Origin of the sequence: Alistipes sp. D31t1_170403_E11, from assembly GCF_015553985.1 — a bacterium.
GTDB classification, from domain to species: Bacteria; Bacteroidota; Bacteroidia; order Bacteroidales; family Rikenellaceae; genus Alistipes; species Alistipes montrealensis.
Map to the genome: position 1 here is coordinate 206,410 of NZ_JADNHQ010000004.1, position 230,686 is coordinate 437,095.

172 protein-coding genes, 2 tRNA genes and 2 pseudogenes (2 of these 176 running past the window's edge) are annotated in these 230,686 nt (G+C 57.7%); 68 read left to right on the forward strand and 108 right to left on the reverse strand.

Features of this window, described 5'->3' with window-relative positions; translation table 11 throughout:
* From I2E69_RS10185 to I2E69_RS10235, 12 genes and pseudogenes are all read right to left on the reverse strand, one after another.
* A protein-coding gene (locus I2E69_RS10185) for a DNA methyltransferase (RefSeq protein WP_195461105.1) crosses the window boundary here: on the reverse strand, window positions 1-149 show its 5' end (the start). The gene continues 1,090 nt to the left of window position 1, outside the view; only the first 149 of its 1,239 coding nucleotides appear in the window; its start codon is at window positions 147-149; its stop codon lies off the left edge, out of view.
* 79 nt (window positions 150-228) lie between these two features.
* A complete protein-coding gene (locus tag I2E69_RS10190) occupies window positions 229-1,380 on the reverse strand; it encodes an AAA family ATPase (protein WP_195461106.1) in 1,152 nt (383 codons plus the stop codon).
* A 90-nt stretch (window positions 1,381-1,470) separates the two neighbouring features.
* On the reverse strand, window positions 1,471-2,733 hold the full coding sequence (locus I2E69_RS10195; protein WP_195461107.1) for a tyrosine-type recombinase/integrase: 1,263 nt from the start codon (window positions 2,731-2,733) through the stop codon (window positions 1,471-1,473).
* A 222-nt stretch (window positions 2,734-2,955) separates the two neighbouring features.
* On the reverse strand, window positions 2,956-3,318 hold the full coding sequence (locus I2E69_RS10200; RefSeq protein WP_195461108.1) for a helix-turn-helix domain-containing protein: 363 nt from the start codon (window positions 3,316-3,318) through the stop codon (window positions 2,956-2,958).
* A gap of 121 nt (window positions 3,319-3,439) precedes the next feature.
* Window positions 3,440-4,537: a tyrosine-type recombinase/integrase gene (locus I2E69_RS10205; RefSeq protein WP_195461109.1), complete on the reverse strand. Its 1,098-nt coding sequence runs from the start codon at window positions 4,535-4,537 to the stop codon at window positions 3,440-3,442.
* A gap of 12 nt (window positions 4,538-4,549) precedes the next feature.
* Window positions 4,550-5,164: a helix-turn-helix domain-containing protein gene (locus I2E69_RS15250; RefSeq protein ID WP_229095455.1), complete on the reverse strand. Its 615-nt coding sequence runs from the start codon at window positions 5,162-5,164 to the stop codon at window positions 4,550-4,552.
* A gap of 123 nt (window positions 5,165-5,287) precedes the next feature.
* Window positions 5,288-5,623, reverse strand: a pseudogene (locus I2E69_RS15455) (helix-turn-helix domain-containing protein); the annotation flags it as partial.
* 267 nt (window positions 5,624-5,890) lie between these two features.
* A complete protein-coding gene (gene mnmE / locus I2E69_RS10215) occupies window positions 5,891-7,246 on the reverse strand; it encodes a tRNA uridine-5-carboxymethylaminomethyl(34) synthesis GTPase MnmE (protein ID WP_195461111.1) in 1,356 nt (451 codons plus the stop codon).
* Window positions 7,246-8,607, reverse strand: coding sequence for a lytic transglycosylase domain-containing protein (locus tag I2E69_RS10220; RefSeq protein WP_195461112.1), 1,362 nt, complete (start codon window positions 8,605-8,607; stop codon window positions 7,246-7,248). The genes mnmE and I2E69_RS10220 overlap by 1 nt, the downstream gene beginning before the upstream one ends.
* 3 nt (window positions 8,608-8,610) lie before the next feature.
* Complete coding sequence (locus I2E69_RS10225; protein ID WP_195461113.1) at window positions 8,611-9,780, reverse strand: DUF5683 domain-containing protein; 1,170 nt, start codon at window positions 9,778-9,780, stop codon at window positions 8,611-8,613.
* 7 nt (window positions 9,781-9,787) lie between these two features.
* Window positions 9,788-10,657: a ParB/RepB/Spo0J family partition protein gene (locus I2E69_RS10230; protein ID WP_195461114.1), complete on the reverse strand. Its 870-nt coding sequence runs from the start codon at window positions 10,655-10,657 to the stop codon at window positions 9,788-9,790.
* Window positions 10,658-10,669: 12 nt separating this feature from the next.
* Entirely contained in the window at window positions 10,670-11,440 is a 771-nt protein-coding gene (locus tag I2E69_RS10235) for a ParA family protein (protein ID WP_195461115.1), read from the reverse strand.
* 113 nt (window positions 11,441-11,553) lie between these two features.
* On the opposite strand from I2E69_RS10235, the gene I2E69_RS10240 reads away from it, so the two are divergent.
* The 7 genes from I2E69_RS10240 (at window position 11,554) to I2E69_RS10270 (ending at window position 20,451) form a co-directional block, all read left to right on the forward strand.
* Entirely contained in the window at window positions 11,554-12,459 is a 906-nt protein-coding gene (locus tag I2E69_RS10240) for a CPBP family intramembrane glutamic endopeptidase (RefSeq protein ID WP_195461116.1), read from the forward strand.
* A gap of 59 nt (window positions 12,460-12,518) precedes the next feature.
* A complete protein-coding gene (locus I2E69_RS10245; protein WP_195461117.1) occupies window positions 12,519-13,409 on the forward strand; it encodes a hypothetical protein in 891 nt (296 codons plus the stop codon).
* A 19-nt stretch (window positions 13,410-13,428) separates the two neighbouring features.
* Window positions 13,429-14,835, forward strand: coding sequence for a peptidylprolyl isomerase (locus tag I2E69_RS10250; protein WP_195461118.1), 1,407 nt, complete (start codon window positions 13,429-13,431; stop codon window positions 14,833-14,835).
* 3 nt (window positions 14,836-14,838) lie between these two features.
* Entirely contained in the window at window positions 14,839-17,274 is a 2,436-nt protein-coding gene (locus I2E69_RS10255; protein ID WP_195461119.1) for an OstA-like protein, read from the forward strand.
* A 107-nt stretch (window positions 17,275-17,381) separates the two neighbouring features.
* Window positions 17,382-18,539 (forward strand): MFS transporter AraJ, encoded by a 1,158-nt coding sequence (gene araJ, locus I2E69_RS10260; protein ID WP_195461120.1) that lies wholly within the window; start codon window positions 17,382-17,384, stop codon window positions 18,537-18,539.
* Window positions 18,526-19,026, forward strand: a complete 501-nt coding sequence (locus I2E69_RS10265) for an NUDIX hydrolase (protein WP_195461121.1) — start codon at window positions 18,526-18,528, stop codon at window positions 19,024-19,026. The genes araJ and I2E69_RS10265 overlap by 14 nt, the downstream gene beginning before the upstream one ends.
* A gap of 81 nt (window positions 19,027-19,107) precedes the next feature.
* Complete coding sequence (locus I2E69_RS10270) at window positions 19,108-20,451, forward strand: mechanosensitive ion channel family protein (protein WP_195461122.1); 1,344 nt, start codon at window positions 19,108-19,110, stop codon at window positions 20,449-20,451.
* Here the strand turns inward: I2E69_RS10270 and I2E69_RS10275 are convergent.
* From I2E69_RS10275 to I2E69_RS10325, 11 genes are all read right to left on the reverse strand, one after another.
* Window positions 20,420-22,081 (reverse strand): putative transporter, encoded by a 1,662-nt coding sequence (locus I2E69_RS10275; protein WP_195461123.1) that lies wholly within the window; start codon window positions 22,079-22,081, stop codon window positions 20,420-20,422. The genes I2E69_RS10270 and I2E69_RS10275 overlap by 32 nt on opposite strands.
* A 364-nt stretch (window positions 22,082-22,445) precedes the next feature.
* A complete protein-coding gene (locus I2E69_RS10280; protein ID WP_195461124.1) occupies window positions 22,446-23,801 on the reverse strand; it encodes a TolC family protein in 1,356 nt (451 codons plus the stop codon).
* 18 nt (window positions 23,802-23,819) lie between these two features.
* A complete protein-coding gene (locus I2E69_RS10285) occupies window positions 23,820-24,932 on the reverse strand; it encodes an efflux RND transporter periplasmic adaptor subunit (protein WP_195461125.1) in 1,113 nt (370 codons plus the stop codon).
* Between the two features lie 29 nt (window positions 24,933-24,961).
* Entirely contained in the window at window positions 24,962-26,221 is a 1,260-nt protein-coding gene (locus tag I2E69_RS10290; protein ID WP_195461126.1) for an ABC transporter permease, read from the reverse strand.
* A gap of 4 nt (window positions 26,222-26,225) precedes the next feature.
* Entirely contained in the window at window positions 26,226-27,485 is a 1,260-nt protein-coding gene (locus tag I2E69_RS10295; protein WP_195461127.1) for an ABC transporter permease, read from the reverse strand.
* Window positions 27,482-28,171, reverse strand: coding sequence for an ABC transporter ATP-binding protein (locus I2E69_RS10300; protein WP_195461128.1), 690 nt, complete (start codon window positions 28,169-28,171; stop codon window positions 27,482-27,484). The genes I2E69_RS10295 and I2E69_RS10300 overlap by 4 nt, the downstream gene beginning before the upstream one ends.
* Before the next feature lie 232 nt (window positions 28,172-28,403).
* A complete protein-coding gene (locus I2E69_RS10305; RefSeq protein WP_195461129.1) occupies window positions 28,404-29,057 on the reverse strand; it encodes an HAD family hydrolase in 654 nt (217 codons plus the stop codon).
* A gap of 173 nt (window positions 29,058-29,230) precedes the next feature.
* Window positions 29,231-30,526, reverse strand: a complete 1,296-nt coding sequence (locus I2E69_RS10310) for an acetyl-CoA hydrolase/transferase family protein (RefSeq protein ID WP_195461130.1) — start codon at window positions 30,524-30,526, stop codon at window positions 29,231-29,233.
* A 7-nt stretch (window positions 30,527-30,533) separates the two neighbouring features.
* Window positions 30,534-31,844: an aminotransferase class I/II-fold pyridoxal phosphate-dependent enzyme gene (locus I2E69_RS10315; protein ID WP_195461131.1), complete on the reverse strand. Its 1,311-nt coding sequence runs from the start codon at window positions 31,842-31,844 to the stop codon at window positions 30,534-30,536.
* Entirely contained in the window at window positions 31,841-32,428 is a 588-nt protein-coding gene (locus tag I2E69_RS10320) for an indolepyruvate oxidoreductase subunit beta (protein ID WP_195461132.1), read from the reverse strand. The genes I2E69_RS10315 and I2E69_RS10320 overlap by 4 nt, the downstream gene beginning before the upstream one ends.
* A 6-nt stretch (window positions 32,429-32,434) precedes the next feature.
* Window positions 32,435-34,030, reverse strand: coding sequence for a thiamine pyrophosphate-dependent enzyme (locus tag I2E69_RS10325; protein WP_195461133.1), 1,596 nt, complete (start codon window positions 34,028-34,030; stop codon window positions 32,435-32,437).
* Window positions 34,031-34,328: 298 nt separating this feature from the next.
* On the opposite strand from I2E69_RS10325, the gene I2E69_RS10330 reads away from it, so the two are divergent.
* Window positions 34,329-34,946: an RNA polymerase sigma factor gene (locus tag I2E69_RS10330; RefSeq protein ID WP_195461134.1), complete on the forward strand. Its 618-nt coding sequence runs from the start codon at window positions 34,329-34,331 to the stop codon at window positions 34,944-34,946.
* 56 nt (window positions 34,947-35,002) lie between these two features.
* Here I2E69_RS10330 and I2E69_RS10335 read toward each other — a convergent pair whose 3' ends face one another.
* The 7 genes from I2E69_RS10335 to I2E69_RS10365 all read right to left on the reverse strand — a co-directional run bounded on the left by I2E69_RS10335 (window position 35,003) and on the right by I2E69_RS10365 (window position 48,822).
* Window positions 35,003-36,628 carry a PKD-like family lipoprotein gene (locus I2E69_RS10335; protein ID WP_195461135.1) on the reverse strand — a complete coding sequence of 542 codons (1,626 nt, stop codon included), beginning with the start codon at window positions 36,626-36,628 and terminating at the stop codon, window positions 35,003-35,005.
* A 19-nt stretch (window positions 36,629-36,647) separates the two neighbouring features.
* Window positions 36,648-37,343, reverse strand: coding sequence for a DUF4843 domain-containing protein (locus I2E69_RS10340; protein ID WP_195461136.1), 696 nt, complete (start codon window positions 37,341-37,343; stop codon window positions 36,648-36,650).
* Between the two features lie 13 nt (window positions 37,344-37,356).
* Window positions 37,357-38,796 carry a RagB/SusD family nutrient uptake outer membrane protein gene (locus I2E69_RS10345; protein ID WP_229095456.1) on the reverse strand — a complete coding sequence of 480 codons (1,440 nt, stop codon included), beginning with the start codon at window positions 38,794-38,796 and terminating at the stop codon, window positions 37,357-37,359.
* 13 nt (window positions 38,797-38,809) lie between these two features.
* The gene (locus tag I2E69_RS10350; protein ID WP_195461137.1) at window positions 38,810-42,190 is read right to left on the reverse strand and encodes a SusC/RagA family TonB-linked outer membrane protein; all 3,381 of its coding nucleotides are present in this window, start codon (window positions 42,188-42,190) and stop codon (window positions 38,810-38,812) included.
* A 77-nt stretch (window positions 42,191-42,267) separates the two neighbouring features.
* Window positions 42,268-44,904, reverse strand: coding sequence for a zinc-dependent metalloprotease (locus I2E69_RS10355; protein WP_195461138.1), 2,637 nt, complete (start codon window positions 44,902-44,904; stop codon window positions 42,268-42,270).
* Window positions 44,905-44,931: 27 nt separating this feature from the next.
* Window positions 44,932-47,619: a zinc-dependent metalloprotease gene (locus I2E69_RS10360; protein ID WP_195461139.1), complete on the reverse strand. Its 2,688-nt coding sequence runs from the start codon at window positions 47,617-47,619 to the stop codon at window positions 44,932-44,934.
* 21 nt (window positions 47,620-47,640) lie between these two features.
* Window positions 47,641-48,822: a FecR family protein gene (locus I2E69_RS10365; protein ID WP_195461140.1), complete on the reverse strand. Its 1,182-nt coding sequence runs from the start codon at window positions 48,820-48,822 to the stop codon at window positions 47,641-47,643.
* A 198-nt stretch (window positions 48,823-49,020) separates the two neighbouring features.
* Here I2E69_RS10365 and I2E69_RS10370 point away from each other — a divergent pair, with 198 nt between their 5' ends.
* On the forward strand, window positions 49,021-49,725 hold the full coding sequence (locus tag I2E69_RS10370) for a FadR/GntR family transcriptional regulator (protein WP_195461141.1): 705 nt from the start codon (window positions 49,021-49,023) through the stop codon (window positions 49,723-49,725).
* Window positions 49,726-49,800: 75 nt separating this feature from the next.
* Here I2E69_RS10370 and I2E69_RS10375 read toward each other — a convergent pair whose 3' ends face one another.
* From I2E69_RS10375 to I2E69_RS10405, 7 genes are all read right to left on the reverse strand, one after another.
* The gene (locus tag I2E69_RS10375) at window positions 49,801-50,154 is read right to left on the reverse strand and encodes a MarR family winged helix-turn-helix transcriptional regulator (protein WP_195461142.1); all 354 of its coding nucleotides are present in this window, start codon (window positions 50,152-50,154) and stop codon (window positions 49,801-49,803) included.
* Entirely contained in the window at window positions 50,147-50,341 is a 195-nt protein-coding gene (locus tag I2E69_RS10380; RefSeq protein ID WP_195461143.1) for a 4Fe-4S binding protein, read from the reverse strand. Before I2E69_RS10380 ends, I2E69_RS10375 begins: the two co-directional genes overlap by 8 nt.
* Entirely contained in the window at window positions 50,341-50,790 is a 450-nt protein-coding gene (gene trxA / locus I2E69_RS10385) for a thioredoxin (RefSeq protein ID WP_195461144.1), read from the reverse strand. The genes I2E69_RS10380 and trxA overlap by 1 nt, the downstream gene beginning before the upstream one ends.
* Window positions 50,791-50,934: 144 nt before the next feature.
* The gene (locus tag I2E69_RS10390; RefSeq protein ID WP_195461145.1) at window positions 50,935-52,278 is read right to left on the reverse strand and encodes a TolC family protein; all 1,344 of its coding nucleotides are present in this window, start codon (window positions 52,276-52,278) and stop codon (window positions 50,935-50,937) included.
* Window positions 52,275-55,316 carry an efflux RND transporter permease subunit gene (locus tag I2E69_RS10395; RefSeq protein ID WP_195461146.1) on the reverse strand — a complete coding sequence of 1,014 codons (3,042 nt, stop codon included), beginning with the start codon at window positions 55,314-55,316 and terminating at the stop codon, window positions 52,275-52,277. Before I2E69_RS10395 ends, I2E69_RS10390 begins: the two co-directional genes overlap by 4 nt.
* 12 nt (window positions 55,317-55,328) lie before the next feature.
* Window positions 55,329-56,411 carry an efflux RND transporter periplasmic adaptor subunit gene (locus I2E69_RS10400; RefSeq protein WP_195461147.1) on the reverse strand — a complete coding sequence of 361 codons (1,083 nt, stop codon included), beginning with the start codon at window positions 56,409-56,411 and terminating at the stop codon, window positions 55,329-55,331.
* Window positions 56,412-56,869: 458 nt separating this feature from the next.
* Window positions 56,870-56,944 (reverse strand) — tRNA-Val (locus tag I2E69_RS10405).
* 238 nt (window positions 56,945-57,182) lie between these two features.
* Between I2E69_RS10405 and I2E69_RS10410 the strand changes: the two genes are divergently transcribed.
* From I2E69_RS10410 to I2E69_RS10445, 8 genes are all read left to right on the forward strand, one after another.
* Window positions 57,183-58,430 (forward strand): site-specific integrase, encoded by a 1,248-nt coding sequence (locus I2E69_RS10410; RefSeq protein WP_195461148.1) that lies wholly within the window; start codon window positions 57,183-57,185, stop codon window positions 58,428-58,430.
* Window positions 58,408-58,656 carry a helix-turn-helix domain-containing protein gene (locus I2E69_RS15460; protein WP_195461149.1) on the forward strand — a complete coding sequence of 83 codons (249 nt, stop codon included), beginning with the start codon at window positions 58,408-58,410 and terminating at the stop codon, window positions 58,654-58,656. The genes I2E69_RS10410 and I2E69_RS15460 overlap by 23 nt, the downstream gene beginning before the upstream one ends.
* A gap of 759 nt (window positions 58,657-59,415) precedes the next feature.
* Window positions 59,416-60,306: a PD-(D/E)XK nuclease family protein gene (locus I2E69_RS10420; protein ID WP_195461150.1), complete on the forward strand. Its 891-nt coding sequence runs from the start codon at window positions 59,416-59,418 to the stop codon at window positions 60,304-60,306.
* A complete protein-coding gene (locus I2E69_RS10425; protein ID WP_195461151.1) occupies window positions 60,278-60,880 on the forward strand; it encodes a hypothetical protein in 603 nt (200 codons plus the stop codon). The genes I2E69_RS10420 and I2E69_RS10425 overlap by 29 nt, the downstream gene beginning before the upstream one ends.
* 7 nt (window positions 60,881-60,887) lie before the next feature.
* Window positions 60,888-61,337, forward strand: a complete 450-nt coding sequence (locus I2E69_RS10430; protein WP_195461152.1) for a hypothetical protein — start codon at window positions 60,888-60,890, stop codon at window positions 61,335-61,337.
* A 242-nt stretch (window positions 61,338-61,579) separates the two neighbouring features.
* Window positions 61,580-62,581: a toll/interleukin-1 receptor domain-containing protein gene (locus I2E69_RS10435; RefSeq protein WP_195461153.1), complete on the forward strand. Its 1,002-nt coding sequence runs from the start codon at window positions 61,580-61,582 to the stop codon at window positions 62,579-62,581.
* Window positions 62,582-62,645: 64 nt separating this feature from the next.
* Window positions 62,646-63,554 (forward strand): hypothetical protein, encoded by a 909-nt coding sequence (locus tag I2E69_RS10440; protein WP_195461154.1) that lies wholly within the window; start codon window positions 62,646-62,648, stop codon window positions 63,552-63,554.
* Between the two features lie 33 nt (window positions 63,555-63,587).
* Complete coding sequence (locus I2E69_RS10445; RefSeq protein WP_195461155.1) at window positions 63,588-64,292, forward strand: hypothetical protein; 705 nt, start codon at window positions 63,588-63,590, stop codon at window positions 64,290-64,292.
* 41 nt (window positions 64,293-64,333) lie between these two features.
* On the opposite strand, the gene I2E69_RS10450 is transcribed toward I2E69_RS10445, so the two are convergent.
* The 21 genes from I2E69_RS10450 to murB all read right to left on the reverse strand — a co-directional run bounded on the left by I2E69_RS10450 (window position 64,334) and on the right by murB (window position 86,114).
* Complete coding sequence (locus I2E69_RS10450) at window positions 64,334-64,807, reverse strand: DUF6642 family protein (protein WP_317191095.1); 474 nt, start codon at window positions 64,805-64,807, stop codon at window positions 64,334-64,336.
* Complete coding sequence (locus I2E69_RS10455) at window positions 64,804-65,706, reverse strand: tyrosine-type recombinase/integrase (RefSeq protein ID WP_195461157.1); 903 nt, start codon at window positions 65,704-65,706, stop codon at window positions 64,804-64,806. Before I2E69_RS10455 ends, I2E69_RS10450 begins: the two co-directional genes overlap by 4 nt.
* A 175-nt stretch (window positions 65,707-65,881) precedes the next feature.
* Window positions 65,882-65,955: transfer RNA gene (locus tag I2E69_RS10460), tRNA-Arg, on the reverse strand.
* Window positions 65,956-66,080: 125 nt separating this feature from the next.
* Window positions 66,081-67,142, reverse strand: a complete 1,062-nt coding sequence (locus I2E69_RS10465; protein ID WP_195461158.1) for a TlpA disulfide reductase family protein — start codon at window positions 67,140-67,142, stop codon at window positions 66,081-66,083.
* 10 nt (window positions 67,143-67,152) lie between these two features.
* Window positions 67,153-68,217: a TlpA disulfide reductase family protein gene (locus I2E69_RS10470; protein WP_195461159.1), complete on the reverse strand. Its 1,065-nt coding sequence runs from the start codon at window positions 68,215-68,217 to the stop codon at window positions 67,153-67,155.
* A 25-nt stretch (window positions 68,218-68,242) separates the two neighbouring features.
* The gene (gene ruvC / locus I2E69_RS10475; RefSeq protein ID WP_195461327.1) at window positions 68,243-68,833 is read right to left on the reverse strand and encodes a crossover junction endodeoxyribonuclease RuvC; all 591 of its coding nucleotides are present in this window, start codon (window positions 68,831-68,833) and stop codon (window positions 68,243-68,245) included.
* A gap of 91 nt (window positions 68,834-68,924) precedes the next feature.
* On the reverse strand, window positions 68,925-69,983 hold the full coding sequence (locus I2E69_RS10480) for a TlpA disulfide reductase family protein (protein ID WP_195461160.1): 1,059 nt from the start codon (window positions 69,981-69,983) through the stop codon (window positions 68,925-68,927).
* A 2-nt stretch (window positions 69,984-69,985) separates the two neighbouring features.
* Window positions 69,986-71,026 (reverse strand): UDP-3-O-(3-hydroxymyristoyl)glucosamine N-acyltransferase, encoded by a 1,041-nt coding sequence (lpxD, locus tag I2E69_RS10485; RefSeq protein ID WP_195461161.1) that lies wholly within the window; start codon window positions 71,024-71,026, stop codon window positions 69,986-69,988.
* Between the two features lie 2 nt (window positions 71,027-71,028).
* Window positions 71,029-71,499, reverse strand: a complete 471-nt coding sequence (gene coaD / locus I2E69_RS10490) for a pantetheine-phosphate adenylyltransferase (protein ID WP_195461162.1) — start codon at window positions 71,497-71,499, stop codon at window positions 71,029-71,031.
* Between the two features lie 73 nt (window positions 71,500-71,572).
* Window positions 71,573-72,097, reverse strand: coding sequence for an RNA polymerase sigma-70 factor (locus tag I2E69_RS10495; protein WP_317191096.1), 525 nt, complete (start codon window positions 72,095-72,097; stop codon window positions 71,573-71,575).
* A gap of 263 nt (window positions 72,098-72,360) precedes the next feature.
* A complete protein-coding gene (locus tag I2E69_RS10500; RefSeq protein WP_195461163.1) occupies window positions 72,361-73,422 on the reverse strand; it encodes a DUF1735 domain-containing protein in 1,062 nt (353 codons plus the stop codon).
* A 30-nt stretch (window positions 73,423-73,452) separates the two neighbouring features.
* Complete coding sequence (locus I2E69_RS10505; protein WP_195461164.1) at window positions 73,453-74,346, reverse strand: endonuclease/exonuclease/phosphatase family protein; 894 nt, start codon at window positions 74,344-74,346, stop codon at window positions 73,453-73,455.
* Between the two features lie 30 nt (window positions 74,347-74,376).
* Window positions 74,377-76,152, reverse strand: coding sequence for a RagB/SusD family nutrient uptake outer membrane protein (locus I2E69_RS10510; RefSeq protein WP_195461165.1), 1,776 nt, complete (start codon window positions 76,150-76,152; stop codon window positions 74,377-74,379).
* Window positions 76,153-76,171: 19 nt separating this feature from the next.
* On the reverse strand, window positions 76,172-79,687 hold the full coding sequence (locus I2E69_RS10515) for a TonB-dependent receptor (RefSeq protein WP_195461166.1): 3,516 nt from the start codon (window positions 79,685-79,687) through the stop codon (window positions 76,172-76,174).
* Between the two features lie 121 nt (window positions 79,688-79,808).
* Window positions 79,809-80,810, reverse strand: a complete 1,002-nt coding sequence (locus I2E69_RS10520; RefSeq protein WP_195461167.1) for a FecR family protein — start codon at window positions 80,808-80,810, stop codon at window positions 79,809-79,811.
* Between the two features lie 78 nt (window positions 80,811-80,888).
* Window positions 80,889-81,482, reverse strand: coding sequence for a DUF6549 family protein (locus I2E69_RS10525; RefSeq protein ID WP_195461168.1), 594 nt, complete (start codon window positions 81,480-81,482; stop codon window positions 80,889-80,891).
* A gap of 149 nt (window positions 81,483-81,631) precedes the next feature.
* Entirely contained in the window at window positions 81,632-82,339 is a 708-nt protein-coding gene (locus I2E69_RS10530; RefSeq protein ID WP_195461169.1) for a branched-chain amino acid aminotransferase, read from the reverse strand.
* A complete protein-coding gene (gene holA, locus I2E69_RS10535; protein ID WP_195461170.1) occupies window positions 82,336-83,406 on the reverse strand; it encodes a DNA polymerase III subunit delta in 1,071 nt (356 codons plus the stop codon). The genes I2E69_RS10530 and holA overlap by 4 nt, the downstream gene beginning before the upstream one ends.
* A gap of 1 nt (window position 83,407) precedes the next feature.
* Window positions 83,408-84,751: a tRNA lysidine(34) synthetase TilS gene (gene tilS / locus I2E69_RS10540; protein ID WP_195461171.1), complete on the reverse strand. Its 1,344-nt coding sequence runs from the start codon at window positions 84,749-84,751 to the stop codon at window positions 83,408-83,410.
* 30 nt (window positions 84,752-84,781) lie between these two features.
* Window positions 84,782-85,093, reverse strand: coding sequence for a hypothetical protein (locus tag I2E69_RS10545; protein ID WP_195461172.1), 312 nt, complete (start codon window positions 85,091-85,093; stop codon window positions 84,782-84,784).
* A 13-nt stretch (window positions 85,094-85,106) separates the two neighbouring features.
* Window positions 85,107-86,114, reverse strand: coding sequence for a UDP-N-acetylmuramate dehydrogenase (gene murB / locus I2E69_RS10550; RefSeq protein ID WP_195461173.1), 1,008 nt, complete (start codon window positions 86,112-86,114; stop codon window positions 85,107-85,109).
* 195 nt (window positions 86,115-86,309) lie between these two features.
* Here murB and I2E69_RS10555 point away from each other — a divergent pair, with 195 nt between their 5' ends.
* Together I2E69_RS10555 and I2E69_RS10560 are read left to right on the forward strand one after the other, a co-directional pair.
* A complete protein-coding gene (locus I2E69_RS10555) occupies window positions 86,310-87,743 on the forward strand; it encodes a DUF4301 family protein (protein ID WP_195461174.1) in 1,434 nt (477 codons plus the stop codon).
* Window positions 87,744-87,956: 213 nt separating this feature from the next.
* Complete coding sequence (locus I2E69_RS10560) at window positions 87,957-89,945, forward strand: calcineurin-like phosphoesterase C-terminal domain-containing protein (protein WP_195461175.1); 1,989 nt, start codon at window positions 87,957-87,959, stop codon at window positions 89,943-89,945.
* Window positions 89,946-90,048: 103 nt separating this feature from the next.
* Here I2E69_RS10560 and I2E69_RS10565 read toward each other — a convergent pair whose 3' ends face one another.
* Window positions 90,049-92,145, reverse strand: coding sequence for a glycoside hydrolase family 172 protein (locus I2E69_RS10565; RefSeq protein WP_195461176.1), 2,097 nt, complete (start codon window positions 92,143-92,145; stop codon window positions 90,049-90,051).
* A 296-nt stretch (window positions 92,146-92,441) separates the two neighbouring features.
* Between I2E69_RS10565 and I2E69_RS10570 the strand changes: the two genes are divergently transcribed.
* The 13 genes from I2E69_RS10570 (at window position 92,442) to I2E69_RS10625 (ending at window position 115,515) form a co-directional block, all read left to right on the forward strand.
* On the forward strand, window positions 92,442-93,422 hold the full coding sequence (locus tag I2E69_RS10570; RefSeq protein WP_195461177.1) for a GntR family transcriptional regulator: 981 nt from the start codon (window positions 92,442-92,444) through the stop codon (window positions 93,420-93,422).
* A gap of 74 nt (window positions 93,423-93,496) precedes the next feature.
* A complete protein-coding gene (locus tag I2E69_RS10575; protein WP_195461178.1) occupies window positions 93,497-95,275 on the forward strand; it encodes an L-fucose isomerase in 1,779 nt (592 codons plus the stop codon).
* A 15-nt stretch (window positions 95,276-95,290) separates the two neighbouring features.
* Window positions 95,291-96,508 carry a DUF6786 family protein gene (locus tag I2E69_RS10580; RefSeq protein ID WP_229095458.1) on the forward strand — a complete coding sequence of 406 codons (1,218 nt, stop codon included), beginning with the start codon at window positions 95,291-95,293 and terminating at the stop codon, window positions 96,506-96,508.
* A gap of 39 nt (window positions 96,509-96,547) precedes the next feature.
* Window positions 96,548-97,969, forward strand: a complete 1,422-nt coding sequence (fucP, locus tag I2E69_RS10585; protein WP_195461179.1) for an L-fucose:H+ symporter permease — start codon at window positions 96,548-96,550, stop codon at window positions 97,967-97,969.
* A complete protein-coding gene (locus I2E69_RS10590) occupies window positions 97,966-99,597 on the forward strand; it encodes a ribulokinase (protein WP_195461180.1) in 1,632 nt (543 codons plus the stop codon). Before fucP ends, I2E69_RS10590 begins: the two co-directional genes overlap by 4 nt.
* Window positions 99,598-99,601: 4 nt before the next feature.
* The gene (locus tag I2E69_RS15255) at window positions 99,602-101,356 is read left to right on the forward strand and encodes an FG-GAP repeat domain-containing protein (RefSeq protein ID WP_229095459.1); all 1,755 of its coding nucleotides are present in this window, start codon (window positions 99,602-99,604) and stop codon (window positions 101,354-101,356) included.
* Window positions 101,357-101,361: 5 nt separating this feature from the next.
* Window positions 101,362-103,323 carry a heparinase II/III family protein gene (locus tag I2E69_RS15260; RefSeq protein WP_229095460.1) on the forward strand — a complete coding sequence of 654 codons (1,962 nt, stop codon included), beginning with the start codon at window positions 101,362-101,364 and terminating at the stop codon, window positions 103,321-103,323.
* A gap of 25 nt (window positions 103,324-103,348) precedes the next feature.
* Window positions 103,349-105,319, forward strand: coding sequence for a glycoside hydrolase family 172 protein (locus I2E69_RS10600; protein ID WP_195461181.1), 1,971 nt, complete (start codon window positions 103,349-103,351; stop codon window positions 105,317-105,319).
* A 2-nt stretch (window positions 105,320-105,321) separates the two neighbouring features.
* Window positions 105,322-108,468 carry an alpha-mannosidase gene (locus tag I2E69_RS10605; protein WP_195461182.1) on the forward strand — a complete coding sequence of 1,049 codons (3,147 nt, stop codon included), beginning with the start codon at window positions 105,322-105,324 and terminating at the stop codon, window positions 108,466-108,468.
* A gap of 301 nt (window positions 108,469-108,769) precedes the next feature.
* Window positions 108,770-111,931 carry a SusC/RagA family TonB-linked outer membrane protein gene (locus tag I2E69_RS10610; protein WP_195461183.1) on the forward strand — a complete coding sequence of 1,054 codons (3,162 nt, stop codon included), beginning with the start codon at window positions 108,770-108,772 and terminating at the stop codon, window positions 111,929-111,931.
* 18 nt (window positions 111,932-111,949) lie between these two features.
* Complete coding sequence (locus I2E69_RS10615; protein ID WP_195461184.1) at window positions 111,950-113,842, forward strand: RagB/SusD family nutrient uptake outer membrane protein; 1,893 nt, start codon at window positions 111,950-111,952, stop codon at window positions 113,840-113,842.
* Window positions 113,843-113,861: 19 nt separating this feature from the next.
* The gene (locus tag I2E69_RS10620) at window positions 113,862-114,572 is read left to right on the forward strand and encodes a DUF3823 domain-containing protein (protein WP_195461185.1); all 711 of its coding nucleotides are present in this window, start codon (window positions 113,862-113,864) and stop codon (window positions 114,570-114,572) included.
* A gap of 64 nt (window positions 114,573-114,636) precedes the next feature.
* Window positions 114,637-115,515, forward strand: coding sequence for a glycerophosphodiester phosphodiesterase (locus I2E69_RS10625; protein WP_195461186.1), 879 nt, complete (start codon window positions 114,637-114,639; stop codon window positions 115,513-115,515).
* Here the strand turns inward: I2E69_RS10625 and I2E69_RS10630 are convergent.
* Window positions 115,496-116,338, reverse strand: a complete 843-nt coding sequence (locus tag I2E69_RS10630) for an AraC family transcriptional regulator (RefSeq protein ID WP_195461187.1) — start codon at window positions 116,336-116,338, stop codon at window positions 115,496-115,498. The two genes, I2E69_RS10625 and I2E69_RS10630, sit on opposite strands and share 20 nt — an antisense overlap.
* Before the next feature lie 119 nt (window positions 116,339-116,457).
* Between I2E69_RS10630 and I2E69_RS10635 the strand changes: the two genes are divergently transcribed.
* From I2E69_RS10635 to I2E69_RS10655, 5 genes are all read left to right on the forward strand, one after another.
* Window positions 116,458-117,363 carry a glycyl-radical enzyme activating protein gene (locus tag I2E69_RS10635; RefSeq protein WP_195461188.1) on the forward strand — a complete coding sequence of 302 codons (906 nt, stop codon included), beginning with the start codon at window positions 116,458-116,460 and terminating at the stop codon, window positions 117,361-117,363.
* A 10-nt stretch (window positions 117,364-117,373) separates the two neighbouring features.
* Window positions 117,374-119,506, forward strand: a complete 2,133-nt coding sequence (locus I2E69_RS10640; protein ID WP_195461189.1) for a pyruvate formate lyase family protein — start codon at window positions 117,374-117,376, stop codon at window positions 119,504-119,506.
* 26 nt (window positions 119,507-119,532) lie between these two features.
* A complete protein-coding gene (locus tag I2E69_RS10645) occupies window positions 119,533-119,952 on the forward strand; it encodes a hypothetical protein (RefSeq protein WP_195461190.1) in 420 nt (139 codons plus the stop codon).
* A 4-nt stretch (window positions 119,953-119,956) separates the two neighbouring features.
* Window positions 119,957-120,964, forward strand: a complete 1,008-nt coding sequence (locus tag I2E69_RS10650; RefSeq protein ID WP_195461191.1) for an L-rhamnose/proton symporter RhaT — start codon at window positions 119,957-119,959, stop codon at window positions 120,962-120,964.
* Between the two features lie 100 nt (window positions 120,965-121,064).
* Window positions 121,065-121,328 carry a hypothetical protein gene (locus I2E69_RS10655; protein WP_195461192.1) on the forward strand — a complete coding sequence of 88 codons (264 nt, stop codon included), beginning with the start codon at window positions 121,065-121,067 and terminating at the stop codon, window positions 121,326-121,328.
* Between the two features lie 181 nt (window positions 121,329-121,509).
* Here I2E69_RS10655 and I2E69_RS10660 read toward each other — a convergent pair whose 3' ends face one another.
* From I2E69_RS10660 to I2E69_RS10720, 13 genes are all read right to left on the reverse strand, one after another.
* On the reverse strand, window positions 121,510-122,595 hold the full coding sequence (locus I2E69_RS10660) for an SGNH/GDSL hydrolase family protein (RefSeq protein ID WP_195461193.1): 1,086 nt from the start codon (window positions 122,593-122,595) through the stop codon (window positions 121,510-121,512).
* Window positions 122,592-124,019, reverse strand: coding sequence for a calcineurin-like phosphoesterase C-terminal domain-containing protein (locus I2E69_RS10665; protein ID WP_195461194.1), 1,428 nt, complete (start codon window positions 124,017-124,019; stop codon window positions 122,592-122,594). Before I2E69_RS10665 ends, I2E69_RS10660 begins: the two co-directional genes overlap by 4 nt.
* 4 nt (window positions 124,020-124,023) lie before the next feature.
* Complete coding sequence (locus tag I2E69_RS10670) at window positions 124,024-126,030, reverse strand: glycoside hydrolase family 97 protein (protein WP_195461195.1); 2,007 nt, start codon at window positions 126,028-126,030, stop codon at window positions 124,024-124,026.
* A 2-nt stretch (window positions 126,031-126,032) separates the two neighbouring features.
* Complete coding sequence (locus I2E69_RS10675; RefSeq protein ID WP_195461196.1) at window positions 126,033-127,505, reverse strand: calcineurin-like phosphoesterase C-terminal domain-containing protein; 1,473 nt, start codon at window positions 127,503-127,505, stop codon at window positions 126,033-126,035.
* Window positions 127,502-129,469, reverse strand: a complete 1,968-nt coding sequence (locus tag I2E69_RS10680; protein ID WP_195461197.1) for a glycoside hydrolase family 97 protein — start codon at window positions 129,467-129,469, stop codon at window positions 127,502-127,504. The genes I2E69_RS10675 and I2E69_RS10680 overlap by 4 nt, the downstream gene beginning before the upstream one ends.
* Before the next feature lie 24 nt (window positions 129,470-129,493).
* A complete protein-coding gene (locus I2E69_RS10685; RefSeq protein WP_195461198.1) occupies window positions 129,494-130,816 on the reverse strand; it encodes a family 10 glycosylhydrolase in 1,323 nt (440 codons plus the stop codon).
* Between the two features lie 13 nt (window positions 130,817-130,829).
* The gene (locus I2E69_RS10690; protein WP_229095461.1) at window positions 130,830-132,107 is read right to left on the reverse strand and encodes an alpha amylase family protein; all 1,278 of its coding nucleotides are present in this window, start codon (window positions 132,105-132,107) and stop codon (window positions 130,830-130,832) included.
* Between the two features lie 117 nt (window positions 132,108-132,224).
* Window positions 132,225-133,577, reverse strand: a complete 1,353-nt coding sequence (locus I2E69_RS10695) for a DUF5018 domain-containing protein (protein ID WP_195461199.1) — start codon at window positions 133,575-133,577, stop codon at window positions 132,225-132,227.
* A gap of 45 nt (window positions 133,578-133,622) precedes the next feature.
* A complete protein-coding gene (locus I2E69_RS10700) occupies window positions 133,623-134,009 on the reverse strand; it encodes a hypothetical protein (RefSeq protein WP_195461200.1) in 387 nt (128 codons plus the stop codon).
* Window positions 134,010-134,034: 25 nt separating this feature from the next.
* Window positions 134,035-135,678 carry a RagB/SusD family nutrient uptake outer membrane protein gene (locus I2E69_RS10705; RefSeq protein WP_195461201.1) on the reverse strand — a complete coding sequence of 548 codons (1,644 nt, stop codon included), beginning with the start codon at window positions 135,676-135,678 and terminating at the stop codon, window positions 134,035-134,037.
* Window positions 135,679-135,690: 12 nt separating this feature from the next.
* Complete coding sequence (locus I2E69_RS10710; RefSeq protein WP_195461331.1) at window positions 135,691-138,687, reverse strand: SusC/RagA family TonB-linked outer membrane protein; 2,997 nt, start codon at window positions 138,685-138,687, stop codon at window positions 135,691-135,693.
* 267 nt (window positions 138,688-138,954) lie between these two features.
* On the reverse strand, window positions 138,955-140,118 hold the full coding sequence (locus I2E69_RS10715) for an AGE family epimerase/isomerase (RefSeq protein ID WP_410489110.1): 1,164 nt from the start codon (window positions 140,116-140,118) through the stop codon (window positions 138,955-138,957).
* Between the two features lie 12 nt (window positions 140,119-140,130).
* Entirely contained in the window at window positions 140,131-141,201 is a 1,071-nt protein-coding gene (locus I2E69_RS10720; RefSeq protein ID WP_229095462.1) for a DUF4434 domain-containing protein, read from the reverse strand.
* Between the two features lie 466 nt (window positions 141,202-141,667).
* Between I2E69_RS10720 and I2E69_RS10725 the strand changes: the two genes are divergently transcribed.
* Complete coding sequence (locus I2E69_RS10725; protein WP_195461203.1) at window positions 141,668-142,873, forward strand: ROK family transcriptional regulator; 1,206 nt, start codon at window positions 141,668-141,670, stop codon at window positions 142,871-142,873.
* A gap of 55 nt (window positions 142,874-142,928) precedes the next feature.
* On the opposite strand, the pseudogene I2E69_RS15265 reads toward I2E69_RS10725, so the two are convergent.
* Both I2E69_RS15265 and I2E69_RS15270 read right to left on the reverse strand, forming a co-directional pair.
* A pseudogene (locus I2E69_RS15265) lies at window positions 142,929-143,444 on the reverse strand (alpha-N-acetylglucosaminidase C-terminal domain-containing protein); the annotation flags it as partial.
* 21 nt (window positions 143,445-143,465) lie between these two features.
* Window positions 143,466-144,446 carry an alpha-N-acetylglucosaminidase TIM-barrel domain-containing protein gene (locus I2E69_RS15270; protein WP_229095463.1) on the reverse strand — a complete coding sequence of 327 codons (981 nt, stop codon included), beginning with the start codon at window positions 144,444-144,446 and terminating at the stop codon, window positions 143,466-143,468.
* A 177-nt stretch (window positions 144,447-144,623) separates the two neighbouring features.
* Between I2E69_RS15270 and I2E69_RS10735 the strand changes: the two genes are divergently transcribed.
* The 9 genes from I2E69_RS10735 to I2E69_RS10775 all read left to right on the forward strand — a co-directional run bounded on the left by I2E69_RS10735 (window position 144,624) and on the right by I2E69_RS10775 (window position 155,386).
* Entirely contained in the window at window positions 144,624-145,712 is a 1,089-nt protein-coding gene (locus I2E69_RS10735) for a phosphodiester glycosidase family protein (protein ID WP_195461204.1), read from the forward strand.
* Window positions 145,713-145,909: 197 nt separating this feature from the next.
* A complete protein-coding gene (locus I2E69_RS10740; RefSeq protein WP_195461205.1) occupies window positions 145,910-146,524 on the forward strand; it encodes a hypothetical protein in 615 nt (204 codons plus the stop codon).
* Between the two features lie 3 nt (window positions 146,525-146,527).
* A complete protein-coding gene (locus tag I2E69_RS10745) occupies window positions 146,528-147,364 on the forward strand; it encodes a DUF2764 family protein (protein ID WP_195461206.1) in 837 nt (278 codons plus the stop codon).
* Window positions 147,365-147,527: 163 nt separating this feature from the next.
* Complete coding sequence (locus tag I2E69_RS10750) at window positions 147,528-149,282, forward strand: V-type ATP synthase subunit A (RefSeq protein ID WP_195461207.1); 1,755 nt, start codon at window positions 147,528-147,530, stop codon at window positions 149,280-149,282.
* 12 nt (window positions 149,283-149,294) lie between these two features.
* A complete protein-coding gene (locus I2E69_RS10755; protein ID WP_195461208.1) occupies window positions 149,295-150,617 on the forward strand; it encodes a V-type ATP synthase subunit B in 1,323 nt (440 codons plus the stop codon).
* 6 nt (window positions 150,618-150,623) lie between these two features.
* Window positions 150,624-151,232 (forward strand): V-type ATP synthase subunit D, encoded by a 609-nt coding sequence (locus tag I2E69_RS10760; protein ID WP_195461209.1) that lies wholly within the window; start codon window positions 150,624-150,626, stop codon window positions 151,230-151,232.
* An 8-nt stretch (window positions 151,233-151,240) separates the two neighbouring features.
* The gene (locus I2E69_RS10765; protein WP_195461333.1) at window positions 151,241-153,064 is read left to right on the forward strand and encodes a V-type ATP synthase subunit I; all 1,824 of its coding nucleotides are present in this window, start codon (window positions 151,241-151,243) and stop codon (window positions 153,062-153,064) included.
* Between the two features lie 25 nt (window positions 153,065-153,089).
* Window positions 153,090-153,554, forward strand: a complete 465-nt coding sequence (locus I2E69_RS10770) for an ATPase (protein ID WP_064974487.1) — start codon at window positions 153,090-153,092, stop codon at window positions 153,552-153,554.
* 236 nt (window positions 153,555-153,790) lie between these two features.
* Window positions 153,791-155,386 carry an ATP-binding cassette domain-containing protein gene (locus I2E69_RS10775; RefSeq protein WP_195461210.1) on the forward strand — a complete coding sequence of 532 codons (1,596 nt, stop codon included), beginning with the start codon at window positions 153,791-153,793 and terminating at the stop codon, window positions 155,384-155,386.
* A gap of 1 nt (window position 155,387) precedes the next feature.
* Here the strand turns inward: I2E69_RS10775 and rnr are convergent, their stop codons facing one another.
* From rnr to I2E69_RS10800, 5 genes are read right to left on the reverse strand one after another with little or no spacing between them, the layout of a single operon-like run.
* Window positions 155,388-157,619, reverse strand: a complete 2,232-nt coding sequence (gene rnr / locus I2E69_RS10780) for a ribonuclease R (RefSeq protein ID WP_195461211.1) — start codon at window positions 157,617-157,619, stop codon at window positions 155,388-155,390.
* Complete coding sequence (locus I2E69_RS10785; RefSeq protein ID WP_195461212.1) at window positions 157,619-158,731, reverse strand: M20 family metallopeptidase; 1,113 nt, start codon at window positions 158,729-158,731, stop codon at window positions 157,619-157,621. The genes rnr and I2E69_RS10785 overlap by 1 nt, the downstream gene beginning before the upstream one ends.
* Window positions 158,732-158,744: 13 nt before the next feature.
* Window positions 158,745-159,701, reverse strand: a complete 957-nt coding sequence (gene metF / locus I2E69_RS10790) for a methylenetetrahydrofolate reductase [NAD(P)H] (protein ID WP_195461213.1) — start codon at window positions 159,699-159,701, stop codon at window positions 158,745-158,747.
* Window positions 159,698-163,312 carry a methionine synthase gene (metH, locus tag I2E69_RS10795; RefSeq protein WP_195461214.1) on the reverse strand — a complete coding sequence of 1,205 codons (3,615 nt, stop codon included), beginning with the start codon at window positions 163,310-163,312 and terminating at the stop codon, window positions 159,698-159,700. Before metH ends, metF begins: the two co-directional genes overlap by 4 nt.
* The gene (locus I2E69_RS10800) at window positions 163,313-164,128 is read right to left on the reverse strand and encodes a glutaminyl-peptide cyclotransferase (protein ID WP_195461215.1); all 816 of its coding nucleotides are present in this window, start codon (window positions 164,126-164,128) and stop codon (window positions 163,313-163,315) included. It abuts the gene before it with no gap.
* 163 nt (window positions 164,129-164,291) lie between these two features.
* Here I2E69_RS10800 and I2E69_RS10805 point away from each other — a divergent pair, with 163 nt between their 5' ends.
* The 4 genes from I2E69_RS10805 to I2E69_RS10820 all read left to right on the forward strand — a co-directional run bounded on the left by I2E69_RS10805 (window position 164,292) and on the right by I2E69_RS10820 (window position 169,736).
* Window positions 164,292-165,617, forward strand: a complete 1,326-nt coding sequence (locus I2E69_RS10805; RefSeq protein WP_195461216.1) for a trigger factor — start codon at window positions 164,292-164,294, stop codon at window positions 165,615-165,617.
* 82 nt (window positions 165,618-165,699) lie between these two features.
* Window positions 165,700-166,368 (forward strand): ATP-dependent Clp endopeptidase proteolytic subunit ClpP, encoded by a 669-nt coding sequence (gene clpP / locus I2E69_RS10810; RefSeq protein WP_195461217.1) that lies wholly within the window; start codon window positions 165,700-165,702, stop codon window positions 166,366-166,368.
* Between the two features lie 5 nt (window positions 166,369-166,373).
* Entirely contained in the window at window positions 166,374-167,642 is a 1,269-nt protein-coding gene (clpX, locus tag I2E69_RS10815; protein ID WP_195461218.1) for an ATP-dependent Clp protease ATP-binding subunit ClpX, read from the forward strand.
* Window positions 167,643-167,702: 60 nt separating this feature from the next.
* The gene (locus I2E69_RS10820; RefSeq protein WP_195461219.1) at window positions 167,703-169,736 is read left to right on the forward strand and encodes a transketolase family protein; all 2,034 of its coding nucleotides are present in this window, start codon (window positions 167,703-167,705) and stop codon (window positions 169,734-169,736) included.
* A gap of 133 nt (window positions 169,737-169,869) precedes the next feature.
* Here the strand turns inward: I2E69_RS10820 and I2E69_RS10825 are convergent, their stop codons facing one another.
* Window positions 169,870-170,271, reverse strand: coding sequence for a hypothetical protein (locus tag I2E69_RS10825; RefSeq protein ID WP_195461220.1), 402 nt, complete (start codon window positions 170,269-170,271; stop codon window positions 169,870-169,872).
* 304 nt (window positions 170,272-170,575) lie between these two features.
* Here I2E69_RS10825 and metK point away from each other — a divergent pair, with 304 nt between their 5' ends.
* The 3 genes from metK to I2E69_RS10840 all read left to right on the forward strand — a co-directional run bounded on the left by metK (window position 170,576) and on the right by I2E69_RS10840 (window position 174,457).
* Window positions 170,576-171,880, forward strand: coding sequence for a methionine adenosyltransferase (metK, locus tag I2E69_RS10830; RefSeq protein ID WP_195461221.1), 1,305 nt, complete (start codon window positions 170,576-170,578; stop codon window positions 171,878-171,880).
* A 176-nt stretch (window positions 171,881-172,056) separates the two neighbouring features.
* Window positions 172,057-173,541, forward strand: coding sequence for a Do family serine endopeptidase (locus tag I2E69_RS10835; protein WP_195461222.1), 1,485 nt, complete (start codon window positions 172,057-172,059; stop codon window positions 173,539-173,541).
* Between the two features lie 55 nt (window positions 173,542-173,596).
* The gene (locus I2E69_RS10840) at window positions 173,597-174,457 is read left to right on the forward strand and encodes an RNA polymerase sigma factor RpoD/SigA (RefSeq protein ID WP_010266169.1); all 861 of its coding nucleotides are present in this window, start codon (window positions 173,597-173,599) and stop codon (window positions 174,455-174,457) included.
* A 216-nt stretch (window positions 174,458-174,673) separates the two neighbouring features.
* Here the strand turns inward: I2E69_RS10840 and I2E69_RS10845 are convergent, their stop codons facing one another.
* The 12 genes from I2E69_RS10845 to I2E69_RS10900 form a co-directional block, all read right to left on the reverse strand.
* Window positions 174,674-175,477, reverse strand: a complete 804-nt coding sequence (locus I2E69_RS10845) for a hypothetical protein (RefSeq protein WP_195461223.1) — start codon at window positions 175,475-175,477, stop codon at window positions 174,674-174,676.
* Between the two features lie 24 nt (window positions 175,478-175,501).
* Entirely contained in the window at window positions 175,502-176,164 is a 663-nt protein-coding gene (gene ung / locus I2E69_RS10850; protein ID WP_195461224.1) for a uracil-DNA glycosylase, read from the reverse strand.
* Window positions 176,165-176,355: 191 nt separating this feature from the next.
* Window positions 176,356-178,866 carry a M56 family metallopeptidase gene (locus I2E69_RS10855; protein ID WP_195461225.1) on the reverse strand — a complete coding sequence of 837 codons (2,511 nt, stop codon included), beginning with the start codon at window positions 178,864-178,866 and terminating at the stop codon, window positions 176,356-176,358.
* Window positions 178,867-178,872: 6 nt separating this feature from the next.
* Entirely contained in the window at window positions 178,873-179,247 is a 375-nt protein-coding gene (locus tag I2E69_RS10860; protein WP_195461226.1) for a BlaI/MecI/CopY family transcriptional regulator, read from the reverse strand.
* Window positions 179,248-179,376: 129 nt separating this feature from the next.
* Entirely contained in the window at window positions 179,377-180,129 is a 753-nt protein-coding gene (trmB, locus tag I2E69_RS10865; RefSeq protein WP_195461227.1) for a tRNA (guanosine(46)-N7)-methyltransferase TrmB, read from the reverse strand.
* Window positions 180,130-180,297: 168 nt separating this feature from the next.
* Window positions 180,298-180,738, reverse strand: coding sequence for a hypothetical protein (locus tag I2E69_RS10870; protein ID WP_195461228.1), 441 nt, complete (start codon window positions 180,736-180,738; stop codon window positions 180,298-180,300).
* 4 nt (window positions 180,739-180,742) lie between these two features.
* The gene (gene ricT / locus I2E69_RS10875) at window positions 180,743-182,311 is read right to left on the reverse strand and encodes a stage 0 sporulation family protein (protein ID WP_195461229.1); all 1,569 of its coding nucleotides are present in this window, start codon (window positions 182,309-182,311) and stop codon (window positions 180,743-180,745) included.
* Window positions 182,312-182,348: 37 nt separating this feature from the next.
* Window positions 182,349-183,707 carry an MATE family efflux transporter gene (locus I2E69_RS10880; protein ID WP_195461230.1) on the reverse strand — a complete coding sequence of 453 codons (1,359 nt, stop codon included), beginning with the start codon at window positions 183,705-183,707 and terminating at the stop codon, window positions 182,349-182,351.
* Between the two features lie 119 nt (window positions 183,708-183,826).
* Window positions 183,827-185,875 carry a sensor histidine kinase gene (locus tag I2E69_RS10885; RefSeq protein WP_195461231.1) on the reverse strand — a complete coding sequence of 683 codons (2,049 nt, stop codon included), beginning with the start codon at window positions 185,873-185,875 and terminating at the stop codon, window positions 183,827-183,829.
* Window positions 185,876-185,982: 107 nt separating this feature from the next.
* Window positions 185,983-188,436, reverse strand: coding sequence for an ATP-dependent Clp protease ATP-binding subunit (locus I2E69_RS10890; RefSeq protein ID WP_195461232.1), 2,454 nt, complete (start codon window positions 188,434-188,436; stop codon window positions 185,983-185,985).
* 384 nt (window positions 188,437-188,820) lie between these two features.
* Window positions 188,821-189,315: a metallophosphoesterase family protein gene (locus I2E69_RS10895; protein WP_195461233.1), complete on the reverse strand. Its 495-nt coding sequence runs from the start codon at window positions 189,313-189,315 to the stop codon at window positions 188,821-188,823.
* Window position 189,316: 1 nt separating this feature from the next.
* Window positions 189,317-190,591 (reverse strand): replication-associated recombination protein A, encoded by a 1,275-nt coding sequence (locus I2E69_RS10900; RefSeq protein WP_195461234.1) that lies wholly within the window; start codon window positions 190,589-190,591, stop codon window positions 189,317-189,319.
* Window positions 190,592-190,903: 312 nt separating this feature from the next.
* Here I2E69_RS10900 and I2E69_RS10905 point away from each other — a divergent pair, with 312 nt between their 5' ends.
* Entirely contained in the window at window positions 190,904-191,239 is a 336-nt protein-coding gene (locus I2E69_RS10905) for a hypothetical protein (RefSeq protein ID WP_195461235.1), read from the forward strand.
* Window positions 191,240-191,318: 79 nt separating this feature from the next.
* Here I2E69_RS10905 and aspS read toward each other — a convergent pair whose 3' ends face one another.
* Window positions 191,319-193,073 (reverse strand): aspartate--tRNA ligase, encoded by a 1,755-nt coding sequence (aspS, locus tag I2E69_RS10910; protein WP_195461236.1) that lies wholly within the window; start codon window positions 193,071-193,073, stop codon window positions 191,319-191,321.
* A gap of 214 nt (window positions 193,074-193,287) precedes the next feature.
* On the opposite strand from aspS, the gene I2E69_RS10915 reads away from it, so the two are divergent.
* The gene (locus I2E69_RS10915; RefSeq protein ID WP_195461237.1) at window positions 193,288-193,821 is read left to right on the forward strand and encodes a porin family protein; all 534 of its coding nucleotides are present in this window, start codon (window positions 193,288-193,290) and stop codon (window positions 193,819-193,821) included.
* Window positions 193,822-193,932: 111 nt separating this feature from the next.
* On the opposite strand, the gene I2E69_RS10920 is transcribed toward I2E69_RS10915, so the two are convergent.
* From I2E69_RS10920 to I2E69_RS10940, 5 genes are all read right to left on the reverse strand, one after another.
* Complete coding sequence (locus tag I2E69_RS10920) at window positions 193,933-196,110, reverse strand: alpha-galactosidase (RefSeq protein ID WP_195461238.1); 2,178 nt, start codon at window positions 196,108-196,110, stop codon at window positions 193,933-193,935.
* 125 nt (window positions 196,111-196,235) lie between these two features.
* Window positions 196,236-198,416: a glycerophosphodiester phosphodiesterase family protein gene (locus tag I2E69_RS10925; protein WP_195461239.1), complete on the reverse strand. Its 2,181-nt coding sequence runs from the start codon at window positions 198,414-198,416 to the stop codon at window positions 196,236-196,238.
* Window positions 198,417-198,462: 46 nt separating this feature from the next.
* Window positions 198,463-198,966 carry a DUF1735 domain-containing protein gene (locus tag I2E69_RS10930; RefSeq protein ID WP_195461240.1) on the reverse strand — a complete coding sequence of 168 codons (504 nt, stop codon included), beginning with the start codon at window positions 198,964-198,966 and terminating at the stop codon, window positions 198,463-198,465.
* An 18-nt stretch (window positions 198,967-198,984) separates the two neighbouring features.
* Complete coding sequence (locus tag I2E69_RS10935) at window positions 198,985-200,928, reverse strand: RagB/SusD family nutrient uptake outer membrane protein (RefSeq protein WP_195461241.1); 1,944 nt, start codon at window positions 200,926-200,928, stop codon at window positions 198,985-198,987.
* Between the two features lie 20 nt (window positions 200,929-200,948).
* Window positions 200,949-204,287, reverse strand: coding sequence for a TonB-dependent receptor (locus I2E69_RS10940; RefSeq protein WP_229095464.1), 3,339 nt, complete (start codon window positions 204,285-204,287; stop codon window positions 200,949-200,951).
* A 395-nt stretch (window positions 204,288-204,682) separates the two neighbouring features.
* Here I2E69_RS10940 and I2E69_RS10945 point away from each other — a divergent pair, with 395 nt between their 5' ends.
* The 4 genes from I2E69_RS10945 (at window position 204,683) to I2E69_RS10955 (ending at window position 208,632) form a co-directional block, all read left to right on the forward strand.
* A complete protein-coding gene (locus tag I2E69_RS10945; protein ID WP_195461242.1) occupies window positions 204,683-205,129 on the forward strand; it encodes a nucleoside deaminase in 447 nt (148 codons plus the stop codon).
* Between the two features lie 99 nt (window positions 205,130-205,228).
* On the forward strand, window positions 205,229-206,167 hold the full coding sequence (locus I2E69_RS10950; protein ID WP_195461243.1) for a tetratricopeptide repeat protein: 939 nt from the start codon (window positions 205,229-205,231) through the stop codon (window positions 206,165-206,167).
* Between the two features lie 193 nt (window positions 206,168-206,360).
* Window positions 206,361-206,486: a hypothetical protein gene (locus tag I2E69_RS15365; protein ID WP_262894109.1), complete on the forward strand. Its 126-nt coding sequence runs from the start codon at window positions 206,361-206,363 to the stop codon at window positions 206,484-206,486.
* Window positions 206,479-208,632 (forward strand): fimbrillin family protein, encoded by a 2,154-nt coding sequence (locus I2E69_RS10955; protein ID WP_195461244.1) that lies wholly within the window; start codon window positions 206,479-206,481, stop codon window positions 208,630-208,632. The genes I2E69_RS15365 and I2E69_RS10955 overlap by 8 nt, the downstream gene beginning before the upstream one ends.
* Here I2E69_RS10955 and queG read toward each other — a convergent pair.
* Window positions 208,622-209,527, reverse strand: coding sequence for a tRNA epoxyqueuosine(34) reductase QueG (gene queG / locus I2E69_RS10960; protein WP_195461245.1), 906 nt, complete (start codon window positions 209,525-209,527; stop codon window positions 208,622-208,624). The two genes, I2E69_RS10955 and queG, sit on opposite strands and share 11 nt — an antisense overlap.
* Before the next feature lie 99 nt (window positions 209,528-209,626).
* Between queG and I2E69_RS10965 the strand changes: the two genes are divergently transcribed.
* Window positions 209,627-211,297: an AMP-binding protein gene (locus tag I2E69_RS10965; RefSeq protein WP_195461246.1), complete on the forward strand. Its 1,671-nt coding sequence runs from the start codon at window positions 209,627-209,629 to the stop codon at window positions 211,295-211,297.
* Window positions 211,298-211,509: 212 nt separating this feature from the next.
* On the opposite strand, the gene asnA is transcribed toward I2E69_RS10965, so the two are convergent.
* The 3 genes from asnA to I2E69_RS10980 all read right to left on the reverse strand — a co-directional run bounded on the left by asnA (window position 211,510) and on the right by I2E69_RS10980 (window position 218,502).
* Window positions 211,510-212,544 carry an aspartate--ammonia ligase gene (gene asnA, locus I2E69_RS10970; RefSeq protein WP_195461247.1) on the reverse strand — a complete coding sequence of 345 codons (1,035 nt, stop codon included), beginning with the start codon at window positions 212,542-212,544 and terminating at the stop codon, window positions 211,510-211,512.
* An 851-nt stretch (window positions 212,545-213,395) separates the two neighbouring features.
* Window positions 213,396-216,623 carry a DUF2723 domain-containing protein gene (locus I2E69_RS10975; RefSeq protein ID WP_195461248.1) on the reverse strand — a complete coding sequence of 1,076 codons (3,228 nt, stop codon included), beginning with the start codon at window positions 216,621-216,623 and terminating at the stop codon, window positions 213,396-213,398.
* 205 nt (window positions 216,624-216,828) lie between these two features.
* Window positions 216,829-218,502, reverse strand: a complete 1,674-nt coding sequence (locus I2E69_RS10980; protein ID WP_195461249.1) for a DEAD/DEAH box helicase — start codon at window positions 218,500-218,502, stop codon at window positions 216,829-216,831.
* Window positions 218,503-218,591: 89 nt separating this feature from the next.
* Here I2E69_RS10980 and I2E69_RS10985 point away from each other — a divergent pair, with 89 nt between their 5' ends.
* The 5 genes from I2E69_RS10985 to prfB all read left to right on the forward strand — a co-directional run bounded on the left by I2E69_RS10985 (window position 218,592) and on the right by prfB (window position 224,246).
* Window positions 218,592-219,263, forward strand: coding sequence for a M15 family metallopeptidase (locus I2E69_RS10985; protein ID WP_195461250.1), 672 nt, complete (start codon window positions 218,592-218,594; stop codon window positions 219,261-219,263).
* A 72-nt stretch (window positions 219,264-219,335) separates the two neighbouring features.
* A complete protein-coding gene (gene cysS, locus I2E69_RS10990; protein ID WP_195461251.1) occupies window positions 219,336-220,811 on the forward strand; it encodes a cysteine--tRNA ligase in 1,476 nt (491 codons plus the stop codon).
* A gap of 279 nt (window positions 220,812-221,090) precedes the next feature.
* On the forward strand, window positions 221,091-222,488 hold the full coding sequence (locus I2E69_RS10995; protein ID WP_195461252.1) for an MATE family efflux transporter: 1,398 nt from the start codon (window positions 221,091-221,093) through the stop codon (window positions 222,486-222,488).
* A 7-nt stretch (window positions 222,489-222,495) separates the two neighbouring features.
* Window positions 222,496-223,128, forward strand: a complete 633-nt coding sequence (locus I2E69_RS11000; RefSeq protein ID WP_195461253.1) for an AAA family ATPase — start codon at window positions 222,496-222,498, stop codon at window positions 223,126-223,128.
* Window positions 223,129-223,133: 5 nt separating this feature from the next.
* The gene (prfB, locus tag I2E69_RS11005) at window positions 223,134-224,246 is read left to right on the forward strand and encodes a peptide chain release factor 2 (RefSeq protein WP_195461254.1); all 1,113 of its coding nucleotides are present in this window, start codon (window positions 223,134-223,136) and stop codon (window positions 224,244-224,246) included.
* 1 nt (window position 224,247) lies between these two features.
* Here the strand turns inward: prfB and I2E69_RS11010 are convergent, their stop codons facing one another.
* Window positions 224,248-225,129 carry a hypothetical protein gene (locus tag I2E69_RS11010; protein ID WP_195461255.1) on the reverse strand — a complete coding sequence of 294 codons (882 nt, stop codon included), beginning with the start codon at window positions 225,127-225,129 and terminating at the stop codon, window positions 224,248-224,250.
* A 59-nt stretch (window positions 225,130-225,188) separates the two neighbouring features.
* Between I2E69_RS11010 and I2E69_RS11015 the strand changes: the two genes are divergently transcribed.
* Both I2E69_RS11015 and I2E69_RS11020 read left to right on the forward strand, forming a co-directional pair.
* Window positions 225,189-226,370 carry an exo-beta-N-acetylmuramidase NamZ domain-containing protein gene (locus I2E69_RS11015; protein WP_195461256.1) on the forward strand — a complete coding sequence of 394 codons (1,182 nt, stop codon included), beginning with the start codon at window positions 225,189-225,191 and terminating at the stop codon, window positions 226,368-226,370.
* Window positions 226,371-226,882: 512 nt separating this feature from the next.
* Window positions 226,883-227,098, forward strand: a complete 216-nt coding sequence (locus I2E69_RS11020) for a helix-turn-helix domain-containing protein (protein WP_288237928.1) — start codon at window positions 226,883-226,885, stop codon at window positions 227,096-227,098.
* 31 nt (window positions 227,099-227,129) lie between these two features.
* Here the strand turns inward: I2E69_RS11020 and I2E69_RS11025 are convergent, their stop codons facing one another.
* The 4 genes from I2E69_RS11025 to I2E69_RS11040 form a co-directional block, all read right to left on the reverse strand.
* Complete coding sequence (locus I2E69_RS11025; RefSeq protein ID WP_195461258.1) at window positions 227,130-227,708, reverse strand: sugar O-acetyltransferase; 579 nt, start codon at window positions 227,706-227,708, stop codon at window positions 227,130-227,132.
* 80 nt (window positions 227,709-227,788) lie between these two features.
* The gene (locus tag I2E69_RS11030; RefSeq protein ID WP_195461259.1) at window positions 227,789-227,956 is read right to left on the reverse strand and encodes a DUF362 domain-containing protein; all 168 of its coding nucleotides are present in this window, start codon (window positions 227,954-227,956) and stop codon (window positions 227,789-227,791) included.
* A 48-nt stretch (window positions 227,957-228,004) separates the two neighbouring features.
* Window positions 228,005-229,276: a serine--tRNA ligase gene (serS, locus tag I2E69_RS11035; RefSeq protein ID WP_195461260.1), complete on the reverse strand. Its 1,272-nt coding sequence runs from the start codon at window positions 229,274-229,276 to the stop codon at window positions 228,005-228,007.
* 160 nt (window positions 229,277-229,436) lie between these two features.
* A protein-coding gene (locus I2E69_RS11040; protein ID WP_195461261.1) for a hypothetical protein crosses the window boundary here: on the reverse strand, window positions 229,437-230,686 show its 3' portion. It continues 1,045 nt past the right edge of the window; the window shows 1,250 of its 2,295 coding nt (coding positions 1,046-2,295); its start codon lies beyond the right edge, outside the window; its stop codon occupies window positions 229,437-229,439.

Genomic DNA, 230,686 nt, shown 5'->3' on the forward strand with positions numbered 1-230,686 from the left:
GGGTCAAATAGCGTTTTTGCAGATATACCATACTCTGCAATTAATTTGTTGGCGATCTGTGGAATCATAGTTGCAGGATAATTATGAAAGCCATGCGTCGCATATTTTGTATTTACATCCTTAAATTCCCATGTAGAATCAAAAATCATATGATAGTATAGTTATATTGCAAATATAGTAATTAAATTCTAGTAATCAGATGTTTCTGAATAAGTAATGTAACAATGCTTAGAATGTATATTTGTTACTATACATATTGCAAATCCACATTGCAAAAAGTTTTTCTGACACCGAGTAAACTTTATTGATCTCTGTGATGATATCTTTCTCCAATAATTTATTGGTTGCGGATTGAACAGAACTGGCTGATGTCAGGCTGTGGCGTTTTATAAACTCTGCAGAGGTGATGCGCTCTGCCTCTCCATCCTTGGCGATTGCGTACAGCAATTCTTTCTGCTTCTCAGGGATGTTGGATAAAATCTCCCGGAAGATCGTGTCGTTGTAGGCAATAAGGTTGTTGATTGCGGTGCGAAGCGTCTCAATGCTGCATTCATCTCCTTCCGGTGTATCAGCAAAGGCTTCATTGAAAGTTTTTTGGATGTAATAGGTGTGTCCCTTAAAGAGATTATACACTTTTTCGACATTCTTGTTGCTGATCTTTCTGTTGCGCGACTCGAAGTGTCCGACGATGAACGGAATATATATTTCCGGAGCAATCGCATTCAGCTCCATGATGTCGGCACTGTGGTAAAACGGTCGAGCTGAAGACATAAACATTTCCTGCATCATGTGGCGTTCGCTGCCGGCGAAGACGAAGTTGCAGTTGCGAATTTTTTGAATATGAGTTCGGAGCAGTGCTTCGATATTTTTCTCCGAATATTTTGCTATCTGTTGAAATTCATCGATGGCCACGATGCAAGGTTTATCTGCAGCGACCAACAGCTGGAAAATTTCTTCCAAAGTATATTCCGGTCGGTCGATGTCTCCCAGCTCGACGTTGAATGTCGGCAGTCCGGTGATCGGGTCAAATCCGAATTTCCCACTGATTGATTTGAGCGTTTGAACGAATAGCTTTGCCATCTTCTTGCTGCGGGGCAGGAGGGTTTCGTAAATCGCGCGACCGAGCAAGTAGGTAAATTCCCGCAGACTCGACGTATGCAGAATGTCGATGAAAAATGTGTAGTATTCTTTCTTAATCTCGGGTTTCTCGTAACAAAACTGAATCAGTCCTGTCTTACCCATACGGCGGGGCGAGATGATGACCATGTTGTTGCCATTGGTAAGCGACTTGATGAGCCTGGCCGACTCCTGCACCCGGTCACAGAAATAAGCTGGTTCAATCTTGCCGGTAACTATAAATGGGTTAATCTCTTTTGCCATATTTAATTTTCTTTAGGGATAAAGATAGTTATTCTATGCGGATTATGCAAATAAAATAAAAAGAAATAAGGCGTGTATATAAGGAAAACATTATTTGTGTTGTGTTCCCAGTCCTGAAATTAATGCCCCAACCTCACGTTTTTTATCTTGGTCGAAATCTGCCAGATACTTTTCTGTCGTAAGCAGGGACGTATGTCCAAGGCCTTTTGAGATATAGGCGACCGAAATATTATTCTGCATGAGAATGGTAGCCCATGTGTGCCGAGCTACGAAGGTTGTGATCCTGTTTTTGATGCCTAGTTTTTCTGCTATTTTTTTCATGGTGTTATTGATGTGTTTGATTGCTATCTTATGAACGGTCATTCTTTCGGAAGGAGACATGAATTCGTCGAAGACTCCGAAAATATAGTTGTCTCGTTTTTTTCGACCTCCGATTTTCCATTTCTCAATGATCGCTTGTGCTTGGGGTGTTAGGAAGATCTCTATTTGCACCACAGTTCTTGCCGTGTATTTTGTTTTTTCCCTTGTGAAATACAGGAACTCGTCTCGGATATTTTTCCATTTCAGGTAAAATATATCGATCATATTCATTCCGTTGCAATAAAAACTGAACAACCACATATCTCTGGCCCATGCTTCGTCCGCTGTCGGCTCGTATGAGATTAATGTTGCTAACTCCTCCCGGCTTATCGCACGTTTCGAATTTCTCGATGCCGGGATTTCATATTTATTTTGCGATCTTCTGCCGAACGGATAATTCATTGTAATCCCGTTGGACCTTGCCATATTGACTATGGCCCTCAAATGCTTCAGATGAATTCCGATCGTGGAATTACTACAATTGTGCTTTTTCATATGATGTTCGTATCTGTATAAAAACTCTACGGTTACATCGTCGAATTTGAGCCTTTTTCGGATGCCTTGTATGGATTCCATTGAGTTGCGGTATATTTCTGCCGATCCAATCCGTCCTTCTTTGTTTAATTGTGTTATTTTAGCATGATAAGTCGCATAGACATCTTTCTTATCATAGTCCGGAATTGTATATCCGAACATTCGCCGTTCAAACTCTTTGAATGAAAAATCATCGCCGAGACTTTGGATGATTTTATATGCCGATGCAAGCGTGTCGATTATGACCTCTTTTTTGGGAAGCACGGCCGAAAAAAAAGAATGGGAACTTATTTTCGCCCATTCCGCTCTTGTAGCCCGAATGTTTAACGGATAACTTTTTCGATTTTGCGAAGGGCAGTTGATAAATAACCGAAGAACATACGCTCCGGATTTGCATTGCCTCCTGAAGTCCGGCCGTATGACTGCGGATACTTTCAGGTCGAATTGATTTTTTATCATATATTAAAAATTTGTGTTTGTCCGACTCGGCACCTGACTCATCGGATAATTGCTAACCCGATTTCGGTGCGACCTTCGGATTATGAGTCAGGTGCCGCTGTTGAAAACGAGGTTCTGTGGGCTTTAAATAATGCCATTGGCCTGATATTTGACTGAATATTACCGTTTTGAGGCACATTTTTGAGGCAATTCATATCTTTTAGTCGTAGATTGTTTTTATTTTCATAAATTTCTCATGGCCGGTTTATGTCGGACCGACTGTTGCATTTGTGCTTCGATCTCGGCTTTGGTCTCGGCGATACTTTTCTTCTTGCCATTGGCGATCCATGCGAGCAGCTCATCTTCATAAAAATAGAGTCGATTACCATTTTTACAGCACGGGATTAGCCCTTTTCGAACCAGGGTGTAGATCGTCGACCGGGCTTTCATAACCACGCGGCAGGCATCTTCGATTCCGATCGGGAGGCGTTTGGATGGCAATGGCTGTCGCTGCTGCTCTAACAGCCTGCGAATGTCGTTAACTTCGGTAACCAGATAAGCCACCGCTTCGGGCAATTTTTCGAATGTGAGTACTGTCTGTTCCATAGAAAACCCTTTATAATCAAATAGAGGGCGGCTACAGAAATGTTTACAAAAATCATTTATTCAATTTTTGCATCGTTATAACACAATTGTATAACGATGCAAAAATTCGTATAATGACAAATTATTTCAGTGAAATCCGATTCGCCGACTCGCGCTTCTTTTCGTTGACCAGCTCGGCATAAATCTGCGTCGTCGAGACATTTTTGTGGGTGAGCATTTTGCTGACGGTAAAGATGTCCGTGCCCAATGCAATCTGGAGGGTGGCGAAGGTGTGGCGGAAACAATGGAAGGTAATGTTGCGTTCGATCCCCGCCGTGCGAATCCACTTTTGCAGCGGATGCTGTGTCATCGAGCGTTCCAGTCCTTTGAACACCTTTCCCGTACCCGGTTCCCCGCAGTATTCCAACGCTTCGTCGCTGACGGGCAGCGTCGCCTCGGTTTCTGTCTTCTCGGTGCGGATGCGCATCCACCAACCTCCGTCAGAAGCTTGGGATATGTGTTTCCATTCGAGTTGGAGTATATCGCTGATCCGAAGCCCTGTGAAGCAGGAGAAGATCGCCGCGTGTCGGAGAATCGGAATGTTGCAGGGCGTATCGGCTAGCCGCTTCAGTTCGTCGAGGGTCAGGAACTCGCGCCGAGTGTCCTCGTACTCGATTTTTTCGAGAAAATCGTTGACGTTCTCGCGGATCAGCTTGTCGCGGTAGGCGATCTTCAGCAGGGCACGAAAGGTCGAGAAGTATCCTGCGGCGGAATTGCATTTCATCTTCTTGCTGCGGAACTTGAGTTGGTGTGTGGTCAGCAGGTAACCGCGGAAACGGCGGCACAGGTCGATCGTCACCTCCCCGAACGAACACTTGCCGCCACAGAATTTTTCGAAATGTTTGTAGACCATCCGCCATTTGGGGTCTTTCTTTAGGGCGATGCTTCGGAAGAAATCGAGAAAGTCGGCTTTGAGTTTGTGCTTGTCCAAAAAGCCGAACTCCTCGTTGATGCACGACTGCACCCTCACCGATCGGATCGCTTCGGCTTTGTAGAGCATTTCCCGGTTGTAGTCGCGCTGAATTTCGTTCTGTGGATTCTGGTAGATGTAAATCCCTAAATACTCCTTGTGAACGAGTTTCATGGTCGCTTTGCAGCGGATCGGCGGGTAGAAATCGAGGTAGAGCGATTCGCGTCCGTTGGTGATCGGCTTGTGACGTAAGGTTACTTTTGTTCCCATCGTTTTTATGTATTAAATTGTGATTGGTTGTTCGAAAATGGCGTCCAGTTCCGGCTTTGATATTTTGATGTAGCGCCCATCTTTGATCTTCGGTATGTCGTTATACCGGATGTGATGATAGAGTGTGTCCCGCGTCAGGTTGTATTTTGCCATGACTTCCTCGACGGTGTAGTACTCCGACACGAGCTGCTTCTCGCGGACAAGCCGGTCGAAATGTTCCTTGGAGTAATAGCCTTTGTTGCCGCGCCGGATTTTCGGGATCGGATTTTTATAGATTAGATTCGACACATAACCCGGTGCGAAGTTGTAGAGTGCCACGATGTCGTTCATGCTGTACCACTCTTTGATCTCAGGATCGGGACGGCGCATTTTGAGGTGCTGATCCGTATGTGATTTCGAGTAGTAGGTCTTGCCGCGGCTCTTCTTACGGGGAATGCCGTACTCCGAGGTGAAGGAGTAGACCGCTGAGACGCTCATGTTGTATTTCTCCCGAATCTCTTCCACGGTGTACCATTCGGCAACCTGCGGATCGGGGAGTTTGCGGGCAAAATGGCGGTCGATATGCTTTTTGCTGTAAATGGTTTTTCCCTGGCTGAGTACCTTGGGAATTTGTTTTGCAATTGCCATATTATATACAGTGGATTCGGATACTTCGAATTTTTCCGTAATTTCTTGCATTGTATAAAATTCGGTGATCGGGGCTCTGTTTACAGGCATTACTTCGTATGGTTCTGCATTGGCGAACAGAGCATCGATATCCTTTTTGCGGATAAAGATTTTCCGGTTGAGCCGCACACACCGGAACTTTCCGGTCGCGCAATAGCGATGAACCGTTGCTCGGCTTATTCCCATCATATTCGCGACCTCCTGACAGCCCATATACTCTTTTGACATTAGAATAGGTTGTATGGGAGCCGGAGAGGTGGCAAACTCCGGGAGATTTTGCCCAATATCTCGTCGGCGGTGATCTCTCTTGTAATGGCGCCGAGAACATGTGTGGGAGCAAAATCTTGTTACAGTGGTCTTTGCGATAAACCGTCGGCCGCAGAACTCGCAAATGCGCTCGATTCGTAGGTTACTACTCATAATGGCTCCGATAAAGGTTCCCGATTGTGTTGCTGCTCCGACCTCTACGTCGCACCTCGTATCGGCTCGTCTCAATTTTCCAGAACCTCGGAGACGGAACCGAGCACCCCTGCAGACATTGGGGCTCGGGGGAGAAACGGGGGTGAAAAAAGTACGCAAGATTGCATATGCAATCGTAGCGACGATAAAGTGCAAACGCTGTTAGGCGCTCTGAATGAGCGCCTAAGTAATCGTTACTGAGTGTTGTTGATCGTTGGTTATCGGCTTCTATTTGCCGATGCAAAATTTCGAAAAGATGTTTTGCAGGATTTCATCGGGGGCGATGGCGCCGCGGCCGGTGATGGCGCTGAGGTGGGTGATGACCTGGCGGATTTCTTCGCTCAGCAGATCGGTCGGTAGGCTGTTCGCGAGGCCGTCGAGGGCGTGGCCCAACGCTTCGCAGGCCGCCGTGAGCGCCTCGTAGTGGCGGCTGTTCGAAACGACCGGGTCGCCGTGGTAGAGCGCTTCGGTGTCGACGGCGCAGCGCAGGGCGTCGCACAGGGTGTCGATGCCTTTACCTTGTTTCGCCGAGATGCCGATGGCCCCTTCAGGCAGTTGCAACGCTGCGGGGGCTTTGTCGAGTTTATTGATTACGGTCAGGAGTTTCTGATCGGGCCGAAGCGGGAAACCGGGGGCGGGAACAGGCCCTGCGAGTGTCGATGCGTCGACCATGTGAATGACGATCTGCGCCCGTTCGATGCTCGACATCGTGCGTTCGATCCCCATGCGTTCGAGGCGGTCGTCGGTCGAGCGGATTCCGGCCGTGTCGAGGAACCTGAAGAGCACGCCGCCGATGTTGGCGTACTCTTCGATCACGTCGCGCGTGGTTCCGGCGATCTCCGAGACCATGGCGCGCTCCTCATTCAAAAGGCGGTTCAGCAGCGTCGATTTTCCGACGTTCGGGGCTCCGGCAATGGCTACGGCGACACCCTCCTTGATGGCGTTGCCCAGCGAAAACGAACTGCGCAGGCGGTCGATCTCCGCAGCGATGCGCAGCATCGTTTCGCGCAGAGCCGTCCGGTCGGCGAACTCCACGTCTTCTTCCGAAAAGTCGAGCTCGAGCTCGAGCAGCGAGGTCAGGTTCAACAATTTTCCGCGCAGGGCTTCGAGCTCTTCGGAGTATCCGCCGCGCATCTGTGTCGAGGCCAGCGCATGTGCGGCCCGCGACGACGAGGCGATCATGTCGGCGACGGCTTCGGCCTGCGAGAGGTCGAGTTTTCCGGCCAGGTAGGCGCGGATGGTGAATTCGCCCGGCTGGGCCATGCGTCCGCCTGCGGCGGTCAGCAGGCGAAGGATTTCAGAGACGATGTAAGAGGAACCGTGGCACGAGATTTCGACCGAATCTTCGCCCGTATAGGAGTGCGGAGCGCGGAAAACGGTCGCCAGTACGTCGTCGATCACGCGGTCGCCGTCGGCGATCGTACCGTAATGCACGGTATACCCGTCGGCTTCGGCCAACGGCCGACGGCCGCGGAATATCCGGTCGCAGACGGCAAAGGCCTCTCCGCCGCTGATGCGGATGACGGCAATGGCCCCTCCGGCGGCGGTTGCAGGGGCGACGATGGTATCGTGATCGGTATTCATTACCTGCCTTCGATGCGGAGTTTTTGTCCGATGCGGAGTTTGTGGGCGCTCTTGAGGTTGTTCCAGCGCATGATCTGCGTCGTGGTCACGCGGTAGCGGCGGGCGATGGCGCCCAGCGTGTCGCCCTTCTTGACCACATAGACCGATCCGCTGCGCTCCTGGCGTTTCTTGTCGAGGTTGGCCGGGTTGATGTATTCCTTGAGGTACATCGAGTCTTTGGCGTAGATTTCAGGCTCGTGGGCGATGTATTGCATGACATAACGCTGCGGCAGGACCAGTGCATAGGATTTGGTCGTCGCCGGGATGATGTCGAGTTTGTATTGCGGATTGAGCTGGCGCAGGGTTTCGATCGGCAGGTCGATCGTCGAGGAGATCTGTTCCAGGTGCATCAGTTTGTTGATCCGGACCGTGTCCACCGAGAGCGGAATCGGGGCTTCGGTCGGTTCGATGCCGTGCTGGCGGTGGTAGGCGTAGGCATATGATGCGCCGATGAAGGCGGGCACATAGCCACGTGTCTCGCGGGGCAGGTAGTCGTAAATCTCCCAGAAATTCTTGCCGCCCGAACGGGCGATGGCTTTGTTGACATTGCCCGGGCCGCAGTTGTAGGCGGCGATGGCCAGCGACCAGTCGTTATAGATGGCGAAGAGGTCTTTCAGGTAGCGGCAGGCGGCCTGCGTGGCGCGGTAGGGATCGCGGCGTTCGTCGACGAGCGAGTTGATTTCGAGTCCGTAGCTCTTGCCGGTCGTGGGCATGAACTGCCACAGTCCGACGGCTCCCATGGGCGATACGGCTGTCGTGGAGAGCGCCGACTCGATGATCGGCAGTGCGCGCAGTTCGACGGGCAGCCCTTCGCGGAGCAGTTCCTCCTCGATGATCGGAAAATAGTATTGCGACATGCCGAGGATGCGGCTGATCGTTCCGTAGCGGGAGTTGGTGTATCGGTTGATGTACCCCTTTACGATGCTGTTGTAGGGGAACTGGATCGGCGACGCGAGGTCGAGCAGCCTCCGGGCATAGACCGAGTCGGGCGTGTTGTCCATGACCTCGGTGGAATCTTCGAGGATGTATTGTTTGAAAAACTCGCTGTAAGCGTCCTGTCGCTGGCGCTCACGCCATGCAGCCAGCAGCGAATCGGTTTGTTCGGGGGTGAATCCCAGCGTCATGTCGTTGACGATGGGTTCTTCCGCAGGTTCTGGCTCAGGCTGGGGTGCGGGGACCTTTTCCACTTCGGGAACGGCTGCCGGGACGGCGGTTTCGGTCTGGGCTTTTTTGTCGCGTTTTTTCTTGCGGGGGCTGCGGTCGAGGGCCGACGCCGACGCGGCGACAGCGAGAAGCAGCACTATGGTCAGGAGTTTCTTCATCGTCTAAAATTTGAGGCTCAGGTTGAAGCCGAATACCGGGCGGTTGCTTCCGAGATTGGGGATGTAAGTGTAATCCACCAGCGGTTCGAGGTTCATCGAGAGGTCGTCCGAGATGTCGTAGTCTTTCAGGTGGGCATCGACATGGGCGTCGACGATCTGCAGGACGTACAGCGCGCCCGAGAGGATGATACACAGGTCGCGGTTGCGCCGGTAGTTGTTCCTCAGGTTGCGGATGTAGGAGGCCGAGTAGCGGCCCTGGAACTCGTCGGTAGGGCCGTTGGGGTATTTGTCGGGATTCTTCTCGTAGTCGCTCAGCAGGTTGTAGGCCTTCTTGAAACGCTGGTAACCGCGGTTGTTCCAGTCGATACAGTAGATCATCGAGGCGAATCCGCCGATGACGAACGGCACTTTCCAGTAGCTTTTGTTGTAAATCTGTCCCGCGCCGGGGAAGATGCAGGCCAGCGTGGTGGCTTTTTTGACATCCGACACGTCATTGGTCTTGTAACTCACCGCCGCATCGCCGATGAAATAGATGTACGAGGCGATCGTGACGCCCAGGTACATCTGCCGCCGCGTGTTGCTGCGGATCATTTTGGACTGGAGGGCGTCGAGTTCGGGCGTACGCGAAAGGTTCGCATCCGTATAGGATTCGAATTCGCGTTTGAGCGGTTTGTAGGTCTTGTTCTCGTGGATGTAAAGCCCCAGTCCGGTTCCCACCAGTCCGTAGAGGATCGGCAGTTTCCAATATTGCTTGTTGTAAATCTGTCCGTAGCCGGGGATTACGGTCGAAATCCAGCAGACTTTGGAAAGCGACATCGAGTCGCTTATGAACCAGCCTTTTTTGTAGACGAGGGGCTTGGCCGCCGTGTCGATGCCCTGTCGTACGGCGTCGAAGCGCGCCAGGGCCACCGAGTCGAGGAAGTGCAGGTCGTCGGTACGCAGGGCTGCGACGGCTGCCGAGTCGGCGGCGTAGTCGAGTGCCGCTATCGAGTCTATCTGCTGCACAAGATCTGCCAGACGGAGCGAGTCGCGCCGGCCTTTGAGTGAATCCGGTTTTTCGAACTGGCCGCCGCGGACGACGGTACGCGCGCCGCGATGGAGCTGCGCCCCGGCAGGCAGCCACAGCGTGAGGGCTGCGACGAGGAGCAGAAGTCTGAACCGGATTGTCACCATATGATTATCAAGAGCGTTTTGCGAAACGTTCGATGAACTCTTCGATGTCCTTGTCGTTGCTGAAGCCGATGACGATTTTGCCGCCGCCGTTCTTCGTCCGTTTGATCGCTATCTCCTGGGAGAAGAACTTTTCGAGTTGTTCGACCAGTTTCAGGTAGCTTTCGGGATACTCTTCGTCCTCCACATTCTGTGCCTCTTTGGCCGGGGAGTCGGAGAGCGTGCGGACCAGTTCTTCGATCTGCCGTACCGAAAGACCCTTTTTGATACACTTTTTCAGCATGCGCAACTGCTCTTCGGCAGGTGCTCCGGCAATGGCTTTGGCGTGCCCCATCGAGATCAGGCCCTCTTTGAGCGCCAATTGGACTTCGTCGGGGAGTTTTAGCAGGCGCAGGTAGTTCGATACCGACGAACGTTTCTTGCCTACCTTCTCCGACAGGGCGTCCTGTGTGAGGTTGCACTCGTCGATCAGGCGCTGCATGCCCAGCGCGATTTCGATGGCGTTGAGGTCCTGCCGCTGGATATTCTCCACGAGGGCCATGGCGTGCAGGTTTTCGTCGTCCACCTCGCGGATGTAGGCCGGGAGGGTCCGCAGGTCGGCGCGCTGCGCGGCCCGCCAGCGGCGTTCGCCGCTGATGATGATGTATTTGCCGTCGTCGGATTTCTTCACCGTCACGGGCTGGATGACCCCTAACTGGCGGATCGAATCGGCCAGTTCGTCGAGGGCCTCCTCGTCGAACTGCGTGCGCGGCTGCGTGGGGTTGGGTATGATGTCGGCGATTTCAATTTCGGCCATCTGGCTCATCGGTTTGAGCTTGGCATCCACGGGGTCGCTGCCGAAAATGGCGTCGAGCCCGCGTCCTAATCCCTTCTGTTTCATATCGGTATTTGTTTATTTACTGCTTTTGCGGTTGCGTTTCAAAAACTCCCGGGCCAGGGCCAGGTAGTTCTCCGAGCCGACGGCCCCTGCGTCGTAAAGCATCACGGGCTTGCCGTGCGAGGGGGCTTCTCCCAAACGGATATTACGCTGGATTATTGTGTCGTAGGCCAGGGAACCGAAGTGCTCCCGTACCTCGGTCACCACCTGGTTGTTCAGGCGGTTGCGCATGTACATCGTCAGCACGAAGCCTTCGATGTCGAGCCCGGGGTTCAGGCCGCTCTTGACTTTGCGGATGGTGTTCAGGAGTTTGGAGAGGCCTTCCAGGGCGAGGTATTCGCACTGCACGGGGATCAGCACCGTGTCGGCGGCGGTGAGGATGTTGACCGTGGTGTAACCCAGCGACGGCGAGCAGTCGATGAAGATGTAGTCGAACTTCTCGCGCACCGAGTCGACGATGCGTTTCATCACGTGATGGGCGTTCTCCATTTTCGGCAGTTCGGTATCCGCAGCCACCAGGTCGATCGACGAGGGGAGGACCCAGAGTTTCTTGACATCGGGGCTGGCGAGGATCACCTCCTCGGCCTGTTTCTGTCCGGCGATACACTCGTAGATGCCTTCGAGGTTGATATCGAAGCCCAGTCCCGAGGTGGCGTTCGCCTGCGGATCGGCGTCCAGCAGCAGCACTTTTTTGCCCAGCAGGGCCAGCGAAGCCGCTAAGTTGATGGCCGTTGTGGTTTTGCCCACGCCGCCTTTCTGATTGGCTAATGCGATTACCTTTGCCATGTTTGAATTGGTTTATAAGCAGGCAAATTTAATGAAATTAAATGGAAATCCATAACCGTTGCGGAAAATTGCTTATCTTTGGAGACGGAATGAATTGATAGTTACACGATACTATGGAAGAAAAAAAAACGCCGGCTTCCGCAGCGGAGTCCGCAGCCCCGGGACAGATCCCTGAAACGGCAATGGCGGAGGACGGTTCGAACCGCCGGAAATTCCCGACAGTGGGCGATATGCTGGCCATGCTGGGCATCGCCCTCGGGGCGCAGATCGTCGTAGGAACCGTGGCGGTGGTCTTCATGATCTTCGCCGGCTACGGGTTCGATTTCAAATCGCTCGAACCTGAGGCCATGGGCAAGTTGATGGCCGTGCTCTATTTCGGGTCGATGTCGCTGACGCTGCTGGGCCTCCTCTATTATCGTCGCGCGCGCGGCGGCCGCGGAACGTGGGCCCGTTTTTCGGCCCGGGGGCTCAATCCCGCGCTGCTGCTGTGGGCCTTCGTGCTGATCTTCGCCGTCGGTGTGGTGCTCGAACCCTTGCTGCGGCTGCTTCCCGAGCTGTCGCTCAATGTGGGGCGCGGGTTCTGGACCATCCTTTCGCTGGTCGTCTTCGCCCCGGTTTTCGAAGAGTTGATTTGCCGCGGCATCGTGTTGGGCTCGCTGCGTGACAAGTTCGGCGTGACTACTGCGTGGCTCGTTTCGTCGCTCTTTTTCGGGGTGCTGCACGGCCAGCCCGTGCAGGTGATCAGCGCCACGGTCATCGGCCTGGTGCTGGGTTACGTCTACCTGGCGACCGATTCGCTGTGGTCCGTGATGATTCTCCATGCCCTGAACAATGCGGTGGCCTACCTGGCGATGGCCACCGGGCACGGCAATGCGCTGCTGATCGATATGGTGGGCAGCGGGACGCTTTACGTGCTGATATACATTGCGGCGCTGGCGCTCTCCGCCGTTTCGGGCTATATGATGGTGCGCACGTTGCGGCGCATAAAGGAGACGGAGAAAAATCCGTCTGCGGCGTAATAATCCGCCCCTGCACTGCGTTACTTACAAGTAAAAAACGTATCTTTGCCCTTCGGAATATGAATTTGCGAGCGAAAATAGCGGTCGCGGCAGGTGTGCTGCTGCTGGCGGGTTGCCGGGAGCTGCCGCGTTATTTTGCCAGCGACACGACCATTGCGCGTGCCGGAGGCAAGGACCTGCGGCTGGGCGACGTGCGTTCGGTGGTCCCGCAGGGGCTTACCGGCGACGACAGTGCAGCCTTTATGAAGGTTTATATCGACCGCTGGGTGCTCAAGCAACTGAAATTGCAGGAGGCCGAGATGCTCTTTTCTTCCTCGGCGGAGGATATCGAGAAGATGGTGGAGGAGTATCGCCAGGCGCTGTTGATCCGCCAGTTGGACCAGCACTATGTCGACCGTTTGGTCGATACGGTGTTTACCGCCGACGAGATCGCGGAGTATTATAACGCCCACAAGGCCGATTTTAAGTTGGACCGCACGATCGTCAAAGGACGCATCGTCCGTTTCAACGAAGGTTACCGGCAGGCCGCGAAGCTCAAAACGCTGATGGGGGCCCGCTCGGAGGCGCAGCAGCAGGATTTCAGGGATATTTGCGAAAAGAATAATTTCACGGTCGACGATTTTCGCGATCAGTGGATCGACTTCCCGGAGTTCCTGAGTTTCCTGCCGACGTTGCGTTCGCAGAGCTACGACTCGGTGCTGGCGACGAATGCCGTCCAGGAGATGCGCGACAGCCATGCACACTACTATTTCCAGATCGATGCCGTGCTGCGCGAGGGTGAGCCGATTCCGCTCGAACGGCTGCGCGGGACGATCCGCCGCATCCTGTTCAACCAGCGCAAGGGCGAGATTATCCGCGGTCACGAGGAGGAGCTTTACAACCGGGCTGCGGAGGCCGGCGAAGTGAAGGTTTTCGCCGATGAAAAAGCAAAGAAAGAAAAAGACAAATAAAACGATAAACGAAATCAAGATGTTGAAAAAAGGTATAATGGCCGTGGCGCTCGCCCTGCTGTTCGCAGGCGCCCTTGCACAGAAACGGCAGGTGATGCTCGACAAGGTGGTAGCCGTAGTGGGCGGGTCGTCGATCCTCTACTCCGAGGTGGACGACTATGCGCGCCAACTGACCGAACAGCGCCGCCAGGAGGGTTACACCTCCGACCGCGACCCGATGAACGAGGCGCTCGAGGCGCTCATGACCCAGAAACTGCTCTACAACCAGGCCCAGATCGACTCGGTGAAGGTCAACGATGCCGACATTATGTCGCGTGTCGAGGAGCAGGTGCAGCAGATGGTCGAGACCGAAGGGTCGATCACCCTGCTGGAGTCCAAGCACCACATGCCGATCTTCAACATTCGCGAGATCATGCGCCAGCGCTACGAAGAGCAGGCCTACGCCAATGCGATGCAGACCGAAGTGGTGGACAAGGTGTCGGTAATCCCGGGCGAGGTGGAACGCTTTTACAAGTCGATTTCGAAGGACAGCCTTCCGCTGGTCGCCGACCAATACGTTTATGCGCAGATTACCAAGTTTCCCAAGTCGATGACCGCTGCCAAGCAGCGCACCCGCGAACGGCTGATCGACATGCGCGAGCGTGTCATCACGGGCAAGGCCAAATTCGAAAACCTCGCCCGCATGTATTCGCAGGACCCGGGTACGATGATGCGCGGCGGCGAGATGGACCCCTCGACGATCGAACAGCTCGATCCTGCATTCGGTGCGGCGCTGGAAAAGATGCGTCCCGGACAGATTTCCGAAGTGGTCGAGTCGCAGTTCGGTTTCCACATCATTCAGTTGCTCGACAAGCGCGGGCGGCTCTATCATTTCCGCCACATCCTGCTCCGCCCGGTTTACACGACCGAGGAACTGGGCGGTTCGCTCAATACGCTCGACAGTCTCGTCAAACTGATCCGCAAGGATTCGATCACCTTCGAGAAGGCCGCACTGCTCTATTCGGACGATGCCCAGTCGAAGATGAACGGCGGTATCGTCTCGAACCACGACATCCTGGAGCGTTTCAACGCCTTCGACGCCAAACTGACCGTCACGAAATTCCTCAAGGAGGACTTCGGCCGCTTCAAGAGCCTCGACGACTATAATGCCCTGAACCGGCTGAAGCCCGGCGAGATTTCGGAGGCCTATCTTACCGAAGACATGCTCGGCAACCAGATGGCCAAGATTGTCAAACTGGTCGAGATAATCCCGACGCATACGGCTTCGCTCAACGAAGACTACCTGCGGCTCGAAGAGATGGCTTTGCAGGACAAGCAGGAACGCGTCTTCAAGGAGTGGCTTTCGAAGAAGATCGACGGCATGTATGTCTACATCACGCCCGAATTCCGCGAAGGGGACTTCGAGAACAAACATTGGGTGAAGTAGGCTGTGCGCAGGCTCTTGTCCATAGCCGTTGTGGTGCTGGCCGTCGCTGCGGTTGCGGCGCGCGGCAGCATGCAGCAGGCTCCGGAGCAGGAGGGCGAGAAAAAACTCATCGACCTCAAATCGGACCTGATGGGTCCCATCGCGCCGGGCGATTCGGTGGTTTTCCTGGTTGGAAACTTCGCCGCACAGCATAACGGCGCAGTCATAACGTGCGATTCCGCCGTGCGTTATTCGGACATGCGCATCGAGTTTTTCGGTCATGTGCTGATCAACAAGAATACCACGTATATTTACGGTGACCGAGCCGAATACGACGGTAACCTGAACGAGGCCCGGGTCTACTCCGATATCGTTAAGGTCGTCGACGGCGACGCTACGCTCTACACCTATAAATTCCTGTTCAATACCAAGGAGAACGTCGGCGAATTCGACAACGGCGGGGTGATGATCAACCGCGAGAACCTGCTCGAATCCGTCCGCGGCTTTTACTATGCCGATACGAAGGAGCTGATTGCCGTCGACCGTGTCGAAATGCGCAACGACGAATATGAACTTAAAGGCGACTCGGTGGTCTACAATATGGCTACCGACAACGCCTTTTTCTTTGAACGGACCAATATCTGGAACAAGGACGGCGATTACCTCTATGCCGATCGTGGTTCCTACGACAAGGCCGATACGCTTTACATCGTTACGCGCAACGGCTATATCCTGACCGAGAAGCAGGAAATCTGGAGCGACAGCCTCGATTTTTACCGTGCCAAGGACCACGTGATCCTGCGCCACGATTTGCAGTTGGACGACACCGAGCACAAGGTGATCGCCTTCGGCGACTATGGCGAATACTGGAAGGAACCGGGCAATGCCGTCCTCACGCGCCGTCCTTCGGTGGTGAGTTACGACCTCTCGCAGGGCGATTCGCTCTTCATGCGTGCCGACTCGATGTTCCTCTTTACGATCAATGAAAATGCCCTGCGCCGGGCCGCTGTGGCCGCCAAAGCCGATTCGCTGGCGCGCCTGAAAACCGATTCCGCCGCCGTCGGAATCTTGCAGCACCGGGCCGATTCGCTCCCGGGCAGCCATCCTGCGGTGGATTCGCTTGGAAGGCCGGTTTTGCCGGAGCCGGGTTCCGGTTCGGTCGAGGGAGTCGATTCGCTGGGCCGTTCGGAGGTTCCCGACTTGTTGCAGAATGCCGCTGTCGCCGATTCGCTGGCCGCTCCGGCCATCAATCCGCTCGATACGCTGGTCGGCGACGCCCGGAAAGCCTACCTGAAGGAGCAGGCCGATAAACTGAAAGCGGCCCAGAAGGCTGCCGCTGCCAAGGCCAAGAAAGAAAAGCTGGAGCAAATTGCCCAGAAACGCCAGGAAAAAACCACGGCCAAACTGCTTGCGCAGAAAGAGCGCGAAGAGAAACGCCTCGCGGCGCGAAAGCTTAAGGCCGAGTCGAAGCTCCGTGCCCGCCAGGCCCGTGCAGCTCGCAAGGGGAAGCCGATTCCGGCAGATTCTACGGCATTGCGTGAGATTGATTCGCTGATCGGGCGCAACGCTATGGAGCAGGATTCGTTGCTGATGCAGATGTCCGATTCGTTGGCCGCAGACTCGTTGGCGATGCTGATTCCGGCCGACTCGGTCGATTCGCTCACCGAATCTGCCGACTCGATTTACCGCCTGATGAAGGGTTTCCGCGATGTGCGCATCTTCCGTTCGGATTTCCAGGCGGTCTGCGATTCGATGACGGCCATCAGCACCGACTCGACGATCCACCTCTACATTGATCCCGTGCTGTGGAACCAGGGCAACCAGATCACCTCCAACGTGATGGATATATTCACCGAGAACCAGCAGGTTACGCATGCCGAGTTTATCGGCAGCCCGATGATGGTTTCCCAACTCGATACGGTCCATTACAACCAGGTGGCCGGCAAGCAGATGACGGCATGGTTCCACGACAATGAAATCTACCGCAACGACGTGAACGGCAATGCCCAGACGATTTACTACATGCAGGACGGCGAACCGCCCGAGATTACGGGCATGGGCGTCATCGAGAGCGGCGACTGTTCGTTCTACATCGAGGACAAGCAGGTCGTGACGATCGTCTACCGCAAGGATCCCGACTGGAACATCTATCCGATGGACAAGATTCCCGCGGATCAGGAACTCTACCTCAAAGGTTTCAAGTGGGAGGGGGCGCGGCGTCCGACGACGCAGCGCGCCGTCTTCGACCGCAGGATACGGCCCTCGCTGCGCGAGGAAAAATCGCAGCTCGAACATCCCGCTTTCCCCCTGATGAAGGCCCTCGAAGAGCATAAGAAAAAGCTGATCGGGGAGCGCCGCTGGGCCGACCGTATCGATCAGGTCGATCCCGCTACCGTGGAGTGGATGCGGGCGTTGGGATTTGAGGTGGGGCAACCCCGCGAGTCCGGACCGAAACTCTGACCGGACGTTTTCGGATTCCGTCATAAAAAAGGCGAAATGTAAAAAGTATTTCGCCTTTTTTTGTGTTATTTTTGCAGCCGGTTCGAAAAATCAATGATTCCTGTCCGATGAAGAAAAGTCTGATAGCCCTGGCATTCGGGACGCTTGCGCTCGGAATGGCGGAGTTCGTGATGATGGGGATTCTGCCCGACATCGCCCGCAGCCTCGGGGTTACGATTCCCGAAGCCGGACACCTTATTTCCGCCTATGCGCTGGGGGTCTGCTTCGGTGCGCCGCTTACGGTCGTCGTGGCCCGCACGCGACCGCTGAAACACATCCTGCTGGCCCTCGTGGGCCTGATTATCATCGGTAATACCTGTGCGGCCCTCTCGCCGAACTACTGGACGCTGATGGTCATGCGTTTCGTCTCGGGACTTCCCCACGGTGCATTCTTCGGCGTGGGGTCGATCGTCGCCGAGCGCATCGCCGACAAGGGGAAACGCGCCGAGGCCGTGTCGATCATGGTTGTCGGGATGACCGTTGCCAACCTGTTCGGTGTGCCGCTGGGAACCTATATCAGCGCTGCCGTGACGTGGCGCGCTACGTTCGGCATCGTTGCCGTGTGGGGCGCTGTGGCCCTGCTGCTCGTGAAACTCTGGGTTCCGGCCCTCCCGGCCCTTCCCGATACGGGACTCAAGGGGCAGTTCCGTTTCCTGAAGAGTTTCGCCCCGTGGCTGGTGCTCCTCTCGGTGATGCTCGGCAACGGCGGTATTTTCTGCTGGTACAGCTATGTCAGTCCGCTGATGGTCCATACCTCGGGATTTCGTTCCGGGGACCTGACGCTGATCATCATGCTGGCCGGGTTCGGCATGTTCGCCGGGAATATTATCGGCGGTCACTTTTCCGACCGCTTCACACCTGAAAAGGTCGTGCGGTTCACGCTCTGCGTGGCGTTCCTTGCGCTGACGGGCATCTTTTTCGGGGCGCATGTCCCTTACCTTTCGGTGGCGCTGATGTGCCTCACGACGGCGTGCCTGTTCTGCGTGTCGTCACCCCAGCAACTGCTGATCCTCGAAAACTCGCGCGGCGGCGAGATGCTCGGCGCAGCGCTCGTGCAGGTTGCCTTCAACCTCGGCAATGCAGTCGGGGCCTTCTGCGGCGGCCTGCCGATCGACCACAAACTCGGATATGAATACACGGCCCTGCCGGGTGCGGTTTTCGTACTGCTGGGCTTGTTGGCCGTCGTCGTTTACATCCGCAAATATCCCAGACATGAATTGCGATAACAACGAAGAACTCTTTCCCGTGGTCGATACGGCGGGAAACGTCGTCGGCAAAGCCTCGCGCGGCGAATGCCACGGCGGATCGATGCTTCTGCATCCGGTGGTGCACCTCCACGTCTTCAATTCGCGCGGCGAACTCTACCTGCAGAAGCGACCTGCCTGGAAGGACATCCAGCCAGGACGCTGGGACACGGCCGTAGGCGGCCATGTGGATTACGGCGAAACCATTCGTGAGGCCCTGCGGCGCGAAGTGTGCGAGGAACTCGGCATCACGGAGTTCACGCCCGGGCAGGTTGCCGTCTACCCGTTTCGCTCGGAGCGCGAATACGAACTGGTCCATGTCTACCGCACGGTCTACGACGGGACGGTCCGCCCGAGCGAAGAGCTCGACGGCGGACGTTTCTGGTCTCGGGACGAGATTTTCGAAAACCTCGGCAAAGGCATTTTCACGCCCAATTTCGAAGGCGAAGTGAAATTACTTTTCGGGTAATTCCGTTTTCCGTACCGTCGTCATTTTCGGTTTTTTAGCCCCGGCTTCCGCTGAGGCCCGGAAGTTGATACGGGTACGGGCATGCAAACGCTTCTGAAACGTTGGACGCACGCCCTGCTCGAATGGCTGGGCGTCACCTCGGACCCCAGCGACAACCTCGACCGCTGGGTCGCTTTCGCACTCGTGGTATTGGCCGCGGTGCTCTTCGACGTGCTGTTGCAGATGGGAGTCGTGCACGGGGTGCGCAAACTCGTCGAGCGCACGCGCGTCAAGTGGGACGATACGCTTTTCAGTGTCCCGGTGCTCAAGCGTGTATGCCACGTGCTGAGTGCCATCCTGCTGGCTGTCGTGCTCCCGGTGGTTTTCGAGACCGATTCCTCCGAACGGGTCATCGTCATGCGGTTCATGCAGGTCTATATCATCATTACGGTTCTTCGTTTTGTCAATGCCCTGCTTTATGCCGCGTTCCGCATCGCCGCATCGCGGCCCGTGTGGCAGAACAAGCCGATCAAAGGCCTGCGGCAGACGGCGCAGGGCATCGTCCTGCTGATCTGCACCATCCTGATCGTTTCGGTCCTGCTCGACAAGTCGCCCACCATCCTGCTGACCGGGCTGGGCGCTTCGGCGGCTGTGCTGATGCTGATTTTCCGCGACAGCATCCTCGGCTTCGTGTCGGGCATCCAGCTCTCGGCCAACGACATGCTCAAGGTCGGGGATTGGATTTCGGTCCCGAAGTACGGGGCCGACGGCAATGTCGAGGAGGTGTCGCTTACGACGGTGAAGATACGCAACTGGGATAACACGATCGTCATGCTGCCGCCCTACCTGCTGACGACCGATTCGTTTACCAACTGGCACGCCATGCAGTTGTCGGGCGGACGCCGCGTGATGCGCTCCGTGGCGATCGACATGACCAGCGTGCGTTTTTGTACGCCCGAGATGCTGGCCCGTTACCGTACGATCGACCTGCTCCGCGACTATATCGACCAGACCGAGCGCCGGGTCGAGGAGTACAACGCCGCGCACGGCTTCCAGTCGGGCGAACGGCGGATCAACGGCCTGCACCAGACCAACCTCGGGGTTTTCCGGGCCTACCTGGTCCGCTACCTCCAGAACGAGGTTCCCGTAAACAAGGATATGACGCTGATGGTGCGGCAGTTGCAGCCCACGGAGACCGGACTGCCGATGCAACTCTATTTCTTTACCGATACGGTGGATTGGATTGTTTACGAAGGGATTCAGTCCGATGTCTTCGACCATGTGCTGGCTGTGATTCCCGAATTCGGGCTGCGGGTGTTTCAGAATCCTTCGGGGGCGGATATTTCGTCGCTGCGCAATCCGGTTCCGCAGGACGTGCAGGCCCCACAGCAGGTGCAGCCGGCTCCCGCGGAGGCTAAAGCACCAGCATCAGCATCACCTGAATGATAATCACACGCAGGAACATGCAGACGGGATAGACCGTGGCGTAGGATACCGACGGATTGTCGCCTTCGATGGTGTCGTTGGCGTAATTGAGCGCCATCGGGTTGGCCATGCTGCCGCACAGCAATCCCGAGACCGAACCGAAGTCGACCTTCAGTATCCGCAGGGCGAACAGCCCCACCAATACCACCGGGACGAAGGTCAGTGCGAAGCCCATTCCGAGCCACAGCGCTCCTTCGGGGCGCATGACCGTCGCGAAGAAGTGCGTTCCGGCGTCCAGTCCCAGGCATGCGAGGTACATCGACAGGCCCAGTCCGCGCAGCATGAGATTGGCGCTCTGCGTGGTGTAGGTGATCATGTGGAGCCGGGGACCGAACGTGCCGATCAGGATGCCGATGATGATCGGACCGCCTGCAAGACCCAGTTTCACGGGAATCGAGATGCCGGGAATTGCAATGGGGATGCTCCCCAGCGTAAGGCCGAGGATCAGTCCGATGAACACCGCTGCGAGATTGGGTTCGTTGAGGCTCTTGACGGCGTTGCCGAGGATTTTCTCGACGTTGCGGATGGCCTGGGCTTCGCCTACCACTGTCAGACGGTCGCCCAGTTGCAACCGCAGGTCGGGGGTGGCCAGCAGTTGGACGCCCGAACGGTATACGCGGCTGATATTGATGCCGTAGGTGTTTCGCAGGCGCAGCTGCGAGAGTTTTTTGCCGTTGATTTCGGGGCGCGTCACGAGGATGCGCTGCGAAATGAGCTGGCTGTCGACGGCATTCCAGTCGATATTTTCCGTATTCCAGTCTTTTGTCTCCTGCTCGCCGAAGATCAGGCGCAGGGCGTCGGATTCGCCGGGGGTGGTGATGACGAGGATCACGTCGTCCTGCCGGAGCGTCTTGTCCGAAGTGGGGATCGAAACCCGGCCGTCGCGCCACAGGCGCGAGATGACGAAATGGTGGTGGCTCTGGGTTGCGATTTCGTGGACGCTCTTACCGAAAATGGCGGGGTTGGTGACGCGGTAGCTGGCGATGAAGACGTTTTTACGGTGTTCGGCGTCGGGTCCGGGCATGTCGGCGGGGCGCATGAAGAGCTTGCGCAGGAAAACGATGGCCAGGATTACGCCCACGACGCCCAGCGGATAGGCCACGGCGCAACTCAGCGCGGCGCCGTTGGTGTCGAGCCCCATTTGCTGCAACGTCTGCTGTGCGGCGCCCAGCGCCGGGGTATTGGTCGTCGCTCCGCACAGGATGCCCGACATGTCGGACATCGAGACCCCGAAAGTGTAACTCATGGCTACGGCCAGGAGTGTTCCGAGCAATACGATGGCGATGGCGGGGGAGACGAGCCGCAGCCCGTCGGCGCGCATCGAACTGAAGAAGCCCGGTCCTACTTGCAGGCCCAGGGCGTAGACGAAAATCACCAGTCCGAAACTCTCGGCGTAGGTGAGCATCGCAGGGTCGAGCGACAGCCCGAAATGCCCGGCCAGGATGCCTACGAAGAAGATGAAGGCCGTGCCGAGCGAAATCCCGAAGAAGCGGATTTTTCCCAGTCCGATGCCGAGCGTCGAGATGAGCGAAATCACCACGACGGCTTGTAAAGCCGAGTGCTCGACGAGCAGTTCTTTAAGCCATTCCATCTTTAGCTGTTGAAATTGTTGCAAAAGTAGGTCAAATTTTCCGGATTGCCATTCTTTTACCGAACGAAAAGTGTTTCCGATGCGTCCGGGCATATTATTTTGCCTTTTCGGGATACGACAATTCGGTCGGGCGTTATGACAAAAACGCTCTGTGGCTTGTGAACTGGGATAATTTATCTACTTTTGTACTGCTGGGATAAATACAGATTTTCAGTGACGCACGAAGGACTTTCCTGCCGGAGGAGGTCCGGGATTCAGTCCGGCAGCCGCCCGGATTCTTTAGGGACTTGGTGTTCCGGGCAGCAGTGAGGGCGACCGTTTAGGCCGCCCTCTTTGTTTGGATTCGTATATGCAAATCTCCGTTTTAGAGTCGCAGCGGTTGTCCGCGGTAGAAATCGAGGATCTTCGAACGGAAGACGAATTCGTATTTGGCCTGCACGGCTTCGGCCTCGGCCTTCTCCATGCGCGTTTTGGCATCGTTGAAATCGAATATCGTCGAGCGGCCTGCCGCGGCTTTCTGCTCTTCGTAGGCGAATGCCACCTTTGCCGAAGCCGAAGCGGCCTGGGCCGAATTGTATTTGGCATAAGCGGCGTCGGCGTTGTACCACGCCTGCTCGATCAGTTTGCGCAATTCGCGCTCGGCATTGGTGACGGCGAGCTGCTGGCTGCGCAGGGCTATCTTGGCTTTGAGGATGTTGTTGTGCGTGGCCCGGCGGTTGAAGATCGGAACGCTGAGCGTTACGCCGACTGATTCACTGCCGTTTTTGCGGAACTGCGGCCAGAATCCCGAGATGCTGCTGTTGCTGTAAATCCCCGTGCCGTAGCCGCCGCGGAGTGAAAGCGACGGGTAAAGTTCCGAGCGGGCGATAGCGATCGAATGCTCCGAACTTTCGAGCCGCAGCTGCTCCGCCCTGATATGCGGACGGTTCTCGACGGCATAAGCGTATACGTCTTCTGCCGAACCGAGCCGGTGGAGCGAGGCGAGGGTTACGCTGTCGAGCGTCGGGTCCACGATGTCGAATCCCGCGGCGCTTTCGCGGTTGAGCGCCTGGCTCAGGTTCAGCAGCGCGAGCCGCAGGTCGTTGCGGGCCTGGGTGAGCGCCAGCCGGTCTTTGGCTTCGAGGGCGTCGCTCTCGTAAACGGCCGATTCGGGCTGTTTTCCCGAGGCCGCCAGCGCACGGCTGCGCACGGCCTGCTGCGAACTCAGCGCCAACTGGCGTTCGGCTACGCCGACCAGTTCCTTGTTATAGAGCACGTCGAGGTAGAGCGTCATGATGTTGATCGACACATCTTCGCGCGCTTTCTCCAGGTCCTGCACGGCTGCTGCGAGGTCCAGTTTCCCGGCCTTGATCTGGCGGTTGATGCGCATGCCCTGGAACAGCGGCATGGAGGCCGAAACGTCGAACGAGCCGTTCTGTACGGTTCCGCTCTTGTAGGTGTTGTCCTCTCCCGTGCCGCGCCCGAATGAAGCCTGGTAACCTACGGATGCCCCCAGGTTGGGCAGGCGGCTGAATTTTGCGGTCGAGAGGTCCGCATCGCTGCTTTCGACCTTCAGCGAACGCTGCTGTACTTCGATGTTGTTGTGCAGGGCATAGCCGATGCAGTCGTCGAGCGACCAGGCAGCGCCCGGCGCCGGGGCTGCCGTATCGGGCGCCGCATTCTGCGCTGAGACCGTCGTTGCGGCGGCACACAGGGCGGCGAGTAAGATGCCGGTTTTCATGCTGCGGTATTTTTGCGGTTACTTTTTCTTCTTCTCTTCCTGGATGCCGCGAATCTTGTCCCCGGCCGCTACTCCTTCGGTGATTTCGATGTTCATACCGTCCGAAAGACCGATTTTGACATCGTGTTTGTCGAAGGTCTGTTCTTCGGCTCCCTCGGCGCTGGTCAGCACATAGACATAGGTTTTGTCTCCCTCGAACTCCACGGTGCTTTCCGGGAGGGTGAGCACCCCTTCGCGGCTCTGGATCATCACGCTGGCGTTGGCGCTGTATCCGGCGCGTACGAAAACGTCGGCGGGAATCTTCACGGCGGCTTTGACCTCGAACAGGATCACGCCGTTGTCTTCGGTGGCTTTGGGCGACACGTATTCCAGCGTAGCGTCCAGTTCGACGTTTTGCAGGGCGCCGATGGTGAGTTTGACGGGCATGCCTTCGTGCAGTTTGCCTACGTCCGTCTCATCGACGTTGCCCCGGAAGAGCATGTTCGACATGTCGGCTACCGTGGCGATCGTCGTGCCGTCGTTGAACGTGTTGGCCTGGATGACCGAGTTGCCGACCTTGATCGGCACGTCGAGGATCATGCCGTCGATCGTCGAGCGGATCTGCGTGTTGCTCAGTTCCTTGAAGCGGCTCGAAATGCCGTTCTTCACGATCTCCAGGTTCTCCTTGGCGTTCTGCAACTCTTCTTCGGCCTTTTCGAGGGCGGTGCGGCCCTGTTCCGACTCCTCGTCCGAGACCACGCCCTTTTCGTGCAGGGCCTTCGTGCGGTCGTATTCGCGGCGGGTCTGCGCCAGCGAAATTTCAGCTACCGAGACGCGCGATTCGGCGCTCGACAACTGACCCATTTCGGGGACGACCTTTACCGTGGCGATCACTTCGCCCTTGCGGACCAGTTGCCCGGCCTCCTTGTAAACGTCGGAGATGATACCCGAAATCTGGGGTTTGATCATCACCTCGTCGCGGGGTTCTACCTTGCCCGTGGCCACCACGAACTGTTTGAGCGTGTCCAGTTTCGGCTCCACGATCGTGTAGACGACCTTCACCGGACGGGTTTTCTGCCACAGGAACCAGAAGGTCCCCAGTAAGAGTGCTGCAAAGAGTACTCCGGCAAAAATCTTCAGAAACTTTTTCATAGCCGCAAATATGGTTTTAATTTTTAGTTTTATTCTTCGCGTATGGCGTCTACCGCCTTGATTCTCAATGCGCGTGTTGCGGGTATGATACCCGCCAGCAGGCTGCCCGCCACGAGGATTCCGAGTGCCGTGATGCCCGTTCCGAACGAAATCATCCACGAGATTTCAAATCCGTCCTGTGCCACGGTGACCGCCTGGTAGTAGATCGAATCGACGACCGACAACAGTCCCACGGCGGCCGTGAGGCCCAATACGCCCGCGATGAATGTCAGCACGAAACTTTCGGACAGGATTTGCGAAATGATGGCCCGGGGCGGGGCGCCCAGCGCGCGGCGGATGCCGATCTCCTGCGTACGCTCCTTCACGAGCACCAGCATGATGTTGCTCACGCCGACGATGCCGGCCAGCAGCGTTCCGAGACCTACGATCCATGTCAGCAGCGCAATGCCGCGGAACAACCCCATCACCTTGTCGAATATCTCGGCCGTGGCCATGGCCCAGACGGCTTTTTCGTCGTCGGGCGAGATGATGTGGCGGGCGAAGATCGCCTCGCGGCAGGCTTTCTCGACCTCTTTGCTGGGGGTGTCGTCGCGGCCCGCTACGGCGAGCATGTGGATTTGGTTGCCGCGCCCGAACATCTGCTGGGCGAGCGATACGGGTACGACAGCCGTGCGTTCAACGTTGCTGAACGACATGGCTGAACTCTGTTTGCGCAGCACCCCGATCACGGTGAAATAGCTGTTGTTCATCTTGATCACCTTGCCCGTGGGGTCCTCGACGCCGGGGAAGAGGTCTTTGCATATCTGGGTCCCGATGACGCAGACCTTGCGTTTCTGCACCATGTCCACCTCGTTGATAAACCGTCCGAAGAGGATTTTTTGCGGGTTGATCTTCTGGTAGTCGGGCGTATAGCCCATCATCGTGTAGTCGCCTTTGCGTTCGTGGTAGCTGCAATGGAGTTCGCCGCCCCAGTAGACCGCCGAGGCGTACATCACCTCGGGGAGTTTCTTGACCGCATCGACATCTGCGTTGTCCATCCGCCACCAGCGGTTCTTGGGCATGCCCTTGTAGGGGATTCCCGTCTGCTGGGGCTGCATGAGCAGCGTGTTTGTCGACATGTCGCCCAACTGCGCCCGGAACAGCCGTCCGAGGCCCATGCCGGCGCCCAGCATCACTGTAAGCATAAAGATGCCCCAGAATACACCCAGCGCGGTCATGATACTGCGCTTGCGGTTGCGGGCGATGGTCTGCCAGATTTCGTTCCAACGGTCTGTATCGAAGAATCCCATGGCTCTATTTGTTGTAACGCAGGGCGTCGATTGTCTTTAATTGCGCGGCACGGTAGGCCGGGATGTAACCGGCGATGAGGCCTGCGACGATGAGCACGACCGTTGCGCTTACCGCTATGCCCAGGTCGATTGTCGGATTGAGGAACACTGTGTTCATCCCGTGCCCCGTCTGTTCGGCGGGGGATTGTTCGAGCAGGTAGTTGAGCCCTTCCATGGCAGCCACGCCGAGTACCATGCCCATGTAACCGAACGCCGCGGTGATCATCACCGATTCGGTGAGGATCAGACGGATGATCGACGACGGTTTTGCGCCCAGGGCCTTGCGGATGCCGAATTCGGCGGTGCGCTCGGTAACGGTGACCAGCATGATATTGCTCACACCGACGATGCCCGCCAGCAGCGTGCCCAGTCCGATGATCCAGACGAAGAGGTTGATTCCGCCGAAGACCACCATCATGTTTTTGTACTGTTCCATGGTGTTGTCGATCCAGATGGCGCTCTTGTCGTCCGGGGCGAAGTGGTGTTCGGCCGCGAGGCGTCGAAGTAGACGTTTCTCGAAGTCCTCCATCTGTTCATCGGTATCGATGCCCCGCAGGGTAATGATGGTATTGTTGATTTCGGGATTGTTGGCTGTGTAGATCAACTGCCCGGTCGTAAGCGGAATCGTGCACGAAGAGTTGTTGCGCTGGGCATCGCCCTTTTCGATGCCGATTATCGTGAAGACGAGCCCTCCGACTTTGATCTGCTTGCCTATGGGGTCTGCACCCTTGAAAAGTATCCGGCGCATCGGTTCGTCGATGACGATTACCTTGCGGTATTGCGCTACGTCCTCGTCGTTGATATATCGTCCGGCCGAGAGTTTGACGCCTTCCATCTGCTGCACTTTCGGGAGCGATCCCCGCAGCCATACCTGTGTGAATTCCCGTCCGTAAGTGGCCTTTTTGCCGTCGAGCCATTTGTTTGCGGCAATCTCGTCGATCTCGGGAAACTCCCGTTTGAGAATCTCCAGGTCGCTGTTCCACATGCGGATACGGCGGCCCTTGTCGTAGCCCATCCAGGGTTTCGAAGTGCGGCCGCCATAAAGGTCGATGGAGTTGGTCGCGTAGTCGTCGAAGTTGGCCAGCACGCCGTTCTGAAGCCCGTTGCCCGAGCCGAGCAGGATGACGAGCATGAGGATACCCCACGCGACCGAGAATCCCGTGAGGAACGTGCGCAGCTTGTTGCGCCGCACCGAGGTCCAGATTTCCAGCAGCAGCTCCCTCATCGCTTTCCGAGTCCCGTTTCGTCGATGCTGCTGATGACGCCGTCTTTCAGGCGGATGATCTTGTCGGTCTGGTCGGCGATCGATTGTTCGTGTGTGACGCAGATGATCGTCATGCCCATGTCGACGTTGACCTTGCGCAAAAGGTTCATCACCTCCTGCGAGGTGACGCTGTCCAGGGCGCCCGTAGGCTCGTCGGCGAGGATGATCTCGGGTTGGTTGATCAGCGCCCGGGCGATTGCCACACGCTGTTTCTGGCCGCCCGACATCTCGTTGGGCATGTGCATGGCCCACTCCCGCAGGCCCAGCAGGTCGAGGTATTCGAGCGCCAGCGCATTGCGTTTGCGACGCGCTACGCCCTGGTAGTAAAGCGGGAGGGCGACGTTCTCGACGGCGTTTTTATAGTTGATCAGGTTGAACGACTGGAAGATGTAGCCGATCATTTTGTTCCGCGCGGCGGCGGCCTGCGTTTCGTTGAGGTTTTTGATCAGGCGGCCCGCGAGGTAGTAGTTTCCGCTGTCGTAGTCATCGAGGATGCCGAGAATGTTCAGCAGGGTCGATTTGCCCGAACCCGAGGCTCCCATGATCGACACCAGTTCGCCTTTGCCGACTTCGAGGTCGATGCCTTTCAGTACATGGAGGGGCGAACCGTTGTTGTAGGTTTTGTTGATGTTTTCAAGCTTTATCATATCCGCTGCGGGCCGAGTGAGGTTTGCCGGGGTAACGGTTTGTTACGCACTTGGGGACAAAGGTAATAAAGAAATCGTGAAAAACAATTTATTTTTATCGAAAATCAATAAAATGTTACCCCTCCCCGATAAGAGTATGGTTACAGATCGTTAGTGTCCCTGTCGGGCCGTCTGAAAAGCGACGGCTGAAGCCCGGGCACTCCGGCCTGCTGTTACCCCTGAATCCCGCTTTTTAAGCGGGGCCGATGAGCAGCCGGCGGAGCGCTGCAACGTCGGTGACGAAATGGTCGGGCCGGGCGGCTTCGAGCTCTCCGGGCGAGGCGTACCCCCAGCCCACGGCTACCGAGGCGAGGCCCGTCTGGGCGGCTCCTTCGATGTCGTAACGGCGGTCGCCGATCATCACGGCTTCGTGCGGGTCGATCCGTAGGAAACCGAGCGCATGGCGGATTACGTCGGCCTTGGTCGTGCGTGTGCCGTCGAACGTGCTGCCGCTGATCAGCCGGAAATGCTGTTCGAAGCCGAAGTGCTCCGCGATCTGCCGGGCGAAGGGCGTCGGCTTCGAGGTGGCCATGACGTTCACGCATCCTGCGGCGGCCGTTGCGGCCAGCAGGCCGGGGATTCCCGGATAGACTTCGTTCTCGAAGATTCCTTTCGGGGCGTAGTATTCGCGGTATTTGGCGACGGCTTCGGCTGCTTCGGCGTCGGTCATGCCGTAACGTTCCCGGAAGGAGTCCGTGAGCGGCGGTCCGATGAAGGGGCACAATTCGTTGAGGTCTTCTACTTCGATGCCGAAGTGGTGCAGGGCGTATTGTACCGACCGGGTGATCCCCTGCATAGGGTCGGTCAGCGTACCGTCGAGGTCGAAAAAGAGGTATTTTCTAAACATATTTCCGGATCGGTAAATTCGCATTTTTTCATGCTTCCGGGCGGCTTGCGGCGGCGTTTGTAAATCGGCTCTGCCTTTTGGGAACGGTTTTGGGCCGCTGTGCGGCGGGGCAAGCCCCGGAAACTGGGCGTAAATATAGTAAAAACCCGGCTTTTCGGGGAGCCGGGCAGAAGTTATGCTTTGAGCCGCAGGAACGAATAGCCGAAGCGCTCGGCTGCGGCGCGTTCCAGCTCTTCGCGGACCGAGGGGTGCGCCACGGCGATCAGCGCCCGGGCGCGCTCGGCGAGGTTGCGGCCCCGAAGGTGTGCCACGCCGTACTCGGTGACGACGTGCTGGACCATATGGCGCGTCGTGACGACGCCCGCGCCGGGCGATAGCAGCGCTTTGATTTTCGATTCGCCTTTGGGGGTGGCCGAAGGAATGGCGATAAAGGTCTTGCCGCCCTCGGACAGCGCTCCGCCGTACATGAAGTCGTGTTGGCCGCCGACGCCCGAAATGATGCGCGTGCCGACCGAGTCGGCGCACACCTGCCCCGTGAGGTCGACCTCCACGGCCGAGTTGATGGCCATGACGCGCGGGTTCCGGCGGATGCGGAACGGGTCGTTGGTCCACGCCACGTCCTTCATCACGAGGTCCTTGCGGTAGTCCATATAATCGTACAACCGGCGTGAGCCGAGGGCCAGCGAAGCCACCGTCGTGCCGGGCATCACTGCCTTCTGCGAGTTGTCGATCACGCCGCTTTCCAGCAGCGGCAGCACGCCGTCGGTCATCGCTTCGGTGTGCAGTCCCAGGTGCTTGTGTCCGCTCAGGGCAGCCAATACGGCGTTCGGGATGCCTCCCACACCGATCTGGAGCGTGGCTCCGTCGGGGATCAGTTCGGCGATGTAGTTGCCTATTTTGAGCTCGGTCTCGGTCGGTACGGCTGTCGGAACTTCCACCAGCGGGGAGTCGACTTCCACGGCCGCCGCGAAGCGCGAGGAGTGGATCACCGCGTCGCCGTAGGAGTAGGGCATCGCTTTGTTGACCTGCGCAATCACCGTCTTGGCACATTCCACGGCCGAGACCGCGAGGTCGGCCGAGACGCCGAACGAGCAGTAGCCTTCGGCGTCGGGCGGCGAGACATTGATAAGGGCTATATCGACAGGTAGCGTGCCGTCGCGGAACAGGCCGGGGATTTCGCCCAGGAACGCAGGGATTGTCTGCCCGTAGCCGTCGGCCAGCCACCGGCGGATGTTGTTGGCGACGAACAGGCTGTTGACGAGGAACGACTCCTTGTATTCGGGCCGGCAGTAGGGGGCGTCGAAAGCCCCTACGGCAAATGCCGAGTAGACCTTTACCCCGTCGAGCTCCGTTCCGCGGCCGGCCATGGCCGCCACGAGCACTTCGGGGATCGAGGTGCTGCCCTGGATGTAGACGCTGTCGTTGGATCGGATGAGTTTTACCGCCTCCGCGGCAGTCGTGAAGCGCATGATGGTCCTATTTATGGTTTTGGGCAAATGCTTTCAGCCGCTCTTCGAGCATGTCGAACTGTTCCGGACGGTTCATCTGCGAGATGCAGACCCGGATGCCGTGCTGGCGGCTTCCGGTCGAGGTGAGCGAGATGGCGCAGACGCCGTACAACAACAGTTCGCTTAACAATTCTGCGCTGGTCATCGTGCCGTAGCCGATCGTATAGAAAAATCCGTCGCTGACCGTCTCGTCGCGGTCCTTGTCGTAGACGATGCGGAATCCGTGGCGGAGGAAGATTTCCTTGCTCAGTTTCGCGCGCCGGGCATATTCCGAGGCTTCGCCTACGAAGTCCAGTTCACCGTCGGCTGCGGCGCGGAACATCGCTGCAAGGGCGTGCTGCGCCGAATGGCTCGTTCCGGACGATGCCGCGTAGAGGAAGACCAGCACGTAGGCGTCGCCCAGCCGCCCGATGTTGTAGCGTTCGCGCAGGGCCGGGTACTCACGGTGGAAAAGCGCGTCGGAGATCGCCGCCACGGCGATCCGCTGTCCGGCGTAACTGAAAATCTTCGACCCGGAAACCAGCAGGATGTAGTTTTTCGTATAGCGTGCCACCGAGTGCTGGTAGGGAGCCTCGAAAGGCCGTCCCAGCGGTTTGCGGAAGTCCATGCAGAGGTAGGCGAGGTCCTCGATGACGATGGCGTCGTATTGTGTGGCCAGTGTGCCGATCGTACGCAGTTCGTCTTCGGTGAGGCATATCCACGCCGGGTTGTTGGGGTTGGAGTAGACGATGGCCGCCACGTCGCCTGCGGCGAGGTAGCTTTCGATCTTCGGACCCAGTTTCTCGCCCCGGAAGTCGTAGATGTCGAAGGACTCCGAGGGGATTCCCAGGATGCGCACCTGGCTCCGCTGCACGGGGAATCCGGGGTCGATGAAGAGGATTTTGCGTTTCTGCGGGTCGAGCTGCGAACAGAGCAGGAAGGTCGTGAAACTTCCCTGCATCGAACCGACGGTGGGGATGCAGCCCTGCGGGGCTATGTCGACATCGAGGAAGGCTTTCAGGAACCGCGACGCCTGCTCTTTGAGCTGCGGGATGCCGAACATGTTGGGATACTGCGACGCGATGCCCGATTGCAGGGCGCGGCATTCGGCATCGACGCCCACCCGTTCGGGCGGCAGTCCCGGCACGCCCATTTCGAGGTGGAGGAACTCTGTGCCCGTCTCGCGCTCCATGATGCGGGCGATGTCGCCCGACTGGCGGATCGTGGCCTGCGCGATGTCTGCGATGTCCATCCGTTCCAGTGCGCTGCGGAGGGTGGACCTGTCGAACGGTATTTTCATCGTTTTGCCTGTTTTTGAGCCGCTTCGTAACCGGCGCGGAATGCCGTGAGGTTCATTTCGACGATTTGTTCCCCTTTGCGGGCGAAGATGTCGCGGATGCCTGCTTCCAGTTTTGCGATGTCGATTTCCAGGAACGGTGCGGCGGCGCCCAGCAGCACCATATTGGCCGAACGGGGCGATGCTGCGGCCCGGGCGACGGCGTCCGCATCGAGGGCCACGACGTGCGGGAGTTTCTCCAGTTCACGCTGCAAGGCCTCTGCGGCGGGGTAGTTGGGGATATTGACCAGCGGCGTGGTGTTGGTGATCACCCAACCTTCGCCGGAGAGCCACGGCAGGTAGCGCAGCGCTTCCATCGGTTCGAGCGAGACGACGAGGTCGGCCGCGCCGCGCGGAATGAGGTCCGAACGGATTGCGGACGACGAGATGCGCAGGTTCGATTGCACGTCGCCGCCCCGCTGGCTCATGCCGTGAACCTCGGCCTGCTTGATCTGCAGTCCGTCCTGGAGGGCGGCCCGCCCGATGACGGCGGCGATCGAGAGGATTCCCTGTCCGCCTACGCCCGAAAGGATGATGTCGCGTTTCATGGTCTTTTATTTTTTTGTCGTGTTATGCCTCTTGGCCGTCTGGATGCACTCGCGGCGCGGAATGATGACCGATACGCCCGGATAGGCGATCTCCTCGCGGATTATCGCTTTCATCTCCTCGCTGTTTTTCGGCAGGGGTATGACCACGCGGATGTGTGCGGGATCGACGCCGATGCCGGCGCATATTTGTTCCAGGCGGCCTGTTCCGGCCGAATCCTGGCCGCCGGTCATGCCCGTGGTGAGGTTGTCCGAGATGACGACCGTGATGTTCGACCGTTCGTTCACGGCGTCCAGCAGGCCCGTCATGCCCGAGTGGGTGAAGGTCGAATCGCCGATCACGGCAATCGAGGGGTATTGTCCGGCGTCGGCCGCACCTTTGGCCATGGTGATCGAAGCACCCATGTCGACGCATGTGTCGATGGCGTGCAGCGGAGCCAGCCACCCCAGCGTATAACAGCCGATGTCGCTGAACACCTTTGCGGAGGGGTATTCGCGGACCACCTCCGTCAGGGCGTGGTACATATCGCGGTGTCCGCATCCCTGGCAGAGTGCCGGCGGACGGGCGACGACGACCTCGCTTGCTGCCTGCGTCGGGCGAGGCGGCATGCCGAGGGCTGTGCGTACGCTGTCGGGCGACAACTCCCCGGTGCGGGGCAGTTCGCCGGTCAGGCGGCCGCGGATCGTCACGGGATTGGGCAGTACGCCCCGGACGGCCTCTTCGACGACGGGTTGTCCCTCTTCGAGGATCAACAGCGTACCGCATTCGGCGGCGATGCGCCGCACGAGGTCGCGGGGCAGCGGGTATTGTGCGATTTTCAGCACCGGGTGCGGGCATCCGTCGGGGTAGTTTTCCATCAGGTAGTTGTAGGCGATGCCGCAGGCGATGATGCCCAGCCGTTTGTCGGCCCCTTCTGTGTAAGTGTTGAACGGGCTTGCGGCGGCCTGTTCCTCCAGACGGGCGTAATCCTCCAGCAGCGTTTTGTACCGTACGCGCGAGTTCCCCGGCATGAGTACCCACTGGCGGGGCTGTTCGGGATAACTCGACACGTTCTCGGCGCGTGCTTCGCCCACTTCGACTACGGCGCGCGAATGGGCCATGCGGGTCGTCAGGCGCATCAGCACCGGAATCCGGTAGCGCTCCGAAAGGTCGAAGGCCGCTTTTGTCATTGCATAAGCCTCCTGCTGATCTGCGGGTTCGAAAGTAGGTATGAGGGCGAATTTCCCGAAAAAACGCGAATCCTGTTCGTTCTGCGACGAGTGCATCGAGGGATCGTCCGCCGCTACGACCACCAGTCCGCCGTTGGCCCCCGTCATCGCCGAATTGACGAAGGCGTCGGCTGCCACGTTCAGCCCCACATGCTTCATGCAGACCAGTGCGCGCTTGCCGGCGAACGACATGCCGAGCGCCTCTTCCATGGCGGTCTTTTCATTCGAGGACCACGTGCGGTGCACGCCTCGTTCCGCAGCCAGGGGGTGTTGCTGGATATATTCGGTGATTTCGGTCGAAGGCGTACCCGGATAGGCATAAACACCCGACAGTCCTGCGTGGAGCGCCCCCAGTGCAAGGGCTTCGTCTCCGAGTAAAAGTTCTCGTTTTACCATGTGATTTATGGGCTGTTTTGCTTTTTACAAATTTAGGAAAATTTAATTAAAATGCAGTCTTTGGTGACGATTTATTATGCCATCGGGCGGAATCCGGAATAAATGTCGTTTTTACCCCGTTTTTTAGTTGAAATATGTAAAAATACGGCCTGTTCGATCGGAACAGAAAAATGTCCGAATTGCCTATATATTGGTGCAAAATACTTATATTTGCAACCGTACCCTTTGCTGCAAGGCCCGCTTTCGGGGCTGTAAAGCAGCGCTCGTCCCGGTTTCCGGGTGGCGGGGACATGTAGTTATGGAGGTGAAGAGGACCGAGACTGAAGATTTCGTAACCAGGATCAACGGGAAAGACCCCGCTGCCTGGGAGGAACTTTACGTCCGTTACTACAAGGCCCTCTGCTCCTACTCCGCATCGCTTATGGGCAGTCCCGCTACGGCCGAGGACCTCGTTCAGGAGCTGCTGCTCAAACTGTGGCAGTCGGACCGCATCTTCTCCGTACTGCCTGAACTCACGGCCTATCTTTACCGTTCGGTTTACCACAATTCACTGGCTTACCGCCGCGACTGTACCAACCGGGAGTCGCTGTTGCGCAACCTGCATGAGCGGAATCTGCAGGAGGGCTGTACCCCCCCCCACATCGATCCCGAAGCCGATATGGAACAACTCGCCGGCTTTGTCGGCGAAGAGGTGATACGCCGTCTTTACAGCGACATCCATGCCCTGCCTGCCGAGCAGCAGCGGATTATCCGCCTCTCGATCGCCGGTTTCAAGGGCGCGGAGATCGCCCGGCGCCTCGGCATCAGCATCAACACGGTTAAAACCCAGAAGTACCGCGGCTACCGTTCGCTTCGCCTGCGGCTCAGTAAATTCTTCTTCCTTTTTACGCTTTTTATCGCCCTGCTGCGGGTCTGAAATAGAAACAGCCGCTTCCTGAAAGAAGCGGCTGTCTTGTGTGTCGGGGTGCTCTGTTAATAGCTGGAGATACCTCCGTATTTGCATCCCATCCAACGGATTTTGCCTTCGACATCGAATGTGGAAACGACGCGTTCCTCTTCGAAGGTATCCAGGTTTGTCGTCGGGGTAAGTCCTGATCTTCGCGTCGTATAAATCATGACTGTTCCGTCGCCCAGCGCAAAAGCCATGTAACCGCTGGTTCGCGTGTAGGTTTCGTGGTCGATCGCGATGACTTCGCTGTCGAAAGTGTGGAATTCGACGGGAGCGTCCTTCGAAGTACGCGGCTTGCTCAATACCTTGCGGGGATTCGAGGCTGCCGTGTAATAAATATACCCTTGGGGTGCATACATGACATCACCGTAACCGTCGATCCGGATTACGCAGATTTTGCTGTCGGGACCGAAATCGGGCAGTTCGCGGTAAACTTCGGCATATACCTCGGAGATGTCGATACCTGCGGTCGATACCGTGAATTTGATGCTCACTTCGCGCGTGTAATACTTGCCGTCGGATTTCTTGCGGAACAGCATCATGATGCTCGATTGTCCGCCGTTGTATCCGAAATTGGCATTTTTGATGTGCCAGCCGTCGATCAACTCATAGTCGGTGATGCCGTCCATCTTGCTGCCTTCGGGAAATTCGGTCAACTGACCGGCTTTTTTGCCGGTTGAGCTCGAGGCTGTGTCGTAATCGAAATTGACCAGCAGGAATCGTCCGCCCTTGTCGGTTTCTTCGTAGATCAGGCCGTAGTTTCCGCCGTTATTTGTGGAATACCTCGCGCCGATGAATTTCTTGCCGTTGATCTGCTTGCCGTTGTACTGCATCGGCAGGTTCAGGAAACGCCCCGTGTAGTAGATGCGCGAACCCTTGCGCTGGAAGATGCGTCCGTCGTCGGCGAGCACGTAGCTGACAAAACCTCCGTGCATGAAATCCTTCAGCCGGAAATCGGCGGGAAGCTCCTCGTCCTTGAATTCCTGGGCCAAGGTCATCTCTTTCAGGAGCGACAGGCCGTTGAACGAGGCGCAGTTGTTGGGATCGTCGTCGAGGAACATGACGTTTCCGATGATGCTGGAGGTTTCACAGGACCAATACTCTTTCAGACGCGGATTGTCGCCCGTAAAGAGAAGCGGGATGCCTGCACCGTCTTTATGGTAAGTGAAGGTATAGGGATTCGTGAGCGGTTCGGTATAACTGATGACATCGTACCGCAATTCCCCTTCCGCTGTTTCGACCAACACGCTGTAACCTTTCTGATAGGGTTGTTCCAGCTCGATGGTAAAGGAGAAAATGGTCGAGTTTCCGGCCGAATTGCGCCGGATTTCGAAGTAGCAGGATACGCGTTCGGTCTCCATGTCGCACTCCCAGTCGAGGTCCTTGGTCGTCGTTATTACCTTGCCGTCGATGACCCATTTGTACGAAAGGTCGTTCATGTCCTTGTAAACCACGTTGGGCGTGATTCGCAGGTGCTCGGAGAGCTTGATTTTGTAGGCGCGGTTGGGAACGAACAACGCCAGGTCGTTCGTCGGGTTGTCGATTACGGGCAGGTCGAGCGTCTTGTAGTCGAGATTGCTGTCGTCGCTGTAACACCCGGTCGCCAGTGCCGCCACAACTGCCAGAAGCAGAATCTTGTATTTTTTCATAATCCGTTTCTTTTAATGATTAACCCTGGATCGCCACTGTCATCAGCGTACCGTCTTCTTCGGACACCTTTGGATTCTGCTCTTCGAGCCAGTATTTGAACAGGGTGGCGTAATAGCGCTTCTCGCTGTCGTCCAGTTCGCCATAGTCGCCTGTGAAGATGTTCTGGGAGAACAGTTCGAATTTTTTGTCGCTGTATTTGCCCAGGTAGAAATCTACTACGTCCTGGTTCCACCAAGACGGCTGTGCGATTTGCGCCGTGACGCGGAGTTCCGCCTCCAGCGCTCCGGTCTGCGTGGCGAGGAAGTTCGCATTGCTCTCGAGGCTGAATTTCAGGTTATAGATGCCCGTCTTCATCCGTTCCGTCCTGTGGATCGTGACGAAGATCGTATCGAGGAAGTCCTCTTTGTGGAAGGTCAGCTCCGGAAGTTCGTATTCTTCGCCTTTCCTGAGCGTTACTTCGTCTTCGCCGGGATAAACCTTCAGGGCGAAGGCGAGGTTCTCGGTCAGTTTGTGACCTGCGAATTTGATCGGCACGGCAATCTTTACGGTCTCCTTGGTTGTGGAGATGAACGAGAAGTAGAAAACCGGATTGTCTTTTTCCGGATACGACATGTAGATATGCCGCAGGTCGGTCGGAGAGAGAATCTCCGATTTGTTGCAGCCGATCGTGACGAGCGCGATGGCTGCTGCGAGTATTGCTATCGTTTTTTTCATCGTTTCGACTGTTTTAATTGTTGGGAATGGCGCTTTCGCTGTCGGGAACCGGCAGGGTGAGTTTGCCCGCATGGTTGAAGTTGCCTCCGGAGAAGGCGATCGGACGGTTGGTGCGTTTGAAAAAGAAGATAAGCTGTCCTTCGCCGATGAACTCCTTCCGGTATTCGTAGGTCAATGCCTCCCAGAATGCCTCTTCCGTCTCCGTTCCCGTCAGGGCGGGCGACGAGTAGCCGCGGGCCTTGCGTACGACCATCAGGTTGGCCGCTGCGCTTGGCATGTCGGTTTTGTACTGGCACTCGGCTGCGACGTAGTAAGCCTCGCTGATCCGGATGTTCGGAATAATCATGTCTTTCTTATCGCTCACCTTGACCGTGTATTTCTGCATGAAATTGGTCGAAGTGTTGATGAACGCCGATCGCCTGTCGCCGGAGGGGGTGGTGAAGAAGGATTTGCTGTCGATGGTGAGCCGTTTCGAGTTCGTGTTATTCACATAAGGCTCGTAAGTCTCCATCAGCTTTTCGTTGTAGAAGCCGAACAGCAGGTCGTCGAACATCTTGGGTGTATTCGTGATCGAAGACGAAGTTGCGAATTGCAGGGTCTTGGCCGTCACCAGGTCGATAATCTCCTGTGCATAGGTGAGCGCATCTTCGGTCTGCTGGGCCCAGAGGCAGGCGCGGGACAGCAGCACCGTTACGGCGTAGTAATTGAGGCGCGTACCGCGGTTGCTGTAAAACTTACCCTGCGAAGGCATGTTCGTGGCGAAAAAGCGGTAGGCCGTCGAGGTGGTCTGTGAAGGGCCGATTTCCACGTCGTAGGTCTTGAGCAGGTCGTGAGCCAGCTTGAGGTCGGCGATGACCTTGCCCATAAACTCCCGGTTGGAAATTGGCGGATTCACCGTCGAGGGATAGGTTTCGACATAGGCAATGTAGCGGCCGTCGGGATCGACCTCCATCGACGTGCCGAACAGGCGCATCAGGTCGAAGTGCATCATGGCGCGTATGGCATATGCTTCGCCGAGGATCGTGTTACGGTCGATTTCACCCAACGTGAAGAAATTCTCGTCGGCCTTTTTGACGTGGGCGATCAGGTCGTTGGCCTGCGCGATGATCTTGTAACCGGCGCTCCATGTGGCCGAGGCGATTGCAGCAGCCTCCTTGGCGTCGTATTCGAGGTTGTACATCTGCGGATAACCCTTGTAGTCGCTGGCCGGGTCGATCGCATAATAGCGGGCCCATACGTCGGTCATGCCCCACGAGAGTTCCTTGCCGTACATCGTGATGTCCGACATCTGGTAATAAAGGCCGTTGATGGCTTTGTAATAACCCGCGGTATTCTTGTAGAGATCTTCTTCGGTGATTTCGTACTGGGGCTCTATCTTCAGCCAGTCTTCGCATGCGGTGGTCATCGTTGCGGCGAGGAGCAGCACCAGAAGGTATGTCTTTTTCGTTTTCATGATTCGCGCGTTTTTAGAAGGATGCATTGACGGAGAGGGTGAACGAACGTGCGTAGGGCGACGAGAGGCCGCGCTCGACCTGGATCGAGCTGACGGTGAACAGGTCGCGGCAGTTGAACTGCAGTTTGAGGCGGTAGAGTCCCAGCTTGCTGATCAGGTCGCGCTTGAACTCGTAACCTACCGAGAGGCTCGACATGTTGAGGTAGCTGTAATTCTGGACCAGGCGTGAGGTGGGACGCGTTACGGAGTTGTAATCCTTGATGTTGCGGAAGCGGGCTACGTCGCCGGGTTTGATCCAGCGGTCACTCAGCACGCGGCGGTCGCAGTTGCTGTTGAGGATGTCGGCCATTTCGATCGTCTGGCGCAGCGTCTGGTTGTAACGCTGTCCGCCCCACTCGTAGAGGAAATAGGTGTCGAGCGTGAGCCCTTTCCAATAGGCGCTCAGACCGAACGAACCGCTCATCGTAGGCTCGGTGTCGCCTACGAGGACATTCTCTGCGGGGTCCCACTTGAAAGTGGTCGATCCGTCGCGGCGCAGGAACAGTTCCTGCCCCGTCGCGGGGTCGATACCCAGCGAGCGCATGGCGTAGATGCCTGTCTGCGAGCCGCCTTCGTAGTAGCGCAGCAAGGGGGTGGCCTGTACGTCGTTGCCGCCGTTATTGCTGTTGTAGTGTTCGTTTACACGGTCGTTGTAGGCTTTCAGCGAGTTGGAAATTTTCTTGAGCTTGCTCTTGTTCGACGCTCCGGTGAACATCAGGTTGATGATCGTGTTCTTGGTGTTGACGATGCGGCTGCGGAGCTGGATTTCGTGTCCGCGGTTCTCTACCTGGCCCACGTTCTCCTTGTAGGTGGTGAAACCCGACGAGGTGGGGATGGTCATGTCGGCCACGGAGTCGTGCGTATCCTTGACGTAATAGTTGTACTTGGCGTAGAACAGGCCGTTAAGGATTGTCATTTCAAAACCGAAGTCGGTCTGGAGCGTGCGCTCCCATTTCAGGTTGGGATTGCCCAGGTAGCGGATTTCCACGCCGTCGCCGGTGGGGTAGTGCCACTCGGTGATCATCACGTATTTGTTCTGTGCGGCGTAGGAGGGGAACGATACCTTACCCGTCATACCGTACGATCCGCGCAGCTTGAACTGCGTCAGCCACGGGGTCTTCTGTTTGAAGAACTTCAGGTTGTGGAGGTTGACGCCCGCACCCGTCGAGAAGAAGGGGGCGAAACGCTTGTTCGCACCGAACTGCGAACTACCGTCGATACGTCCCGAGAGGTCGGCGAAGACCACGTCGTTGTACGAGTAGTTGAGCACCGAGAGGGCGCTGAACAGGCGGTTCTTACTTTCGAGGTAGCTCTCCGTGTCGAGGTCCTTGGCATAGCCCGGGCCCGAGAATCCGCCTTCGGGGAAGCCGCTGTAAGTGAATCCCTTGTAATCGGTCTTCTCCTCGCGGATGTTCAAGCCGACGACGAAGTTGATGTTGTGCTTGCCGATCTGGTCGTTATAGTAGCCGTTTACGTTGATGTCGTAGTTCGACTGTTTCTGCGTCGAAGTTACGAGTTGTCCCTTTTTTTCCGTGTCTTTGAACCTGCTTGCCGCGGGATCGGTAAATTTGTCCGCATCGCTGACGATGTAGCCCAGTGCGATGTTGGCCTTGAAGTTGATCTTCTTGTTGAGGTAGTAGCGCACGTCGAACTGGTCGTAGAACTCGTGGCGTTTGCCTTTGTCGAAACTGCCCAGCATGGCGTCGTACATCGGGTTGCGATACGCCGATCCGCTGTGCCAGGTGGTCATGTTCATGCCGATCTTGCCGTTCTCGTCCAGGTAGGTGTCGTAAGGGTTCATGCGCACGTATTCCGAGAAGGAGCCGTAAGGCGACTCGTTCGAGTTGACCAGCGTGGTGGTCATCTGGTTGCGGAAGGTCAGGCCCTTATACTGGTATTGCAGGTTAAGCGCCGCCTCCATCTTTTTGCGGTTCAGCCCCTTCATGACGCCTTCCTGGTTGTCGTACATCAGGTCGATGCCGTAGCGGAATGCGTCGGCGCCGCCCGAAATGCCGATCGAGTGTTTGTGGCTGAACGACGTGCGCAGCGGCAGGGCGAGCCAGTCGGTCTCGATGCCGCGCTCGATGTTTTGCAGTTTGCCGTTGTACTCCTTGAGCTTGGTGGCGATCAGGGTCGGGTCGTCCGTGTCGTAATAGCCCGCCAGCAGCTCGGCTTCGAGCTTCTCGCGGGCGTTCATCAGGTTGTAGCTCGACAGATCGGGGGCGCTGATCGCGAAGTTGCCGCTGTAACTCACGTTCAGGCGGCCGTTGGTGAAACTCTTGGTCGTGATGACGATCACGCCGTTTGCGGCGCGCGAACCGTACATGGCCGTAGCCGCAGCGTCCTTGAGGATCGTGTAGGTCTCGATGCGCTCGATGTCCAGGTCATAAATCTTCTCCATCGAAACTTCGTATCCGTCGAGCATGAAGATCGGACGGTTGGGGTCGTTCTTCAGGGCGTGCTCCGACGTGAGGCTCTCGTCGAGCACCGGCGTGCCGATGCCCGAACGTCCGCGAACGTACATTTCGGGCAGGGCGTTGGGGTTCGAGCCCATGTCGAGGTTCTCGGTGACGCGGAACGAAGGCTCGAAAATCTGGATGGCGCTGAGCGGGTTGCCCGAGGGGGCCACTGTTTTGAGCTGTTCGCCCGTGATGGTCGTCGACGAACCCGAGAACGATTTCTGGGCGATGTTCAGGATACCCGTGACCACGACGTTGGAGATTTCGCTCACCTGCGGGTCCATGTGGATATTGATCCGGTCGAGCTCCTTGATCGATTGCTTGCCGTTCTGGAAAGCGGTCAGTTCCTGGGGTTTCATGCCGAGGAACGAGAACGAGAGGACCATGTTGTCCGTGCGGCGCGAGCGGAGCACGAATTTGCCGTCGGGTCCCGTCACGGCGCCGCGTCCGGCCTCTTTCAGCACGACGCTGACACCGGCCAGCGGCAGTCCGTTTTCGTCGTAAACCACGCCGGAGAACTGTACGGCTTCTTCCGTGCCCTTACGGATCTCTTCGGCGGGACGGATGACGATCATGTTGCCACGAATCTGATAGCTGAGGTTGCTGTTGCGCAGGCACAGCTTCACCACGTCGATCACCGTGGTATGGGCCATCTGGATCGAGACGCGGGGCAGCGATTCGATTTGCCCGTTGTTGTAGACGAAATCGTACTGCGAGTGGTTGTCCAGCCAGGTGAAGACCTGCTGCACGGTGGCATTGCGGAAATCGACTGCAATTGTCGGCTGCGCTTGTTGCGCGCGGGCGATACCCAGTCCCGTCATACAAATCGTCAGCAGCACGGCCAGCCGCCGTACCAGTCTGCCGGGAAAACGCCCGTCGGGTAAAAATTTCTTCATACGCTGTCAGGTTATTTGAAACAAAGTATTTAAAAATACCCGCCTTCGGACTTCGAAGGCGGGTATTCTTCAAAGTCCTAGTCTATGAGCCGGTTGATCGACTCGTAAATAAAGCGGTAATGCTCGCGGGTGCGGCGGTCGGAGGTGTTGATGTAGGGTTTCACGACGTTACGCAGCTCCTTGAGGATGCCGAAATAGAGCTGGCGCGTCGACTGCGTGTTCAGCACGGGCCAGTATTTCAGCGCACCGTACTGGGCGCTTACTTCGTCGCGGCCGAAATTCACATCGTTCACCGGGTAGAGCAGCGGCAATTCGTCGGCAGCCTTCATGCAAGCCTCGGGATCGCTGAAGTCGAAGATGCTCGGGTCGTCGGCGATCTGTGCGGCCAGTGCCGACGATGCCCCGCCGCGGTTCTTGAATTTGGCGTTCCGGTCGATGACGTGCGACGAAGCCATCATCGTCTTGGCGAAGTTTGTCTGGTAGTAGAAATCCTCGTCAGCGAGTTTCTGGCCCTTGCGGGTCTTCTCGAAGAGCTTGTCGAACATGTAGCGGATGTAGCGCTTGTGGTCGAAATGGTCCTTGCCCTGTCCGTCGTAGACAAACAGGCGGGTCGCCGTAGCGGTCATCAGCAACTGTACGTAGTCCTTGTGCTCCTCGATACGCTCGCGCTGGATGCCCATCAGGCTTACCAGTTCGGGACGGCATACCCAATCGGGCATGTAGCGGTGGGCGTAGAGAATGTCGAGGGCCTCTTTCTGGTCCTCGTAGGAGGTGAACTCGTAATTGGGCACGGGGTCGTTGGCCTTGCGCTCGTAGGTCTTCACGCCGTAGGCCGTGATGGCGACCTGCGTCAGTAACTGCTTGTAACGGCGGTAGAGGTAGTTGTAAAGGCCCTGGCGGTAGAGGTACTCCGGATCGTCCTTGTCGGAAATCCATTTGTCGAAGTTTTCCATGCAGTACTTCAGGTTGCCGAGCGCATACTTGAAGTTCTTGATGTCGTCGTCGCCCACGTCGTTGGCTCCGCAGTCGGGGCAGTCCTTGGCGTTCTCATACCGGTAGATGGGATTGCCGACCGTTGCGTCGACCCATTTCTCGACCACCTTCAGCTCCTCTTCGGAAGTCTTGGCTCCGGGGATGGGTTTGTAGAGGCACTTTACGACATGGTAATCGTATTCGCCCACGCCCGTCGGGGTGATGCGGTAGCCCTTCTTGACGGCGTCGATCGGTGCGATGAAGTTGTACTTGGCGATGTCGAGCATCGAAGGCGTCGTGCCGTACTTCTGCGTGAAGGCCGGGTTGTTGCGCAGCGAATCCGACGGGAAAGCCGCCGACGAGGTGAGGTTGTACGACATGCCGAAGCAGTCGACGCCCGTCAGCCACGTGAAGTGGTTCTTGATGTGCTCGAAGAGCGTGCTGTCGGGCATGTAACGCTGGCGCACCGAGGGGTCGGCGTGTGCCGTGAAGACGAAGATCTCGAACGGCATTTCCCAGACCATGTTGTGGCAGACCATGACCGTCGTGCGGAGAATTTCGCCGCTGCGGGGGTCGACATAGGTGCGTACGCGGGAATCACCGGCCAGCGAAGGCACGTAATTGATGCAGTTGTAGCGGAAATTCTGGGGGCTGAACTGCGGGTCTTCCTGCGGTGTGGGGAACGGCTTGACGCGGATGGCGTCCTTGAATCCGATGGCTTCGAAGCACTTGTTCCATTCGAGGATGCCTTTCGTGATCGCTCCGCTCATCTGTGCGGTGAAGGTGGTGTCGATGTAGAAGACGATCGGCTCTTTCGGCTCCACGGTTTCGCCGCGGTCGTATGTCGCCTGGTCCGACGGCTCCATGCGCCAGCGCGTGGCGAAGTAGACGGGGTCCATCAGTTTGTAGCCCGAATGGTAGTTGTATTTGCCCAGCACGTTCAGCGGCAGGCGGAAATCGGCTAGGCGCGGACGCATCGGGGTCTCGGGCAGCAGGGTCAGCGAACGCACCAGTTTGGCGGTGGTCACCTTGTTGTAGGTCTTGCCGATCTTGCTGTCGTAGGTGATGTAGCTGGTGATGTTGGCGTTGTCGTCGAAGGCGGCCACGTCGACCAGCATCGAGCGGTCTTTCTTCTGGTTGAAGGAGATGCCGCGCAGTACGAGTTTGGTCTCCGAGCGGGGGTCGATGGCCGTCAGAAGGCTCTCGTCGCCGATGAACAGGTCGGTCATGTCGAACACGACGGCCGTCGAATCGGCGTTGAAGGCTTTGATCTTGTACGAGCCGAGGATCGCCGGCATGTTGCTCTGCTCGAGCGCACGGCGGATTCCCTCGCTGTTGTCTCCCACCACCGACTGGCTGCGGTCGCGGCGCAGTACGACCGAGCGGTTGATCGTGTCGAACTTGACCTGCAGCGGACGCAGGGGCGACAGGCCGACGTAGCTGTCGGTATGGTCGGTGATCTCGGCCACCGACGACATGAGCATCATGTCGCGCCCGAGCGTCTTCAGGGGCAGTTCGACGAGCAGTTGGTCGTCGACCAGGTGCAGGGTCATCATGCCTCCCTTGGAGGTTTTTACTTTTTTATCTTTGAAAAGCTTGTCGTAATCGCTTTGCTTCTTCGCGGGTGCGGCGGGAGCCGTCGTCTGGGCCTTTTTCTTGGATTTCTTACCTTTGGCGACGGTTGCCGTCGTGGCGCCCGACAGGAGCAGCAGCGAAAGCAGACAGATCAGTTGTCGTTTCATAATTTCGGATCGCTGTTTTGAGTTAAACTACTGTAAAGCACCTTCGATGCGGTGGAGCAACAGTTCGTAGTGGTTGCGCGTGTCCTGATCGCCCGTGTAACGCTTCTGGCGCAGTAGGTCGCGGACCTGGATCAGGCGTGCGTAGTACATGGCGTCGCGCGGAGTGAGCGACTCGGTCAGCGAACGGAAGTAGCCGAAGCCGCTGATCTCCTCGGGGGCGTTGAACAACTGCGCTTCCATCTGGCGTTCCAGGCTGGTGAGCATGTCTTCGCCTTCCATCGCTTCGGCATAGAGTCCGCCGGTGTTGATGTTCCAGCCGTTCTCGTCGATCGAGGGGCTGAACCCGAAGCCGCGTTGGTCGTCGGCCAGCGATTTCGCCGAGCCGCTGCCCGACTGGGGCATCAGGCGCGTGATCATCAGCAGGAAGTCCACATAGGTGTTCTGGTTGCTGCGGTCGCGCGGCGTGGTGCTCCGGCCCTGGATGGTGTTCCGGAAGATGCCCTTCATGGCGTCGTCGGAGTGCTCCGACTGGGTGTATGCGTTGGGGGCGGGGTCGATCATGCGGCCGAAGCTGCCTTTGTCTGCGGTGATTAACGACACCAGCAGGCGCTGTACGCGTACCGAGAGGTTGCCCTGCAGGGGCAGTTCCTTGAGCAGTGCGGGATCGTCGATCCAGTCGAGGTCGTGGAGCTGGTCGACGAGGAACTTCTGGGCGCGGCGCTGGTAGTCGCCGTCGACGAACGAATAGGAGGGACGCGGGTCGCCGGCCTTGCGCTCGTTCATCATCATACCGCCCTTGATGTTGTAGACGTGGCTAACGAAGGTCAGGTACTGGTTGAGCAGCGACATGTAGATCGCCTGACGTGCCGTAAGGTCGTTGTCGTCCTCGCCGTACCATTCGTTCAGGTGCTTCATGATGAACTTGAGGTTCTTGATGCCGTACTCCGCACCGCGGACCAGGTCGTCGCCGAGGTCCTCCGACAGCGAAGTGGGGTCGAGCGTGTTGTAAACCTGCTGCTTGCCGTAGCGGTAGATCGGGTCGGCGGCATGTACGCGGATCAGGCTGTCGAGCCAGGGCTGCTCCTCTTCGGGAGTCTTGGCGTCGGGCAGGTAGGTGTAGAGCCACTTCACGGCATATTCGTCGAACACGCCCATGCGGGGAGGCATCATGCTGACGCCGCGCTCGTAGTCGCCGGGCTGTGCCACGTGGTTGAAACGGGCGTAGTCCATGATCGAGTAGGTCGTACCGTATTTCTGCGTGAACGAAGGCGAGCGGAGCGAGTCGATGGGAATGGCGGCCGACGAGCACATGTTGTGCATGTAGCCCAGGCAGTGGCCCACCTCGTGCGAGAGCACATAGCGCAGGGCGCTGCCCATGATCGAGTCGGGGATGTTCATCGTGCGGACGTTGGGATCGGCGCCTGCGGTCTGGAGGAAACGCCAGCGGTTGAGCAGCTTGACGATGTCGTGGTAAACCATTACCGAAGCGTTGATGATCTCACCTGTGCGGGGATCGTCCCACGAGGGACCCATGGCGTTCTGGATGGCGATCGGCGCGTAGCGGATGCACGAATATTTCAGGTTGTCGGGATCGAATTCGGGGTCTTCCTCCTTGGTGGGGTAGTCGCGCACCTGCACGACGTTCTTGAAGCCGATCTTCTCGAAGGCGTGGTTCCACTCCTCGATACCCTCCTTTGCGTAGGGTTTCCAGGCTTCGGGCAGGTTGTCGTCGAGGTAGAAAACGATGGGTTTCACCGGTTCCACCAGTTCGCCGCGCTTGTAAGCCTCCACGTCCTTGGGCTCCACGCGCCAGTGACGGGCATAATAAACGGGCAGCGTACCGCGGTTCATATTGGCCGAGAAGCGGGCCTTGCCCGTTACGAAGATGTTCATGCGCGGGTCGGCGATGCGCGGACGCATCGGCTCTTCGGGCAGCAGCAGCAGCGTGCGGGTCACCAGGGCGGTGAAGGCGCGCTTATCCTCGATCTTGCCCATGACGGGGCCGTTCGAATAGGTGACGGTCGTCGTGTAGCTCAGGTAGCTCTTCACGGTCACGTTGTCGTCGAAGGCTTTGATGTCGCCCAGGTGGCTGTTCGACTTCTGGAACGAGGTCGAGCGCGTGAAGGGTTTGTACCCGAAAGTGCTGTACGGGTCGAACGGCGACAGGTCGCTGTTGTCCTCCATGAAGAGGTTCGTGGCGTCGATCACTACGGCCGTCGAGTCGGCGTTGTAAGCCTCAATCTTGAAGGCGCGGTAGATGCCCGGGATCGACGAACGGCGTACGGCCTCTTTGATCCCCTGGTCCTGCTCGTCGCCGCTGTATATGTCGTTGACAAGGCACAACTGGACGCCCTTGCCCTGCTTGGTGAAGGTGACGTGCAGCGGGGTGTTCGACTTGTAGCCGATCACGCCGTGGTCGTTGGAACTGATCTCCGAAACGGTCGATCCCAGCAGCATTTCGCGTCCGAATACGGACATCGGCAGCTCGAAATAGAGTTTCTCGCCGTCGACTTTGTGCAGGGTGAGCAGGCCTTTGACAGTCTGGCACTTCTTGTCCTTGAACAGTTTTTCATAATCGGTCACCTTCTTTTTCGACGTGGTGTCCGCCTGCTCGGTCTTGTTTTTTTTCTTTCCCTTGCTTTTGGCGGGCTTGGCTGCCAGAAGGAGCGCCGGAATGAGCAGGGCGCACGCGAGGAATAGGCCTTTTCGTATCATACAGTTTGAGTTAAAGTGATTTTATGGTCGTTTGTTTACAATCAGGGTGTTTTCGTCGGGCATCACCAGTTCGAGGTCGGTGATGGTTTCGAGCAGTTCGATCACCTTCGCCAGCGAGTAGTCGCGCGGAATCTTGCCTGTCAGCGTGTACTCCGCAGGGTTGACGTTGACCTGCGTCTCGACGCGGTACCAACTGCGGATGTCGGTCAGCACCTCCTCCAGGTCGGCGCTGTAAAAGGCCAGTTTGTCCTGCGTCCAGGCCGCATAGGTTCCGGCGTCGACCTCGCGCACGGTGAGCGGGTCGGCCGCGCCGCGGGTCTGGGACTGCATGCCCGGTTCGAGGGTCACCGTGCCGCTCTGGTTGCCCACCTCGACACACCCTTCCAGCAGCGTCGTGCTTGCCAGGCTCTCTCCGGCGAAGTCGCGGACGTTGAATTTCGTACCGCGGACGGTCATCGTGGTCTTCCCGGCCTTCACGACGAACGGCCGTTCGGGGTTATGCGTCACGTCGAACAGGCCTTCGCCGTTCAGCTCCACATGGCGTTCGCCGCCCGTGAACTTCACCGGGTAGCGGAGCGTCGAACGGGCGTTGAGCCATACGCGGGTTCCGTCTTCGAGCGTGACGAGGCACTTGCTGCCCTCGGGGACCGACAGTTCGTTGTACTGCGGGGCCTCCTCGGCAACCTCCGGGGCCGCTTCGTATTTCACGCCTTCGGCGCCGTAGCTGATGCGCCCTACGCCCTCGATCTGCTGCTCGACCTGTTCGTCGAGTACCATTTTACGCCCGTCGGCGAGCGTCAGCGTCACTTTGTCGGGAGCGGGATAAATGGCATCGGCCAGTTGCAGCGTTCGGGTGCGCTGGTCGGGCACGCTCGTGCGGGTGGCGAGCAGCACGCCTGCGGCCAGTGCAACGGCGGCGGCTACGCCCGTGGCGGCGATGCTCCAGCGGCGCAGCGAGCCGGCAGGTTTTTGGATGCCGGCCGCCGTGCGGAAGCGTCCGAAGGCTTCCCGTCCGTTGTAACGGTCGTATTCTGCCATACGCCGGGCCAGGTAGCCGCTGTCCTGCAACTGTTCGCGGAGCGCTTCGAAATGCGGATCACGGGTCAGTTCATCGAATTCGGCGGCTTCGCTTTCATCGAGCGTGCCGCTGAGGTGTTTGATGAAAAGTCCGATCCAATGCTCCAGTAATTCTGAATTGTTCATCTTTCTGTTGAGACCCTGTTTGCTTCAGGTATACGCTATTGAATGCGCGGCATGCCGAAAAGTATGACAACTTTTTCAATTTTTTTCAAATTCCGGGCCTTCGGGGCGGTAAACGGCGTCCGGGGCGTGTATGAAAAAGACGGATTTATTTGGTTTAATTGGTTTTTTTACGATCTTTGTGCTGCAAATCCTTATTTTATGAATAACTCGCCGAACATCAAACAGGTGGAAACTGTCCTGAAATACATTAAGCATCAGCTCTATTCCGGGCAATTGCAGCCGGGAGAACGCCTCCCTGCCGAGCGGCGGCTGGCGGACATGCTGGGTGTGGGCCGGGCCCATGTGCGTGCGGCATTCCAGAAACTCGAATTTTACGGCATCGTCCAGACCTTTCCCCAGAGCGGCACGGTCGTCGCGCAGGAGAAGATGCAGGTGCTCGAACGCTTGATTACCGATGCGCTCCAGATCGAGCAGTACGACTTCGCGTCGCTGGTCTACGTGCGCGTGCTGCTCGAAGCCGAGGCCATCAAGCTCTGCGCCCGTAACCGTACGGACGAGGATCTGGAACTCATCGAGCAGGCATTGCTGGAGTGCGAGGCGAAATTTTATACCGACGAGCGCGTTTCGAAGGATTTCGCCTACCACCAGGCCTTGGCCCGCGGGGCCCACAACCCCGTGATTGCATCGATGCTGTTGGTCATTACGCCCGACGTGCTGCGCTACTACCAGCGTTACCGCGTCTGCACGGTCCCGCAGGAAGAGGTTTGCTTCGAGCACCGCGAACTGCTGCGCTGCGTCCGAGAGAAGGACGAAGAGGGGGCTGTGGCGATGCAGCGCCGCCACCTCAAGTCGCTCAGCGAGTTCGCAGCGGCCTTCAACGACGAGAACCATTTCCTCGAATAGCCGGTCTGCGCCCTGAAATGACAAACGGCCGTCCCTTTCGAGACAGCCGTTTGCTGTGTTTAGTTGCGTCACGTTCTACCCGTCGATCCAGTCGCGCAGGATTTGAGGCATTTCTACCTCCCGGCAGCAGACCGATACGAGTAGTTCGTGTCCTTTTTGGGTAAGTGAGTAGTACATCTGGCGCCGGTCCTTGCAGCAGAGTTCACGGACCACCAATCCTTTCAGTTCCACCGAGCGGAGCACCTTCGAGGTGTTCGAGGGCGTGAGGCCCAGCAGTTCGCCCAGCTCTCCCGGGCACATGCGTTCGGTTTTCGAGAGGCTGCACAGCGTCATGCCTTCGTTCAGGCAGATGCCGTAGCGTTTTTCAAACGCGGCTTCGAACTGGTGTACGGCGCGTTGCAGGTCGCGGATTCTGCAAAGGTCAATCATCTGTCTTCACTTTATATACCGCTTGCTTTCCGCAGTGTTTCATACACTTGCCGCATTCGATGCATTTTTCCGGGTCGATCTGCGGAAGGGCGTTTCCCGTCTGGGAGATTGCGCCCGCCGGACAGATTCCGATCATCGGACAGCGGTGGTTTTGCGGACAGAGCCCGGCGTCGACCGTCAGTGCCATTACTTACCCAACATTACTTTGTCGATAGCCTCCTTGAGCGAATCCTTGGGCATTGCGCCCTGGGCCATCTGGGGTTTGCCTTCGAGCGGGATGAACAGCAGCGTGGGGATCGAGCGGATGCCGAACGCTGCGGCCAGTTCCTGTTCCTCCTCGGTGTTGATCTTGTAGATGTAAATCTGGTCTCCGTATTCGGCGGCCAGTTCTTCGAGTACCGGGGCGAGGGCCTTGCAGGGACCGCACCACGAAGCGTAGAAGTCGATCAGTGCGGGCTTGTCACCCAGATATTTCCACTCCTGGGAGTTTTTTTCGTAATCGGCGACCTTCTTCAGAAAGTCGGCCTTGGTCATTGCAATCGTTTTCATATTTGTCGTTTTTTTGTTGTTTTCCTGTGCATGGCTCCCGGTTGCGAATGCCAGAAGCGCAAAGGCTGTAAAAAGCAGTTTTCTCATCGTCTTTTCAATTGTTCTCTATCAATAACGATGCAAAGATATGATTTATTTTCCAATAAAACAAATTTCCATAGGAAAATATTTTGGAAGACAATAAAAAAAGCGACTGCGAAATGCAGCCGCCCTTTATAAATAGAAGTGGGGTTATTCCAGATAGACCATGACGTTGCCGCTGATCTGCTGCAACGAGATTTCGCACAGCTTGGTGTTGTATTGTGCCGTGAGGATGCGCTCCTCGGCGTCCAGCAAGCTTTTCTGCGCCTCGCGCATCTCGATGCCCGGCAGGTCGCCCAGCAGGTAACGCTCCATGGCGATCTCGTAGTTCTCCTTGGCGGCGATTAGGTTTTCCTTTTCGAGCAGGATCACTTCGAGGTTGTTGCGGTAGGCTTGCCAGAAGTTCGCCAGGTCGGCACGCAGCGACTGTTCCAACTGCTGCTGCGTCAACTGCGCATTCTCGACGCCGATGCGGGCGTTGCGCTGCTCGCGGCGGCGGTTGCCGTCGAAAATCGTGAAGCCTACCTTCACCCCGGCGTTCAGCCCGAGCGTTCCGCGGGAGAGATTCGCTCCCGAGCCGTAGCGGTTGTAGGTATAGCCGTAGCCTGTCGTCAGGTTTACGTAGGGATAGTTGCGCGATTTAATGCTCTGCAGGTCCAGTTCGGCCAGCGAACTGTCATGTCCGGCCATCAGCAGCGAAGCGTTTGCCGAAAGGGTTTTGGCCAGCAGGTCGTTCCAGTCGAGCGTGGCGTTGACCCGGATCACCGAGTCAGGGATGACGAACTTTTCGGCGAGGTTCTCGTTGGCCAGCAGTTCGTTGATACGGATGCGCGAGGAGGTCACCAGTTCGTGCTGGGACATGTACTTCGAGCTGTCGGCGTTGAAATCGACGCGGGCCTGCAACAGGTCGAGGCGTGAGAAGCTGCCGACCTGGACGCGCGCTTCGGTGATGCGCAGCCGCTCGCGCGAAAGCGAGACCGCATAGCGGAAGTTCTCCAGGCGCAGCGTCTGCTGGATGTAGTTGTAATATTCGGCCGTGAGGTTGGCCATGAAGTCCTCGATAGTGATGCGCGTTTTCAGCGCGCCCATCTCCTGCATCTCCTTCAGACGCTTGAAGTTGGTGCGGATGCGGAATCCGTCGAACAGCGTCCAGTTTACCGCCAGTCCCACGTTGGCCGTCTGGTCGTAGACGCTGTTTTCGGTCGAGGCGTTCCCGTCGCGCGGGGTCGTGGTGCGGTCGTTGTCCAGTGCGCCCGTATATCCGGCCGAGAGGTCGACCGTCGGCAGCATTCCGGCATTGCCTGCCGTGGCGTTGTTGTCGCTGATGCGTTCGTCGTTGCGCACGATACGCACGTCGTAGTTCTGTTCCAGCCCGATTTCCAGGCATCTGCGCAGCGAGAGCGGAGTGGATGCCTCCCGGTTCGACGGCGCCTCCTGCGCTCCGGCCGCACTGCCGATTCCCAGCAGCAGGGCCGCTAAAAATGCTTTTTTCATGCGTCGTTTTTTTTCGATTGCTTGATTCGGTCCGTCGAGACGTAGCTGTAAATGGCCGGGACGATGTAAAGCGTCAGCAGCGTCGAGACCACCATGCCGCCCACGACGGCTATGCCCATGGCGATACGTCCGTTGGCGCCTTCTCCCGTGGCGACGGTCAGCGGCAGCAGGCCCAGGATGGTCGAGGCCGAGGTCATCAGGATCGGGCGCAGGCGCTGGAGCGAAGCCTCCTCGATGGCCCGCATCTTATCCAGTCCGGCCTCCTGTTTCTGGTTGGCGAACTCGACGATCAGGATGCCGTTCTTGGCCACCAGTCCGATCAGCATGATGATGCCGATCTGGCTGAAAATATTCATCGTCTGGTCTGTGCCCCACATGAACACCAGCGCTCCGGCGATGGCCAGCGGCACGGTGAGCATGATCACCAGCGGGTCTTTGAAACTCTCGAACTGTGCCGCGAGGATCAGGTAGATCAGCAGGATGGCCAGGATGAAGGCGAACATCAGGCTCGACGAACTTTCGCGGAACTCCTTCGAGTCGCCGGCAAGCGCCGTACGGAAGTCGTCGCCGAGGGTTTTGTCGGCGATGCGGTCCATTTCGTCGAGGCCCTGTCCGATGGTTTTGCCTTTGGCCAGTCCGGCCGATACGGTGGCCGAAATGAACCGGTTATAGTGGTAGAGCTGCGGCGGCGCGACGTTCTCGACCATCGAGATCAGGTTGTCCAACTGGATCATCTCGCCCTTGTCGCTGCGCACGTAGATCGAACGCAGGTCGGCGGGCTTGTTGCGCTGCTGGCGGTTGATTTCGGCCAGGATTTCGTACTGCTTGCCGTTCATGTAGAAGTAACCGAGGCGCTGGCCGCTGAGCCCGTACTGGAGCGTCTGGGCGATATTGCGCGTCGAAACGCCCATCAGGTTGGCCTTGTCGCGGTTGACCTCGATGCGTACCTCGGGCTTGCTGAACTTGAGGTCCACGTCGGCCATCTGGAACACGGGGCTTTCGTAGACCTGCCGCATGAACTCGGGCAGCACCTCCTGCAGTCGTTCGAGGCTGGTGGCCTGCAACACATACTGCACGGGCATGCGTCCGCGGCGGCCGCCGAAGGTGCTCTGCTGCTGGACGAAAGCGCGGGCCTTGGTCTTGGTGCGCACGGCGGCCGAGATCTGTTCGGCAATCTCCATCTGCGACCGCTCGCGGGTCGAGATGTCCGTCAGGGCGATGCGGATGTTTCCCGAGCCGCTCGACACGCGGGCCGTTACCGACTCGGCCTCCGGCACGAGCGAATCGACCAGCCGGTTGATATCTTCGGTGTAGTCGCGGATGTATTCGTAGGTGGCGCCCTCCGAGCCGCGCGTGTTGATCGAAATCTGCGAACGGTCCTCGAGCGGGGCCATCTCGGCCGGGATCGAACTCCACAGCCAGCCGATCAGGCCGACCATCAGGCCGACGAGCGGCAGGGCCAGCCAGCGGCGGCGCAGGAACGAGGCCAGCGTCCGGCTGTAAAAATTGTTGAGCCCGATGAAGAAGGGCTCGGTTTTGCTGTAAAACCAGTTTTTCTTCTCCTGCCGCACGAGCAGTTTGGTGGCGAGCATCGGGGTGATCGTAAGCGCCGCGAAGGTCGAAATGACGACCGCGCCCGAAATCACCATGCTGAATTCGCGGAACAGGCGTCCGGTCATACCCTCCATGAAGACGATCGGGAAGAAGACGGCGATCAGCGTGATCGAGGTCGAAATGACCGCGAAGAAGATCTCCTTGGCCCCCTCGATGCCGGCGTCACGGGGCGTCATGCCCCGTTCGATGCGGATGTAGATGTTTTCGGTCATCACGATCGCGTCGTCGACGACCAGTCCCACCGAGAGCACCACGGCCAGCATCGACAGCACGTTGATCGAGAAGCCTGCGATGTACATGATGAAGAAGGTTCCGATCAGCGACACCGGGATCACGATACAGGGGATCAGCGTCACGCGCCAGTTGCGCAGGAAGAGGAAGATGATGATGATCACCAGGATGAAGGCTTCGTAAACGGTATCCTTCACCTCGTTGATCGATGCGCGGATGAAGCGCGTGTTGTCGAATCCGTAGGAAGTCACCACGTCGTCCGGAAGGTCCTTCTTCATGGTCTTCATGCGCGAATAAACCGCGTCGGCGATCTCGATGTGGTTGGCGCCCGGCTGGGGGATCACGACGACGCCCACCATCGGAATGCCGTTCATCTTCATGTAGCTGCGCGTGTCCTGCGGGCCCAGTTCGGCGCGTCCCACGTCGCTCATGCGGATGATGCGGTCGGCATCCTCGCGCACCACCAGGTCGTTGAACTCCTGCGTGGTGTGCATCAGGCCCATCGTGCGGATCGTCAGTTCGGTGGTGTTGCCTTCGATGCTGCCCGAGGGCAGTTCGACGTTCTCGCGGTCGAGGGCGTTTTTGATGTCGGTAGGGGTGATGCCGTAGCCGGCCATCTTCGCAGGGTCGAGCCACAGGCGCATCGAGTAGCGTTTTTCACCCCAGATTTGCACGCCGCTCACGTCGCTGATGGTCTGCAACTGCTCCTTGACCGTCAGGTCGGCGATTTCGCTCAGTTCGAGCAGCGAGCGTTTGTCGCTCTGGATCGTGACCATCAGGATGGGCGAAGCGTCGGCGTCGGCCTTCGTTACGGTCGGGGGATCGCAGTCGCGGGGAAGGAACCGTTGGGCGCGCGAGACTTTGTCGCGCACGTCGTTGGCGGCGGTTTCGAGGTCTACCGAGAGTTCGAACTCGACGGTGATGCGGCTCTGGCCCTGGCTGCTGACGCTCGACAGCGAGCGGATGCCCGGGATGCCGTTGATGTTCTGTTCGAGGGGTTCGGTGATCTGGTTCTCGATTACGTCGGCATTGGCGCCCGGGTAGGAGCACGTTACCGAGATGATCGGGTTGTCGACGCTCGGGAACTCGCGTACGCCGAGATAACTGTATCCGATGAAGCCGAATAGCAGGATGATGATCGTCAGCACCGACGCCAGGACGGGCCTCCGTATGCTCAGTTCGGAAATGTTCATGCGGCGGCGGGGTTATTCGACGGTGTCGAGTTTGACGGGAAGGCCTTCGCGCAACTGGAGCGTGCCGGAAGTGATGAGCGTGTCGCCGACGCTGAGTCCGTCGATGATCTGGATGCTCGAATCGGTCCGCAGCCCGGTCTTCACCTCGGCGGTGTGTGCTTTGCCTCCCTTGTAGAGGAATACTTTGTCGACGCCCATTTCCGGTACGAGGGCCTGGGTCGGGATGGCGATGGCGTCGGGAATTTCGTGCATGCGGATCTGCACTGTCGCAAAGCGTCCCGGCAGCAGCGTGCCCCGCGTGTTGGGGTAGTGGGCCCTGACAGCCAGCGTACGGGTGGCTACGTCGACCTTCGATTCGGTGGCGTAAACTGCGGCTTCGAACCGCTCCTGGCGTCCTTCGATGGTGAACGAGAGCCGTGTTCCGGCCTTGATCTGGTTGGCGTAGCGTTCCGGGACGAAGAAGTCGATCTTCAGGGGTGAAATCTTCGTGAGCTTGGCCACCACGACGCTGGGCGAGGCGTAAGCGCCTTCGCTGACGTTTCGAAGGCCGATCACGCCGTCGAACGGCGCGCGGAGTTCCGTGAGTGCGATGTTCGATTTCACGATGGCGATGTCGGCGTTGAGCATTGCCAGTTCCGTGCGGGCCTGTTCGTAGGCCTCCTGGCTGACGGCGTCTTTTTTGAGCAGGGCGCTCTGGCGGTAAACGCGGTCCTCGGCCAGCTTGAGCTGCGCTTCGTAACGCGAGAGCTGGGCCAGCAGCGGCAGGTCGTTTACCTTGGCCAGCAGTTCGCCTTTGCGGACGACGGTTCCTTCCTGGAAGTTGATCGCCACGATCTTGCCCGAGGTTTCGAACGACAGGTCTACCTCCTCGTCGGGCAGCAGGTTGCCCACCGTGGTGATGCCGTCGGTAAGCCGCTCGGGGCGGATGACGAGACCGTTGACGTTGAGTGTGTTCTGCCTGCGGGGGGCGATCGGCGCATCGGCGTCGGCCGACGATGCGGAACCTTTGTCGCCAAGCAGGTTATAGAGTCCCAATGCCAGGCAGAATACCACGAGAACAATGGCTGTGATGATCCATTTCTTTTTCTTATTCATTGCGAGAGTCAGGTTTTGCGTTGGAAAGTCGTATGCAAAGATACGATAAAAAGCGGTTTTGCCATCGGCTCCCGGTAGCAAAACGGGCTTCGGGACATAAAATTACGGCTCTTCATCCGATTATCCGGTCCCGGAGGGGTGAAACGGAAAAAATCGGAGGTGAAATAGCGCCGATCCCGGAATTTGAGGTGTATTCCGGCGCGGCGGTCCGCGAAAAAGCAGTCGCATAACCGCTTTTGCCATCATTCCGGAGAGGTGCTCGGAGCGGTTCGGGCGAATCGTTGTTAAACCGTATCTCGTATCGGGGACAATACGCCGGCATTGCTTCGCCTGTCGTGCTCATCGGGGACGGTTTGCACATGGGTTGAAACCAATCCCGGATTCCGCTGTAAAAACCGCCCGGACGCCCACGAATAAAAAACGACCTGCCATGTAGGCAAGTCGCTTGTTTTCATCGGTGGGAACATGCGGATTTGAACCGCAGACCTCCTGCTTGTCGAGCAGGCGCTCTAAACCAACTGAGCTATGCTCCCGTTACAAAAAAACCACCTGCATTGCTGTAAGTGGTTGATTTTAAGAGTGACACCGACAGTTGTGCATAATATTGCTTCGCAATTATACGAAAAAGTTTTTGAAAAAGCAAACGCCTAATTTTCAACGTCTAACCCGTTTGCAATTGTCAAAACTTTTTATATTATTTGTTGTCCTACGTGGTAAAATGTTTTACCTATGTTTTACCCGCTGTTTATGTTTCATTAAAATTATACAATTATGAGAACAGCTATTATTCTTCGTCAGGACAAAGCCAATCAAAAAGGAGTCTTGCCCGTGTGTATGCGAATTACGCACGAACGTCGTTCAATGTATGTAACATTGATCCGTGTAAAGCCAGAGAACTGGGATGCATCCCGGGGAATAGTGAAAAAATCCGACTTGCAGCATGAACGGCTCAATAATGAATTACGCAGGAGAATCGCAGAGGTTAACAAAGTCGTTGTATTGTGTGAAGCTATGGAGCCTGAGCGTGGAATCGATGCGGTACGTGATCGGTTGCATAAAAGAACAACGGCGGATATGTTCGATTATGCGCAGAATTATTTATCGCGTAAAGAAAATACGAGCGTCCGAACATATAATAAATGTCATTCCCATATTACGAAATTTAAGAAGTTTATCGGAAAAGACCAATTTTCGGTGAGCCATTTGACTTACGAACTTTTATTGCGATACGAAAACTATTTGCGGGAGGATTTGGGAAATTCGATTAATACCGTAACGACGAATATGAAGACGCTGAAAGAACTGACCGCGGAAATGTATGAGGAATTTCGTCTGGATATTCGCAATAATCCCTTTCGCAAATATAAAATGAAATCCACACCGACGGAGCGTCCCTGCTTGTCGGAACGGGAATATTTTCGTGTGCGCAATTTAAAATTGATTATGCAGGGGAAGTTATACGATGCGCGACAGTTATTCGTGTTTGAATCCGAAACGGGAATACGTATCAGCGATATTTTGAAATTGCGCTGGCAGAATTATGACGGGCATTATATACAGATCATTATGGATAAAACAGACCGTCAGCTTAAAATACCTGCGAGCGATCTTGTTAAAGAGATATGCGCCATGCGTGAAAGACGATATAGAACGGCAGGCGTTCCCGTTACGCCGGATGGTTTTATATTCCGGGGAATTTTGCCTTATGAATACGACAGCATGTCAAGGGCGGAAAAAGTCTGTGCGGAAAACTCCGCCGTGGCGCGAATCAATCTTGCATTGAAAAGAGTCGCCGTTTTAGCGCGTGTCAAGAAAAACCTATCGACACACATAGGAAGACATACCTTTGCGTCGCGGTTGGTTCGTTCGGGGCAGAATATGGTTGTAATTCGGGATTTACTCGGCCATGCCAGTATTCGCACGACGGAAATTTATGCGAAGATCATGCAGTCGCAGATGAATGATGCAATTGATGTATTGAATAAGTTGAATAATCATGGATACAAAAGAGCAGAATAGCAGAGATTGGGGTGATTTATTGCTCACTTCGCAACAAGTTGCGGACATTTTGCATGTCAGTTTGCGCACATTGCAGAAATACCGGGACGAAGGACGCCTTAATTACGTTCGTATCAGTCCACGGATAATTCGGTATTATCCGGAAGAAGTTGCCGCATTGATCCGGAAAAGTCATTGTTCGACGTGGTTGAAAGACAATTGCGCACGGTTGTTAAAACTTAAATAGATTACCCTTGTAATCGGGGATAATTCCGGAAAAAATGAGGTTGCACCATGCCAACCTCATTTTTGTATTTTATAAGGACCAAATTTTCGGGCTTTCAAAAGGCTATTTTGCAAAACGCACAAAAAGACGTTTAATTTATTCACATATAGTACATTATAGCGTTTTATTGAAATCAGGTTGCCCGTAGCAACCAGTAGAAAAAGGGGTAAAAAGGCGGTTGTGTTTCAGCGCGCATTTGAAATTAAATTTGCAGATACAGCTAATTTAAAACAGATTGCGGCAAGTAATTTAATGTGTGTATTTATCAATACGAAGTACATATATAAAGGCTATATAAATCCGTGTCAACCTAATTCGTAGGTAAGGGGTATGCAGGTAGCACAGCGAGCGGATGCGAATTACAGACCCCACCCCTTAAATTGGAATAAATTTCAAAATAGGTACGGGTAGTCTGTATAGGTAAGACCGGATTTTTGGAAATCCAGCCATTGTAATTTTTTCTTGCAGTCCCGCGGAAAATTTCTAACTTTGTTTTCGGAACCAATTAAAATTACAATAAACAGAGATATTTAAAATAACTGACATATATTAATATAAAGCGTTAGCTTTTATTCTTGCTTTCTGAAACTTAGGAAATTTCGAAGCGGTAAAGAGTAAAGTTAATGCTCACGTTGTATTCCAGCGTGGGCTTTACTCTATTTGACCGCAAAGGTATCCTAAGACCTCAGAAAGCAAATAACAGTTTAGTCCACGTTTTTTATGCCCACACCCAAACAATTCCATGAACTTACAGCGAAGCTGAAAATCCTTGTCGAAAAAGACAAGGAACAGCGAACCCTTGCGGATGCATCATTGATAAACAGCCAACTCGACGCCCTCGCAAAAATCAAAGCACTCTACCCGCATGAGGTTGATAAGAATTACAACAGATATGTTGCGCCCTTTTTAGATCGCTATGCTTTTCTGAAACGGCCGTCATGCTTAGCTATTATTAAAAAGCAGGCTTACGAGCCTGCGCATACATTATATCTCGCTCATCTGTTCGAATCCAACAAGGCTATTTTATCGGCATTAATAAAATCTGCGGAATGTTTATCCGGCAAAGACGAATTGTTACAACACATTCAAGCCTGTGAAACGTATCAGGTGAAAGCCGAAGAGCAGATCAAAGACTGCGGAAAAATTACGGGACGGATTCCCGATCTGACAATTACGGATGAACGGAACCGGTGGGTGTTAATTATCGAGAATAAAATCGAAAGTCGCTTTTCGGACGGACGTATCGGGAAAAATCAAATTGACGATTATCGGATTTATGCAGAACGGACATTCCCTGCATACGACAGGTATTATTTGACCGTCAGCTATTCGGACTGCAACCGAAAAGATGCATTGGATAACCAGTGGGGCTATTGCGATTACTGTTCCGTATTTAACGCGATTATCCAATGCGAACCGTTGGACCGTATTGCAGAAGATTATTTATCGGCTCTGATGCAGTTGTTATGCAACGGGCCGCACAAGCGGATACAAAAGCCGGATACGGAACGAATACCCCGACAATTAGTTAGCATATATCAGTTTTACACGAACGTAATCACCCAATTAAAAATATCGCCTTATGAACAAATTGACACGATTAACCAATGAATGTCTGGCAAATATGCCGATGCTTTCCGACGTTATTTGTCACACGACGAATATTATAGGAGAAATATTCGGATCGTATTATGACAAGGTTCAAGATCGGGTTCAACAATTTTTGAACGACAAGCCGGAATTGAAATATGAAATTGACTTCCGGAATTCCGAGCGACTAACAATCTCCTTATTCCCATATATAAAGGCAAAAGGCAGGAAACAAATGCCTCAGTTGTATAACGAGGTCGGAATCTATTCCTCATTGATATTTTACAATCAATTCCGGCGAAAGACTGTTAATGAATTTTCGGTGATAATCGGCTATGCAATGTCCGGCAACCAAGAAAATATCATTTACTTCAATTTAACTGTTGGAGAAATGAATCCCGATATATCCGTGTTCAACAAAATCACAACGAATATCGAAAAGGAGTTGATAGAAAAATGGGATATTCAAATCGAAGACAAAACGATCGAACTGCATATCGTTCCCGATCAAAATTTGACCGAGGAAACGATGGAGAACTGTTTCAATGATTTCATGGCACACATCTTAAATCCACTATTAACCGATCTAAATTAGAAACCCTATGAAAAGATTTATTCTTATCCTCCTTGCGCTTTTGGTAGTAGCTACCGGATTCGCACAACCCAAGAAAGTCAATCTCGACATTAAGGCATTGAAAGAACTTGTCGGTGTCGCTACCTATGAAAAGGTTGACAGTCTGCTCGGCTTTCAAACTACCCTTGAAAGCGGTGAAAAAGTTTTTCAGGGTATCAACGAATACGAGAAAATGCTTTTAGCGTATCGTTGCCGATTCAACGAGAAAAACATCCTGCAAAGTATAGAGTTTGTTTCCCGGTCATGTATGGGTTATGCAATCGACATGGCTGTCCATCGTATCAAACCCTATGCGTATGGAAAATATACAGGTGATTCACCCGATTTACGTCGGTACAGATGGGATGGTCGAGAAATTATCATTGATTTCGACGCTCAAACTGTAATAGTCTATAAGCCGAAGCCCGATGCCCGCTAAGAAGTTGGAGGGCTAACAATTCGACCTAACATTTTCAAATATTATAAAGGCGATCTTTCGGGATCGCTTTTATTGTTACTTTTCCAATGTTCTGTAATTACACTTATCAAACATTGAATCATCCGATTCTCTGGATTTATCTTAATTCTATAATACTAATTTCAATATGTTCTTTAAAGGACTTAGAGTTTTTCAAAAAAGATGCTTACTTTGTAATTTATTACTGATAGCAAAATAATTTTATGGATTCTTTTGATTTTATACAAGCCTTTGGGGCTTATTTAAAGCAAGATGAAGATCGAGCATATGTATATGCTGGTCAAAAGCCCAATGGGTTATTTATGTTAAGAACAAAGAATGCACATAAAAAATATGTATTCAAAGGTTATACAACAGAACAACCAGTAATCCCACTTAGATTATTGAATTTTATAGCCAAGACGCCTAAATTTAAAGGGCGTAAATTGGATAATTACATTTTTATTGGATACTCTTTTAGTATTTTATCATGTAAGCTACCTAAAACTAATAAAAATATTTCTTTAATTTTATTAGACACTAACCAGAGAAAAATTGATATTTATGGAGCTGTCAATCTTGAAGATGGCCTTTTGGAATCGGTCATAGAATTCTCTGAAGCTAATAATTTTGAGGTATCTTATGATTTTGAGGGCCAGATAAGTCGTAGTATCAATAAAAAATCTACTAAAAAGGAGGTTATTAAATCAGAACAAAGAGAAATACCTCCTAAGGTCTTTATTTCTTACTCATGGGACAGTGCAGAGCATAAATTATGGGTATTAAAACTCGTTTCAGAATTGATGCGAAATGGGATTGATGTTTTGATTGATGAATGGGACTTAGAAAAATACAAAAATGATCTCCAATTCTTTATGGAAGCCGGCATTAGAGGTGCCAACAAAGTTATTATGGTTTGTACTACAAATTACGCACAACGAGCAAACCAAAGAATCGGAGGAGTGGGGGTTGAAAATACTATCATCACAGGCGAATTTTATGATGAAATAAATGGAACTAAATTCATTCCCATTGTTAAATGCTCTAATGGTAATATTACATCATCATTACCGTCTTATTTAAGAACAAAATATTATATTGATTTTTCCAAGGAAGATCAATATATGGAGAAATTGGATGAATTAATTCGTAAAATTTTAGGCATCCCTAAATATAAAAAACCTGCGTTAGGAAAAATTCCAAGTCTAATTTCTGAGGAGATATAGATTTTGGTGATATTTTTTAGATTGAAACAGATTGAGTTAGTCGGGAGTATAGGAACATGCGTTTATGATTGACCGAATTAAATTCTATATTGACGATGTTGATATAGATACCGTAGAAAAAAGATTAGATTTGGCACCCATTGGTGTCGATAGATATGAAGCAGAAACCTATCTCTCGACCATAAAGAATTTAAAATTTAAATATGTTGGTCGGCGATTAATGGTTGAGGGATCATTGCACCGGTTTGCAAAAGGGAATAATTATTCTTTATTTACAATCAAAGAATCAATCGAAGCCATGCGGACCTTGGTGGATATTATCGGCATCCCTGCTGAGAAATATATTGTATCGAGTATCGAGATCGGAATTAATTTGCAAATGGCCTGCGAGCCGATGCGCTATATACAGATGGTGCATAGTTATTCCGGCAGACCATTTATTCCGATGACGCCGTTATCCGGAACGAGCCATTATGCAGGGGCAAAATGTCCTTTATCCGAATATACGTTGAAATGCTATGATAAGACATACGATGCAATTCGGAAAGGCCGTATTCCCGTTAAGAAACGTCATTTGATTCCGGAAAATATCTTACGTTTTGAAGTGATGCTGAAAAGGAAATATCTGCGGGCGCACGGGTTTCGGGATTTCAGAGGAACGGGGCTAATGAATTTTCATTATTACAGTATACTTAAACGGCAACTGAAAGATTTTTTTGAAAATGTATCGTTCCGAAATTTTTATCTGAAATATGACGAAATATCACAAGATGTCGTAAAAAGATATATCTTTGTAACATCTGCTGATTATCAACTTTATCTGGACTATTTAAAAAAACAGGTCGGAGAAGTTGAGTATCGAAAAGAGAAGCGTGCGACAATTAATTTTCTGAAAAGAATGGACGCGTATAAAACGGCGCGACTGGAACGGGAAATTAAATCCAAATTCGCAGAAACGCTTGCAGAACTCTAAATCAGAGAAAATGTAAATTTTTCTATCTCCAATATGTTGAAAAAAACAATAAATAGAATCAAAGAGTATTGGCCTTATATCATATTAGGTGTTTTTTTGATATTGAGTACATGGGCAATTTTATCAATTGGAATGAATTTAATACCGTTGATAGAAGTGAATGGTAATTATAATTTTAATAGTCTTAATATTGGTTTAGTGAATCTATCCTACAGTTATTGGGCTGGATGTATTTTTTATTTTCTTACGAGTGTATTCCCACGTAAGTTAGAGAAAAAACGCATCCTACCTGCTATAAAGTTAAAAAATCAAAACATAGGTAGAAAATTAGGTGATATTATTCTTGAATTCTCGCGAGAGACGAAGCATCCGAATTATTCGGATGTAAGTAATGAGGCTATTTGTAAAGAATTATTGGATAGTAAAGATTGGAATGATTTTATGCCGATGTTTATTCATTTATATAAGAAAAACATAAGATACATAGAATTTATTACGGACGTTGGAACCCAGATTTTTAAAGAAATCGATGAAATAATTAATGGATATAAATATTTCTTAACTATACAGCAAATATCTCTACTTGAAGAGTTACGAAATGATCCCTTCTTTTCTCGTGTAAATCGTTGGTCATTTATGAGCACCGATTTTAGCACTTCGGAACAGCGCAAATTTTTTATTGAAGAAATGTGTAAGATGATTCGTAAATATAATACATTGAAACAAACCTTCAAGTAAGAATTAACAAGATTCATATTCGATATATTTTACTATTTAAACTAATTTGTTTTTGACATCCACTCCATCTCCCACGCCGTAGCTTGAATAAAATCGACATCCTTGCTGTAACCTGCGAGGATGTCTGCTTTTGTACGGTGTAGGAAATCGTCGATATTCGCGCGTTTCGTGCGCATGGTGCTACAACTTCCGAAGTAAACGATCCGATGCGCTAAAAACCCCTCCAAAACGTCTGCAATCTCGCGTAACGTTACGAGGTCCCGCCCGATCTGTATTTTATTCGGTCTGCCATGAAAGGCAATGTATAAAATCGTATAATTCCGGTAACGCTCGAACGTGTATTGCCGCAGATATTCGAAGAACTCTTCCCGCGTGTTGCACTTGTGGTAAATGTATTTTATCCCTGCGGCATCCCGCAATATGTCGAGCATCGGGCGCACGCTTTGTTTGCACCGCGGGTTCGTTCTCCAATTTCCCTCCAAACAATAGATATTCCGGGGTGGTTGCTTCTTCATATCCGTATCTCTTTAAAGACCTCGTAAAACCGGGGCAAGTCCTGCTCGCGGATAATCTCGTCGTTATAAACTTCGAGCATCTGAATACTCCGGTGACGGCTGTATTTCGACACCATCAATAACTCCCCTTTATAGGATTTGATTAACTTGGTAATAAAGAAATGACGAAAGCCGTGCACGCTTCCGTCGATCTCCAATTCTGCGAATACCCGTTTTATGATCTCCCGGACCGATTTGGTCGTAAGCCTTTCGCCCCGGCAATGATTGCTGTCACTGCGGAACAGTGCGCCGCTTCGGAATCGGTAACAGTTCAGATATTCCCGCAGTACCCGGACCGTTGAGGGGTGCAAATGAATCGGCTCTTTATCGTCCCGGCCTTTGCCGCGGACAAATGCGGTTTTGTTCCGCAGGTCGATATCCCCGACATCCAACCGGACGACTTCGATCTGCCGAAGCCCTTGAAACAAAAAGAGAGCGACAAGCGCTCTCAATCTCAAATTTTGCGGGGTGGATGGTAAGTCGGAACAATACCGTTGTAACTTTCCGATGTCGGCATCCTGCAAGCCCTCTTTGCGGTGCAGTCGGCTCTGCGTGAATCCGCGAACATGATCCGTGATTTTCTGCGGAATCAAATTCAACCGATGCAACCCGTCCAAAAAGATTTTCGCCGCAATCAGGTATTTGTTCTTTGTCGAAACGCTGAACGTGTCGATTCGCGCTAAATGCCGCTTGTAATCCAAATAAGAATTGCGGTTGATGCCGTGTGTTTCCGCATACCGAATAAAATGCGTGATCCGCACCCGGTATTCGTTGCGTGTTGCATCCGTGACATCCAATGCGCCGAATACCTCGTTTTTCAGTAATTCCAACCGATTTGATCGAATAATCTCGTTTGTCATGTAGTTTTTAGTGATTTGCTACCGTAAAACTACAAAATAAATTCTATATTTGCAAATGCAAGTATTTGATAAATAGGTATTTAGAAGATAGTAAATGTTTTACCTATGTTTTACCCGGGGCAAAGAAAAACCGTCGCAAGTTATTAACTTACAACGGTTTACTGATGCGATTTTGTGACACCGACAGGACTCAAACCTGTAACCTTCTGATCCGTAGTCAGATGCTCTATTCAATTAAGCTACGGTGCCGAATTGCGATTGCAAATGTAGGGCAAAAATCCGAAACACGCAAATAATTGCTCAAAAAATTTAATAAAAATGATAATCCGGCCGGTTGTCAGAAACTCATCGGCCGGATTATCAGTCAGATGCCGTTATTTCATTAATTCCTCCAACCGGGCTTGCAATTGCTTGCCGGGAAGGTTTTTGGCGACGATCACGCCTTCGGGCGAGATCAGGAAGTTCGACGGGATGAAGTGGATGCCGTACATTTCGGCGGCGGGGCTTTGCTTGCCTCCGCCGGGCGACAGCACGTTCGTCCACGGAAGTTCGTTTTCGGAGACGAACTGCTGCCAGCGTGCCGTGTCGTGGTCGATCGATACGGCATAGATCACGAATCGGCGATCGCTGAATGCGTCGTAAACCTCTTTCAGATGCGGAATCTCGCGGCAGCAGGGACCGCACCACGTAGCCCAGAAGTCGAGCAGCACCCAGCGGCCGGGACCGACGAGCGACGAGAGTGTCACTGTCTCCCCGGCAGCGTTTTTCAGTGCGAGGTCCATGTAGGGCTGGCCGACGGACGAACGCTCGATGGCTTCGATCTGCCGCCGCACACTCTCCAGCACGGGGTGGTGCTGCAATTCGTCGGGGAATTGCGCAAGCCGTTCCCGGGCCTTTGCTGGGTCCGCATCGGCGCGCCGGGAGTAGAGGAATGCGCCCAGCAGGTTGTCGCGGTTGGCTTCGAGCGCATCGCCGGGAATCTGGCGGTAAATCCGACTCAGCGAGTCGAGACGCTGCTTCCGTTCGGGAGTGTCCGGTTCATTTTCCATCGCCTGCATGATGTTGCCGAGCGATACCTGGGCGGCGTTCATGGCGTTGAACGCATCGTTGAGCGGTGTTCCGGTGAACTGCCAGTTGCGTACGTCCCCTGTCGGTTCGAGCCGGATGTCAGCGGCTTCGAGCAGGATCGGGGCCCCGATGCGGCGGTCGTTGTGCATCAGGTTGGCGATCGTCGGTTCGGCGACGTATCCGCGGATGCGGAATGTGCTGTCGCTGCGTACGACCGTAACAGCCAGCACCGAGTCGTTCTCGTAGGGCGAGCACAGGCGAAGCGTGTCGCCCGGGGCGAGGCCGGCTTTGCCCGAAAGGGTGTAGTTGGGGCCTCCGCAGCCGGATAGCGCCGCTGCGGCGAGGATTGTCGGGAAAATTCTGTTCATCGGAAAGTCTTTATTTGAATACTTCAGCGAGTTTTTCTTCGAGATGTTCGCCGCGCAGGTCTTTCGCTACGATTATGCCTTCGGGTGAGATCAGGAAGTTTGAGGGGATGGAGCTGATGTTGTAGATTGCGGTGGGATCGAATCCTCCGCCTTTTTCCTTCGCTACATTGATCCAGTTCAAGCCTTTGTCTTCGACAACTTTTCTCCATTTGGTCAGGTCCTTGTCGAGCGATACGCCGTAAATTTCGAATCCTTTTCCCTTATAGGCTTCGTATGCCTTTTTCAGATGGGGAACCTCCTGCATGCAGGGTTGACACCAAGTGGCCCAAAAGTCGAGCAGCACCCAGCGGCCGGGACCTACGAGCGATGAAAGCGCAATGGTCTCACCGGCGGCGTTTTTACAGGAAAAATCGGTATAGGGATAGCCGACGGTATTATGGGGTTGGCTGACGGCGCTCTGTGCGGTGGCTTGGGAGGCTTCTATCGATTTTTTCAACATCGGGTGCGCCTGCATTTCAGGGGTAAATTGCGCCAGCCGGGTTTTGGCTTTTTCGGGATCGTTTTTGATCTCCTGGTATTCGTAATTATTGAAAATGTAAACTCCGAAAACGTTGTCGAGATTGGCATCCACAGTTTGGGTGTAGAGCGCACTGCACTCGGCCAAAATCTCTTCGAACGGTTGTCCGCCTTTTTTGACCTTTTCTCCAATGACTTTCATTTTATCTTCGAAGGCCGTTTTTTTGTCGTTGAGAGGGGTTCCCGTAACCGGATAATAACCGAGGCTGCTGTCGTATGCTCCGATTCGAATGTTGCCTGGCTCCAGAAAGAAAAAGGCGGGACGGTTAGTTTGGCTCCGGTTGGCCAGGAAAACCATTTCCGGGGTTGTAACGGTCCCTTTCAGCGAAACGGTTGTGTCGGCGTCCACGATGCCCGCGGCGAGCACCGTGTTGTCGGAAGCCCGCAGATAGACCGAGTCGCCCGGAGGCAGTTCGTAGCGGCCTATGATGGTGTAACTTGCGCCTCCGCAACTGCATAGCAGGGCGGTGGCGAGGGCAGCGGTCAGAAGGTTTTTCATGATGGCAGGTAGTTTTGGATTGGTTTTATTTGATCTCCCGGTCGGGATTCTTTTTCAGGAATTGCTCCCAGCTTTGCGAACCGCCTTTCGAGGCCGCTTTTTTGCCGCCTCCGAGCCCCTTCACGCGCTCGCTGCCCAGCGCGGCATTGAGCGGGCTCGCCGTGGTGAAGTAGTGGCACAGGGCGACAGCCATGCCGTCGGTGGCGTCGAGCCGTTTGGGCGGCTGGTCGATGGTGAGCGTGCGGCAGACGATGGAGGCCACTTGCTCCTTGGCGGCCGATCCGCGGCCCGTGATCGACTGTTTGATGCGCATCGGGGCGTATTCGAATACGTCGATGCCGCGGCTCAGCGCCGCCGCCATCGCCACGCCCTGGGCCCGGCCCAGTTTGAGCATCGACTGCACGTTCTCGCCGAAGAACGGCGACTCCAGTGCCACTTCCCGCGGGGCGTACTCGTCCACCAGTGCTCCCACACGTTCGAAAATATAGCGCAGTTTGGCGTAGGGGTCGGGGAGTTTGTGCAGGTCGATGTCGCCCAGCACTACCGAGCGCACGGTGCGGCCCTCGACCTCCAATACGCCGTAACCCATGTAGTTCGTGCCGGGGTCGATGCCCATGATGCGGTATGAATCGGTCTTTGCCATCTGTCGAATTAAAAGCCCCTCCCTCCCGATGGAACGGAACGGAGGGGCCGGATTGTCTGAAGGTTTACTGGGCCAGCAGCTCCGATACTTTCTCGTAGAGCGTCTCGCCGCGCAGGTTTTTGGCGACGATCGTGCCCTGGGCGTCGATCAGAAAGTTCGACGGAATGCCCTGGATGGCGTAATCCTTTGCGGCCTGGTTGTCGAAGCCTTTCACCTCGCTGACGTGCAGCCAGTTCATGCCGTTCTGGTCGACGGCGGCCAGCCATTTTTCGCGGTTCTGGTCGAACGATACGCCGTAAATTTCGAAACCCTTCGGGTGGAATTCGTCGTAAGTCTTCTTCAGGTGGGGAACCTCGCCCATGCAGGGGCCGCACCACGAAGCCCAGAAGTCGAGCAGGACATATTTGTTCGCCGGATTCTTAACCGCCGATTCGAGCGATACCTGCTCGCCGGCGGCATCGGGCTGCACGATGTCGATGAACGGCTGGCCGATGTCGGTCTTTATCTTCTGTTCGGCGTTCTCCTTGAGTTTCACGAGTACGGTGTTCTGCTGCATGGCTGCCGGGAATTTGGCGATCTCGTCGAGCAGTTCCTGTCCCGAGAGTTCGTAGCCCAACTGCTGTGCGAGGAGCATGGCCCCGAAAAGGTTTTCGCGGTTCTGCTCCATGACCGTACGGGTCAGCTGGTTGTATTCCTCTTCGATGGCATCGCGGCGCTCGGCGGAAGTTTCCGGGTTGCGGAACTCCTGGACGAGTGCGTTGCCGGCCGCCGCATAGGCGTCGCTGGCGTCGTTGGCGGGAGTGCCCTTCACCTGCTTGCGATAGGGATTCTCCGCGTTGTCGGCTACGGTGATCGTGCCCGGTTCGAGGATCAGCATCGCGCCGAACGTGGCTCCGTCGTCGCGTGCGTCGCGCAGGATGGCTACCTGCGGATTCTCAGCGATGCCTTCGATGCGGAATGCCCCGTTCGCGACGGTTGCCGAGTCGAGTATATTGTCCTCCTCGTCGAAGAGGTAGACCATGCCGTTGGCTCCTTCGACCTTACCTTCGATGGCATACTTGCTTTTGTTGCCGCAACTGCACAGCGCGACGGCTGCTGCTGCGAGGATCAGGATTTTTTTCATCGCTATTGTTTGTTTTTGAGTTCTGCGAGTTGTTTTTCCAGGTCGCGGACCTGCTGCGCCAATTCGGGCAGGCGTTTGAAAACAGCCGATGCGCGGTGGTACTGAAGCCCCGGCAGTGCGGGATAGCCCATGCGTACCTGGTCGTCGGGAACGTTCTTGTCGATGCCGCTCTTGGAGGCGATCTTTACGCGGTCGCCGATCGTCACGTGGTCGGCGACGCCCACCTGTCCTGCCAGGAAGCAGTTGCTGCCGACTTTCGAAGTCCCGGCAATGCCGGTCTGTGCCGACGATACGGTGTTTTCGCCGATCTGGACGTTGTGTCCGATCTGGATCAGGTTGTCGAGTTTCACGCCGCGGCGGATGACGGTCGAGTCGGTTTTGGCGCGGTCGATGCAGGTGTTTGCGCCGATCTCCACGTCGTCTTCGATCACCACGTTGCCCAACTGGGGAATCTTGTCGAATCCACCCGACGGATTGGGCATGAAGCCGAATCCGTCGGCGCCGATCACCGCCCCTGCGTGCAGGATACAGTTGTTGCCGACGACGCAGCCTTCGTAGACCTTGACGCCGGGGTAGAGCGTGGTGTTGTCGCCGACTTTCGCGCCGCGTCCCAGGTAGACCTGCGGATAAATCTGGCAGCCTTTGCCGATCGTGACGCCCTCTTCGACGACCGTGAAATCGCCGATGTAGCACTCCGCGCCGACCTGTGCCTTTTCGGCAACCGATGCGCGGTCGCTGATTCCCGTGCGGCGGGGTTTCGCGGCGTTGTACATCTCGAGCAGTTTCAGGATGCAGGCGCCTGCGTCGTCCACCTTGATGAGCGTCGCGGCCACGGGTTGCGCGGGAGTGAACGAACGGTTGACGAGTACGATCGACGCTTCCGTGGTGTAGAGGAAAGGTTCGTATTTGGGATTCGTGAGGTAGGCCAGCGAACCGGCCTTGCCTTCCTCGATCGAGGAGACGGTGTGTACCTTGGCGTCCTTGTTGCCGACAACGTCGCCGCCTAAGAATCCGGCGATCATTTCGGCTGTAAATTCCATCATAATTACAGGTATTTGTTAATATCTATTCCTATGGGCATGAACTCTTCCACGTTGCGTCCGAACGAGAGCACCTCGCGCACGGTCGACGACGAAATGTCGGCCACGGGCGAGGGGGTAAACAGCATGACGGTCGTGATCTCGGGATAAATCCGGTGGTTGGTGGCCTCCATCGTGCGCTCGTACTCGAAGTCGGTGGTGTTCCTCACGCCGCGGATGATGGCGCAGGCTCCCGTTTCCTCGGCGAATTCACCGGTCAATCCGGTGTAGACGAGCGCTTCGACACGCGGCTCGTCGCGGTAGATGTCGTCGATGAGCCGCTTGCGGTTTTCGACGGTCAGCAGTCCTTGTTTGGAGGTATTGTTGCCGATGCCGATTACCACACGGTCGAAAAGATTCAGCGCTTCGTCCACCAATGCCGCATGGCCGCGCGTGAAGGGGTCGAACGACCCGGGGAAGATTGCAGTGCGTTCCATATCGGACAAAGGTAGAAAAAAAACGGAAAAGCCGCACGTTTTCCGTTTTTTATTCATTGCGGGGTGCAGCGGGTCATTCCTTGTGGAGCAATCTGCGCAGACGCCGCAGCGCCTTGCTCATCTGCGCTTCGACGGTCTTGACGGAAATTTGCATTTCGGCGGCTATTTCGGCGTTCGAGAGTTGTTCCCGGCGGCTTTTGAGGAAGATGTCGCGGCAGCGGTCGGGCAGTTGGGAGACGGCTTCGGCCACGAGTTCCATGATCTCGTCGGTCTCGATCCGCAATTCGTCGGGACCGGCGAAAATCTCCCCCAGTTCATCGAACGGAATGTAGGAAAAACGATCGTCGCGCAGGCGGTTGAGCGCACGGTTGCGCACGGCGCGGAACAGGTAGGCGCGCACCGAAACGGTGATCTGCAACTCTGCGGCGTGCTGCCAGAGATAGGTATAGACATCGAGCACGACCTCTTCGGCCGATGTACGGTCGCGGAGCCAGAATTCGGCAAAGCGGCACAACGGCGCATAGTGGCGGTCGAACAACTCCCGGAAGGCGGTGATTTCCCCCCCCCCGTCTGAGTTGCAGCCATAGGGCCATATCACGTTCGTTGTCTGACATGTGCGGGTCTTTATTGCATATATCGGTACATAAAGATAATGAATCTTGGCGATATAAAACAGTTTTACGTATGCCCGGCTGTTGCAAGACAGCGGTTTTTCCGGTCCGGGGCCCGCTTTGTCCGGCATCCCGGCGTCCGCTCGGGCACGACATCCTGTTTCGTTCCGGGGCCTGCCCGGAGTCGGGTTGGCCGGAAATGACAAAAGCCTGCGGGATCATTCCCGCAGGCTTTTGGTAAGAACGCGGATTATTCGAGCAGTTCGTTATTGCCCCATACGTTCAGTTCAGCGATGCACCAGCCCCGGAAAGTCGGGTTGTAGGTCTTGTTCGTATAGCTGATATTGATACGGAAGCGGATATAACGAGCGTGCTGGTAATCTTCGAGCATCGGGTCGATAACCACGGCAAGCGGATCCAGCGGAGTCTCGGGATCGGTCCTGTAGTCGCGATACTCCTGCCGGTAGGTCCAGTTCTGGTCGTTCTCGGCGCCCAGACCGTCGCCGGTGATCGTCTTGGCGGTCCAGACTTCGAGGTGGGCGATTCCGTAGCGGGCGCCGGCCTCGGGGTTGCCCGTGGTCATGTAGCGCTGCGAGAACTGGAGACCGCGCACGGTCACCTCGCGCCCCAGGTCGAGGACGAAGTCGTAGGGCGGATTGGCCTGTTCTTCGTCGGCGTTGCAGTAACCGAACGTGTTGATGTCCTCGTCGAACATCTTGTTGACCTCATAGCCGGGTTTCGCCTTGGGCGAGGCCAGCAGTTTCCAGTTGTTGCGGTCGAGCAGCATGGGAGCGGGCGGTCCCGGTTTGACGGTCTTGTTGAAGAGGATGTAATGGACGTTGCCGGTCTCCGAGATCGTGGCCCGCGGATCGCCTTTGATCGAGTCGATGGCGATCGGCAGCAGGTAGGCCTCCTCGTCGGGCATGCGCAGGCTCTGCAACTCCACCTTTATCGTCGTCGAAAGCGTATTGTAGCGGGGCAGCATCACCTCGTCGGTCGAGAACGTATAGGCATCCGACGGGCAGAGCTTGTAGGACGTTCCGTGAGCCTTGTTGTAGACGTCGACCAGCTCGGGAGCGGTCTTGAGCACTACGGTGACATAGTTGCCGCTGATCTGCTCGGCGGCGACACGGATGTTGACGGTTTGCTTCTTGGGGCTTTCCAGCGAAATCACCTGTGCGTCGGTCGAATAGGCGTTCTGAATACCCAGTACGGCAGCTTCCTTTACCACCGGTCCGTCGTCGTCCTTGCAGCCGACCAATGCGACGAGCAGGGCGGCCGTAAGGGTGAGGAGTTTTGTATGTCGTGTCATAATCGGTTGGTTTTAGGGTTCGTGTCCGTGTTAGAATTTGACGTCGACCATTACGGGGATGTGGTCCGATGCCTGCTTGATGTCGCCCTTGCGGAACGAGTTCATGATCTTGGTGCTGATCACCTCGCACTTGGCGTCGTTGCCTTTCCACAGCATGATGTAGTCGATACACTTGTTCGGCTTCTGCGAAGAGTGGGTGAAGTCGTTCTCCCCGTGAGGACTCAGCACCTTCCATTCCTCCTTCAGTTTGGTCAGCGTAGTGGTTTCGGGACGGGCGTTGAAGTCGCCGCCCAGGAAGACCGGCTTCTTCGACGCGGCGAACTCCTGCTCGATGGCCTTGTTGATCTGTGCTACCTGCTCCAGCTGCGAGCGCGACGATACGTGGTCGAGGTGGGTCGTTGCGAATACGTATTTCTCAAACTCGGCGACCACCATCACGCGCGGCTCGGCTCCGTCGCCCTTGGGCAGTGCAACGGAGAACGTCCGGATGGGTTTCTCGTGGCAGACGATGCCGTCGCCATAGGCGCCGCCCTGGTAGGCCATGGCGCGGAAGAAGCTGTAATTCCAGTCCTCTCCCATCAGTTCGGCGAACTTCTTGAGTTGGAAGACGCGCATCGTGCGCACCGTGCAGCTGTCCAGTTCGCTGATACCCACGAGGTCGGCCTTGGCTTCGGTCATCATGTCGGCGACCATCTGGTAGCTGTCGGTGTATTTGGAGAAGATGCCGACGTTGTAGCTCACCAGGCGCGTCGTACCCTCGTTTTTCGGGTAGTAGTCCACATCCGGCTTCTCGCCTTCGCCGGGTTTCAGGTGGGGCGGGATTTCGGTTTCGTCGAACGGTTTGTCGCTGCTGCATGCCGTTACCTTGCAGCTGAGTCCGAGCAGCAGCAGGATTGTCAGGTATTTTTTGATCGTATGTTTCATTTTTGTCGTGTTTTAAAGTTATCTGTTTAATCAGAGGTCCAGCCCGTCGTTCCAGCCGGGGTTTTGCGTCAGGGCGCCGCCGGTCAGCGAGCGGTCGTTGGTCGGGATCGGGTAGAGGTAGTCCCGAGCCTCGTTCCATTCGCCCGGATTGTTCTTGTGGGGGGCGATATAGCCGTAGCTGCCCTCCGAAAGATAGATGTCCTGGTCAATCTCCATCACCAGCGGAGCTTTGGTCGAGGGGGTCTCGCCTTTGCTCTTGAGGTAAATGTCGGGTGTTCCGTCGCCGTCGAGGTCGTACTCCTTGGTTCCCTCGGGGATGTAGATGCCGCGCAGCGGCTGGGTGAAGGTCTTACCCTCTTTCCAGCGGATGATATCGTAATAGCGGTGTCCCTCCTGCAGAAGCTCGATGCTGCGTTCGCGGCGGATTTCGAGAATGACGCCCTTGTTGGCTCCGCTGACGTTCGGATAGCCCGTCTCTGCGGATGACAGGTAGGGGTCGGGGTTGGCGTTGGCGTCGTCCATATCGAGGTTGGGCATGCCTACACGGTCGCGCAGCTTCTTGATCGTCAGGTCGATGTCATTCTGCGTCAGGGTTCCGATTTCGGCCTTGGCCTCGGCGTAGTTGAGGTAAACCTCGGCCGAGCGGATGATCGGAAGGTCGGTGTACGAGAGGTTGTAGCCGTCGGACTCGAAGTTGGTCGGGGCGACGAACTTGATGGGCTGGTATCCCGTCATGCAGGTCGACAGGCTCGGCACTTCCTTTTTCGTCGAACCGATACGCGTGTATCCCGGTGTGCGGATCGACTGTTCGAGGCGTGGATCGCGGTTGGTGCACTGATCCTTGAACTCCATCGTCTGCCAGCCCTGGCGGTCGGTGAAGCGCGAACCGTCGGCCATCAGGTAGCTGTCGACGATCTTGCGGGTTATGCCCGGGCGGCCGTACGAAGTGTTCAGCGAGTAGAACGTACTGTTGTGGAATACACTGAGGCTCCTGCTGTAATCGCGGGCGAGCACGACCTCGATGCCTTGCGCCTCCTCCGATACGAACAGGTCGCGGTAGGCCTCCTTGGTGCCACTTTCGGTGTAGAGACCGTAACCGCTGTTGCTGATGAACTCTTCGGCGGCAGCGGCGGCCTGTTCGAGATACCATTTCCAGTCGTGCTCGTAGCCGTCGATTTTGTGGTATTTGCGGAAGGTTCCCTCGAAGAGGCAGAACCGCGATTTGAGAGCCAGGGCCGTCCACTTCGTTATGCGGTAGAGGTCGCGTTTGGTGGAGAGGTGGGCGATGGCGTAATCGATGTCCTCGATCATGCGCTGCATGACGAATTCGCGCGGGTCGCGCGGGCGCTTGAGCTCGGGATCGGCCGAACCGAGGGGCTTGGCATACCAGGGCACATCGCCGAAGCGTTTCACCTTCTCGAAGTAGAAGTAGGCGCGGAAGAAGCGGGCCAGGGCGTCGTAGCGCGTCCGGACCTCGGTGTCCTTGCAGTTGACCGAATATTCGAGCAGCGTGTTGATGTCGCGCAGGCCGGTCCAGGTCCAGCCGCCGCCCGATGCCGGGATCGTGCGGCCGCCGCGCATCTCCTGGGGCAGGTCGCTGTGGATCAGGTTGTCCCAGTACTCGTTGTAGAGTCCGTCGCTCGGGAACGCCGTATAGAATTTGTTGCTGAAGGCCTGCAATTCGTTTTCGTTCGAGAAGAAGGTCTCGGGCGACATCTTCGACAGCGGGTATTTGTCGAGCCAGTCCTCGCACGACGAAAGCGTCAGGGCACAGCTCGCGATCAGTATCAATGGAATCTTTTTCATTCTCTTCTCATTTAAACGGTTAGAAGGTGATGTCTACACCGAACATATAGGTTTTTTGCCAGGGGTAGGTGCGCATCTCGTCGTTCATGGCAGCCATTTCGGGATCTATGTAGTCCGAGTGGATGGGCGACCAGGTGGCGAGGTTCTCACCCGTGAAATAGATGCGCAGGCTTTCGATCAGCGCCTTGCGGGTCCATTTCTTGGGCAGCGTGTATCCTACCGTGAGGTTCTTCAGGCGGCAGTAGCGGATGTTCTGCATGTAGCGGTCGTTGGTGGCCGTCAGCTCGCGGTTGGTGCCCGACAGGGCCACATAGCCGCGCGGACGGGGGAAGTAGGCATCGGGGTTCTCCTCGGTCCAGTACTGGGTGTGGAAGTCGCGGGGCATCCAGCTTGCATAGGGGCGGGCATAGGGGCCCCAGAATGCGATGGTGTTGGCTTTCGGATACCAGTGACGGCGGCCGATGCCCTGGAAGAAGATCGAGAAGTCGATGCCGGCCCACGACATGCTGAGCGTCGATCCGTATTGGAAACGCGGCTGGCTGTTGCCGATGATCTCGCGGTCGCCCGGATCGTCGACGGTGTTTTTGCCGATGGAGATCATGTTGTCGCCATCCAGATCGAGGAATTTCAGGTCACCGGCATGCAGGCCGCGCTCCGATCCGGCCGCGGCATTGATGCGGTTGTTGACGTTCGTCTGGTCGACGGGGTAGTTGGCGGCCTCTTCGTCCGAAGCGAACAGACCTCCGATGCGGTAGCCCCAGATTTCGCCCCAGCGCATGCCTTCGTAGTACTTCTTGGCGAAGGTGCGGTCGGGGTTGTCGTACCGGGTGATGTTGGTGACGTAGTCGTTGAAAGTCACCGTCACGCTGTACGAGAACGGGCGGCGCAGCAGCTGGAACTCGTCGCGCCAGTTGAGCGAGAGTTCGTAACCCTTGGTGCGCAGGTCGGCGCTGTTCATTTTCGGCGAGTCTGCACCGTAGGTGGCCGGCAGGGCGACGCCCTCGGTGAGCATGTCCTTCGTGTCGCGGATGTAGAAGTCGGCAGAGAAGGCCAGACGGTTGTTCAGGAAGCTCATGTCGACACCCAGGTTGTTGTGAATACTCGTTTCCCACGAGAGGTTCGAGGCTACGGGAGCCGAGATGGTCGCCGTGGCGGGCTTGTTGCCGCCGAACAGGTAGCTCTGGTTGCCGATCGAGATTTGACGGATGTAATCGTAGTAGCCGACGTTCTGGTTGCCCAACTGTCCGTACGAGTAGCGCAGTTTGAGGTTGTTGAACTGGTCGCGGATGCCGTCGAAGAAGGCCTCCTCCGAGATGCGCCATCCCAGCGAGAAGGAGGGGAAGAAGCCCCAGCGATGTCCGCGCTTGAAGCGTGACGTACCGTCGTAGCGGCCGCTTACCTCGACGAGGTATTTGCCCTTGTAGTCGTAGTTCAGGCGGCCGAAGAAGCCCATCAGGGCGTATTCGTTCTGACCGCCGCCTACCTCCATGCGCTTGTCGCCGTCGGCGTCCTGGCCTATGAGGTTGAGGTCCATCAGCGTTTCGGAAAGCAGGTTGTAACCCGTTGCGGAGACATCCTTAAGGAACTTGGTCTCCCAGTTGAAACCGACCATTGCCTTGAAGTTGTGATCCTGGGCGAAGGTGCGGTTGAACGTACCGTAGATGTTGGCCTGGTAGTAGTTGTGCATCATGGTTTTTTCGTAGAGCTTGTCCTCGAACCGGCTGCCCGACGAAAGGGTTTTCACCTCGCCCGGATACTGCGAGTATTCGGTGTTGACCTGGCGGTTGACGTTGTGCTGGGTGTTGAACATGTAGGTGAAGTTACCCTTGATCTCCAGCCCCTTGACCGGGGTCCAGGTCAGTTCCGTGGTGGTCGACATGTTGTCGGTCTTGTCCTTGTTGTAGTGTCCGCCCTTGTTCATGATCGTGGGCAGACCGTCCATGATCGAGTACTTCGACAGCGAGGTGTAGTAGACGCTCGTGCCGTCGGGGTTGTAGGGCATCATCGACGCCAGACCGTGTACTGTGCCCAGCGAGAATGCCGTATTGACACCCGAGGGGCCGGGATAGTAGTACTGGTAGTTGTAGTAGCTGGTGTTGTTGCTGATCTTCAGCCACTTGTTGATGTCGAACGAGATCTTCGAACGGAAGTTGATACGCTGCAAACGGTCGGGATCCTGGCGGAAGAGACCCTCCTCGCTGTAATAGTTGCCCGAAAGCATGTATTTCACCTTCGAGTTGCCGCCTGAAAGCGAAATGCTATGGCTCGTGTTGGGATGCTCGTCCTTGAACAGGTAGTGATACCAGTCGAAGTTGGCATAGTAGGCATAAGTGTCGCGGCCGTCGCGCTGGTCGATCTTGACCCACGGGCGGTCGGGATGTTCCACCTTGTCGTTGCGGCGGGCCCACAGTTCCATCATGTCGTCAGCGGTGTAGTTCGTGTAGTTGGTTCCCGCATCTGCATGCCAGAACAGGTCGTTGACGTAGACCGAGTAGTAACCGCGGGTCTCGTAGTCGGTCGAGGTGGTGGGTTCGTTCCAGCCCCAGCGGCCGCTGTACGAGATGCGGGTCTTGCCCGTGGTGTCGCCGCTCTTGGTCGTCACGAGCACCACGCCGAATGCCGCACGGGCTCCGTAGATGGCTGCGGCCGAGGCGTCCTTGATGACCGAGATCGAAGCTACGTCGTTGGGATTGAGCTTCATCAGGTCGCCTTCGGCTCCGTCGATCAGCACCAGCGGCGAACCGCCGTTGATCGAGGTAATACCGCGGATGTTGAGGTCGGCGGAGTTGCCCGGACGACCCGACGAGGTCGAGATCGTAAGGCCCGGAACCGATCCCTGGAGCATGTGGGCCACCGAGGGCGCCGAGCGGTTCTGCAACTGTTTTTCATCCACCGTGGCAATGGCTCCCGTGAGGTTCATTTTCTTCTGGGTTCCGTAACCTACGACCACGACATCCTCCATATTCACGGCGTCTTCCGTCAGGAAGACCTTCACGTTGTTTTGTGAAGCCGATACGGCGACTTTCTTGCCGACATAGCCCAGGTAGGTGAAGTCGAGCGTCACGTCGGCGTCGGGAACCGGGAGCGAGAAACTGCCGTTGGCCTCGGTCACCGTGCCGCGGGTGTTGTCGCCTACGAGCGTGACGGCCACGCCCGCCAGCGGAGCTTCGGACGAGTCGTTGACGACGCCTTTGATCGTACGTTGTGTGGCGGAGGTTTTGCGGGCCGGGATCAGCGCGATCTGGCGTTCGGTGATGGTAAAGTTCAGCCCTGTCGAGGCGAGCATTTCCTTCAAGGCGGCTGAAATAGGCATGTGTTTCGCCTTGAGGCTTACGCGCCGGGAGAGGTCGGTTTGCTTGGCATCGTAGAAGAACGTGTACTTGCTGTTCTTCTCGATCCGGGATATGGCTTCCGAGAGCGGGATGTTGGAGAACTCCATGTCGAGAGTCGGTTCCTGCTGCGTCTGGCCATATACAACCGTCGTACTGCTGAAGACCAGCAGCAAAAAGATTGCAAATAGTCTAAAGTGCATCATGTTTGAGGTTTTAAGTTTGTGGATGGTTGTGGCGGCATTTGGTCGGATACCGCTGTGGAACGGTCGGAAGTAGTCGGTTTGTCACTCCATAGGCATTCGTTTTTAGGGAGGTTGGGTGGTTTTATTCGAGTTCGGAAATTGTAACGGTGTTGTCTTTCGCAAAGGAGTATGAGATAGGGTTGATCCGGCTCATGATGCGCAGGATCTCTTCGAGCGGTTCGTTGGTGATGGTGAACGTGTAGGCGTAGTTGTGTGCGATGGCCGGGGTGATATGGATTTCGGTGTTGTACCAGCGGGCCATGTAGCGGCAGATTTCGCCCAGCGACTGGCGTTCAAACGAGAGTTTTTCCGCGGCCCAGCACGACTCCATCGCTACGTTGCCCCGCCCGATGACGATCTTGCGTGTATCGGAGTTGTAGCGAGCGATTTCCCCGGGACGGAGCAGCCGGCGGCTGCCGTTGCCGGAGTCGAGCGACACGGAACCCTCGACCAGCGAAATCGATATGTCGTTGTCGGCCGAGGTGCGGATGTTGAACTTCGTGCCGTGGACGCTGACTTTCAGGCCTTCGATCTCGACGGTGAAGGGGCGCTCGGGATCTTTCGCAATGTCGAAGAACCCTTCGCCGTGGAGTTTCACGCGGCGTTCCCCGTCTCCGAAGCGGGCGTCGTAGGTGAGTGTCGAACCGCCGTGAAGCCAGACTGTCGATCCGTCGGCCAGCCGGGCCTGCGATTTGCCTTCGAAGGCGCAGAGTTGCTGTTCGGCCGAATCGGTTGCGGGACGTAAGGTGTCGGTGCGGGTCACGAAAAGGGTCACAGCGACTGCTGCGGCCACGGCTATGGCCGTTTGCAGCAGGTGGCTCCGGCGGAGCTTCGGGGTTTTGTCGGCCTGCGGGATTTCGTAGACGCCGACGCGTTGCTGCAACTGCTGCCACAACCGGTCGCGGTCGGGCTCGTAAGCCGAGGCCCGCTGCTGTATCTCGCGCCACACGCGGGTCAGGCTGTTGTAGAAACGGCGGTTTTCCGCCTTGGCGGTCCACTGGTCGAATTCGCATTGCGTGGCGTCGTCGAGCGTGCCTTTAAGTGCGCTGATAAGGAGGTCCCAGGTATGTTTGTCAGGGTTCATAGGTTGCTGTCGTTTTTCCTAAGACACGAAAAATCCGGCCGACCCCTACGGGCCTGCCGGATTTCTTCGAAAAAAGTTTTATCGTTCGATTTTCACATACTCCGCATGGACGATCTGCGTATGCGGATTCGTCGAGACGATCTCCTGCCGGATGGCTTTCGTTCCCCAGCGGATGAAGAGGAAGCGGCGGGGGATGCGGTGGATCACCTGTCGGAGGGTATCGACGCTGCGGATGCGGCAGGCGACGGAGTCTTTGCCGATACGACCCTCGACGCTGACCCACGGATCGCGCCAGCGGAACACCCGCATGGTGTCGTGTACCGGGAGCGAGCCGCGTATGCCGGCGACAACCGTATCGCGCAGCGGCATGCGGACTTCGGTTTGGGTCGCGGTGACGGCCTTGGCTGCGGTTTCGAGGCGGCGGATTCGGATGCCGAGGCGGCGAATCTCTCTGGCGTCGGCTGCGCGCAGGCTCTCGAACTCCCCGCACCGCAGCCGGAGCGCCCGGACCGAGGCCGCATCGGCTCCGGCCTGTGTGCGGTAGTGCGTGATTTCAGCCGTGAGGGCTGTCTGGTTCTGGGTGAGCCGCCGGTTTTCGGCGTGGTAGCGGCGGTAGGTAAAAGCGAATAGCGCCGTCACGGCGACGGCGTAAAGCAACAGGTATTTTTTCACGGTTTCCGGGTTTTTATTCCCCGAAAGATAGGGTGTGCGGGGAGCCTCCGGTTTCTATTTTTTCAGAAGCGGTCTTCGGCGCCTCTCCGGCGGGCGGCCGGTTGCCGGATAATCGGTTTTAACCTGCCGGTCGCTTGGAATCCTGTTTCTTAAACGGGCCCCATCGCTTCGGCGACGCGTTCGGCGACGAGGGTCATCAGCGGCCGTCCGTCGCAGCGCGAAAGGGAGGTGATGCCCCGGTGGTCGGCGAAAAAGAGTTCGTCGAGGTAAGGCAGGTCGGCTCGGCCGAACGGCTCTTCGCGCAGTTCCAGTCCTGCGGCCAGTATGGCCCGGACGGCCAGTTCGCGCTCGACGCTCGCGGGGCCGGGGGCCGTCAGGACGGTGTGGCCGCCGATGCCGAACAGCGGCGCGTCGTCGGCCGAACGGAGAATCCCGGCGCTGTCGCACCGCACCGCGACCTCGGCTCCGGCCAGTTCGGCCTCGAAGCGGGCCAGTTGCGCCGCTGCCTCGCGCGCAGAGGTCGGTGCGGCGGAAAGCGGCAAATCGTAGTCGACCGTCACGGCTTCGGGCGTAAGACTCCGGAAGGCGTAGCCGTCGTAGAGCGATACTCCTGCCGGAAGCAGGCGTTCCGTGCCGTCGGGCAGCAGTTCGATGCGCACGAATCCGGACACGCCTGCGGGATAACGCTCCGCGGCGGCCAGGGCTTCGATACGCGCCGCGAGCCGTTCTGCCCCGGGGGCGTAACGTCGTCCGAAGAGGTCGTGCGATGCGGCGTCGAGCACGGCGATGTGTCCGGCGACGTTGCGTGCGCGTCCCCGGGCGAGGTGTACGGTCTGATATAGGTAAAGCTCCGTCAAAGCATGAAAATTTTCAACAGCAGTTCGCGCAGCAGTTCGCCGTCCGAAGCGCCTCCCGTGTTGAGTCCCTTGCTCTTGGCGTCGTATTCGCGCAGCAGCCCCAGGATGTTGAATACCTTGCGGTTGTCCCATCCGGCGGCGTTCTGCTTGATTTCATTGATGACGAACGTGTTGTTTTTGCGCAGGATGCGCATCAGCTCGGTGTCCGGCGGAAAGGACTGTCCCTTGTGACGCGAGAGCCAGCGCAGGTAGTTGACCACGAACATCTCCTTGAACTGCCCGAACAGCGCCATGATGGTCAGCAGCAGCGGGTTGTCCTTGGGGTTGCGGCCGAAATGTTCGGCGATCATCAGCGCGCGGGCCATGTCCCGCGTAACGACGGCCTTGCACAGTTCGAAGTTGTTGAAATCCTTCGAAATGCCGATGTTGGCCTCGATGTCGGCGTCGGTGATGCGCTGTGTGCCCTGGGGCAGTGATACGGTGAGTTTGTGGAGTTCGTTCGAAATTTTCGAAATGTCGGTTCCGAGGTGGTCGGTCAGCATCGAAAGCGCTTTCTGGTCGATCGTAAGGCCTTTCTTCCGGATGAACTGTTGCAGCCACGCCGCGATCTCGTAGTCGCGCGGCCGTACCGATTCGAGCACCACGCCGTTCGCGGCGCAGCCCTTATAGAAGGCCGAACGTTTGTCGGCGTTTTTCTCCTTGTGACAGATCACGAGGATGGTCGTCGGCGACGGTTTCTGTGTGTAGAGCGAGAGCTTGTCCAGTCCCTTGAGCTGCTGGGCTTCTTTGAGGATCACCACCTGGTACGATCCCATCATCGGCATCTGGCGGCAGAGGTTGATTACCTGCCCTGCCTCGGAATCGCGGCCGTAAACGGTGATCTGATTGAAGTCCCGCGAAGCTTCGTCGAGAATCGTCGTGGCCAGCCGGTCCGAGAGTGCGTCGATAAAGTAGCTCTCTTCGCCCATCAGCAGGTAAATGCCTGCGAATTTGCGGGCTGCTACGTCGGCGGCGATCTGCTCGTATTCGGCGACGGAATCTTTGAATTTCAGAGCGCTTTTAGCCATTCTAAATGATTTCTTTGGTGATGCGCAGCACGTTTTCCGTGTCGGGCGTAAGGCGGTAACGGTCGTCGATGCGCCGTCCGACGAGCCAGACGATTTCGTCGCCCGACAGCAGTACGAACTGCCGCTGTTTTTCGGCGACCGAAACTTTGGCGTCGATCAAAAAATCGCTCACCTTCTTGCGGCCCGTCATGCCGAACGGCACGAACCAGTCGCCCTGCTGCCAGCGGCGCAGTGTGAGCGGGTATTGCAGGCGGTCGGCGTCGAGCTGTGCGATGTTTTCGGGCACGCCGAAATTCTTGATCGTGTCGATGTCGCAATATTCGTAGTAGAGGACCGAGTTGCCGCAGTAGCTGCGCAGGGCGCCTTTGCGAACCGTCGTGAGGCATACGTCGTCGTCGGCTATCGGTCCGATGACGATCTTCCCGCGGTCGACGCAGGCCACTCTCTCGCGGGCGTAGAAGCGCCGCCCCGTGGCGCCCTGTTCGAGGGCGTGGCACAGCGAGTCGATCACGTCGCCCTTGAATCCGTAGGCCGAGTTGAGTAGTTCGTAGATCACGAAACCCTGCGGGAATGCCGGGTCGAGGCGGTCGAGGTGGATCGTGTCGATCCCGCTCTGAGAGGTGACGGCTTCCTCGCGGATGCGTTCGATGCCGTGGTTGATGAACAACTGGGCGTCGGTCAGGCGCGCGAGGTTGCGGCTCATCAGGCTCGTGAACTTGGGGTTGATTTCACGGATGCGCGGAATCAGCCCCAGCCGGATTTTGTTGCGCAGGTATTTGGTCGAACGGTTCGACGAATCCTCCCGGAAGGGAATGTGGTTTGCAACGGCGTATTCCAGCAGTTCCTTGCGCGAGGCGAACATCAGCGGGCGGATGATCTTCCCGACCTGGGTCGAGATTCCCGTAAGGCCCCGCAGTCCGGTCCCCCGCAGCAGGTTGATGAAAAAGGTCTCGATCGAGTCGTCGGCATGGTGGGCGATGGCGATGGCCGTGTAGCCGTATTCGCGGCTCAGGGCGTCGAACCATGCGTAGCGCAGCCGCCGGGCCGCCATCTCCATCGACTCGCCCGTGCGCTCCATCTCGGCGACGGTCTCGAAACGCTTGTTGTAGAACGCCACGCCGTATTTCTTCGCTTCGTCCTCCACCAGTACCTCGTCCTCGTCGCTTTCCTCGCCGCGCAACTGGAAATTGCAGTGGGCGACCCCCACCCGGTAGCCGCAGCGGGTGAACAGCGAGAGCATGACCATCGAGTCCACGCCGCCCGAGACGGTCAGTAGGATTTTGTCGTCGTGCGTGGCGAGGTTGTTCTCGTCGACGTAGCGTTGAAATGCGTCTAACAATGCCATTGGATTCGTTCGTTTAGAGGTCCCGGGTCCCTATTTATTGCCGTTTTGTGTCTTCCATGGAATATACTGCATCCGGGCATCCGAGAAATATTCCAATTTATAATCTTCAGGCAGTTCGCGAGAAACCGCTCGTGTGATTTCCACTCCCTCCGCATCAAGATCCGCTACCTTGTCTTTTTTTGGATAGTTTGCGTAAAATTCATTCCAGTATTTTTGAAGCCACAGTTCTATTCTTTCCGAAAGCGCCGCGGAGAGATTTAGTTCGGATAGGGGGATATAGCCTTCATATTTATCCCGTATCCCGGTTCCGTTCAGATAACCGTCGATAACTAAATATTTCATAGTCGTGCCGCGCCTAAAGTATATTCACCTCGGTATCTATCGCGATGCCGAACTTTTCGCGGACCGTCTCCTGCACCTTGCGGGCGAAGGCGATCACCTCGCCGCCCGTCGCGCCGCCGTGGTTGACTATCACCAGCGCCTGCCGTTCGTGGATGCCTACCGGGCCTTCGCGGCGGCCTTTCATCCCGGCCCGGTCGATCAGCCACCCGGCAGCCAGCTTGACCCGTCCGTCGGGCGCAGGGTAGTGCGGCATGTCGGCGTATTCGGCCAGCAGGCGTTCGGCCGTTGCGGCATCGACCACGGGGTTCTTGAAGAAACTGCCCGCATTGCCCAGTACGGCCGGGTCGGGTAGTTTCGCGCGGCGGATGGCGCAGATCGCCTCGCGGATGTTGCGCAGCGTTGTGCCCCCGCGGGCTTCGACCTCGCGTTCCACGTCGCCGTAGCCCAGTTTCGGGCACGGCGTATGCGAGAGGCGTATTTCGATGGCTGTGATGATCATGCGCCCTTTCAGGTCGTGCTTGAAGACGCTTTCGCGGTAGCCGAAGCCGCAATGCGCGGCGTCGAGCGTCAGTATCGTGCCCGTTTCGACGCAGTACATCTCGACCCGTTCGATCACGTCTTTGGCTTCGCAGCCGTAGGCTCCGATGTTCTGCACCGGGGCGGCCCCTGCCTTGCCGGGGATCAGCGAGAGATTCTCGATGCCCCACAGTCCGCGCCCGACGGCCCATTCCACCAGGTCGTCCCACTCGACGCCGGCATCGACCCGTATGCAGGCTGTTTCGCCGTCGTCGCTGAGTTGGGCGATCTGCCGGGCTACGGGGGTCACGAGCAGTCCGTCGTAGTCCTGCGTGAAGAGGATGTTGTTGCCTCCGGCGAGCACCGTCCACCGCTGCGGAATTCCTGCGGCGAAGAGTGTTCGCAAATCCTCCGGGGTTTCGAACTCCAGGAGGCGCGCGGCGCGTTGTTCGACGCCGAAACTGTTGCGCCCGCGCAGGCTTATTTGGTGAAATTCTCGGATCATGATGCGCAAAGTTACGAATAATTTGCGTAACTTTGAATGGTGATAGGGTGTCATTGCGTATTTCGGCCGGCATCCCGTGTCAGGATGCCGTTGCCGCGGCGTACTGGCGTGTTTACAGGTTTGACCCATCCCTAAATCCCCGCCCCGAGCGGGGACTTGTCGCATGCGACCATAACATTGAAAAAACGATAACCTATGTTTACGCAACAAGATTTGCAACAAATCCGGGAGCACGGCCTCACTCCCGAACTGGCGGAGACCCAGTTGGAGAACTTCCGTCGTGGATTTCCCTTTCTGAACGTCGTGCGCGCCGCATCGCCGGGCGACGGTGTACTGATGGTCACTCCGGCGGAGGCCGATGCCGCCGCGGAGCGTTATGAAAAGGAAGCTGCGCAGTTGGGCGTCGTGAAGTTCGTTCCGGCCTCGGGCGCCGCGACGCGCATGTTCAAGGAGTTATTCGAGTTCGTCAACGACGGTAAACGCGGAAAAGGCATCGACACGCTGCTTGACAACATCGGGAAATTCGCTTTCTGGCCCGAGCTGAAAGCCGTATTGCCGGCCGGAGCCGACGATCGGGCGATTGTCAGCGCTATTGTGAAGGAGGGGCTCGACTACGGCCGCAAACCCAAGGGGCTGGTCACGTTCCACGCTTATCCCGAAGGGGCCCGTAAGGCCGTCGAGGAGCATTTGGTCGAAGGTGCGACCTATGCTGCGGCCGGAGGCGTCGCGCGGATTCATTTCACCGTTTCGCCCGAGCATGTCGCCGGTTTCGAGGAACTGCTCGAAGAGAAGGTCCCCTTCTACGAAAATAAGTTCGGCATCCGTTACGACATTTCGTTCTCGGTGCAGAAGCCCTCGACCGATACGCTCGCCGTCAATCCCGACAATACGCCGTTCCGCCAGGACGACGGCTCGCTCCTGTTCCGTCCTGCGGGCCACGGGGCGCTGATCGAGAACCTGAACGAGATCGACGCGGACATCGTCTTCATCAAGAATATCGACAACGTGACGACCGATGCCCGCCGCGGCGACACGATTCGCTTTAAAAAGGTATTGGCCGGCGTGCTGCTGGACCTGCAGGAACGTGCTTTCGAGTACCTCAAGGCGCTCGAAGTGGGTGGTGCGGAACTGGAGCCGATTGCCGAATTTATCGAAAAGCGGCTTTGCGTGAAACTCCCCGCCGATTACGATACGGCGCTGCTGCGTGCTGTGCTCGACCGTCCGATCCGCGTCTGCGGCATGGTCCGCAACGAGGGCGAACCGGGCGGCGGCCCGTTCTGGGTCGGGAATCCCGACGGCACGGAGTCGCTCCAGATCGCCGAGTCGAGCCAGATCTCACCCGACGATCTGCCGTTGATGAAGTCTGCCACCCATTTCAATCCCGTGGACCTCGTGTGCGGCGTACGTGACTCGAAAGGCCGCAGGTTCGACCTGCGCAAATATACCGATCCCGCGACAGGCTTCATTTCTTCGAAGTCGAGCGGCGGCCGCGACCTGCGCGCGCAGGAGCTGCCGGGCCTCTGGAACGGCGCGATGGCCAGGTGGAACACGGTTTTCGTCGACGTTCCCATCACGACCTTCTCCCCGGTGAAGGTCGTGCAGGATCTTTTGCGTCCCCAGCACCAGTAGCTCCCGGTTCGGCATGCCGTCTGCGCAAGGCGGCGTTCGATGTGAAAGAACGTTTGTTCCCGTGTTTTCAGGCTGTAAATTACGGCTTGAAAACACGGGAACATTGTTTTTCTGTCCTCCCGTAGACTATCGGATAAATTTTCGATACGGCCCGGCAAGCGAGGATTGGGGAAAACAGTTTTTTTTGTCTTTCCAACTAAAACTCAATTACCGATGAAAAAAACGCTTCTTTCAATCACATCGCACGACCTGCTCATCCTGTGGGCCGTCCTGTTGCTGTTTGCCTCCGGAATCGCTTCCTGCACCGACGACGCTCCGTCGCCGGCCCCCGGATTCACGATTGACGGCGTTTCCGGCGAAACCGAATACTTGATCACCGACGAGCGTACGATATGGCTCCCGGGATCGGGATTCCTGACCGGCGACGTTGTCCGCCTCACCGACGCGGGGCTTTCGCAGCACTCCTACCTGATCGAAACGGTTGCCACCGACACGGGACTGCATTTCGTCCTGCCGGGCAACTTCGTGGCAGGCGACTATGCGATCTTCGTCTTGCGTGACGGCATGGTCTTCCGATATGGAAAAGCGCGGTTCTGCCGCGAAGTGATTCCCGACCGCGAGGGGATGAACGTCAAAGGTTCGGTGTGTGACACGAACGGGAGACCGATCGCGGGCGTGGTTCTGTCCGACGGCGTCGAGATCGCCCTTACGGACGAGGATGGGCACTACTGGCTCGCCACGCAGCGGCAGAACCCGCACCTGTTCGTAACGCTGCCGCCGAATTATATGCCGGTGGAGCAGAAAGGACGCTTCACGGCCTTCTATAAACCGATTCCCGCGGCCACTGATCCCGAAGCCTGCGTGGAGGTCGATTTCACGCTCGCCCGCGTTTCCAACGACGATTTCGAACTGATCGTTATTACCGACACCCACCTCACGGCGGCTTCGGCGGCCCAGGCTCCGAAGCTGTTCGCCGACTGCTGCATCCCGGATATCAATGCCTGTATCGCTGAGGTCAAAGCCTCCGGACGCCCGGCCTATCTGATCAATCTGGGGGATCTGGTAGCCGCCAACTATCGCGAACGCATTACGCTGGAGGACGCCGCTGAGCTTCTCAAGCAGGTTGGTTGCCCGATCTTCAACGTTCCGGGCAACCACGAACTGAACGACTATGTGCTTTATCCCGACATCGCTTCGGAGGAGGCCATGACGGAAATCCGCCGTTACCAACATACGATGGGCCCGCTTTACTATTCGGTGAATTTGGGTCGGGCGCATCTGGTCGTGCTCAACCCCAACGTTCGGATTGCCGACGACTCCAAGACGAGCTACTCGGTGTCCGAGCAGCAGTTGGCATGGCTCCGCAAGGACCTCGCGCTGGTTGAGGATAAGACCGCCCCGCTGTTATTGGCCCTTCACACCCCGATATACGGCTACAACGATGCCACCTACGGCCGCTTCTGGCTTCCGAATGGCGCTGAGGTGATGGAATGCCTCCGGGAATTCTCCAACATCCATATCCTCTCCGGACATACGCACCGCATGTATACCTCCGTGCTCGAAAACGGACGCATCACCGAACACAATTACAACACGCTGGGCGGCACGTCGGGACACTGGACCACGTGGCGGCTTTCAACGCTGCTCGCCGAACGGCGGCAGGCGGTCAACACCGACGGTTCGCCCGCAAGCTACGGCACGCTGTCCTTCTCAGGCGGCCGGGTCGCGGACTATTGCGTCAAGGGCGTCAACCTGTCGCGCACCAAGCGTTTCCGGGCTTACGACCGCAACGCGATGCGGCTTTCGGCGGCCGATTACCTGACCCCTGCGCTGGCACAGGGCCCCCGCGGACAGGCGTTCGATGCGTCGATGGGCGGTTATGCGGTTTCCAGTTCGGAGAACGAAATACTGGTCAAGATATGGGAACACAATCCCGAATGGAAGGTCGAAATCCTGGAAAACGGTCAGTCGCTTCCCGTTACCGAAAAGCAGGATAAGGACCCGCTCTACCTGCTCTGCTACGAAATTCCCTCCTACGCGACCATGGACAGCCCGGGCTATCCGGCTCCGGTCTGCAAACTCTTCTCGGCCAAAGCCTCCTCGGCCACTTCACCCGTTACCATTCGCATTACCGACAGTTTCGGGCAGGTAACCGAGGAGACCATGATCCGCCCCAAACCGTTTGTCTCGTCCTTCGACTGACGACGGTTGCCTTCGGCGATCGTGTCGGACTCGAGGCTGTGTGAAAGCCCCGCTCTTAACCGAAAAGAGCGGGGCTTTCATACGGTCTTGTTCTGTCCGGCCCTTATTGCAGGTGCAAAACGAGCCGGTCGAGGCCGAAGAAACACTCCGTGAAACCGGTTGCCGGGGCGATGGCCTCTATCGTCAGTGTATTTTCGCCTTTGCGGATATGCCCGCTTCCGAGCGGAACCTCCCGGGTGATGAGTTCCGGGGCGTAGAGCGCTATGGCGGGCGCCAGTTCCTCGCCGTTCAGGCAGATGCGGAATGTTCCGTAGTCTTTGGCGAGCGAGCAGATGCCTTCAAACCGGGCCGCGGTTTCCACGGCGGATTCGAAGCCGAGCGTGAGCATGGAGCCTACGGGGGCGTTGTGCCAGAAAAGCTGCGTATTCTGGCTCCACAGTCCGTTGGTACGGTATTGGCCGTAGGCTTTGCCGCCCGTGCATCCGCGGATTTCGAGGTCTTCGCCTTCGATCCCGGCCGTCAGGACGGGAGGAACTAACTGGCTGCGACGCAGGACGACCGGCTGGCGCACTCCGGCTGTGTCGGGTGCGATTTTGCAGATGCCGCCCGGACGCATGTACCACATCGTTGCCGGGGCATAGTTCATGCGTGCTTCCTGCCAGTGCCACAACTCCATGTCGAAACGCAGCGAGCGCGAGAAGGGAATGGCGTCGAGCATGCGGTAGCGGCTGTTGACCGTGTATCCGATGCCGAGGTTGCCGTCGCCGGCAGGCATGGCGATAAACGGATGGCCGGTGAAAACTTCGGGCCTGCACCAGGCATAACCGTAGTAATCCTCCGTTCCTGTTCCGAAATGCGACGGGAATGTCTCGCCGTCGACGTAAATTTTCTCATCTCCTTCGCCCCACCAGCCGTTTACCGTGTTGTAAAGCGTCAGGCAGTCGCCCACATAACGGCCTTCGCCGGAAAGCTCGGTGTAGACGATGTCCCGGGGCGCCGATTTGCCGTTCGCTCCTGTTTTTGCATCGGTGTATTGATGCCATGCGGCTCCGAAATGGAGGCTGCGGCTGTCCCATTTCCAGGGAGCGTGGACGATTCCGCCCTCCAGCGTTACCTCCTGCGTGCCGAAGTTGCGGAACGATACTTCGCACTCTTTTTCGAACGGCATGACCCAGTATGCCTTCATCGTGCCCTGTTCGTCGGTTTCGGTGAAGAACGTATCGTTGTGCATCGCCTTATAGCCGATGCCGAAGAATTCGCCGACAGGAATCCATACAGTTTGTTCGCCGTCGAAGCGAATGCTCATGACGGTCGACCGAAGCGCCTGGGGCAGGTCCTGCGCTTCGAGGCGGAGTGTGATTTCGCGGATGGCACGCGTTCCGCGGATGGTCGGTCCGGCCGTCTGGTCGGGTGCAAGGGTCGCTTTCAGCCGGACGAAGCCCGGTTTCGGGGAGCCGGTTGCTGCCTTTTTGGTCGCAGCCAGCGTTTTTCGGGCGTTTTCGGCGGCTTTGTGCAGGCCCTCGTCGGGAATGCCCGTATACGAGACGACTTTCGTCGGGGCGGCGTAGGTCCGGCATTCGATGTTGTAGTAGACGTTCTCCGTTCCTTTGCGTTTCTCGGGCTCGGGACCGGCGTAGACGTTGGGACTTTCGTAGGTTACCTTGCAGTGCTTTGCATAGGGAATCGGGTAGTAGAGGTTGTGCCCGCGGCGATCGTAGCGCATCAGCGTCGAGACCGAAGCGGCCAACGGCTCTTCGGCGACTTTCGTGCCGCTGAGGATTTCGAACGCCGAAGCTTCGAGCACCGGCTCCGCTGCATTGTTGATGTAGATGCGCAGCGTACCGCGGCCGCAGTCCGTTCCGGCGAAGGTCATCCAGAACCGGACGATGGCGCCCGGGCCGTCGGCGTCCATCAGCACGTGCTCGGTGCGGCCGTTGCGGTTTTCGGTGCGTATGAACATGCTCCAGTCGTCGTTGCCGAACCAGCCGGGCTGATCGGGCGAAACGGCTTTGCGGTCGTAACTGCTGAACTGCCGGGTGGTGTATGCCGGGTAGGGCAGGCGGGCCAGGGCGTCGCGGTCGGTCATTTCGTGCAGAAGCGTCGCTTCGGAAACGACAGGCGGTTTCGATCTGCCGGCCGGGAAGGCCGATATGCCGGTGAACAGCAATATCGCGGTCAGGATTTGTGTTTTTCGGGTCATAATTTCTCTTTTTAGGTTATGCTGTGCTGTGCTGTTTGCTATCGGCAAAGGTATTATTATTTTTTATTATTCACCTATCAGGAGTCGAATTTTTTATTTAACGATGCTGATTTTCAGTGTGCTGTGTATATTTTATCCGTTTCGGATCGCTTCTTTCCGGCGGTTTTGCACGGGTTGCGGTTGGAAAAATGTGTTGGAAAAATTTGGTTATCTGTGGATTATTCCTTTCCTTTGCAATACAACAGGACAGCTCAGCACAGTTTCGGGCTTTCGATAATTTTTGTTATCAGTAAAATATGGAATTGGTATTTACATCACAGATGTCTAAGGTCAAACAACTGGCTGACGCCCTGAGCCACGAGATTTCCATCGGCGAGTATGCACCCGGCGATCCGCTCCCTTCGATCAATGGTCTGAGCCGCCAGTACGGCGTTTCGCGCGATACGGTTTTCAAGGCTTTCAACGAGCTTAAAATGCAGGGAATCGTGGATTCGGCTCCGACGAAGGGCTACTATGTGAGCAACGCCGTGCATCGGATTCTTCTTCTGCTCGACACGTACAGCCCGTTTAAATACCAGTTGCACGACGCCATTACGCGCAATCTCGCGGCTAACTATAAAATCGACCTTTATTTCCACCAGCGCAGCGAAGAGCTTTTCACCAAGATCATTCGCGACAGCGTAGGGCGTTACAACCTCTACCTGGTGATGAACTACCAGAACGATGTCTATTCCGAGATACTCGATTTGCTCGATCCCTCGAAGGTCCTGCTGCTCGACTTCGGGAAGTTCGAGAAAGAGCGTTTCGCCTATGTCTGCCAGGGCTTCGACCAGACGCTTTACGACTGCATGGTAGCCGGCCTGGAGCGGTTCCGGCGCTACCGGAAAATCGTCTTCGTGTTTCCCGAAGGGTCCGAGCATCCGATAAGCTGCATCCCTTATTTCAAGCGTTTTTGCGAAGACCACGATTTTCCTTACAGCATCGTGAGCGAAATCGACCCGTCGGCCCTGGAAAAAGAGACGGCTTACCTGATCGTGAAGCACAGCCACCTGATCGACTTTATCCGCCTGACCCGCATGCGGGGCTGGGCGCTCGGGGAAGACGTAGGGGTCGTCGTGTATAACGACGAGCCGGTCTTTGAAATCCTGGATAACGGGATTTCGGTCATCTCCACCGATTTCGACCTGATGGGAGCGGTCGCCGCGCGCTTTATCCTGACTATGGAGCGTCCGCAGATCTATATTCCCACGCGTTTAATTTTACGGGGCTCCCTGTAAAATTTTTTTCACCAGATTTCAGCACAGCACAGAACAGTTCAATGAAATAAAATTACAACCTAAACTTGAAAAATATGAACCTGAAATCCTTGAAACCCCGCATCGGAATTCGTCCCGTGATCGACGGGCGCCGGGGCGGTATCCGCGAATCGTTGGAGGAGACCACGATGGATATGGCCCGGCGTGTAGCCGAGCTCTACGCCGGGCAGTTGCGCTATTCCGACGGCAGCCCTGTCGAATGCGTCATTGCCGACCGTTGTATCGGCGGCGTGAAGGAGGCGGCCATGGCCGCCGAGAAATTCAGCCTCCACCACGTCGGGGCCGTCGTTTCGGTGACGCCCTGCTGGTGCTACGGCGCAGAGACGATCGACATGGACCCGCTGATGCCCAAGGCGATCTGGGGCTTTAACGGAACGGAGCGCCCGGGCGCCGTTTACCTTGCTTCGGCCCTGGCCGGGCACAACCAGAAAGGCCTGCCTGCATTCGGCATCTACGGCCGCGACGTGCAGGATATGGGAGACCGTACGATTCCGGAGGATGTCCGTGAGAAGTTGCTGCGCTTCGGGCGAGCCGCGGTCGCCGTGGCGCAGATGCGCGGAAAATCCTACCTCTCGATCGGTTCGGTTTCGATGGGTATTGCCGGGTCGATTCCCGATCCCGGGTTTTTCCAGGAATATCTGGGTATGCGCAACGAATATGTCGATGCGAGCGAGATCGAACGGCGCGTTCAACTGGGAATTTACGATCCCGAAGAGTTTCGCCGGGCCATGGACTGGACGGAGAAATACTGCAAGAAGAACGAAGGTTGCGATTACAACCCCGCGCACCTTGTTTACAGCCGGGAGGAGAAAGACGCCATCTGGGAATACGTGGTCAAAATGACGCTCATCTTCCGCGATTTGATGATCGGCAACCCGAAGCTGGCCGAAATGGGCTTCGAGGAGGAAGCAATGGGGCATAACGCCATTGCGGGCGGTTTCCAGGGCCAGCGGCAGTGGACCGATTATAAGCCCGACGGGGATTTTTCGGAGGCGATACTCAATACGTCGTTCGACTGGAACGGTATCCGCGAGGCCTTCACCTTCGCAACGGAAAACGATACGCTCAACGGCGTTTCGATGCTCTTGATGCACCTCGTGACCAACCGGGCCCAGATGTTTGCCGACGTGCGTACGTTCTGGAGTCCCGAAGCCGTGGAGCGGGTCACCGGCCGGAAACTGGAAGGGCGTGCCGCCGACGGCATTATCCACCTGATCAATTCCGGCTCGTGCTGTCTCGACGCCACCGGCCGCCAGTCGGAGGACGGGCGGCCCGTGATGAAGCCATTCTGGGAGATAACTCCGGCCGAAGCCGAGGCGTGCCTCGAAGCGACGACCTGGCATCCCGCATCGCGCGAATACATGCGCGGCGGCGGATATTCGTCGTGTTTCCTTACACTGGGCGACATGCCGGTGACGATGTGCCGTGTGAACCTGGTCAAGGGACAGGGCCCCGTTCTGCAAATAGCCGAAGGGTGGGCCGTGAATGTCGACCGCGAAATTTTCGAGATCATCAACCGGCGGACCGACAAGACCTGGCCGACGACCTGGTTTGCCCCGCGCCTGACCGGACAGGGAGCCTTCCGCGACGTTTATTCGGTGATGAACAACTGGGGCGCCAACCACGGTGCGATCAGTTACGGCCATATCGGCGCCGACCTCATTACGCTGGCGTCGATGCTCCGCATCCCGGTGTGCATGCACAACGTCGATCCATCCGAAATCTTCCGCCCGAGTGCGTGGACTGCATTCGGGACAGAGCCCGAAGGGGCGGATTACCGCGCCTGCGGGAATTATGGACCGTTGTACAAATAACCGAACGATACGATCATGGCACGATTGATTAATTATATGCTTGCAGGCGCTGCGCTGGCCGTTGCCGGCTGCAACCCTGCGGAAAAAAAGTACGAAATGGGCAGTTACGGATATGACGCGAAATTCCTTCGCGACCACAAAATCGAAGTTCTCGAACTGGCAGGCCCGGAGGGCGGTGCGAAAATACTGGTCGCTCCCGGCCTCCAGGGGCGTGTGATGACCTCCACGGCCGACGGCGACGGCGGCGACAGCTACGGCTGGATCAACTACCGCTTTATCGAGGCCGGCGAACAAAGCCCGCAGTTCAATCCCGTGGGCGGCGAGGAGCGTTTCTGGATCGGCCCCGAAGGCGGTGCGTTCTCCTACTACTTCAAGCCCGGGGCCGAACAGGTCTATGCGAACTGGCTCGTCCCGGCCGTCATCGACACCGAACGATACGACATCGGGGAGCAGGCGGCCGACCGGGTGAAATTTACCAAGTCGACCGAACTGGTCAATGCGAGCGGCGTGCCGTTCCGCATGGATATCGAGCGCACGATTTCGCTGCTCGACGCAGCGACCGTCGGCGGACTGCTCGGCATGGAACTGCCTGCCGGGCTGAAGATCGTAGCCTATGAAACCGACAACCGGATTACCAACCGCGGCGAGAACGCCTGGACGAAGCAGACCGGACTGCCTTCGATCTGGCTGCTCGGCATGTTCACCCCGACGCCGACCACGACCGTGTTCATCCCTTATAACGAGGATGCCGCGGGGCCGGTTGTGAATGACACCTATTTTGGAAAAGTTCCCGCCGACCGCCTCGTGGCCGGGGACGGCATGCTGCGCTTCAAGATCGACGGAAAATACCGGGCGAAGATCGGGATTCCGGCTCCGCGCGCCAAGGGCATTTGCGGCAGCTACGACACGGAGAAACAGGTGCTCACGCTGCTGACGTACTCCCGGCCCGAAGGTCCCGCCGATTATGTGAACGGGCAGTGGGGCGAGCAGCAGGACGCCTTCAACGGCGATGTGATCAATGCCTACAACGACGGTCCGGTCGAGGACGGGTCGATCATGGGACCCTTCTACGAGATCGAAACCTCGTCTCCGGGGGCGGCCCTCGCTCCGGGCGAATCGCTTTCGCACCGGCAGGCCGTCCTGCATATCCAGGGCGATGAAGCCGCGCTTGCGAAGATTGTGGAGCGGCTTTTCGATTACGACCTTTCTGAAATCATCGCGACGTTCCGCTGAACAGTTTCCGACTGCTAACCCTTCCCCGAAACTACGACCATGAAAGAACCCATCATTCCCCGCAACGTCGTTTTTCCGTTTATCCTGCTGACGACGCTTTTCTTCGCCTGGGCGGTCCCGAACAACCTCACGGATACGATGCTGGCGGCCTTCAAGCGCATCATGAGCCTGACCGATGCCAAAACGGCATGGATACAGGTCGTCTGCTACCTGCTCGGTTACGGCTGTTTCGCCGTTCCCGGGGCCATGTTCATCAAACGCTATACCTACAAGTCCGGCGTATTGCTCGGCCTGGGGATGTATGCCCTCGGAGCCTTCCTGTTCTATCCTGCGATGCTGTGTTCGGAGGTGAACGTGGAACTGAGTTTCGTGACCTATCTTTTTGCGATCCTCATCCTCTTTGCCGGCCTCTCCATCCTGGAAACGTCGACCAACTCCTACGTCTTTGCCATGGGGCCCGAGTCGACGGCGACGCAGCGCCTCAATTTTGCGCAGTCGTTCAACCCGTTCGGGGCCATTGCCGGCGTGGTCATCAGCCAGATATTCATTCTTTCGCGACTCAATATTTTTACGGCTTCCGAGCGGGCTGCGCTGCCCGCCGCGGAACTGGCTGCGATCCAGGCCGATGAACTGAACGCCGTGACGATGACTTACGTGGCCGTGGGCGCCGTCATGGTCGTCCTGCTGCTTGCCATCTGGCTGACGCGCATGCCCAACCTGCGCGAAGAGGACAAGACGCTCCAGTTCGGGGCGACTTTCCGCCGGCTGATAAAAAACAGGAGCTATGTCTGGGGCGTCGTCGCACAATTTTTCTATGTGGGTGCGCAGATTGCGGTGTGGTCGTTCGTCATCCGGTATGCCATGCAGCAACTGCATTTCGATGCTGTGATCGCCGAACTCGGCAACGGGGCTTCGACCGAAAGCATCATTACCGCCCTGCGCGGCGTGGAACCCGTTGCCGCCGGTTTTTACGATTTCTGTGCCTGGGTCGGGCTCGACGACCTGCTGCCCCGGACGGCCGAGCAGGCCGGGGCGACTTACTATATCCTGTCGCTGGTGCTGTTCGTCACAGCCCGTTTTGTCTGCACCGGGCTGATGCGTTTTTTCTCCCCGCGCAAGATTCTCGTTACCCTTGCATGCCTGGCTGTCGTATGCTGCCTGATAGCGGTTTACGGACAGGGTGTTACGGGTGTCTACGGTCTTATGGGTATTTCGGGCTGTATGTCGCTGATGTTTCCCACGATTTACAGTTGCGGGCTCCGCGGTCTGGGGCCGGATACCAAGATCGGCGGTGCGGGTATGGTCATGGCAATTGCCGGAGCCGCCGTGCTGACGCAGATACAAGGCATCGTCTCCGACCGGATCGGAAGCATCGAAACCGCCTATTGGGTTCCGGCCGTCGCTTTTGCGGTCATCGTTTATTACAGTGTCTTTGTGTGTAAGGAAGAGCGCGCGTTATGAGGAAATATGTGATCGGAATAGACTACGGGACCGATTCCTGCCGGGCGTTGGTCGTCGACAGCGAAAACGGCCGTGAGATCGCTTCGGCGGTCTGCCATTATCCGCGCTGGAAAAAGGGGCTGTATTGCGATGCCCGCAGCCAGCGTTACCGCCAGCATCCGCTGGATTATACCGAGTCCCTTGAAAAGGCCGTCCGGGAGGCTCTCGCCGCGATTTCGGCGGAGATGCCGGGTGAAATCTGCGCCCTGGCGTTCGATACGACCGGTTCCACGCCCGTTTTGACCGATGCGCAGGGAACGCCGCTGGCGCTGACCGCGCGTTTTGCCGGGGAGCCCGATGCGATGTTCGTCCTGTGGAAGGACCACACGGCCATCCCCGAAGCCGCTGAGATCAATGCGGCGGCCAAAAAGGCCGATACGGATTATACGCTCTATTCGGGCGGCATCTACTCGGCGGAGTGGGCCTGGGCCAAAGTGCTGCATATCCTGAAAACCAATCCTGCGGTGGCGGACGCCGCCTATGCGTGGGTCGAGCACTGCGACTGGATGTGCGCGCTGCTGACGGGCAATACCCGTCCCGAAGAGCTCCTGCGCAGCCGCTGTGCCGCCGGGCACAAAGGGTTGTGGCATGCGGCGTGGGGCGGCTGGCCTCCTGCGGCGTTCTTCGACGGACTGCGGCCCGGACTGGGGCGTTTCGCCGAACGGATGTCCCCCGAAACGCACACTGCCGAGCGGATTGCCGGCGGGCTGTGCGGCGAATGGGCTGCGCGGCTGGGACTGCCGGAAGGCATTCCTGTGGCCGTCGGGGCGGTCGACGCCCATATCGGGGCTGTCGGGGCGGGCATCCGTCCCGGTGTGCTGACCCGCATCATGGGGACTTCGACCTGCGACATCGTCGTAGCTCCGGCCGGGAAACTCGACGGGGCCGTTCGCGGTATCTGCGGGCAGGTCGACGGTTCGGTCCTGCCGGGCTATGTCGGCATGGAAGCCGGACAGTCGGCTTTCGGCGATGTCTATGCGTGGTTCCGCGACCTGCTTATGTGGCCGGTGCGGGAACTGCTTCCCGAACGGGCCGACCTGGCCGAGGACGTTATTCCGCACTTGAGCCAGCAGGCGGCCGCGATCGACCCCCGGGAATCCTCGGTGCTGGCCCTCGACTGGCTGAACGGCCGCCGGACTCCCGATGCGAACCAGCTCCTGACCGGGGCGCTGACCGGACTTACGCTCGGCACTTCGGCCCCGATGATCTTCCGGGCGCTGGTCGAGGCCACGGCCTTCGGGTCGCGGGCCATAGCAGAGCGTTTTACCGGGGAGGGGGTCGAAATCCGTTCGATTCTGGCCATCGGCGGCATCGCCGTCAAGTCGCCTTTCGTGATGCAGACGCTCAGCGACGTGCTGGGCATGCCGATCCGGGTCGTCCGATACGATCAGACCTGTGCGCTGGGCGCTGCGATGTGCGCGGCCGTTGCTGCCGGAATCTATCCGACGCTGGAGGCGGCGCAGGCTGCGATGGGAGTGGGCGAGTATGTCGATTATACGCCCGATCCCGAGCGTCGCGCCTTCTATGAAAAACAATATGAACGCTATGCGGCCCTCGGCCGTTTTATGGAACTGCAAACCAATGACTGATACTATGAGACACCGTATGCTCCAATGCCTGCTGGCAATCGCGGCCCTGCTTCCTTTCGGAATCCGGGCGCAGGAGAAGGTTCCCGTTGCTTACTGGAATTCGAACAACGCGATTTCGCCTTTCCGGCTGCCTCCGCCGCCTGTGGGGTTCACGCCGGAATACCTCGACCTCGACGGCGACGGGAAACCGGACGCGATCCGTTCGCTTACCCACAACGACGTTCCTGTGCTCTGGCTCGACGACGACGGCAATATGAAGCCCGGCGACCTGGAAGGGGATACGGTCAACGACTGCCTTTTGATCGACCGCAACAAGGACGGGATTTACGACCTCATCGTGAAGTGGGCCGATCTCGACGGCGACGGCCGGGCCGACCTGCAACTGGTCGCCGAATACCCGTTCGAACCGACCGACGAAGTGTGGCCCAACGGTCATTACATGGTCGTGCTGGATACAGACAAGGACGATATTTTCAACTACATCGACTGGAATACCTTCCGGCTGGAGTGCTGGCAGAAGTCGGGCATCTGCGATTTCTTCCCCGATTACAGCGGCAAAACCGCCTTTATGAAGATGCACGCCTCGACGGACAAGATCGGCGATTTGCGGCTCAACTGGGAAAATCCGTTTCTTTTCTACGATCCCGACAAGGACGGGCTGACCGAGATGGCGATCCGCCTTTTGGACTCCCCGCCGCACATGAAAGACCCGACGCTGCCCAACACCTACGACCACATGCAGTTGACGGGGCGCATCGACTGGGTTTCGATCGCCGTCGACCTGGATAACGACAACCGCCCGGGCCAGGAGTTCGATTTCGACTTTACGTTGGGCTTCCAGGGCGAGGGGTTCGATTATTCCGACCAGGTCCATCCGCTCCGCAACATGCGCGGACTGCCCGAGGCCGACAAGTTCTTCCCCGACCCCCGTTTCCGGCAACTGACCGAGTTGGTTTATCCCGACCACGAACATGCCTACGACCTGATCTTCAAGCGCGGAAAATGGAACCGCGTGAACTTCGTTTTCGACGAGGACGACGACTGCGGCCGCTGGGAGCGCGTGGAGTTTTGCGACAACCTCGACCCCTTCAAGGTCGGGCGCAGCCGCGGTGGTTTCGACAACCATTCCCAATCCGATCCTTCGGGCGACCGCGGGGAGTGGGACATGGATAATTCCGGCGGCGGGAAGCTCTACATCAGCCGTTTCGACGGTCGTTTGCACCTCTACGGAGCCGAAACCGGCATTTGGCGCATCGACCAGAATACGACCTATTATCAAGGCTGGGACCGGCTCTGGCAGCGCCGCGACCCCGAACGTTTTGCGACGGTGCGCTATACGGACCGGGACGGGAACGGGTTCTTCGATTATATCGAGTACGACCTCGACGGCGACCACACGTTCGAAACGACGGTCGACCTGAAAGCATTGGGTGTCGACGACCGCTGCGAACTGATCGACGTGTCGGGTTTCCGCTACCGCGATTATACGAAGATGATGCAGCGTATGGCCGACAACATGTGGCAGCAGGCGCAGCAGGCCCTAAAGGTCGCCGAGCGCCACGGGCTCAACACCATGTGGTATGCCAAGTTGAAACAGGTCTCGTCGATCCGCGAACGATACCATAAGGGCTACTGGCTGCAATATTACCTCTACCGCGACCTGGAAGACAAATTTATCCGTGAGCAGCGCAGCGACCTGCTGGCACAACTGAACAAAGCCTATTTTTCGGCCGATTGGAAAAGTCTGAATAAAAAATAACAGGAATGCGTTTACCGTTGAAATATTTCGTTGCCGCCGGGTTGTTTTTGCTCGGTGTCGCCGCTTACGGGCAAAACGAGCCCCGGACAGACGCCCCGGATGCGTTTTACTTTTTCTCCCCGGAGGACGTGGCCAACCTGCGCGAATCGGCAAAAACCGATTGGGGCATGCGGATCGTGGCGTCCATGCGCCGGGGTGTCGAGGAACGCATGACGCACGACATGGAGGTTCCCACGCTGGAAGCCGGACACGGCCACTTCTACGTCTGCCCGATCCACAATGTCACCTTCTCGTTCCGCTGGGACCATCCTACGGCCCACTATTGCGCCGCCTGCGACAAGGAGTACCGGGGCGTGAACCGCTACAACTGGGGGTGGGTGAACTTCGTACATGCCCGCAACCTGAGCTTTTTGACAAACTGCATGTACCTCTACCTGGCTACGGGCGAATCCCGTTATGCGGAATATATCCGCGACATGCTGCTCGACTACTCGAACATGTATCCCGATTACATGGTACACAACGCCTGGCGCAAGCCTTCCGAGGCACACAGCGGCAAGATGTTCGGACAGAGCCTCGACGAATCGGTGTGGTTCAGTTCGGCGGCCCGGGCCTATGTCGCCGTCCGCGGGACGCTGACCGGGGCTCAGCAGCAGAAAATCGAACGCGACCTTTTCCGGCAGGGGGCCGACCTGCTGCTGCGCCGCCGCGACGGCGGCAACTGGCAGGTGTGGCACAACTGCGGCCTGACGGCGCTGGCAATCGCCTTGCGCGATGACGGGTTGATCCGTGTGGCGCTCGACGATCCCCAATGCGGTTACCGGACGCTGATGGCGAAACACGTCTATGCGGACGGATGGTGGAACGAAGGTTCGCCGATCTACCATTTTTATCCGCTCGGGGCTGTCGTGATGACGGCCGACGCCGTGCGCTGCCGCAACATCGATCTGTATGACAAACAGTTGTATAATATGTTCGCATCGCCGGTGCGGGGCGTCTATCCCGACCTGACCTTTCCGGCCCACAACGACGGCTGGTACGGCGAGTCGCTCATTGCACAGGCCGGGCTGTTCGAAGCGGCGTACGCCCGTTTCCGCGACCCGCTTTTCCGCGATGTGCTGGCCCAATGCTACCGCCATGTCGAGCGGGGCAGCGGTTATGCCCTGCTGAATCCGGAACAGATCGCCCCGGCGTCGGAACCGATGCGGCAGGGAAGTTACCGTTTCGAGGATGCTGGATTCGCCCTGCTGCGCAGTTCCGCGGCGACTGTCGTGATGAAATACGGTCCGCACGGGGGCGGCCACGGGCATCCGGATAAACTCTCGATTTCGGTGCACGACGGAACAAAAGAGCTGGTCTCCGATTTCGGGACTTCGGCCTACGGCGCTCCCGACTATACGAAATGGTATCGCAAGACGCTGGCGCATAATACGGTGACGGTCGACGGGCAGGACCAGCGGGAGGTTGCCGGGGAGTTCGTGGCGTTCGACGCGCGGCCCGACGGAGGAACGGTTTCCGCCCGGGCCGATGAGGTCTATCCCGGTGTGGAGATGTCGCGCCGGCTGACGCTGAAGGGGGCGGTGCTTATGGACCGGTTCGTCTGCCGTTCGCAGGAGGAACACCGCTACGACTACGTGCTGCTGTTCAACGAACGGCCCGTGCTGAGCGGCAAAAGCCTCGGCGGGGCGGTGTTCGGCGAAGAGCCTTATGCCCGCATCCGGGAGGTGGAGCGCTATGCCTTTAAAAAGAACTTTACGGTCCGTACGGGCGATGCCGAGGTGCGGATCGAGGCTTCGGCCCCGGTGGAGGTCTTCGTCGGCGAGGCTTCGGGCATACCCCCGACCAACCCCGGAGTAAAAACCGTGAGCGGAAGCGAGAAGCGGCCCGTGCAGCCGGCCTATCCGGTGATCGTCCGTGTGACGGGCCGGGGCATGACGATCGACGCACAATGGAAGATCAATCAGTAATCATCATAAACTACGACTCGACAAAATGAAAAAATGTTTATCCCTGCTGGCGCTCATCGGTTTGCTGGCATTGCCGGGCGGGAACGTCGCGGCCGCGAAGAAAAAGACGACCGGGCTGAAACCTTACAGTTGGGCCTCCGAGGTCGAGCTGCTCAAACGGGTGGATCAGTTGCCTCTCTACCGTGACGGCATGGTAGAACAGGTTTCCAGCTACGACCCTACGGGTGGTAACGAGGACGGTTTTGCCGGAAAGTACTCCTACATCCGCAAGGAGGGCGACAAGCTGGTGTTGGCGGAACTGGAGGGCCCCGGCGTTATCCAGCGCATCTGGACCCCGACGCCTACCGACGACATGCTGGAATTTTACTTCGACGGCGAGTCGACGCCCCGCCTTCGCCTGCGCTTTTCGGATCTCTTCTCCGGAAAGGTCTACCCCTTCGTGAAACCCATGTGTGCCAATGAAATAGGCGGTTATTACTGCTACGTGCCGATTCCCTATGCCAAGTCGTGCAAGATCGTCTTCTGCGGCAAAAAGATCATGTTCCACCAGTTCCAGTACCGCAGCCTGCCGGGTTACGACGTGAAGACCTGGACCGGGGAGTTCTCTTCCGAGGAGCGCGACATGCTCGCTTCGGTGTGCAACGTGTGGTCGGAGATTTCGCCCGCATGCACCGATTATGCCGTCGGGAAGTCAGAAGGGGTGCGCCTCGTGGAGAAACAGTTCACGCTGCTGCCCGGCGATGAAACCGTTTTCTTCGAACAGCAGACGGGCGGCCGCATCGCGGGATTCGAGATCGACGGCGGAGCCTCGTTCGAAGGATTTGACCGCGACGTGCTGCTTTGCGCCCGCTGGGACGACGACACACGCCCGGCGATCCACGCGCCCCTGGCCGATTTTTTCGGTTACGCTTACGGAAAAAAGGCCATGCGCAGCATGCTGATCGGCTGCCGCGGCGATGTCAACTACTGCTACCTGCCCGCGCCGTTTGACACCCGCTCCGAGTTGAAACTCCGCTATATCGTTCGCGAAGGTGTCCGCCAGAACCCGATCCAGGTGACCACCCGGGTGTGGGTCAACGACCGGGCGCGCGACATCCGCGCCGAAGGCCGTCTTTACACCGCCTGGCGCCGGGAGATCAACCCCGCCAAGGGCGAATACTACAAATTCCTTTCGAAGGAGGGCCGCGGCCACTACGTGGGTACGGTGCATCAGGCGCAGGGCTTCCTGGCCGAGATGACCGGCTTTTTCGAGGGCGACGACTCGACCTATATGGACGGTAAGATGCGCCTGCACGGTACGGGTTCGGAGGACTACTACAACGGCGGCTGGTATGCCATGCTCGACCGTTGGGACCGCGGCGTGAGCCTGCCGCTGCACGGTTCGCTCGACTATTCGCTGCCGATGGCGCGCACGGGCGGCTACCGTTTCTACATGAACGACAAACTCTCGTTCGACCGCGAGTTCTACATGGGCATCGAGCACGGCCCCTCGGGCAACGAATACCCGGTGGATTACACCTCGGTGGCTTTCTTCTACGGTGAAACGCCCTCCACGGAGTGCATGGAACCCACGCAGAGCCTGCGGACGGTCTATATTCCCGACAGACACACGTTCTATCCGCAGGCCATGCGCCTGTCGCTGGGCAACAACGCCCAGGTGCGTTTCGGCGATTTTCCGCGCGGCATGACCGTCTCTTCGCGCGGCACGGGGCTGGTGCGCGTGCTGCTCGAAGATGTCCCCGAAGGGCGTTACAGGGTCTATTTCGACTATTACGAGAAAACCAACGGCGCGGAATTTTCCGTCTGGCAGCGGCAGGGGATGCTCTCCGGCTGGCGCAGTTCGAAAGGTGACGCCGAGAAACTCGTGCCGCGTTTCTACGCCGGCGACATCGTGCTGACCCCGCAGACCAATTCGGTTTCGTTCCAGATCCGCGGAAACGGTTATAAATCGGAGTTCGAGTTCGCGAATATTTACCTTGAAAAGATTCCCGAATAGTCATGAAAAAGATACTGATTCTCTGCGGCGTTTTGTGCGTTTTTGCACAGGGCCTCCATGCGCAGAAGGAATACAAGGCGTACATGATCTCCAACGCGCATTTCGATTCGCAGTGGAACTGGGACGTGCAGACCTCGATCGACGTGTATATCCGCAATACGATGGTCCAGAATTTCTGGCTGCTGGAACGCTATCCCGACTATGTTTTCAACTTCGAGGGAGGCGTTAAGTACAGTTGGATGAAGGAGTATTATCCCGAAATGTACGGGCAGGTGAAGGAATGGATTCGCCGTGGCCGTTGGAACGTCTGCGGCAGTACGTGGGACGCTACCGACCCCAATATTCCCTCTCCGGAGTCGTTTTTCCGCAACATCCTCCTGGGCCAGCAGTTCTACCGCGAGGAGTTCGGCGTGCGGTCGAACGACATTTTCCTGCCCGACTGCTTTGGTTTTGGTTATACGCTTCCGACGATCGCCGCCCATGCGGGACTGATCGGATTCTCGACCCAGAAACTCCAGTGGCGCAAACATCCCTTTTACGGGGAGGCGAAAGTGCCCTTTTCGATCGGGCTCTGGCAGGGCATCGACGGCTCGCGCCTGATGGCGGCCCTGAATGCCAACGATTACAATACGCGCTGGGACGGCCGCGACATGAGCCGCGACGAGGGCATCATCGCGCTGGCGAAAGGCGGGGTGAACAACACGGCCTACCGCTATTACGGGGTGGGCGACCGCGGCGGTTCGCCGACGATCCCGACGCTGGTTTCCCTGGAGAAGGGGGTTCACGGCGACGGTCCGCTGGAGGTCGTCAGCGCCCGTGCCGGGCAGATGTACGAAGACTATTACCCCTTCGACAAGCATCCCGAGCTGCCCGTCTACGACGGCGAACTGCTCATGGATGTCCATGCGACGGGCTGCTATACGTCACAGGCGGCGATGAAACGCTTCAACCGCCGCAACGAACAGTTGGCCGACGCCGCCGAACGCGCCTCGGTCATGGCCCACTGGCTGGGGGCTGCTGCCTATCCGGCCGAAGAACTGCGCACCGAGTGGCGCAGGTTCATCTGGCATCAGTTCCACGACGACCTGACGGGAACGAGTATTCCCCGCGCCTATACTTTTTCGTGGAACGACGAACTGATCGCCCAGGATAAATTCGCCAACCTTGCGGCTTCGGCCTCGGGCGGTGTTTCCCGTGCGTTGGATACGCGGGTGAAGGGGATTCCCGTGGTGGTCTACAACCCCGTGGCCGAAATCCGCCGGGAAGTTGTCGAGGCGGAGGTCGCCGCGGCTACGCAGCCGCGCGCCGTATCGGTCTGGTCGCCGCGCGGCGAGCGGGTTCCGGCCCAGTTGCTCGGTTACAAGGACGGCAAGGCGCGCATTGCCTTTGCCGCCGAAGTAGGGGCGGTCGGTTACGCCGTTTATGACCTGCGCATGCAGGGTGCGGCGGTACGGTCGTCGCTGAAAGCGACGCCGAACAGCCTCGAAAACCGGATTTATAAACTGACGCTCGACGCCAACGGCGATATTGCTTCCGTACTCGACAAGCGTTCGGGCCGTGAACTGGTGCAGGACGGAAAGGCTTTCCGGCTGGCGATGTTCACCGAGAACAAGTCGACCGACTGGCCTGCCTGGGAAATCTGGAAGGAGACGATCGACCGTGCGCCCGAAGCCGTTGCCGACGATGTGGTGATCTCGGTTGCGGAACAAGGGCCCTTGCGGGCGACGCTGAAGGTGAGCCGCCGTCACGGGAAGAGTACGTTCGTGCAGTATATCAGCCTGACCGAAGGTGCTGCCGACGACCGGATCGACATTCGTAACGAAGTGGACTGGCAGAGCGAGAACGCGCTGCTCAAAGCCGAGTTCCCGATGTCGGTTTCGAATCCCGAAGCGGCCTACGACCTCGGCCTGGGCTATATCCGCCGCGGCAACAATACCCCGACGGCCTACGAAGTTTACGCCCAGCAGTGGGCGGACCTGACGGACCGGGACGGTGCATACGGCGTGGCGGTGATGAACGACTGCAAGTATGGCTGGGACAAACCCGACGACCATACGCTGCGCCTCACGCTGCTCCATACGCCTACGCCCGGACGCCATTATAAATACCAGTCCCGGCAGGATATCGGCCGTCATGTTTTCACCTATTCGATCGTCGGTCACACGGGCGATCCGGTCGCCGGACGCATCGCTTCGAAAGCCGAGTCGCTCAACCAGCCGCTGGCCGCTTATGCGGCTCCCAAACATGCAGGCGGTCTGGGGAGGGAGTTTTCGTTCCTGTCGGTTTCGACCCCGCAGTTGGCCGTGAAGGCCCTCAAACAGGCCGAGGACGGCAGCGGATATGTCCTGCGCCTGAATGAGATGAGCGGCAAACCGCTGGAACAGGGCGAAATCCGTTTCGCAGCGCCGATCGAAGCCGCCTATGTGCTCAACGGGGTCGAGGAACGCCGAGCGGAAGCCCGGTTCGAAGGAAATCGCCTGATCGTGTCGAGCGGACGTTTCGCGCCTTCGACTTACCTGGTGAAGTTACGCACAAGCGACATCCGGCTGAATGCACCTTCGTCGCTGTCGGTCGATTTGCCCTGCAACGACTACGCTTTTACGGTGGATGCGTTCAACCGGCAGGGAAACCTCGACGGGAACGGAAATTCGTATGCCGCCGAACTTGTTCCCGAAGAGGTTGTTTCCGAGGGGGTTGTATTCAGGGTGTCGAACGACGTGGAGCGGAAGAATGTCGTGAAGTGTGACGGGCAGCGTATTGTGTTGCCGCAGGGGAACTATGGGCGCGTTTACCTGCTTGCGGCTTCGCTCGACGGGGATCGTGATGCCGAGTTCGCCGTCGACGGCAAATCGTTCTGTTGTCCGGTTCCCTGTTACTCGGGCTTTTTCGGCCAGTGGGGGCACGACGGCGGGGACGGTTTCGTGAAAAACGGCGACCTGGCCTATGTCGGGACCCATCGCCACAGTGCAGATCACGGAAACGAATCTTACGTATTTACGTATATGTATAAAATCGGTTTGCCGGTTGAGGCCGGGGCGAAAGAGCTGACGCTGCCCAAGGACCGTAATGTCGTTGTTTTTGCCGTTACCATGTCAGACAATCAGAACGATAACCTACCGCCATTGAATGAAATAAGGGCCTTGCCCTAAAGCATCTCCGAGAGACCGGTTTCGTCAGAAACCGGTCTCTTTTTTCTGTTCCGGACGGGAAAATTTACGCTATTCCGACATTATTGATATTTCTTGTTTCATTTAAAATATTATGATGTATATTTGATTTTAGATCAGCACAGCACAGCATAGTGAAGCAATACCAGATAACTCATTAGCCATTTATTCGAACATTCAAAAGAGGATGATTATGTAAAAAAGGCATGCCTTGACATGCAGCCGAAATCACAATGCCCAATCTTTATCCGAACAAAAACCAACTTAAATCAAATGAATGCTTATGAAAACTATTACTACTAAAATCTGTTTGTGGGGGATGTTCCTGCTGGCAGCGGTCTGGGTGCAGGCCGTCCAAGGACAGACTGCAGCTCCGCAGACCGGAAGGAGTGTATCCGGTACGGTTGTCGACGAAAAGGGCAATCCCGTAATCGGAGCTTCCGTGATTGTAAAAGGTACGCAGCGGGGCGCTGTAACCGATTCCGACGGCCGGTATATGATCGGCGGGGTGGGCAGCGGCGATGCGTTGCAGTTCTCCTACCTGGGCTACTATTCCGTCACGGAAAAGGTCGGAACCCGCACCACCGTCGATGCGGTCCTTTCCGAGATGTCCAACCTGCTCAACGACGTTGTGGTCGTGGGCTACGGCGCGCAGAAGCGTGCGTCGATCACGGGAGCCGTCGCATCGGTCGGCGACAGCGACCTCGACCGTGTGCACAGCGCGACGACCAGCGCCATGCTTTCGGGTAAACTGCCGGGCCTCTCGTTCCGCCAGGCCGACGGCAGGCCGGGCGCCGGGGCCACGATCCAGGTCCGTAACTTTGGCGCCGACCCGCTCTTCGTCATCGACGGAGTCCCGCAGGACAAGGGCGGATTCGACCAGTTGGCTCCCACCGACATCGAATCCATTTCAGTGCTGAAAGACGCTTCGGCTGCCATCTACGGCCTGCGTGCCGGTAACGGCGTTGTGCTGGTGACCACCAAACGGGGACAGGAGAACACTCCGGCGCGCATCAATGTCAACATGTACTACGGCTGGCAGAACTGGACGCGTTTTCCGCGCGGTACGAATGCCTACGAATGGATGCTGGCGCAGACCGAAGGCCTCGTGAACCAGGGCCAGAATCCGACCCTCACGCCCGAGGAGCTGGAAAAGTGGCGCGTGGGCAAGGAAAAAGGCTATCAGAGTTTCGACTGGTACGACTACATCGTACAGCGCAATGCTCCCCAGGCGTCGATCAATGCCAATATTTCCGGCGGCGGCAAGGAGACCAAATACTATGTTTCGGTGTCGCACATGAGCCAGGACGCCGCCTTCCGCGACTATAACTACCGGCGTTCGAACGTCCAGAGCAACTTCGAAACCAACATCGGCAAGCGGATGCGCGCCGGCGTCAACCTGAGCGGCCGCATCGATTCGAAACGCAATCCCGCTGTTTCGGGCGCCGATGCCGACGACTACTGGCAGCCCCGTAACGCCCTGCTGAACCTGCTGCCCACGGAGCGACCCTATGCCAATGACAACCCGATGTATATCAGCGCAACGCAGGTTCCCGAAGCGAACTGGGCCGGTATCAACTACCAGAATTCTGGCTACTACAAATACGACCTGCGCGTGATGCAGGCCAACATGTTCGCCGAGTACAAATCCTACTATGTGCCGGGGCTGACCGGACGCGTGACCTACTCGTACCAGATGGCCGACAATGTGATCGACAATTTCGAGTATGCCTACGACGCCTATACCTACAACAGCGATAAGGATACCTACGACAAGAAAGCCGTCAATGCGACTGCAAACCGCGAGCAGACCCACAAGAAGGTCTTCAACACGATGTTGCAGTTCATGATCAACTACAACCGTACGTTCGCCGAGAAGCACAACGTGAGCGCCGTGCTGGCCAATGAGCGTACGACCTACCGTACGACCGACGAACTGGTGAAGGCGTCGCCCAACAACAATGTCATTCCGATCATCATGCTCGGCGACATCAAGGGCTATACGGCTTCCGATAAACCGCAGGCCCGTGTGGGTTACGTCGCCCGTGTGAACTACAATTTCGACAATCGTTACTATATCGAGTTTTCGGGCCGTTACGACGCTTCCTGGAAATTCATATCGACCAAGCGCTGGAGTTTCTTCCCTTCGGTTTCGGGAGCGTGGCGCATTACGCAGGAACCTTTCTTCAAGAACAACGTCAAGTCGGACGTGCTGAGCGATTTGAAGATCCGGGCTTCCTACGGAGTCGTCGGCGATGACGCCGTAGGCGGCGACTACGACTACGTGGCAGGATACAACAACAACACTTCGGTCAGCATCCTCGACGGCGAAGCGGTCGTAGGCATTCGTCCCCGCGGCGAGCCGGTGACGAACGTAAGCTGGATGAAGAACCACTTTACCAACGTCGGACTCGACTTCGGGTTCTTCGGCGGAAAACTCTACGGCAGTTTCGACTATTTCTACCGCAAGCGTACGGGATTGCTGGCCACGCGTAACGACCTGGTTCTCCCGAGCGAGGTAGGCTATTCGCTGGCGAACGAGAACCTGAATGCCGATGCGCATTACGGTTTCGAAATCGCGCTGAACTACCGCAACCGTTTCGGACAGCTCGGCTTCCAGGTCGGCGCCAATATTTCCTACGCCCGCCGCAAGATGGTTTCGGTCTACAACGAGCGTTTCGCCAATTCGCTTCACCGCTACCGCAACGGGCAGGAAGGCCGCTACACCTATGTGAACTGGGGTTACAACACGATTGGCGTGTTCCAGAACCAGGACCAGATCAACAACTGGCCGGTCAACATCGACGGCAAGGGTAACACCACGCTGCTGCCCGGCGACTTCATCGTTGAGGATGTCAACGGCGACGGCCGCATCGACTCGCAGGACGAACGTCCGATAGCCTACCAGGACAACTCGTCGGTCGCTCCGCAGCCGATCGTCAACGGCGGCCTCACCTTCGGCTTCGACTGGAAGGGTATCGACCTGTCTGCCGATTTCTCGCTGGCTGCGGGCTATGCCTTCACGCCCAACTGGGAGACCCGCTGGCCTTTCCAGAACGGCCGTACGCTGGTGCGCGAGACGCAGTTCAAAAACCGCTGGCGGCATGAGGACCCGTTCGATGCCAACAGCGCATGGATTCCCGGCGACGTTCCCGCCCTGCGTTTCACGGCCCGCGAATACGTCTCCTGGAACCGCAACCTCGATTATTGGACCACCAACGTTGTGGCGTTCCGCCTCCGGTCGCTCGAAGTCGGCTACACGCTGCCTAAGAAATGGCTTGCCGCAGCCCGTATCCAGAAGGTGCGTTTCTACGTCAACACCTACAACCTCTTCTCCATCGACAATGTGAAGAAATACGGTGTCGACCCCGAAATTTCCGACCGTAACGGTATGCAGTATCCCCAGAACCGGGTGGTCAACATCGGTGCAAACCTGACGTTCTAACTTTAAAACCGAATACTGATGAAAAACTTCAATATATTCCTGTTGGCTGTTCTGCTGCTCTTCACGGGCTGCGATGGTGACGAACATTTCCTGACGAAGTCGCCGACCGATATTTTTGTGGATGAGGATGTCTGGAAAAACGAGGCGCTGATCATGGGCCTGGTTTCCGACCTCTATTCCCGCTATGCAGACTACCAGACCGTTGAAAAATGGTATTCGTTCTGCGACCTGGACGAGGCCTACTGCTCCAATGCCGTAGACCGCAAACGCCATCAGAACGCTACGTGGGGCTATGGCGAGCAGGCTTCGTGGGATTATGGCTACGTGCGCCATATGAACCTTTTCCTGCAAAAATGTGCGCGGGCCGATGCTTCGGTCTTCGCCAAGAACAGCCGCGAGCGGCTGATGGCCGAGGTTCGTTTCCTGCGTGCGGCCTACTACTTCGCCATGGTCAAACGAATGGGCGGCGTGCCGCTGATCACCGAACCTCTGCAATACGATTACAGCGGCGATGTGACCTACCTCTACCGTCCGCGTAATCCGGAATACGAGATTTACGATTTCATACTCCGGGAGTGCGAGGAGATCAAGACCCTGCTGCCGAACGATCCTTCGGTCAAGTCGCGTGCCACCAAAGCCGCTGCGCTGGCGATGCGTTCGCGTGCGGCCCTTTATGCGGGTTCGATCGCCAAATACGGTGCGCTCCGTACGCCCGAGGTGACGCTTCCCGGCGGCGAGGTGGGTATTCCGGCTGAAAAAGCGGACTATTACTACGACATCGCCCTCAAGTCGGCGCAGGAGATCATGACCGACAACCTCTATGACCTCTACAAGAAAAATCCCTCCGACCTTGCGGATAACTTCGCTTCGATGTTCCTCGACAAGTCGGACGCCAATACCGAGGCCATTTTCGTGAAGGATTACCTTTCGCCCAACAAAATCCACAATTATACGGTTTACAGCCTGCCGCAGTCGATGAGCGAATACCCGCGTTACAACGGTTCGCTGTGCGCCACGCTCAACCTCGTGCAGATGTACGAACTGCTCGACGGCAATAAGATCGAGCCGCTGAAGATCGGTACGCTCTCTGATCCGGTGTTCTACGACAAACCGGGCGACGTGTTTGCAGGACGCGATGCGCGTCTCGCCGGTACGGTGATCCTTCCGGGCAGCTCGTTCCGGGGTACTCCCGTCGACATCTGGGCCGGCTATGTGACGCTCTCCGGCCAGCTCGTGAGCGGCAATGCTCCAGGCGCCGAAGGCACGTTGCCCGGCACGACCGAGAAAGTGCAGGTCGTCGGCAAGGACGGTCCGTGCGAGGCCGCCGAATTCAATACGCATACGGGTTTCTACGTGCGCAAGTACAACGATACCAAAGCCGGTTCGGGCGACGAGAAGACGGGCAGCGAGGTGTGGTTTATCCGCTATCGCTTCGGCGAGGTGCTGCTCAATGCCGCCGAAGCCGCGTTCGAACTCGACCAGAAGGGGCTGGCCGCACAATACCTCTCGCGTCTGCGCGAACGTGCGGGATTCACCACGAAGCTGGTCGACACGGACATCACTTTCGACCGGATCGTGCACGAGCGCAAGGTCGAACTGGCTTACGAAGGACACGAACTTTGGGATATGAAGCGCTGGCGCCTGGCCCACCTTGTGTGGAACGGCCAGAATATGAACGATACGCCGAGCAATCCCGCTGTCGCCGATGCCGTCAATACGCAGTGTCTGGGGCTCTGGCCGCTCAAGGTGCATGCCCCCGGGCAGCCTGTCAACGGCAAGTGGGTTTTCACGGTGCGTAAGCCCAGCCATGTAACGGCCGCACACCAGTTCCGGATCGGCAATTATTACTCGGAGATCAACACCACGATCCTGAGCAATAATCCCCAGATCGTCAAACAGCCTAACCAGTAATGAAAAACATTTCCAGATTATGAAAAAGCTATTTTATTTGGCAATATGTGCACTGGCGCTGACCTTCGCCGCGTGCGAATACGATAACTACGACGAACCCGAATCGCGTTTTTCCGGCCGTATCCTCTATAACGGTGAACAGCTCGGCTTCGGCTACAACGAGGTTTATATCGAACTGTGGGAGCAGGGCGACTGGCAGTTGAAGCAGGCTATCCGTGTGAACGTCAATATCGACGGGACGTTCTCGCAGGTGCTTTTCGACGGCGACTACAAGATGGTCATTCCCAAATCGGCGCGTCCGTTCGTGATGGAGCAGGACACCGTTCTGGTGAAAATCCGGGGTAATAAGGAGATGGATATCGAGGTAACGCCTTACTACACGATCGAGAATGTGAAGTACAAGTACAACGCCGAGGCCGACAAACTGGAATGCACCTGTTCGATCCGGCAGGTCGTAACCGACCCCGCCGAAGCCAAAACGGTGAACATCATGCGCGAGTACGTCGGCAAGACGGCCTACCTGTACCAGGGTTCGCAGATCAACTGGCATACGCTCAATACGCAGAACAATCCCGGCGGAAGCCTCGATAACGTCATTTTCTCGGGGCCTGCGGTCAACAGTTCGAAACTTCCTGCCGCCCAGAACTATATTTTCGGACGGGTGGCCGTTCAGGTGAACGGAATATCCCCGATGCTGATGACGCATCCCAAGAAGATAACTTTCAGGTAGCCGGTCAGGCTGTAAGCCGGGGGAGGCGGATTGAATCCGTCTTCCCCGGCCTGCGTAAATCGTTATGAAGTGCATTTTGCTGTTTTTGGCCGTGTTGTTGTGCGGCCCGATGCCGGCCGCGGCCGGGAATCCGTTTCTCCGAGCGGAGGAGCAGGCTCCGTTTGTCGTGGCCCACGGCGGATGCAAACACCTGTTTCCCGAAAATACGATGGTCGCCTTTGACGGCGCCGTGGCGCTGGGGGTCGATATGCTCGAAATGGATGTCCGGCTGACGGCTGACGGTGTCCTGGTGACGCACCACGACGATACGCTCCGGCGTACGAGCGACGGCGAAGGGCCGATCATCGGCTATACGCTCGAAGAACTGGGGCGTTTCAACTTCGGGGCGAAGTTTGCCGGGCTTGAAAAGAGCTATCCCTACCGCGACCGGAAAGTCCGTATCACGACCCTGGAAGAAGTGTTGTTGAAATACGGGGCCATGAAACGGATGTTTATCGAAATCAAGGGTGAGGGCGAAGAGGGGATGCGCTGTGCCGGGAAACTGGCGGAACTGCTCCGTCGGACCGCAACGGAGGATCGCGTGCTGGTTTCGGCCTTCGACGACCGGATTGTCCGGCATTTCAGGAAAGTTTCGCAGGGACGTGTACAAACGGCCATGGGACGCCGGCATATCAGGCGTTTTGTGGTGTTGAGCAAAATGGGCCTCGGTTTTTTGTGGTGCGGGAAGCACCGGTCGATGCAGATTCCGCTCCGTTCGGGCAAGACCCGTCTCGACCGGCCCTCCATCGTGCGCACGGCGCGCCGCAAGGGAATCTCGGTCTACTATTGGACCGTCAATAAAACCGAGGATATGCGACGCCTGGCAGCCTTGGGTGTTGACGGCGTGATCACCGACCGCCCCGACCGCCTTCCCGGAGAGTGGGTCAGAACATCCGCTGATTGAGCCGCCTGTATTTTTTCGGCGTCTGGTTGTAGAGCGACTTGAATGTTTTGTAGAAGTGTCCCAGGTTCGGGAAGCCGCAGTTGGAGCTGATCTCCTTGATCGGCATGTTGGTGATAATGAGTTGTGTGGCTGCGTAACGCATCTTGAGTTCGTTGATCAGTTCGGTCAGCGATTTGCCGAAGTGGAGCCGGACGGTCCGGTTGACGTAGTCGCCGTTCCTGCCGCAGAGCGCTACGAATCCTGCGCAGCCCCGGCAGAAGAGGTCGGAAGTCGTGTATTCCTGAATGGCGTGTACGAGCCAGACCGGGGTGTCGGCCGGCGTAGACAAGGTTTCGCAGAGGGTTATTTGCCGGAACACGGACAGCAGCAGGCTGTCGAGTTCGATGTTGCTTCGCGGATGGCCCATCGCCTCCTCCGCATGCGCCGAGAGCTGGTGCAGGATTTCGGCCGGGAGTTGTATCCGGTAGGGCATCGGTCCGGACGACCAGAAATAGTGGGTGCAGTCCGGGAAATAACGTTTGTGGAAATGGTGCAGCGTTTCGACGGGGAATGCAATGTTAATCAGCGTAATTCCTCCGCCCTTGGTCGGGGCTGCGTACGTATGGGCGTCCTGCGGCCGTATCATGATCAGGTCGCCCGGCCCGATGCGCTGGCGTTCGCCGTTGACCAGGTGATACCCCGCACCCTTCTCGATCCAGAGCAGTTCCGCATAGTCATGCGTGTGGAAGGAGAGGTCCTGCCGGGAGATGATGTTGACGCGGGCCATGTGAAATGTTTCGCCCGGGTGAAGGAAGCCGGATAGTTCGAAAACAGGAATGTCCATGGGGCTGTATGTTTTTACAATGTTACGGATAATTTGTGAAATAGGCAAGTGCTAAAAATCGGTTTAGAAGAATAAAAGCAATTATTTTCTATGAATAAGTACGGTAAGACGAGATTGAAATGAAGAATGCGATAACAGGCATGATAACCCGTGTGCAGCGGATGTCGATCCACGACGGACCGGGCATCCGCACGACATTGTTCCTGAAAGGGTGCAATTTCCGTTGCCGCTGGTGTCATAACCCCGAAACGTGGCGGCGGGAAACGCAGGTCGAACGGATCGGGGAACGCTGCGTCGCCTGCGGAGCCTGTACGCTCGTTTGCGGGTCCGGCGCCCTGCGGATGGAAAACGGGGCTGTACGCCTCGACCGGGAACGGTGCGACGCCTGCGGGCGGTGTGCCGATGTCTGCCCTGCGCAGGCGATGAACCTCGTGGGAAAAGCGGTTTCGGTGGACGATGTGATGCAGGAACTGCAACGCGATATTCCTTATTTCGAAGAGTCGGGCGGCGGCGTTACCGTTTCCGGCGGCGAACCGCTGCTGCAACCCTTGTTTGTCCGGGAACTGCTGCTGCACTGCCGGGCCGGGGGGATTCCGACTGCCGTCGAGACGAACCTGTCCGTACCGTCCGGGCTGATCGCCGGGTTGCTGCCGCTGGTCGATTTGTGGATGTGCGACCTGAAAGCGGCCGACGACGGGCTGCACCGCCGGTGGACCGGGGTATCGAATGCCCGGACCGTTGCCAACCTGCGGCTGCTCGGGGAGCGGAACGTTCCGCTGATCGTCCGCACGCCTGTTGTGCCCGGTGTGAACGATACGCCCGAAGCCATCGGGGCGATTTGCACCCTGCTGAAAGGCGTCGGGAGCCTGCTTTATTATGAATTGCTCGGGTTTCATACTCTCGGGGCCGATAAATTTACAGGCCTGGGCATGGAAAATCCGATGCCCGGTGCGGAACCTTTGCCGCCGGAGCGGCTGGAAAGTCTCCGGGCTGTCGCCGCCGGAACCGGAATAAATGTTAAATAAATCTGAATAAATGAATTACGACCAGAAACTAGCTAACCTGCGTGCCCGTAAATTGCAGCAGACGCGCGATAAGATCGAGCAGGAGGGCGTGCTCGATGAAGACGACTACGGGCGGATCGTACCCCCGAAAGGCCTTTGGACGATCCGGCCCAACCACCCGGACGGATCGTTCTATGGTTTCGATGCCTGGGCCGACAATTTCTGCAGCCTGATGGCCGTCCATCCGGTCTACGTCGATCCCGACGATGCCTTTGCCGGGCGGTGGATGTATTTCATGTCCAAGATGCGCCCCAACAAGTGGAATCCGGACTATCCCTACGACCACCTGAAGGCCGATATCGCCCGCTACGACATCATTTGCGGCATCGGCGACGACGCCCATTTCGCCCCCGATTACCGGCTGGGTCTCGAACTGGGCTGGGGCGGTTTGCTGGACAAGATCGCTGCCTGCCGAAAACTGAATCCCTCGCCCGGACAGCAGCATTTCTACGACCTGCACGAACGCGTGGTGCGGAGCGTGCAGGGCTGGATCGAACGCCATGTCGCCGAGGCCGACCGGCTGGCCGCCGCCGAACCCGATGCCGTGCGGCGCGACAACCTGCTCGCCATGGCGCAGGTTAACCGCAATATCCTCAGCCGGCCGCCCGAAACCCTGCGCGAAGCCTGCCAATGGATCGTCTGGTATCACCTCGCCTCGCGCACGTATAACCGCGACGGCGCGGGCGCCCAGATCGACGCCCTGCTCAGGCCTTATTACGAACACGACAAAGCGCTCGGGCTGACCGACGACGAGGCGGTCTACTATCTGGCTTGCCTGCTGATCAACGATCCGGTCTACTGGCAGTTGGGAGGTCCCGATGAAACGGGCCGCGACCAGACCTCGCGCATCTCCTTTCTGGTGCTCGATGCGGCCGCGAAGATAGACACTTCGCTCAATATCACGGTACGGGTCCACGACGGGCTCGACCCCGCGTTGTTCAGTGCAGCCGTCGCCTGCCTGATTCGCTACAAGAACGGCTGGCCCCGTTTTTCGGGCGACAAAGCCCTCGTGGAGGGTTTCATGCGCAACGGGTTCAGCGCGGAACTGGCCCGGCGCAGAATCGCTGTCGGCTGTAACTGGATGTCGCTGCCGGGCCTGGAATATACGATGAACGACCTGGTGAAGGTCAATATGGCCAAGGTCTTCGAGGTTGCCTACGACGAATTGCAGGCTTCGGGGGCTGCGCCTTCGACCGAACTGCTCTGGCGCGGTTTCGAACGTCATCTGGGCATAGCCGTCCATACGGCGGCCGAGGGCATCCGCCACCATCTTAAATACCAGAAATACAATGAACCCGAATTGCTGCTCAACCTGCTGAGCCACGGGCCGCTGGAGAAGGGACGGGATGCTTCGGACGGCGGGGCGCAGTATTACAACCTCTCGATCGACGGTGCGGGACTCGCCGTCGTAGCGGATTCGTTTGCCGCTCTCGAACAGCGCATCGAGCGCGAAGGCCGCCTGACCTGGGAGGAGGTCGCGCGTCATTTGCGTCAGGATTTCGAAGGAGAAGGAGGCGTTGCCGTCCGCAAACTGCTCCAGTCTTCGCCGCGTTACGGACAGGAAAATTCGCTCGGCGAATCGTGGGCCCTGCGTGTGAAGGATGCCTTTGTTTCGGCCGTACGGCGTGAAACGGAGCCCGGGCGGGTCTTTATTCCCGGGTTCTTCTCGTGGGCCAATACGGTAGGCTTCGGCCTTTCGGTCGGGGCGACCCCCAACGGCCGCAAGGCCGCAACGCCCATTTCCCACGGCGCGAACCCGCTGCCCGGTTTTGCGCTCGACGATGCGTCGCTCTCGCTGGCGACCTGTATCGCGCGGATTCAGCCCGGTTACGGCAATACGGCTCCGATGCAGTGGGAGATCGACCCCTCACTGGCCCGCCCCGACAATGCGGAGCTGATCGGAGCTATTCTCCGGGCCCACTTCAAAATGGGCGGAACGCTGGTGAATGTGAACGTCATGGACAAACAGACCGTGCTTGCCGCACATGAAAATCCGGACAAATATCCCGAACTGGTCGTGCGCGTGACGGGCTTCACGGCTTATTTCTCGATGCTGTCGCCCCGGTTCCGGCAGTTGGTCGTCGACCGTATCCTGGAAAATTAACAGGTAAAAAACAGATGATGGAAATCATGAAGATAATCGATGCGTATGATTACGCCGGAACGGGTTACGCTCCGTTCCTGATCGGAGACAAATGGCAGGTAGCTTTCCTGAACTATGCGCCGGAAGAGGCGTTGGAGCGTATCGTAAAATTGGATGTGCACCACTATACCGACGAGGTTTTCGTGTTGCTCGACGGGCGTGCGGCACTCGTCGGGGCGCAGATCGTCGACGGGAGGATCACCTGCGAAGCGGTCGACATGCAGCCTTTGCAGGCCTATAATATCCGCCGCGAGGTGTGGCACAAGATCGCGATGCAGCCCGGAAGCCGGGTCCTGATCGTGGAGAACAGCAATACCCATCTCGGCGATTTCGAATTCTACGAGCTTTCGCCGGAGCAGATCGCGGCTCTGCGGGAAACGGTCGGAAAAGCATGGGCTCAAAAATAACGTTATGGAAACGAATTATCTGGCCGGACTGTCGCTGATTGCGGCGGGAGGCTTGTTCGCCGGGAGTTTTGCAGTTCCTTTCAGCCGGAACCGCGATTGGAAGTGGGAAAACAACTGGCTGATCTGGAGTTTCGTGGCGCTTGTCGCTGCGCCGTGGATCGTGGCCGCAATGACTGTCCCGGGGCTTTTGGGCGTTTATGCTTCGGAGTGTCAGTCGCTGGCCGTCGTGGCGTTTTTCGGACTGATCTGGGGCGTCGGGGCGATCCTTTTCGGACGGGGCATCGACTTGCTGGGTGTGGGCCTGAGCATGCCCATCATGCTCGGTTTGACGAATGTGATCGGAACGCTGATGCCCGTTGTTTTGCGTGATCCGGGCGAATTGCTGACTTCGTCGGGAATCCGGCTGATTGCCGGGGTGTCGGTAATCGTTCTCGGCATTGTCTTTTATTCCATTGCCGGGAGCCGGAAGGAACAGGATGGCCCGGCCCGGAAAACGGGGGCGCAGAGTGGTTTCATGAAGGGCCTGCTGGTCTGCCTGCTGGCCGGGGTATTGAGCCCGATGGTCAATTTCGCCTTTGTTTTCGGGGCGCCTTTGCAGCAGCAGGCGCTCGCCGCCGGAACCGATCCGGTATATACGTCCAATGCCGTCTGGAGCATTGCTCTGACCGCCGGATGCCTTGTGAATGCGGGTTACTGCATTTACCTGCTGCGGAGCCGGAAAACAGGGGCATTGTACCGTTGCGGGCGGTGGGCAAACTGGTGCTGGGCCGCTTTGGCCGGGGTGCTCTGGTATGTGAGCATGATGTTTTACGGCATGGGCGGCAGTTTCCTCGGCGATGCCGGAACGTCGGTCGGCTGGGCGTTGATGCAGTCGCTGGCAATCCTGACGGGCAACCTCGCCGGGCTTTTCTCGGGCGAATGGCGCGATGCCTCCCCTGCGTCGCGGCGAACGATGTGGCTCGGGCTGTCGTGCCTGCTGGCCGGGGTTTTTATCGTGGCGTTCAGTAAATAAACATGCCGTAGAACCAGTTCGGAAATTTGGATTGCTCTTTTATTTAAAAGCGGTCGGATTTTTGGCCGCTTTTAGAATGTGAGCTTCATAAAATGAGGTCTTGATCGCTACCGTCCTGCTCGACTACGTCCGTGTGCCTGCCGGGTTGCTGGTGCGCTGCGGCCAGAACCCGATGATCGCCTATACCGCAGCGGGATATGTCATTACGCCGCTGCTGACCTTCGTCGATTGCGCGGTTCCGCTTCCGTGGCTGTGGGGAAATTGCGGGTGTGCAATGGCCGTCGGCCGGAGCGTGATCGTCACCCTGATGATGATCTTCTTCACGGCAGCCTTCTCTCGGCATAAGTTGTTCTGGCGGATCTAAACCGCAAAAAAAGAACGGGACCGAAATCTCCGTTCTTTTTTATTTCCCGCCTTGCCGGGGTGTTTATTTGTTGTGGTTGATGATGAGCGGAAGTCTCATTGCGAAATAGATGGCCGGGACCTACCTCTGGGGCGACGGACGTAATTCATTTAGGAATTCATACGGCGAGGTTCCATAATTATTATTCGACGGTTTCGGCCGGAATCTCCCACCCCGTGATTGTCGAGATATAGGGGATGACGGACATCGCCATTTTCCGTTGTCCCCGGTGGTTGGGGTGGAAATTGGCACCCATGTCGCTGTCCCAGTTGGTGATGCCGGGGAGCATGGCCGTAACATGCAGGTTGGGGTCCTGCTGTTCGCGCAGGAAGGTTTCGAGATACCCCAGGATGATCGTGTTATCGCTCGGGGCCACGCACAGCACCGGAACCGGGCCGTAGGCCTCGCGCAGTTGACGGAGGGCTTGGGCGTACGACTCGTTGAAAGCCTTCTCCGAAGGAACGAAATCGGTGCTGAAGTCGTTAGATCCGAGTTTGACGACCACGATGTCGGGTTTGTAATCGTTGAAATTCCAGCGTGATTCAGGGTCCATGTCGAACGTACGCAGCATGCGCTCGCGCATCGTGCAGTCCGAGACTTCTTTTTCATCGCCCCAGTTGCGGACAATGCCCTGCCCCGAATGGGCGATGAGCGTGTAGTCGGCCCCGAAACAGCGGGCGACGATACACCCCCAGGCCAGGTTGCAGTTCTCAGTCTGAGGCGTGAAAGGTTCCTTGACCGACTTGCCTTCGGTACCATAGCCGCAGGTGTGCGAGTCGCCGATGAATTCGATGTGGCGTCCGGGGGCTGCGGGAGCTGCGAGCAGCACCCCGTCGGTTTCAATGCCGCGGAGGGTCGTGCGGCCCTGCTCGCCTTCGGTGCGCTTCTGTACAAGCATTGTGTGGATGCCGCGTGAGAGTCCTTCGGCCAGTACGATCGTCGAATCGGCGCCCGCGACGGTCACCATTCTGTGCGGTTTACCGTCGACGAATACGTTGTAGTAATTGCGTCCCGTATCCGACGCGCGCATGGCGCATCGACGTCCTTCGAAGCGGATGGTGAAGTAGCTGCCGCTCCAGTCGAAAGCGAGCGACCCGTCCGGGCTTTTTTCGGCGCGGCCTACGAAGCGGATTTCAGGAGCTGTTGCGGGGGTGAACAGGGCTTTTTTGCCGCCTGCCGCCGCGTTTCCGCAGGCGAAGAGCAGCAGGGCTAACAGAAACTTTTTCATAGGACGATTTCTTTTTCGGCACGGTAGACATTCCCGAAGCGGTCGCGGGCGGTTACTTCGACGCGGCGGGCCCCGGCGGGCAGCGGTGCGGCGTAGTAGTGGTCCGAGGGGATTACCGTGATCCATTTGTGAACGAGTTTCGACGTGTCGGCGTAGAGTGCGCGGGCCTCGGGGTCGATAGCCGTCGTGCGGGCCATTGCCACCGGTTCGCACCCGTCGACGCGCATTTCGACTATCCAGGCCGGATCGCAGTTCCAGACGTTGGCGACGATACGGCCTGCAAATGCAGGATCGTCCGACGGACCGTAGATTTTGATCTGGAATTCCTGCGGGTAACCCGTCGCCTTGTAGCGCCACTGCACGTCGTCCCCGTCGACCTCGAAGACGCCGTATCCGGCAGGCGTGCCGTCGGTGCAGATCGCGCCCTGCCACCATGCGCCGCTCAGCGCCGCGACGTTGTGCTCGTAAAGCCCTTCGCAGATGTCGCTGTTGGTCGTCGTGTGCATGTGGCCTGAGACGATATGCGCCTTATACGGTTTCAGCAGAGCGTAAAGCGCCCGGTAGTTGCAGAGCGACCGTTCGGCCATCTTGTAGTCGAAAGGCTGGTTCTCCTTGTTCTTGTACATCGTCGGGATATGAAGCGCGGCGACGACCGTCGACCCGGCCGGAACGTATTGCAGGTCTTTTGCGAGCCATGCCAGTTGCCGCTCCTCCAGGTAGCCGATGTAATACCAGTCGCGGCCCACGAAGAAGTTATCGTTGAGCACGACGTAGTGGACCCGGCCCACGTTGTAGGAGTAGTAGCACGGACCGTACATTGCCTCGAAGGGCCCGAGCGAAGTTTCGTACGAACGTCCCCAGATTTTCATGTCGTGGTTGCCCATGGCGTTGCGGAATCCGATTCCTGTTTTGGCCATGACGCTGTTGTATTCGGGGTAAAAACTGTGGTCGCCGGAGATCAGGTCGCCCACGCAGATGCCGTGGAACGGCAGGCCCGAGGCTTCCACCGTTCGGCGGATGTCTGCGGCCGATTTTTCGAGCAGGCGAAATTCTTCGCGGGCGTATACCTGTGGGTCGGCGGTCACGATGAAGCCGTGGCGGGTTTCGTCGTCGGATTTGGCCGAGAGCTCGAAATCGTAGGATTTGCGTCCCGCCTCCATCGGGAGGTAGAAGCGTACGACGCCCTCGACGACCGTAGAAGCATAGCCAGCCGGAGTCGAGAGGTAGATGAAGCGGGCGTTGTCGCTCGCAGCAAGTGTGAAGCGGCCCTTGGCATCGGTTCGGGTGCAGTGCTCGCCGTCGGTCACGACGACGCCCTCTACGCCTCGGCCGCCGCAGCGGACCGTGCCCTTGCAGGTCGTCTCGGCCTGTGCCGCGAGGGCGAAGACCGACATTAGGAGAAAAAGGAATGCGAATCGTTTCATGATGTTATTTGTGTTCGGATGCTGCGAACCGGATGGCGCATCCGCCGCCCGAAGCCATGCGGACGCTCAGTGTGTCCTGCGCTGTAACCGGACGCTCTTCGTAATGCATGGAGTAGGGGTTGGTTTTCCAGTCGGCGTTTTCCCCGTCGGCGTAAATCTGTGCTGTGTAGATGACGTCCGGTGTGAGGAACGACAGCGGGACTTCGACCGTGCGGGGCTCTTCGTCGGTGATTGCGCCTAGATACCAGTCGTCCGAACGGCGGTCCTGCCGTGCGAAGACGCAGTAGTCGCCGATCACAGCCTCAGGCACGACGGTCTGTTCCCAGTCGGTCGGTACGTCGCGGATGAAGTCGAAAGCCTTGTGTCCGCGGTAGTTCTCCGGAAGGTCCGAAGCCATTTGCAGGGGACTGTATATCACGACGTAGTGGGCCAGTTCCCGTACGACGGTCGATTGTACGCGCGCAAAGGGACTCACGGGGTTCTCGAAATTGAATGTTCCGAACGTGTAGTCCATCGGCCCTGCCAGTCCGCGCAGGAACGGCACGACGGTCGTGTGCTCGGGTGGGTTGCCGCCGTCAGGTGACCAGGCGTTGTACTCCTGTCCGCGGATGCCTTCTTGTGTCATCAGGTTGGGCCACGTGCGTTCGATACCCGTGGGCATGACGGGTTCGTGGTTGTCGATGCAAATGCCGTAACGAGCCGCCGTTTCGATCACCTTGCGGTAGTGGCGCACGCCGTATTGACTGTCATGCAACTCTTTGCCATCCATCAAGACGTTGACGTAGCCCGTCTTGACTACGTTTACGCCATATTTCTTGTAGTAGGCGAACGCCTCCTCCATCTGCGCCTCATAGTTCTTCGTGTTGGCGCCCGTTTCGTGGTGACCGATCAGTTCGACGCCTTTTTTGGCGGCGTAGTCGGAGACGGCCCGGATATCGAAATCGGGATAGGGCTCCGTGAAGCGGATCTTGCCGGTGTTTTTGGTCCACTCGTCGTCCCAACCGACGTTCCAGCCTTCGACCAGTACGCCCGGAATGCCGTTTTCGGCGGCAAAGTCGATGTAACGTTTGGTGTTGGCCGTGGTCGCGCCGTGGTGTGGCCCTTGGGCCCAGGTCTCCTGGAAAAGGTGCATTGACCACCAGATACCGATGTACTTGGCCGGCTTGATCCATGAGGCGTCTTCGATTTTGCATGGCTCGTTGAGGTTGAGCATCAGCCGTGAGGTAACCAGCTCGCCGGGCGTGTCGCTGACGATCAGTGTGCGCCACGGCGTACGAAAGGGCGTTTTGGCATAAACCTTCACGCTGTTCGACCATGGGGTCAGGCAACAGCGCAGCGTTGTCGAATCCGTCGGGCGGAGGCTCATCTTGGCGTAATCCGTCAGGTTGGCCTCGTGCAGGGCCAGATAGGTTCCGTCGGCGCACTCCATCGTCAAAGGCGTGTTGACCGTATCCATCTGCGAAATGGGCGTATGGCGCGCGATGCTTTCGTAGTAGGGTTCACGCGCGGGCATCCACCATGCCTTGTGGTCGTGCGGAAAACGGAACTCGGTCAGTTCGTCCATGATGACGAACTCGCCCAGGGAGGGCTGTTCCGGAAACTCGTAACGGAATCCGAATCCGTCGTCGAAGAGTCGGAATATCACGTCGAAGCGGCGGTGAGGCGCTTTCTTTTCGCAGACTGAGACGGTCAGGGAGTTGTAATGGTTACGAACGAAATGCTGCTCGCCCCAGACCTGTTCCCACGTCTCATCGAACGTGCCGCGGGCCGTGTTGCAGATTTTCAGCCCGGCGCGGAGCGCCGGGGCGTCTTGTAGTTCGAAGCCTAGTTCCGAGAAGTCGAGTATGGGTTTTCCGTTGCGGCTCACGGCGTAGCCGATGCGGCCGTCATGCAGAGCGACCTGCAGTGTCAGGCTTCCGTCGGGAGAACTGACCGACGTGTCGCGGCTGCATCCCGTGCCGAGCAGGAGGAATGCGGATAGTGCCGCAATCAGTGTAGAAAGTTTCTTCATGGTTATTTGTTGCTGTCGTTAGCTTTTTCATGGCCCGAGACATTGTTCCAGGCCGAAATATTGCCGAAGCGGTCGCGGACCTCGATGCGAACGACTGCGTCGGGCGATGAGGGTACGGCATAGAAGAGATGTTCGGTCAGGTCCGAACCGATGTTTTTGTGCTTGAAGCGGTCGCTGAAGCGTGCCACATAGTCGTAAATCGACTCGTCGTAATTCGTGTACTGCGTCATTTCACCGCGCGGTTCGCCGTTCTCATACCAGCGGACTGTCCATGCCGGATCGTAGTTCCAGACATTGACCGTCACGGCCTTCTTTTTGTGGCGGTCCGCACCCACGGGATAGGCGTTGAACTGGCGGCTCCGGTCGTGGTCCACGGCTTTGTAATACCACGTGATGCTGTCGCCGTCGATCTCGTAAACGCCGTATCCGGCCGGAATGCCGTCCATGCTCCACGGCGTTTGCCAGAAGAGCGTGCTTAAGGGAGCATGGACGTGCTCGAAGACATGCCCCACGGGTTGATAATTCTCGTTGTAGTGCTCATGGGCCGAGAGGATGTGGGCGTTGTAAGGCTCCAGCAGTTTGTAGAGTGCCCGGCGGTTGTTCAGTACCTTGTTCGACTCCTCCTTGCCCCATTCACCGCGGCGCGCGGCGCGCGACCAGGTGGGGATGTGCAGACATACGACTACGGTGCGCCCGGCTGGTACGGTTGCCAGGTCCTGTTCCAGCCAGCGCAGTTGCCGCTCCTCGAGGTAGCCGACATAGAGGTAGCTGCGGGCGATGTAGAAATTATCGTCGAGAACCACGTAGTGTATACGTCCCCGGTCGAACGAATAGTAGGTAGGACCGAAATGACTTTTGAACGACTCTTTGGCGTAGTCGTTGGTTCTCACTCCCAGGTCCATGTCGTGGTTGCCTACGGCGTAGAAGAACGGAATGCCGCTCGTGGCAACGGCCTCGCGTACTGGTTCGAATAGCGACGGTTTGCGGTAGATGTCGCCGATGATATCGCCGCAGACTACGCCTACGGTCGGAACGCCGTCCGACGCTATGTGCCGCATGTCAGCTGCGGCGCGCCGCACGCTGTCCAGCTCCTCTTCGAAGTAGACCTGCGGATCGGCCACGAGCAGCAGGCGGTGACGTGCCATGTTCCGTGAGGCGGCCGTGAGTGTGAAGTCGTAACGCTTCCGGCTGTCCGGGTCAATACGTTGGTAAATGCAGGGCGTACCCTTTTCGACTGGTATTTCGTAACCGTCGGGCAGCGACAGGTAGACAAATTCCGATTCGCCGCCGGTAGGCAGACGGTAGTCGCCTTTGGCGTCGGTCCTGACGATCGTGAGGCCGTCGGTGACGCTGACGCCTGCTACGCCGTTGCCCCGAGCCGTCACGCGCCCGCGCAGCGCCGCCGGTTCTGCGGCAAATGTACAGGACCCGGCAAGCAGCATCGGAATAAGCAGTTGAAAAATTCGGGGTCTCATTCTACCGGGGTCAGGATTGCCGCCCATCCGCCGCCCGGGGCCATGCGAACGGTGATTTTGTCGTTTCGTGTCACGTCGCGTTCTCCGACGCGGAAGTCCTGTGCATAACTGTCGGCATTGACGCCGTCCTCCAGCATCTGCATCCGGTAGCGGCCCTCGCCGAGGAATCCGAGGTCGAGTTCCAGCGTGCGGTCCGACCAGTCGGTGATCGCGCCGATATACCATTTGCCGCCGTTGCGGCGGGCTACGGCGACGTATTCGCCGGCCGAGGCGTGCAGCGCCGCGGTCTGGTCCCAGACGGTGGGTACGGCGGCGATGAATTCGGTGAATTCGGGCGTGCGCAGGTAGTGCGACGGCGAGTCGCAGAGCATTTGCAGCGGGCTTTCGAAGATGACGTAGAGCGCCGCCTGGTGGGCGCGTGTGCCCTGGCTCATGGGATGGCTCCAGTTGATCGAGAAATCTTGTCGGGTGGTATTCTGTGTCGCCCCGGGGGTGTAGTCCATCGGCCCGGCGACCATGCGTGTAAAGGGCAGTGTGCAGTCGTGTGCCGGTGAAATATCGGTCGAACATTTGTCATTCTCCATGCCGTAGACGCCTTCGAAGGTCATCGCGTTTGGGTATTTGCGTTGCAGGCCCGCGGGCTTGAACGACCCGTGGAAATCGACCAGCAACCGGCGGTCGAAGCAGGCGCGGGCGATCTCTTCGTAGAAACGGACCATCTCCTGGTCGGAACGCTGCATGAAGTCGATTTTGATGCCTTTGACACCCCAGTCGCGGTAAGTATCCAGTATTCCCTCGAGATCCTTTTTCATCGGGTTCCAAAGGGTCCAGAGGATCACTCCGACGCCTTTTTCATTGCCGTAACGGATCAACTCCGCGAGGTCGACCTCCCGGCGGGGTTCGCGGATATTGAGCGTGCTGACCGACCAGCCTTCGTCCAGCAGGATGTATTCGATGCCGTATTTCGCGGCGAAGTCGATGAAATATTTATAGGTTTCGGTGTTGATCCCGGCTTTGAAATCGACGCCGTAAAGGTTCTGCGAATTCCACCAGTCCCACGAAATCTTACCCGGGCGTATCCATTCCGTGTCGCCTTCGACCGATGGTGAAGCCAGTTGGTAGGAGAGGTAGTTTTCGAGCAGCGAACGGTCGTCGGGGTCGATGGTCATCAGCCGCCACGGAAACGTCCGCGAAGCGTCGGTACGGGCAATGTAAGGCGCCTTTTTCAGAAACTCCTCGTTGCGGTCCGATCCCTCTTTGAGGCGGCTTTCGAGTACGACGGGCGGGAACCCGGCGCGGAGTTTCCGCCCCTGGCCTCCGAAAAGGAACATGCAGGGATATTCCTCCAGGTCGGTTTCCGTAATGACCATGCGCGTACCCTTCGGGGTGGAGAGGCTGACGGGCAGGTAGGCGTATTTCGCCGCCTCGATCTGCGAGAGTTTTACGGGTTGGAAAAATGCCTCGCAGTGCGAGATGAAGTCGGGATTCGTTTCGTTGGCCCAATAGGCCGTGCAGTCCTCTGCGAAGTTGAATTCGGCGGTCTCCGTCTCCACATCGGCCGTGCCTTTGCGCACCGTCTCGAAACGGTAGGCCACGCCGTTGTCGTAAACCCGGAACCGTACGGCCCAGTCGCCGCGGAAGCTGATCAGCAGTTCGTTGCAGCGGTCGTGCAGTTCCCGGAACTTGGTGGGGACCTCCGCTTCGCTGCGGACATCTATCGTACGTGTCGCGACGCGCCGCACCGCAGGCTTTGTGCCGAACTCCTCCGCCCCGGCCAGTTTCAGCCCGATGCGGCTTGCGCCGAGCAGTTGTTCACCTTCGCGCGCAACACTCCATGCGAGCTCGGGTGCAGTCGAAACTGTTACGACGATTTTCCGGTCGGGCGAACTTACCCGGTGTTTTTTGGCGCAGAGCGCCGTCGCGGCGGTCAGCAGCAGGACGGTAAGAAAAAAGTGTCTTTTCATTCGCGTTAGGGTGTTTTTCGTGTTTTACTCTTTGGCCACTTCCTCCTCGTAGCGGTCGATACCCCGCTTGATGGCAGCCCACATGTCGTTGTTGATGACGTGTACGATGTCGAATACCATCAGTCCTGCCGTGCGCTTGAGGCAATAATAGCAGGCTTCCTCGATGTCGAAATTCCTGTTCGAGCAGTCGACTGTTGCGTAATAGGTGCAGGCATTCAGCAGGAAACGTTCGGCGCGGTTGATGCCGTATTCGATCGACTCTCCGTCGTCGGGACCGTAGACCCGCGGCAGGTAGGTTCCCAGCAGGAAGGTGTCGAGTTGGTCGGCGAAACCGGTCTGATTGTAGTTGTACGAACACCAGGAGGTGAACGACCAGGCGTCCTGGTCGTTCAGGGGGCGGAATTTCGTGCTGCCCCAGTTTTGGCCGTTGGCATACAGCGCGCCCCACCACGATGCGGCCCAGTATTCGAGTTTAACGTCGGGTTTGAGCGCTTTGATTTCCGTGCGTACGCGGGCCACGAAGTCGCGGATCACCATCGAACGGAACTCCCACCACTGTTTGTAGTAGCGTCCCGGAACACGTTCTCCGCTGGCGTTATACGTGAATATGTCGCCCGGCCATGTGTCGACCGTGCTGCCGATGTATTGCTCGAACGCTGTTTTCGAGGCTTCCGAGAAGTCGCTCTGATAGTCTGGGAAACGGCAGTAGTCGAGCGCATAGGCATCGAAATCGTAGTTGGAGACGATCTCCCGGATGAAGCGGATGGCGAAATCACGCACCTCGGGCAGCACGGGGTTGAGGAACGCAGCGACCTTCGTGGGGTCGTTCTTGATGTCGACCATGCCTTCCGGCTTGTATTGCAGGCAGGTCTTGCCTTTCCATTGCGTACCCCGGTAGGCCGGTCCCTGTTTCGTCGAGGGCATGCCCATCGGGAAGATGGTGGTCGAGACGGTAACTTTGAGCTCGCGCTTATGCGCCTCGTCGAGGAAGAATTGCAGGTAATCCCAGCCGCGGTCGGGGACCGAGACCGATCCGATGGCGGTCGCTTGGGTCATGAACGCGCTTTCGTAGAGCACGTCGCCTTCGACGGGTTTCACGTCCACGACGATCTTGTTGAAGCCCGCTTCCACGGTTTTGTCGAGCATTTCGGTGATCCCGATCTTGGTTGAAAAACGCTGGAAGTTGGCTTCGGCGTCGAACCAGAGCATCTTCTCTTTTTCGCCGGTCGGTTCGGGATTGGGCGTGGGAGCCGGCTTGTCTATCTCCGGCGGTGCTTGGTGCGATTCCGAACAGGCTCCGAGCGTCGCCGTCAGCAAGGTGCATAGAATCAGGATAATTTTTTTCATTGTTTCGTCGTCGTTATTGTTTTGTTTCCTGTTCGGCGCGGTCGATGCCGCGGCGGATGTCGTCCCAAAGGTTGTTCTCGATTACCTGGATGATATCGAAGACCATCACGCCGCCCGTGCGGGTCAGACAGAGGTAAACGGCGTCTTCGAATTCGTCGATGTGGTTCTGGGCGTAGAGCGAGCCGTAAACTTCACAGTCGCCGTCCACGTCTTCCATCGAGCGGGCCAGTCCGTATTCGATCGACTCGGGATCGTCCATGCCCCATACGCGTTCGAGGTAAGTTCCGGTGATGAATACGTCGAGCAGATCGGCGAATCCTGTTTTTCCGTAGGTCGGCGTCGCCCAGTCGTCGAGGTATTCTTCGTAGAAGCGCGAACGGGGGCTGGCCCAGTTCTGGCCTTGCGTGTAGATGGCGTGGAGCCATGAGGCGGCCCAGTATTCGAGTTTTACCGAGGGTTGCAGCTCTTTGATTGACGAGCGTACGTCGGCGATGAAGTTGCGGATGATCAGCGAACGGAATTCCCACCACTGTTTGTAATAGGGGCCGGGAACGCGCGCACCGTTGGCGTCGTAGGTGAAGACATCGGCAGGCCAGCTGGCCGTTTTACGGCCGATGTAGGCTTCGAACGCCTTGCGTGTGGCAGGCGAGAAGTCGCTTTCCCCACCGGGGAAGCGACAGTAGTCGAGGGCATAGCCGTCGAAGCGGTATTTGGAGAGTATTTCCCGGATGAAGCGCATCGCGTACTCCCGGTTTTCCGGTAGTACGGGATTGAGGAACGTGGCCACCTTCGCCGTGTCGTCTTTGATGTCGAGCATTCCTTGCGGCAGGTTTTCGAGGCAGGTACGCCCTGCCAGTTGCGGGTCGCGGTAGGCGGGACCCTGGCGGTAGCCGGGCTGGCCCGTCGGGAATATCGTGGTCGAAACGGTTACCTTCAGGTTCCGTTTGCGGGCTTCGTCGAGGAAAAATTGCAGATAGTCCCAATCGCGGCGCACGGTGTTGCCTTTGAGGTCTGTCAGCGGTGTCATGAACTTGCTCTTGTAGAGTACGTCGCCCTCCACGGGACGCACGTCCACGACGATTTGGTTAAAACCGGTTTCGACGGTGCGGTCGAGATAGTAACGGATCGAATCCTGCGAAGCGAAGCGAGTGAAGTTGGCTTCGGCGTCGAACCAAAGCATTTTGGGCTTTCCTCCGTCCTCGGCGCGGAGCGTCCGGGCGGCATTCCCTCCACAGGCCGTGCAGGCAGCTGCGGCGATAAGTGTTACTGCGATATAGATGCTTATTCTCATAATTGGCTATTCGAAGAACCGCATTCTTCCGGCCCAAGAACGGGCCCGGACCGGGAAGAATGCGAATTTTTTTAAGAATCTTCAGGGAGAGCCTCCATGCGGTAACTCTCCGGGGAATTAATCGAAGCTGATCTCCAGTTTCCAGCTCTTGACGGCATGTCCCGGAACGAGTACGTAGACGTAGCCGCAGTTTTCGCTCGAATTGAACACGAAGGTTCCGACGGGGCAGTAGGGGTTCGCATCCGAAATCGGATAGTTGAGCGTCGCTTCGGCGGGGTTGAGCAGGAACTCGCCTTCCGTATCGACGATTGAGACGTAGGTGCAGGGCCAGCCGGTGGTGAAAACAGCTGCATAAGCCGTGTTGTTGAACACGAAGGCGCGGAGCGAGCCTTTCGAGTAGTTACCCCAGTTGTTCGGGCCGTTGGAAGCGCCCGGGATCTGCTTCAGGTTGAGTGCGGAACTGCCGTCCCAGCCCTCCCAGGTCAGTACGTTCGAACCACCTGCTACGGAATCCCACATGAACCAGCTTCCTGCAACGTCGCCCGAGCAGGCCGAAATCATCTGGGTCCAGCTGCCGTCGTTCGAAGGTTGTCCCGTAAGGAGGTTGTAATAGTCGCCGCGTACGCCGTCCGTGAAACCCCAGCAGAAATTCGGACCTGTTGCCACGCGTGCCCCCAGGGCCGTAACGAGCGCGTTGCCTTCGATGATGTTGCCGCCTACGGAGATGAATGCCGCGATAGCGCTGTCCGACGGGCCGATAATGGTCTCGGCAGGCTGGCTGCAGCCGTTTTTCCAGCAGACGATCGTAACGGGAGCCGAACCGCTCGCACCGTCGGCCGTCAGCGAAGCGATCAGGTGTCCGGCTTCGTCGTTCGCCAGCGAAGCCACTTTCAGATCCTCGTAGCCGGTCATGTTCAGGTCGCCTGCCGCTGCAAGCGTCTTGCCGTCGAATACTTTGGTTCCGATTACGATCTTATCGCCGCTCGCACCGATTTGCAGGTATTTCGTATGGTCAGTGATCCCCATTTCGGTCGCGGTTTTCTCGGTGAGCGCACCAATCTTGGTGTAGGAAACGACTACTTTCTCTACGGGTTTGGTCGTATAGGTCCGCGTGGTCTTGCCGTCGGCGCCGGTTACCGTGAACGAACGCGCCTGGGTGTAGTCGGCTGCCACAGACGGATCGGGTGAGATGGTGGCGCCCTCGGATAGCTTTACCGTAGCCGTGGCTGACTGCATAGCCGCCAACTGCGGGGTGTTGTAGGCCAGGTCGATCGACTTGTCGTAATCGTAGACGTCGCCCGAGAGGACTTCGTCCTTGCCGAGATTCAGTACAAAGGATTCGATGCGGCATTTTTCGCCGCGAATCACCTGTTCCCCGTTTTCGTTGGTGCCGTCGTCATCGGAGCATGCGGCAAACGACAGCGTGGCTCCTGCCAGGACGGTGTAAGCGAATAATTTGAACTTTTTCATATTGGTTGAGTTAATTTTACGTTTTTTAATATTTTTGCTAATTGTTTATCTGCGCGTGTAGAAAGCCCACAGCGTGTAGGTACGCGACCCTTTGTCGCCAGAGACAACGGTAATCTCCATCGGATCCGAGAGGTCTTTCAGTCCGGTCAGTGACGGATAGATAAACGTATCGTACTCTACGCTGGCGCGAACCATTAAGCTTGTTATGTCGTATTTGTCGCGGGATTGCTTGGGAATGGCGAAGAAAATTTCGCCAGTCGTTTCGTCGATTACGCCTGCTAGGGCAGCGCCTCCTCCGGCGGGCTGTATCTCGATCGACCGGATGCTGCTGTCCGTATGGAGAAATTCGTCTTCCGCTTTGGCGCATGAGGTTACGGTCAGCGAAGCGAATGTAACGATGGCCAGTGCGGCTATGTATTTACGGAGTTTCATATTCTTTCGGTTTTGCGTTTGACAATTAGTTCCATCCCTCGTTGTTGAGGCACAGTTGGTTGTTCGAACGTTCCGTCAACGGAATGGCGAAATGGTAATAGCGGTCGTAGAAGATGCGCTTGTAACCGCCGTCGGCGTCGACCTGTTCATAGGTGAACGAGTTGTCTCCCTGTTTGGTGATTTTCACTCCGTGTACGTTCTGGCCGTTGATAACGTCTTCGGCCAGCCGCCAGCGGCGCAAATCCCAGTAACGGAGACCTTCGCCCGCCAGTTCGACGATGCGCTCGTGGCGCACGTATTCCAGGAACGTATCCTTGTTGGCGGTAGCCCTTGCCGGCAGTCCGACGCGGCCCCGGACGTCGTTGAGCGCCTGCAACGCTTCGACGCTGTTTTTGTTCCAGTCCTCCATGGCCAGCGCTTCGGCCTTGTTCAGCAGCACTTCGGCGTAACGGATGACGATCCAATTCTGCCCCGATTCATTGGTTACCCAGTTCTTGTCGTTGTCCGTAAGGAACTTGCGCAGGTAATACCCCGTTACGGTGGTTCCGGCGGCTCCGGCGTTTTCATAGACCTTGTAGCCGTCCTTGCCGCCTACGAAACTTTCGATCGTGCGGCCCATCCACGAAGCGCCGTTGTACAGGATCGTAGCATAGAAACGCGGTTCGCGTCCCGTGTAGGGATCGTTGCCGTGCGTCTCCCAACTAAACGGCGTGCCGTCGGCCATCTCGTAACTGTCTGCCAGCTCGCTGGTGGGGACGAATCCCGAGTAAGTCTGTTTGCCCAAATCGGTGTCGCCCGACGGACGCAGGTACGCATCCAAGGTGTGCTTGATGATGTTGGAGTCGAAATCCACTGCGAAAAGGGCTTCCTTGTTGTTGAGGTCTCCTTTTAATACGTTCTCGTAACCTGTCATGTCGAGTCCGCCGCCGGTCGTTTCGGTATCGCGTGCGGCCTGCGCGGCCACATCCCAACGTTCGGCGTAGAGTGCCACGCGGCTCAACAATCCGTAGGCGGCCTTTTGCGTGGCCCGGCCGAGATTTCCGCTGTCCCACTCTTTCGGAAGATCGGGAGCGAGTTGTTGCAGCTCTGTGATGATGAAATTCCAGCAATCCTCTTCCGATGAACGGGCCTTGTCGTTCTGCGAGGGTCCGTCGACTTCCGTGCGGAGAATTACGCCGCCGTAGACGCGGCAGAGGAGGTAGTAGGCGTAGGCGCGGCAGAACCGGGCCTCGGCGATGCGGATCTTGATCCAGTCTCCGCCGAATTTGGCTCCGTAGGTCGGGGCGTCGCGCAGGAATTCGTTTTCGCGGCGGATGCGTTCGTAATGGCCGGACCAGCATTCGAATGCTCCGGCCGAAGTGCTGTTAAAAGCCGATTCCTGCAGGAGAGCTTTGTTGTAGGGATGGTTGTACTGGTCCCAAGACGTACTTTTCAGTATATCTGAAAAGGCGTCGGTTAACTTCGGCGACGTGTAGCTTCCCGTGTAGAATTCGGTGTTCGAGCCGAAAATCGAGTAAAGTCCGATCAGGTAACTGTCCGCCGTCGTTTCCGTGGACCATACCGTCGCCGGGGAGAAGCGGTCCGAAGGAGTCAGGTCTATCACATCGGAACAGGCCGTTCCGAGCGTGGCAGCTCCGAGATACGCCAATATGGATATTATCTTTTTCATGGATTTTTGCTTTTAGAAGGTTAAATTGACACCGATGCTGTAAGTGCGCTGCTGCGGGTAATATCCGTTGTTAACCGACGGCATTTCGGGGTCTACATACTTGAAAGCGCTGAAAGTGAGCAGATTGGTTCCGGCGACGTAAATGTTTATTTTGCCGATGCCCGTATTTTTCAGGATATGCTCGGGAAGGGTATAGCCGATTTGCAGGTTTTTCAGTCGCAGGTATGCGCCGTTCTTCACCCACCACGACGATGGCCAGGCGTTGTTGCCGTTGGCCACGGTGCTCAGGCGCGGATAGTCAGCGTTGCGGTTGTCTTCCCTCCAGGCTTTCTCCACGAGGTAGTAGGGTGCGTTTCCGCTACTGTAAAAGGGGCGTGTGTACATCGTATTGTCGAACACGCCGCTGTCATAAGCCGCGCTTAATTGGTAGCTGCAAAGCGCTACACCCTGCCACAGGGCAGTTAGATAGAGGTTTTTGTAGGCTACCTCCATATTCAGCGAGAAGTTCATTTCCGGCGTGTAACTGCGGCCGATCTTCACGAAGTCCTGCGATTGCTCGATTTTACCGTCGCCATTGATATCGACGTACATGAGGTCGCCTAAACGCTTTTCGCCCGAAGGAGCTGTGGGGGAATTGGCGATCTGCTCTTCGGTCTGATAGAGTCCGGCCGCCTTGAATCCGTAGATCGAGCCCATCGGTTTGCCCAGTATGGCGCGGTACATCGGGTGGTTGTCCGAAATCTGCTTGGCCAATGCCTTGTTGCGGGCCCATGACAAGCTTCCGGTCAGCGAGTAACGCCAGCCGCTGGCAAAATAGTTGTTGTGTTTGAGTACCAGCTCGAAACCGCGGTTGTCTACTTTTCCGCTGTTCTTATACGACGGGACGTTTCCGCCCAGCGAGGGGGCGTAGGAACCGCTGACCTGTTCGAGGATGTTGTCGGTTACTTTGTAGAACCAATCGAATTCGATGCCTAACTTGCCTCCCCAGACACTCATATCCAGACCGAAATTGAAACTGCGCGTGCGCGACCATGTCAGGTCCTTGTACACGTAGTTGGTCGTGTAGTAGGCGGTATGTCCCGTTCCGCCGATGATGTAGCTGGGGTTCGGGGCAGTCGAGGAGTAGGACTGCATGTAGAGATAGGCGGCGGTGTCATCCGAACCCAGTTCGCCATACGAGGCGCGCAGTTTAAGAAAGTCGATCGCCGGGAGCGCCTGCCTGAAGAATTTTTCCTCGGACATGACCCAGCCGACAGCAGCCGAGGGGAAGAAGCCCCAGCGGTTTTCGGGAGCGAACTTGTAGGATGCGTCGGCACGAAAGGTGAATTCGAAGAGGTATTTTTTGTCGAAAGCGTAGTTGAAACGGCCTGCGAAACTGGCAATGCCCGTTTCTCCGAACGAACCTGTAACGGGAACCGAAATGCCCTCCCAGGTATTTCCTATCGAAAGATCGACCGGATAGTTGGCGTAATAACCTTTCTTGTAGCCGGTCATCGTTTCGGAGTAACCTTTACGCTGTTCGTAAAAGAACAGGCCGCCTACGCTGTGGCGTCCGAAGTCGCGGTTATAGGTTAGCGTCGGGCGCACGGTGAAGCTGTCGCCGTCCGAAGCCGAACGGTTGAAATCGTTCAGCGTGTTGATTCCCGAAGCGTTCACCTCGGAGGAGTCCATGGTGGTCGTCGAAAACGACATCAGCTTGAAAGAGCTCATGTAGTTGCGGTTGACGGTGTTCGAGTAGTCGTAGGAGACGTGGACGGCGGCCTTCAAACCTTGGAGGGCGTCGATGCTGCCGAAATCGTACTCCAGTTTGGCGTTGCCCTCGAACTGCCAGCGCTGCTGGTCCGTGTATCCGCTCTGGTTGATGGCGGCGATGGGCTGCTGCGTGTATACGCCGTTCAGGTATCCCTGAGGCATGCCTTTGTAGGTGGGCGCGAGGATCGGCAGGGCGTAAATGGCCTGGGAGACGGGGCTGAATTCGTTCTGTTTGGCAATCGAATAGCCCGGGGCGTGCTTCTTTTCGCGGAATCCGCTCAGGTTGACGCTCAGGTTGAGGTTCCGGGCGATTTTGGCATCGATGTTCGAGCGGACGTTGAACCGTTTGTAGGAAGTGTTGGGCAGGATACCGTCCTGATCCATCAGGCCGATGCTCGTGTAGTATTTGATTTTGTCCGTGCCGCCCGTTGCCGAGATGTTGTGCTGATGCGTGAAGCCGTATTTTTTAAACAGCAGGTTCAGCCAGTCCGTATCGCCGTAGATGCCTTTCTCTTTCATGCCTGCGATCACTTCGTCGGTCCACAACGGGTTCAATCCGTCCATTTCGCGGGCCTTGTTGTGCCAGCCGATATAGTCCCGGGCGTTGAGCAGTTCGGGCATGGAGGTGTTCGTCGAGAAAGTTACCGAACCGTCGTAGGAGATACTGGCTTCTCCCTTCGAACCGCTTTTGGTCGTGATGAGGATGATGCCGTTGGCGCCGCGGACGCCGTAGATGGCCGAGGTGGCTGCGTCCTTGAGGATCGAGATCGACTCGATGTCGTTGGGGTTGACCGTGTTGATCATGCGCTCCACGCCGTCGACGATACATAGCGGACTCGAATCGTTGAACGTCGAGGCTCCGCGGACCAGGAGCGTGGTCTGGTCGCTGCCCGGCTGTCCCGAACGCTGGATACTCGTTACGCCCGGCAGTTTGCCGGTCATCATGTTCGAGACGTTGGTCATCGGAGCTTTCAGCAGTTCCTTGTTGGAGACCTGCGAGACGGAGCCCACGAGAAACTGGCGTTTCTGGACGCCGTATCCGATTACGACTACGTCGTCGACCAGTGTGGCGTCCTCTTCCAGCTGCACGTTGATGGTTTTGCGGTTGCGGACGGCCGTTTCCTCTGTTTTATAGCCGAGGAAACTGAAAATCAGAACATCGTCCGGAGACAGGGCGTTGATCGAGTACCGGCCCTGTGCATCCGTGGTGGTTCCGCGGGAGTTATTCCCCTTTACAATGATTGTTGCACCGGAAATTCCCCCCCCCTTGTGTCGGTTACTCTTCCGGACACCTGGAAGTTTTGTGCCTTAACTACTCCGGTGCCTGTGATCAGCATTGCGACCACGGCCAATACGCAACTTGATAGTCGGCGTATGCCTGAAGTTTTCATTTTGAAAAAGTTTTTCATAAGAATAGGGTTGCAATAGATTTAGTGTTTGAAAAGACGGGAGCCGTGCTCCTCTTCACGATTGGTTTTTGTCAATACATTTTCTTTTTCGGGTTGTTTGATTTTAGAGGTTTGATTATTTACATTGTTCGAGGATTTTCCAGCATTGGTAGAGTCCACGCGGGACGTGGAAGCAGCCTTTCCATTTGCCGCCCTTGAGCGGTAACAGTACCTCGCCGCGGCGGTTCAGGTATCCGAACCATTCGGGGTATTCGGGGTCCTTGAAGTGCGACCAGGTATATTCGTGCAGCCGCTCGAACCAGGCCAGACATGCTTCCGATCCGGTCAGTTGGTAGCCCTTGATCATCGTGATCATCGACTCGATGTGTACCCACCAGAGTTTCTGGTCCCATTCGAGTTGCTGCTGGGGATGGCCCAGCCGGTCCATGAAATAGAACAGGCCCCCGTACTCTTTGTCCCAGCCGTATTCCGCCGTGTTGAGCGCGATTTTCACGGCTTTGTCGATCAGCGCCCGGTCGCCGAGCCGTACGCCGAGGTTCATGATGAACCACATCGCTTCGAGCGAATGGCCCGGGGTGATTTGGCGGCCTTCGAACGAGTCGGAAAGCCATCCGTCAGCAGTGACGTTCTCGACGATTAATCCCAGGTCGTCGCGGTAGAATACTTCCATCACTTCGTGCAGGCACTCCTCGATCATGGCGTCAAGTACTGATTTATCGATCATCCCTTCGGCTTCGAGCGCCATGTTGCAGAGAATCATCGGCAGAGCGAATCCCTTGAGGTCGCGCGTTCCCGGCACGGCTTTGCACCACGGTCCCTTGGGATTGTTCCGTTTTTCGAGGATGCGCTCGAAGGTCCGTTTGGCGATTTGGGCGTATTCGTCGTTGCCGGTAGCGATTGCCGCCTGGGCGAATGCCATTGTCGCGAAGGTGTAGGAAAAGATATTGTAAGGGGCGACGAGCGGCCGGCCTTCGCGCGTGAGCGAAAAGTACCAGTTGCAGTTGCCGTCGTGCCCGTATTTGCGGAGGAATTCCGCGCCCTGCACGGCGCATTCGAGCCATTCGGGGCGGCGTTCCACCTGGTTGTAGAGCATGGCGAACATCCACACCTCCCGGCCCTGGAGCCAGATGAACTTGTCGGTGTCAAACACGCTGCCGTCCCGGTCGAGACACGTGAAGTAGCCGCCGTATCGTGTATCCTGGGAGTGTTTGAGCCAGAACCGCAATACGTTGTCTAGCAGTTCGTCGCGATACTTGCATGCCAGTTTGTTGAAGTCGATCATGGGTGGTTGTTATTTCTGAAGTTTCATGTATTCCATATAGCGGTTGTAGAGGTGTCCCGCCTGTGTATATGACGAGTTCGGACTCATGAAATGCGAGAATTCGAAGGTGATGACATCCTGTATTCCCGCCCGTCGTGCGGCGTCGAGCTTGAACAGCAGTTTTTCCCATTTGATGGGCAGGAACCGGATGGGCATGTCGCGGTCGAACGATTCCACATTGGTCCAGCATGCCATGCCGTAACGATCGGCCAGTTCCTTGTTGACCACGAGATAGTCGTAGAGTTCATCATAATCGACCTGCCCGTCCTGAAAAGCCAGGATGTCGACGGCTCCTGCGATGTCGCTCAGGATCGCATCCCATTCCTGACGGTGTTCTTCGACCGTGATCGCCTTGTCGCCGGACATCACCTGGTCGGTCTTGATGCCGTGGATGTAGGGCGAGATCATTGTCTTCAGTCCGCCCGACACTTCCTTGGCGTGCTGTCCCATCGCGGCGTAGATTTTCGATGCATTCCGGGTCCGGCGGCTGATTTCCTGCGAGAGGTACCAGCCCCGGAACGACTTGTGGTGTCCGTATTTGGCCCACACTTCGTCGATGAGCTGCATGTTCAGCTCGATCTCCTTTTCGTACTCTCCTACATGCCAGTGGTAGGCCGAATCGTATGTTCCGAACCAGAACTCCATGCCATGCTTGTCGGCCAGTGTGAGGAACATCTCCACCAGATCTACGGGCGGGTATTTGAATTTGCCGGTGCGGAGCAGGCATTCGAACGGCGCAGCGATCCAACTGCCCAGCCCGGCGCGGATCAATACCACCGTGTTGATTCCCATTGTTTTCATAGCCCGGAAATCGGCGTCCCACTCTTTTACGCCCCAGTTCTGGTGCGGGATGTCCCAGCTGACTTCGTCGAGGAACGTCGCACGGATCGGAATCCCCTGAAGGATCTCTTTCGTCCGGAAATCGGCATCCGTGAATTCGCAGGCGGCCTTATCTTTCGGGCTTTTGGCTTGGGTGGCGACGGGGAGTGCGGTCGAAACGAGCAGTCCTGCGCAAAACAGACTGCGGCATATTGTTTTCATTGTTTTTGGAGCGTATTTGGGCATATAAGGCATTCCATTTATTTATAATAGTCGGAGGTCTCGGTACTGGTCCGGCGTTCCATGCCGTAGCGGTCGGTGAGCCGTTTGCGGTTCCGGTGGGGAATGTCGTGACGGATTGAGGTTCTATTGGTATCTACTCTAATCTAAAATCATAACTTACCTTAAGCAAATGTAATAATAAAAATTATTATCACAAACATTTTTAGTAATAAAATTTATTTAAAATAAAGATTTATGTGAAAAAGATTGTTTTTGAAGCCTTGTTGTCGGGCTGGAGGGTTGGTTTGTAATTCTAAATAATTATATAGAAAGGCAACGAGTATGGATAATTTTATTACTACAATTTTCGTATAATTGCATTTTCTTTGTTTTGCTTGGCTTGTTCGTGAATTATTTTTACCTTTACGAATCGAAAGAAAATGTAACCGAAAAAGAAAATACCGACATGACCAGTTCGTTCCTGAAAGAGGCCACGGAAGGCAATAAAAATGCGATCCTCAAACAGCAAATCATCTGCCAGTACATCTTCGGCGGCGATTCCAGCATCACCGACTTGAGCAAGGCTGTGAACCTCAGTGTGCCGACCGTTACCAAGTTGATCGGTGAGTTGATCGACGAAGGCTTCGTCCACAATTTTGGCGAGCAGGGGACGGCCGGCGGCCGGCGTCCCAATATCTATGGCCTGAACCCCTATGCGGGTTACTTCATCGGCGTCGATATCCGCAAGGATTCGGTGGTGATGGCGGTCGTCAATTTCAAAGGACAGTTGATCGACGAAACGACGGTCGATTTCCTGATGGACAACGACCCCCACTCGCTCGACCGGCTCTGCGAGGTGATCCAGGATTTCATCTGTACGCACAAGATCGCGACCGACAAGGTGCTGGCCATCGGTGTCAATATTTCGGGCCGGGTCAATTCCCAGACCGGATACAGTTACAGTTATTTCTTCGTCGAGGAGCAGCCGCTGACGATGCTGCTCGAAGAGCGCCTGGGCAGTACGGTCTATATCGAGAACGACACCCGTGCGGCTACTTACGGGGAATACATGTACGGTGACGCCCACAACGAGCAGACGATGCTCTATATCAATGCCAGTTGGGGTCTGGGCCTGGGTATGATCATCGACGGCAAGATTTTCTACGGCAAGTCGGGCTTCTCGGGCGAATTCGGCCATTTTCCGCTGCTCGACAACGAGATCATCTGCCGCTGCGGCAAGCGCGGCTGCCTCGAAACCGGAGCGTCGGGTTCGGCCATGCACCGCATTTTCCTCGAAAAACTCCGGCAGGGGCGTGTTTCGATGCTCTCCGAGAAGTTCAACAAGGGCGAGGAGATCACACTCAACGACATCCTCGACGCACTGCAAAAGGAGGACGTGCTGGCCATCGAGACGCTCGACGCCGTGGGGCATACGCTCGGCAAGGCCATCGCCGGGCTGATCAACATGTTCAATCCCGAAATGATCGTTATCGGCGGTACGCTGTCCGTTGCCAAGGAGTACCTGATGCTTCCCGTACGCAACGCCGTCAACAAATATTCGCTGATGCTGGTCAACAAGGATACCCAGATCAAACTCTCGGCGCTCGGTGAGCGCGCCGGAGTGATGGGAGCCTGCCTGCTGGCCCGGAGCAAGTCGCTCGGGCTGTTCTGACGCGTATCGATTTGGGTAAAATCCCCGGACTTCGACAGAAGTCCGGGGATTCCTTTTATCTTTCGGCGTCGAAGAGTTGTTTGTATTTTACGACCAACTCGCGGGCCGTCGCCACGGCGTTGCCCGGCGCAGGGTAGGTCAGCGGATGGGAGGCGTCGGCCCAGCGGCATTCGAAGTCGCGGATTTCTGCGTCGAAACGCTTCTGATCAAACTTCCGGCCCGCCTTGGCGGCTTCGGTAACGCGTTCGATGAACATGTGCCAGCGGGGCGCATAATAGGTTGAAACCATTCCGGCCCAGGTGCGGCTGGCGTAATCGGTCAGGTGGTAGCTGTCGACCCATACCGAAACAAGCGTGCGGGCATTGGTCTCGTAATAGTCTTTCGAGGCGTGCATCGCTGCGAGGTCGCGTCGGGCATAGGCTGCGGCGAAACGGTCGCGCTCGTGCAGGAAGTAGTCGCCCAATACCTGACGGCCCAGGTTTACTGCGTCGAAACGGTAGGCGTCCCGGTCGCTGCCGACGCCGAGCAGGGTGTTCCAGGCTTTCCACAGCGTCGGGAACCGGTAGTTGACGGTGTGTTTGGTTGTCCAGTGTCAGTTGCCTTCGAGCGAAGGATGGGCGTTGGTAAGGGCCGATTGCCCCGTCTGTACAGGCTGCGTGTAAACACTGTCGCAAAGCGTCCGCCATATGGCACGCGCTGTTTCGTCGCGGAATCCCGTAAGTCGGTCGGTCAGTCGCTCGATCCACCGGTTGTCGTCGATACCCGTCTTCCAGGCCGTGTCCAACGCGAATCCGCCCCAGTAACTCACGTGCGTGATTTTTGCATCGGGATAGAGCCGTTCGAGTTTCTGCGGAACGTGTCCTGCGAAGGCGGGCAGGACGGGAATCATTTCCAGTTTGCGTTCGCGCGCCACGATGTGCTTTTGCAGTTCGAGTTGGTTGTCCAGCCACTCCTGCGGCAGCGGTCCCTGCCAGTAGTCGATGTTGGTCATCCGGTGCCATGGCAGGTGCGCCGGGTCGGTGAAATAGCTGCACACTTCCTTCTGGGACAAATTCAGGCGGGTCCACACCCGCTCCCAGACGGCTTCCTGTCCTGTGATGGCCAGCGGCATGGTTACGCCCTGCAACGCCATCCAGTCGATAAACCGTTCCCATTCGGACCATCCCCACCACGGCATCGTGTATCCGAAGGTGCAGTAATTCAGGTAGAATCGCTCTTTTACCCGGGCTTCGGCGCGGACTTTTTCCCTGATTCGGGGCAATACGGCGGGCATCTCCACCGGGTTGTAACTGAGCCTTGAAACCGTGGTCAGGCAGTAATTTTTCAGGTAGTGGTTCAGCTCCACGGCGATTGAATTGGAATTGTTGCCCCGGACGACAATCTTTTTGCCGCGGGATTCCAGTTCGAACCAGTCGGTCCCGGTCGTGTCGGCGAGGCGTTCGAAACGGAAGCGTTGCTCCTGGTCGGGGATGATTCGCCGGGCCAGGGCGCGGACAGACGCGTCGTCTTCGGTGCTGCATGCACAGGTGGTGAACAGGACGAATGCGGCGGCAAAGAATTTCAGCATTTTCATGTCGGGAGTCTGGATTTGGTCAGAACGTGTTTTTAAATTGCTGTCAATTCGTGAAATAATTTTATTAAAAATCAACTAACAGTAAAATTATTTACCATAAAAGGTGTAGTTTGAATATTTTTTTATTACATTTGTCGTTGTGGATATCCATTGACTGATTCTGATTAATTCCCAATTATGAAAAAAAGATTGAGTATTTGCTGTATGTTGCTGGTGGCTTTCGTGGTGTGCGGCACTTTCATGCAGTGTGGTGGTGATGACCATCAGACCCCTCCCTCTTTGTCCGGCGAAGGCGAGGGAGGCGGTGAAGAGGACGAGGGCGAAGGCGGTGAAGAGGACGAGGGCCTGCCCGGTTATCCGGCGGGGCTGACCGTCGATGAATTTACGGACGTGTTGTCGAACAACTCCAAATGCCTCGGCTTCTATGCCGTCGCCGATTTCAAGGTCAATCCCAAATTGCGCTTCCGTCCGCAGCATGCTTCGGCGAAAAAGCCCACGGCTTATTTTTCGGACTTCAAGGCTTCGGGTTCCGGAACGCCTTACGTCGCGATCAACGGTGGTTTCTTCGCCGGTTCGCCCATCAAGTCGCTGAGCCTGCTCATCGAGAATGAAACCGTCAAGTCGATCGCTTTGCAGGACGACTATATTTGGAGTACCACGCCCTATACCCATTTCTTCCCCGTGCGCGGTGCGCTCGGGCAACTGTCTGACGGCAGTTTCGAGGCGGCGTGGGTCTATTGCGCGGCCGATGACGGCAACCGCCCCTATGCGTTCTCGTCGGCGTTGGGCAACAACGAGAAAACCATGACTTTCATGCCTGCTGCGCCTACGTCGAAAACCGCGGGCGGACGCCGTTGGAAACCCGATTATGCCATCGGTGCGGGGCCCATGCTGGTCTATGACGGCAAGAATGTCGCCGAGGAGAACTACTGGAAGGAGATATTCGACTGCGGTGGACTGGCCGGTCTTTCGCGCCAGCCCCGGTCGGCGATCGGCGCCACGGCCGACGGCAAATTGGTTGTCGTGGTCTGCGATGGCCGCAACAAGCGCGGCAGTGCCGGCTTCACCCTGTCTGAAATGGCTGACAAACTCATTTCGCTGGGGTGTGTTATGGCTGTCAACCTCGACGGCGGCGGTTCCTCGACCTTTGTCGGTAAAGACGGCGTCGTGCTTAATATGCCCAGCGATACGTCGGGCACAGAACTTGACGGGGCGACGATCAAGGAGCGTTCCGTCCCTACGGCGGTTATTATCGCGGAGCAGTAAACCTGAAGATTCCGGGTTTTGTAGCGAACGGACGGTGGGTAACCCCACCGTCCGTCCTGCGGTTATGTACCTGCTCTATTTGTGCCGGAAACTCGTCAAAATAGGATAAATTGATCTTTACGGTTCCCGATTGTTGATAATCTTTTATATATTTGTGTTCGAAAAAGAAAAAACGATAATTAAAACTAAATAACGCTATGGAAAACAAACTTCAACAGTTGACTCAGAAGCTCTACGACGAGGGGCTGGAGAAAGGCCGCGCCGATGCCGACAAGCTGGTCGCCGACGCCAAGGCCGAAGCTCAGAAGATCGTCGCCGAAGCCCGCGCCCAGGCCGAAGACATCGTTAAGAAGGCGGAGGCCAAGGCCGAGGATGTCGGGAAAAACACCATGACCGAGATTTCGCTGGCCGGCAAACAGGCCGTCGCCAGGATCAAGTCCGAAATTGCGTCGCTCATCATCGCCAAAGCTACGGCCCAGGGCGTGAAGGAGGCCGTCGTGGATCCGGCGTTCATCAAGGAGATGCTCGTTGCCGTGGCTAAGAACTGGAACGGTTCCGATTCGGGCAAGGTCGAATTGCAGGCCCTGCTGCCCGAGGCCGAGCGCAAAACGCTCGACGCCGCATTCGAGAAGAGCGCGAAGGAACTGCTCGCCGCCGGCATCGAGGTCGGCTGGTCGAAGGAGGTGAAGACCGGCTTCAAGGTGGGCGCCAAGGACGGGGGCTACTACATTTCGTTCGCCGATGCCGACATCGAGGCGCTGCTGGGCGAGTACCTGCGCGGCAAGGTGTTCCAATTGTTGTTTAAGGCGTAAGGCATGTTTGCAACCGATTATTATTGTCTGGTAGCCTCCCTGAAGGAGTACACGCTCGACGCCGATACCAAAGGCTTCGATGCCCGGGCCATCATCTCCGAAATTCTGGAGGAGGTGGACCGCGGCGACGCCCGCGAGGTGCGGCTCCTGTACGGCTACTACGACTGTGAGAATATCGCCGCCCTGCGTGCGGGGCGCTCGGCGCACAATCCGCTGGGCAACTTCACGCGCGAGGAGTTGGAGGAGGAGCTGAAAGCCCCGAAGCGGCTGCCCGAAGCGGTAGCCCGCGTGGTGAGGGCCTATGCCGATCCTGAGGGCGAGGACGCCGAGACGGTCGATACGTCGCGGCGTTTCGAGAAGGAACTGTTCGGAGCCTACTACGCTGCCTGCGAAAAGGCCGGAAGCCGTTTCCTGCGTGAATGGTCGGCCTTCGACCTGAACCTGCGCAACGTCTCGGCTGCCGTTACGGCGCGTGCCGCAGGCCGTGCGGTCGAAGAGGTGGTCGTGGGCGGAGGCGACGTCGCCGAGCAACTGCAGCGCAGTTCGGCGGCCGATTTCGGCCTGCGCGGCGAACTGCCTTACATCGATGCGGTGATCGCGGCGGTGAACGACGAGGCGAATCTCGTGGAGAAAGAGCATAAGATCGACCTGATCCGCTGGAATGAAGCTGCGGAACTGGCGACTTTCGACTATTTCGACATCAACGCCATTCTCTCCTACCTGGTACGGATCAACATCGTTGCCCGCTGGACGCAGCTCGACGCCGCCCGCGGCCGCGAGATGTTCGCCCGCCTGATGCAGGAGCTGGATGCGAAAGAACTGATCGACCATAAGGAATAGTCCGGAAAAGCGCCAGCGCTCCGGAGAAGCCTTTCCTAAGGGAAGGACTCCGGGCGGGACCGGGCCTGTACATGACGCCGGAGACGGCTGCAATGGCCTTCTGCGTGGCATGGACCCGGACGAAAGGAATTGCGAAGAAAAAGTAAATAACATAAAAATACCAATGAAAACTACAGGACGTGTAAACGGTATCATCTCCAACATCGTGATCGTCAAGGCCGACGGACCCGTGGGCCAGAATGAGATCTGCTATGTCTGGACAGGCGATACCAAAATGATGGCCGAGGTCATCAAGGTCATAGGCGACGCGGCCTATGTCCAGGTTTTTGACAGCACCCGCGGTCTGAAGATCGGCGACAAGGTCGAGTTCGAGGGACACATGCTCGAAGCGACGCTGGCCCCGGGCCTTCTGTCGCGCAACTACGACGGTCTTCAGAACGACCTCGAAAAGATGGACGGTCTGTTCATCGCCCGCGGTTCGATCACCGAACCGATCGACTACAATGCCGAGTGGGAGTTCTCGCCGCTGGCCAAGGCGGGCGATAAAGTCACCGCCGCCTCGTGGCTGGGCGAAGTGAAGGAGCAGTGGGTGATGCACAAGATCATGGTTCCTTTCACGATGACCGGCAGCTATACGGTCAAGAGCGTCGCCAAGGCCGGCAAATACAAGGTTGCAGACACCATCGCCGTCATTACCGACGCCGAGGGTAAGGACCACGACGTGACGATGGTCCAGAAGTGGCCCGTGAAGCAGGCCGTACGCTGCTATACCGAGAAACCCCGTCCGTCGCGCGTCATGGAGACCGGCGTGCGCCCGATCGACACCTTCAACCCGATGGCCGAAGGCGGTACGGGCTTTATCCCGGGGCCGTTCGGCGCCGGTAAAACCGTGCTCCAGCACGCTATTTCCAAGCAGGCCGACGCCGACGTGATCATCATGGTCGCCTGCGGCGAGCGCGCCAACGAGGTGGTGGAAATTTTCAAGGAGTTCCCCGAACTGATCGACCCGCATACGGGCCATACGCTCATGGAGCGCACGATCATCATCTGTAACACCTCCAACATGCCCGTTGCTGCGCGTGAGGCGTCGGTTTATACGGGTATGACCATCGGCGAGTACTACCGTTCGATGGGCCTCAAGGTGCTGGTTATGGCCGACTCGACATCGCGCTGGGCGCAGGCGCTGCGTGAGATGTCGAACCGCCTGGAGGAGCTTCCCGGACAGGATGCCTTCCCGATGGACCTTTCGGCGATCATTTCGAACTTCTATTCGCGTGCGGGCCTGGTGAAGCTCGTCGGCGGCCAGACCGGCTCGGTGACGTTCCTCGGTACGGTGTCGCCTGCGGGCGGTAACCTCAAGGAGCCGGTTACCGAATCGACCAAAAAGGCTGCACGCTGTTTCTACGCCCTTTCGCAGGGCCGTGCCGACTCGAAGCGTTACCCGGCCATCGACCCGTTGGAGTCCTATTCGAAATACCTCGAATACCCCGAAATCCGCGAATACCTCGACGACCATATCGAGAAGGACTGGGTGGACCTCGTCTATGCGGGCAAGACCATCGTGCAGCGCGGCAAGGAGGCCAACGACCAGATCAACATCCTGGGCGACGACGGCGTTCCCGTGGAGTACCACGAACGGTTCTGGAAATCGGAGCTGATCGACTTCGTCATCCTGCAGCAGGACGCTTTCGACGCCATCGACGCCAACTGCCCGATGGAGCGCCAGCAGATGATGTACAAAATGGTCCTCGGCATCTGCAACCAGGATTTTGCGTTCGCCGACTTCGAGGCCTGCTCGCAGTTCTTCAAAGGACTCATCAATCTCTTCCGCCAGATGAACTACTCGGAGTGGAAGTCGGAGAAGTTCGAGGGTTACCGGAAGCAGATCGAGCAGTATGTGAGTGAACAATCCAAATAAGCGGGAGAAATTATGACAACACGAGCATTTCAGAAAATATATACCAAGATCGACAACATCACCAAGGCTACCGTGACGCTCCGTGCCACGGGCGTCGGCAACGACGAACTGGCTACCGTCGGCGGCAAGCTGGCGCAGGTGGTGAAAATTATGGGCGAAAACGTCACGCTGCAGATTTTTGCCGGAACCGAGGGCCTGTCCACCGATTCCGAGGTCGTCTTCCACGGCGAACCTCCCAAGCTGCGCGTTTCGGACAACCTTGCCGGGCGTTTCTTCAATGCCTACGGCGAGCCGCTCGAAGGCGGCGAGATCATCGAGGGCGAGGCCCGCGAGATCGGCGGCCCGACGGTGAACCCCTTCCGGCGTATCCAGCCTTCGGAGCTCATCGCCACGGGTATCGCCGGCATCGACCTGAACAACACCATCGTAACGGGCCAGAAAATTCCGTTCTTCGCCGATCCCGACCAGCCTTACAACGCCGTGATGGCCAACGTGGCCCTGCGTGCCAAGGCCGACAAGATCATCCTGGGCGGCATGGGTCTTACGAACGACGACTTTCTCTACTTCAAGTCGGTCTTCGAGAACGCCGGTGCGCTCGACCGCATCGTGTCGTTCGTCAACACGACGGAGAATCCTCCCGTGGAGCGCCTGCTCGTTCCCGACATGGCGCTGACCGCCGCCGAATACTTCGCCGTCGACAAGGGCGAAAAGGTGCTGGTGCTGCTGACCGACATGACGCTCTATGCCGATGCGCTGGCCATCGTGTCGAACCGTATGGACCAGATTCCTTCGAAGGACTCGATGCCCGGTTCGCTTTACTCGGACCTCGCGAAGATTTACGAGAAGGCCGTGCAGCTGCCTAACGGCGGTTCGATCACGATCATCGCCGTGACGACGCTTTCGGGCGGCGACATCACGCACGCCATCCCCGACAATACGGGTTACATCACCGAGGGACAGTTGTTCCTGCGCAACGACTCCGACACGGGCAAGGTCATCGTCGACCCGTTCCGTTCGCTGTCGCGTCTGAAACAGCTCGTTATCGGCAAGAAGACCCGTGAGGACCATCCGCAGGTGATGAACGCCTGTGTGCGTCTCTACGCCGATGCGGCCAACGCCAAGACCAAGCTGGAGAACGGCTTCGACCTTTCGGATTACGACGAGCGTACTTTGAAGTTCGCGTTCGACTACTCCGAGAAACTGCTGGCCATCGACGTGAATATCGAGATCAACCAGATGCTCGACACTGCGTGGGGACTCTTCGCCAAGTACTTTACCAAGGAGGAGGTCGCCATCAAGGAGGAGCTCATCAAAAAATACTGGAAGGAGGCGTAACACGCAATGGCAATCAAATTTCAATATAACAAGACCTCGCTGGGCGACCTCGGCAAACAGTTGAAAATGCGCCAGAAGGCCCTCCCTACGATCAAAAGTAAGGAGTCGGCCCTGCGCTCCGAAGTGAAGAAAGCGAAGGACTCCGCAAACGACTACCGTCGTCGGCTCGATGCCCTGAAGGCCGAGTACGACTATATGGTGTCGCTCTGGGGAGAGTTTGATTGTGACCTCTTGCGCATCGCCGATGTCGAACTTTCGGTTCAGAAGATCGCGGGCGTGCGCACGCCTGTCCTGCAGAATGTCCTGTTCGAGGAGAAACCCTACGATTTGTTCTCCTCGCCGGTGTGGTTTGCCGACGGAGTCGACATCCTCAAGCGCATGGCGCAGTTGGGGATCGAGTTCGAGGTTTACAACCGCAAGATGGAACTGCTGGACCATGCGCGCCGCAAAACCACTCAGAAGGTGAACTTGTACGAGAAGGTGCAGATACCCGGGTACGAGGACGCCATACGTAAGATCAAACGCTTCATGGAGGACGAGGAGAACCTCTCCAAATCGGCCCAGAAGATCGTGAAAACCAAACAACAGGCAGCCGGGGAGGGCGCGATGTTATGATAGCGAAAATGTCGAAATACGACTTTGTGCTCTTTGCGGCGCAGAGCGAGGATTTCGTTGAGAAACTCCGCGAACTGGGATTGGTGGACATCACCACTACCGGCTGGGAGCCCTCCGAGGAGGACCGCCAGTTGCTCCTGGACATCGAAGGCCATACGAAGGCCCTGGATTTTTTGGGAACCCTTCGGGCCGAAGGCCGCTTCGACGCCGGGGCTAAACCCTTCGCTTCGGGCAGGGAGGCTTACGAGCACTACACCGCTGCGCACCAGCAGGCTGCGGCGCTCCATGCCGAGATCGGCCGCCTCGAAAAATCTGCCGACGAACTGCGCCCCTGGGGTCGGTTCGACGTGGAAACCACGAAGAAACTCGCCGCGCAGGGCATCGTGCTGCGCTATTTCTTCACACAGCGCAACACCTTCGACAAACAGCTTGCCGAGTGGTCGGAGAGCTATACCGTTTCCGAGGTCAGCCGTACCGATGCCATGGTTTGGTTCGTCGTCGTGGCCAAGCCCGGCGAGGAGGTGACGCTCGATGCGCAGGAGATGAAAACTCCTGCGATAGACATCCGCGAGGCCGAGCGGCGCATTGCCGAGTCTGAAAAGAAACTCCGCGCCCTCGACGCCGAATTTTCGCGCGTGGCCGCTTCGGAGGAGAAGCTCGCGCAGCATGCCTGCTCGCTGAAAGAGCGTTTGCAGGGCGTGCAGGTGAAAGCCACGGCGCAGCAGGCCGCCGACGGCACGCTGGTGGTCATGGAGGGCTGGGCCGAGAAAGAGACTTCGGACAAGGTCGATGCCCTGCTGGAGAAATACCCCAACGTGGTTTTCCTCAAGAGCGACCCCACGCCCGAGGACAATACGCCCGTGAAACTCCGCAACGGCTGGTTCGCCCGCAATTTCGAACTGGTGGGCGACATGTACGCCCGTCCGAAATACGGAACGATGGACCTCACGCCTTTCTTCGCGCCGTTCTACGTGCTCTTCTTCGGCATCTGCCTGAACGATGCGGGCTACGGACTGATCCTGACCCTGTTGGGCGCGTGGATGCTTGCCAAGAACAAGAAGCCCGGCATGATGCGCCGGGCGGCGTGGTTCGCCACGATGTGCGGACTCTCGACGGTTCTTTTCGGACTGTTCTGCGGCTCGTTCTTCGGTATCAACATGAACGAGTGGTTCCCTTCGGTGAAGTTCTTCGATTTCCAGGGACAGTTCTTCTCCATCGCGCTGGTTATCGGTGTGGTGCAGATACTTTTCGGCATGACGCTCAACATCTGGATGACGATCCGCAGTTTCGGCTTCAGCCGCGTGCTGGGTTTGCTGGGGTGGTTCATCATCCTCGTCTCGTGCTGCCTGGCCATGGGACTTCCGATGGCGGGCCTCGCCATTCCGGGCTTCACTTCGGGTTCGGTGGCGTTCTACGTCGCGCTGGGCGTCGGGGCGGTGCTGATGCTGCTGCTGAATAATCCGCGGCGCAATCCGCTCGTCAATTTCGGCGCAGGCCTGTGGGACCTTTACAATAACCTCACGGGGCTTCTGAGCGACGTACTCTCCTACATCCGTCTGTTCGCCATCGGTCTTTCGGGTGGCGTGTTGGCGCTGGTGTTCAATACGCTGGCTGCGGGCTTCGTCCCCGAGGGGTCGGGGATCGTGGTGCGGCTGCTGGTGATGATTCCGATCCTGTTGATCGGCCACGGCATCAACCTTTTCATGTCGACCATCTCGTCGTTCGTGCACCCGCTGCGTCTGACGTTCGTCGAGTTTTTCAAGAATGCCGGTTTCGAAATGGCCTCGCGCAATTTCGACCCGATCCGGAAAATGAATGATACTAACGAATAATAACAATTAAAAAACTTAAAACATTATGGAAACAACAGCATTGGTATTGGCTTACGTCGGCGTAGCGCTGATGGTGGGCCTGGCAGGTGTCGCTTCGTCGATCGGTACTGCCATTACGGGTCAGGCCGCAGTAGGGGCCATGAAAAAGAACGGCGGCGCTTTCGGTAGCTACATGATCCTTTCGGCCCTTCCGGGTTCGCAGGGCCTTTACGGTTTTGTCTGCTTCTTCCTCGTACAGAAGGGCCTGACGGCTCCGACGCTGGTGCAGGGCGCCGCTATTTTCGGTGCGGGTCTGTTGGTCGGTATGGTGAACCTCGCGGCTTCGATCTACCAGGCCAAGGTTTGCGCCAACGGTATCGCCGCTATCGGCAACGGTCACGACGTGATGGGTAAGACGCTGATCCTCGCGGCTTTCCCCGAGCTGTACGCCATCCTGACGGTGGCTGCCACCTACCTGATCGCAACGCTCGACGGTGTGAATCTCTTCTAAAGAAAATATTCGCGACATTGAAAAGGGAGGCCTTCGGGACCTCCCTTTTTTCGGTATCCGTCCTCGGATGCGTTGAGAGCCTGTTTTTGTCGTTTCGGAAAATTTCCGTATCTTTGCCCCGAATCAAAATTTGTTGTAAGCGATGAGGATCTAAAAATTTCATACACTTTTTTCTGCCGCTCCGCTGTTGCGGATGCGGGACTAGTCTGTTTGTAAATTTTTAAATCCGATATTTTATGTCGCTTATTCTCAGCGGGGTGTCGTTCGCATACCCCGATTCAGAACCCCTGTTTTCCGATATTACGTTCTCGGTCCGTTCCGGCGAACGGGTCGCATTGGTCGGGTCCAACGGCTCGGGCAAGACTACTTTGTTGCGCATTGCCGCCGGATTGCTGCCTGCGGCGGGTACGGTCGACTGTCCGGCCGATCGCTGGTATTTGCCTCAGAACGCCCTCTGCCGACCCGATGAATCGGTGGTGGAACTGCTGGGTGCGGCCCGTAAACTCGACGCCTTGCACGCCATCGAGGCCGGGCGGGGTGCGGAATCCGATTTTTTGGCGCTCGATGACGATTGGAGCATCGAAGAGCGGCTTGCCCTCGTGCGTGAACGGTGGGGCATCGAAGCAATCCCCCTCGACCGTCGGTCCTGTACGCTGAGCGGCGGCGAACGTACGCGTGTTCTGTTGGCCGGTGCGGAACTCTCTGGGGCCGATACCGTTTTGTTGGATGAACCGAGCAATCACCTCGATACCCGGGCACGGGACCTTTTGTACGATTTCGTCGGCCGGAGCCGTGCGGCGATGCTGATCGTGAGCCATGACCGGGCTTTGCTGGAACGAATGGACGCCATTGTCGAACTGGGCTCGGGCCGGGCAGTCCGTTACGGCGGAAATTATACGTTCTATTGCGAACAGCGCGATCTGCAGTTGGAGGCGCTCCATCGGCGTGCCGACGAGCGGCAGCGTACGCTCCAGCAGGCCCGGGAACGCGAACTGGAGTTGGACGAACGGCGGCAGCGGCAGGAGAGCCGTGCCGCAGGCCATACCCAGCGCCGGGGATTGGCCCGTATCGTGGCCGGGGGCCTGGCTTCGGCGTCGCAGCGGTCGGCGTCACGCCTGGAGGAGGAGCGCGGCCGGAGGATCGAACGGATCGCTGCGGAGTTGCATGCGGTCCGGGCGCAGATCGCTGCGGAGCAACCGCTTTCGGTGCATCTTCATTCGCCCGAGCGGCAGGACCGTCGGTTGCTCGCGGCGTTCGAAGGCGTGAATGTCCGTTTCGGCGGTCGGATGCTGTGGCCGGAGCCGCTTTCATTGGAACTTTTTTCCGGCGAGCGGCTTCGTATCCGCGGCGGCAACGGGACCGGAAAGACTACGTTGCTGCGTCTTCTGACCGGAGAACTGCTTCCTGCGGGCGGCTCGTGCCGCCGGGCCGGGCCGTTGCGCACGCTCCTGCTCGACCAGGAGTATTCGGCGCTATCCGGCGGCGGAACGGTCGGAGAGTTTGTCCTGCGCTGTGATACGGCACATCGCCCGGAGGGCGAACTGCGTGCCTGGCTCGACCACTACTGCTTTGCGCAGGAGCAATGGACGCAGGCGTGCGGGACCCTCAGCGGGGGCGAGAAGCTGAAGTTGCTGCTGTTCGGGGAGACACTCGGCGCTTCGGCGCCCGACCTGATACTGCTCGACGAGCCGACCAACAACATCGACCTCCGGAGCCAGGAACTACTTGTCTCGGCGCTCTCCGAATACAAAGGAACGGTTGTCGTGGTTTCCCACGACGAACCGTTCCTTCGGAATCTCGGTATTACAAACGAGTTGGAACTCGTTCCCTGAGCTATCGCCCCTTGCGGCGCGGCGAAGTGCTTACTTTCGGGCCTTTGCCGCGGCGCTCTTCGGTCCGTCGCGCCGCACCCTCGGGCAGCAGCACTTCGAAGTCGAGCTGGCGTTTCTGCAGGTCGGCGCGCTTGACGCGGATGCGCACCGGGCTCCCCAGCGTCATGCGTATTCCCGTCGAGCGCCCCACGATCTCGTAAAGCTGTTCGTCGAAGGCGAAAAAGTCGCCCTCGATGTCGCGCAGGAACGACATGCCCTCGATGTGGGTTTCGTCCAGTTCCACGTAGACGCCCCACTCCGTGAGGCCCGAAATATGGCCTTCGAACTCTTCGCCGATGTGCTCCTTCATAAATTCGACCATTTTGTATTTGATCGACGCGCGTTCTGCCTCGGCGGCCACGATTTCGCGGTCCGATGCGCGGGCGCAGAGTTCTTCCAGTTCGGTCTTGTCGGCCGACTTGCCCCCTGCGAGGTAACGCGCCAGGAGGCGGTGGACCATCATGTCGGGATAGCGCCGGATCGGCGAGGTGAAGTGCGTGTAATAAGGGAATGCCAGGCCGTAGTGACCGATGTTGTCGGTCGTGTAATAGGCTTTGGCCATCGAGCGTACGGCCATCGTCGAGACGGCGTTTTCCTCGGTTGTCCCCTTTATCTGCTTGAAGAGTTTGTTCATCTCTTTGGCCACGGCGCGGCCCTTCGTGGCCTTGAAGATGTGCCCGAAGCGGAGGATGAACTGCCTGAAACGGTCGAGTTTCTCCTCGCTCGGGGTGTCGTGCACGCGGTAAACCATCGTGCGTTCTACCGTACGGTCTTTGTCGGTCTTGCGTTTGCCGCAGAACTCCGCTACGCGGCGGTTGGCCAGCAGCATGAACTCTTCGATCATCTGGTTCGACTCTTTCTGCTCCTTGAAATAGACGCCCAGCGGCTTCCCGTTTTCGTCGAGGCGGAATTTCACCTCTTCGCGGTCGAACGAAATCGCGCCGTTCTTGAACCGCTCCTTGCGCAGCGCCTGCGCCAGCCGGTTGAGCGTCAATACCTCTTCGGCGTAGTCGCCGCGGCCGGTCTCGATGATCTCCTGCGCTTCGGCATACGTGAAACGGCGGTCGGAGTGGATCACCGTGCGGCCGAACCACTCTTCGAGAATGTCGAGGTTTTCGTTGAGCGTGAACACTGCCGAGAAACAGAGACTCGTTTCGTTGGGACGCAGCGAGCACAACTCGTTCGAGAGCCGCTCGGGGAGCATCGGTACGGTACGGTCCACGAGGTAGACCGACGTACCGCGTTCCACGGCTTCGTCGTCGATCACCGAGTGGGGACGTACGTAATGGGTCACGTCGGCGATGTGTACGCCGATCTCCCAAACGCCGTCCTTGATGCGGCGCACCGACAGTGCGTCGTCGAAGTCCTTGGCGTCCGCCGGGTCGACCGTAAAGGTCGTGACGTTGCGGAAATCGCGCCGCTGGGCGATCTCCTTGGCCGTAACGCTGGCGTCGATGCTTTCAGCCGCGCTCTCGATTTCCGGTTCGAAGTGATACGGAAGCTCGTATTCGGCCAGGATCGAGTGCATCTCCGTGTCGTTGTTGCCCGCCATGCCGAGCCGCTCGACCAGTTCACCCACGGGGCTCTTGCTGCCGGGCAGCCAGTCGGCGATGCGTACGACGACTTTTTCGCCGTCCTTCACGTCGGGATAGGTGCGCTTCGACAGGTAGATGTCCATCGGCATGCGCCGCGAGTCGGCCCGCACGAAAATCTGGTGCGCCCCGACCTCCGCCACGCCTACGTAGGGTTTGCGGTTGCGTTCGACGATCCGGGTGATCTCGCCCTCCAACTGGCCGTTGCGGCCACGGTGCATCACCACGACCTCTACGCGGTCGCCGTTCAGGGCGTTGGCCGCATTGCGCTGGTTGACGAAGATGTCGTTCTCCTGCCCTTCGACCTTCACGTAGACCGAACCCGAAGGCGTCATGTCGGCTATGCCTTCGTAGTGGGGCAGGTGGGTCTGCATCAGGCGGTATTTTTCGCGCGAGCACTCCTCCACGACACCCTCTTCGAAGAGGCGTCCGAGGATCTCGAGCGTTTCGCGGCGGCCCTCTTTCGTGGCGCCGCCAGATGCTGAAGCCAGGTGCTTGAGCGAGAATTTATTGTTGGGGAATTCCCGGAACATACTCAGTATTATCGAAGTACGATCCGTCTTCCGGGCTCCTTTATCGGAGCGGTGGTTTTGCTTTTTCATTATTTTTCCAAAATTTGCAGGGCTAAACGGCGCATAAAGCCGATGCCCACGTCGATGGCTCCCTCGTCGGGAGCGAATGTTGCCGTATGGGGCCGTCCGGCCGCGGCGCCCACGCCCAGCCGGTAAAACAGCGACGGATATTGTGTACAGTAGAATCCGAAATCCTCGGCCGTGGTCCTCAGGGACAGCATCTCGACTTTGAGGTTCGAAGTCCGGGCCAGCGCGATGGCTTTCTTGACCAGCATTTCGTCGTTTACCACGCACGGATAACCCCTGCTGATGTCCACGTCGATCTTCACGCCCATGCGTGCGTCGATGTCCGATGCGATGATCTGCAACCGGCGGTGGATGATCTCGCGTTCGCGTTCGTCGAATGTGCGCAGCGTTCCTTCCATGTAAACTTCGTCCGGAACGATATTCGTGGCGCCTTGGGCCTCCACGCGCCCGATCGACATGACGCACTCTTCGCTGTTGAGCGCCAGCATGCGCGTCACCATCTCGGCCCCCGCAGCCACGGGGTCCCTGAGTTGTTTGCGCATGGCGCCGTGTCCGCCCGTACCGTGGACGCGGATGCGCAGTTCGTCGCTTGCAGCCATGTATTTCCCGGCCCGGAACCCGAAGGTCCCGACCTCCAACTGCGGTTCGACGTGCTCGCCGACCACGGCCCGTACGTCGTAACCCTCGAAGGGGTTTTCGGCCAGCACCAGCGATGCCCCGCCGGGGTTGCACTCCTCGCCCGGCTGGAACAGCCCGAAGAGCGTTCCGCGGAAGTCGGGCGCCGCGGCGAACTCTTTCAGTACGCCGAAGAGCACTGCGGCATGCATGTCGTGGCCGCAGGCGTGCATGACGCCCTCGTTCTGCGACCTCCATTCGAAGGCGTTGTGCTCCGCGATGGGCAGGGCGTCGATGTCGGCGCGCAGCACGACGGCGCGCCGGTCGCCCTCGGCGGTTTTACGGCCTGCGATGCGGGCCAGTACGCCTGTCGTGGCGACCCTGCGGTGTTCGATGCCCAGTTCGCTCAATTGCTGTTCGATGAACGTCGCCGTGTCGTGTTCCTTGAACGAGAGTTCAGGATGCGCGTGCAGACGGCGGCGAAATTCGACCGGATTCATAAGTATCAATGTTTTAAAATACCGTTTTCACGATTTTCTGAATGTTCGTCGTGCGGCTCATCGTGTAATAGTGCAGCACGGGAACGCCCGCCGCCATCAGTTCGCGGCTCTGGGCGATGGCCCATTCGGTTCCCACTTCGCGCACGTTGTCCGGGTGGGCCCGGGCTTCGCTTACGAGTTCCGCGGGCAGTTCTACGCCGAACGTCTCGGGCAGTACCTCCAGATGGCGCAGCGTCGAGATGGGTTTGATGCCGGGGATGACCGGCACGGTGATTCCTGCCTCGCGGCAGCGGCGCACGAAGTCGAAATACTTGCGGTTGTCGAAGAACATCTGCGTGATGACGTACTCCGCCCCGGCGTCGATCTTGGCCTTGAGGTGGGCGATGTCCGAGGTGATGTCACGCGCTTCGTAGTGCACTTCGGGATAACCCGCCACGCCGATCGAGAATTTCGAGTGGTGGCACTCCTCGACTTCGCCGTCGACGAACTCCCCGCGGTTCATGGCCGCGATCTGCCGCACGAGGTCGATGGCGTGGGCGTGGCCCTGCGGATGGGGCATGAAACGCTTTTCGTTCTGCGACTTGTCGCCGCGCAGCGCCAGTACGTTGTGCAGTCCGAGGAAGTCCATGTCGATCAGCGTATCTTCGATGTCGTACTTCGACAGTCCGCCGCAGATCAGGTGGGGAACCACCTCCACGCCGTAACGGTGCTGGATGGCCGCCGAGATGCCGACCGTCCCGGGACGGCGCCGCACGACGTGCCATTCGATGCTGCCGTCCTCGCGTTCGGTCTCCTTGATTCCCTCGCGGTGGAAGGTGATGTTGACATAGGCCGGGTCGAGTTCCATCAGCGGCTCGATGGCGGCGAAAATCTTCTGCATGCCGTCGCCCTTCAGCGGCGGGAGCAGTTCGAAAGCAAAGCGGGTGCGCCCGGAGGCGACCGCGTCGTTTATGATCTCTACTACGTTCATACGTTGTTCGGTATAATCTTCTTGACCTCGTCGACCTCCATACCCCTGCGGCGGGCATAGTCGAGCAGTTGCTTGGTGTCGATCGTTCCCACCGAGAAGTAGTCGGCGTCGGCCAGCAGCAGGCCGCACAGCGCCTCCCCGGGGTCGATCATGTAGTTTTCGGTGAGCCGCATGCCGGTCGTCAGTTCGACTGCCAGCAGGTCGAAAACCTCGCGCTTGAGCGAGTGATCGGGCGATGCCGGGTAGCCGAATGCCATGCGGCGGCCGCGGTATTCGCCGCGGATGATCTGCTGGGGAATCGGCGCTTCGCCGGTCTCGTAGCCCCACATCTCCCGGCGTACGAACACGTGCACGGCTTCGGCGAAGGCTTCCGTCAGGCGATCGGCCAGCAGTTTGGCCATGATGGCGGAGTAGTCGTCGCCCTCCGCGCGGAACTTTTCGGCCAACTCCTTCAAGCCGATGCCGGCCGTTACGGCGAAGCAGCCGATCCAGTCGTTTTTCGGGGCTATGCAGTCGGCCAGCGAACGGTTCTCCTGCCCGCGCGTCTGGTTGCGGAGCATCGGAAGGCGTTTTTCGACCCCTTTGGAGTTCGTGACCCAGATGTCGTCGCCTTCCGCGCGTGCCGAGAAAATACCCACCGCAGCCTGCAAGGTCAACAACCGCTCGTCGCGGATGCGTGCCAGCAGTGCCTGTGCGTCGGCGAAGACCTTGCGCGCTTCGGCGCCCCGGTCGGGATGGTCCAGGATTTCGGGATAACGTCCTTTGAGCCCCCATGCCAGGAAGAAGAAACTCCAGTCGATATACGGTTCGGCGTCGGCCACGTCGTAGTCGGGGAAGACCATGCGCCCCGGGTGGAGCGGCACGACGGGCGTGTGGGGCGTGCGTCCGCGGAGGGCCTTGCGGACCTCGACGATCGGAATCAGGTCGCGCGCCCGCAGTTGGCGGGTGTAATCTTCGCGCATGGCCTGCTGGTCGGCTTTCACCTTGTCGGTGTAGAGGTCGCCGTCAGTGCCGAGCAACTGCGCCAGAATCTGGCTGTTGCGGCTGGCGTTGGGCGAGTGTACTACTACGCCCGTATAGACCGGGGCGATCTTCACCGCCGTGTGGAGGTCCGAGGTCGTCGCACCGCCGATAATGACCGGGATGCGCAGCGAGCGGCGTTCCAATTCTTCGCAGACATGGGCCATTTCGTCGAGCGACGGGGTGATCAGGCCGCTCAGGCAGATGCACTGCGCACCCCACGCCACCGCCTCGTCGACGATGCGCTCCGATTCGACCATCACGCCCAGGTCCTTGATTTCGTATCCGTTGCAGGCCATCACGACCGCAACGATATTTTTCCCGATGTCGTGTACGTCGCCCTTCACGGTGGCGATCAGTACCTTCCCGGCATTATGTGAAGCGCCGCTTGAGCCCTGTTCGATATAGGGTGTCAGCGCCGCCACTGCGCGCTTCATCACGCGGGCGGTTTTCACCACCTGCGGCAGGAACATCTTTCCTTCGCCGAACAGCGTCCCGACCTTCTCCATCGCGGGCATCAGCAGTGTGTCGATCACGGCCATCGGGCTTCCCAGTGCCTCGTAGCCTTCCAGCGCATCCTGCTCCACGCAGTCCGCCACGCCTTTGAACATCGCGTAGTCGATTCGCTCGGCCAGCGTTCCCGCGCGCCATGCGTCGGGGGCCTGCGGCTGCGCCTGGGTCGTTTGCTGCACTTCGTGGGCATACTCCGTGAGGCGTTCGGCGGCGTCGGCCCGGCGGCAGAGGATCACGTCCTCGACGCGTTCGAGCAATTCGGGCTCGATCTCGCTGTATACGCGGACCATCTGGGGGTTGACGATGCCCATGTCCATCCCGGCATGGATGGCGTGGTAGAGGAACGCCGAGTGCATCGCCTCGCGCATGGCGTTGTTGCCGCGGAAGGCGAACGAGAGGTTCGACACGCCGCCCGAAACCTTTGCGTGGGGCAGGTTTTCCTTGATCCAGCGCGTCGCGTCGATGAAGGCTTTGCCATAGCCGTCATGCTCGGGAATACCCGTTGCAACAGCCAGCACATTGGGGTCGAAAATAATATCCTCGGCCGGAAATCCGCTCTCCGTGAGTAACTTGTAGGCCCGTTCGGCCACTTCGATCTTGCGTTCGTAAGTGTCGGCCTGCCCCCGTTCGTCGAAGAGCATCACGACTGCCGCGGCGCCGAAACGGTGAATCTCCCCGGCTCGGCGCAGGAATTCCGCCTCACCCTCCTTGAGCGATATGGAGTTGACGACGGCTTTGCCCTGTGTGACCTCCATGCCCGCCACCAGCACCTCCCATTTCGACGAGTCGATCATCGTCGGCACACGGGCGATCTCCGGCTCCGAGGCCATCAGGTTGAGGAACGTGCGCATCGCTTCGGGACCGTCGATCATTCCGTCGTCCATGCAGACATCGACGATCTGCGCCCCGGCATCGACCTGCGCGCGGGCCACCGAGAGCGCTTCCTCGTAGTTGGCTTCACGGATCAGCCGGGCGAACTTGGCCGATCCGGCGACGTTCGTACGTTCGCCGACATTGATGAAATTGGCCTCGGGGACGATCCGCAGCGGTTCCAGCCCGCTCAGCGTTGTGATATGTTTCGGTTCGGGAACGGGCCGCGGCTCGTAGTTTCCGGCGATTTTCGACAGTTCGAAGATATGTGCCGGCGTCGTGCCGCAGCAGCCGCCCACGATGTTCACGAGTCCGCGCCGCAGGTACTCCCCGACATCCTCCGCAAACATCTGCGGCGTTTCGTCGTAACCGCCCATCACGTTGGGCAGTCCTGCGTTCGGGTGAGCCGAGATGCGTGTTTCGGCCACTGCTGCCAGCCGTTCGAGGTAGGGCAGGAGTTGTTTGGCCCCGTAGGCGCAGTTCAGGCCGACGGAGAGCAGGCGGGCGTGCGACACCGACGCGGCGAAGGCCTCGACGGTCTGCCCCGAGAGGGTGCGGCCGCTGGCGTCGGCCAGCGTTCCGGAGACCATGACGGGGATCGCGCGGCCCAGTTCGGCGCAGAGCGTGTCGATGGCGTAGAGGGCCGCCTTGGCGTTGAGCGTGTCGAAAACGGTCTCGACCAGCAGGATGTCCGCACCGCCGTCCACCAGCCCGCGGGCCTGGTCGGCGTAGGCCTCGGCCAACTGCCGGAACGTGACCTCGCGCGCCGCGGGGTTCGCCACGTCGGCCGACATCGAGGCCGTGCGGTTCGTGGGGCCCATCGACCCTGCCACGAAACGCGGTTTCTGCGGATTGCGTGCCGTGAATTCGTCCGCCGCACTGCGGGCGACCGCCGCCGCCGCTTTCGAAATCTCGTAGGCATAGCCTTCGAGCCGGTAGTCGGCCAGCGACACGGCGTTGGCGTTGAACGAGTCGGTTTCGATGATGTCGGCTCCTGCCTGCAGGTACTTTCGGTGTATTTCGCCGACGATTTCCGGACGGGTCAGCACCAGCAGGTCGTTGCAGCCTTTGAGCAGTACCGTCCAGTCGCGGAAGCGTTCGCCGCGGTAATCCTCCTCCTGCAGTCCGTAGCCCTGCACCATTGTACCGAAGCCGCCGTCGAGCAGCAGGATGCGCCGGTTCAGTTGTTCGTATAGCGTCGTTGCCATTTATTTCTCGATAATCTCTATTTCAAACAGTTTGCTCCAATTCTTGCCCGTCACGAAGATGCGGTCCCGTTCGGCGTCGTAGGCGATGCCGTTCAGCACGTCGGTCGTCTCGGTGACTTCCGTTTCAGGCAGCAGGCCGGTCAGGTCGACGATGCCCTCCACGATGCCCGTTGCGGGGTCGATGATCACGATCTGGTCCGTGGTGTAGACGTTGGCCCATATTTTGCCGCCGATCCATTCCAACTCGTTGAGATATTCGACCGGAACGCCTTTGTAGGTCACCGTCGTACGTTTTTCGCGGCGGAATGTCTCGGGGTCGACGGTGTGGATGCTGGCCGTGCCGTCCGACATGTAGAGTTTCCTCCCGTCGGTCGTCAGCCCCCAGCCCTCGCCCGGATAGCGGTGGTCGCGGATTTTTTCGCACCCTTTCGTCAGGTCGTAGACGTGGGCCGTGTTCGACTGCCAGGTCAGTTGGTAGAGCCTGTCGCCGAGCAGGGTGATCCCTTCGCCGAACTCCGAGCGGGGCAGGCGCACCATCACGTCAGCCTTTCCCGTCGCGAGGTCGATCCGCTGCACGACCGATTCGCCGTGCTGTCCCGTGCCCTCCCACAGTTGTCCGCCGGCGTATTGCAGCCCCTGGGTGTAGGCCGTCGTCGAGTGGGGATAGACCGCCGCGATCCGGTAGGTGTACTCTTTCGGTTGAACCTGTGCCGCAGCGGGCTGCGCCTTTTCGCCGGGGCGTTTGGCGCGTGCCGCCGGGCCGCCGCATGCGGCCAGCAGCAGGATGGAGAACAGAAGTATCGGGGTCGTTTTCATTCAATTCGCAACAAAATAGCTTACAAAGGTACGAAAAGCAAACCATATATCATAATTTCATTATATATATACGGAATATCTTGCCGGAAAGGGAATAATTTAATATCTTTGCCACCCGATTCCGAGAAGAAAATCGAAAAATAACAAATAGAACACATTCATTATGAACATCGTAAGAGAACAACGCGAAGAGAATAACTCGCTGATCCGGGTAACCGTCGGCGAGTCGGATTACGGGCAGGAGGTCGAAAAGGCCCTGCGTGAGTACAAGCGCAAGGCCAACATCCCCGGCTTCCGTCCGGGCATGGTCCCCATGGGCATCGTCAAGAAGATGTACGGCAAGGGCGTGCTGGCCGAGCAGTCGTACCGCCTGGCTTCGAACTCCGTCTTTGAGTACCTCCAGAAGGAGGGTATCGACTACCTGGGCGACGTGATCCCCTCCGAGCAGCAGGGCGATTTCGATTTCGACAACGCCACCGAGTTCGAATTCGTATTCGAGATCGGCGAGGCTCCCGAGATCAAACTGGAGTTCTCCGACAAGGATAAGCTGACCTACAACAAAATCAAGGTCGACAAGAAGATGCACGACGACTACCGTGCCAACTACCTGCGCCGTTTCGGCCGCCTGGTGGACGCCGAGAAGGTGACTTCGGACGAGGCGCTGTCGGTGACGCTCGACAACGGCGAAATGAACGTTGCGGATGCTTACGTGGGCCTGATCTCGATGGACGAGGCCGATCGCAAGCCCTTTATCGGCAAGAAGGTCGGCGCGAAGATGAAGGTGAATCTCAACGAACTCTATAAAAATCCCGCCCAGCGTGCCGCCTGCCTGCAGGTGAAGGAGGCCGAACTGGAGGGCATCAACCCCGAATTCGAGCTGGAAATCACCAAGATCCGCAAGTTCGCCGAGCCGGAACTGAACGAGGAGTTCTTCAAGATGGCGTTCCCCGCCGGCAATGTTACCGACGAGGCCGGGCTGGACAAGTTCATCGACGCCCAGATCGAGGCCGAACTGCGCCGCGAAAGCGACTACCTCTTCACGCTGCAACTGCGCGATTTCGTCGTGAAGAAGGCCGGGCTGAAGATGCCCGTCACGTTCCTCAAACGCTGGCTCTACACGATCAACGAAGGCAAATTCTCGATGGAGGACATCGAGAAGGATTTCGACCAGTTCCTGACGATGTTTACCTGGAACTACCTCCAGAAGCACTTCATCAAGGCCGACAACCTCGCCGTTTCGAAGGAAGAGGCGCTGGCCGAAGCCAAGGCGCTGGCCGCTGCGCAGTTCGCACAGTACGGCATGCCGTCGGCCCCCGACGATATGCTCGAAGGCTATGCCGAGAAGATTCTCTCCGACAAGGAGCAGGGCCAGAAGATTTTCGAGAAGCTCTACGAAGTGAAGGTCGTCGAGGATATCAAATCGAAGATCAAAGTAACTGAAAAAGCCGTATCTGCGGACGATTTCGCTAAATTGGCGAAGGAGCTTTAAGATTCCCGGATTTTTTGTATCTTTGGACTTTGCAGGCGTGATGTTTGCAAAGTCCTTTGTTTTGAAATAAATACTACGCAACATGTCAGAATTTGAAAAGTACGCAAAAGGTCATTGCGGGATCAGTTCGCTGAAACTCCACGATTTCCAGTCGATAAGCGCGGCATACGTGTCGCCTACGATCATCGAGGAGCGTCAGCTCAATATCGCTACGATGGATGTTTTCTCGCGCCTGATGATGGACCGCATCATCTTCCTCGGCGCGCCGATCTACGACGACGCGGCCAACATCATCCAGGCACAGCTTCTGTTTCTCGAATCGGTCGATCCCGAAAAGGATATTCAGATTTACATCAACTCGCCCGGCGGGTCGGTCTCGGCCGGACTGGGCATCTACGATACGATGCAGCTCGTGAACTCCGACGTGGCGACCATCTGCACGGGCCTCGCGGCTTCGATGGGCGCCGTGCTGCTCACGGCGGGCGCCAAGGGCAAGCGTTCGGCGCTGCCGCATTCGCGGGTGATGATCCACCAGCCCCTGGGCGGAGCGCAGGGCCAGGCGTCGGATATCGAGATCACGGCGCGCGAGATCCTGAAAACCAAACGCGAACTCTACGAAATCCTTTCGGCCCACTCGGGCGTCTCGGTCAAGAAGATCGAGAAGGACGCCGACCGCGATTACTGGCTGTCGGCCAAAGAGGCGAAAGAATACGGACTGATTGACGAAGTCCTCTCCAAACGTGATAAATAAACCGCATGGCACAAAACAAGAACAACAATAAGAACGGCGGCGACTGCTGCTCGTTCTGCGGCGCCAAGCGCTCGGACGTGGAGATCATGTTCCAGGGCTCGGACGGAGCGAACATCTGCAACAAATGTATCGAGAACGGCTATAAGATCATCGTCGACAACGATATCGCCTCCGAGCAGGGACGGCGTTCGGCGGCGGCTCCGCTCAAGATGGAGGAGCTGCTCAAACCGGCGCAGATCAAGGAGTTCCTCGACCAGTATGTCATCGGGCAGGACGCTGCGAAGCGGTATATGTCCGTGGCGGTCTACAACCACTACAAGCGGCTGCTCTACGCCCCGAAGGAGGACGAAGTCGAGATCGACAAGTCGAACATCGTGCTGGTAGGTCCTACGGGTACGGGTAAGACGCTGATGGCCCGCACGATTGCCAAGTTATTGAAAGTGCCGTTTACGATCGTCGACGCAACTGTTTTGACCGAAGCGGGTTACGTGGGCGAGGATGTCGAGAGCATCCTCTCGCGGCTGTTGCAGGTCGCCGACTACAACGTCGAGCAGGCCGAGCGCGGCATCGTTTTCATCGACGAGATCGACAAGATCGCGCGCAAGGGCGACAACCCCTCGATCACGCGCGACGTTTCGGGCGAGGGCGTGCAGCAGGCCCTGCTGAAAATCCTCGAAGGAACGGTGGTCAACGTGCCTCCCCAGGGCGGCCGCAAGCATCCCGAACAGAAATTCATCCAGGTCGATACGCGCAACATCCTCTTCATCTGCGGCGGTGCGTTCGACGGTATCGAAAAGAAGATCGCCCAGCGGCTCAACACCCGCGCAATGGGCTACGGACGGCTGAACGCCGATCCCATCGACCGCTCGAACCTGATGCAGTACGTCACGCCGCAGGATCTGAAGTCGTTCGGCCTGATCCCCGAACTGGTGGGGCGTCTCCCGGTGCTGACTTACATGCAGCCGCTGGAGCGCGAAGCCCTGCGTTCGATCCTCACCGAGCCGAAGAATGCCATCGTCAAGCAGTATAAACGCCTGTTCGAACTCGACGGCGTGAAACTCACTTTCGACGATGACGTGCTGGATTACATCGTCGACAAGGCCGTCGAGTTCAAGCTCGGCGCACGCGGACTGCGCTCGATTTGCGAGGCGATCATGATGGACACGATGTTCGACATCCCCTCGTCCGATGCCCGGAAATTTACCGTTACTTTGTCATATGCAAAGAAAAAGATAGAAAAGGCAAATATTTTAGAGCTTAAACAAGTTGGATAATTTCTTTTTGGCTATCTTTGCCGGGAATAAATAGCATAAAACCCATAAAACACTAACTCCATGTCTACAACGAATTCAAAACTTACGCGCGTTGCCGATAATATCCGCATCCTGTCGGCCGCGATGGTCGAGAAGGCCAAGTCGGGCCATCCCGGCGGTGCTATGGGCGGCGCGGATTTCATCACGGTGCTTTTTGCCGAGTTCCTGCGTTACGATCCCGATAATATGGCTTATCCCTACCGCGACCGGTTCTTCCTCGATCCGGGCCACATGTCGCCGATGCTCTATTCGGCGCTGTCGCTGGCCGGGCACTATTCGACCGAAGATTTGCAGTCGCTGCGCCAGTGGGGCAGCGTGACCCCGGGTCACCCCGAGGTGGATGTGATGCGCGGTGTGGAGAATACGTCGGGGCCGCTGGGCCAGGGTCATGCCATGGCGCTGGGAGCCGCCATCGCGGAGCGCTTCATGGTCGCCCGCTTCGGCGAATGGATGGCGCACAAGACTTACGCCTACATCTCCGACGGCGCTGTCGAAGAGGAGATTTCGCAGGGCGTGGGCCGTATCGCCGGCCACCTGGGCCTGTCGAACTTCGTGATGTATTACGACTCGAACAACATTCAGCTTTCGACCAAGGTCGACGAAGTGATGACCGAGAACGTAGCCATGAAGTACGAGGCGTGGGGCTGGAACGTGCTGTCGGTCGACGGACACAACATCAACGAACTGCGCGAGGCGCTGGTTGCCGCGGAGAGCGAGACGGGGCGTCCGACGCTGATCATCGGCCATACCGTTATGGGCAAAGGCGCCAAAGGCCCTGCCGGGGAGTGCTTCGAGGATAAGGTTTCGACCCACGGACAGCCGTTGACGGCTGCCGGAGCCGACATTGCCGCCACGATCCGAAATCTGGGCGGTGATCCCGAAAAACCGTTCGCCGTGTTCGAAGAGAGCCGCGAAGTGTTCGCCGAACGCCGCGAGTCGCTCCGGGAGTGGGCTGCCAAGCAGGCCGCCGTCGAAAAATCGTGGCGCAGCGAGCACAAGGACCTGGCGCGCAAACTCGACGATTTCCTCTCGGGAAAACTTCCCGAGATCGACTATAAGTCCATCGAAATGAAACCCAACGTGGCTACGCGTGCCGCATCGGCGACGGTGCTGGGCGTTTATGCCGAAAAGATCGACAACATGATCGTCGCGTCGGCCGACCTTTCGAATTCGGACAAGACCGACGGTTTCCTCAAAAAGACCAAGGCGTTCACGAAGGGCGATTTCTCCGGGAAATTCTTCCAGGCGGGCGTCTCGGAACTGACGATGGCCTGCGTGATGAACGGCATGGCGCTGCACGGAGGCGTGATTCCGGTCGGCGGCACGTTCTTCGTCTTCTCCGATTATATGAAACCCGCCGTGCGCCTTTCGGCGCTGATGCGCCTGCATGTGGTTTACGTCTGGACGCACGACTCGTTCCGCGTGGGCGAGGACGGCCCGACGCACCAGCCTGTCGAGCACGAAGCGCAGATTCGCCTGATGGAGCACCTCAGAAACCACCACGACGAGCGTTCGATGCTCGTGCTGCGTCCTGCCGATGGCGACGAGACCGTCATGGCGTGGAAACTGGCTGTCGAAGAGCACCGTCCCGTGGCGCTCGTGCTTTCGCGCCAGGATATCAAGACCCTGCCGACGCTGGGCGCCAGCCGCCGCGAGGAAGCCGCACAGGTCGCCAAGGGCGGTTATGTGGTTGTCGACGCCGCCAAACCCGCTGCGGTGCTGATCGCTACGGGTTCGGAAGTCGCGACGCTCGTCGAGGGTGCCGAACTGCTGGCTGCCGAAGGTATTCCGGTCCGTGTGGTGGGTGTTCCGAGTGAAGGCCTGTTCCGCGACCAGCCCCGTTCCTACCAGGAGAGCATCCTGCCTGTGGGTATTCCGCGCTACGGCATGACCTCGGGCCTTCCGGTGAACCTCCAGGGCCTCGTGGGTGAAAACGGCGTGATTCACGGCCTCGACCACTTCGGCTGGTCGGCTCCCTATAAAGTGCTGGACGAGAAGTTCGGCTACAACGGGGCTACCGTTGCCGCGGAAGTGAAGAAGATGCTGGGAAAATAAGACGATAGCCCTTCGGTTTCAGGGGGCATGTCTTTGCACTTGCAGGGCGCAAATGGGTAGTGTAGTAGTACATCCCATTTGCGCCCTCTTTATCCGGGTGCGAATCCGGGTCCTGAATCGGATCTTTTAATTATTACTGCATCCTGAGCGTCACCGGGCCATAGTAGTTCCCGTAAATGTAGAGCGTACCGGTCAGTGTACCGCGGCGGACCCGGACTTCGTGCAGTTCGCGTGGCGGGGCTATATTGCCGTAGTTGATATAGATGTTGCCGTCGTAGGCATCCCATTGGATGTTGCAGATGCCGTACGGCCGGCCGTTTTCGTAATAGACCAGGTCGTCCGTCCCGAATCCGTCTCCGCCGAAATAAACGGCGCTTTCGAGGGGGAATCCGTCCGCCGGGGCGATCATGCCCAGGTCGCCGATCCAGACCCGGCCGACGATGCTGTCAAAAATCGGTTCGTCGTCATCCGTATCGCATGACGGGAGCGAGATGGCCGTAAGGAATATGCACAGGGCGAAGAGATACTTTTTCATGGAGAATGATGTGTTATGCGGGACAAAGGTAAGGAAAAATCCGGTCCGGCAAATAGGGGACGGGCGGTATCTGAACAATCGCTGTTTTATTCCGGGTTCGGCCTGCCCGGAAAGAATTTCCCGGAATATTTTTCATATTGCGATATTATCCCTATCTTTGCAGTCCCGTCTGTCAAGCGGGGAAATGTGGAAAGATTTGACTGATTGCAAACCACAATAAAAAAGCGCTAAAGCAGCATCTTTTTTTATTACCAACAGCCAATTTTTCCCATTTTATACGTTTAACCATTAAAAATGTATGAAAATGGGCTTTTTATTTACATCGGAGTCGGTGTCCGAAGGACATCCCGATAAAGTTTCGGATCAGATTTCCGACGCAATCCTCGACGAATTCCTGCGCCGCGACGCCAACTCGAAAGTCGCGTGCGAAACCCTCTGCACCACGGGCCTCGTGGTCGTGGCGGGCGAAGTGCGCTCGGAGGCGTATGTCGACGTGCAGGGTGTGGCGCGCCGCGTCATTAACCGCATCGGCTACACCAAGAGCGAGTATCAGTTCGACTGCAACTCGTGCGGCATCCTGTCGGCTATCCACGAGCAGTCGTCGGACATCAACCAGGGCGTAGTCCGCGAAGCGGAGGAGGAGCAGGGCGCCGGCGACCAGGGTATCATGTTCGGCTACGCCTGCAACGAGACCCGCGAGATGATGCCGGCGACGCTGATCCTCTCGCACGTAATCTTGAAGGAACTGGCCGTTATCCGCCGCGAAGGCGAGGTGATGACCTACCTGCGTCCCGACTCGAAGTCACAGGTGACGATCGAGTACGACGAGACGACGAACAAACCGCTGCGCGTGCACACGATCGTCGTGTCGACGCAGCACGACGAATTTATCCTCCCGGGCGAAGGCCGCTCGGAGAAGGATGCGGAAAAGCAGATGCAGGAGAAGATCCGCGAGGATGTACGCACGATTCTCATTCCGCGTGTCAAGGCGCGCCTGGAACGTGCCGGGGACAAACTCGCGGAGCTGATCGGCGACGAGTATATCCTGCATGTGAACCCGACGGGCAAGTTTGTGATCGGAGGTCCCCACGGGGACACGGGCCTTACGGGCCGCAAGATCATCGTCGATACCTACGGCGGCCGCGGTGCACACGGCGGCGGCGCCTTCTCGGGCAAAGACTCTTCGAAAGTCGACCGTTCGGCAGCCTATGCCGCGCGCCATATCGCGAAAAACCTCGTGGCGGCGGGTGTCGCCGACCAGGTGCTGGTCGAACTCTCCTACGCCATCGGTATCGCACAGCCGCTGTCGATTTATGTCGAGACCTACAATTCGCCCCGTCCCGCGGCACTGGCCGGGATGACCGACGGCGAGATCGCCCGCCGTATCGGCAAGCTCTTCGACCTGCGCCCCGCGGCCATCGTGAAACGCTTCGGCCTGAAAAATCCGATCTTCGAGGCTACGGCTTCCTACGGACATTTCGGCAACCGTCCCTATACGTCGGTGGAGAAGGTCTGGGAGAATGGTGTCGAGACCGAGCGCGAAATCGAGTTCTTCGGCTGGGAGAAACTCGATGCCGTGGATCAGATCAAAAAGGAATTCGGCCTTTAGTGTCGGTATATGCCGAGAAATCGGGACATCCGCGATGGATGTCCCGATTTTTGTACGAAATGAACATACTAACCGGACGTTATTGATCGTTTGTCATTCGAAAATAGAAATCTAAAAACACAGCTTATGCGATGAAGTTGCCTCTGATTAATAGAAACTAACACTTTAAATTTATTATGAAAAAGGCATTTTTAATTTTAGGACTCGTTGCCGTGTCGGCTGCCGCCGGCGGACTTACGGCATGGACTGTTTCCGGAGACCGCGACGGTTCCGTGGCATACATCGAGCGTGAGGTGGAACGTACGCCTGCGCTCGGGAATCACTTTACATCTTATCAGGCCGAACAATATCCCGACCTCACCTATGCCGCCGAAAATGCGGTGAAGGCCGTGGTCAACATCGAGGCCATCCAGCAGGTCGAGATGCCGCAGCGCCGGGGCGGTTACGATCCGTTCCTGGAGTTCTTCGGGATTCCGCAGGATTACGGGCGCGGCGACGGCCGGCCGCAGTTCCGCGAACAGCGGGCCGGCGGTTCGGGCGTGATCATCTCGGAGGACGGTTATATCGTGACGAACAACCACGTCGTGGACGGGGCTTCGAAATTGCGGGTAAAACTCAACGACGGCCGTTCGTTCGACGCCAAACTCATCGGCAAGGACTCGGCGACGGACCTCGCGCTGCTGAAGGTCGAAGCCAAGGAGCTGCCTACGCTGGCGTTCGGATCGTCCGATGCCCTTCGTCTGGGCGAGTGGGTGCTGGCGATCGGTTCGCCGTTCGACCTGCAGTCGACCATCACGGCAGGTATCGTGAGCGCCAAGGCCCGCCAGTTGGGAGCCATTCCCAACGATTTTCGCATCGAGTCGTTCATTCAGACCGACGCAGCGGTGAATCCCGGTAACTCGGGCGGTGCGCTGGTCAACACCCACGGCGAACTGGTGGGTATCAATACGCTGATCAAGTCGCAGACGGGAAGTTATGTAGGTTATTCGTTCGCCATTCCCGAGTCGATCGTCCGCAAAGTCGTGGTCGACCTGAAGGAGTTCGGCGTTGTGCAGCGGGCCCTGCTGGGCGTTCAGTTCCACGTCGTGGATCAGGACTTCCTCGAAGGCGAGGGCAAGGAGCTGGGAATTAAGGAGATCGGCGGAGCCTATGTGGCCGCTGTGGTCGAAGGCGGAGCCGCTTCCGAGGCGGGCATCCGTAAAGGTGATGTGATTTTGGACATCGATGGCGTGAAAATTGTTGAGCCTTCGACGCTCCAGGAGCAGATTGCAAAGCGCCGACCCAACGATACGGTTAAATTATCCGTAAAAAGAGACGGAAAGGTGAAACAATTTGACGTTACTTTGCGTAATAAAGCAGGTAAAACGGAATTGGTTACTAAAGAGGATGTCGATGTTGTCGATGCGCTCGGAGGTAAGTTCGCCGATGCGGGCGCCAAACTGTGCCGCGAGCTCGACATCAAGGGCGGCGTACAGGTGGTCGGCATCAAGGCCGACGGAATTCTGGCCCGAGCCCGTGTTAAGCAGGGATTTGTGATCACTCACATCAACGACCGCCCGGTCTATTCGCTCAGCGATATGCAGCGTATGACAGAGAAGGTCAGTTCGATTGACGGCGTTTATCCCAACGGCCGTTCGGCAAGCTACACGCTTGTGGAGTAGGCGAAACCCGGGCGGGTTCATGGAATGGAATATTATTGGATAGTTAGGAAAAAATATGCGTCAATTAAAAATTACAAAGTCCATCACCAACCGCGAAAGCGCCTCGCTGGACAAGTACTTGCAGGAAATCGGCAAGGAGGAGCTCATCACGGTCGAGGAGGAGGTGGAACTCGCCCAGCGAATTAAAAAAGGAGACCAGGAAGCGCTCGAAAAGCTTACCAAAGCCAACCTGCGTTTCGTGGTGTCCGTCGCCAAACAATACCAGAACCAGGGACTGAGCCTCCCCGACCTGATCAACGAGGGTAACCTTGGCCTGATCAAAGCCGCCGAGAAGTTCGACGAAACCCGCGGTTTCAAGTTCATCTCCTACGCCGTGTGGTGGATTCGCCAGTCGATCCTCCAGGCTTTGGCCGAGCAGTCGCGCATCGTGCGTCTGCCGCTCAACCAGGTGGGGTCGCTCAACAAGATCAACAAGGCCTTCGCCCGCTTCGAGCAGGAGCACGAGCGTACGCCGTCGCCCGAGGAGCTGGCTACGGAACTGGAACTCCCGAAGGAGAAGGTTACCGACACGCTGCGTGTCGCAGGCCGCCACGTATCGGTCGACGCTCCGTTCGCCGACGGCGAGGACAACTCGCTGCTGGATGTACTGGTGAACCCCGATTCGCCCAACGCCGACCGCGGACTGATCAACGAATCGTTGTCGACCGAGGTGGACCGTGCGCTGGAGACCCTGACGGAGCGTGAGCGCGACATCATCAAGTACTTCTTCGGCATCGGAACTTCGGAGATGACACTCGAAGAGATCGGCGAGAAGTTCGACCTGACGCGCGAACGCGTGCGCCAGATCAAGGAGAAGGCAATCCGCCGCCTCCGCCACTCGTCGCGGTCGAAGCTTCTGAAATCCTACCTGGGGTAGTTTTCGATTTTAAGCGGCAATTTCCGCACATCCCTCGAACGGGACGAATGGAATGTACCTGAGTACTATCCATCCGTCCCGTTCTTTACGATGCACGAAACCTGCTCGCTTAAAATGCAAAAACTGATGTTCTGCTTTTCTCGGTTATATATTCACAATAAAATAATCCGGATGCCAAAGGTATCCGGATTATTCAGTTTTATACGGCCCGAAAGGCTACACGTCGTAGTTGATCGTCGTGCCGGTTCCGTCGTAGCCGCCGGAATCGCTGTCGTCGCCCGAAGAGTCGGATTCCGTGCCGTCGAACGAGGAGACGCAGACACAGAGACTGATGGCCGTGATGATCATCCATAGCTTCCGGCCGAAAAACGGCTCGAAATAGATCAGCAGGCCGCCGACAATCGCGATCAGCAGCAGGAACAGCCACATCCGGGTGTTATGGGCGTTTTCCCGCAAGGTATAGAGCACATACAGGCCGCCCAGTCCGAGGACGAGGTATCCCAGCAGTTGGGAGATGAGATACCAGCCCCGGTCGAGGAGATGTCCGACGGAGAGCTGATAGCGCTGGCCGGAAGCGATCCGGTCTGCTATTTCCCACTCCGGCTGTTTGCTCTCGGCGATCAGGAATCCGATTTCTTTGCGGTCGACATAGCGGTAAACGCGCAGGTATACCTGGTCGTTGCGGTAGTCGCTGACTTTGTCGTAGCGTTTCCAGAGCGAATTGGATTGATTGATAAGTGTAAGTTTGGAGAGGGCGGGCAGCCATTTGTCGTCGCGCTGCGAAAGGCAGCTCGAACGGTCGATCCGCTTGTCGGTCGTGATGCGGAAAAGGGTCGTTTTAACGCCGTCCTTTTCGGCTGTGAAGCCTGTGATGCCTTGTTGCTCGTTGTTGAAAGGCTCGTAGCTGTAATCGTCGGGGACTGTAAAGCGCATGGTGGCGTCTTTGTAGTCGTGTGCCCGGAGGGCCTGGGGTGCAAGCACCAAAAGCGCTGCTGTAATCAGTAGTGCGAAGTGTTTCATCCGAAGGTCGTTTTTAGTATGGTTTTACCACACGATGGGCTCTTTGCCGATCGAGCGGAGGTATTCGTTGGCACGCGAAAAATGGCGGCAGCCGAAAAATCCCCGGTATACCGAAAGCGGCGAGGGGTGTACGGCTTTGAGAATCAGATTGCGCTGCGGATCGGCGATGGCGCCTTTCTTCTGGGCATAGCTGCCCCAGAGCATGTAGACGATGCCCTGTTTGCGTTCGGCGATGGCGCGGACTACGGCGTCGGTGAAGGTCTCCCAGCCGTGTCCGGCGTGCGACGCCGCTTCATGGGCGCGGACCGTGAGCACGGCGTTGAGCAGCAGCACGCCCTGTTCGGCCCACCGGTCGAGATTGCCTGTCGACGGTACGGGGGTTCCGGTGTCGTCGGCGACCTCCTTGAAGATGTTTTGCAGCGAGGGTGGGAAAGGTACGCCGTCCGCGACCGAGAAACAAAGCCCGTTGGCCTGCCCGGGACCGTGGTAGGGGTCCTGGCCGATGACGACGACTTTCAATTTCTCGAACGGACACTTGTCGAAGGCCCGGAAGATGTTGCTGCCGCGCGGGAAGATGCGCTGCGAGGCGTATTCCTGCCGTACGAACCCGGTAAGGGCGGCGAAATAGGGTTTTTCGAATTCCGGAGCGAGGAGCTCTTTCCAGTCGGAGGCTATCTTTACATCCATGGTTTTTGAGGGTTATCGGACCGGTTCTTTCTATGGCGCGGCTTGGCCGGGAGCGGTAGAAAGGACCGTCGGGTTTTCAAGGGTCGGATTTTTAATCTCGTAAATATAATGAAAAATCCGGCAAACGCAAAAAACAGGCGGCATCCGCTCCTGAGAGGGACGCCGCCTGTCTTTGATGGGGCGGGAAAGGGTTATTTTTTGGGAGTGCTGTAGCCTACGACGACAATTTCATCCACGCTGCCGCTGACTTTTTCAGCCTGCCCGGGGGCTTTGCCGCTGCCTTGCAGGCGGAAATCCACGGGTACGGTGAGTTTCACCCGGACGGCCTGCCCGCGCTGCCTGCCCGGAGCCCAGGCGTCCGCCGGTACATTTCCGATCACGCGGCTGGCCTCGTCGGAGAGCAGTTTGCCGGGCGACTGCAATACGTTGATATTGCTTACCGAACCGTCTTTCTCGACGATGAACGATGTGACGACACGTCCCTGGATGTTTTGTTTCATGGCTTCTGCGGGGTATCTTACGTGCATCTGCACCCATTGGCGGAAGGCGCTGAGATCGCCGCCCTGGAACGAGGGCATGACTTCGGTTATGAGGAACGGCTCGTCGCCGGCAGGAGCGGCTTGTGCGGTTGCCTGTTTCGCCGCGGCAGTACGGAAATCGACCGGCAGCGTATATTTCACGGTTACTTTCTGGCCGCGCTGTTCGCCGGGCGTCCATTTGGGGGAGGATTCGATGACGCGGCAGGCCTCGTCGGAGAGCAGTTTGTCGGGTGACTGCAACACCATCAGATCGGCCAGCGTACCGTCGGTTTTGATTTCGAACGACACGACGACACGGCCCTTGATATTCTGCTTTGCGGCTTCGGCAGGGTACTGGATGCGTTCCTGTACCCACGTACGGAAGGTGTTAAGGTCGCCGCCCTGGAACGAAGGCATCTTCTCGGCGATGATGAACGGTTCGACTTCGTCGTAATTGACGGCGGTTTTTTTGATTGCCCCTGTCTTTTCATCGAAAGCGGCTTCTTCGGTCACCGGCTTGGCTGCGCCTTTCGTGGTGACTACTACTACTACGCCGTTTTTACCCCGCGGGCCGTATAATGCGGTGGCGGACTGGTTTTTGAGGACAGAGACGCTCTCGATGCTCTGGGGGTCCAGGTTGTCGATGCTCGCCTGTTCGACGCCGTCGACGACAAAGAGCGGTTTCGGTGTAGCGTTGTCCCCGCTGTCGGGGTGCTTCCCTGTTTTGGAATTTTCGGGGACGAGCCGGACCGCGTAATCGCTCTGCTTGCCGACCACGACCGAGGCGGACAGGTAGTCGGGGTAGCCTATCTCCAGCACCGCACCTTCGGGCGCTTCGATCAAGGCCTCTCCCTTGGCGTCGGCAACGACACCCGTCTTTGTCCCGGCGATCACTACGGTGGCCCCAGCGGCCGCTTCCGTTGTATTCGCCAGCGTGATTTTCAGCACGGCTTTCCCGGCAGCAGCTTTTTTATCGGCCTTTTTGGCGCCGGGGGTTATGCTGATCGCGTCGAGCTGGTTGTCGGCCGAGGTCAGCGTGAGGGCATGGGCCTCCCCGCCGGGAGTGTCGGATACACGGATTTTTTCCGTTTTGCAGCCGACGAAGGAAATAGCCAGTTCGCTGCCGGGAGCTGCTGAAATCCGGGCTGTGCCGTTGGTGTCGGTCACGGTCCCGATGTTCGATCCGCTGATCAGAACGATTGCGCCGGGGAGCGGTTTGCCGTCTTTGATAACCGTAACGGAAACCTCCTTTTTCGTCTTGTCGGAGGCGGTCGCAACGTTGTCGGCCGGGGTCTTTTCGGTCTCCGCAATCCGGATTTCGGCGGCGCGCGTGGTGAAGGAGAAGGCGCACAGGAGACCTATCACGGCGGGAAGCGTGCCCGCCAGTCGCAGCAGGGAGTGCCTGCCGGGAGTTTTAGTTGTCATCATTTTAAAGCGTTTTTTGGTTAAGGAATCCCGCAGCCCGTTGGCTATTTCCGGACTATAACCGAAAAGCTGCCTGAATATGGTTTTCATGTAGTGTTCGATGTCGTATCCGCTGGCCAGCACGTCGCTGTCGGCCTCGAACTCCTCGGCTTCGGTGAGCCGCCGTGCGGTGAGCCACACGAAGGGGTTCCACCACAAGGCGGCCTTCATGCACTCCATGGCGACGCGTTCGGCCGAGTGGCGGTGGGCGATGTGGCTCGCTTCGTGGGCTACGATGGCCTGCAACTCGGCGGCCGGGGTTTGGTCCCAGATATAAATCGAGCGGAAGAACGAGAACGATGCGATTCGCTGCGGAGTCCGTACGAGCGTGAAGCGGTCGGTACGGGTGATGGCTGCACCCCGGCGGAGCCTGCGGATGCGCACGACCTGCCACAGCATGACGCCTGCGATCAAGCTGACGCCCACGAGATAGCCTGCGAGGCACAGGATTTCGGGCGTAACGACGGGGGCGGCCTCTTCGATCACTTCGGCGGTCCACTCCTCTGCGGGGAGGGCGACCGTGGGTGCAACCTCGATTACCTTGCCCGGCCAGACGGGGATGCGCAGCAGCGGAATGAGGGCCGCGACGAGGGTCGATGCGAGCAGGTAGGCCCTGCACCAGCGGAACCGTACGCGCCGGTCGAGCAGGATGGCGTAGGCGCCCAGCAGCACGCCGCTGCAGGCGAGCACTTCGAGGGCGTAGATGGCGAGGGCTTTCATGGCGTGTTATTTTTTGGCGTTACGCATGATTTCGAGAATTTCGTCCATCTCCCGGGCAGGGATGTTTTCGTGGCGCGAGAAGAACGATACCAGTTGGGCCAGCGAGCCGTCGAAATAGGTCGAAAGCATCGACGACATCACGCCGCGGGCATAGGCTTCGCGGCCGATGAGCGGGTAATAGCGATGGCTCTTGCCTTCGGACGTGTGGCTGACGAAGCCTTTGTTTTCGAGAATCTTGAGGAACGTGGCGACGGTGGTATATTTGGGATGGGGTTCGTCGGTCTGGGCGATGATGTCGTTGACTACTGCGTCGCCCAGTCGCCAGAGAATCTGCATGATTTCCTCTTCGCCGCGTGTCAGTTCCGTGATGTCGGTATTCATAGTTGCGCTTGTTTTCAGGTTTACAATACAAGTTTACTACTAAATTTTTAGTAAAACAAATTTTTAATCTAAAATTTTAGTAGATGGGGCGAAAATAATTGATACCTATATCTATAAAAAAGCCGGATTTTAATATCCGGCTTTTCGTTCCTGTTCATTGTCTTTCTCCTTCTCGTCGTCTCCCTCCCAGTCAAACCACGGAAAATCGTGTCTCCCGCCGAGCCCAAAGCGCGTATAGGTGATCGGAAGTCCCATTTCGAGGAAGCGTTTTTCGTAGGCCGTCTTGACCGAAAGCACTTCGTCTGCATAGCCCGAACCATAGATGTCGGGCTGGGAGACTTCGCAGGGCAGGCCGTAGTGGCGGATAACCTCGTTGGTGTAGGCGTAGAGATGTTTGGAGTCGGTTTTGAGGTTGATCCACCCCTCGGGACGGAGGATGCGGGCGTAATAGTCGAGGTAGAGCGGCGAGGTGAGGCGTTTCTTGGCGCGCCGGGTCTTGAGTTGCGGATCGGGGAAGGTGATCCAGATTTCGGACACCTCGTTTTCGGCGAACAGCCCGTTGATGAACTCGACGCGCGTACGCAGGAAGCCCACGTTATGCATCTTGTTGTCTGTGGCAGTCTTTGCACCGCGCCACATGCGCGCACCCTTTATGTCGATGCCGATGTAGTTGCGCAGCGGGTCCCGCTGGGCCAGCGCTACGGTGTATTCGCCCTTGCCGCAGCCCAACTCCAGGACGATGGGGTTGTCGTTGCGGAAAAAATCACGGTTCCAGTTCCCTTTGAGCGGGTGGTCGCTGTGGAACACCTCGTCGAATTCGGGTTGTACGAAACATTCGAAAGTCAGGTTCTCACGGAACCTGCGGAGTTTGTCTTTGCCCATGGCAGTTAACAAAATAGGATATAATATACAAGTCGGCTGCAAATGGCGCCGACGGCGTCGTTTGCGCGGCGTACTGCCGCGTTTGCAAATCCGGCCCTTCTCCGAATCCCTCTCCCGGGGTGGGGCTGCCTCTTTGCGGTAAAACCGGCATTTCGGAGAGCCTGTGAATTACCGGCTCTTTTCCAGGTCGATGCCAATGGCCTCGATCCCGCGGACGGGGCGGATCGGCATGACGACGAAGCGGTAATCGCCGGCCTGGGTGAGGCCGATGCGGCGGCGGTAGGGGATGGCGGCTTCGCGCACAAGGGCTGCAGGGCCTTCCGGGCGCGGAACTACCAACAGGAACCATTCGCCGAAACGGAGCGAGTCGGGTGTTATGGTGGTGATGCGGACTGTCAGCGTGTCTTCCGTGAAACGGTCGTTGCAGCGCAGGAAAATCGTCGCATCGCGCAACGTTACGGTATCGGCATTCGGCAGGCGGATTTCGGCCCGGGAATCCCACCGGACGGGGTCGACATCGGTCGCCGCCGACTGGTGGGGCGAAATGCAGCCTCCGGCCAGGAGCGCGGTGACTGCGGCCGCAGCGATATGCCCTGCCGAGTGTCTCAATGCGTTATTGGTTTTGGGGCGCTCCGCCGTCGTTGCCCTGGCCGCCCTGGTTGCCGCCTCCGTTACCTCCGTTGCCTCCGTTGCCGCGGCGGCGGTTGCGGTTGTTGCGGTTGCGGTTTCCGCCTTCGCGGTTAGCTCCGTTGTTTTCGCGGGGCTCGCGATTATCGTTGCTGCCGTTGTTCTCGCGGGGTTCGCGATTGCCGTTGTTTTCGCCGCGGTTGTTATGCTCGCTGCGCGGCCGGTCGTTGTTTCCGCTCCCGTTGTTCGGGCGTTCCCCGCCGTTGCCGCCATTGCGCGGACGGTCGTTGCGGCGCGGACGCTGATCGTGATGGCCGGACTGGCCTTCACGCGGCTGGCGGGCTTCTCCGTTCCCCTCCTGCGGGGCTGCCTGCGCCTGTCCGTTCTGGCCCGCAGGGCGGCCCTGCTCGCTGCGGCCTTTGTTGTTGCGGCCGCCGCGTTTGCGGCGTTTGGCCTGGTCGAAGCGTGTGATGCTGTCCTCCTCCGAACGGTAAGTCGGCTCTTCGACCACCGGGCGGATGTCGTCGGCATGCTGCAACTGCTCGACCTTTTTGCCCTGGCGGTTCAGCGAGATGATCTCCCGTACGCGGGAAACAGGCAGCGTGGTGACGTTGACCATCGCATCCTTCGACGAAGAGAAGGTCATCGTACCGGCCAGCACGTCGCTCTTGACGAGGAACCATTCGCCTTCGGCGGCCTGCAACGGTTCGCGCAGGCGCGGGAACTCCTTGCGGGCGTCGACGTAGGTGTCGTATTCGTACATCATGCAGCATTTGAGTTTCGAACACTGCCCGGCGAGTTTCTGGGGGTTGAGCGAGATGTCCTGCACACGGGCGGCTCCGGTCGTGACGCTCGAAAAACTCGACATCCACGATGCGCAGCACAGTTCACGGCCGCAGGCGCCCAGTCCGCCGATGCGTCCGGCTTCCTGGCGGGCGCCGATCTGCTTCATCTCGATGCGGATGTGGAACCGTTCGGCGAAGACCTTGATCAGTTCGCGGAAGTCGACGCGTTCGTCGGCGATGTAGTAGAAGATGGCTTTGATCTTGTCGCCCTGGTACTCCACGTCGCCGATTTTCATGTTGAGTCCCATGTCGGCGGCAATCTGGCGCGAGAGGATCATCGTCTCGTGCTCCATGGCGATGGCTTCCTGCCACTTTTCGATGTCGTAGGGCTTGGCCTTGCGGTAAATCTTTTTGTATTCGCCGTTGAAGGGGTTGAAACCCGTGCGGCGCATCTGGCGCGCCACGAGGTCGCCCGTCAGCGAGATCACGCCGATGTCGTGACCCGGCGAAGCCTCGACGGCTACGATGTCGCCCCGTTTGAGCGGCAGGTTGTTGACGTTCTGGTAGAACGAGCGGCGGGTATTCTTGAAGCGCACTTCGACGATGTCGCTCGGTATGTTGACCGGGTATTCGTCGAGCCATGCCGTTTCGTGGAGCTTGAAGCATCCGTCGCAGAGCTTGGCTTCGGGTTCCGCGCCGCAGTTGCAGAAGGCGCATCCGCGGCCCACTTCGGGTTTGCAGGCGTCTGTATGTTGTTTTTCGGTATCCATTATGGGTATAATTTGCGTAAAGATACGAAAAAAAAATTTATTTCGTCACGTAGAGTTTCCGGATGCTGCGGCGGATACGCAGAATCATCATCACGGCGGCGGCAGACAGTCCGAACGAGAAGCCCAGGAAGAGGCCCGAGGGGCCCATGCCCATCGTGAAACCGAACAGGTAGCCGACCGGCAGGTTGAGCAGCCAGTAGGACACGAAGGCGATCGGCATGATGATTTTCACGTCCTGGATGCCACGCAGGATGCCCACCGAGACGTTCTGGATGCCGTCCGAAAGCTGGTACAGCGCGGCGAAGATCATCAGTTGCGAGGCGATGGCGATCACTTCGGCATTGGAGGTAAAGAAGGTCGGGATAATGTGGCGCATCGAGATGAAGACGATGGCAGCGAAAGCGTTCCACGCCAGCACGAGGTGGTACGACGCCTTGGCCGCCAGCGACAGTTCGCCGATGTTGCGGGCTCCGTAACAGTGCGATACGCGGATCGTGGTGGCCGCACCGATCGACATGACGATCATGAAGGCGCAGTTGCCGATGGTGGTGGCGATCTGGTTGGCGCCCATCGTCTCCTTGTTGAACCAGCCCATCATGATCCCCGTGCCGACGAACGCCGAGGCTTCGAGGAACATTTGCAGCGAGATCGGAAGGCCCATGTGGAGCAGTTGTTTGACCGCGGCCCACGAATATTTGCGGGGTGAGAATCCGTCGAGGTAGACGCGGTATTTGTCGCGGCTGTAAAAGTAACCGATCATCAGCATCGGGGCGATGATGCGCGACATCAGCGTGCCCAGGCCGGCGCCCTCGGCGCCCATTTCGGGGAATCCGTAGCGGCCGTAGATGAATACCCAGTTGAAACCGATGTTCGCCAGGTTGGCGACGATCGTGACGACCATCTCGACTTTTGTGTTGCCCACGCCTTCGAGGAATTGTTTGAAGGTGAAGAACAGCATGATGAAGGGCATGCTGTAAACCAGCATCTTGTAATAAGGAATGGCCATGGCGACCACTTCGGCGGGTTGGCCGAGGTGGTACAGCAGCGGGATGGCGGCGTATTGCACGACGGCCATCGCGATACCCAGCAGCCCGTAGAAGAGAATGCCGTTCTGCAACAGTCCCGACGATTTCTCGCGGTCGCCCTGGGCATAGAGTTCGCCCACGAGGGGCGTCATGCCGAGCGCGATGCCGATGGCGGCGATAAAGAGGATGAAAAAGACGGCGCCGCCGAACGACACCGCAGCCAGCGGTCCCGGGTCGTCGCCGCCGTAGCGGCCTACCATCAGGTTGTCGGCAACCTGCGTCAGGATCTGCCCCAACTGCGTCAGCACCACGGGGAGCGCCAGTTTCAGGTTGGCTTTATATTGGTCCTTGTATGTTGCGAATTTGTACATCGGATTCGGATATTAGGGTGCAAAGATAGCCATTTCCGGCAGGATTACAATTCATAGGCCCCTCCCGGGGCTGAAAAAAACACCGGGAGGGGTTGGAATGTGTTTATATCCGGAATGGATCAGTAGGGCAGTTCGATGCGTATGCAGCAGCCTCCGCGGTATTCGGGGCAGACGCGGATGTCTCCCCCGAGGCGGGTGACGATCAGGCGGCAGAGGTAAAGCCCGATGCCCGAGCCGGGTTTGAAGGGGTCGACTTTCGTGAAGCGTTCGAACACCCACTCCCGTTTTTCGGGTTCGATGCCGATGCCCGTGTCGCTGACGCTGATTTGCAGGGTGCGCCGGACTTCGTCGTTGCGGCAGGAGAGTGTGATACGCCCCGCGGCGGTGAATTTGGCCGCATTTTGCAGCAGGTTGTCGACGACACGCATCAGGTAGAAGGCGTTGGTGGAAACAAGGCCGTCACCCCCCCCCTCCGCTTCGTAGACGTATTCGACAGCCGGGTTGCCGGACAACTGCCGCTGCGCTTCGAGCCGCTCGGCGCAGAGCAGGCAGACATCGGTTTCGGTCCGCGGTAGGGGTTCCTCGCTGCTGATCAGGCCCGAGAGTTCGAGCATGTTTTCCAGCAGGGTGGTCAGCGCCGTGGTACTTTTCTGGATTTCCGATTGGAACTCGTGCCGGATTTCGGGGTCCTCTTCGGTCAGCAGCAGCCCCGAGAAGCCGTTGATGGCGTTCAGGGGCGTGCGGATTTCGTGGCACATCGAGTTGATGAAGGCGGTCTTCATCTTTTCGCTCTCCTGGGCACGGCAGCTTTGCCGCTGCGCCTCCCCGTTGGCCGCCAGCAGTTGTGTGCGCGTCAGTTTCAGCCGCCGCACCATGACGTGCTGGAAGATACTCCAGATAGCGAGCAGCAGCAGGATGACACCGCCGGCGATAAGCATGAAGAACTTGATGCGGTCGTCCAGCTGTGCCTTTTCGAGTTCGAGCCGGTTGACTTCGAACAGCGCCTGCATTTCGGCCAGGCGTTGCTGCGCCTCCGCCATCCGGTTGTTATAGCGCAGTTCGTTGGCTTCCCGAACGGTCCGGAGTGCATTTTTGTAATCTCCCGCTTTTTCGTACAGGCGCGACTGCACGGCATAAATCGCGGCCTGGTCGACCTTTTTGCCGGTTTGCCGGTAGAACATCAGGGCCGAATCGATATAGGCTATCGCCCGCAGGTCGTCGCCCATATACTGGTAATAACGGGCGCTGGTCGTGTAAATCTCCTCCCGGTCGTTCCGTTCCCGGGCCAGCCGCATGCATTTGTTGAAATAATCGGTCGCCTGCTCGCGGGTGATCAGGTCGCGCAGGAAAACCATCTTGCCGTAGGCGCGCATCAGGTATTTGGTCGTGTCGCGGTGGGGCCTTCCGAAGCGGTTTTCCATCGCCATCCACCGGCGGTGCAGGTCGATGCACTTTTCGATTTCGCCCGCTGCCCGTTTGTCTTCGGTGTACATGTAGAGGTCGCAGAGTTCCTCGCGGCAGAGTTTTTCGAAATGAAGCCGCTCTTCCAGCGGGTATTTTTCGAGTTTTTGCAGGGCGCGCTCCACATAGGGGATCGCCTGCCCGATATTGCCGTAGGCTTCGGCGGCGATCGACGAGTAGTCGACGGAGAGTCCCGTCAGGAACTCCCATTCGATCAGTTCTTCGGGGGTGAGGCCTCCCGGTTCCTTCTGTTTGAGTTTCTCCAGCGCGCTGTCGACCGCTTCGGACGAATCGGAGACGATCATCTGTTTCCAGAGCCGGAAAACCCGGAGCGATGCGCGGAACAGGGCATAGCGGCGTTCGGGAAGGAGGCTGTCGGCGAGTTCGACGCAGGCCAGGGCCCGCTGCGGATCCTTGTCGGAGAGTGTGGATACCAGCATATCGAGCGCATCCATGCAGCCGTAGGCGTCACCGGCCTTGTCGGCTTCGGCGAGCGCCTTTTCCCAATAGCTGGCGGCGAGCATGACGCTGTCGGCGTGCAGGTCGGCCAGTTGGATGTATATCTGTTCCCGTTCGGCGGCGGTGCGCGCGCCGGGCAGTGTTGTCAGCAGACTGTCGGCTGCCGGGGATGCGGAATGCGCCGTCAAAGCGGCGCAGATTGTCAGGAATGCGACCCCGGAAAGGGTCTTCGAGATAATCGGACGCATGTCGGTTCAGTAACGCTTATGAAAAATTCAGGACAAATTTAACGATAAATCAGGAAAATAAAAAAAGCCGGAGAATTTTCCCCGGCCTTTTTGGTGTTTGGGCGTTGTTACGCCACACGCAGTTTCACGCCGCGGGCTTTGTCGGATTCCACGACAATGGTGTCGCCTTCGTGGAGTTTCCCGTCGATGATCAGTGCTGAAAGCGGTTCTTCGACGTTGTCCATCAGAGTCCGCTTGAGCGATCGGACGCCATAGCGCGATTCGTAGCCCATGGCCGCCAGCCGGCGTTTGGCCCCGTCGGTGATCTTCACCTTGTAGCCCAGTTTGCCCGTGCGGGCCATCAACCCTTGCAGTTCCAGGTCGACGATCCGTTCCACGTCGCCGATTTCCAGCGTGCGGAAGAGCACGATGTCGTCGATACGGTTGAGGAACTCCGGGGCGAAGGTGTGCTCCAGCGCCTTGCGGTACTCGCTCTGGGGCGTCACATCGGCCACGGCGCTCTTCGAAGTGGTGCTGTAACCCACCTGTACCGATTTCTGGACCACGGCGCGCGAACCTACGTTCGAGGTCATGATGATGATCGTGTTCCGGAAGTCGACCTTGCGGCCCGAACCGTCGGTGAGGTGTCCTTCGTCGAAGATCTGCAGCATGGCGTTGAAGACCTCGGGGTGGGCCTTCTCGATCTCGTCGAAGAGCACCACGGCGTAGGGCTGACGACGTACGGCCTCCGTTAACTGGCCGCCTTCGCCGTAACCGACATATCCCGGGGGCGAGCCGATCAGGCGCGCCACGTTGTGTTTCTCGCCGTATTCGCTCATGTCGATACGAATCAGTCCGCGGTGTTCGTCGAACAGCCATTTCGACACCTCTTTAGCCAGCAGCGTCTTGCCTACGCCCGTGGGACCCACGAAGAGGAATACGCCGATGGGGCGGTTCTCGTCCTTGAGCCCGGCGCGCGAACGGCGGATGGTGCGTGAAATCTTCTCCACGGCCTCCTGCTGTCCCACGACGCGCTTCGCGAGGTGCTCGCGCAGGGTTTGCAGGCGGCTGATCTCGCCGCCCGAGACGCGCTCGGCGGGGATGCCCGTCATGGCGGTGATCACCTCCTGGATGTGTCCTGCGGTGATCTCCACGGGGTTGTTTTCGAGCGAACGTTTCCATTCGGCACGGGTTTCACCCAGTTTCGAACGCAGCGCGATTTCGCGCATGCGCGCCGACGCGGCTTTTTCGTAGACCAGCGCTTCGACCGCTTCGCGGCGTTCGCGTTTGGCGTCGCAGAGTGCTGTTTTCATGGCGCGGAGTTCTTCCGGTTCCCGGGCCGACTGCAGGTGTGCCCGCGAGCCGGCCTCGTCGAGTACGTCGATGGCCTTGTCGGGGAAATAGCGGTCGGTGATGTAGCGTCCGGTGAGCGTCACGCAGGCCTGCAACGCCTCCTCGGTGTAGCGCACCTTGTGGTGGCGCTCGTAGTGGGGAGCGATGTTGTGCAGGATCTGGAGCGTCTGCTCGGGCGTCGTCGGTTCGATCAGCACCTTCTGGAAACGGCGTTCGAGGGCCGAATCGGTCTCGATGTTCTCGCGGTATTCGTCGAGTGTCGTGGCGCCGATGGTCTGCAGCTCGCCGCGTGCGAGGGCCGGTTTGAGGATATTGGCCGTGTCGAGGCTGCCCTGCGTGGAGCCTGCGCCCACGATGGTATGTATTTCGTCGATGAAAATGATCGTATCCTTGGCCTTGCGCAGTTCGTCGAGCAGTTGCTGCATGCGTTCCTCGAACTCGCCGCGGAACTTCGTGCCCGCCACGAGCGACGAAACGTCGAGCGAGAAGAGCGTTTTGTCGGCAATGGTGTAGGGAACCTCGCCGCGCGCGATGCGCAGCGCCAGCCCCTCGACGATGGCGCTCTTGCCAACGCCGGCCTCGCCGATCAGGATCGGATTGTTCTTCTTGCGGCGCGAAAGGATCTGTACCACGCGCTCGATCTCCTGTTCACGGCCTACGACCGGGTCGATCTTTCCTTCGCGGGCCAGGCGCGTGAGGTTCACGCCGAACTTGTCGAGCAAGTGGGCCGCGCTTTTCTCCTCGGCCTTGTTTTCCTCGCCGAAATCGAGCATGTGGACCTGCACCTCGGTGCGGAAATCGTCGCCCACGGTGAATTTCTCCAGGTCCCCGGACACGGTGTCGGGTGTTACGCCGTACATCTCCAATACGCGCGCGGTAGCCGTCGTGCGGTCGCTGATGATGGCCAGCAGCGCATGGGCCGTCGATACACTCCGGGCGACGCCCGGCATTGAGAGCAGTTCTTCGGTGAAGTCGCGGTAGTATTCCTCCGGCGACTGGGTTTCCTGTTGTTTGGCGGTAATCACCTCGCGCTCGATGCGCAGGCGTACCTGGTAAAGTTCCCAGTCCTTGAGTCGGGCGGACAAAAGCTGGTAGGCGAGCGAACCCTCTTCACGCAGCAGTTCCAGCGTGAGGAAGTCCTTGAGCGAATGCGTCATTCCCGCCTTCGTAGTGTTAAATGCCGATCGGGCGATGATGCCCTCCAGCGTTTTCGAAATTTTTAATTGCATGTTGCGTCGTCGTTATGAATTCACTCTAATAACGTAGGCCCATATGTGATTATTATATGAGCGTTTTTGTTTAGTGTATGAACTGTGGCAGTTGGCGCTGAGGGCATTCCGTCCCGGAGGCGATTTCGAGGGCGTCCCAAGCGTTCGGGTTTACCGGTTGGCGATCAGTGTGTTGCGGGCGATATTGGAGCTTTTTGGGGCGGAATTGTATAGCGTACTCTTTTTTGTGGTGCGTCCAGTCGGAATGTCGCCATTATTTCGTTGACGATCACGAAAATCCGCCGGGAATGTGTTCCCGGCTTTTTTGGGTATAAATTTTTATTTCGGGTGATTTTGTGACGGAAAAGGCTCTTCGAAGCAGTCGCTTTTAGCTCCGGCCGCCGCTTATTTGCGGGGCCATTCGCCGACTTCCATGTCGCGCATTTCGCTGCCGTCGATCGTGAGGCGGACGGCCGTGCGGACTTTATGGAATCCGAACTCTCCGGCGGCTCCGGGATTGACGTGGAGCAGGTCGTAGACGGGATCGTAGACGACCTTGAGGATGTGGGAGTGTCCGGCGATGAAGAGTTTCGGGTGCAGGGACTGGATTTTCTGCACGGCGCGCGGATCGTAGTGGCGGGGATAGCCGCCGATGTGGGTAATCAGCACCCGGACCTGTTCGCATTCGAAGCAGAGGAACGCAGGGTAGACGCGGCGGGTCATGCCGCCGTCGATGTTGCCGCTCACGGCACGCAGCGGCTTGAAAGCGGCGATTTGGTCGGCAAGTTCGATCGAGCCGATGTCGCCGGCATGCCAGATCTCGTCAACGTCCTTGAGAAATTCGCGGAGCGTCGCGTCGAAGGTTCCGTGGGTGTCGGATATGATGCCGATGCGTTTCACTTTACTTATATTTATCTTTCCACAACAGAGCCATGCGTTCGGCGATCTTGGCCTCGGTGGCGTTCTGTGTGTCGGGTTCGTAGAATTTCGTACCCGAAAGGCTTTCGGGCAGGAACTCCATCTCGGCGAAATGGCCGGCGTAGTCGTGGGCGTATTTATAGCCTTTGCCGTAACCCGCCTTGTCCATCAGGCGGGTCGGGGCGTTCCTGAGATGCAGCGGCACGGGGCGGTTCGTCGTGTCGTGCTCGACGAGCGACATGGCTTTGTTGATGGCCATATAGGCCGAGTTGCTCTTGGGGCTGGTGGCGAGGTAGATCGTCGTCTCGGCCAGTGTAATGCGCGCTTCGGGCATGCCGATCTTGTGCACCGTGTCGAAGCAGGCGTTGGCCAGCAGCAGGGCGTTGGGGTTGGCCAGCCCGATGTCCTCCGAGGCCAGGATCACCAGCCGCCGGGCCAGGAAACGCGGTTCCTCGCCCCCGGCGAGCATCCGCGCCAGGTAGTAGATCGCGGCGTTGGGGTCGCTGCCGCGGACTGATTTGATGAAGGCCGAGATAACGTCGTAGTGCTGTTCGCCGTTCTTGTCGTAGAGGGCGATGTTTTGCTGGAGGCAGTCGGTGACGTATTGGTCGCTGATCGTCACCTTGCCGTCGGTGGCTCCGACGACGATGTCGAGGATGTTGAGCAGCTTGCGCGCATCGCCGCCCGAGAAGCGGAACAGCGCGCCGGTCTCCTTGACCTCGATGTCGCGCTCCTTCAGTTCGATGTCGGTCGTCAGGGCGCGGTCGAGCAGCACCTGCAGGTCTTTGTCCTCGAGCGATTTGAGGATGTAGACCTGGCAGCGGCTCAACAGCGGCGAGATCACCTCGAACGAGGGGTTCTCGGTCGTTGCGCCGATCAGCGTGAAGACGCCCTGTTCGACGGCCCCCAGCAGCGAATTCTGCTGCGACTTGTTGAAGCGATGGATTTCGTCGATGAACAGCAGCGGCGCTTTCTGGTCGAAAAAACGCTGTTTGCGCGCCGACTCGATCACTTCGCGTACGTCCTTCACGCCCGACGTGACGGCCGAGAGGGTGAAGAACGGGCGTTCGAGCTGCGTGGCGACGATCTTGGCCAGCGTGGTTTTACCCACGCCCGGAGGTCCCCAGAGGATGAACGACGGGACGTTGCCCGTCTCGAAAAACTTGCGGAACACCCCGTTTTTACCCACAAGGTGCTCCTGCCCGATATATTCGTCTATCGTGCGGGGACGGAGTCGTTCGGCTAAGGGTGCGGACATAGCAGGTTCGTTTTATGGTTCAAAGATACGAATTTCCAAGAATTATTCCTACATTTGCCGGACATATCGACAAACACGGAAAGTGTAAGTTTATTCCCGAATCGTGAACGTAGGAAATTCACTCTGGCATGGGAATGGCGGACATCTTGCCGCGTCGTATCCATAATTTGGATATAGGCGTGGGAGCTGTTGCTTATTTTGTGCCAAAGGTATCCTACGACCTACGATTCTGAAATAAGTCTTCGGCACCACGCTTTCTATTTATAAGGTGGGTTGTAACGGGTGTCTTGCAGCAAACTTAAACTGATTCTCATGAAGGCAAAAACTCGGTATAATGATTTTACCGGTACGGTCGCCGCCGATATCAGCGATTACCTCGAAAAGGGATGCCTGAATGCGTTGATTCCGGGAAGTGTTCGCGAAGCGGAACGTTATACGGTCGTGGGATTTGAATTCTACGCGCATTATGACGAAATGATCTTCGCGCTTTTGTGTTGTGACATGCTGGCGGAAACCGACGATTCGCTGGTTGCCATCGAGACCTCCTGCGACCTCTCCTCGTTTTTCAACCTGTTCAAGCGGTTCAACCTGAATCTGCTGCCCAGAGGTTTCGAAAAGTCCGTCGTGAAGATGCGGATAAAAGCGTAGTTTGGGGGATTCTGCCCGGGGCGGAAACAACGGCAGGCGGACGAGAGGTCCGCCTGCCGTATGCTGTCGGTTTTCCGGGTTATTCCTCCGGCTTCCGCAGTTCCAGATACAGTTCGTCCAACTGCGCCTGGTCGATGTAGCCCGGGGCGTCGAGCATCACGTCGCGGCCCGCGTTGTTCTTCGGGAAGGCGATGTAGTCGCGGATCGACTCCGAGCCGCCGAACAGCGAGCACAGGCGGTCGAAACCGAACGCCAGGCCGCCGTGAGGGGGCGCGCCGTATTTGAAGGCGTTCATCAGGAAGCCGAAACGCACCTGTGCCTCTTCGGGCGTGAAGCCCAGCAGGCCGAACATCTTGGCCTGCAAAGCCGAATCGTGGATACGGATCGAGCCGCCGCCGATCTCCGTACCGTTGCAGACGAAGTCGTAGGCGTTGGCGCGCACGCGGCCCGGGTCGCTGTCGAGGTATTGCACGTCCTCGAGTTTGGGCGAGGTGAAGGGGTGGTGTACGGCGTAGTAACGCTGCGTCTCATCGTCCCACTCGAACAGCGGGAAGTCCACGACCCACAGCGGTGCGAACTTCTGCGGATCGCGCAGGCCCAACTGCTGGGCCACTTCGAGGCGCAGGGCGCACAACTGCGTCAGCGTCTTGAACTTCTTGCCGCAGAGGATAAAGACCATGTCGCCGGTCTTGGCGCCGCAACGCGAAGCCATGGCGGCGACCTCTTCGGGTGCGTAGAATTTGTCGACGGACGACTTCACGCCGTCCTCCCCGACACGTATCCAGATCAGTCCTTTCGCGCCGATCTGCTGGCGCTTGACGAACTCCGTCAGCGCGTCGATCTGCTTGCGGGTGTACGCGGCGCAGCCCGGGGCGGCGAATCCGGTGATGTATTCGGCATCGTCGAAGACGCTGAAACCGTGTCCTTTGGCAAGATCGGTAATGTCTGAAAACTCCATGCCGAACCTGAGGTCGGGTTTGTCCGAACCGTATTTCTCCATCGCCTCGATCCACGGCATGCGGCGCAGCGGTTCGGTCAGGTCGATTCCCATCACATGCTTGAACATGTGCTTGGCCCAGCGTTCGAAAATCTCCAGCACGTCCTCCTGCTCGACGAACGACATCTCGCAGTCGATCTGCGTGAATTCGGGCTGGCGGTCGGCGCGCAGGTCCTCGTCGCGGAAGCAGCGCACGATCTGGAAATATTTGTCGTAGCCGGCGACCATCAGCAACTGTTTGAGCGTCTGCGGCGACTGCGGCAGGGCGTAGAACTGGTTGGGCGACATGCGGCTGGGGACGACGAAGTCGCGGGCGCCTTCGGGCGTCGAACCGACCAGGCAGGGGGTTTCGATTTCGAGGAATCCCTCGTCGGAGAGGAACCGGCGAATCTCCTGGGCCATCTTGTGACGCAGGATCATGTTACGCTGCAGGGGCGGGCGCCGCAGGTCGAGGTAGCGGTATTTCATCCTGAGGTCGTCGCCGCCGTCCGAGACCTCTTCGATGGTGAAGGGCGGTACTTCGGCGTCGTGCAGTACGGCGATCTTTTCGGCCGTGACCTCGATGTCGCCGGTGTCCATCTTCGGGTTCTTCGACTGGCGCTCGACTACTTTGCCGACGACCTGGATGACCCACTCGCGGCCCACTTTCGAAGCCGTTTCGCGCGCCTCGGCCGGGGAGTGCTCCTCGACGACGATCTGGGTGATGCCGTAGCGGTCCCTCAGGTCGATGAAGGTCATGGCGCCGAGGTTTCTCACTTTCTGCACCCAGCCGGCCAGGGTGACGGTCTCGTTGACATTGCAGGCCCTTAAACAGCCGCAGGTATGGGTTCTGTACATAGGGAAAATTATTTTGTACGATTTACGATTTGTCCTAGTAACCCGCAAAGTTAAGTAAAAGTCCCGAAAAAACGGAATCGGGACGGTTATTTTATTTGCCGTTCCGGCCGGGCGGGGGATAAAAAAACGGCGCATGGGAAAAACAGGCGGAAATGGCACGAAATTGTATGCCTTCGTTTCCTGTCAAACCGTTTAATTCTAAATGCACTGAATTATGAAAAAAATCGCTACGCTCCTGCTGGCTGTCTTTGCGCTCGTGGCCGTCGAATCCCACGCACAGGGCATCCACATCATCCCCAAAGTGGGTCTGAACCTTTCGAGCCTGTCGCATGTCGACGGCAAGTCGATCGCCGGGCTGAATGCCGGCGTCGCGCTGGAAATCCTCCTTTCCGAGAAGTTCGGCATCGAACCGGGCGTCCTCTTCTCGATGCAGGGAACGAAGATCGACACCGAGAAGGTCCATCTCGACTACATCAACATTCCCGTTTATGCGAAGTACTATGTGCTGGGCGGGCTGAATGTTTTCGCCGGTCCGCAGGTGGGCTTCAACGTACGCGCTAAGAGCGGCGGCGAGAGCATAAAGAGCCTGGTCAAGACGGCCGATTTCGGTCTGGGCCTCGGTGTGGGTTATCAGTTCGGATGGGGACTGATGTTCTCGGCCAACTACAACTTCGGATTCGTCGACATCGAGAAGAGCACTTCTACGAAGAACGGCGTGTTCCAGCTCAACGTCGGCTGGCGGTTCTGAGGCGGAACCTCTGCGAACGGTCCGTCCGGGGGATTCCCGGGCGGATTTTTGCATTAAAATAATCCCCGGGACATTTGCCCCGGGGATTATAATCGCGTTACTGCGGCCGGATTACTCCGCCGCTTTGATTTCGAGTACGCGGCTCGCGTACTCCTTGCCTACCGAAAATTCGAGTCCGTTCTCCATCAGGAAGGCGCCGCTGAAAGTTTTGCCGTGCTGTGGGATCGGCTTGCCTTCGATGTTCAACTCGGTGATCGTGTAGCGCTTGCCGGGGTCGAGGCCCGCCATCCGGAAAGCCGGGGACGGCATGTTGAGGTAGTGCTCCAGCTTATAGACGAACCAGACGGCGCGTTCCTTGCCGGGCGTGACGTACATCAGCGAAGCGTAGCCCGTCTTGTCGTAGGGCGAGATCAGCCGGTAGAGGTCGCCCTGCTGTACGACGGGGCGGATGTCCTTGTAGGCGGCGATCGCCTTGCGGGCGAACTCCTTCTCTTTGTCGCTCATCTTCGCGGGTTGCAGTTCCAGCCCCAGGCGTCCCGACATGGCCACGTCGAAGCGCAGCTTGAGCGGCACGCTGCGGCCTGTCTGGTGGTTGGGCGAGGCGCTCACGTGCGACGCCATCGCCGCGGCGGGATAGAAGTTCGACACGCCCCACTGCATGTAGATGCGTTGCAGGGCGTCGGTGTTGTCGCTGGTCCAGAACTCGTCGTAATAGGGCAGTACGCCGTAATTGACGCGCCCGCCGCCGCTGGCGCACGACTGCATCACCAGGCGGGGGTATTTCTCCTGGATGCGGCGCAGCACCTTGTCCATGCCGCGGTGGTAGTCGATGTAGAGGTGCGACTGCCGGTCGGCCGGGAGGTATGTCGAACCGTAATTGTAGAGGGTCATGTTGTCGTCCCACTTGATGTAGGCGATTTCGGGATGGGCGGTCATCAGGTTGTCGACCACGCCGAAGACGAACTCCTGCACCTCGGGATTCGAGAGGTCGAGCACCTGCTGCGTGCCGCCGCGGCCCAGGCGGTTCTCCCGGTAGGGCTGCTGAATCACCCAGTCGGGGTGCTTCTCGTAGAGTTCGCTTTTGGTGTTGGTCATCTCGGGTTCGATCCAGATGCCGAATTTCACGCCGTGTTTTTTAGCCGACTCCGTCAGGCCTTCGATACCCTGCGGGAGTTTCTCTTTGCAGACCATCCAGTCGCCCAGGCTCGTCGAGCCGTCGTTGCGCGGGTATTTGTCGCCGAACCAGCCGTCGTCCATCACGAACAGTTCGCCGCCCAGGTCCGCAAGGTCGGCCATCATCCGGTCCATCACCTCCTGGTTCACCTTGAAATAGACGCCCTCCCACGAGTTGAGCAGCACGTCGCGCAGCTCGGTCCCGTGGTTCAGCCGGTGGAGCCGCGCCCATCGGTGGATGTTTCGGCTCACGCCGCTTTTGCCCTCGTCGCTGAAGGTGAACGCGAAAACCGGGGTCGTGAAGAGCTCTTTGGGCTGGAGCGTATACTGGGACTGCTCTTCGTTGATGCCGGCGAAGACGTGCGTCGTGTGGGTGTTGTCGTTGTCGAAGGCGATGCGGTAGTTGCCGCCCCATGCGAGCGTGCCGCCGATGACGCGGCCCGCCAGTTCGCGGGGCTGTCCGTCGAGCGAAATCATGAACGAGGGGTTGTCGGTCTGCGTATTGCGCACGCCGTTCTTGTTCTTGAGCACTTTCATGCCGTCGGTCAGGGGCTCCTCGTAGAGGTAGCATTCCGCACCCCACGTACCGTGGAAATGCGAAAGCCATGTGTCGCCGCGGCGGACGGGCATGTAGGCCGATGCAAAGCGGTAGAGCGTCACGGGTTTCTTCTCCGCATGGCTGATCTGGGTCCAGGTCTCGATGACCTCGCAGTCGTCGTAGGTCTTGTAATAGAGCGTTACGAAGAACGGATAGTGTTTGTCCTTCATGGCTATGGCGGTCGTTTCGGCCCCGTCTTTCCGGTCGCGCGATACCGATTCGACGACGAGTTCGAGCGACATGCTGCCGTCGTTGTGCGTCGCCTGGACGGCGACTTCGCGGTAACACTGGGCGCCGAACTGCGGGTAGGCGGGATCGCCGAATGCCACGCCGCTGTCGAGGATGTCGCCCGGCGAGGCGACACGCGCCCCGAAATACTGGAACAGGGGCGTTTTGCCCTTCTCGGCGGTCAGCAGCAGCGAGGAGTTTTTGGTCGAGAGCAGGATGTTTTCCGCCCGGAGCATGCCGCCGGACAGCAGTGCAGCGCCGACCCATGCCAATACTAAAAGTCTCTTCATAAAGGGGTTGGTATAAGGTTGAATTCCGGTATAAACATACGAAAAAAATGTGAAATCCCGAAAAGGTGCAGGCCGGACAATCGTCCGGCCTGCGAACCCTGGAATTTACAGCAAAGCGTTCACGGCTATTTCGGGGCCGTGACGAACGGCCTGGCCAGCAGTTTTTGCAGCGTGGCCGGGTTGTCGGTGGTGATGTAGTCGACGCCCAGTCCGATGCAGGCGATCATGTCGGCCGTCGAATTGACGGTCCAGGCGTTGACTTCGATTCCGCTCGCGTGGGCTTCGGCCACCCATTCGGGCTTTTTCGAAAGGACGGTCGAATACTGGTAGTCGATGCCCGTGAGTTTGTCCGCCGCAACCTCGGCCGGGGCCTTGTCGCCGCCGAGATACTGTACGCTGGCTGTGGGCATGGCCGCCTTGAGTTGTTTGCAGACCTCGTAGTCGAAGGCGATGTAATCGACCCGGGCCTCCATCGATTTCGCCTTGACGGCGGCTACGACGGCGTTGACGGCCCGCGTGTTGATCGAGGCCGAACTGTGGGTCTTGATCTCGCAGATCAGTTTCATCGCGGCGTCCTTGGCGCCCTGCTCCAGATAGGCGTCGAACGTCGGCAGCACTTCGCCGTTGGCCAGCGTGAGGTCCTTGATCTGTGCATAGGCGCTCTCTTCGATCTTCAGGTCGCTGCCCGCGACGGTCGCATTGTGGTTGATTACCAGTACGTCGTCGGTCGTGATCCATACGTCGAACTCGGCGCCGTAGATGCCCAGTTTCTGGGCGTTGGCCAGCGCAGCGATCGAATTTTCGGTGGCGTCCTGTACGCCGTCCTGGTGCTGGCCGCGGTGTGCGATGATTTTGGGCGTCGCGATGCGGGGATTGTCGCTGACGGTGAATTCGACGATGCCGAGCGGATACTGGCTGCTGCCGCGGACGAGCGTCATGAAGTACCGGTCCTGTCCGTTGGGAAGCGCCGGGAGCGTTGCGGCCAGCGACTGCTGGGTCGCCTCGCCCGAGGGCTCGGTAAGCGCGGCGTCGGCCGTGAAGGCTGCGGTCACATCGGTCGCCGAGGTGAACCTGACCTTGTCGCCGGTTTCGAAGCCGTTGCCGTAGATCGTGTAGGTGTAGCCCGCGCCGATCTCGCACCTGGCCAGATAGGTGAGGTTCGAAACGGCGAATTCGACGGGAGCCTGGTTCTCGAACTTTGCGTCCTTGTAGAGCAGGGCTACCTGCTCGTCGGTCAGCGCATCGTCGAATATGCGGGCCAGGACCACCTCGCCGTTCCACGCGTTGCCCATCGAGCCGACTGCCGAGTCGCCGCCCAGTGCGAACCAGCGCGCTCCGTCCTTGGCGTGGTTGAGGTTGCCGACTGCGTCGGCCGTGCCTTTCAGCTCGCCGTCGACGTAGATGTACGCTTTTCCTTCGGTTTTGTCCCATACGCCCACGACGTGGTAGTAGCGGCCCGGTTCGGGATAAACGTCGCTCTGCGCCCAGATCCATTTGCTGCTGCCGGTGGTGCTCACGTTGGGAAGGAACGTAATGCAGGCCGAATGGCCTCCTTGGCCCTCCTTGCAGATCAGGAAGCCCGTGCCGCCGGCTTCATGGGCCGAGAACGGTTTGTACTCTTTCGTGCCGTCGTTCTTGTTCGAACGCAGGACCACCTCCATCGAGTGACCGTCGTCGAGCCCGTTTTTGAAGGTCTCGTTCTGGTAGTAATCAACCCGGTAATAGGAGTTGGTGCGGGAGCCCTGGCCGGGGGTATGCGTATAATTGCTGACGATGCGCTTGTAAACGTCGTGGTAATAGTAGGTCAGCGCCGCTCCGGGGTAGCTGATCACCTCGTTCTTCAGCGGCGATACGTCTTCGGCTGTGCCGTCCGCATGGAAAACAACGTCGAGCAGGTCGGCTTTCGGGGCTTCGGGCTCGGGGGCTTCGGGCGAAGGATCCTGCGTGATGGTGAACTCCTCGATCAGGGTGGGGTCCGAAACCGAGATGAACCGGAGTGCGCCGGAGCGCTCCTTGCTCACGGAGTTTTCGGGAATCACGATCGCCAGCGTCATGCCGTCGACCGTAGGGCGGGTGAACCAGTTCGTCTTGCTCTGGTCGATTGCGTAGGTCCATTTGCCGTTGGTCGTCACGGTGAACACGACCGTGGCGCCTTCATAGGGAACGGTTCCGGTTTCGGTGGTAAGGTTGGAGGTTACCGAGAAATCGAAGTCTTTCCATTCGGCCGTCTCGTCGTCTTTACACGATGTGCTGAGAACCAGTGCAAAGGCCGTGAACAGGAAGACCGATAAAAAACCTTTTTTCATAATAGGAAGGTTATGTGGTTAATTTTTCAGTTGTTTGATCCGGTTGTCAGCCGGCATTTTCAGGCTCTTCGGCTTCGGGCCGAACCGGGTGGAGCAGTACCGTAGCTCCGGACTCGCTGATCGCCGTGTCGGGACTGCCGACCGTGATCGGAAGTACGTAGAGACTGCCCGCCGTGATCGCCGACACGTCCAGACTGACGCTGACTTTGACGGTGTTGTCGTCGTTGCCGAGCCGCAGGGTCGCAGCCGGGAGGTCGTAGTAGGCCTCGGGCATCAGCACGTAAGACGTGCCGTTCGCCGCGTTATAGTCGGCCAGCGCCTTGGCGTCGACGGTCAGCGTAGCCGTCGAACGGCCGTCGTTGTAGCCGCTCCGGTAGACCCAGACGTTGTAGTCGACCCGGGTCGCGGTTTCGGTCAGGTCGATCTGTTGCAGCCCGCTTTTCGGCAGCAGTAGTTTCGAGTCGATGTCGTATCCGACCTCTTCGTTGTCGGAGCACCCGGCGACGCAGGCGGCCGCCGACAACGCAAGCGCTAAAAATATTTTTTTCATAGTCGTTTCCTTGAATGATTAATAACCCGGATTCTGGACCAGTTGGCCGTTGATGTTGAGCTGCGAGTTGGGAATCGCCAGCCAATAGTGCTTCGGCGAAGAGAAAATGCGCGTGTCGTTCTCCTTCATGTCGCCCAGTTTGTAGAATTTCTCGGCGGTGTCGCCCTCGATGTTCCAGGCTTTCGGGATGGGACGCAGGCACTCCTCGGCGATCTTCCAGCGGCGGATGTCGTGGAAACGGCGTCCCTCCATCATGAACTCGATCGAACGCTCGCGGCGGATGATGTCGCGCAGTTTCTGGCCCGACGGGATGCCGCCGGCCTTGCTCCACGACTCCTGGAACGTCGGCAGGCCGCAGCGTTGGCGGATTTTGTTCAGGCAGTCGTAGCCGTAGTCGCTCAGCGTGCCGTCGTATTCGAAATCGGCCTCGGCGTAGCTCAGGTAAAGCTCGGCGACGCGCATGTAGGGGTAGACGTAGCTCATGTAGGTGCTGACGGCGTAGTTGCCGCTCGAATTGAGCGACATCTTCGACTGCTCGTTGACCCATTTCTGGCAGAAGTAGCCGTTGTAGGACTGGTACTCGTTGTCGTAGCTGCCGGTGAAGCCCTGGGGTTCGCCCTTGCGCGCCTTGATGGTCATTTTACCGCCGTTGAACCGGTACGTGCCGCGGTCGTAACCCACCGACGCGTAGAAACGCGGCTCCTTGTGGAGGTGCATCTCGACCGTTCCCGCCTCTGCGTTGTAGGCCAGCGGGTCGATGTCTTTCGTTTCGGGGTCGTCTTCCCACGGAAGGCCGTTTTTGGTGTAGTACATCTGGACGGCCTCGACCGTCGGACACGAATAGCCGCGGTAAGCGCCCGAAACCTTCGTGTAGTCGTTGGCCAGGTGGCAGCCGAACTGCCGCTGCGTGTAGGTGATCGAACCCGACTTGTTGAGGCTCATCAGGTATTCGTTCTGGTTCATGAACTGCGTCGAGTTGCCGTCGCCGGTGAAGATATACGTGTAGTTGATGCGTCCCAGTTCGAAGGGGTCGGTTACGCCGGAGGTCTTCGATACCGACAGGCCGAGTTTGCGGCTGTCCATCGTGTAGGCTCCCGTGTCTTCCGAGGCCTCGACGCAGTCGATGGCGTCTTTGGCGGCGTCCATCGCACGCTTCCACTTCTCGGCGTCGTAGGTCTGGTTGATCAGGTGCGTGCCGTCCTTGTTGACGAAGTCCGAGTAGAACTCCGTGTTGCCGTTAACGAGCGGCGATGCGGCGTAGAGCAGCAGCCGGGCGCGGTAAGCCAGTGCCGTGGCCTTGATGGCGCGGCCGTACTGGATGGGACCCCAGTAGTCGGGCAGCATCTGGGAGGCTTTCCAGTACTCGCTTTCGATGAAGTCGACGCATTCGTCGTAGGTGCTGCGCGGCACGTTTACGCTGCTCGACGGAGAGTTCAGGTCGATCTCCTCGCGGACCAGCACGACCGGGCCGTAGTACTCCAGCAGGATGTGGTGCAGGCGGGCGATCAGGAAGTGCGCCTCACCCGACCAGTATCGCAGGTTGGCTTCCGTGATGTCGGGAACCGATTCGATGTTGTTGAGGAAGTTATAGGCGTAACGCAGGCCCTCGTAGAGATTGTACGAGTAGTAACCCGTCGGCAGGCCCGTGGTCGTTCCCCACAGGTTGAAGTAGGTGTTGGTCGGGGACTCCTGCGAGGTGGCGTACACCAGGCTCTTCCACGAGAAATAACGCACCGAGCCGTAGTAGCTCGAAATCATGTCGTCGCCGCCGTTCAGGTCGGGCATGGCCTGTGCATGGAAGAGGTCGGGACACTTGCCGTAGATCATGAAGAGCATCTTCTCGGCCTGGGCCTGGGTCTTGTAAATGTCGTCCTGCGTAGGACTGCCCTCGGGGACCACATCCAGGAAATCGCAGGATGCGGTTGCGAGAAGGAGGGCTAAAGCCAATACTATTTTTTTCATAGCTGTATCGTTCTTATGGATTAGAATTGGTATTGAACACCGATCTTCGCCGTGCGCTGAAGCGGGTAGGTCAGGCCGTGGCCGCCGCCTTTCTCGGGATCCCAGTAGTCGAACGGGGAGATGACGAAGAGGTTGTTGCCCGAGAGGTATACACGGAATTTCTTGATGGTGTAGCCCAGTTCCACGGTCTTCAGGCGCAGGTACTTCGCATCGTGGATGTAGAAGGTCGAACTCTGGGTGTTGTTGGAACTCATCTGCGAGGTCAGGCGCGGATAGGCCGCGTCGGCGCGGTTGTTATCCTCCGACCAGTGGTTGTCGGCGATGTACTGCGTGATGCCGTATCCGAAGTGCGAAGCGTCGCAGAACGGGTGCATGTTGTACATCCGCAGCGATACGTTGGCCGCGCCCTGGAACATGAACGAGAAATCGAACCTGCGCCATTTCACCGTCGCGCCGAAGCCGTATTGGATTTCGGGGATCGTGGGACTGCCGGCCGTCGTCACGTCGTTGCCGTCGACGATGCCGTCGCCGTTCAGGTCACGGTATTTGATGTCGCCGACCGTGTAGTTGCCGAACTGCTGTTTGGGCGAGTTGTCGATCTCCTCCTGCGAGGTGAACAGGCCGTCGGCGATCAGTACGCCCGTGATGGCGTTGACCGGATGGCCTACGACCGACATATAGTCGTACATCAGGTCGCCTTCGTCCTTCTCGATCACTTCGTTGCGCGAGAAGGTGAACGTGCCGCGCAGGCTCAGCGACCAATCCTTGTTGAGCTGCTTGTTATAGACGGCCGAAAGATCGAGTCCGTGCGACTTCACGCGGCCGATGTTGCCGTAGGGCGTAACGCCCAGCAGGCCGGTCGACGAAGGCAGCGAGGTGCGCCGCATGAAGATGCCCGTACGGTCTTCGGTGAAGTAGGCGGCCTCGATGCTCAGTGCGTTGAACAGCCCCAGTTCGAGGCCGATGTCGAACTTCTTGGACTCTTCCCACGTCGCGTTGGGGTTGCCGTAGGTGGTGATCTTCGGGCCTTTGCCCTGGGTGTTCCAGTTGTAGTAGAACCCCGAATCCTCGCCCATGGCCACGATCGAGCGGTAGGGGAAACGTTCGCTCAGGGCGTCGTTACCCGCCAGGCCGTACGATGCCCGGATCTTCAGGTTGTTGACCGTCTGGCGGATGCCGTCCCAGAACGACTCGTTCGAAATCACCCAGCCGGCGGCGGCCGAGGGGAAGAAACCCCAACGCTTGCCGGGGGCGAAGTTCTCCGAACCGTTGTAGCCGAAGCTGGCCTCGAACAGGTAGCGGTTGTCGAATCCGTAGGTCACACGGCCGGCCATGCCCTGTTCGCGGTAAGGCAGCAGGTTTTCCTCGCTCGTGCCGGCGATGTTGTTCTTCTTCTCGTTCATGCGGTAGACGAACATCGCGCCCACGTCGTGCCTGCCGAATTTGCGGGCGTAGTTGAGCGATGCCTGCAACGCGTAGCGGCGGTGGCCGCCGTTGCCGTCGGTGCTGGTCAGGTAGGTCGTACCCGTGTCGCCGATCGAGTTGGTGATCAGGTTGGCTGTGCCGTCGGGATTCAGCGAACTTCCGTCCTCGACCTTGAAGTAGTAGGGGGTCGCCGTGCGGTAGGTCGCCGAATAGGTGTAGTTGTAGAACGAAGCCGTGAGGTTGGCACTCAGGCCTTTGGTCAGGAAGTCCAGGTTCTGGTCCAGCGTAAAGGCCGTTGTCATGTAGGAGTAGTAGCGTTTTCCGTAGCCGCGGGCCAACTTGGCCAGCGGGTTGAGGTCGGTGGCGCCGGTGTCCCACGAAGCATTGTTGCCGTAGCGGACGAACGTGTCGCCCTCTTCGGCCGGAAGCGTGGCCGGGAAACGAACGGGGTTGGCGCGCATCGAGTAGTAGAACAGGTCGCCGATATCCTCGATCGGGCGGGTGTTGTACTCCAACTGGGCGTTGACCTTGATGCCGACGGTCGTCGTCTTGGTGATGTTGGCGCTGACGTTGCTCTGGAAGATGTATTTCTGGTGGTTCATCTTCACGTCATAGGGGTTCTGCTCGATGTCGGCGATGATGCCGTTCTCGTTCGAGACCGCCGCGTTGAGGAAATAGCTGACTTTCTGGCCGCCGCCGCGAATGTTGAGGTTCAGGTTCTGGTTGACCGTGAAATCCTTGAACAGCAGGTCGTACCAGTCGTTGTTGGGATAGAGGTATTTGTTGAGGCCCGCCTTCGTTCCGTTGATCTTGTCGGCCGAATAGAACGGTTGGTAGGTGTGGAGCGTTCCGGTCTCCTTGGCCGTGTTGAAAACGGCTTCGTTGTAGAGCTGCATGTAGGTCACACCGTCGGCGACATCCTGCACCATCGTAGGCAGCGAGAAGGTGTTTTCCAGGCGGACCGAGACGTTCATCTTCTCCGAGTTGCGGCCGTTTTTCGTGTTGATGAGGATTACGCCGTTTGCTCCGCGCGAACCGTAGACGGCCGTTGCGGCGGCGTCCTTCAGCACCGAGAACGACTCGATCGATTCGGGAGGCATGTTGTTCAGCATGTTGCTCAGTACCTCCACGCCGTCGAGGATGATCAGCGGGCTGTTGCTCGAACCGAAGGTCGAGATACCGCGGACGTAGAAGGTGGCGCTGTCGTAGCCGGGTTCGCCGGTCGTCTGGCGCGAGATCATGCCGGCGATGTTGCCGGCGAACGCCGTGGTCAGCGAACTCGACGTGATGTTCAGGTCGGAGGGTTTGACGGAGGTGATCGACGATACCATCGACTCCTTTTTCTGCGTGCCGTAGCCGACGACGACGACTTCGTCGAGCGTGTTGTTCTGTTCGACGAGCGATACGAGTTTGAACAACTCTGCGTCCTCGGTATGGAGTTTCTTGGTGTCGAAACCGACATACGAGAAGGTTACATATTTGGATTTGGCGGGAATGGTGAAGGTGTACGAACCGTCGCCGTTGGTGATCGTGCCGGCATTCGTGCCTTCGACATAGATCATAACGCCCGCGAGCGGGGAGTTGTCGGTTCCGGAGATTACCGTGCCGCTGACCGTTTGGGCGACATCGCGCGAACCGCTGGCGGCCTGGTGGATGCGGACCTGAGTGCCGCTGACCGAGTATTGCAGCCCGACGCCGGGCAGGATCTGGTCGAGAATTTTGGTTGCGCTTACATTTTTTTCCTTGACCGTGACGACTTTTGTCAGGATGGATTTTACCTCATCGGGGTAGGTGAAGCGCAGTTCGCTCTGCGACTCGATGGATTCGAGGACCTCCCTGAGGCTTGCGTTGGTTACATCTATCGTTACATAGATGCCGCGGATTTGGGCGGATACATTTCCCCCCCCCCATAGGTAGGGTAGAATTCCGGACATCAGCAAAACGGCGATGAATCGCAGGATTGCCGGAAAATGCCCGTTCCCAAGTGTTTTTTGGCGAGTTTCTTCCATAATGGTTTTAATAAGGTTCTGGTTAGTAATTGATGAAGTTTCGAAGTGTAGAGAGTGTGAGGTCGTGTCTGGTTTGGAATCTGAAATGTCTGTTTTGTAGAATCGACTTGAATTTAAAGGTTTTGTGGACTATTCCATATGCAAATATAGAAAATAAGATGTACAATGCAAGTAATTTTTAATTTTGATTTTATTCTTTTTGGTGGAAGTATTGTTTTGAATCGAAATAAGCCGTGCAGCGGCATTCCGGGGCGGGATTCGAAGGGTAAAGAGGTGCGTTCTTCGGAAAAAATGGTTACTTTTGCCGAAAACGATCCGACATGGAACAGCAGCAAACCGACGAAAAATTCATGCGCCTGGCACTAAACGAGGCACAAAAAGCGTTAAAACAACAGGAGGTCCCCATCGGGGCGGTCGTCGTGGCCGACGGTGCGGTGATCGGGCGGGGGCATAACCTCGTCGAAACCCTTGCCGACCCGACGGCCCATGCCGAGATGCAGGCCCTGACGGCCGCAGCCTCGACGCTCGGGGGCAAGTACCTGCAAAACTGCACGTTGTACGTCACGGTCGAACCGTGTATCATGTGCGCCGGGGCGATCGGATGGGCACAGGTAAGCCGCGTGGTGTGGGGCGCGGACGATCCCAAGAAGGGTTACAGGCGCTATTCCGAGGCGGTATTCCATCCCAAAACCACAGTGGCACGGGGTGTGCTCCGGGAGGAGTGCGAGGAGTTGATGAGCAGTTTTTTCGCGGGTTTACGCGGATAGATTTGGTAAAAAAGGAATTTTTTTTATACTTTTGCATCCAACGCATTCCGGGAACGGGGTGTATGAACCGAAAACTAAAAAAACGTATAGGAAACAACCATGAAAAAATTATTAGTACTTGCAATTGTGCTGTTGGCGGCGGGGTCGCTCTCGGCGCAGGATGTCACAGCAATCTACAATGAAGCGGGCGCCGCTTACAACGCCAAGGATTTTGCCGGCGCAGCCGCGAAATTCGAGCAGGTGATCGAACAGGGCATGGACAACGAAGATGCCGCTTCGCAGGTGGCCACCGCTAAAAAGACGCTTCCCACGTGTTATTTCATGATGGGCGGCGGCGCCATCCGGACCAAAAAGTACGACGAGGCACTGAAGAATTTCACCAAGTCTGCCGAGTTGGCCGAACTCTACGGTGATATGAGCCAGATGGCCAAGGCCAACGGGTGGGTAGCCAAGATCTATCAAATCCAGGGCGGCGAGGCTTTCAACAACAAGGATTATGCAACCGCTGCAAGCGTGTTCGAGAAGGGCTACAAGGCTGACCCCGACAATACCGCGATGGCGCTTAACCTCGCCATGAGCTATTGCGAGATGGGCGAATACGAGAAGGGCATGGACATCTACGAGGCGATTGCCGCCAAGACGCATCCCAAGTATGCCGATGACGTTGCCAAGGCCAAAGAGATGATGGCCCTTTATACCAATAACAAAGTGGCTACGCTGCAGGGCGCCAACGATTTCGACGGCATCATCGCGATGGCGGACGTACAGTTGGAGAAGAATCCCGCGAGCGCACTGTTCCAGAAGGTCCGCCTGCAGGCTTATGCCAGCAAGAAGGATTTCAACAAGGTGATCGAACTGGGCCAGGCCGCTGCCGATGCACAGACCGATCCCGAGGACAAGAGCCTGATGTACCTGACGCTCGGCGCTGCTTACAACGCCAAGGAGATGAAGCCGCAGGCTATCGCCGCCTTCCAGAAGGTGACGGCAGGTCCCGCTGTCGAAAGTGCGAAAGCCGCGCTTGCCGAGCTGACGAAATAGTCGGGAAGTCGGTGCGCGAAACCCGACGGTGCGCGCTGCGGCAACCCTTTCGCCTCTGAACTCCGCGTTTTACGCGGGCGACGGGCCGAACTGAAAGCGGACTTCACTGTGGGGTCCGCTTTTTCGTGCCCTGAGGTGAATGGGGTTTGGTACGGTATGTGCTTCCTTTTCCGGCGTTTAACGATTTTTGGCAATGGAAAAGGAAACGTATTTGCGGCCGGAGGTCGAAGTGGTGGAGGTGCGCATCGGGCGCGGATTCGCCGGATCGACCGTAGACGGCGGGGTCGAAGGTTTCGACCGGGAGGACTGGAATGAATAGGTTTACGATTGCGGCGTTGGCCGGATGCGGGCTGTTGTGCGCCTGTACGGCCGATCGGACCGGGGACCCGGTCCCGCCGCAGGCTGTGACGCGCAGCATCCGGATTGCGGCGGCGGTCCCTTCGACCCGCACGGAACTGGCTCCGGACGGTTACAACGTCCTGTGGACGCCCGGCGACCGGATCGGAATTTATGTCAAAAGCGGCGATACGTTCACCACGGTCAATGCCCCGCTGACGTTCGAAGGCACGGAAGCCGCGGCCAACGGCACTTTCGGCGGCGAGATTACACTTACCGAAGGTGCTTCGGATTATACTCTTTATGCCTATTACCCGTGGTCGGAGCAGGCGTCGGACGACGCTTCGGCGGTCGCCTTTATGCTGGGAACATCCCAGGTACAGGCCGCTGCGGGCGATTCTTCGCATCTGGGCGATTCCGATTTCCTCGTGGCGGGAGCCGTCGTGAGCACGACGGGGGATTTTCCGGCACTGGCGTTCCGCCACGCCTTCGCGGTGATCGAAGTCGACCTGACGGGGTCGGGGACGATGGCCGGCAAACGACTCTCGGAGGTGACGCTCTACTGTACGGACGCCGCATCGGTCGATTCGGCGGGCAACCTCGGGGAGATGTCCAACATGACCGGGGCGTTCACGTTCGACCTGACGGCCGCTTCGGGCAACAACACGGCGGCGTATGCGGGCGGTTCGGCGCAGATCAACTATTGCAGCCTCGGGTTTACGGAGGCTCCGGTTCTGGGGAGTGAACCCGTAAAGGCCTATCTGACGGTCAATCCGGCGGATTATTCGCGCGGCGGCGGAAAAGTATATGTCGTGGTGCGGACCGCCGACGGTTATACGGCGACCTACACCCGTCCGGGACTGGCGATCGCTGCGGCACAAATGAAAGTCATCACGCAGGCTGTCGCTGCGGGCACGGCCCCGCAGCCTGTGGCGGACCTGTCGGGCAGCGGTCCCCGGGCAAATTGCTATGTGGCTTCGCAAGCGGGGCAGGAGTATTCGTTCGACGCCACGATGGCCGGGAACGGCTCGATTTCGCAGGCCCTTTCCGAAGCCGTACAGCGTTACGAAGGCCGTACGCTTTCGGCTTCGCTGTCGGGCTCGGCGGCCCGCCTGCTGTGGCAGAGCAATCCCCACCTGATCGACCCGGCGAGCGTGCGCGTGGAGGGCGGCAGAATCTATTTCACGCTTACGACGCGCCCCACGTCGCTGGGCGGCAATGCCGTTATCGGACTTTATGCCGACGCGTCGTCGGACGAGGCGCTGTGGAGCTGGCACATCTGGATTACGGATGCGGACAACGAAACTTTGACATCGCTTGCCGAGACCTATATCCTTTCGTCCGATTACGAACAGGAGTACGGCTCCGGATCGGTGCAGATGATGGACCGCAACCTGGGGGCGATCTACAAGGAGGACGGGCCTTATGCCCGCTCGTTCCGGGCGCCGCTCTACCAGTGGGGCCGCAAGGACCCCTTCCCGTGGGGAACGGTGATTTTCGATGCGCAGGATGCACCGCACACCTACCTTTCGGAGTGGACGGCCGTACAGACCTCGGGATCGCCCGGGCAGTCTGCCGGCTATACGGGCAACACGCGGTATGCCACGGCGCACCCCGTTACCTTCATTGCCACGACCGGCGAGTCGTCTTACGACTGGTACTGGGGCGGCGGCAAAGGCGACGGTCCGTTGTTCCGCAACGACGAACTGTGGGGCAATCCTACGGGATATGAGGTCGGACAGAAGACCGTAAAGACGCTTTTCGACCCCTGTCCCCCGGGGTGGGTCATGCCGCACCCTTACGCATTTACGGCTTTCACGAAAACGGGCGCGACGGCGACCGTCGCCAGCGGCGAGGTGCGGACGCAGGGTTCGTTCGTGCAGGGATGGAATTTTCTCTACGGCGATTCCGGTACGACCTATTATCCGGGCGTGGGTTACCGCTATGATGAATACGGATTGTTCCGGTTCACGCCTTCGGGTTATTATTGGTCGAGTTCCCCGGCGCCGTCCGACACGTTCGGGGCATGGGTCTTCGGCCTGACTGCGACGACCGTTTACCAGCGTATCTCGGACCCGCGCGGCTTCGGGCTTCCGGTGCGCTGCATGCGCGATCTGCCTACTCCCTGACGTTGCCTTTGATGCGGGCGAGGCCGCTGCGCGTCAGCGGCGTATGGCCGCAGAGGGCTTCGAAGGCCGCGTCGTCCATTTCGAGCCATGCCGCGGCGTCCATCGCCAGCGGATCGAAAACAGGGTCGAAAGCCGTGTTGCGGTGCAGCGGGGTTCGGGTATTGTAGGGACAGGTGTTCTGGCAGCAGTCGCAGCCGAAAATCCAGCCGTGAAGGCTGATTCCGGCAGCAGGCTCCTTTTCGATCGTGTGGCACGAAATGCAGCGTCCCGTGTCGATCGTCCGGTCGGGGGTGACGGCTCCCGTGGGGCAGTTGTCGATACAGTTGTGGCAGGTTCCGCAGCGCGATGTCCGGGTCGGGGTGTCGTAGAGATCCGTTTCGTCGGTCAGGATCAGCTCGCCCAGCAGGACGAACGTCCCGAAGCGGGGTGTTACGAGCAGCGACTGGCGGCCTACCCAGCCCAGCCCGGCCTCTACGGCGAGTTGTTTTTCGGCCAGCGGCGCCGTGTCGACGAAGGCGCGGCCCGAGAGCCCGGGATAAGCCGCCCGCAGGGCGTCGAGCATCCGGGTGAGCATCGTCCGGATCGTCGTATGGTAGTCTGCCGCACAGGCGTAGGAGGCCACTTTGGCGCGGTGTTGCGGGGGATAGCCTTCGCTGATGCGGTTCTTGTAGCTTACGGCGCAGACTACCGCCGTGCGGGCATGCTCCACCAAAAGGCGCGGGTCGAAACGCTTTTCCGTATTGCGTTCCATGTAGTCCAGCGACGACTGGTAGCCGTTGGAAAGCCACTCCCGGAAATAGGTCTCGTTTTCGGCCAGGTGGCGGCACGGAGCAATGCCGCAGAGGTCGAACCCCGCATCGGCGGCAAGTTTTTTGATGTGCAGATGGTCGAGCATATTGATAATTTACGCCAAAAATAGTGTTTTTTAACCGGAAATTAGTAATTTCGCCCCAAAGTTTCGCGTTATCGAAACGTAGTTAAAAGAGAACACAATATGACGATCAATACACTGTACGAACTGGCCCGCAACAGCGTGGAGAAGTTCGCGTCGAAAATCGCCTTTGCGATGCACGAAGGCGAGGACGTGACTTACGCCGAAGTGGGGAATCGTATTGCTAAAGTGCAGGAAATCCTGACCGGTGCGGGGCTTCGCGCCGGGGACAAGGTGGCCCTGCTGAGCAGCAACATGCCCAACTGGGGCGTTTGTTATTTCGCCGTCACGTCGGCGGGCATGGTGGCCGTGCCGATCCTGCCCGACTTCTCGGGCGAGGAGCTGGACATGATCATCGAGCACTCGGAGGCGAAGGCCCTGCTCGTGTCGGACAAACTCTTCACCAAACTCTCGAAGCAGACCATCGAACGGCTCAACGTGGTGGTCCGTACCAAAAACCTCGGGGTCATTTCGCAGCGCGTCAAGGAGGAGGGTTCGACGGGTATCCCCCAGCCGCAGGACATCGCCGTGATCATCTACACTTCGGGCACTACGTCCAAACCCAAGGGTGTGATGCTGACCCATGCGGCGCTGTGTGCGCAGGTCGGCATTTCGTCGTCGATCTTCCCGGTCGACGGCAACGACACGTTCCTTTCGGTGCTGCCCCTGTCGCACACCTACGAGTGTTCGATCGGCATGATCTATCCCTTCTCGATGGGTGCGCGGGTCGTCTATCTCGACCGTCCGCCCACGGCCTCGGCGCTGATGCCCGCACTGCGCGCCATCCGCCCGACGGTGATGCTGATCGTGCCGCTGATCATCGAGAAAATCTACCGCCACCAGGTGCTTGCCAAGTTCAATTCGAACTCCTTCTGGCGTACGCTCTATAAGATCGGTTTCATGCGCCGTTACCTGCATCGCGTTGCCGGTAAGAAGTTGACGAAGCTCTTCGGAGGCCGCTTGCGCTTCCTCGGAATCGGAGGGGCGAAACTCGACGGCGGGGCCGAGAAGTTCCTGCTCGAAGCCAAGGTTCCCTACGCCATCGGTTACGGACTGACCGAGACCGCGCCCCTGCTGGCCGGAGCGGCTCCTTCGATGGTGCGTCTGGGCTCGACGGGGCCCCAGGCCCCGGGCGTGCAGCTACGGCTCGAAAACATCAATCCCGAGACCCGGCAGGGCGAAATCGTGGCCCTTTCGCCGAGCGCCATGGTGGGTTATTTCAAGAATCCCGAGGCGACGAAGGAGGTCTTCACGGCCGACGGCTGGTTCCGCACGGGCGACCTCGGCGAATTCGACAAGGACGGCTGGCTCTACATCAAAGGCCGCCTGAAGAATATGATCGTAGGCCCCGGCGGTGAGAACATCTACCCCGAAGACATCGAGACGGTGTTGAACTCGCATGTCTGCATCGCCGATTCGATCGTCACGGAGCAGGAAGGGCGCCTGATCGCCCTCGTGCACTTCAACCGCGAGGAGATCGAGTCGATGATCGACGACTGGCGCGAAGAGTGGGAAGGCAAAAAGGAGGCGTGGGAGGCCAAGACCGAGCAGTTGAAGAAAGAGATCATGGATTTCGTGAATGCCAAGGTCAACCGGTTTTCGCGCATCTCCGAGGTCGTCGAGGAGAAGGACGACTTCGCCAAGACCCCTACGCATAAGATCAAACGCTTCCTGTACAATAAAAACAAGAAGGACAACAAGACCCCCGACCAGCCGGCCGCCGGGAAACAATAATTGAAAAACCCCGCTTCCGAAAAGGAGCGGGGTTTTTGTCTGTTGGCTGCGGCTTCTTCGCAGGAGGGGGGGGGATACGGTTGAACAGGATCGTCTGCGTATCGCAACCCTTTCGTCTTTAATCCCGCCTTTTAGGCTGCCGGGCGCAGAACCGGACAGTTTGCGAGCCGGCGGCCCTTCCGCCCTTAAATCCCGCCTCTTAGGCGGGCGGGTTATTTGAGATAGATGCCGTGGGCGGCGCACTCGTCGATCATCTTCTCGGGCCAGATGCTGACCTGGACCTCGCCGATATGGGCGCAGCGCAGGTAGAACATGCAGAGCCTCGACTGCCCGATACCGCCGCCGATCGAAAGCGGGAGGCGTCCTTCGAGCAGCATGCGGTGGAACTCCATTTCGCGGCGTTGTCCGCAGCCGCAGATTGCAAGCTGGCGTTCGAGGGCCTCGCTGTCGACGCGGATACCCATGCTCGAAAGTTCGAAGGCGCTTTCCAGAACCGGATTCCATACGATGATGTCGCCGTTGAGCCCTTTGTATCCCCCTTCGGTCGGGGTGCTCCAGTCGTCGTAGTCCGGGGCGCGTCCGTCGTGGCGCTGGCCGTTCGACAGTTCGGCGCCGATGCCGATCAGGAACAGCGCACCGTATTTCCGGGCGGCCGCCTGCTCGCGCTCCTTGGGCGTGAGGGTAGGAAACTCCTGCAACAGTTCTTCGGCCTGGAGGAAGGTGATCCGCTCGGGAAGGATGGGCGTAATGTGCGGGTAGAGTTCGTAGACCTCTTCTTCGACGGCTTTCATCGCTTCGTAAATCGTTTCGACGATCCCCTTCAGGAAGCCGAGGTTGCGCTCTTCGGGGCGCATCGTACGTTCCCAGTCCCACTGGTCGACGTAGAGCGAGTGGATGTTGTCCAACTCTTCGTCGGCGCGAATGGCGTTCATGTCGGTATAAAGCCCGTATCCCGGGGCGATCTTGTAGGCTCCGAGTTTCATGCGTTTCCATTTGGCCAGCGAGTGCACCACTTCGGCCCGACGGTCGCCCAGGTCGCGGATCGGAAACGATACGGCGCGTTCCACGCCGTTCAGGTCGTCGTTGATGCCCGTGCCCGAAAGTACGAAAAGCGGGGCCGTAACGCGGCGCAGACGCAGGCTGCGGGCGAGCATGTCGGGGAAAATCTCCTTGAGGTAGCTGATGGCCTGCTCCATCGTTTCGGGAGCGAGTTTGGCCGTATAATCTTCCGGAATGAAAAGCGGCATAAGTTCAGGGTTTGGGTTCGTAAAATACGGATTATCGCACAAATATACGTAAAATGTCGTTTTAAAAAAACCGGACCGGGTTTTAGAGCCTGTTTACAGATATTTCTCTCGTTCTTTTATGCTTCTTTTTGCGCTTTTTTCGCCTGAAAATCGTTGTATAGAACCACTATGCGCCTCTTTCCAGACGGAAAAAGCCCCTGAAAAGCATCTGTAAATAACTTCGGTAACATTTTTAAACAGGCTCTTAGTTTGCCGAAATATGCGTTCCGGGTGGGCCGGATGCGGCGTTTTCCGGGACTGTTGCCAACCGCTTCCGGATGTGGGCGTAACGCACGCACCGCACGCACCCTGTTCGTTCGTGCGTTCGTGCACCTGTACTGGTATCGCACACACTTGCACACACTTGCACACACTTGCACACACTTGCACACACTTGCACACACTTGCACACATCCGCACGCTCCCCGTTCACTGCGTGCGCTGCGTTCACCCCGTTCGTGCGTTCGCTGCGTGCGCCTGTACCGGCGATGAGACTTGTGACGCATGGCGACCCTCCTCCGCATTCCGCTATTCGCCCCTTGCGTTTCTAAATTTTTGGAAACACTTGACAACGGGGGTCTTCATGTCGTATATTTGTACTGCACACAGGTGTCGACGCAGGGGGATTTATACATAAATCCTTCCGGGGCGTTGTGTCCGTCTCCTGCCGGAACGGAGTCTTTCAGGATAAATAAAGTACGAACCGCAGGGCTGCCTGCGGTTCGTTTTGTAATGGACTGGGGGAGACCGTAACGCTGAACGCACGTAACGCACCCCGTTCGTGCGTTCAGCGTTACCGGCGTTTCTCCCGGTTATTTCGCGGCGGGCAGCAGTGCCGAGTCGGGCTGCTGGCGCTTGTCGCCTACGTCGATGAGGTTCTCTTCCGAGACGCCCAGCGAACGGTAGTAGTCGTTCAGTTCGGCGATGACATCCTTGCGGCTGGCGTAGCTGGCCAGGTAGTAGATGTCGCCCAACTGGTCGAGTTTCTCGTCGATGATACCCGAAACCATGTCGCCCTGCGCTCCTTCGAAACGGAGGTAGTACTCGATGTATTCGATCAGCGTCTGGGCATAGGCGCGCAGCAGGGCATCGCCCTTTTCGGCGGCCTCCTTGTCGCCCAGGGCCGAGGCGGCGTAGTAAGCCTCCAGGAACGGATAGGTGTTGGTGTCGGTGAAACGTATCTGCGAGGTCGGCATCCGCTCCAGCCCCAGGTCGAGCAGCTCGACGGCTTCCGCCACACGGTTCTGCCGCAGCAGTTCCTTCGCCACGCGGGCAAATGCGTCGCGGGCGTGCGAGGCCGAGAGGTTGTACTGGATGAAATAGTCGACGTATACCCGCGGGTCTTCGAGGTTGCCGTAACGGAACGTGTCTTTGAGCAGCGGTGCGGCATAATCGGCGTCGATGCGTCCGATTTCATAGGGATTCGTCGTCGGGGTGAGGATCGGCACGAGGCGGTAGGCGTAGCCGTCGAACTGAAGGTAGTCCATCAGCCCGAAGTCCTGCAGGATGTAGACCTGCGTCATGTAGATCGGGCGTTTCCAGTCGAAGTTGGCCAGCATGTCGAGGATCATCAACTGGTTTTTGTCCAGCGAATTCTTCTTGATGTTGATGAATACCGTGTCGACCATCTTGTCGCGGTCCTTTTCGGCCACGATGCCCGAAGCGATGGCGTTTTCCTTGTTGACGGGTATCGCGATGCGCTTGGCCGGGATGTAGTCGGCCATCGAGCCGTCGGCGAGTTTCACCTTGCTGCGCGGGTCGTCGCTGCGCACGAAGTCGATCACCTCCTTGATCTCCACGGGACGGTCGATGCTGTTGGTCACGTAGATCATGTCGTTGTTATAGGTGTACTTGTGCTTGGGCAGCGAGAAGGGCACGCCCTCGGCCTCGTTGGCCTTGGTCTTCATCTCGTCGATGTACCATTCGCCGCCGAGGTAGGAGGTGTTCATGATCCTTACGTCGGGACGTACGCCGTAGACCTCCTGGTTGTTCCACAACGGGAAGGTGTCGTTGTCGCCGTAGTTGAGGATGATCGAGTTGGGGAGTGTCGACATCAGGTAGTTCCAGCCGATGTCGCGCGCCATGGTGCGGTGCGACCGGTCGTGGTCGTCCCAGTTCTGGGCCGCCAGGATAGCCGGGACGGCCATCGAGACGACGGTGGCTGCGGCCGCCGTGGCGACGTTGTTGCGCTTGGTGATCCACGCCGCGAAGTCACGCAGGGCCAGGACGCCGAATCCGATCCAGATCGAGAAGGCGTAGAACGAACCTGCATAGACGTAGTCGCGTTCGCGCGGCTCGCCGGGCGAGGTGTTGAAGTAGAAGACCAGCGCGATGCCCATCATGACGAAGAGCCACAGGACGATCGAGAAGTTCCGCTGGTCGCGGTTGAGCTGGTAGATCAGTCCGATGAGGCCCAGGATGAAGGGGAGGAAATAGTAGGTGTTGCGCCCCTTGTTCTCGGCGATTTCGCGCGGCAGGTTGTCCTGCGGACCGACGTATTTCTCGTCGAGCCATTTGATGCCCGAGAGCCAGTTGCCGTCGGTGATCGTCGTGCGCGAAGGCTGTATGTCGCTCTGGCGTCCTACGAAATTCCACATGAAGTAGCGCCAGTACATGTACGAGAGCTGGTAGTTGAAGAAGAAGTAGATGTTTTCCGCGAACGTCGGCTGGACGACTGTGCGGGTTTCGCCGTAGGAGTCGGTGTAGGCCCGTTTGCGGCCGAAGTCGAGCACCTCGCCGCGCAGCGGGCGGCCCTGGGAGTCACGGCGGATTTCGCCCTTCTCGTCGCGCAGCGTCTCGGTCTTGGTGCGGAAAGCGCCCCATTGCTTATACTCCTTCTCGCCTTTCGAGTAGTTCCACATGCGGGGGAAGAGTTGCAGGAATTCCGGGGAGTGGGTGTAGCCCGTGAGTACCGTGGCGGTTTTGTACTTGCCGTCCTCGTCGAGATACCACACCGTCTTCTCCTTCACGCCCTCGGGAGGAGCCGAATACTGGGCGCCGTACAGCAGCGGGCGGTCGCCGTACTGGTCGCGGTTCAAGAGCGACAGCAGGGCGTGCGGGTTGTTGGGGTTGTTGGAGTTCATCGGCGGGTTGGCTGCGGCGCGGATCGTCACCGATGCGTAGGACGAGTAGCCGATGAGGATCATCGTCGTCGAGAGCAGGATGATGTTGAGCAGGACGTGGCCGCGTTTGTGTGCGACCCACGTAGCCCAGCCCATGCCGACGATCAGCGCCAGTGCGAAGAGCGTGATGCCCGAGTTGACGGGCAGCCCGAACGTGTTGACGAACAGCGTGTCGATCTGGGCCCCGATCCAGACGGTATAGGGGATGATGAAGTTGTTGACGAAGACGATCAGCGCCCCGGAGATCAGCGTGGAGAGGCCGATGCCTTTCCACGTCACTTTGTCGGTCTTGCGGAAGTAGTAGATGAAGACCAGTGCCGGGATACACAGCAGGTTGAGGATATGTACGCCGATCGAGAGGCCCATCAGATAGGCGATCAGCACGATCCAGCGCGACGAGTGCGGCTCGTCGGCCTGCTCCTCCCATTTGAGCATCAGCCATACCACGAGGGCCGTGAACATCGACGAGAGGGCATAAACTTCGCCCTCGATGGCCGAGAACCAGAACGTGTCGGTGAAGGTGTAGGCCAGGGCCCCGACGGCTCCGGCGCCCAGGACGGCGAAGACGTTGGCTTTCGAGAGCTCCTCGCCGTTGCGCGTCAGGAGGCGGCGCGCCAGGTGGGTGATGGTCCAGAACAGGAACAGGATGCAGAAGGCGCTGGCCAGCGAGTTCATGGCGTTGACGGCGATGCCCACGTAGTCGGGGTTGCCGAAGGCGAAGAGCGTAGCCAGGCGTGCCAGCATCATGAACAGCGGTGCTCCGGGAGGGTGTCCCACTTCGAGTTTGTAGGAGGTGGCGATGAACTCCGAGCAGTCCCAGAGGCTCGAGACCGGTTCCATCGTCATCAGGTAGACGATCGCCGCGATGGCGAAAACCGCCCAGCCCGTGATGTTGTTCCAGCGTTTGTAAAAGTACATAGCGTAATGTTTATCCTAAATTTTGTACCGATCCGGCGTTCCGCAGGGCGTATTCGCCGCTTTCGGCGTCGTTTGCAAACCTGACCTCACCCCGAATCCCTCCCTCTGGAGGGGCTTGTCGCGCGCGGCCGGAAATCCCTTAATTGATCGTCAAAAGTAGTGATTTAACGTATTATTTCCAACCTTATTTTGCGAAAAGCCGTTTTTACCACATTTTCCACCAACTCTTGCGCGGAGCCGGTTCGGCCGTGGCCGGCTTTGCCGCCGGGGCAGCAGCCGGTTTTCCCGCTCCTTCCGGACGGCGTTTGCGGCGGCGCGACGAAGCGGCCTTCGGAGCTTCCGGGGTGTTCCCTGATTTGTTTCCGGCGGGTTTTGCGGTGCTGCCGGAACCCTGTTTCCGGTTTTGGTTCCGGGACGTGTCGGCCGGGGTGTTTTGCTTCGCAGTTGGTCCGGAGGCCTGCTTCCGCTCCTGCTTGCGGGCCGTGTCGGCGGCTTTGTCCGTCGGCTGGATCGGGGTTCCCGGGGCGGGACGCGTACCCCGTCTGCGACGCGAGCGGGAGGCCGGTTCGGCGGTGTCTGCTGCGGGAACGTGTTTCGGCTCCGGGTTGCGGGGTTGTTGTTCTGCGCTGCGGGCAGGTCGCGGTCCTGTGTTGCGGGCGTTCCGTTGTGCGGGTTGCTGTCCTGTGCCGCGGGCCGGTTTCGGTGTGCTCTTCGGAGTGGATTTTTGTGTCGGTCCGGCCTTCGGAATGGCGAATTCCGGAACGGGGCCCGCCGTGGGGATCGTCAGCCCGGTGAGTTTCTGGATGTCCTTCAGGTAGTCGTACTCGTCCTCCGAGCAGAACGACCACGCTGCGCCCTCATATCCCGCGCGGCCCGTACGGCCGATGCGGTGGACGTAGGTTTCGGGAACCTCCGGCAGTTCGTAGTTGATCACCAGCGGCAACTGGCTGATGTCGATGCCGCGTGCGGCGATGTCGGTGGCTATCAATACCCGGCATTCGCCCGACTTGAAGTCGTTCATGGCTTTTACGCGGGCATTCTGCGACTTGTTGCCGTGGATGGCGCTGGATTTGATTCCGGCTTTGGTGAGGATGCGGGCCAGCTTGTCGGCGCCGTGTTTGGTGCGCGTGAAGACCAGCACCTGGTCGGCGTCCGATTCCCCGAGCAGGTCGATCAGCAGTTGGCTCTTCTCGGCTTTCTCGGCAAAATAGACCGTCTGTGAGATGGTCTCGACCACCGAGGCCGGGGGTGTGACGGTGACGAGCACCGGGTCGTGAAGGATTTTTGCGGCCAGCGCGGCGATCGACTCGGGCATCGTGGCCGAGAAAAAGAGCGTCTGGCGGCGTTCGGGCAGCAGCGGCAGGATGCGCCGGATGTCGTGGATGAAGCCCATGTCGAGCATGCGGTCGGCCTCGTCGAGGACGAAGAAGCGGATCGTATCGAGTTTCACATAGCCCTGTCCGATCAGGTCGAGCAGGCGGCCCGGAGTGGCGACCAGCAGGTCTACGCCTTTCCGGAGGGCATCGACCTGCGGACGCTGGTTGACGCCGCCGAAGATCACGCAGTGGCGGATCGGGGTGTAGCGGGCGTAGTCGCGGCAGCATTCGTCGATCTGGATAGCCAGTTCGCGCGTGGGAGTGAGCACCAGGGCGCGGATTTCGCGGCGGCCTTTGGTCGGGGGCTGTGCGTTGAGCAGTTGGAGGATAGGCAGCGTGAAGGCTGCGGTCTTGCCCGTTCCGGTTTGGGCGCAGCCTTGCAGGTCGCGGCCTTCGAGTACGGGAGGAATGGCTTGTTGCTGGATGGGGGTCGGATCCGTGTACCCCTTTTCTTCGATGGCGCGTAACAGCGGCTCGGAGAGTCGTAAGTCTTGAAATTTCATATAATCGGCGTAAAGATACGATAATTTCCCGGTTGACGCGCAGGAAGGATGCAGATTTCTTATCTTTGCAGCCATATAGAGCAAAAATTATGACACGAAAACTGTTGCTGGCGGCATGTGCCCTGCTGCTTTGCGCCGTCGTGCGGGCGCAGGGCGGCCTCGATCGGAAAATGCAGGCCGCGGGGCTGGTGGATGTCCTCGGGGCCGATTCGACGCTGCGCGTGCGGCTGATGTATTCGACCGCCGACAACTTCATGGGGCGCGACGTTTACGGCGACCTCGAAACGGCTTACCTCCTGCCGCATTTCGCCGCGAAGGTGGTCCGGGCGCAGAACCTGCTGCGCCGGCGGAAACCCGGCTGGCGGCTGCTGGTGTGCGATGCGGCGCGGCCGATCAGCGTCCAACGGCTGATGTACAGCCTGGTCGAGGGAACTCCGAACCAGGTTTACGTGGCCAACGGCGCCCGCGGAGGACGGCACAATTACGGCGTGGCGGTCGACGTGACGCTGCTCGACGCCTCGGGGCGCGAGGCAGATATGGGGACGCCGGTCGATTTCTTCGGCGAGGAGGCCCACACCGGGAACGAAGCCGCACTGGTCGCCGCAGGGAAGATCACGGCTGCGGCGGCCCGCAACCGCGAACTCCTTCGGTCGGTGATGCGCGAAGCCGGGCTGGTTCCCTACCGCCGCGAATGGTGGCACTACGAGGAGCCGATGCCGATGCCCGAGGTGCGCGAACGCTTTCGCCTGCTCGATTTTTAGGGGTCAAACGGCTGTTGTTTGCCGAAAAAGTCGTAACTTTACCCATTCAAAACGATTATAACCGATAACGATATGAATTCCAAACTCGTACTTTACAATACGCTTACCCGCCGCAAGGAGACCTTCGAGCCCCTCGTTCCGGGGCGCGTCGGCATGTATGTCTGCGGTCCCACGGTTTACGGCGATCCGCATTTGGGTCATGCCCGTCCGGCCGTGACGTTCGACCTGCTGTTCCGTTACCTCAAGGCCTCGGGCTACAAGGTGCGTTACGTGCGCAACGTGACCGACGTGGGCCACCTGGAACACGACGCCGACGAGGGCGAGGACAAGATCGCCAAGAAGGCCCGGCTCGAACAGCTCGAACCGATGGAGGTGGCGCACTACTACACGGAGCGCTACCACCGTGCGATGGAGGCCCTGAACGTCGAGACCCCCTCGATCGAACCTTATGCCTCGGGACACATCATCGAACAGATCGAGTTCGTGAAGAAGATCCTGGCCGACGGCTACGCCTACGAGGCCAACGGCTCGGTCTATTTCGACGTGGAGAAGTACAACGCCAAATACAACTACGGCAAGTTGTCGGGCCGCAACCTCGACGACATCATCGCCAACACGCGCGAACTGGACGGACAGAGCGACAAGCGCCATTCGTACGACTTCGCATTGTGGAAAAAGGCTTCGCCCGAACACATCATGCGGTGGCCGTCGCCCTGGGGCGAGGGATTTCCGGGGTGGCACATGGAATGCTCGGCGATGTCGACCCGTTACCTCGGGGAGCGTTTCGACATCCACGGCGGCGGCATGGACCTGATGTTCCCGCACCACGAGTGCGAGATCGCGCAGTCGACTGCCGCACTGGGCCATGATTCGGCACGCTACTGGGTGCACAACAACATGATCACGATCAACGGTCAGAAGATGGGCAAGTCGCTGGGCAATTTCATCACCCTCGAAGAGTTGTTCACCGGGTCGCACAAGCTGTTGGCGCAGGCCTATTCGCCGATGACCATCCGCTTCTTCGTGCTGCAGGCCCAGTACCGCTCGACGCTCGACTTCTCGAACGAGGCCCTGCAGGCTGCCGAGAAGGGGCTGGACCGCCTGATGAAGGGCATCGAGACACTCGGGAAGATCAAACCCGCGGCGGCTTCGACGGTCGACCCAGCCGAACTGGAGACCCGCTGCGCCGAGGCGATGGCCGACGACCTGAACTCGCCGATGGTCATTTCGGCGCTGTTCGACTGGGTGCGCATCATCAACCAACTCGCCGACGGCACGCAGGCCATCACGGCCGCCGACCTCGAAACACTGACGGCTACCGTCCGCCGCTACGCCTTCGACATCCTGGGCCTGCGCGACGAAAAAGCCGCTGGGGCGGCTTCGGGCCGGGATTACGTGACGCCGTTGGTCGAGATGCTCCTGGACGAGCGCCTGAAAGCCCGTGCCGCGAAGGACTGGGCCGCTTCGGACCGCATCCGCGACGGCCTGACTGCCGCCGGCATCCGCGTCAAGGACCGCAAGGACGGTTCGGACTGGGAGTTGGAATAGCTTTCCGGTTAAGAATTGGGGCGGGTTCTTCATCTTGTACCTAATATTGTTTGCGACGTACGATTCCGACCCTATGCCGGAGCCGAGAAGCGACGATTCGGCTAAAAGCGCGAGCGGAGGGGACGGTTTCTTGCAAACCCGTGAATAGTCGCCCGGAGCCAGCGTTAGACGCTTCGTCGCAGGCGTAGGCATCCGTCGGAGAGTTTTTGGTACTTTTTGCGGAAAAAAGTACAGAGAAGTCTGTGTCGCGGAGACGCAGTAATGACGTAACAATTTTATATGGCAACAGAAATAAAATCGGCAGCACTGGAGCTCGGGACCGAGCGTATCCGGAAGCTGCTCATACAATATGCCGTGCCGGCGATCATCGCCATGACGGCGTCGTCGCTCTACAACATGGTCGACAGCATCTTCATCGGCCACGGTGTGGGGCCGCTGGCCATTTCGGGCCTGGCGCTGACCTTCCCGCTGATGAACCTCGCTGCGGCGTTCGGTTCGCTGGTGGGCGTGGGCGCCGCGACGCTGATCTCGATGCGCCTGGGCCAGCGCGACTATGAGACGGCCCAGCGGGTGTTGGGCAACGTTTTGATTCTCAACTTGATTATCGGCGTGGCGTTCGGCGCCGTGACGCTCATCTTCCTCGATCCGATTCTCTATTTCTTCGGGGCCAGCGAGGCCACGATCGGCTACGCCCGTGAATACATGACCGTCATCCTGCTGGGCAATGTCGTCACCCACATGTACCTGGGCCTGAACTCGGTGCTGAGGGCTTCGGGGCATCCCCGCAAGTCGATGTACGCCACGATCATCACGGTGGCCATCAACGCCGTCCTCGACCCGCTGTTCATCTTCGGTTTCGGCTGGGGCATCCGCGGTGCGGCTATCGCCACGGTGCTGGCGCAGATCATCGCGCTCGTATGGCAGTTCCAGATACTTTCGAACAAGGAGGAACTGCTCCACTTCCGCCGCGGCATCTACCGCCTGCGCAGGAAGATCGTGCGCGACATGCTCGCCATCGGCATGTCGCCGTTCCTGATGAACCTCGCGGCCTGCTTTATCGTGATCCTGATCAACAAGGGGCTGAAGGAGTACGGCGGCGACCTGATGATCGGTGCTTACGGCATCGTCAACCGCCTGGCGTTCTTCTTCGTGATGATCGTGCTGGGCGTCAACCAGGGCATGCAGCCCATTGCGGGTTATAACTTCGGTGCGAAGCAGTACGACCGTGTGATGCGGGTGCTGAAGCTGACGATGATCGGCGCCACGTGCGTCACCACGGCAGGATTCATCCTCGGCGAATTCATGCCGCGGATGGCAGTCGGGCTTTTTACGACCGACGAGGAGCTGATCCGCCTTGCCGTCGAGGGTATGCGCATCGTCTTCTTCTGCTTCCCGATCATCGGGTTTCAGATGGTGGCCACGAACTTTTTCATGAGCATCGGCATGGCCGGCAAGGCGATCTTCCTGTCGCTGTCGCGCCAACTGCTGTTCCTGATGCCCGGGCTGATCTTCCTGCCGCACATTTTCGATGTCCACACCCAGTGGAACGGAAGTTGGGGCGTGTGGTGCTCGATGCCGCTGTCGGACTTCCTGGCTTCGCTGGTGGCCTTCTTCATGCTGACTTACCAACTGCGGAAATTCCGGGCTTACGGGGCGGAAAACGCCGCTAAAGATTGATAAGATTATGGAAAAATTCGTCATCAACATCGGCCGCCAACTGGGCAGCGGCGGCAAGACCGTCGGGGAGATCATTGCCCGCAGGCTGGGCGTCCGTCTTTACGACAAGGAGCTGATCAACCTGGCCGCCGAGCAGAGCGGACTTTGTCCCGAGGTTTTCGAGAAGGCCGACGAGAAGGAGTCGCGCGGCGTGATTTCGACTATGATCGGTTACCTGCGCGCCCCGTTCGTGGGCGACGACGGAGGTACGGCCAACGTGCTGTCGAACGATGCGCTGTTCAAAATCCAGAGCGATGTGATCCGCGAGGTCGCGGCGCGCGAATCGGCTGTCTTCGTGGGTCGCTGCGCCGACTATATCCTGCGCGAAAATCCGCGCTGCGTCAACGTCTTTATCACGGCCGACGATGCCGACCGCATCGAGCGCATCCGCCGCCGGCAGGGGGTGAGTGCGGAAGAGGCCCGTGCGGTGATGGAGCGCATCGACGCCAAACGTGCCTCTTATTACGACTATTACAGTTCGCGGACGTGGGGCGTGGCTTCGACCTACCACCTCTGCGTCAGCACTTCGGTGTTGGGAGACGAGGGTACGGCGGACTTCATCCTGGAATTTGCCGCCCGGAAATTGCAAACGAAATTTTAAGAGATATGGTACTTGCGGAACAGATCAAGGAGATCGAACAGCGCCGGGAGGCACTGGAACGCTGTCTCGACATCGACCAGAAGCGCATCGACCTGCGCAACGAAGAGGAAAAGACCCAGGAACCGAATTTCTGGGACAACCCCGACAAGGCGCGCGAGCAGTTGCGCAAGGTGGCGGGGATCAAGGCGTGGGTCGACGATTACGACGCCATTCGCAAGGACGCCGAGGACCTTCAGTTGATGCCCGACTTCGTGAAGGAGGGTGTGGTGACCGAAGATGAGATGGACGCCCACTACGCTGCGACGCTCGACCGCATCGAGAAACTCGAAATGCGCAACATGCTGCGCCGCGAGGAGGATAAACTCGGGGCCATCCTCGACATCAACGCCGGAGCCGGCGGCACGGAAGCGCTCGACTGGGCTTCGATGCTGATGCGCATGTACACCCGCTGGGGCGAGGCGCACGGCTACAAGGTCAAGGTGCTCGACTACCAGGCCGGGGACGAAGTGGGCGTGAAGTCGTGTACGCTCGAATTCGAGGGCGACTATGCTTACGGTTACCTCAAGAGCGAGAACGGCGTGCACCGCATGGTTCGTCTCTCGCCGTTCAATGCCAACAACAAGCGTCAGACTACTTTTGCATCGGTTTTCGTGTCGCCCGCCGTGGACGACTCGATCGAGATCACGGTCAACGCCGCGGACATCGAGTGGGACACGTTCCGGGCGTCGGGGGCCGGCGGCCAGAACGTCAACAAGGTCGAAACGGCTGTGCGCCTGCGTTATCACGCGAAGGACCCCGACACGGGCGAAGCGGTCGAATACCTGATCGAGAACATGGAGACCCGTTCGCAGTTGATGAACCGCGAGAACGCCATGCGCATCCTCCGGTCGAAACTCTACCAGCGCGAACTGGACAAGCGTATGGCGACGCAGCAGGCGCTCGAAGCCTCGAAGAAAAAGATCGAGTGGGGTTCGCAGATCCGCTCCTACGTCTTCGACGACCGCCGCGTGAAGGATCACCGCACGGGGGTTCAAACCTCGGCCGTGGAGTCGGTGATGGACGGCGATCTGGACGCCTTTATCAAAGGTTACCTGATGGAGTTCGGCGCGCAGGCTTAGGCTATTCCTCCCAATGATAAAGTCCTTTCACTTCTTTCCATCCTGAATGTGTTTTATGTAAAAGGACACCGTTGCCGTTGTATTCTCCCAGTACCTCGACAACGGCTTTGTCGAGTGATTTGTTCAGGACGATGTACCCTATTTGAGGGATTCCGAAATTCCATCCTTCCCAATGTCCGTTGATGATGTACCAATAGTTTTGCAGGAAACGCATCCGCTTCCGGCCCGATTCTGCGGATGTCTGGTCTTCGTCGGGCCAGTATCCGTTTTTCTCCAGAAAAAGTTCGAGTGCATCCTTGTATTCATCGGTGAGGTAGAGCCGTTTTAGCCCCGCCTGTCGGATTTGCGGTCGGAAATCGATCAAAATCTTATAATAGGCTCCCGCTTCGCGGAGAAGGTAAAATCCGTCGGTCGGAAATTTGGGAGGAGGGGAGCTTTCGTAATAATAATCAAACATACTGTCCTCTGCGACACAGAACATCAATTGCGATTGGATAACGACGTAGCGATAAGCCGAGTCGCTTCGGTAACCCCTCGGGCGAAGTGTAGGGTCGGGGTTGAAGAGGGTCGTAAAGAGATTGTAAACGTTTCGCAGCGTATCGTTTTGTTTGCCTAGAGTCGATGCGTTGGATGTGTATTTCCGATGCCATGTGTCCAAGAACTTTTCCATCCTCGGTCCCGATTTGCAGGAATAAATGGAGTCTAGTTCTTGAGTTAGCTCGTTTGCCCGGGATGGAGCGTAGAGAAAATCCGTATTGTCCGCCTCCAATGGCAACACATCTTTCGTTGTCCAAAGGAAATAGCCCCCGATGAAACAGACAATCAGAAAAGACAGGACCAGAAAAAGGTTCAGCCCGGAGTGATCTGTTTTACGAAGGTTCATGATATAGACGCTTTTTTACAAAGATAGCATTTTCCGGCTCAAAATGTTATCTTTGCTCTATGAAACGATTTGTTTTTATCCTTTTGTTTTCGCTTTTTGCGGCGTTCGCGGCGCCGGCGCAGGTGAAAGTCGGCATGACCGACACTGCGGCTTATTACCCGCTGCTCAGGGGACAGCGCGTGGCTGTGCTGGCCAATCAGACCTCCGTAGCGGAGCTGCCCGGCGCGCCGGGAGCCGATGCCGCCGGGCGGGTGCACCTCGTGGACCTGCTGCACGGAAGCGGCTTCGACGTGGCGGCGATTTTCTCGCCCGAGCACGGATTCCGCGGTACGGCCGATGCCGGGGAGCATGTCAAAAGCTCGGTCGACGCCCGGACGGGCATCCCGATCCGCTCGCTCTACGACGGCAACACGAAACGGCCTTCGGACGAGGCGATGCGCTCGTTCGACGTGCTGGTCGTCGACATGCAGGACGTGGGACTGCGCTTCTATACCTATTATATTTCGATGCTCAGGATGATGGACGCCTGCGCCGATTTCCGCAAGCAGGTCGTGGTGCTCGACCGTCCCAATCCCAACGGGCATATTGTCGACGGGCCGGTACTCGATATGAGCTACAAATCGGGTGTCGGGGCGATTCCGGTTCCGGTGCTGCACGGTCTGACGATGGGCGAGATCGCCCGCATGGCCGTAGGCGAAGGGTGGGCCCGGAAGTGCGGTCTCACCGTGGTGAAATGCCGCAACTATACCCACGCGACCGAATATGTCCTGCCTGTCGCTCCGTCGCCCAACCTGCCGACGCAGCGGTCGGTCTACCTCTATGCCGCGCTGTGTCCTTTCGAGGGCACGGTCGTGAGCCTCGGGCGCGGGACCTCTGCGCCGTTCGAGGTCTACGGCCATCCGGCCATGATCGGGCGGACCTTCTCCTTTACGCCCCGTCCGACGGCGGGGGCCAAGCATCCGCCGCTCGAAGGGCAGTTGTGCCGCGGTGTCGACCTGAGCGGGATGCCGCTGGACGAGGCCCGCGAAGTGGGATTTTCGTTGAAATATGTGATCGATGCCTATGCCGACCTGAGGCTGGGCGACAAGTTCTTTACCCCGATGTTCGAGAAACTCGTGGGCGTGGGCTGGGTGCGCGGAATGATCCTTTCAGGGGCTTCGGACGCCGAGATCCGTGCCCGCTGGGCCGGGGAGGTCGAACGTTACCGGGAACGCCGGGCGAAATACCTGCTGTACGAATAAACTGAAAAACCGCCCCGAAATGTTCCGGGGCGGTTTTTCGTAAGGGGCGGGACGCCGCGGTACAGATTCTATGAAGAATTAGTGACGCAACTCCGCTTTACTGCGCCCCGCCGAAAACTTCGCTGCCGCCCGGAAATAGAAAAAGGGCGCAGGTACAACTTCGCCCAAGTCGGCCTCGCGAGCCTTATCCGGTTTGTTGTCCTTGCGCCCAAGTCTGCCGCCTGCCTTGCGGCAGGGGCATACCCGGGTTTCAGACAAATTTTACACCGGATATAAACCTGTCATATGTTATGACAGTCGCGAGTTTACTTGTGGCATAAAGGTTTGTCTTAACCTTTTCTATGTATGTCCCGGCTTACGCCGTACTATTCTGCAAAGTTAGCATAATTCTTTTTTAGTTCGGTTTGGTTTCTGCAAAGATAATCAAAAAATCCAATACACACTATATAGGGTGTAAATTATTTTTGTTTGAGTCTGATCTTTGTAAAATGAAGCAAAGAAGCCCTAAAAGAGTGAACGATGCGCTGACTGTATCAGTTGCGCAGAAATTGAAGGAGCTTCGGGCTGCCTGCGGATTCTCGCAGGAATATGTGAAGGAGAATACCGGCGTGAATTTACAGCGGAGCGAATCGGGTAAAACCACAGTGTCGTTGATAACATTGGATATTCTTTGCCGGTTTTATGGAACGACACTCAAAGACTTTTTCGCTGAACTCGATCTAAAATAAAAGCGCCCCGATCCGGGGCGCTTTTCCTTTTTTAAACGGGTGTTACCCGGTCTGCTTCGGTAATCTCCCGCAGGACGCGGCAGGGCGAGCCGACGGCGATCACCCCGGCCGGGATGTCGCGCGTGACGACGCTCCCGGCCCCGATGACTGCGTTGTCGCCGATCGTTACGCCCTGCATGATTACCGTGTGGCCCCCGATCCAGACGTTGTTGCCGATCGTGACAGGCAGTGAGCGCATGACGCCCGCATTGCGCTGGTCGGGCAGCAGGGCATGGTTGACCGTGTAGATGCCGACGTTGGGCCCGATGAAGACGTAGTCGCCGATCGTAACCGGGGCTTCGTCGAGGATCGTCAGGTTGTAGTTGGCGGTGAAATGGTCGCCGACCGAAATCTGTTCGCCGAAATCGCAGTGAAAGGGGCTGTGGAGGCATACCGATTCGCCGACATGTCCGAACAGTTGCCGGATAATCGTCTCCCGCTCTTCCCGCTGGCTCGGCGGCAGTTGGTTGAGCCGGAAAACCAGTTCTTCGGTGCGCCGCAGTGCATCGCCTATCTGCGGGCAGATGGCGTGGAGCCAGAGCCCGGCTTTCATTTTTTCGAGATCGTCCATCTTGTTGTCAGGTTTCTTGCTGTGAATGAAAAAAGCACACCCCGTTGCCAAGGTGTGCTTTTCTTTCGGATATTCCGTGATTACTCCGAAACGATAGCCTCGCTCGGGCAAACGCCTGCGCAGGTTCCGCAATCGATGCATTTGTCGGCGTCGATCACATAGATATCGCCTGCCGAAATAGCCTCCGTGGGGCACTCGCCGATGCAGCTTCCGCATGCAACGCAGGAGTCGGTAATTTTGTAAGCCATTGTTTTGAAAATTTATTGTTAAAATGTGTGTGGTGCAAATATAAAAACTTATTTGATAATATCAAAACCCGTATAGGGAATCAGCGCCTCGGGGATGCGGATGCCGTCGGGGGTCTGATAGTTCTCCAGCAGCGCCGCCACGATGCGCGGGAGGGCCAGCGAAGAGCCGTTCAAAGTATGTGCCAGTTGGATTTTCTTCTCCTCGTCGCGGTAGCGGAGCTTGAGGCGGTTGGCCTGGAACGACTCGAAATTCGATACCGACGAAACTTCGAGCCAGCGTTTCTGGGCCTCGGAGTAGACTTCGAAATCGTAGGTCAGCGCCGAGGTGAACGACATGTCGCCGCCGCACAGGCGCAGGATGCGATAGGGGAGTCCGAGTGCCTTGACGATACTTTCGACGTGGGCTACCATGCCGTCCAGTGCCTCGTAGGAGGCGTCGGGAAGCGACAACTGTACGATCTCCACCTTGTCGAACTGGTGCAGGCGGTTCAGGCCGCGTACGTCTTTGCCGTAGGAACCGGCTTCGCGGCGGAAGCAGGGGGTGTAGGCGGTCATCTTGACCGGGAAATCCTCTTTTTCGAGGATCACGTCGCGGTAGATGTTCGTCACGGGAACTTCGGCCGTGGGAATCAGGTAAAAATTGTCAACCGTGGCGTGGTACATCTGCCCCTCCTTGTCGGGAAGCTGTCCCGTGCCGAAGCCCGAGGCTTCGTTGACCATGATCGGCGGCTCGACTTCGAGGTAACCGGCCTTGGTGTTGCAGTCGAGGAAAAAGTTGATCAGCGCGCGCTGGAGCCGTGCACCCTTGCCTTTGTAAACGGGGAATCCGGCGCCGGTGAGCTTCACGCCCAGGTCGAAGTCGATGATGTCGTATTTGCGGGCCAGCTCCCAGTGGGGCAGCGGGTTCTCGGGCAGCGCGGTGTAGTTCTCTTCGAGTTTTACCACGAGGTTGTCCTCGGCGGTCCTGCCTTCGGGGACGATCTCGGCGGGAAAGTTGGGCAGCGAGACGATGGCGGCCTGCAACTCCTGCTGGGCGTCGGTAAACTCGGCCTGCAGGCGCGAGGATTTGTCCTTCAGGTCCGAAACGAAGCGTTTGCGCTCCTCTGCTTCGTCACGGCGGCCCTGGCCCATCAGTGCGCCGATCTCCTTGGCAGCCTTGTTCTGGGCGGCAAGCGTGTTGTCCAACTCCAACTGGAGAGCCTTGCGGCGGTCGTCGAGGTCGATGATCTTTTCGATGACCGGCGCGGCGTCCACGCCCTTCTTGGCCAACTTGCGGATAGCGGCCTCTTTGTCATCGCGGATTTGCTTTATCGTAAGCATAGTATCGTGAGTTTTTTTGTGTTTTCGCGTTACAACCTGCAAAATTAGTAAATTCGCGCCAAACTGTCACGCTGAGGCGCTGTTTTTTGCGAATTTACTGAAAAACCGGGTCCCCGCTCTTCGCGGGAACCCGGTTTTATCGGTTGTCGGCACTTCTCGCTCAGAGGGTGCGGAGCACGAGGTCCGTGCGCATCCGCTTGCCTTCGGCGGCAGGCGTTCTTGTCGGAGTCGTTTCCCGGACAGCTTTTGCGGCCGGGGTAATTACGTCGCTGCTCATCAGTTCCAGACGCAGCGTTTTGTCGCCGGCCTGGATGGTGGCGAAATTGGCCTGCCCGGGTGCGGCAACTTTAGCCGAAACAGTAGCGGCAGGAGCCATCTTCAGCGGCGTCATGCTGACGAATGAGTAAGTTTTCGAACCGACATATTCGCGCAAATAGCTCGAACTGGTGGCTACCGGTGAACTGAACAGTGCGAACAGATAACCGTAGACGTTGCTTCCGGCATAGGGACTTGCCGACCAGTAGAGCGTGTCGCCGATGTATCCGATCGCCAGGCTGCCCGATCCCCAGTAGTAGGACATGCCGTCGGTGAGGGTGAACATCGCATAGTTCCCGTTGTAAGTTCCGGCCGACTGCGGCTCGACGATCAGCATGTGTTTCTGTTTGTCGTAATAGGCTCCCAGTTCAGGTGTAAAGTCGCGCATGTCCGACGTGCCGTTGATAATCACCTCCGAGTCGTTGACGCGGGTGATGTCGATACGGTATTTGGCTGTGGTTTTGCCGGAACCTCCCGAAACGGAAACGGTCGCCGTCGCGTTGAATGCCCCGATGAAATCCTCGAAGTTTTTGGTCTGGTCGAAATCCTTGGAGAAGTGGCCGAAGGTCGTGGCCGCTTTCGAGACGAATTTCGTATCGCCGAACGAGTTGGCCATCACCAGGGCGAGCGTGTAGTCGGTGCCTTCGTCGAGCGTGTTGAAGACGCCTTTCCGGCCTTCGTCCGAGAGCATCTGCTCGATGGTTTCCTCGGGCATTTCGCGGCCCATCTCCATCGTAAGCTCTTCGAGCGTCTGGCCGTAGTATTCGCACAGGTACTCCATGATCGGCGTGGCCATGCAGAGGTACTTCATCGACACGATGTTGCGAACCTTCATATCCCAGTAGAGCGTCGTGTAGGGCGAATAGTTGGGATTGTTATCCGAAGAGTACCACTCGAATTCGTCGACCTTGATGTCGTATTCGCCGGTGAGGTCGCACGTGAAGCGCTGCGTGTAGAGTTTGCAGGGATTCTCGACTGAGTCGTATGCCAGCGCTACGGCAGTGTAGTTGCCTTTAGGGACGCTCCACACCGATTCATCCGTGTCGTAGAGTTTCACGACAGGGGTTACGGCCTCCAGTTTGTCGTCGATAAGCA

Coding starts and splice junctions, on each gene's coding strand:
- I2E69_RS10190 (WP_195461106.1), bottom strand. CDS start 1,380: ATGGCAAAAGAGATTAACCCATTTATAGTTACCGGCAAGATTGAACCA.
- I2E69_RS10195 (WP_195461107.1), bottom strand. CDS start 2,733: ATGATAAAAAATCAATTCGACCTGAAAGTATCCGCAGTCATACGGCCG.
- I2E69_RS10200 (WP_195461108.1), bottom strand. CDS start 3,318: ATGGAACAGACAGTACTCACATTCGAAAAATTGCCCGAAGCGGTGGCT.
- I2E69_RS10205 (WP_195461109.1), bottom strand. CDS start 4,537: ATGGGAACAAAAGTAACCTTACGTCACAAGCCGATCACCAACGGACGC.
- I2E69_RS15250 (WP_229095455.1), bottom strand. CDS start 5,164: ATGGCAATTGCAAAACAAATTCCCAAGGTACTCAGCCAGGGAAAAACC.
- mnmE (WP_195461111.1), bottom strand. CDS start 7,246: ATGAATACCGATCACGATACCATCGTCGCCCCTGCAACCGCCGCCGGA.
- I2E69_RS10220 (WP_195461112.1), bottom strand. CDS start 8,607: ATGAAGAAACTCCTGACCATAGTGCTGCTTCTCGCTGTCGCCGCGTCG.
- I2E69_RS10225 (WP_195461113.1), bottom strand. CDS start 9,780: ATGGTGACAATCCGGTTCAGACTTCTGCTCCTCGTCGCAGCCCTCACG.
- I2E69_RS10230 (WP_195461114.1), bottom strand. CDS start 10,657: ATGAAACAGAAGGGATTAGGACGCGGGCTCGACGCCATTTTCGGCAGC.
- I2E69_RS10235 (WP_195461115.1), bottom strand. CDS start 11,440: ATGGCAAAGGTAATCGCATTAGCCAATCAGAAAGGCGGCGTGGGCAAA.
- I2E69_RS10240 (WP_195461116.1), top strand. CDS start 11,554: ATGGAAGAAAAAAAAACGCCGGCTTCCGCAGCGGAGTCCGCAGCCCCG.
- I2E69_RS10245 (WP_195461117.1), top strand. CDS start 12,519: ATGAATTTGCGAGCGAAAATAGCGGTCGCGGCAGGTGTGCTGCTGCTG.
- I2E69_RS10250 (WP_195461118.1), top strand. CDS start 13,429: ATGTTGAAAAAAGGTATAATGGCCGTGGCGCTCGCCCTGCTGTTCGCA.
- araJ (WP_195461120.1), top strand. CDS start 17,382: ATGAAGAAAAGTCTGATAGCCCTGGCATTCGGGACGCTTGCGCTCGGA.
- I2E69_RS10265 (WP_195461121.1), top strand. CDS start 18,526: ATGAATTGCGATAACAACGAAGAACTCTTTCCCGTGGTCGATACGGCG.
- I2E69_RS10270 (WP_195461122.1), top strand. CDS start 19,108: ATGCAAACGCTTCTGAAACGTTGGACGCACGCCCTGCTCGAATGGCTG.
- I2E69_RS10275 (WP_195461123.1), bottom strand. CDS start 22,081: ATGGAATGGCTTAAAGAACTGCTCGTCGAGCACTCGGCTTTACAAGCC.
- I2E69_RS10280 (WP_195461124.1), bottom strand. CDS start 23,801: ATGAAAACCGGCATCTTACTCGCCGCCCTGTGTGCCGCCGCAACGACG.
- I2E69_RS10285 (WP_195461125.1), bottom strand. CDS start 24,932: ATGAAAAAGTTTCTGAAGATTTTTGCCGGAGTACTCTTTGCAGCACTC.
- I2E69_RS10290 (WP_195461126.1), bottom strand. CDS start 26,221: ATGGGATTCTTCGATACAGACCGTTGGAACGAAATCTGGCAGACCATC.
- I2E69_RS10295 (WP_195461127.1), bottom strand. CDS start 27,485: ATGAGGGAGCTGCTGCTGGAAATCTGGACCTCGGTGCGGCGCAACAAG.
- I2E69_RS10300 (WP_195461128.1), bottom strand. CDS start 28,171: ATGATAAAGCTTGAAAACATCAACAAAACCTACAACAACGGTTCGCCC.
- I2E69_RS10305 (WP_195461129.1), bottom strand. CDS start 29,057: ATGTTTAGAAAATACCTCTTTTTCGACCTCGACGGTACGCTGACCGAC.
- I2E69_RS10310 (WP_195461130.1), bottom strand. CDS start 30,526: ATGCGCTTCACGACTGCCGCGGAGGCGGTAAAACTCATCCGATCCAAC.
- I2E69_RS10315 (WP_195461131.1), bottom strand. CDS start 31,844: ATGAAAATACCGTTCGACAGGTCCACCCTCCGCAGCGCACTGGAACGG.
- I2E69_RS10320 (WP_195461132.1), bottom strand. CDS start 32,428: ATGAAACGCGACATCATCCTTTCGGGCGTAGGCGGACAGGGAATCCTC.
- I2E69_RS10325 (WP_195461133.1), bottom strand. CDS start 34,030: ATGGTAAAACGAGAACTTTTACTCGGAGACGAAGCCCTTGCACTGGGG.
- I2E69_RS10330 (WP_195461134.1), top strand. CDS start 34,329: ATGGAGGTGAAGAGGACCGAGACTGAAGATTTCGTAACCAGGATCAAC.
- I2E69_RS10335 (WP_195461135.1), bottom strand. CDS start 36,628: ATGAAAAAATACAAGATTCTGCTTCTGGCAGTTGTGGCGGCACTGGCG.
- I2E69_RS10340 (WP_195461136.1), bottom strand. CDS start 37,343: ATGAAAAAAACGATAGCAATACTCGCAGCAGCCATCGCGCTCGTCACG.
- I2E69_RS10345 (WP_229095456.1), bottom strand. CDS start 38,796: ATGAAAACGAAAAAGACATACCTTCTGGTGCTGCTCCTCGCCGCAACG.
- I2E69_RS10350 (WP_195461137.1), bottom strand. CDS start 42,190: ATGAAGAAATTTTTACCCGACGGGCGTTTTCCCGGCAGACTGGTACGG.
- I2E69_RS10355 (WP_195461138.1), bottom strand. CDS start 44,904: ATGAAACGACAACTGATCTGTCTGCTTTCGCTGCTGCTCCTGTCGGGC.
- I2E69_RS10360 (WP_195461139.1), bottom strand. CDS start 47,619: ATGATACGAAAAGGCCTATTCCTCGCGTGCGCCCTGCTCATTCCGGCG.
- I2E69_RS10365 (WP_195461140.1), bottom strand. CDS start 48,822: ATGAACAATTCAGAATTACTGGAGCATTGGATCGGACTTTTCATCAAA.
- I2E69_RS10370 (WP_195461141.1), top strand. CDS start 49,021: ATGAATAACTCGCCGAACATCAAACAGGTGGAAACTGTCCTGAAATAC.
- I2E69_RS10375 (WP_195461142.1), bottom strand. CDS start 50,154: ATGATTGACCTTTGCAGAATCCGCGACCTGCAACGCGCCGTACACCAG.
- I2E69_RS10380 (WP_195461143.1), bottom strand. CDS start 50,341: ATGGCACTGACGGTCGACGCCGGGCTCTGTCCGCAAAACCACCGCTGT.
- trxA (WP_195461144.1), bottom strand. CDS start 50,790: ATGAGAAAACTGCTTTTTACAGCCTTTGCGCTTCTGGCATTCGCAACC.
- I2E69_RS10390 (WP_195461145.1), bottom strand. CDS start 52,278: ATGAAAAAAGCATTTTTAGCGGCCCTGCTGCTGGGAATCGGCAGTGCG.
- I2E69_RS10395 (WP_195461146.1), bottom strand. CDS start 55,316: ATGAACATTTCCGAACTGAGCATACGGAGGCCCGTCCTGGCGTCGGTG.
- I2E69_RS10400 (WP_195461147.1), bottom strand. CDS start 56,411: ATGAATAAGAAAAAGAAATGGATCATCACAGCCATTGTTCTCGTGGTA.
- I2E69_RS10410 (WP_195461148.1), top strand. CDS start 57,183: ATGAGAACAGCTATTATTCTTCGTCAGGACAAAGCCAATCAAAAAGGA.
- I2E69_RS15460 (WP_195461149.1), top strand. CDS start 58,408: ATGGATACAAAAGAGCAGAATAGCAGAGATTGGGGTGATTTATTGCTC.
- I2E69_RS10420 (WP_195461150.1), top strand. CDS start 59,416: ATGCCCACACCCAAACAATTCCATGAACTTACAGCGAAGCTGAAAATC.
- I2E69_RS10425 (WP_195461151.1), top strand. CDS start 60,278: ATGAACAAATTGACACGATTAACCAATGAATGTCTGGCAAATATGCCG.
- I2E69_RS10430 (WP_195461152.1), top strand. CDS start 60,888: ATGAAAAGATTTATTCTTATCCTCCTTGCGCTTTTGGTAGTAGCTACC.
- I2E69_RS10435 (WP_195461153.1), top strand. CDS start 61,580: ATGGATTCTTTTGATTTTATACAAGCCTTTGGGGCTTATTTAAAGCAA.
- I2E69_RS10440 (WP_195461154.1), top strand. CDS start 62,646: ATGATTGACCGAATTAAATTCTATATTGACGATGTTGATATAGATACC.
- I2E69_RS10445 (WP_195461155.1), top strand. CDS start 63,588: ATGTTGAAAAAAACAATAAATAGAATCAAAGAGTATTGGCCTTATATC.
- I2E69_RS10450 (WP_317191095.1), bottom strand. CDS start 64,807: ATGAAGAAGCAACCACCCCGGAATATCTATTGTTTGGAGGGAAATTGG.
- I2E69_RS10455 (WP_195461157.1), bottom strand. CDS start 65,706: ATGACAAACGAGATTATTCGATCAAATCGGTTGGAATTACTGAAAAAC.
- I2E69_RS10465 (WP_195461158.1), bottom strand. CDS start 67,142: ATGAACAGAATTTTCCCGACAATCCTCGCCGCAGCGGCGCTATCCGGC.
- I2E69_RS10470 (WP_195461159.1), bottom strand. CDS start 68,217: ATGAAAAACCTTCTGACCGCTGCCCTCGCCACCGCCCTGCTATGCAGT.
- ruvC (WP_195461327.1), bottom strand. CDS start 68,833: ATGGGCATCGACCCCGGCACGAACTACATGGGTTACGGCGTATTGGAG.
- I2E69_RS10480 (WP_195461160.1), bottom strand. CDS start 69,983: ATGAAAAAAATCCTGATCCTCGCAGCAGCAGCCGTCGCGCTGTGCAGT.
- lpxD (WP_195461161.1), bottom strand. CDS start 71,026: ATGATGGAATTTACAGCCGAAATGATCGCCGGATTCTTAGGCGGCGAC.
- coaD (WP_195461162.1), bottom strand. CDS start 71,499: ATGGAACGCACTGCAATCTTCCCCGGGTCGTTCGACCCCTTCACGCGC.
- I2E69_RS10500 (WP_195461163.1), bottom strand. CDS start 73,422: ATGACACGACATACAAAACTCCTCACCCTTACGGCCGCCCTGCTCGTC.
- I2E69_RS10505 (WP_195461164.1), bottom strand. CDS start 74,346: ATGAAACATACGATCAAAAAATACCTGACAATCCTGCTGCTGCTCGGA.
- I2E69_RS10510 (WP_195461165.1), bottom strand. CDS start 76,152: ATGAAAAAGATTCCATTGATACTGATCGCGAGCTGTGCCCTGACGCTT.
- I2E69_RS10515 (WP_195461166.1), bottom strand. CDS start 79,687: ATGATGCACTTTAGACTATTTGCAATCTTTTTGCTGCTGGTCTTCAGC.
- I2E69_RS10520 (WP_195461167.1), bottom strand. CDS start 80,810: ATGAACCCTGACAAACATACCTGGGACCTCCTTATCAGCGCACTTAAA.
- holA (WP_195461170.1), bottom strand. CDS start 83,406: ATGGCTAAAAGCGCTCTGAAATTCAAAGATTCCGTCGCCGAATACGAG.
- tilS (WP_195461171.1), bottom strand. CDS start 84,751: ATGGCATTGTTAGACGCATTTCAACGCTACGTCGACGAGAACAACCTC.
- I2E69_RS10545 (WP_195461172.1), bottom strand. CDS start 85,093: ATGAAATATTTAGTTATCGACGGTTATCTGAACGGAACCGGGATACGG.
- murB (WP_195461173.1), bottom strand. CDS start 86,114: ATGATCCGAGAATTTCACCAAATAAGCCTGCGCGGGCGCAACAGTTTC.
- I2E69_RS10555 (WP_195461174.1), top strand. CDS start 86,310: ATGTTTACGCAACAAGATTTGCAACAAATCCGGGAGCACGGCCTCACT.
- I2E69_RS10560 (WP_195461175.1), top strand. CDS start 87,957: ATGAAAAAAACGCTTCTTTCAATCACATCGCACGACCTGCTCATCCTG.
- I2E69_RS10565 (WP_195461176.1), bottom strand. CDS start 92,145: ATGACCCGAAAAACACAAATCCTGACCGCGATATTGCTGTTCACCGGC.
- I2E69_RS10570 (WP_195461177.1), top strand. CDS start 92,442: ATGGAATTGGTATTTACATCACAGATGTCTAAGGTCAAACAACTGGCT.
- I2E69_RS10575 (WP_195461178.1), top strand. CDS start 93,497: ATGAACCTGAAATCCTTGAAACCCCGCATCGGAATTCGTCCCGTGATC.
- I2E69_RS10580 (WP_229095458.1), top strand. CDS start 95,291: ATGGCACGATTGATTAATTATATGCTTGCAGGCGCTGCGCTGGCCGTT.
- fucP (WP_195461179.1), top strand. CDS start 96,548: ATGAAAGAACCCATCATTCCCCGCAACGTCGTTTTTCCGTTTATCCTG.
- I2E69_RS10590 (WP_195461180.1), top strand. CDS start 97,966: ATGAGGAAATATGTGATCGGAATAGACTACGGGACCGATTCCTGCCGG.
- I2E69_RS15255 (WP_229095459.1), top strand. CDS start 99,602: ATGAGACACCGTATGCTCCAATGCCTGCTGGCAATCGCGGCCCTGCTT.
- I2E69_RS15260 (WP_229095460.1), top strand. CDS start 101,362: ATGCGTTTACCGTTGAAATATTTCGTTGCCGCCGGGTTGTTTTTGCTC.
- I2E69_RS10600 (WP_195461181.1), top strand. CDS start 103,349: ATGAAAAAATGTTTATCCCTGCTGGCGCTCATCGGTTTGCTGGCATTG.
- I2E69_RS10605 (WP_195461182.1), top strand. CDS start 105,322: ATGAAAAAGATACTGATTCTCTGCGGCGTTTTGTGCGTTTTTGCACAG.
- I2E69_RS10610 (WP_195461183.1), top strand. CDS start 108,770: ATGAAAACTATTACTACTAAAATCTGTTTGTGGGGGATGTTCCTGCTG.
- I2E69_RS10615 (WP_195461184.1), top strand. CDS start 111,950: ATGAAAAACTTCAATATATTCCTGTTGGCTGTTCTGCTGCTCTTCACG.
- I2E69_RS10620 (WP_195461185.1), top strand. CDS start 113,862: ATGAAAAAGCTATTTTATTTGGCAATATGTGCACTGGCGCTGACCTTC.
- I2E69_RS10625 (WP_195461186.1), top strand. CDS start 114,637: ATGAAGTGCATTTTGCTGTTTTTGGCCGTGTTGTTGTGCGGCCCGATG.
- I2E69_RS10630 (WP_195461187.1), bottom strand. CDS start 116,338: ATGGACATTCCTGTTTTCGAACTATCCGGCTTCCTTCACCCGGGCGAA.
- I2E69_RS10635 (WP_195461188.1), top strand. CDS start 116,458: ATGAAGAATGCGATAACAGGCATGATAACCCGTGTGCAGCGGATGTCG.
- I2E69_RS10640 (WP_195461189.1), top strand. CDS start 117,374: ATGAATTACGACCAGAAACTAGCTAACCTGCGTGCCCGTAAATTGCAG.
- I2E69_RS10645 (WP_195461190.1), top strand. CDS start 119,533: ATGAAGATAATCGATGCGTATGATTACGCCGGAACGGGTTACGCTCCG.
- I2E69_RS10650 (WP_195461191.1), top strand. CDS start 119,957: ATGGAAACGAATTATCTGGCCGGACTGTCGCTGATTGCGGCGGGAGGC.
- I2E69_RS10660 (WP_195461193.1), bottom strand. CDS start 122,595: ATGAAAAAGTTTCTGTTAGCCCTGCTGCTCTTCGCCTGCGGAAACGCG.
- I2E69_RS10665 (WP_195461194.1), bottom strand. CDS start 124,019: ATGAAACGATTCGCATTCCTTTTTCTCCTAATGTCGGTCTTCGCCCTC.
- I2E69_RS10670 (WP_195461195.1), bottom strand. CDS start 126,030: ATGAAGAAACTTTCTACACTGATTGCGGCACTATCCGCATTCCTCCTG.
- I2E69_RS10675 (WP_195461196.1), bottom strand. CDS start 127,505: ATGAGACCCCGAATTTTTCAACTGCTTATTCCGATGCTGCTTGCCGGG.
- I2E69_RS10680 (WP_195461197.1), bottom strand. CDS start 129,469: ATGAAAAGACACTTTTTTCTTACCGTCCTGCTGCTGACCGCCGCGACG.
- I2E69_RS10685 (WP_195461198.1), bottom strand. CDS start 130,816: ATGAAAAAAATTATCCTGATTCTATGCACCTTGCTGACGGCGACGCTC.
- I2E69_RS10690 (WP_229095461.1), bottom strand. CDS start 132,107: ATGAGAATAAGCATCTATATCGCAGTAACACTTATCGCCGCAGCTGCC.
- I2E69_RS10695 (WP_195461199.1), bottom strand. CDS start 133,577: ATGAAAAAGTTCAAATTATTCGCTTACACCGTCCTGGCAGGAGCCACG.
- I2E69_RS10700 (WP_195461200.1), bottom strand. CDS start 134,009: ATGAAACTCCGTAAATACATAGCCGCACTGGCCATCGTTACATTCGCT.
- I2E69_RS10705 (WP_195461201.1), bottom strand. CDS start 135,678: ATGAAAAAGATAATATCCATATTGGCGTATCTCGGAGCTGCCACGCTC.
- I2E69_RS10720 (WP_229095462.1), bottom strand. CDS start 141,201: ATGAAAACAATATGCCGCAGTCTGTTTTGCGCAGGACTGCTCGTTTCG.
- I2E69_RS10725 (WP_195461203.1), top strand. CDS start 141,668: ATGACCAGTTCGTTCCTGAAAGAGGCCACGGAAGGCAATAAAAATGCG.
- I2E69_RS15270 (WP_229095463.1), bottom strand. CDS start 144,446: ATGAAAATGCTGAAATTCTTTGCCGCCGCATTCGTCCTGTTCACCACC.
- I2E69_RS10735 (WP_195461204.1), top strand. CDS start 144,624: ATGAAAAAAAGATTGAGTATTTGCTGTATGTTGCTGGTGGCTTTCGTG.
- I2E69_RS10740 (WP_195461205.1), top strand. CDS start 145,910: ATGGAAAACAAACTTCAACAGTTGACTCAGAAGCTCTACGACGAGGGG.
- I2E69_RS10745 (WP_195461206.1), top strand. CDS start 146,528: ATGTTTGCAACCGATTATTATTGTCTGGTAGCCTCCCTGAAGGAGTAC.
- I2E69_RS10750 (WP_195461207.1), top strand. CDS start 147,528: ATGAAAACTACAGGACGTGTAAACGGTATCATCTCCAACATCGTGATC.
- I2E69_RS10755 (WP_195461208.1), top strand. CDS start 149,295: ATGACAACACGAGCATTTCAGAAAATATATACCAAGATCGACAACATC.
- I2E69_RS10760 (WP_195461209.1), top strand. CDS start 150,624: ATGGCAATCAAATTTCAATATAACAAGACCTCGCTGGGCGACCTCGGC.
- I2E69_RS10765 (WP_195461333.1), top strand. CDS start 151,241: ATGTCGAAATACGACTTTGTGCTCTTTGCGGCGCAGAGCGAGGATTTC.
- I2E69_RS10770 (WP_064974487.1), top strand. CDS start 153,090: ATGGAAACAACAGCATTGGTATTGGCTTACGTCGGCGTAGCGCTGATG.
- I2E69_RS10775 (WP_195461210.1), top strand. CDS start 153,791: ATGTCGCTTATTCTCAGCGGGGTGTCGTTCGCATACCCCGATTCAGAA.
- rnr (WP_195461211.1), bottom strand. CDS start 157,619: ATGAAAAAGCAAAACCACCGCTCCGATAAAGGAGCCCGGAAGACGGAT.
- I2E69_RS10785 (WP_195461212.1), bottom strand. CDS start 158,731: ATGAATCCGGTCGAATTTCGCCGCCGTCTGCACGCGCATCCTGAACTC.
- metF (WP_195461213.1), bottom strand. CDS start 159,701: ATGAACGTAGTAGAGATCATAAACGACGCGGTCGCCTCCGGGCGCACC.
- metH (WP_195461214.1), bottom strand. CDS start 163,312: ATGGCAACGACGCTATACGAACAACTGAACCGGCGCATCCTGCTGCTC.
- I2E69_RS10800 (WP_195461215.1), bottom strand. CDS start 164,128: ATGAAAACGACCCCGATACTTCTGTTCTCCATCCTGCTGCTGGCCGCA.
- I2E69_RS10805 (WP_195461216.1), top strand. CDS start 164,292: ATGAACATCGTAAGAGAACAACGCGAAGAGAATAACTCGCTGATCCGG.
- clpP (WP_195461217.1), top strand. CDS start 165,700: ATGTCAGAATTTGAAAAGTACGCAAAAGGTCATTGCGGGATCAGTTCG.
- clpX (WP_195461218.1), top strand. CDS start 166,374: ATGGCACAAAACAAGAACAACAATAAGAACGGCGGCGACTGCTGCTCG.
- I2E69_RS10820 (WP_195461219.1), top strand. CDS start 167,703: ATGTCTACAACGAATTCAAAACTTACGCGCGTTGCCGATAATATCCGC.
- I2E69_RS10825 (WP_195461220.1), bottom strand. CDS start 170,271: ATGAAAAAGTATCTCTTCGCCCTGTGCATATTCCTTACGGCCATCTCG.
- metK (WP_195461221.1), top strand. CDS start 170,576: ATGGGCTTTTTATTTACATCGGAGTCGGTGTCCGAAGGACATCCCGAT.
- I2E69_RS10835 (WP_195461222.1), top strand. CDS start 172,057: ATGAAAAAGGCATTTTTAATTTTAGGACTCGTTGCCGTGTCGGCTGCC.
- I2E69_RS10840 (WP_010266169.1), top strand. CDS start 173,597: ATGCGTCAATTAAAAATTACAAAGTCCATCACCAACCGCGAAAGCGCC.
- I2E69_RS10845 (WP_195461223.1), bottom strand. CDS start 175,477: ATGAAACACTTCGCACTACTGATTACAGCAGCGCTTTTGGTGCTTGCA.
- ung (WP_195461224.1), bottom strand. CDS start 176,164: ATGGATGTAAAGATAGCCTCCGACTGGAAAGAGCTCCTCGCTCCGGAA.
- I2E69_RS10855 (WP_195461225.1), bottom strand. CDS start 178,866: ATGAAAGCCCTCGCCATCTACGCCCTCGAAGTGCTCGCCTGCAGCGGC.
- I2E69_RS10860 (WP_195461226.1), bottom strand. CDS start 179,247: ATGAATACCGACATCACGGAACTGACACGCGGCGAAGAGGAAATCATG.
- trmB (WP_195461227.1), bottom strand. CDS start 180,129: ATGGGCAAAGACAAACTCCGCAGGTTCCGTGAGAACCTGACTTTCGAA.
- ricT (WP_195461229.1), bottom strand. CDS start 182,311: ATGGATACCGAAAAACAACATACAGACGCCTGCAAACCCGAAGTGGGC.
- I2E69_RS10880 (WP_195461230.1), bottom strand. CDS start 183,707: ATGTACAAATTCGCAACATACAAGGACCAATATAAAGCCAACCTGAAA.
- I2E69_RS10885 (WP_195461231.1), bottom strand. CDS start 185,875: ATGCGTCCGATTATCTCGAAGACCCTTTCCGGGGTCGCATTCCTGACA.
- I2E69_RS10890 (WP_195461232.1), bottom strand. CDS start 188,436: ATGCAATTAAAAATTTCGAAAACGCTGGAGGGCATCATCGCCCGATCG.
- I2E69_RS10900 (WP_195461234.1), bottom strand. CDS start 190,591: ATGTCCGCACCCTTAGCCGAACGACTCCGTCCCCGCACGATAGACGAA.
- I2E69_RS10905 (WP_195461235.1), top strand. CDS start 190,904: ATGAAGGCAAAAACTCGGTATAATGATTTTACCGGTACGGTCGCCGCC.
- aspS (WP_195461236.1), bottom strand. CDS start 193,073: ATGTACAGAACCCATACCTGCGGCTGTTTAAGGGCCTGCAATGTCAAC.
- I2E69_RS10915 (WP_195461237.1), top strand. CDS start 193,288: ATGAAAAAAATCGCTACGCTCCTGCTGGCTGTCTTTGCGCTCGTGGCC.
- I2E69_RS10920 (WP_195461238.1), bottom strand. CDS start 196,110: ATGAAGAGACTTTTAGTATTGGCATGGGTCGGCGCTGCACTGCTGTCC.
- I2E69_RS10925 (WP_195461239.1), bottom strand. CDS start 198,416: ATGAAAAAAGGTTTTTTATCGGTCTTCCTGTTCACGGCCTTTGCACTG.
- I2E69_RS10930 (WP_195461240.1), bottom strand. CDS start 198,966: ATGAAAAAAATATTTTTAGCGCTTGCGTTGTCGGCGGCCGCCTGCGTC.
- I2E69_RS10935 (WP_195461241.1), bottom strand. CDS start 200,928: ATGAAAAAAATAGTATTGGCTTTAGCCCTCCTTCTCGCAACCGCATCC.
- I2E69_RS10940 (WP_229095464.1), bottom strand. CDS start 204,287: ATGTCCGGAATTCTACCCTACCTATGGGGGGGGGGAAATGTATCCGCC.
- I2E69_RS10945 (WP_195461242.1), top strand. CDS start 204,683: ATGGAACAGCAGCAAACCGACGAAAAATTCATGCGCCTGGCACTAAAC.
- I2E69_RS10950 (WP_195461243.1), top strand. CDS start 205,229: ATGAAAAAATTATTAGTACTTGCAATTGTGCTGTTGGCGGCGGGGTCG.
- I2E69_RS15365 (WP_262894109.1), top strand. CDS start 206,361: ATGGAAAAGGAAACGTATTTGCGGCCGGAGGTCGAAGTGGTGGAGGTG.
- I2E69_RS10955 (WP_195461244.1), top strand. CDS start 206,479: ATGAATAGGTTTACGATTGCGGCGTTGGCCGGATGCGGGCTGTTGTGC.
- queG (WP_195461245.1), bottom strand. CDS start 209,527: ATGCTCGACCATCTGCACATCAAAAAACTTGCCGCCGATGCGGGGTTC.
- I2E69_RS10965 (WP_195461246.1), top strand. CDS start 209,627: ATGACGATCAATACACTGTACGAACTGGCCCGCAACAGCGTGGAGAAG.
- asnA (WP_195461247.1), bottom strand. CDS start 212,544: ATGCCGCTTTTCATTCCGGAAGATTATACGGCCAAACTCGCTCCCGAA.
- I2E69_RS10975 (WP_195461248.1), bottom strand. CDS start 216,623: ATGTACTTTTACAAACGCTGGAACAACATCACGGGCTGGGCGGTTTTC.
- I2E69_RS10980 (WP_195461249.1), bottom strand. CDS start 218,502: ATGAAATTTCAAGACTTACGACTCTCCGAGCCGCTGTTACGCGCCATC.
- I2E69_RS10985 (WP_195461250.1), top strand. CDS start 218,592: ATGACACGAAAACTGTTGCTGGCGGCATGTGCCCTGCTGCTTTGCGCC.
- cysS (WP_195461251.1), top strand. CDS start 219,336: ATGAATTCCAAACTCGTACTTTACAATACGCTTACCCGCCGCAAGGAG.
- I2E69_RS10995 (WP_195461252.1), top strand. CDS start 221,091: ATGGCAACAGAAATAAAATCGGCAGCACTGGAGCTCGGGACCGAGCGT.
- I2E69_RS11000 (WP_195461253.1), top strand. CDS start 222,496: ATGGAAAAATTCGTCATCAACATCGGCCGCCAACTGGGCAGCGGCGGC.
- prfB (WP_195461254.1), top strand. CDS start 223,134: ATGGTACTTGCGGAACAGATCAAGGAGATCGAACAGCGCCGGGAGGCA.
- I2E69_RS11010 (WP_195461255.1), bottom strand. CDS start 225,129: ATGAACCTTCGTAAAACAGATCACTCCGGGCTGAACCTTTTTCTGGTC.
- I2E69_RS11015 (WP_195461256.1), top strand. CDS start 225,189: ATGAAACGATTTGTTTTTATCCTTTTGTTTTCGCTTTTTGCGGCGTTC.
- I2E69_RS11025 (WP_195461258.1), bottom strand. CDS start 227,708: ATGGACGATCTCGAAAAAATGAAAGCCGGGCTCTGGCTCCACGCCATC.
- I2E69_RS11030 (WP_195461259.1), bottom strand. CDS start 227,956: ATGGCTTACAAAATTACCGACTCCTGCGTTGCATGCGGAAGCTGCATC.
- serS (WP_195461260.1), bottom strand. CDS start 229,276: ATGCTTACGATAAAGCAAATCCGCGATGACAAAGAGGCCGCTATCCGC.